This window comes from Roseicella frigidaeris (assembly GCF_003258945.1).
GTDB lineage: Bacteria > Pseudomonadota > Alphaproteobacteria > Acetobacterales > Acetobacteraceae > Paracraurococcus > Paracraurococcus frigidaeris.
On sequence record NZ_QLIX01000005.1, the window covers coordinates 54283 to 277738 of the forward strand.

Below are 223456 nucleotides of genomic sequence, written 5' to 3' on the forward strand. Positions count from 1 at the left end.
GCCAGCGGACCGGTCTCCCGACCGGCCCGAGGCCCCGGACGCGGCCCGCGACCTACATCGCGTCGCCGGGCGAACCGGAGGGCCGCGCCCGGCGCCCGAGGGCCCTGAACCTCAGCTGCCGATGCCGCCGAGGGCGAGGTACTTCACCTCGAGATACTCGTCGATGCCGTAATGGCTGCCCTCGCGGCCAAGGCCGCTCTCCTTCACGCCGCCGAAGGGCGCCACCTCGGTGCTGATCAGCCCCTCATTGATGCCGATGATGCCGCTCTCCAGCGCCTCGGCCACCCGGAAGATGCGGCCGATGTCGCGGGCGTAGAAATAGGCGGCGAGGCCGAAGGGGGTGTCGTTGGCCAGCGCGATCGCCTCCTCCTCCGTCTTGAAGCGGAAGAGCGGGGCGACCGGGCCGAAGGTCTCCTCGCGGAACATCAGCGCATCGCCCGGGACGTTGGCGAGCACCGTCGGCTCGTAGAAATTGCCGCCGCGCGGATGGCGCTTGCCGCCGGTGACGACGCTCGCCCCCTTGGCGAGGGCGTCGGAGACGTGCTCCTCCACCTTCTTCACCGCATCGGCATTGATCAGCGGCCCCTGGGTGACGCCCGGCTCCATGCCGTCGCCGACCTTCAGGGCCTCGACCGCCGCCTTCAGCTTGGCGGCGAAGGCGTCGTAGACCCCGTCCTGCACCAGCAGGCGGTTGGCGCAGACGCAGGTCTGGCCGGTGTTGCGGTACTTGCTCGCCATGGCGCCCTGCACCGCGGCGTCGAGATCGGCATCGTCGAAGACGATGAAGGGCGCGTTGCCGCCGAGCTCCATCGAGGTCTTCTTGATGGTGCCGGCGCATTGCTCCAGCAGCACCCGGCCGACCTCGGTGGAGCCGGTGAAGGTCAGCTTGCGCACCAGCGGGTTGCCCGTCAGCTCGCGGCCGGTCTCGCCGGAGGGGCCGGTGATGACGTTGCAGACGCCGGGCGGCATGCCGGCGCGCTCGGCCAGCACGGCGATGGCCAGTGCCGAGAAGGGCGTCTGCGAGGCCGGGCGGATGACGCCGGTGCAGCCCGCGGCCCAGCCGGGCCCGGTCTTCCGGGTGATCATCGCGGCCGGGAAATTCCACGGCGTGATGGCGGCGAAGACGCCGATCGGCTCCTTCTGGACGATGATCCGCCGCCCCTTGGCGTTCTGCGGGATGGTGTCGCCATAGACCCGTTTCCCTTCCTCGGCGAACCACTCGATGAAGGAGGCGGCATAGGCGATCTCGCCCTTGCTCTCGGCCAGCGGCTTGCCCTGCTCGGCGGTCATGATCGCCGCCAGGTCGTCGGTGTTGGCGAGCATGAGGTCGAAGAGCTTGCGCAGGATCGCGGCGCGGTCCTTGGCCAGCATGGCGCGCCAGGCGCCCTGCGCCTTGTGCGCCGCCTCGATGGCGCGGCGGGTCTCGGCGGCGCCCATGGCGGGGACGCGGCCAACCAGCTCGCCGGTCGAGGGGTTGCGGACCTCGAGGGTCTTGCCGCTATCGGCCTGGACCCATTCCCCGTTGATGCAATTGGCCTGGCGGAAGAGCTCGGGATCCTTCAGCGGCAGGCGTGCGACGGCGTCCAGCATGGGCCGGTCTCCTTCCCTTGATGGGCGGCAGGATAGGCCGGCGCGGCGCCCCTGTCAGGGCGCCCCCGGACGGATCCGGCGTCCCCTGCCCCGGCACGCCGGCCATCGGGAAGGAGCAACGCCCCCGGGCCCGGGGTGTTGCGCCTGGCCCCGAGGTCGACCGTGGAGGGGCGGCGTGGCGACGGCCGCCCCGTGGGAAGCGCGCCTCGGGGGGATCTCGCCCAAATCCGCGACCCGCGTCGTCGTCCCGGCCTCAACCCGGTCCATCGGAGCCAAGCCCGGCCCAGGCCAGCCTCGCGCACAACCACCACGAGCGTTGCCCAAGCTTGCCGACCTACCAGGGCGAACGTCCCCGGCCTGCGCCTGCTGCGCGGCCGGTGCTGGGACGAACGAAAAATCGTCAATGAAGCAGGTCGTTCACGTCAAGGTGGCCTGCATCACATCCCGGATGTTGTGGTAGCGTCCGCGTTACAACGGCAGGTAGTGCACTGCGATGGCAGAGGCGTGGACAGCCGGTGGGACCCGAGCAACGGCAGCCGCGCCGGGGTCGGCGGATGCGACATCGCAGGACAGGCTCACGCCTGTCGTCTTTTCCAGCCGCGACGTGGCGCCGGCCCATCGGCTCGATCGCTGGCGGAGCACCTACGAGGCGTTCAACGCGCTGACGCCGCTCGGCCCCATCAGCCGCGATTTCGAGGCCAGCAACGAGATCTGGTCCTTCTGCGGCCTGGCGCTGCTGCGCAATTCCGCCCCCGCCATGGGCTTCGAACGGCTGCGGCGGCATATCCAGCGCGATTCCATCGATCATTGGGTGGTCCGCGTCGTTCGTCGCGGCCAAATGACCCTGCGCATCGGCGACAAGGTGCTCCGCGCCTCGCCGGGCCGGCCGCTGCTCTTCGGGCTCGGCCAACCGCATGACGGCGAGCGGTCGGACACCGACTGGGTCTCGCTCTACATCCCGCGGGACACCCACCCGGACCTCGCCGCCGGCCTGGACCGCCTCGGCAACTGCACCCTCGACCATGCGGGGGCCGGGCTGCTGGCCGACGTCATCCTGCTGCTTGAGCGGCGCATGGCCGAGGCCACCCTGGCGGAGTTGCCGGCACTGGCCGAAGGCGCGCGCGCGATGGTGGCGGCGTGCCTGCTGCGCGGGGCCGGCGCGGCGGCGCAGGGCCCGGATGCGGCGGCCTTCACCCAGTTGGAGCAGGTCCGGCGCGTGATCCGCCAGAACATCGGTTCGGCCATGCTGGGGCCGGAGCGGCTGTGCCGCGCGGCGGGCCTGTCCCGGTCCCAGCTCTACCGCCTGTTCGAGCCGCATGGCGGGGTGGCGCGCTACATCCAGATCCAACGCATGCGCCTCGCCCGCGTCATGCTGGAGGATGCCGCCTGCACCGCGAATGTCTCGGCGATTGCCGAGAGGGTCGGGCATTTCAACGCCTCGGCCTTCAGCCGGGCCTTCCGGCAGGAATTCGGCGTCACGCCGGTGGAGGTCCGCGCGGCCGCGCGCGCCGGGCTGCGCCTGCCGCTCGGCACGACGGCGACCGCCACATTCAATTCGACGGATTTCGTCGGCGTCCTCCGAACCATCGGCGTGGCGCCGGAGCCCTTGCGCCCCGCGGCGTGACGCGCCCCGTCGTCATGGTCCGCGGGACGGGCCAAGATGCGGCCGGCTGAACGCGCGAACGGGCGCCGCCCTCGGCCGCGCCGCGGCCGGCCTGGGACGTCCGGGACAGCAGCGGGACGCCTGACGCCTGTTCCGCCCGGCTGCCCCCACTATCCTGGAACCCATCCCGTTGCCGCGCTTCCTCGGCCGCCCCGCAGGATCGCGCCCGGCATGGCCAATGCATGCGGCCCTCCTGCGCCGCGGCGGCACCATCAGGACAGGACTTAGGCCGATGGGCATCGCCTTCGCCACGACATGCCGGCCGCTGGGCGCCGCCGGCGGCACGCCCTGCCGTGATGCGGGGCCGACGCCCGGCCGCAGCGGATGGCGCCTCGGTCCGGACCGGCGCACCACCACCCCCTCCCGGGCCGGGCGCCATGCCCAGGCCCGCCGCAACGCCCGCGGCTGAGCCCGAAGGAGCCTGGATATGGCAAGACACGCCAAAGCTGCGCCGCGAGGCCGTGTGCTCGTGGACTTCGCGTTGCAGGGGGGCGGGTCGCACGGCGCCTTCACCTGGGGCGTGCTGGACCGCATGCTGGAGGAGGAGTGGCTGGAGATCGAGGGCGTCTCCGGCACCTCGGCCGGGGCGATGAATGCCGCCGTGCTGGCCAGCGGCATAGCGCGCGGCGGCGCCGCCGCGGCCCGGGAGGATCTCGAGGCCTTCTGGCGCCGGGTCTCGACCGCCGCCACCTTCAGCCCCTTCCAGCGCGGGATGATGGACCGGCTGCTCGGCAACTGGACGCTCGACAACTCCCCGGGCTTCCTGACCATGGATCTGCTGGCGCGGCTGATCTCGCCCTACGACGTGTCGAATGTCGGCGGCAACCCGCTCGAGCAGATATTGCACGACAGCGTCGATTTCGCCGCGCTGGCGCAAGGCCCGGTCAAGATCTTCGTCACCGCGACCAATGTCCATACCGGCCGGGCCCGCATCTTCCGCAACCGCGACGTCTCGGCGCAGGCCCTGCTCGCCTCCGCCTGCCTGCCGCAGCTCTTCCAGGCGATCGAGATCGACGGGCAACCCTATTGGGATGGCGGCTTCGCCGGCAACCCGACCCTGGTGCCGCTGGTGAACGAGCTGGAATCGGACGACACCATCCTCGTGCCGATCAACCCGATCGAACGGCCGAGCACGCCGCGCAGCGCCCGCGAGATCCTCGACAGGGTGAACGAGGTCTCCTTCAACGCGGTCGCCCTCAAGGAGCTCAAGATGCTGGCGCTGATGCGCAAGGTGGCCGATGCGGGGGCCAGCGAGGGCGCGAATTGGGCGCGCATGCGCATGCACATGGTGCGCAACGACGTCATGGCGACGCTCGGCTATTCCTCCAAGCTCAATGCCGAATGGGCCTTCCTGACCATGCTGCGGGACGAGGGGCGGCAGGCCGCGCAGAGCTTCCTCGACCTGCACGCGGCCGATATCGGCACGCGCTCCTCGCTCGACCTCGACCGCCTGCTGGACGGGGCGTGACGCCATGGGCCTGCTCGGCATCCTCGTCGGCCTCGGCCTGCTGGTCTGGCTCGCCTATCGCGGCTGGAGCGTGCTGCTGCTGGCGCCGGCCGGCGCCATGGTCGCGGCCGCCTTCGCCGGCGAGCCGTTGCTGGCGCATTGGACCGAGACCTTCATGGGAGCGGGCGCGCGCTTCGTCGCGCAGTTCTTCCCGATCTTCCTGCTGGGCGCGCTGTTCGGCAAGCTGATGGAGGACAGCGGCGCGGTGACGGCGATCGCCGAGGCGATGACGGCGCGGCTCGGCACCCGGCGCGCGGTGCTGGCCGTGGTGCTGGCCGGCGCCATCGTGACCTATGGCGGCGTCAGCCTCTTCGTCGCCTATTTCGTGCTCGGCCCGATGGCGATGGCGCTGTTCCAGGCCGCCGACATCCCGCGCCGGCTGATGCCGGCCGCCATCCTGGTCGGCAGCTCCACCTTCACCATGTCGGCCCTGCCGGGCACGCCGGCCATCCCGAACACCATCCCGATGCCCTTCTTCGGCACCACGCCCTTCGCCGCGCCCGGGCTCGGCATCATCGCCTCCGGCATCATGCTCGGGATCGGGCTGTGGTGGCTGCAACGGGCGGAGGCGGCGGCGCGCCGGCGCGGCGAGGGTTTCGGCGAGGCCCGGCCCGGCGCCGCGGACGCGGCCGCCGAGGACGCGCTGGTGCGCGAGCGCGCGGTGACGGCGCGCGAATTCGACCCGGCGGAGATCCATCATGGCAGCCAGGCCGAGCGGTCGCCGCCTGCCCTGCTCGCCTTCCTGCCGCTGCTGGTGGTGGTGCTAGTGAACCTGCTGATGTCCTTCGCCGTGTTGCCGGCCCTCGACACGGACTTCCTGGAGGAGCCGCGCTGGGGCGGCGCGACCCTGTCCTCGGTGGGCGGGGTCTGGGCGGTGTCGACGGCGCTGCTGGCCGGCATCGCCGCGCTGCTGCTCACCAGCGGGCGCCGCATCCCGGCGCTGCGCGCCTCGGTGGATGCGGGCGCCAATGCCGCCGTGCTGCCGGTCATCAGCGTCGCCAGCCTGGTCGGCTTCGGCGCGGTGGTCGCCGCCATGCCGGCCTTCGAGGCGGTGCGGGACTGGGTGCTCGGCATCGGCGGCGGGCCGCTCGTGTCGCTGGCCGTCGCCACCAACCTGCTGGCGGCGCTCACCGGCTCGGCGTCCGGCGGCCTGACCATCGCGCTCGATGCGCTGGGGCCGACCTATATGGCGATCGCCGCGGAGCAGGGCATCGATCCTGGCCTGCTGCACCGCATCGCGGTGATCGGCGCCGGCACGCTCGACATCCTGCCGCACAACGGCGCGGTGATCACCCTGCTGGCGGTCTGCGGCTGCACGCACAAGGAGAGCTATCTCGACATCGTCGTGGTGGGGATCGTCAGCTCGCTCGTCAGCCTCGCCGCGGTGATCCTGCTCGGCTCCGTGGCCGGGTCATTCTGAGGCGCCGTGCGGTCCCGCGGCATGCAGGGATGGCGCCGGCGCGGCGTCCCGCCCCGAGAGCAGGCGCGCCACCCAGCGGCTGCCCTCGAACTCCTCGCACAGCGTCAAGGCCTGGATCAGTGCCGGCACGCCGATGAAGGCGCCGGGAATCCCCCACAGGAAGGCGCCGAGGAACACCGCCGCCAGCACCATGAAGGGGGAGACGGACAGCCGCGCGCCGGCCAGCCGCGGCTCGATCGTGCTGCCCGAGAGGAACTGGATGGCCTGCAGCGCCAGGAAGGTGGTCAGCGCCGCCTGCCAGGTGCCGAATTGCAGGACGGCGAAGACGGTCGGCAGGAGCGTCGCCAGCAGCGAGCCGATGAAGGGGATGTAGTTCAGCACGAAGGCGATCACGCCCCATTCGAGAGCGAGGTCGAGCCCCGTGGCGGCGGCGAAGCCCCAGATGGCGAGGCCGGTCAGCACGCTCATCACCGTCCGCACCAGCATGTAGGCGCGCAGCTTCGCCGCGCCGCGCCGCAGCCCGCGCAGCACGGCGGCGGCGGCCGGCCGCGTTTCGCCAAGGGCTTCGAGCTGCCGGGCCGCGACCGTCACCTCCAACAGACCGAGGATGACGAAGACCAGCATGACGCCGAGGAAGCTGACCACACCTTGAAGTTGCAGCAGCACCGCCTGCGCCAGCCACACCAGGCGGCGCGTCTCGAAGGGCTCGCCGAGCATGTCGGCCGCGATGCCGAAGCCTTCGAGCCAGGCGAGCTTCTGGGCGTAGAAGGCCTGCAACATCCCCGCATTGGCGATGATCCAGCGCGCCGCGCGGCTGAACCCCCACCCGGCCGCCAGCGCCAGGCCGGCCAACGCCACCAGCGTGACCAGCATGGTCACCGGCAAGGCGATGAAGGCCGGCAGCCGCGCCTGCAGCCTGCGCTGCACCGGCCAGACCAGCGCCAGGGTGAAGAGCGCGAAGGCGATCGGCGCCAGCACGGGTTCGGCCAGGTGCAGCGCCGCCGCCAGCAACGCCGCGGCGACCAGGCCGTACAGCCATCCTGGTCCAGGCTTCGTCATGCCAACTCCGTCCCGGATCTGCCGCCGCCACAGGCTTGTGCAGACGGCGCGCAGGCGCAAGCTGTTTCGGCGATGGAGCGGCGACCGTGACGCGCGTGCCAGGCTGGGCGCGACGATGGCCCGCGCGGCTGGCCCTGCTGCTGGGCGGCTTGGCGCTGCTGCTGCTGACGCTGCGCATCTGGGACAGCGAGCGCGGCCCGCCGCTGCGGCCATGGCATCTGGTGGTTCCGGAGGAGCTCCGGGCAGCCGAGCTCGCGGCAGCCGACTGGCCCACCTATCTCGCGCGGGAAGCCGCGGTGCTGGAGACGGTGCAGCGGCAGGTGACCGAGGCGCTGGAGCCGGAAGACCGGGTCGCGGCCAACCGCTATTTCGATGGCAGCCCGCTCCATCCCCGGCATTTCGCGCGGGACTGGAACCGCTCCTTCGTGCTCGAGCCCGCCGGGGGCGAGCCGCTGGGCGCGGTCGTGCTGCTGCACGGCATGACCGACGCCCCCTACAGCCTGCGGCATGTCGGCGCGCTTTATGCGAAGCGGGGCTGGGTGGCGATCGCCCCACGCCTGCCAGCCCATGGCACGGTGCCCGCGGCCCTGACCAGCGTGACCTGGGAGGAGTGGCAGGCCGCGACCAGGCTGGCGGTGCGGGAAGCGCGGCGGCGGCTCCCGCCCGGCCGGCCGCTGCACGTCGTCGGCTACTCCAATGGCGGGGCGCTGGCGGTGCAATACGCGCTCGACGCGGTCGAGGATCCGGCCTTGCCGCGCCCGGATCGCCTCGTGCTCCTCTCCCCGATGATCGGCGTCACCGCCTTCGCGCGCTTCGCGGGCCTGGCCGCGCTGCCGGCCTGGTTCCCGCGCTTCGCCAAGGCGGCCTGGCTGAGCATCGTGCCGGAGTTCATCCCATTCAAGTACAACAGCTTCCCGGCGAACGCCGCCCTTCAATCGCATCGCCTGACGCTGGCGGTGCAGACGCAGCTGCGGCGGTTGGCGGCGGCGGGAGGGCTGGCACGGCTGCCGCCCGTTCAGACCTTCCAGTCGGTGGCCGATTTCACCGTGAGCACGCGGGCCGTGGTGACGGCGCTCTACGACCTGCTGCCGGCCAACGGCAGCGAGCTGGTGCTGTTCGACATCAACCGCAACGCCAAGCTCGGTCCGCTGGTCTCGCCGGCGACCGAGACTGCGCTCGACCGGCTGCTGCCGCCCGGCCCGCGCCGCTGGCGTGCCGTGGTGATCACCAATGCCGGCCCGGACCAGGCCGCGGCGGTGGCGCGCGTGACGGAGACGGGCGCGACGGAAGAGCAGGTACGCCCGATCGGCTTCGCCTGGCCGCGGGAGATCTTCTCGCTCTCCCATGTCGCCCTGCCCTTTCCGTTGCAGGACGGGTTGTATGGGCTGGAACCCTCGGCCGATCCGGCCGAGGATTTCGGGGTGCGGCTCGGCGAGCTGGCGGTGCGGGGCGAGCGGGGCGTACTGACGGTGAGCCCGGATGTACTGATGCGGCTCTCCTCCAATCCCTTCTACCCTTGGCTGCAAGAGCGGATCGCGGACGGAATCGCGCCCGCGCGCCGCGGCGAGGTGCGTCCGGGCCCGCAGGCGGATCCGTCCTCGCTCATCCCGCCGTCCCGCCATGTCCGCTGATCGCGGCGCTCGCCTGCTTTGGGACGCATGGTGTAGCCTGGGGACGTCAGGCTGATCCAAGAGCCCGGGCCGGCCGGTAGCTTGTCCCTGTCGACCGGCCGGCTCGGGGCCGGACCGCAAGGTCGGAGATCATCGATGCGTCGCCTGGATCGTCCGGCGGAAGCCATGTTGCGCCTGCGGTCCCGGTTGTTGCCAGCCCTCCTGGTGTTCACGGCGCTGGCGGCCTGCGACGATGCCGCGCCGCCGACGCCGCCGGAGATCCGCCCGGTGCGCGTCACGACCGTCGCGCCGCGCAGCGGCGGCGACGTCGTCACCCTCACCGGCACGGTGGAGGCGGAGACCGAGGTCAACCTGGCGTTCCGCATCGACGGCCGCATGATCGAGCGCCGGGTCAATGTCGGCGACCAGGTGACGGCCGGGCAGCTCATCGCCCGGCTGGACCGCACCAACGAGGAGAATGCGCTGCGCGCCGCCCGCGCCGAGCTGACGGCGGCCCGCGCCCGGCTGACCGAGGCGCGCAACAATTACCAGCGGCAGAGGGAATTGCTGCAGACCGGCTTCACCACCCGCGTCCGCTACGACGAGGCGACGCGTACCCTGCGCAGCGCCGAATCCGCGCTCGACGCCGCCCAGGCGCAGGTCAACATCGCCGAGAACCGGCTGGGCTATACCGATTTGCTCGCCGATGCCGGCGGCACCGTCACCGCCCGCGGCGCCGAGCCCGGCGAGGTGGTGCAGCCTGGCCGGATGATCGTGCAGATCGCCCGGGAGGGCGGGCGCGACGCGGTCTTCGACGTGCCGCCCTCCCTGAAGGACCAGGCGCCCGCCGAGCCGGTGATCGAGGTGTCGCTGACCATGGACCCCAGCATCCGCGCCATCGGCCGGGTGCGGGAGGTCTCGCCCCGCGCCGACCCCGCGACCGGCACCTTCCGCGTCCGCGTCGGGCTCGACGCGCCACCGCCCGCCCTGCGGCTCGGCTCCACCGTCACCGGCCGGATGGGGATCGGCGGCAGCGACATGATCGAGATCCCGGCCAGCGCGCTGACGCGGGCCCAGGCGCAGCCGGCGGTGTGGGTGGTGGACCCGGCGACGCAGACCGTCTCGCTGCGCCCCATCGAGGTGGTGCGCTTCGACCCGGCCCGGGTGCTGGTCGGACAGGGGCTGGAGACCGGCGAGACCGTGGTCACGGCCGGCGTGCAGGCGTTGCGGCCCGGCCAGAAGGTGCGGCTGCTGGGACAGCAGGCCGCGGCGCGATGATCGGCCCCAACCTCTCGGCCGTCGCGGTCAGCCGCCGGTCGGTCACCATCTACCTGATGATCGTTGCCGTGGTGGTGGGCAGCCTTGCCTTCTTCCGCCTCGGCCGGGACGAGGACCCGGCCTTCACCTTCCGCACCATGATCGTCTCGGCCGCCTGGCCCGGCGCCTCCATCGAGGAGACGCTGCTGCAGGTGACCGAGCGTCTGGAGCGCACGCTGCAGGAGGTGCCCAACCTCGACACGCTCCGCAGCTACACCGTGCCCGGCCAGACCACGATCTTCGTCGACCTGAAGGGCGCGACCCCGCCCGCCGTGGTGCCGGACATGTGGTACGAGGTGCGCAAGCGCATCGGCGACATGCGCCACACCCTGCCGCAGGGCGTTATCGGCCCCGGCTTCAACGACGATTTCGGCGACACCTTCGGCATCATCTACGGCTTCACCGCCGACGGCTTCAGCCATCGCGAGCTGCGCGACCATGTGGAGGCCGCCCGGTCCCGCCTGCTGCGGGTGCAGGACGTCTCGAAGGTGGAGGTGCTCGGCGCGCAGGACGAGCAGATCTTCATCGAGTTCTCGACCGAACGCCTGGCCGGGCTCGGCCTCAACTACCCGGCGCTGGTGGCCGCCCTGCAGGCGCAGAACGTGGTGCGGCCCGCCGGCATGGTGCAGACGGGCGACGAGCGCCTCTCGGTCCGGGTCTCCGGCGCCTTCGGCACCGAGCAGGACATCCTCGGCGTGAACTTCGTCGCCAATGGCCGCCTGATCCGCCTCGGCGACATCGCCGAGGTCCGGCGCGGCACCACCGATCCGCCGCAGCCGCTGTTCCGGGTGAACGGGCAGCCCGCGATCGGCCTGGCGATCGCCATGCGGGAGGCCGGGGATATCCTGGCGCTTGGCCAGAACGTCAAGCGGGAGATGGCGGCGATCACCGCCGACCTGCCCATCGGCATCGAGGGGGTCCTCGTCGCCGACCAGCCGGCGACCGTGGACACCGCCATCGGCGAGTTCACCGAGAGCCTCTGGCAGGCCATCCTGATCATCATCGTCGCCAGCTTCGTCAGCCTCGGCATCCGGCCGGGCGCGGTGGTGGCGCTGTCCATCCCGCTCACGCTCGCCATCGTCTTCCCGCTGATGAGCGTCTTCGGCATCGACCTGCAGCGCATCTCCCTCGGCGCCCTGATCATCGCCCTCACCCTGCTGGTGGACGACGCGATGACCACGATCGACGCCATGATCCGCCGGCTCGCCGCGGGCGACACGAAGGTGCAGGCCGGCAGCTTCGCCTACCGCACGCTGGCGGCGCCGATGCTGACCGGCACGCTCGTCACCATCGCGGGCTTCGTGCCCATCGGCTTCGCCGCCAGCTCGGCCGGCGAGTACACCTTCTCCATCTTCGCCGTCGTCGGCATCTCGCTCATCGTCTCCTGGTTCGTCGCGGTGCTCTTCGCGCCGCTGATCGGCCTCGCCCTCCTCAAGGCCCCGAAGCCCGGAGCGGCGGCCAAGGTGGATGCGCGGCCCGGCCTGCTGATGCGCGCCTATACCGGCCTGCTGCTCGGCGCCATGCGGGCGCGCTGGGCGACGATAGGGCTGACCATCGCCGCCTTCGTCCTGGCGCTCTGGGCGATCCGCTTCGTGCCGCAGCAATTCTTCCCCTCCTCCGACCGGCCGGAGCTGCTGATCGACCTGACGCTGCCGCAGAACGCCTCCATCCATGCGAGCGAGGCGGCGGTGCGCGAGCTCGACGCGGCCCTGGAGAAGGACCCGGACGTGGCACGGTGGAGCGCCTATGTCGGCCGCGGCGCCATCCGCTTCTACCTGCCGCTCAACGTGCAGCTTCCCAACCCCTTCTTCGCCCAGGCCGTGGTGGTGGCGACGGATCTCGCGGCGCGGGAGCGCCTGCAGCCCCGGCTGGAGACGCTGCTGGCCGATGCCTTCCCGCAGGCCGTCGCGCGCGTCTATCCGCTCGAGCTCGGCCCGCCGGTCGGCTGGCCGGTGCAGTACCGCGTCCTCGGACCGGAGGTGGAGACGGTGCGCGAGATCGCGTTGCGGGTCGCCCAGACGGTCGCCGGCGATCCCAGCACGCGGTACGTCAATTTCGACTGGATCGAGCCCGCGCGACAGGTGCGGGTGCAGATCGACCAGGACCAGGCACGGCTGCTCGGCCTCAGCTCCGCCAGCCTCGCCGCCATCATGAACGCCGCCGTCACCGGCACGGTGGTGACGCAGGTGCGGGACGACATCTACCTCGTCAACGTGGTGGCGCGCGCCACCGCCGACCAGCGCCTCTCGCTCGACAGCCTGCGCTCGCTGCAGGTGCCGGTTCCCGGCGGCCGGACCGTGGCGCTCGGCACCTTCGCCAGCTTCGCCTACGAGCAGGAATACCCGCTGATCTGGCGGCGCAACCGGGTGCCGACGCTGACCGTCGCGGCCGATGTCATGCCCGGCGTGCTGCCGGAGGCGGTGGTCGAGCGGCTGGCGGCCGGCATCGCCGAGACCAGCAAGACGCTGCCCCAGGGCTATGCCATCGAGCTCGGCGGCATCGCCGAGGAGAGCGCGGACTCGCGCGCCTCCGTCCTCGCCGTGGTGCCGCTGATGCTGGTGCTCATGCTGACCATCCTGATGGTGCAGCTGCAGAGCTTCCAGCGGCTCGGCCTCGTGATATCGGTGCTGCCGCTCGGCATCATCGGCGTCGTCATGGCGTTGCTGCTCTTCGGCCGGCCGCTCGGCTTCGTCGCCATCCTCGGCATCCTGGCGCTGCTCGGCATGATCGCGAAGAACGCCGTCATCCTGATCGTGCAGATCGAGGCTGACCGGGAGGCTGGCCTCGAGGTCTGGGACGCGGTGGTGGCGGCCGCCTCCTCGCGCTTCCGGCCGATGATGCTGACGGCGGTCTCGACCGTGCTCGGCATGATCCCCATCGCGCCCACCGTCTTCTGGGGGCCGATGGCCTTCGCCATCATGGGCGGGCTGCTGGTGGCGACCCTGCTGACGCTGGTCTTCCTGCCGACGCTCTATGTCACCTGGTTCCGCGCCCGGCCAGGCCCGGCCCGGCCGGGGGCGGCGCCCGCCTCCTCGCAACCGAAGCTGGCGGCCGAGGCAGCGGCGGAGGACGTCTGAATGGCGGCCGCGACGCTGCTGCGGGCCTCCGGCTTCTTCACCCTCTGGCTCGCGCTGGATGGCGGGACGCAGGCGGCGGACCTCGCCATCGGGCTGCTGGCGGCCGCCCTGGCGACGCGGGCCAGCCTGGCCCTCTCGCCGCCGGTGCCGCGCCGCCTCGCCCCGCTCGCCATGCTCCGGCTCGGCCTCTCCGTCCTGCGCGCCTCGCTGGTCGCCGGGCTCGACACCGCCCGGCGCGCGCTCGACCCGCGCCTGCCGATACGGCCGGGCGAGGCGGCCGTGCCCTTCGGCCTGCCGCCCGGGCCGGCCCGCGACCAGTTCCGCCTGCTGGCCAGCCTGCAGCCCGGCACCCTGCCGGTGGCGGTGGACCCGGACGGTCGGCTGCTGGTCCATGCCCTCGACACGCGCCTGCCGGTCGAGCGGGAGACGCGCGCGGTCGAGGCGCTCTTCGCCGCCGCCTCGACGCAAGGCGCAGCCCGTGACTGAGGCGCTGACCCTGCTCGCCACGATCATCCTCGGCTCGGTCGCCGCCGGATTGTGGCGCGTGCTGCGCGGGCCGGCGCCGGCGGACAGGCTGATGGCGGCGCAGCTGCTCTCGACCGGCGCCATCGCGGCGCTGCTGCTGCTGGGCGCCGCCACCGGCGACCCCGCGCTGCTCGACGTCGCGCTGCTGCTCGCGCTGTTCGGCGCCTTCGCGACCGTTGCCTTCGTGCTCGGCGCGCGGCTGGCCCGCCAGCGATGAGCGCGGCGCTGCAATTCCTCGGCCTGCTGCTGGCCGCCGCGGGGGCCTTCTTCTTCGTCGCCGGCAGCGCCGGGCTGATCCGCTTCCCCGACCAGCTCAGCCGGCTGCATGCGCTGACCAAGGCCGACAACCTGGGGCTCGGGCTTGTCGCGCTCGGCCTGCTGCCCTTCGCGGCCGGCGTCTTCGCGGCGCTGAAGCTGCTGGTGATCTGGGCGCTCGTCCTGCTCTCCGGCGCGAGCGCGGCGCAGATGGTCGCCGAACGGGTGCGCGCGGCGGAGCCGCCGGCATGATCCTCGACTGGCTGCTGGATGGGATGGTGGCGCTGCTGATCCTTGCCGCCGCGCTCTGGACGCTGGCCGCGCCCACCCCCTTCGCCGCCGTCATCGGCTTCGTCGGCTTCGGCCTGCTGGCCTCGCTCGCCTGGGTGCGGCTGGCGGCGGTGGACGTGGCGCTGACGGAGGCCGCGGTCGGCGCCGGCGCCACCGGCGTGATCCTGCTGCAATCCGCGGTGCGGCTGCGGCGCGGCGCGGCGGAGGTGGCGGCGGCGACGCCCGGCCGCGCCACGACCCTCCTCGCCGGGCTGCTCGCGGGCGGCCTCGGCCTCGGCCTCGCGCTCGCCGTGCTGGCCCTGCCCGCGACGGTGCCGGGCCCGGCGGCGGAGGCGGCGGCGCGCAGCGCGGAGGTCGGGCTCGGCAATCTCGTCGCGGCGGTGCTGATGGCCTATCGCGGCCTGGACACGCTGCTGGAATCCATCGTGCTGGTCTTCGCCGTGCTGGCGGTCTGGGCCATGGGGCCGGACCGGCATTGGGGCGGCATCCCGGGCCCGCGCTTCGCCCGCCAACGGGATGGGCCGCTGGCGCTGCTGGCGCGCTGGCTGCCGCCGGTCGGCATCGTCATCGGCATCCACATCGCCTGGGTGGGGGCGGATGCGCCCGGCGGGAAATTCCAGGGCGGCACGGTGCTGGCGGCCATGTGGGTGCTGGCCTGGGGCGCCGGGCTGGTCCGGCCCCCCTCGGTCGCCGACCGCCGGGTGCGCCTGGTGCTGGTCGCCGGGCCGCTCGGCTTCCTGCTGGCCGGCCTGCTGGGCGCCGTGCTGGATGGCAGCTTCCTCGCCTGGCCCGCGGCCCTGGGCAAGCCGCTGCTGCTGCTGGTCGAGGCCGCGATGACCCTTTCGGTCGCCGCCGCCCTCGCCCTGCTGGTCGTCGGCCCGCCGGAGCGCCGGGCATGAGCGGCCCGGTGCTCTATGGCCTGCTCGGCGCGGCGCTGGTCGCCCTCGGCCTGTTCGGGCTGGTGGTGCAGGCGGCGGTGCTGCGCAAGATCCTCGCCTTCAACCTGCTCGGCGGCGGGGTGTTCCTGCTGTTCGGCGTGGTGGCGCGCCGCACCGCGCCGGCCGGCCTCGCCGCCGATCCCGTGCCGCAGGCGATGGTCATCACCGGCATCGTCGTCGCCTTCGCCGCCACCGCGCTGGCCGTCGCGATGGCGCTGCGCATGTACCAGATCACCGCCGCCGTCACCGTCTCGCCGCCGCCGGACGCCCAGGCCGGCGACGCATGACCGCGACCACCCCGGCCGGCTGGCTGCTGGTCGTCGCGCTCGTCCTGCCGGTGGCGGGCATGCTGCTGGCCTTCGTCCTCGGCGGCCGGGCGGCGGAGCGCCTGGCGCTCCTCCTGCTCGGCCTCGGCGTCGGCGTCGGCGTCGCGGTGAGCGCGGCGGTGCTGCGGATGGGCGCTCCCATCGTCTACCTGCCCGGCGGCTGGGCGCCGCCCCTGGGCCTCGCGCTGGTCGCGGATGGCGTCGCCGCCGCCATGCTGCTGACCACGGCGCTGGTGCTGTTCGCCGTCGCGCTCTTCGGCCGCGCCGCGCACGCCACCCCGCCGGACCAGGCGGAGACGCGGGCCGCCCTCGCCTATTGGTGCTTCCTGCTGGCGCTGGCCGGCTCGCTGGCCGCCGCCTTCCTCGGCGGCGACCTGTTCAACCTGTTCGTCGCGCTGGAGATGCTGACCTTCGCGGCGCTGTCCCTCGCCTGCCTCGAGGGCAAGCCGAGCCAGTTCCGCTCCGAGCTGCGCTACCTGCTCTTCGCCCTGATCGGCTCGGTGCTCTACCTGCTCGGCACCGCGCTGCTCTATGGCGGCTACGGCACGCTCGACTTCCGGCTGCTGGCCGGGCGGACGCGCGCGGACCTGCCGACCCTGCTGGCGGCCGCGCTGATGACCGCCGGGCTGGCGGCCAAGATGGCGCTGTTTCCGCTGCATCTCTGGCTGCCGCCGGCGCATGCCGGGGCGCCGCCCGCGGCCTCCGCCCTGCTGTCGGGCCTGGTGGTCAAGGCTGCCTTCGTGCTGCTGCTGCGGGTGTGGATCTGGGTGCTGCCGCCGCTGCCGGCGATGGCGGCGGCCCCCCTGCTCGCCGCGCTCGGCGCCGCGGCCATCCTGGTCGGCAGCCTGGTGGCGCTGCGGCAGGCGCGGCTGAAGCTGCTGGTCGCCTACTCCACCGTGGCGCAGATCGGCTACCTGTTCCTGATGCTCCCGCTGGTGCTTTCGGGGGCCGCCGAGACCGCGTCGCATGCCTGGCTCGGCGGCCTGCTGCAGGCGGGCTCGCACGCCTTCGCCAAGGCGGCGATGTTCCTCGCGGCCGGGCTGATCGCCACGGCGCTGGGCCATGACCGGGTGACGGCGCTGGGCGGCGCCGGCCAGGCCGTGCCGCGCGCCGTCTTCGCCTTCGGCCTGGCGGGGCTGTCGCTGATGGGCATCCCGCCGAGCGGCGGCTTCACCGCCAAATGGCTGCTGCTGACCTCGGCCCTCGGCGACGGCCAGTGGTGGTGGGCGGCCGTCATCCTGGGCGGCGGGCTGCTGACCGGCGGCTATGTCTACCGCGTCCTCGCCGGCACGATTGCCGCGCCGCCAGGCGACGCCCCGAGGCCGCGTCCCCTGCCGCACGGCCCGCAGAACGTCGCGCTCGGCCTGGCGCTGATCTCCGTCGCGCTGGGCCTGCTGCCGCTCGCCTCCTTCGGCCTGGTGCAGATCGGGCGCCCGGGCGCCCTCGGGGCGCTGCCGTGACCGGCGCGCAGGGCCTCATGGTGCTGACCCTGGCCGCGCCGCTGGCCCTGCTGCTCGCCTGCCTCTGGCCGGCGCCCCGGCGGCGCGTGCCGGGGCTGCTCTGGCTCGCGCCGCTGCCCGGGTTGCTGGCCGCGCTGTTCGCCGCCGGGGCGCCGCCGCTGGTGATGGACGGGGCGGGGCTGCGCCTCACCCTTGCGCTCGATGCGCCCTCGGCGCTGCTGCTCGGCGCCGCTGCGCTGCTCTGGAGCGCGGCGGGCGCTTATGCACCGGCCTATCTCGGCCGCCAGGCGGGCCTGGAGCGCTTCGCCGTCTGGTGGCTGGTCACGCTCTGGGGCAGCCTCGGCGTCTTCCTGGCGGGTGACCTCGTCACCTTCTACCTCACCTTCGCCGCGGTCAGCCTCGCGGCCTTCGGCCTGATCGTGCAGGACGGCACGCCGCGCGCGCGGCGCGCGGGGGAGATCACGCTGCTGCTGGCCGTGATGGGCGAGGTCTGCCTGCTGCTGGCCTTCGCGCTGTTGGCGGATGCGGTGCCGACATCGAGCCTCGCCATCGCCGATGCGGTGGCGGCGCTGCCAGGATCCCCGGCGCGCGGCCTCATCCTCGGCCTGCTCGTGGCGGGCTTCGGCCTCAAGGCCGGCCTCGTCCCGCTGCATGTCTGGCTGCCGCTGGCGCATCCGGCGGCCCCCATGCCGGCCTCCGCCGTGCTGAGCGGCGCCATCGTCAAGGCCGGCATCATCGGCCTGCTGCGCTTCCTGCCGGCCGACGGCGCCCTCGAGGGCTGGGGGGACGGGCTGGCAGCCCTCGGCCTGTTCACCGCCTTCTGGGCCGTTGGCTGCGGCATCACCCAGACCAACCCGAAGACCGTGCTCGCCTATTCCACCGTCAGCCAGATGGGCGTCACCGTCGCCGCCCTCGGCATGGGGCTGGCCTTGGCCGTACCGGGCACGGCGATGGCGGTCGCCTTCTACGCCATGCACCACGTGCTGGCGAAGGGCGCGCTCTTCCTCGCGGTCGGGCTGGCGGGCGCCGTCGGCGGGGCGCGCCGGACCGGGTTGCTGCTGCTGCCGGCGCTGTTTCTCGCCCTTGGCTTCGGCGGCCTGCCCGGCAGCGGCGGCGCGCTGGCGAAGCTCGCGGTGAAGCCGCAGCTCGATGCCGGGCTGGTGGGGGCGCTGGCCGCGCTCTCCGCCGCCGGCTCCACCCTGCTGATGCTGCATTTCATCCGCCGCCTGGCCAGCCTGCCGCCCGCGGACGCGACGGCACGGCCGAGCTGGGTCCCCCTGCTCGCCTGGCTCGGCATGGCCGGCGCCGCGGTGCTGGGACCATGGGTCCTGTTCGGCGCCATCGGCCCGGGCGATCCCTGGCTTGGCGATTCCTGGGAAGCTCTGGCCAAGGATCCGGTCGGCCTGCTCTGGCCGGTGCTGCTGGGGGCCGTCCTGGCCCTGCTCCTCGGCCGCTGGGGCGGGCATCTGCCGACCGTGCCGGAGGGCGACCTGCTCGTCCTCGCTGGCCGGGTCGGTCGCGGCGGCGCGATCATCGGCGCCGCGGTGTCGCATCTGGAGAAGAGGCTGCGCGCCTGGCCGACCGCCGGGCTTGCCCTGCTCGTCCTGGTGCTGGCGCTGTTCGGCGCCCTGCTGGCCGGTGCCGGGTGAGCGAGGCCGGGTGAGCGAGGCCGGTTGAGCGAGGCTGGCCGGGCGAGTCCGGTTCCGCTCGGCGAGGGGCGGCGGCGGGCGGGCTCGTTCCCGCTGCGCGGCCGGCTCGCCCGCGGGCGGCCCGCGTCACCGCCGCCGTGGGGTCGGCCCGGGACGGAGCGGCCGCGGAGGCCGCGCGGGCCCGGGCAGCAGGGGACCGGTTGCCGGGCGCCACGCCCCGCGCCTCATCCCAACGGCATGAAGGATTCATCGATGCCGAGCGCCCGGATGGGCGCCGCCGGTCGCGCCGTGAGGCGCGCCTGTCAGCGCGACGCGGCGAAGGCCCGGGCAAATCGGAGGGTTGCGCCCGGCGCCAAGGGGACTGCCCATGGGGGCCGTTGATGGGTCACCAGCAACGGCCGTTCGTATCAGGCGGCCGGCAAGGCGGCCGCTGCCTTCGCGCCCTCCAGCGCCTCGCGCAGCGCCTGTTCCTTCGTCTCGTCGAAGGAACTCCGCATGACCCGCCCACCGGTGCCCTGCAGCTCGGCCACCACCCGGTCCGCCGTCATCTTGCGGATCAGCAGGAACAGGGCGGCATGGCCGGCATCCAGGCTCTGCGCCACCTCCTTCATGAAGCCGTCGTTGATCCCGACATCGGAGAGCTTGCCGCCGAGCGCGCCGCCGGCTGCCCCCAAGGCAGCCCCGATCAGCGGCGACAGCAGGATGAGCCCGAGCAGCGAGCCCCAGAGCGCGCCGCTGGCGGCGCCGGCCGCCGCCGGCGAGAAAAGCTGGTTCAGCTTCACCTGTCCGTCGGGCTGCTTCACCGCCACCACGGCATCGCCCAGTTCGATCAGGTATTCCTTCTGCATGCCGAGCAGGCGGCTGCGCACCTGTTCGGCCTCGGCTTCCGAGGGATAGGAGATGACGAGGAGATCGGCCATGGCATCGGTCTTTCCTGGTGTCGAGGATCACTGATAGGGCGCGAAGGCCGCCGCCGCCGCGGCCTGGCCGCAGCCCTTGCGCAGCGCGAGGCCGAGCAGCAGCCGCGCCTTGGGACCTGAGAGAATACCGGCCGGGATCAGCCCGCGGCCGATCAGGTCGATCTCCCCGCCGGCATAGCCATAGGTGCGGGTGAAGACCGGCCCGGCCTGGCAGCGGGTGGCCAGCACCACCGGCATATGCGCCGCCAGCCCGCCGAGCAGCGGCGCGACCTCGGCCGGCACATGGCCCGCCCCCATGCCCTCCACCACGGCGCCGGCATAGCCGAGCCGCGGCAACGCATCGAGCAGCCGGCCATCCTCGCCCATTGCCCAGCGCAGCAGCGCGATCGGGAGCGGCGGTCCGCCATAGCTGCGCAGGCCGCCCAGCCGTGGCAGCCGGACATAGATGCGCGGCCGCCCTTCCACGACGGCACCGATCGGCCCGACCAGCGGCGAGGCGAAGGCGGACGGCAGCGCCGAGTGCGATTTCTGCACGAAGCGTGCCGCATGGATGTCGTAGTTGAGCACCACCAGCGTGCCGAGGCCGCGCGCTTCCTCCGACGCCGCGGTGCGCACCGCGGCCAGCAGGTTGGCCGGCCCGTCGGCACCCGGCGCATCGGCGCCGCGCATGGCGCCGGTGAGCACCACCGGTTGTTCGTGGGATACCAGCAGATCCAGGAGGAATGCGGATTCCTCGATCGTGTCCGTGCCCTGCACCACCACGGCGCCGGCACAGCCCCGGTCGAATGCCGTCTCGATCTGTCGCGCCACCTCCACCAGACCGGCGGGGGAGAGCGAGGGGCTGGGCAGGCGGAAGGGCGAATGCGCCTCCACATCGGCGACATCGGCCAGGGCCGGGACGGCCTTGACCAGATCCTCCGCGCCGAGCGAGGGGGCGATGCCCCCTCCCGAGCTGGGCAGCATGGTGATCGTGCCGCCGAGGGAAAGGACGAGGATGCGGCGGCGAGGCATCAGCTGGACGCCCGGCCAGGCGGCGCCGGTGGCGCGTCGGGGATCTCCCCCGGCACGTAATTCGGCAGGCGGCTGGCGGGCAGGATGGTCAGCAGCGCGACGCAGGCCATCACCAGCAGCCCGATCTTCAGGGCGCGCAGCCGCGCCTGGGTGTTCACCTCCACCGCAGCCGCCACCTGCTCGGGCGAGGCGGAGGTGCGCTCCATGATCTCCAGCAGCCGGGCATTGGAGACGAAGTTGATGCTGTCCAGATCGACCTGGGCCCGGATCTCCGGCGGCAGGCGCGGATTCTCGGCGACGGCCCGCAGGACATTCGCGCTCAGCAGCCCCACCAGCAACGCCCCGGCGACCGCGGTGCCGACACCGGCGGCGAGGTTCTGCGTGGTGCCGCGCAGCGAGCCGACATCGCCCGCCAGCTCCTTCGGGGCCGCGGTCACGAGCACGTTGAACACCAGCGTCACCAGCGCCCCCTGGCCGATGCCGAACAGGATCAGCCCGGTCATGACCACCGGCGCGCTCCAGTCATTGCGAATAACGAAGGCAAGCCAGAGCAGCGCCGCCGTGCAAAGGGCGAAGCCGGCCATGCCGATCACCCGTGGCGTGAAGCGCTGGTACAGGCGCACCACGAGCATGGCGGTGAAGAACACCGTCAGGTTGAAGGGCAGCATGGCGATGGCCGTCTCGATCGGCGTGCGGCCCTGCACGATCTGGATGTAGAGCGGGACGGCGAAGTTCAGCATCGCCTCCAGCGCCACCACGCTGAACATCGCCATCACCGCCGCCTTCTCCCGGCTGGAGGTGATGACCCGAAGATCGAGCAGCGGCGTGCCGCCCCGCCCCTGGACGCGCCGGCACCAGGCGATGAAGACCTGCAGCAGGACGATGCCGACCACGATCATCAGCGGCGCCGGGGACATCCCCAGCACGTCGAAGGGGGCGCCGGGCCGCACCGAGCCCAAGCCCCAGCGGTTGAGGTTGTTGAAGCCGAACACCGTCAGGATGATGGCAGCCGCCGCCAGCACCACGCCCACCAGGTCGATCCGCACCTCCGGCCGGGCGCTTTGCGGCTTCAAGCGGAAGCTCAGCGCGAAGACGAGGGCGCAGACCGCGATCAGCAGGCCGAAGACCGGCCGCCAGCCGATGAAGGTGCCGAGCATGCCGCCGATGAGGAAGGCCGCGACGCCGGCGCCTGCGCGGGCGGAGCCGAGCGCGCCGACCGCGGCGGCCTGCTGCTCCCCCCGGTAGTGATGCGCGATCAGCGCCACCAGGGCCGGCACGTTCACCGCCGCCGCCAGCCCGGCCAGGAGCTGGGCCATCAGCATCACGAAGGCGGTCGGCGCGAAGGTCATCAGCACCTGCGCCGCGCCGAAGGCGAGCACCACGTAGCGGAACACGGCCGTCGCGCCGAAGCGCTGCACCAGCTTGGCGCCCAGCATGACGAAGCCGGCCACGGCCAGGGAGTACATGACGATGCCGGTCGCAACCGTGGTCGGCGGCACGCCGAAGCTGGCCACCATGCCGGAGAGCGAGACCGGCAGGGCCGCGACGTTGAAGGACATGATGGCCTGGCCGAGCGCGATGGCGATCATCGGCACCCAGCTCTCGCGCTGTGTCACCGGCGCTGCGGCGACGGAGTCCGCCTGTGCGTCCATGTCCTCGGTTCTCCAACAGCGCGTTGTCAGTCGGCGTCCGGCTTCGAGGCGAACAGGTTGAGCCCCAGCCGCTCGGAGAGAAATCGCGTTGCGAGCTGTCCGCGCACGCTGTTGCCGGCCTCATCCAGCGGCGGGGAGAAGGTGCCGAGGCCGCCCTTGCCGGGCGCGATGGTGACGAGGCCGCCCGAGACGCCGCTCTTGCCCGGCAACCCCACCTCGTAGAGCCAGTCGCCGGACTGCTCGTAGAGCCCGGCCGTCGCCATCACTGCCAGCACGCGCTTGCAACGATCCGCATCCAGCACCCGTTCCCGCGTCAAGGGATTGACGCCGCCATCGGCCAAGGTCGCACCCATGACCGCGAGATCCCTCGCCGTGACCGAGATGGCGCATTGCCGCGTGTAGAGATCCGTCGCCTCGTCCGGATCGCAATACATCCGGCCATAGCTGTGCAGCAGCCGGGCGATGCCCTGGTTGCGCTGGTTGGTCGCGGCTTCCGATGCGTAGACCGCCTCGTCCATCGTCAGCCTGCGGCCCGCGAAGGCCGACATGCCGTCGAGGAGGAAGCGCCATTTCGCCGCGGGATCGCGGCCCGGGACCAAGCTGGTGGTGGCGATGGCGCCGGCATTGACCATGGGGTTCATGGTGCGTCCGGGATTCAGCTCGATCGCCATGACCGAGTTGAAGGCGAGGCCGGTGGCGTTGACGCCGACGCTCTCGCGGGCGCGCCCGCCGCCGAGCGCCTGGCAGACGAGGGCGAAGACGAACGGCTTGGAGATGCTCTGGATCGAGAAGGGCCGGTCGGCATCGCCGGCGGTCTGCACGACGCCATCCACGCCGGCGACGCAGAGGCCGAACCAGTCCGGCGAGGCCTCCGCAAGCATGGGGATGTAGTCGGCGACCTTGCCCTCGGTCACGGGGCCGTAGCGCTCCCAGGCCGCCTGGACGAGGCCGGCCACCGCGCCCGATGCCGGCAACCGGCCGGTCGAGACGGCAGGCGGGCCGATCGCCTCCTCGAGGTGCAACAGGTTGTGCATGGATGGCCCTCCCGCTGCCACTTGGCGGGCGCGCGCGATCGCGCGCCCGTCAGCGGGCTATTGTAGTGCCACCTCACCCACGAATTGCAGGCCTTCCTGCTTGTTGAAGGTCACCGCCTTCAACTGCTTCTCCGGCGTCTGCAGCACGGCGACGCCACGCCCCATGTCGATCGCAACGATCTTGCTGGCCGGGAAGCGGCCCTGCATGGCGTTCAGCAGCATCACCTCCAGCACGCCGCGCGGCGTGTTGCCGCCGGTCGCGCGCTGCAAGACCTCCTCCCGCAGCTTCGGCGACAGCTCCGACAATTCGGCAGTCTGGAATTCGCGCGAACCAAGGCTGGACTGCGCCAGGGCGGATGGCGTTGCAAAGGCGAGGACAAGGCCGGCCAAGGCCGGCATGATTGCGAGCGATGGGCGAAGCGCCATTGCGATCTCCTCCATTGAGTCGCCAGGATGCCGGACGCTCCCGCTGCAGGATGAGGTGGGAACGCGCCATGCACCGGGCCGACGATGCAGACCCTACCGGTTCGTGGCGGCCTGGTGATGAGCCTTGCATCCCTGGTTTGCACAAGCTGTCCCAAAGCGGGTGATTCGGCTTGCTGCGACCGGGAGCTATCAGGTTCCGTGCAGCCACCGACCCACCGCGGAGCAGCGCGGCCAGCTCCCTGGGTCCCGACACTGCCAAGGCGGCCGGCGCCCTTGCAACCTTTACGGGATGATAGAGATGCAGACCGCCACGCTTCCGCGCCTGCTCCACGCCCCGCCCGCACCGGCAAGCGTGGTCGATCCGGTCTCGCGCGAGACACTGCTGAAGCCTGCCCATATTGCCTCGACCGCTGGCGTTCCGCCTTCGGAGCAGTTCGTGGCCTGGCAGGCACAGTGCGGCCCGGGCGTGCAGATGGAGGAGCCGCTCGGCACCTTCGGTTTCCGGGGTCGCTGCACCACCTGGAAGCTCGGTCCCTTTGCCTTCCTTCGCGCATCCGCCGATGGGCTGCGCTACCGCCGGGACCGGGCGCAGGTGCGGCGCGACGCGCTCGACCACTGGATCATTCGCCTGTCCCATCGTGGCGGACTCGAACTGCGAACGCAGAGCGGGCTCGTGCTCGTGCGGCCGGGGCAGCCGGTCATCCTGTCCCTCGCCAATAGCTGCGAGGTGGTGCGGTCGGAGAGCGAGTGGATCAGCCTGGTGGTGCCGCGCGACGCCTTCCCCAATCTGGCGCCCATCATCGACAGGCGGTTGTACGCGCCCCTGGGCGGCAGTCTGGGATCGCTGCTGGCCAGCTACATGAGAACGCTGGAGATGCAACTGCCGGAGACCTCGGAGTGCGAGCTGCCGCGCCTGGTCGAGGCGACGCGCGCCATGATCGCCGCCTGCATCGTTCCGGTGCACGGGCAGCCGGACGACCCGATGCCCATGCTCGAACATGCGCGGCTGGAGCGCGTGCGGCTGGCGATCCGGCAGAAACTCCGGTCGCCGACGCTGACGCCGCGAAGGCTCTGCCGCATGGTCGGCATGTCCCGATCCCAGCTTTACCGGCTGTTCGAACCCCTCGGCGGCGTTGCACGCTACATCCAGTCGGAGCGCCTGCGGGAGGCGTACCGCGCCCTGGCCAATCCCGACAACCTGCGCGGCATCTACGAGGTTGCCCAGGATCTGGGCTTCTTCGACGCCTCCGCCTTCAGCCGCACCTTCCGCCGGGAATTCGGCTGCGCACCGAGCGACGTGCGCATGGCGGCCCGTTCGGGAGACCGGACGATTGCCCTGCGCCGCCCGATCTCGGCGGCCGCCTGTCCGACGCTCACCGAGTTGCTGCGCAGCCTGCAGTGACGCCACCCGCCGCCTGCAGGCGCGTTGCGACCGGCCACGCATCGCCTTCAGCGCAGCGGCAACAGCCACGGCACCAGCACCACGCTGATGCCCATGCAGAGCAGGGAGAAGGGCAGGCCGACCTTCATGAAGTCGCCGAAGCTGTAGTTTCCTGGCCCGACGACCAGGGTGTTCACCGGCGACGACACGGGTGTCATGAAGGCGGTGGAGGCCGCGAGGGCCACCGTCATGGCGAAGGGATAGGGCGACAGCCCGAGATCCGCCGCCACGGCCAGCGCCACCGGCGCCATCAGCACGGCGGTTGCCGTGTTGGAGATGAACAGGCCGAGCAGCATGGTGACCGCGAAGAGCACCGTCAGCACGATCCTCGGCGAATGCTCGCCCGCGGCGGCAAGCAGGGCGTCCGCGGCCAGGTCTACCCCGCCCGTGCGCTGCAACGCGACGGAGAAGGGCAGCATGCCGACGATCAGCACCAGCGTCTTCCAATTGATGGCGCGATAGGCGCTGGTCAGGTCCACGCACCCGAACAGCCCCATCAGCAGGCAGCCGATCAGCGCCGCATGCACGTTCGGCAGCACGCCCGCCACCATCAGGCCGACCGTCAGAAGAAGGCAGGCCACGGCTGCGGGGGCGCGTCCGGCGGCCGGCAGCACCTCGTCGAACTCGGCCGGCAGGTTCAGCAGCACCAGCTCCGCGTCGCCCTGACGCAGCTTGCTGAGATCCGACCAGAAGCCGAAGAGCAGCAGACCATCGCCGACGGCCAGCCGCTGCTCCAGCAGATGCGGGCCGGCCGGCTTGCGGCCGCGCCGCAGGCCGATCGCGGTCAGCCCATACTCCGATTGCAGCCGTGCCTCCAGGATGGTCAGGCCCAGCAGCGGCGAGTCCGCCGGCACCAGCGCCTCGACCATGCCGATCTCCTGCGCGCGGTTGGTGAAGTAGCGGCTCTCCTCGCCCAGCGGCAGCGCCTTGATCCCGTATTTGGCGAACAACTCTCCCGGTGCCGCGTCGCGCGCCTGCAGATCGGCCAGCAGCACGTCGCCGGGCTGCAGCACCAGCTCGGTCCGCGGCCGCAGCAGATCGGCACCGAATCGGCGCGCCCGCTCCACCGCCAGGATGTTCAATCCTTCCGCCCGCAGCGTCAGGTCTCCCAGCCGCTGGCCGGCCAGCGGCGAGGTCTCGGTCAGGAACAGCCGGTATTCGCGGTCCGGCAGGTCATAGAGCTCGATCCAGTCGCGCAGCCGAGCCCGCCGGAGCTCCGGCGCCGTGGCCGATGCCGTGCCGCCCCCCAGGAAGCGGCGCGCCAGCAGCATGTAGGGAATCGCGATCGCCAGCAGCGGCAGGCCGAACGGCGTGATGCCGAAGAAGCCGAAGCCCTCCAGCCCCTGCCTCGCCAGCTCGGCGTTCACCATCAGGTTCGGCGCGGTTGCGATCAGGGTCAGCATGCCGCTGAGCAGCGCCGCGACCGAAAGCGGCATCATCAACCGGCGCGGCGAGGTGGCGGTGCCCTGGCACAGCCGCAGGACGATCGGGATGAAGATGGCGACCACGGCAGTACTGCTCATCACCGCGCCCAGGAAGGCGGCCGCCAGCATGAGCATCACCAGCGCCCGCGCCTCGTTGCCGCCGGCGACCTTTCCCAGCCAGTCCCCCATGTGGCGGGCGACGCCGGTCCTCACCAATCCCTCGCCGATGACGAAGAGCGCGGCGATCAGGATGATGCTGGCATCGGCGAAGCCGGCCAGCGCCTCGTTCACCGTCAGCACCCCGGTCAGCGGCAGCAGCACGATCATGATCAGGCCCACCGCATCCATGCGCGGCCGGTTGAGCACGAACATGGCGATGGCGCTGCCGAGCAGCAGCAGCACCAGCAGCAGGTCGGTGGTCATGATCGGATCCTTCGGCTGCCGGTGGCGGTGATGGCGAGGGCATGGCGCATCAGCCCGGCGTCGCCAGCACGTGGCGCAGCGCATCGGTCGCGCCGGTCAGCATGATCTGCGCGCCGATGCAGAGCAGGAGGAAGGCGGCGAGCTTGGAGGCGACGACCGTGCCCTGCGGACCGAGCCGGCGGACCAGCGCGCCGGAATAGGCATAGGCGAGCCAGATGGTCACCGCGACGCTGGCCGCGACGAGGACGGAGGCGACGCCGCTGACCAGCAGGTCGCCCAGCCCGGAGGCGCGCCGCTCCGCCGCCAGGGCGATGGAGGCGGCGATGGAGCCTGGCCCGGTGGTCAGCGGCAGGGTCAGGGGGAAGAAGGCCATCCGCTCCACCGGCGCGGTCTCGAGCGAGGTGGGCATCTTGTCCGCCTTGCGTTGCGCCGCACCCGGTTCCTCGGACAGCATGCGCCAGCCGGAGACGGCGACGGCGAGGCCGCCGGCGATGCGCAACGCCTCCAGCGAGATGCCGAAGAAGCCCAGCACGCGCGCACCGAGGAACAGCGCGACCACGAGCACGGCGAAGCTGTTGAGGGCGATGGCGCGCGCCAGGCGGGCGCGTTCGCGCTCGCTGAGCCACTGGGTCATCCCGTGGAAGATCAGGGCGCCGGCCGGCGGGTTGATGATGCTCAGCAGCGCCGAGTAGCCGAACAGCCAGGCGGAGAGCATCTGCGCCAGCAGGAAGCCGTCGAGGATCACGGCATGCAGCCCCGCCGCGCGGGGCCGTCGGGCCTCAGCGCAGCTCGATGGTGACGCCCGCCGACCCGAAGCGGAGCTGGCCGCCTGCGCGTTCGGTCCGGAGCCGCAGCTCCACGCCCGAGTCGTTGCGCAGGAAATACGTGGTCGGCCCGCCGCTGCCGCCCGGCGGGCGCGGCGCCGGGCGCTCCACGTAGCGGCCCGGAAAGCGGTCGAGCCGCGGCAGGTTGAAGACCTCGCCGCTCGCGGACAGGCTGGCCACGCCGAGGCTGCCGAACTCCAGCCCGCGCACCGAGAAGGGATACTCCTCCCCGCGGAAGCGCAGGCGGCCGCCGCCGATCGCGGCGCCCACGGCCAGGATGCCGACGCGCAGTTGCTCGATCGCAATGGAGGCGTCCGGGTTGGGGTCCGCCTGACGCGCCCGCGTCTGCGCCATGGCCGGCCCGGCTGCCAGGAGAGCCGGCAGCGCCCAGATCATCCCACGGCGGTCGCACGACGTCATCCAGGGTCCCCCGCTGCGGCATTGGCCGTGGCTCTGCCGTCCCGAAGCGGAGGTGGCGGGCCGCCATGACCGGCCCTACGCATGCCATGACCGGCTCGACCCCTACAATCCCCAGGGGAGGCCGATCAGGAACCAGGCGACGAAGAACAGCGTCCAGGCGACGCAGAGGGTGGCGACATGCGGCAGCATCAGCGCAATGACGGTCCCCACCCCCGCCTCCTTCTGGTAGCGCTGCGCGAAGGTAACGATCAGCGCGAAATAGGCGTTCAACGGGGTGATGGCGTTCATCGGGCTGTCGCCGACCCGGTAGGCGGCCAGCACCACTTCCGGGTCGACGCTCAACTTCATCAGCAGCGGTATGAAGATCGGCGCGAAGAGGGCCCATTTCGCGACCGCGCCGGTGATGACCAGGTCCACCACCAGGGTCACGACGATGAAGCCCACCAGCAGCCACAGCGCGTCCAGGTTGGCATCCTTCAGCACGCCGGCCAGCCCGACCGCGGCCAGCGTCGCCATGTTGCTGAAGTTGAAGAAGGCGAGGAACTGCGCAATGACGAAGAGCAGGAGGATGAGCCCGGCCAGGCTGCCGATCGCCTTCTGCATGGCGCCGATGATGCCGGTCGTCCCCTTGAGCGTTCCCGCGCCGATGCCGAAGGCCGCGCCCGACACGCCGAAGATCAGGGCGATGGAGACGATGAGGCTGTTCATGAAGGGCGAGGCGCCGATGATCGCCCCGGTCTCCGGGTGGCGCAGCGGCGCGCCCGGCGGCAAGGTCAGCAGCGCGATGAAGGCCAGCACCCCCAGCATGCCATAGAGCGCGTAGCGCAGGCCGCGTGACTCGGCCGCGGTCAGCGCGCCCTCGGCGGCGTCGGGCAGCTCGCCGGCATAGGTCCCGAGCCGCGGCTCGACCACGCGGTCGTTCACCAGCCCGATCAGCAGCACCAGCATGGCCACGGAGCCGATCGAGAACCAGAGATTGGCCGCCAGGTCGATGGAGCGGCTGCCATCCAGCAGGTGGATGGCGTCGTTGGTGATCTCGGTCAGGATCGCATCCGTCGGGACGATCATGACATTGACCAGGAAGGCCGAGGCGACCGAGGAGAAGCCGAGCGCCAGGCCCGCGAGCGGATGCCGCCCGACGCTGACATAGGCGGCGGCGGCCAGCGGGATCAGCACGAGGTAGCCGGCATCCGCGGCGATGGAGGAGACGATGCCGACGAAGGCCAGGATGTAGGTCAGCGCCGCCCGCGGCGCCGCCTTCACCAGCGTCTTGATCAGCGCCTGGACCAGCCCCGATTCCTCGGCGATGCCGACGCCCAGCATGGCCACGATGATGACGCCGACGGCGTTGAAGGCCATGAAGTTGCTGACGACGCCGGTGAACATGAACCGGATGCCGTCCAGTGTCAGCAGGCTGCGCGCCAGCGCCGTCCGCGGCACCAGCTGGTCGGTCTCCGGATCGATCACCTCGTAGCTCACGCCCAGCCGGAAGACGTAGAGCAGGTGGGAGAGGATCACGACGGCCAGGATCAGATAGACGAAGATCATCACCGGGTGCGGCACCCGGTTTCCCACCCGCTCCACGGCATTCAGCAGCCGCTGCATCGTCGTTTCCGGCGCCGCCGCCGGACCCGCGCTGTGCCCGGTATCCATCTCCCACGCTCCGTTCTAGCGCGACAGCGCATCCAGGATGCGGGCCCAGGACCGCATCCCCTTGTGGAAACTGGTGACGTTGTACTTTTCGTTCGGGCTGTGGATGCGGTCATCCTCCAGCGCGAAGCCGGCCAGGATCACGTCCATCCCCAACGCCTTCTTCAGCTCGGCGGTCACGGGGATCGAGCCGCCGCCGCCGATGAAGACCGCGGGCTTGCCCCATTCCTCCGTCAGCGCCTGGCGCGCCTTGCCGAAGGCCGGATCATCCACCGGGAAGCGGATGGCCCCGCCCGAGCCGTGCTCGCCGAACTCCGCCCGGCAATCCGCCGGGAGCCGCGCCAGGACATGCTCGCGGAAGGCGGCGCGGACCTTGTGCGGATCCTGGTCGAAGACCAGGCGGAAGGAGACCTTGGCGGAGGCCACCGCGGGAATGACGGTCTTGAAGCCCTCGCCCTGGTAGCCGCCGCCCATGCCGTTGATCTCGGCCGTCGGGCGCGACCAGACCATCTCGAGCACGCTGCGGCCCCGCTCCCCCGCGGGCACGGAGAGGCCGACCTCGCCGAGGAAGCGCTTCGGATCGAAGCCGAGCGTGTCCCAATCCCGCCGCAGCGCCTCGGGCAGCTCCGGCACGCCGTCGTAGAAGCCGCGCAGCGTCACCCGGCCATCGGCATCGTGCAGCTCGGCCAGGATGCGGGCCAGCACGCGGTTGGGGTTGGCGGCGGCCGCGCCGTAGAAGCCGGAATGGAGGTCGCGGTCGGCGGCGTGGATGAACACCTCCTCCCCGCACAGGCCGCGCAGCATGGTCTGGATGGCGGGCGTGCGCGCATCCCACATGTTGGTGTCGCAGATCAGGCCGATATCGGCCTTCAGCTCCGCCGCGTGCTGCGCCAGGAAGGGCGGCAGGTTGACGCCGCCGGATTCCTCCTCGCCCTCCAGCAGCAGGGTCAGCGGGATCGGCAGGCTGCCGGTCACCGCCTGCCAGGCGCGGCAGGCCTCGACGAAGGCCATGATCTGGCCCTTGTCGTCCGAGGCGCCGCGGGCCTTGATGATGCGCGTGCCATCCGGCTGGACGGCGATTTGCGGGTCGAAGGGATCATGATCCCAGAGCTCGATCGGATCGACCGGCTGCACGTCGTAATGGCCGTAGAACAGCGCCGAGCTGCCCTGGCCGCCGCGCCGGTGCGCCACCACCATCGGGTGGCCCGGCGTGTCGCGCACCGTGGCCTCGAAGCCGATCGAGGCCAGGTCCCGCGCGTGCCATTCCGCGCAGGCCCGGCAGTCCGCCGCATAGGCCGGATCGGTGGAGATCGACTTGATGCGGAGGAGGGAGAAGAGCCGCTCAAGCGCCGGCTCGAGATTGGCGTCCAGCCGCGCGAGGACCTCGTCCAGGGTCGACACGTCGTTCCTCCCTTCCTGCATGCCGGCGGCGCTTGGCCGACTGCCGGCGGACATGCAGGCTAGGGTGGCGCCACCGTCGCCGCATCGGCGCAGGATGCCGGCCATGTGCCAGGCGTTCCAAGGCGCATGACGCAGGCGGACGGCCGGTGCGCCGGCGCGGACCAGCCCCACGCCGCTGCCCGAGGAGGCGGGGCCGCGCAGCGGGATCCCGGATGCCCGCCATCGCCCATCCGCGCTGGCGCCTCTTCAGCCGAACGGGCGCGTGCCTCCATCGGGATCTGCTGGTCCGCGTGGCCAGTGGGCAAGCCCGCGACCCTCGCGGGCGGGAGGCTAGGGCGTGATCGCTTGAGGTGGACTCACCGAAAAGCGCGAATCACGCGACAAAACAATGACCTAGACCATGATCCGCGAACCTGTGTGAGCGGTTCATGGTCTAGCGCGCGCTGCCCCGGTCGGCGGTGGCGGAGACCGTGCCGACGGCGGGCGGCGCCGTCACCCAGGCCGTGCCCTCCAGCGCCTTCGCGGCGCCGTAGTCGAACAGCGCGCGCATGAAGCCCTGGTCGAAGGGCTGGCGGCGCTCGGCCGTGAAGTTGGAGCCGATGAAGCTCAGCCGGAATTCCATGCCGTCCCGCTGCGCCGTCAGGAAGATCCGGTTGATGTCGCCGACGCCGCTGAAATGCAGCAGCGTGGCAATGGAGCGGCTGGCGATGCTGAACAGCCCGCGGTTGACGTTGGCCCCTTCCACATCCATTCGCCCGTTGCGGATCACCCAGACGGTGCGCGGCCGCATCGCCGCGGGCCGGTCCGCCAGGTCCCGCGCCACCAGCGCCGGCGGGTAGAGGAAGACCTGCGTCGCCGCGCCGCCGTCCACATGCATCTCGTGATAGGTCCGTCCCTCGTCCTGCACCTCGATCAGCACCGGCGGGAAGGCGCCGGGAATGGAGGCCGAGGCGAGCAGGATGCGGCGGAACAGGGTCAGCGCCTGGGGGTGGCCGCTGGCGGCGATGGCGCCGATGTTCCAGACCACGGGGCGCTGCAGGTCGAGATTGGTGGTGCCGATCAGCAGCAGCCGCCCGCGGTGGTACTCGCTCGCAATGGCGTCCAACATGGCCGCATCCGTCTGCCGCTCGATCAGGCGATAGAGCGGCGAGGTATCGGCCAGCGCGATGTTGAACAGCAGCGCCAGGGGAATGCGCCGCAATTGCAGGATGTCGGGCGGCGCCACCTCGGTGAAGACCTCGCGCAGCTTGGCGTCATAGGCGGGGCCGAGGAAGGCGAAGGGTGCGATCAGCGCGCCGGCGGAGATGCCGGTGACGACGTCGAATTCCGGCCGGGTGCCCGATGCCGTCCAGCCGTTCAGCAGGCCGGCGCCATAGGCGCCGTTGTCGCCGCCGCCCGACACGGCCAGGAGATTCACCGTGGCCGGCGGGCCGGCGGGGCGCTGGCGCTGATGCGCCAGCATGGCCGCCACCTCCTGCCGCAACGCATCCGGCGGGCCGTCCGGCCAGAAGCGCGCATTGGGCAGGCCGAGGACGGGCAGGGTGATGACCGTCTCGGGCGCGGGCGCGTCCAGCCGCAGGATGGTCCCGCACCCCAGGAGGGCGGGCAGCAGACATAGCGCCGGCAGCAGCCGGCGCAGCGCGGCGCCGAGGGACAGCAGCAGCACCGGCATGAACGGCAAGATCCTTCCCTGGCAGCCTGGCTCAGAAGCGGGCGACCGCTCCGAAGAGCAGACGGCTGGCGGTGCCGTGCCCAGCCTGGCCAGGGCCGGTCGCCTCGCTGCCTCCATACAGGTCACGCCGGGTGAACAGATATTCCAGGCCGATGTCCAGCCAGCCGGTGTTCACCCGGCCATCCGCCCCCGCCTCGGCAAAGGGGCTCCAGATCAGGTTGGCGAAGGCCTGCAGCAACTCCCGGTTCAACGCCGTCGCCGCCGCGGAACCCGGGACATAAAGCCGCGCATAGGCGGGGAAATCCTGCCGCGACCAGGACCAGGAGAAATTGCTGCGCCATTGCGGCGCCCAGAAGCGCCGATAGGCGGCGGTCACGCCCCAGGTGGGGATCGGGTTCAGGCTGACGCCGGCCTGTGCGCCGGGCAGGCCGAGATTGCTGGCCGCATCGATGCCGCCGCTGCTGCCGAAGAAGTACCGCCCGATGCCCTCCCCGTAATAGCCGCCGAGGACGAACTCGTCGGGGCCGAACCAGGGGGACAGGATGCGCATGGGCATGCGGACATGGCCGGCCAGGCCCCAGCCGGTGGCATCCACGGTCTGCGACGCCACGCCGGCATTGGTCCCGGCGGTGCGGACCTGCAGCCCGCGCAGCAGGCCGCGCAGCCCCAGCTCCCAGCCCGCATCGCGGTAGGTCAGCCGGCCGAGGATGTCCGGCATGTGGTTGAAGGCCGGGCTCGCGCCGCCCTGCAGCCGGGCGGTCGGCGCGACGACGCCATCGGCCGAGACGAAATTGGTGTCCGGCGCCTCGAGGGAGGCCTGCCCGGTCAGCCCCGGCGCCAGCCGCCCGGTGACGCGCAGCTGCACCTGCCGCACGAAGGACTGGTTCAGGTTGGTGGCGTCGATGATGGTCTCGAACAGCCCCTCGTTCCACAGGCTGTTGGTGAAGCCGGCCAGCACCTTCAGCTGCTCCGGCCCGATCTCGGCCCAGGCCTGGCGCAGCCGGAAGACGGCGTTGTTCTCGAGCGCCGAGCCGCCGCCGAAATCGCCCTCCAGCCGCGTCTCCAGCGTGCCCCAGCCGGTCAGGCTGCGGGTGTCGACGCCGATGCGGCTGAACCGCCCGCTCATCCCGAAATCGCCGCCCTGCCGATCGGCGGCGCTGCCCCGCAGGGGGATGAGCGAGGGCGCCGGCGCATCGCTCTGGTTGCGGCCGCCGAAATCCTGCCAGCCGGTGACCTTGGCGAAGCCGTAGAGCCGCACCTGCGAGTCGACGCCGGGAACGCGGAAGGCGATGCCCGGCAGGTCGGAGCGGAGGGCGTCGCCGCCCTCCCCCATGAAATCCTGGCGGCCGACCGGGTCGGGCGGCGCCAGGCCGGGCACCGGCGCGGTCACGGCCGTCACCTTCGCCTGCGCCGCCTCCGCCTCCCGCCGCGCCGCGCGGGCCTCGGCGGCGGCGGCGCGGGCCTCGCGGGCGGCCGCCTCGGCCTCGGCCTGGGCGCCGAGGGGCGCGCCAGGGGGGGCGCCAAGGGGGGCGACAGGGCGCGAGGCCGGGACGGCGGCCCTGGCCGGGGCCTGGCGCGGCGGGGCGGCATTCCGCCGGTCCCGCGCCTCCAGCCGGTCGAGGCGACGCTGCAGCACCTCGAGCTGGCGGCGCAGCTCGGCATTGGTGAGGGCATCGTCGCCCTGCGCCCTGCCGGCCGAGATGCCGGCGAGGCCTGCCAGCAGCAGGGCCAAGCCGGCACGCGCGCCCCACCCGCCGCAGCTTGCGGCCAGCGGCGTCATCGCGGGGGCGAGGCGCGTCCGGCAGCGACGCCCTGCTCGAAGGCACGATCGCGGCTCTGCACGTGGCGGTCCCAGACGAAGCCGCCGGTGCCGCCGGCCGCGGCGCCGATCGCGGCGCCCAGGCCGGCATTGCCGGCCATGGCGCCGATCAGCGCGCCGCCGGCGGCGCCGCCGGCGGCGCCCGTCATGGTGCGTTGGGTGGTGGGGTCGAGGTCGGCGCAGGCCGCGAGGGAGAGGGTCGCAGCCAGCAGGCCGGCAGGGGCGAGGCGCAGCGTCATGGCGATGGCTCCTGGCTCAGCGACGGCTGGTGCGGCTGGCACGGCCGGCGGGCGTCGGCTGCGCCGGGCAGGGATAGGTGGTCGCGGCCCAGCGCATCAGGCCATCCACCGCCGGCTCGGCGCCGTATTGCGGGTTGCTGCGCGCCCAGGCGACGAAGGAGGCCTGGGCCGCATCGAAGCTCGGCGAGGGGTCCGGCAGGCAGAAGATCGGCGGCCGGCTGACCGAGATTTCCCGGTGGTACTGGCCGGCGCCGGTCATGAAGCCGCGGCAATAGCCGGTGGCGGTGGCGCCCGCCACGTCGCGCCCCTCGCTGGCGCAGGCCTCGGCGAGGGTGGCGGTGGTGGTGCCCTGGGCCGGCGCCTGCGCCAGGGCCGGGCCCGCCAGCAGCGCCGCAGCGCCGGCCGCCATCATCAGGGAAAGCCGCATGCCAATCTCCTTCCTGCATCCCATCCGCCCGGGGACCGCGCACCGCCGCCGGCGCACGACCCGGATCGCCCGGGACCTCGATCCCATGGCCGCCCGGTTGTCGGTTTGATCCGCGAAGGGCTCGGTCGCCCTCCCTGGATCCGGTGCGGCCATTCCTGCGTCGTTGCTATGGAAGGCTAAATCGGACGGCGGGGCCGGGCATTCGCTGCCGGTACCAGGGCTGTGCCGCTCGTCCCGTTCAACCGGTCCGCACCGTGGCCGAGCGCGGCGGGGGCTCCCCGGCGATGGCGCCCTGCCGCCCGCCACCCTGCCGGCCCGGCAGTCCCCGGCGCCGCCAGCAGCCCCTACCAGGTATAGGCCAGCGCCACCCCGCCGATGAACTGGTCGCGCGAGCCCCGCTGGACGATCGGGCTGCCGGCGACCTCGTCGGAGAGGCGCATGTAGGCCATGCCCGCGCCCAGGGTCCAATTGTCGCGGAACCGCCAGACGATGGCGGGCCAGGCCGTCAGCGTCGTGAAGCCGCCCTTGGGTTCGAAGGCGCGCAGGCCGCTCGCGGCGGCGCCGGCCGCGGAGACGCCGTAGAAGTAGCGGTTGTGCGCGGCCGAGGCGAAGCGCGTCACCAGGCCGGCCCCCACGAAGATCTCCCGCGACAGCGGCACCCAGAGGCTCGCCGAGGGGACGAGGGCGGCACCGCCATAATGGCCGGAGGCATCCGCCAGCACCGCCACGCCGGCCCTGGCGCGGAAGGGAATGCCATTCGTGTTGAAATAGGCCACGGTGAACCGCCCACCGAGTTCCACGCCCGCATCGAGGCTGCCGAGCGCACGAACCTGCCGATCCTCGGCGCCGGAGCGGCCGAAGCGGTAATTCAGCGCCGGGCCTGCCTGGAAGGTGGGGCTGTCGATCAGGTTCAACTCGGCGAAGGGGCCGGTGATGGCGGCGAAGCGCTCCCCGCCGAGCGAGACGCGGCCGACCGGCGCCGCCCCCCCTTCCAGTCGGCTGGAGCCGCTGTATTCCGGCGCGAAGCCGCCGCCGGCGCCGAGGAAGTTCGGCATGATGTCCGCGAAGGAGGGCTGCGCCGCGGCCGGATCCGGTCGCGCCATCGCCAGCAGGCCCATGGCGCAGGACAGCAACGCGACGCGCTGGCGGAGCTTGGTCGGCATCGGATGAAGGTTCCCCCGGGCGGGCGGCGCCCGCGGCGGCCGCCTGCCGCCACCAATGCCACCCGCTGCCATCGCCGGTGCCGCTGCTGGAATGCGCGGCACCGTGGTGGAACGCTTGGTACGGTGGCCATGGCCGCCGGGCATCCGCACCCGTCGTGCCGGCGACCGAGGCGCCAGCCCGTCTCCACCCAGGCTGGCTGGCGCCGCCCCGCCCGCCAGGGCCGCGCGGCGAACCGCCCCGGCGCGCGGCCGATGCCCCGCACGGCTAGGGCGTTTGCCGCCCATCTGCGGTCACGCAGGCTGCGCTGGTGGCCTGCGGCGTAGGAAGCGACGGAACGCCCCTTCTCCGTCGGCTCCCTCCAGGACGGCCGGGCTTCGGCCCCCTGCCCTATTCCACCGTGACGCTCTTCGCCAGGTTGCGCGGCTGGTCCACATCCGTGCCCTTCAGCACCGCCACATGATAGGCGAGGAGCTGCACCGGGATGGCGTAGAGGATCGGCGTCGAGAAGGCGCCGACCTTGGGCAGCTCGATCACATGCTCGGCGAAGCGCGAGAGCGGCGCCACGCCATCGGCATCGGTGAAGGCCATGATGCGCCCGCCGCGCGCCGCCGCCTCCTGCAGGTTGGAGGCGGTCTTCTCGAAGAGCGGCCCGGTCGGGCAAAGGGCGATCACCGGCACAGCGCTGTCGATCAGCGCGATCGGCCCGTGCTTCATCTCCCCCGCCGCATAGCCCTCGGCATGGATGTAGCTGATCTCCTTCAGCTTCAGCGCGCCTTCCAGCGCGATCGGGTAGAGGCTGCCGCGGCCGAGGAAGAGCACGTCCCGCGCCTTCGCCACCTCCGCCGCGAGGTCGCGGATCTGCGCATCCTGTTCCAGGATCTGCGCCGCCTGGCTCGGCACCTCGAGCAGCGCCTGGGTCAGCCGCCCCTCGTCGAGGGTCGAGAGCTCCCGCCGCGCCCGGCCGAAGCCGATGGCGAGGCAGGCCATGACCGCAAGCTGGGCGGTGAAGGCCTTGGTCGAGGCGACGCCGATCTCCGGCCCGGCCACGGTCAGCACCGCGCCGTCGCTCTCCCGCGCCATAGAGCTCTCGGGCACGTTGACCACCGAGAGCACCTTCTGCCCGCCCGCCTTCAGCAGCCGCAGCGCCGCCATGGTGTCCGCCGTCTCGCCGGACTGCGAGACCAGGATGGCGGCGCCGCCCTCGGCCAGAGGCGGGTCGCGGTAGCGGAACTCGCTGGCGACATCGGCATCCACCGGCAGCCGCGCCAGCTCCTCGATCCAGTAGCGGCCGACCGCGCCGGCGAGGAAGGCGCTGCCGCAGGCGGAGATGGTCAGCCGCGGCACCCGCGCCGGGTCGAAGGGCAGGCGCGGCAGGCGCACCTCGAGCGTCTTCGGGTCGAGATACTGTCGCAGCGTGTCGCCGAGCACCGCCGGATGCTCGTGCAGCTCCTTCTCCATGAAGTGGCGGTAGTTGCCCTTGCCCACCGCGGCGCCGGAGACGGCGGTGACCACCACCTGGCGCTCGACCGGCTGGTGCGCGGCGTCGAAGAACTGCGCCCCCTCGCCGTCCACCACGGCCCAGTCGCCCTCCTCGAGATAGGCGATGCGGCGGGTGAGCGGGGCGAGGGCCAGCGCGTCGGAGCCGACGAACATCTCGCCCTCGCCGAAGCCGATGGCGAGCGGCGCGCCCTGGCGGGCGCAGAGCAGCAGCTTCGGATGGCCGGAGAAGATGGCGGCGAGGGCGAAGGCGCCGTGCACCCGCTTCAGCGCCGCGGCGAAGGCCTCGCGCGGCGGGCTGCCATGGGCGAGGTAGTCGTCCACCAGCCGCACGAAGGTCTCGGTGTCGGTCTCGGTCTCGAAGACGGCGCCCTTGGCCTCCAGCTCGGCCCGCAGCTCGGCATGGTTCTCGATGATGCCGTTATGGACCACGCTGACCCGGCGGGTGGAATGCGGATGCGCGTTGCGCTCGGTCGGCGCGCCATGCGTCGCCCAGCGGGTATGGCCGATGCCGGTGGTGCCGGTCAGCGGCTCGCGCTCCAGCGCCGCGGCCAGGTTGCCGAGCTTGCCCTCGGCGCGCCGCCGCTCGATATGGCCGTTCACCAGCGTGGCGATGCCGGCGCTGTCATAGCCGCGATATTCCAGCCGCCGCAGCGCCTCCAGCAGCAAGGGCGCCGCCTCGGCCTTCCCCACGACCCCCACGATGCCGCACATCGCCCCTGATCCTCTTCGCTCGCCGCCGATCCCACCGCGTCAGGCCTTGCGTCCGCCGGCCTGCTTGCCCCTGAAGCCCCGCCCCGCCTTGGTCGCCTGGCGCCCGCGCGCGATGGCGAGGGCATCGTCCGGCACGTCCTCGGTGATGACGCTGCCGGCCGCGACCAGGGCGCGGTCGCCCACCCGGACAGGCGCCACCAGGGCGGTGTCGCTGCCGATGAAGGCGCCCGTACCGATGGTGGTGCGGTGCTTGTTCATGCCGTCATAGTTGCACGTAATCGTTCCGGCGCCGATGTTAGAATGCGCCCCGACCGTCACGTCACCGAGATAGGACAGGTGATTAACCTTCGCCCCCTCGGCGAGGCTGGCGGCCTTCAGCTCGACGAAATTGCCGACATGCGCCGCGGACCCCACCTCGGTGCCGGGGCGCAGCCGGGCGAAGGGGCCGATGATGGCGCCGCTGCGCACCACGCAGCCCTCGAGATGGCTGAAGGCGCGGATCTCGACCCCGTCCTCCACCGTGACGCCGGGGCCGAAGACCACGTTGGGCCCGATGCTCACATCCTGGCCGAGCCGCGTGTCCCAGGCGAGGAAGACCGTCTCCGGCGCGGTCAGGGTGGCGCCGCCGGCCATCGCCGCCGCGCGCAGCCGCGCCTGCATCCCCGCCTCGAGCCCGGCGAGCTCGGCGCGGCTGTTGGCGCCGGCCAGCTCCGCCTCCGCCGCCTCCTCGGCCACCACGCGGCGGCCATCGGCCACGGCGAGGCCGACGATGTCGGTCAGATAGTACTCGCCCTTGGCATTGTCGTTGCCGATGGCGTCCAGCCAGCGGCAGAGATCGCCCGCCGGGGCGCAGACCACGCCGGCGTTGCAGAGGCCGACCGCGCGCTCCGCCTCGCTCGCATCGGCCCATTCGACGATGCGCGCGACATCGCCCGCCGCATCCTGCAGCACCCGCCCGTAGCGGCCGGGATCCTGCGGGCGCATGGCGAGCAGGGCGAGGCCGACCCCCTCCGGCCCGGCCCGGCGCCGCACCAGCCGCTCGATGGTCGGGGTCTCGATCAGCGGGTTGTCAGCATAGAGCACCGCGACATCGCCGGGGAAGTCGCGCAGCAGCGGCGCCGCCTGGCGGGCCGCATGGCCGGTCCCCAGGCGCTCGGCCTGCACCACGGTGGCGTGCGGCGCGACGGCGCGCTCCAGCGTCAGCATGCCCGGCCCGACCACGACGACGATGCGCTCGAAGACCGGTTCGCAGGCGGCGAGGAGGTGGTTGATCATCGGCCGCCCCGCCACGGGGTGCATGGCCTTGGGCAAGGCGCTCCGCATGCGGGTGCCGAGACCGGCGGCGAGGATGATGGCGGCAGCGGGCATGGCGTCTCCGGGTATCGGCCGGGGCTGGCCGGGGCAAGGGAAGCTGGATCAAGAAGCTTTGCCAGGTGTGACCGGACCGGCCGCCCGGCGTCCATCGCCTGGCGCACAGCCCGGCCGTCTCACCCCTTGCCGGTCCGCGCCGGGATGTTCTAGGCCGGATCATGCCCCGTACCGCCGTCTTCGACCTCGACGGCACGCTGGTCGACAGCGCGCCCGACATCCACGCCGCCCTCGACCGCCTGGTGGCGGAAGAGGGCCGCCCGCCCTTCACCCGGGCGGAGGTGACTGGGATGATCGGCGACGGGGTCCGCGCCCTGATCGAGCGGGCCGCCGCCGCCCGCGACCTGCCCTTCTCCGAGGCGCTGCTGGCGCGCTTCACCGCCGACTACACGGCGCGGGCGGCGGAGGCGACGGCGCTCTTCCCCGGCATCGCCGCGGCGCTCGATGCGCTGGCGGGCCTGGGCTGGCGCCTGGCGGTCTGCACCAACAAGCCGGCGGCGGCGACCGCGGCGCTGCTGGCGGCGCTCGGCCTCGACGGCCGCTTCGCCGCGGTCGGCGGCGGCGACAGCTTCCCGGTGCGCAAGCCCGATCCGGGGCATCTGCTCGGGACGCTGGCGGCGGCCGGCGGCGATCCGGCGCGGGCGGTCATGATCGGCGACCACCGCAACGACGTGCTGGCGGCGCGGGGCGCCGGCCTGCCCTGCCTCTTCGCCGGCTGGGGCTACGGCACGCTCGCCATGGCCGAGGGCGCGGCCGGCATCGCCCGCAGCCCGGCGCAGCTAGTGCCGCTGCTGCGCGACCTCCTGCCCTGAGGGCAGCGCCTCGACCCCGGCCAGCACCACCCGGATGGTGCCGAACCAGCGGCTCGGCATCTCGATCCGCACCGGGATCGGCTCGCGGCCCGGCAGGGGGCGGGCGAACCAGACGGTCGCGGGCTGCGGCCGGCGCGCCTCCTCCGGGTCCTCCTCGCCGCGGCGGCCGGCCAGCAGCCGGCTCTCGAAGGCGCAGCGCAGCGCCGGCCCGGCGACGCCGCCTTCCGCCGGCAGGCTTTCCATCCCGACCGTCGTCACGCTGTAATCCGCCCGCCGCCGCCCGTCATAGACCGCCGCGGCGGCGTCGCAGCGGCCGGTGCGGGCGACGGTGCGGGTCAGCTTGGCCAGCGCCGAGAGCGCATCCATGGTGTTGCGGGTGAGGCCCTCCGGCACCGCCTCGCGATCCGCCTCGTTCGGCGGGTCGAGGGCCCGCAGCACCGGCTGCCCCGGGCTCGGCCAGTCCAGCGCCACCTCCCGCCGGCCGCCGCGCCAGATCCCCTCCACCCGGTAGCGGACCGGGACGGGCTCGCCGCCCTGCCAGCGCCCCTCGGCGCTCGTCACCTGGTCGCCGCGGCTGAGGACCCCGGCGAGGCCGGTGGTGCGGATATGGGTGCGGACCCGGTAGCGCGGCCCGTCGAGAGCGAGTTCCGCCTCGACATCCATCACCTGCAGCCCGGCGGCGCGGACGAGGTAATGGGCGAGCAGCGTCTCCGCCGCGGCCTGCGGGGCCGGGAGGGCGAGCAGGCCGGCCAGGCAGGCCGGGTGGAGCAGCCAGGAACGCGCCATGCGCCAGGATAGGGAGGGTCGCCGCAGCGCAGCAACCGCCGTGGTGCCGTCTGGCCATAACAGCCTGTCGAGCCGGCGCGCCGGCTGCGCTCCGGGGCCGGCTTGACTCCGCCCCGCCCGCCGCCTATTCCCCGGCCTCCCGGGCGCGTAGCTCAGCGGGAGAGCATTCGCTTCACACGCGAAGGGTCACAGGTTCAATCCCTGTCGCGCCCACCACCGCCCGCCCGAAACACCCCGCTTCTTCGCCTTGGCCATTGGTGACGCCCGGCTGCTGGACGCCTGTTCGGGCGCATCGGCCCGTGATGGCGTTGCCGACGGCCTGGAACGGTGGAGGGCGACAAGGCAGTGAGGCGGCGCCCCTCCGTCCTGCGCCACGATCTTCATAGCTCTGCTATCGGCCGCACGCTCCGAAGCGTGCGGCAGAGGGATGACAGGCAATGCCGCCAGCCGTCGTCATCGGCACCGGCAATGCCGCCGGGCGGACCGGCCCCGCGGCACCGTCGGCAGTCTCGGTCGTCTCAGCCCTTGGCCATGGCGCAGGCGCCGTCGGCGATCGGGCGGAAGGATTGCTCGGCCGAGGTCTCCGCCAGCACGCTGTAGACATCCCCCGGCCCGCGGCTGTCCTTCGGCTTCTTCACCTCGAACAGATAGGTCGGGTGCAGCTTGCGTCCGTCCTTGCGGATGCTGCCGGCGCCGAAGCAGTCGTCATCGGTGGGCAGGGCTTTCATCGCCGTCACCGTGTCGCGGCCGGAGGCCTTGGCCTTGGCGACCCCGATCGAGGCCACGGCCTTCAGATAGTGCAGCAACCCCGCATAGTCGCCGGCATGGTTGTGGCACGGAAAGGTCTCGGGCGGCAGCTGGCCCTTCACCCGGCCCATGAAGGCGCGGGTGCGCGGGTTGAGGTCCCAGTAGAAGGTCTCGGTCTGGGTCAGGCCCTGCGCCGTCGGCAGGCCGAGCGCCATGACGCTGTTGATGTAGCCCGTGAGGCCGACGAAGCGGCGGCCCGGCTTCATCAGCCCGAATTCCTGCGCCTGCTTCACCGCATTCACGAAATCCGTGCCGGCGCCGAGGAAGGCGACGACCTTGGCGCCGCTCGACTGCGCCTTGAGCAGGAAGGCGGAGTAGTCCGTGGTCTCCGGGAAGGGATAGCTGATCGATCCCAGCACCTTGCCACCCGCGCCCTCGACCGAATGGGTGGTGTCGGCCTGCAGCATCTGGCCGAAGGCGTAGTTCGGCGTGATGAAGAACCAGCTGTCCCAGCCCTGCTTCACCAGCGGCGCGCCGGTGGCATGGGAGAGGCACCAGGTGTCGTAGCTCCAGTGGATGGAGTTGGGGCTGCAATACTCCGAGGTCAGCGCCGAGGTCGCCGCGCCGGTGTTGATATGCGCCTTGTCCTTGGCCTCGATCACCGATTTCAGGGCGATGGCGAGCGCCGAATTGCTGACGCCGAGCACCATGTCGACATTGTCGCGGTCGAACCACTGCCGGGCGATGGAAAGCCCGACATCCGACTTGTTCTGGTGGTCGGCGACGAGCAGCTCGACGGGGATGTCCGGGTGGGAGGCGGTGAACTCGCGGATCGCCTGGCGGGCGCAGACCACGCTCGTCGGCCCGGCGATGTCGCGATAGGCGCCCGACATGTCGTGCAGGATGCCGATGCGGATGGTCTCTTCCGGTCGGCGGGCCTGGGCATGGACGAGGCGGCTGGCACCGGCCGTGGCGAGCAGGCTGGCGCCGAGGATGGCGCGGCGTTGGATCATGGTGTCCTCCCGTGGAGGGCCGCGGGGCCCTCTTGGGCAGGAGCCTAGAGCGTGATCGCCTGAGGTGGAATCACCGAAGGCAGGCCTCACGCGACCAAACCACGGGCCGCGAACCGGCGTGCGCGGATCGTGGCCTGGGGCCGATCGCCGCGGGGCGTGGACGCCCCGGCCGGCAGGAGAGGCGCGGCCGGGCGCATCCGCCCGGCCGCGCCGATCAGTTCTGCTGCGCCGGCGGGGCGGGCGGCGGCGCGCCCGGGCCGCCCTGGCCCCCCGGCCCGCCATGACCGCGGTGATGGTGGCGGTCCCGCGGCGGGGGCGGCGGCAGGCGCGGCACCTCGTCCCGCGTGATGGCGCCGTCGCCATTGGCGTCGAGGGCGCGGAAGCGCGCCTCGGCCATCGGCCGGATCTCCTCCAGCGTCACCACCCCGTCGCGGTTGGCATCGAGGGCGCGGAACATCATGCCGAGCATGCGCTCGCGATCCGGCCCCTTCGGCCCGCGGCCCAGTCCCGGCCCATGCTCCGGCATGAGGCGCAGGCTGGCCATCTCCTGGATGGTCAGGCTGCCGTCACGGTCGGGATCGGCGGCGGCGAAACGCTGCTGGATCACGGCCCAGGCCTCGTCCCAGGTGACCTTGCCGTCCTTGTTCGTGTCGAACTGGTTGAACATCGCCTGCGGGCCGCGATCGGCGCGTGGCCGGCGCGGGCCGCCGCCGGGCGGGCCGGGGGGCGGCGGGGCGGCGGCGGGGCCGCCCGGCGGGGGCGCGGCGGGCGCCGGCGTCTGCGCCAGGCCGGGCGCCACGGCCAGGGCCATCAAGGCCGTACTCAGCAATGCCGTGCGAAGCGTGATCATCGGCAGATCCTCCTCTCGGGCCCCAACGGGCCATCCACCACCGAGATGCACGGCGCATGTAACCGAAGCATGACAAGGGCGGCGCCACGACGTGAGGAAGCGTAACGGCCCGGCAGGCGATCGGCCGCCCCAAGCCCCCCCTTCCGGCCTCAGCGCCGCGGCGTCCCCGGCTCGCCGAGATCCCACCACAGCCCGGCGAAGGCGCGGATGCCCTGGCGTGCCGGCCCCAGCAGCAGGTGCTCGTCCGGCCCGTGCTGCTTGCAGCCATTGTAGCTGTGCGGCACCCAGACCATGGGCAGGCCGAGCTGGTCGGCGAAGACGTCGCCCGGCAGCCCGCCGGAGCTGTTGGGGATCACCTGCACCCGCGCCTCCAGGCTCCGCTGCATGCTCTCCTGCGCCCAGAGCACCCAGGGATGATCGGGCGCGGTGCGGGCCGCCGCCATGCGCACCCCGGCCTTCTCGATGGCGATGTCGGCGAAGCCCGCCGCATCCAGGTGGCGCCGCAGCGCCGCCTCGAAGCCGTTCGGATCGGTGTCGGCGATGTAGCGGATATGGCAGGTGGCGCGCGCCCAGGGCGCGACGGCGTTCATCGGGTTCTCCGGCTGGCCGCTCAGCATCGCCAGCAAGATGAAGCTGTTCCAGCCATAGATTTTCTCGGCCGCGGTCAGGCCGGGCTCGCCCCAGTCCGGGTCGATCGCCGCCGCCCCCTCCCCGCCGCCCACCGGGCAGCCGGCCAGCGCCGCCCGCACCGCCGCCGGCACGCCGTTCCGCGGCAGCCAGTCGCGCACCAGGATTCGGCCCCTGGCGTCGCAGATGGCGGCGATGGCATGGCCGAGGCGGATCGCCGGATCGGGCGTCAGACCACCCCAATGGCCGGAATGCACGCCGCCCTGGCGCAGCGCCAGCACCAGGTCGAACTGGAAGATGCCGCGGTTGCCGGTGGCGATGGTCGGCAGATCGGGCTCCACCCGCGGCCCGTCGGAGGCGATCAGCACATCGGCGGCCAGCAGGTCCTTGTGGGCCTCGGCGAATTCCTGCAGCCCGCGCGAGCCGCGTTCCTCCGCCATCTCGAGCAGCAGCTTGACGTTGCAGCCGAGCCTGCCGCCGCGCTCCGCCAGCACCGCCTCCAGCGCCGCGAGGTTGATGGCGTGCTGGCCCTTGTTGTCGGCGGTGCCGCGGCCATACCAGCGGTCGCCCTCCTCGGTGAGGGTCCAGGGCACGAGCCCCTTGCGCCATTGCGCGTCGAGGCCGCGCACCGTGTCGCCATGGCCGTAGAGCAGGACGGTCGGCAGGGCCGGGTCCTCGATCCGCTCGGCGGTGAGGATGGGGCCGAAGCCCTCCAGCGGATTGGGATGGATGGCGACCGCGAAGCCCATCCGCTCCACCCAGGGCTGGATCGCCTGGCGCAGGTAGCGCTCGAGCTCGGGGGCGAATTCCGGCTCCTGCGCGGTGGAGGGGATGGCGACGAGGTCGGCGAGCAGCGCCTTGAAGCGGCCCTCGTCGAAGAAGGCGGCGGCGCGGGCGATGGCGCCTTCGCGGCTTGGCATGCGGACCCCCGGATCGGTATGGGCTGGGGCCCGCAGTCTGCCGCCGAAGCGTCCGCGGCGCGAGGGGGGGCCGGCGCCCCCCCCTGCCCGTCTCACCGGAACGGAATGGCGTACATCAGCCCGCCGCCGGTCCAGAGCCCGTTCAGCCCGCGCGGCAGCTTCAGCGGGCTGTCCTTGCCGACATTGCGCTCGAAGATCTCGCCGTAATTGCCCACCGCCTTGATGGCGGTCAGCATCCAGCGGTTGTCGAGGCCGAGGCGCGAGCCGAACTCGCCGCTGCTCCCCAGCAGCCGCTGCGCCACCGGGTTGGCGCCCTTCGCCTGCTCCTCGGCATTGGCGGCGGTGATGCCGGCCTCCTCCGCCTCGACCAGGCCGTAATGCACCCAGGCCACGATGTTCGACCACTGCTCGTCGCCGTTGCGGGTGAAGGGGCCGAGCGGCTCCTTCGAGATGGTCTCGGCCAGCACCATGTAGTCGGCCGGCTTCGGCGCCACGCTGATCGCGCCGGCCAGCGCCGAGGCATCCTGCGTCATGGCGTCGCAGCGGCCGGCGAAGAAGGCCTGGTACATGGTGTCCGGCCGCTCGAAGACCACGGGCTGGATCTGCATCTTGCGCGCCCGCGTCATGTCGCCGAGCGTCACCTCATGCGTCGTGCCCTGCGCCACGCAGATGGTCGCGCCGTTGAGGTCGGCCACCTTGGCGACGCCGGCCTCGCGCTTCACCGCGAAGCCCTGGCCGTCGTAGAAATTCACCGGCCCCTGGTTGAGGCCGATCGAGGCGTCGCGCAGGAAGGTCTGGGTGGAGTTGCGCAGCAGCACATCGATCTCGCCCGACTGCAGCGCGGTGAAGCGGTTCTGCGCCGTCAGCGGCACGAAGCGCACCTTCGTCGCATCGCCGAGCACGGCGGCGGCGATGGCGCGGCAGTAATCGACGTCGAGGCCCTTATAGGCGCCCTGGCTGTCCGGGGTGGAGAAGCCGGCGAAGCCGGTGGAGACGCCGCAGGCGAGCTGGCCGCGCTGCTTCACCGTGTCGAGCGTCGCGGCGCCGGCCGGCGCGGCAAGGGCGGCGCCGGCGAGCAGGCCGGCGGCGAGGATCAGGCGCTTCATGAAACGGGTCTTCCTCCTGTGTCGGATGGGATCAGCGCGGCAGGCCGGCGAGGGCGGCATCCACCGCCTCGCCCAGCCGCTCCACGATGAGGTCGATCTCCTCGGGCGCGACGATGTAGGGCGGCGCCAGCAGCACATGGTCGCCGCGCACCCCGTCCAGCGTGCCGCCGCCGGGATAGCAGGCGAGGCCGCGGGCGAAGGCCTCCTGCTTGATGCGCGCATGCAGCGTCAGCGCCGGGTCGAAGGGGCGCCTGCCGGCGCGGTCCTCGACCAGCTCGATGGCGCGGAACAGGCCGCGGCCGCGGATGTCGCCGACATGGTGGTGGTTGCCGAAGCGCTCCGCCAGGCGGCGCTGCAGGCGCTCGCCCATGGCGACGACATTCTCCAGCAGTCCCTCCTCGCGGATTACCCGCTGCACCTCGAGCGCGGCGGCGCAGGCGAGCGCATGCGAGAGATAGGTATGGCCGTGCTGGAAGGCGCCCGAGCCGCGGGCGATGGCCTCGACGACGCGGCCGGCCACGAGCACCGCGCCGATCGGCTGGTAGCCGCCGCCGAGGCCCTTGGCGATGGCCTGGATGTCGGGCGCGATCCCCTCCTGCTGCCAGGCATGCAGCGTGCCGGTGCGGCCCATGCCGCTCATCACCTCGTCGAGGATCAGCAGCGCGCCGTGCCGGTCGCAGATGGCGCGTACGGCGCGGAAATAGCCGGCCGGCGCGGGCACGCAGCCGGCGGTCGCGCCGACCACGGGCTCGGCGATGAAGGCGGCGACATTGCCCGGGCCGAGGCGCTGGAACTCCGCCTCCAGCTCGTCGGCGAGGCGGGCGACATAGGCGGCCTCGTCCTCCCCCGGATGCTGGCCGTGATAGGCGAAGGCGGGCGAGACATGGCTGAAGGCGGGCGAGAGCAGCGGCGCATAGGGCGCCTTGCGCGCCGCGTTGCCGCCGGCCGAGAGCGCGCCGAGGGTGTTGCCGTGGTAGCTCTGGCGGCGGGCGATGAAGCGGGTGCGCGCCGGCTGGCCGGTCTCGATGGCATATTGCCGCGCCAGCTTGATGGCCGCCTCCACCGCCTCCGAGCCGCCGGCGACGAAATAGGCCTGGGCGAGGCCGCCCGGCTCCGCCCCGACCAGCTCCTCGGCCAGGTCTTCCGCCGGCGCGTTGGTGAAGAAGCCGGTATGGGCGTAGCAGAGCTGCCCGGCCTGCCGCTGGATCGCCGCGACGATGCGCGGATGCTGGTGGCCGAGGCAGGAGACGGCGGCGCCGCCGGAGGCGTCGATCACCTCCCGCCCGCCTTCCTCGACCAGCCAGATGCCGTGGCCGCCGATGGCGCGCGGCGGCACGGCGCGGGAGGAGCGGTGCAGCACGCGGCTCGGCCGCGGCGGGGCTTCGGTGACGGCGGCGGTCATGATGAGGTCTCCGGATCGGGCAGGTATTCGGCGAGCGCGGCGAGGCGCGCCTCGGTGGCGCGCAGCCGGGCGAGGGCCGGCTCGCCGCCGAGCGCGAAGCAGGCGGCGGCCAGCGCCTGGGCGGTGGCGAGGGCGCCGGTGAGGCTGGGGAAGAAGCCCGGGCCGGCCGCCGCCTCGAAGAGCAGGAGGTGCTCGGCCCCCTCGGCGATGGGCGCGGCCGGCGCATCGGCCAGCACGACCAGGCGGCAGCCGGCCTCGAGCGCGACGCGCGCGGCGCGCAGGCTCTGCCGCGAATAGGGCGCGAAGCCGATCACGACCATGGCGTCGCCGGCGGCCAGCGCGCCGAGATCGAGATCCTCCGGCCCGGCGCCGCCGACCAGCGCGATATCGGCCGGCCGGAAGAGCCGGAGCTGGTAATGCAGCAGCTGCGCGATTCCGCGGCAGGAGCGGAAGCCCGCCACCCAGATGCGGGGCGCCGCGTGCAGGGCGCCGGCGGCGGCGGCGATCGGCGCGGCCTCGAGGCCGCCGAGGCTCGCCGCATCGGCCTCCAGCAGCCGGGCGGGAATGTCCGCCGCGGTCGGGGGCGCCGAGGCGGGCGAGACGCGGCGCGAGAAGGGGGTGGCCGGCGGCCGCCGGGTCTCGATCAGCGCCGCGCGCAGCCCGTCCCAGCCGGCATAGCCGAGCGCCTGGGCCAGCCGCGTGAAGGTGGCAGGGCTGGCGCCGGCGGCGGCGGCGAGCTCGCGCATCGAGCGGGTGGCGGCATCGAAATCATGGCGCGCGACGAAGCGCGCCGCGGCCTGCAGCCGGGGCGGCAGGCCGGGAAGCGCCCGGCGCAGCGCGGCGATGGGCTGGTCCTCCACCATAATCCACATGTCTCATAGGCCACACCATCTCGCAACAGATGTTTCATCGCGCCGCCGGCGCAGCCTCCCGCGTCGGGGATACCCAGCACGCCGCAACGGCGATACCGTCGCGGCGTGCCCGGATGCACGGATCGGCCGCCATGGATGGGTCGCCACGGAAGGAAGGGCCGATGGGAAGCATGGCCGCGGCAGCACCACCGGATAGCGAGCAGTCGTTCGCGGAGGTCCTGGCCGACCAGGCGATCTACCTGCTCGATGCCGAGGGCCGCGTCACGCACTGGAGCGAGGCGGCGGCCCGGTTCACCCGGCACGCCGCCGCGGATGTCCTCGGCCAGGATTTCGCCCGCCTGTTCGGCGAGGAGGAGCGCGCCGCCGGCCTGCCCGCCGCCCTCCTCGCCGAGGCGGGGCGCAGCGAGCGCCACTGGATCAAGGGGTGGTACAGCCGCGGCGACGGCACCCGCGCCCGCACCCTCACCCTGGCGCAGGCCATGCGGGACGCGGCGGGCCGGCTGGCCGGCTTCGCCATGGCGGCCTGGGACCCGGAGGCCTGGGCGCCGCTGCGCGACCGGCTGACGGAGAGCGAGCGGCGCTTCCGGCTGCTCGTCCAGGGCGTGGTCGACTGCGCCCTCTATATGCTCGACACCGAGGGGCATGTCAGCAGCTGGAATGCCGGCGCCGAGCGCATCACCGGCTTCACCGCCGCCGAGGTGCTCGGCACGCATGTCTCGCGCTTCCATACGCCCGAGGACCGGCAGCGCGACCTGCCGGCGCGGGTGCTGGCCATGGCGGTGCGGACCGGACAGTTCGCGGGCGAGGGCTGGCGGCTGCGCCGCGACGGCACCCGCTTCTGGGCGCAGGTCACCGTCCAGCCGGTGCATGACGACCAGGGCCGGCTGATCGGCTTCGCCAAGCTCACGCGCGACGTCACCGAGCGGCGGCGCGCCGAGCAGGCTCTGCGGGAGAGCGAGCGGCGCTTCCGCCTGCTGGTCGAGAGCGTGACCGACTACGCCATCTTCATGCTCGATCTCGACGGGCGGGTCAGCAATTGGAATGCCGGCGCCGAGCGTCTCGTGGGCTATGCCGCCAGCGAGATCCTCGGCCAGTCCTATGCGCGCTTCTTCACCGAGGAGGACCGGGCGGAGGGCCTGCCGGCGCGGGCCCTGGTCGTCGCCGCCGGCGAGGGCCGCTTCGAGGCCGAGGGCTGGCGGGTCCGCAAGGACGGCGCGCGCTTCTGGGCGAGCGCGGTGACCGCGGCGGTGCGCGAGGACGGGAAGCTCGCCGGCTTCGTCAAGATCACGCGCGACGCCACCGAGCGCCGCGCCGCGCAGGAGGCGCTCGAGGAGATGCGCGAGCAGCTCGCGCAGTCGCAGCGGCTCGAGGCGATCGGGCAGCTCACGGGCGGCGTGGCGCACGATTTCAACAACCTGCTGCAGATCATCGGCGGCGGCCTCCGGCTGATCGAGCGGCGGGTGCCGAAGGAGGCGCTGCAGGCCGGCGAGATCCTGGCCAGCCTGCAGGCGGCCACCGCCCGCGGGGCGGCGCTGACCCGCCAGCTCCTCGCCTTCTCCCGCCGCCTGCCCATGCAGAGCGAGGCGATCCGCACCGCCGAACGGGTGCAGGAGGCGGCGAGCCTCGCCGCGCGGTCGATCCCCCGCGAGATCCGGCTCGAGGTCGCGGTGCCGGATTCGCTCTGGACGGTGGTGGTCGATCCCACCCAGTTCGAGCTGGCCCTGATCAACGTCGCCATCAATGCGCGGGACGCCATGCCGCAGGGCGGGCTGCTGCGCTTCGAGGCGGAGAACCGCCTGCTCGACGATCGCCGGCACGGGCTCGAGGGCCGCTACGTCGCCGTCCGGGTCAGCGATACCGGCACCGGCATCCCGAAGCACCTGCTCGATCGCGTGCTGGAACCCTTCTTCACCACCAAGCCCGTGGGCCAGGGCACCGGGCTCGGGCTGAGCCAGGCCTATGGCTTCGCCAAGCAGTCCGGCGGCACGCTGGCGATCGACACCGAGCCGGGCCGCGGCACCACCGTCACCTTCTACCTGCCGGCCTGCGCGGAGGCGGCGGCGCCGGTCCAGGCGGCCCGGGCGGAGCCGGCGGCCGGCCCGCCGCCGCTCCGCGTGCTGCTCATCGAGCAGGATGACGCGGTCGGGCGGCTCGCCGCCGGGCTGCTCGAGGAGGCCGGCCATGCGGTGACGACCGTGCCCGACCCGGAGGCCGCGCTCGACCGCCTGGAACGGGCGCCGGACGGCACGGACCTGCTCTTCGTCCACACCCTCCTGCCGGGCGAGACGCAGGGCCTCGAATGCCTCGCGGCGATCCGCCGGCGCTGGCCGGCGCTGGCCATCTTGCTGGCCACCGGCGCCATCATGCCCGGGAACGAGGGCCTCGCGCCGGCCATGCCGGTCATCCAGAAACCCTATGGCGAGGCCGAACTCGCCCGCGGCCTGGCCGAGGCGCTGCAGGCGGTACAGGGCGGATAGCCCCGCCCGGCAGCGCCTCTTCTGCCGCGCGACTGGCCGCGGGCGCGCCGATACTTGGCGGCCCGGACCCCCGGCGGCCCGTTACTGGCGGCCCGTTACTGGCGGCTGCGCGGGCGCGGCGCCCGAGAGGCAGGACGGCGAAACCGTCCCGCGCCCGGTCTCAATGCTCGGCGCGCCAGCGCAGGAAGGCGGCGAGTTCCGGCAGGCGCTGCGGCGCGCCGGCCGGGCCGGTGAGGCGCAGGCCGATCTCCGGCGCCTCGGCGACCGGCCGCGCCCCGATCCGCAGGTCGAGCGCGCCCCGGCCGAGCTCGATCCCGCCGCTCGCCACCGCCTCGCCGGCCCCCTCGGTCAGCAGCCGCGTGCCGTCCAGCACCGCCCGGCCCTCCGCCAGCCGCAGCACCCCTTCGAGGCGCTCGAAGGCGGTGGCGCCGCCGGCGAGGGCCCGCCGCATCGCCGCCTCGGCCGGCCGCAGATCGGTGATGCCGGCGGCCGCCTGCAGGGCCGGCAGGTCGAAGCCCAGCAGCATGCCGTCGCGCAGCGCGACCGTCGCCTCGCCGTCGAGCGTCGCCAGCAGCGCCGCCATGCTGTGCCCGGAGGCGGCGAGCCGGACCTGCCCCTCGGCCCGCCCGGCGCTGAGGTCGAGCGGCAGATCGAGCAGCGGGCCGGTGATGATCGCATCAGCGAGCGTCGCCTCGAGCCCGAGGCGTGGCGGCGCCACGGCCCCGTCCACCGTCAGCGCGCCCTTCAGCGTCCCGCCCCCGAGCCTCGCCTGCAGCCCCTCCAGGCGCAGGCTGCCCTCGGCGAGCCGGAGCGTGCCGGCCGCCTGCTCCAGCACCGGACGGCCCAGCGCCTCGATCCGCGCCGCCTCCAGCGCCAGCTCGGCATCCAGCGCGCCGAGCCGGTCGAGGCGCAGCGGCTCGGTGCCGCGCAGGGTCAGCTCCGGCAGCGGCAGGGTCTCGGCGGCGAAGCGGCCGGTCAGCCGCGGCCGGGGGCCATCGAGCGCGAGCGCCACCTGGCCGCGCCCCCGGAAGCCGCCCGCCACCAGGTCGAGATGCTCCGCCGTCACGGTCCGGCCCTGGCCGGCGAGGCCGAGGATCGCCGAGAAGGAGCCCGGTCCGAGCCAGGCCACCGCCTCGCCGAGCAGCGGCGCCAGCAGCCGCGGCGCGCCGGGATGGCGGAGGGTGAGGGTGCCGCTGCCGCGGCGCTGCACCGTGTCCAGCGTGCCGCCCGCCTCGGCGCGCAGCGCGCCGAGATCGCCCTCGGCCCGGAGCGCCAGCGCCTCCGGCACGCCATTCGCCGCAAGCCTGAGGGTCAGGGGCTGGGCGAGCAGCGGCGCCAGGCCGGACCACTCCGCCGGCAGCAGCGGCAGCAGCGCCGCCCCCGCCCCGCTCAGCTCGAGATTGGCGTCGGAGAGCCGCGGCGGCGCGCCGAGCTGCACCGCGCCGGAGGCGGCGACATCCATCTCGCCGCTGCGCAGCGCCAGCCGCCGCAGCGTCGCGCGGCCATTCTCGAGCGCCGCGTCGAAGGCCGCCCGATCCGCCGTCAGGTCGCGCCAGACCACCTTGTCGGCGGCGAGGCGGAGATTGAGGTCGAGGCCGGCGAGACGGGCATTGAGGCCCGCGGCGTCCGGCAGCCGCGGCAGCACGCCGTTGAGGTCGAGCCGGTCGATGGCGAGGCCGAGGCCGAGGGCGGGGCGCGCGCCGCCCTGCCGCCAGACGCCGTTGCCGGTGAGCCGCGCCCCGTCGATGCTGGCGGCGAGGTCGGAGACCACCGCCTCGGCGCCCTCGAGCGTCAGCTTGAAGCGCCCCTCGGCCTCGCGCAGCCGGGAGGGATCGGTGCCGGCGAGCGGCAGGCCGAGGGCGGCGAGCGTGTCGCGGATGGTCCTGCCCTTGAAGCGGAGCGCCAGCTCCATGCGCGGGCCGGCCGTGGCGCCGGCCACCTCGATCTCGGTCTCGCCCGGCAGCAGGGCGGAGACGTCGGAGAGCGAGAGCCGCTCGCCCTCCAGGAAGAAGGCGCCGCGGAGCCGCCGCAGCGGCAGGCCCGCGAAGCCGGTCGCCTCGGCGGAGAGGTCGATGCTGACCGGGACCGCGGCCGGCAGCGCATAGCCGCGCGCCCCGCGCAGGGCGGCGACCCAGGCATCGAGATCGAGCCGGCCGGCGGCGAGGGCGATGTCGAGCCGCGTATCGGGCGCGAGGCGCAGCGTCGCGGCGCCGCGCGCCGCCTGGCCGCCGATCTCGATGTTGAGGCCGTCGGCGGCGATCAGGTCGGCGGCGGCGGTGAGGCGCCCGGTCGCCCGCCAGGCGCCGCCGGGCACCGGCATGAGGGCGGCGAGATCGCTGCCGCTCGCCTCCACGCGCCCCTCGAAGCCGCCCTCCGGCGCCAGCATGCCGCGGGCCGAGAGGGTGGAGCCGGCGCCCGAGAGGGTGAGGTCGAGCGGCGCCACGCCGTCGAAGCCGGCGCGGCCGAGCTGCACCGCGACGCGCGCCGCATAGCCGCGCCAGGCGAGGTTCCCCTCCGCGACCACTGCCTGCACCGGGCCGCCGGTGACCAGGCGGGCATTCACCGCCTCCGCCTGCAGCCCGCCGAGGCGCAGCCGGCAATCCTCCAGCTCCGCCTCGAGCGGCCCGATCCAGGGCGGCACGCGGAAGCCCGGCAGGGCGACGGGCGGCCAGGGCAGGGCGATGTCGCCGCCGACGAGGGCGATCTCGCGCGGCTCCAGCCGGCCGGCGAGCAGCGCGCCGAGATCGAGGCGAAGCCGCATGCTGCGGGCGGCGATGCTGAGGCCGTCCCCCGCCGGGCCGATCGAGACGTTGCGCGCCTCCACCCGCGGCTGCGGCAGCAGCACCAGGGTGATCGGGCCGTCGAGGCGCACGGGGCGGCCGAGCCGGCCGCTCGCCAGCTCGGCGAGCTGCGGCCGCCAGGATTCCCAGTCGAGCAGCCGCGGCACGCTGAAGAGCGCCGCGACGAGCAGCAGCAGCAGGCCGAGCAGGGCGAGGAGAACGCGCCGGATCATCGCGGGCGGCCCTGCCCCCCTGCCCGGCCTCTCGCCTGGCCTCCCGCCTGGCCCCTCACCCGGGCGGCGCGGTGGCGGCCCGGCCCGGGCTCCGCCTCAGACAGGGTGGCCCCCGGGCAGGTCCGCGGGCGGGCCCCAGCCGCCGCCGCCCGGCGTCTCCAGGCCCAGCACATCGCCAGCCGCGAGCTCGGCGCTGCCGGCATTGCCCGGGATGGGGTCGATGCGCCCATCCGCGCGCTCCACCCATTGCCGCCCCGGCGCGCCATCCGCCCCGCCCGCCAAGCCATGCGGCGCGACGTTGCGCCGCGAGGCGACGATCACCGCCTGCATCGGCTGCAGGAAGCGGATGCGCCGCCGCGCGCCGTCGCCGCCGCGCCAGCGCCCGGCGCCGCCGGAGCCGCGGCGGATGGAGAATTCCTCGAGGCGGACGGGGTAGCGCAGCTCCAGCACCTCCGGATCGGTCATGCGGGTGTTGGTCATGTGCGTCTGCACCGGCCCCCAGCCATCGAAGCCGCCGCCGCCCGGCAGCGGCCCGGCGCCGACGCCGCCGCAGACGGTCTCGTAATATTGGTACCGCGCATCGCCGAACAGCACGTTGTTCATCGTCGCCTGGGCCGAGGCGCAGGCCCCGAGGGCGGCGAGCAGGGCGTTGCAGGTGACCTGGCTCACCTCGGTATTGCCGGCGACCACCGCCGCGCCGGGATGCGGCGAGAGGAAGCTGCCGGGCGGCACCCGGATCTCCAGCGGCGTCAGGCAGCCATCGTTCAGCGGGATCTCCTCGCCCACCAGGGCGCGGAAGCAGTAGAGCACCACCGCGCGGCAGACCGCGGCCGGGGCATTGAAATTGCTCGGCCGCTGCTCGCCCGTGCCGGTGAAGTCGATCACCGCCCGGCGCCCTTCCCGGTCCACCCGCACCGCGACCCGGAGCGGCGTGCCGTCATCCAGCCGGGTCTCGAAGGCGCCGTCCTGCAGCCGGTCGAGGACGCGGCGCACGCTCTCCTCGGCATTGTCCATGACGTGCCGCATATAGGCCCGGACGGTGTCGAGCCCGAAGGTCCCGACCGCCCGCCGCAACTCCTGCACGCCCTTCTCGTTGGCCGCGACCTGCGCCTTGATGTCGGCGACGTTCACGTCCGGGCTGCGCGCCGGATAGGCCGCGCCGGCGAGCAGGGCGCGGAACTCGGCCTCGCGGAAATGCCCCTGCTCGACGAGGAGGAAATTGTCGATCACCACCCCCTCCTCCTCCAGGCTGCGGGACTCGGGCGGGGTGGAGCCGGGGGTCAGGCCGCCGATATCGGCATGGTGGCCGCGCGAGCCGACGAAGAACAGGATCTCCTCCCCCGCCGCGTCGAAGACCGGGGTGATGACCGTGATGTCGGGCAGGTGCGTGCCGCCGTTGTAGGGGTTGTTCAGCGCCACCACGTCGCCCGGCCGCAGGGGCGCGGCGCTGGCCGGGCCGCGCAGCCGGATCACCGTCCGCACGCTCTCGCCCATGGCGCCGAGATGCACCGGCACGTGCGGCGCGTTCGCCACCAGCGCCCCGGTCGCGTCGAACAGGGCGCAGGAGAAGTCCAGCCGCTCCTTGATGTTCACCGAGAGGCTGGTGTTCTGCAGCACCGCCCCGGTCTGCTCGGCGATGCTCATGAAGAGGTTGTTGAACAGCTCCAGCATCACCGGGTCCGGCCGGCCGGTGGCCGAGACCCGCGCCGCCTCGCGCGGGCTGGTGCGGCGGAGGACGAGGTGGTTGAGCGGCGTCACCTCGGCGGTCCAGCCGGGCTCGACCACGGTGGTGGCATTCGCCTCGCGGAGCAGCGCCGGACCGGCGAGGCGGTCGCCGGCCAGCAGCGAATCGCGGTCGAAGACCGGCGCCGCGGCCTCGGCGCCGCCGGTGAAGAGCGGCACGGTGTCGAGCGGTGCCGGCGCCTCCCCCGGTGGCCGCGCGGGCAGCCGCGCCTCCGCCACCGCCTCGCCGGCCGCGATGACCTCGGCGATGCAGGCCTCGACCACCACCTCGCGCTCCGGCGTGGCGAAGCCGAAGCGCTGGCGATGCGCCGCGGTGAAGGCCTGCAGCACCGCGGCATGGCTGCCGAAGGGGATGGGCAGGAAGCTGTCGGTCCCGGCATAGCGCAGGTGCAGCCGGCGCTCGACGCGGATGCGCTCCGGCGCCGCGCCCTGGCGCAGCAGCTCCTCCCGCCCCGCCGCCGCCAGCGTATCGAGCCGCGCCGCGAGATCCGCCATGCCGGCCTCGGCGAGCGGCGCCTCCACCGCGGCCTCGCGGATCACCGCCTGGTCGGCGAGGCCCATGCCATAGGCGGAGAGCACGCCGGCGAAGGGGTGGATGAAGACGGTCTCCATGCCCAGCTCGTCGGCGACCAGGCAGGCATGCTGGCCGCCCGCGCCGCCGAAGCATTGCAGGGCGAAGCGGGTGGCGTCGTGCCCCTTCTGGATCGAGACCTGCTTGATGGCGTTCGCCATGTTGGCGACGGCGACCCGCAGGAAGCCCTCGGCGACGGCGCGCGGGTCCTGCGGCGTGCCGGTCGCCGCCGCGATCTCCCGCGCCAGGGCGGCGAACCTCTCCCGCACCACCTCGGCATCGAGCGGCTGGTCGCCCTCCGGGCCGAAGACGCTCGGGAAATGCCGCGGCTGGATCTTGCCGACCATGACATTGGCATCCGTCACGGTCAGCGGCCCGCCGCGGCGGTAGCAGGCCGGGCCGGGCACGGCGCCGGCGCTGTCCGGCCCCACCCGGTAGCGGGCGCCGTCGAAATGCAGGATCGAGCCGCCGCCGGCCGCGACGGTGTTGATCGCCATCATCGGCGCGCGCATGCGCACCCCGGCGACCTGCGTCTCGAAGGCCCGCTCGAAGGCGCCGGCATAGAGGGCGACATCGGTGGAGGTGCCGCCCATGTCGAAGCCGATGATCCGCTCGAAGCCGGCCATGGCGGCGGTGCGGGCGGCGCCGACGATGCCGCCGGCGGGGCCGGAGAGGATGGCGTCCTTGCCCTGGAAATGCCCGGCCTCGGCGAGGCCGCCGCTCGACTGCATGAAATAGAGCCGGACGGAACTCTGCCCGGCCGATTCACGCCCGTCGCCTGCGGCGCCGGCCGATCGGACGGGATTCCGTCCGGCCGCTTCACGCCCGTCGCCCGTGGCACCGGCGTTCAGCTCGCTCGCCACCTGCTCCACGTAGCGCCGCAGGATCGGCGAGAGATAGGCATCGACCACGGTGGTGTCGCCGCGCGGGACGATGCGCGGCAGCGGGCTCGCCTGGTGGCTCAGCGAGACCTGGGTGAAGCCGGTCTCGCGGGCGATCTCGCCGAGCCGCTGCTCCTGCGCCGGATGCGCCCAGGCATGCATGAGGGCGACCGCGACGGCGCGGATGCCGGCATCGAAGCCGGCCCGCAGGGCGGCCCGCGCCCCGACCTCGTCGAGCGGCTCGATCTCGGTGCCGTCCACCGCGACCCGGCCGCCGATCTCGGCCACGCGTTCGTGCAGCAGGTCGGGCAGGCGGACATCGAGGTCGAAGAGGCGCGGCCGGGCCTGGTTGCCGATGCGCAGCAGGTCGGCGAAGCCGCGGTTGACCAGCAGCAGCACCCGCTCGCCCTTGCGCTCCAGCAGGGCGTTGGTGGCCACCGTCGTGCCCATCTTCACCGCCTCGATGCGGCCGGGCGGGATCGGCGCGTCGGGCGCGAGGCCGAGGCATTGCCGGATGCCGGCGACGGCGGCGTCGCGGTAGCGGCCGGGATTCTCGGAGAGCAGCTTGGCGGTCGAGAGCCGGCCCTCGGGGTCGCGCGCCACGATGTCGGTGAAGGTGCCGCCGCGGTCGATCCAGAACTGCCAGGCCCCGCTCATCGCTGTCCTCCGCCGCTCGCGTGATGGCAATGCCCGGCGCCGCTTGCAAGACCGCAGGCCAGGGCGGCGGGGCCGGCATCTGATCGTTTTATTGATAATTTATCGGTATTCTGTCAACATACCGATCGGGAGATCCGCCATGCCCTCACTCCGCCGCCCGGGCGCGTCGCCGCCCGGCCCGATCGTATCCTCCGCGCATCTGGCCGCCGGCGCCTCGCCCGGCCTGTCGGAGGTCGAGTACGGGCTGATCCTCGCCAGCCACGCCTTCCAGCGCTGGATGGCGGGCTGCATGGCCGCCGCCGGCATGCCCGGCCTGTCGCCGACCGAGATCCTGATCCTGCACACGGTGCAGCACCGCGACCGGCCGAAGCGGCAGGCGGAGATCCTGCTCGCGCTGGCGATCGAGGATGCGCACATCGCCACCTATGCCATCCGCAAGCTCGCCGCGGCCGGGCTGGTGCGCGTCAGCCGCGCCGGCAAGGAGAAGCTGGTCGGCATCACCCCGGAGGGCGCCGCCCTCTGCGCCCGCTACGCCGCGTTGCGCGAGCGGCTGCTGGCCGAGCCGGTCGGCGCGGCGGGCCCCGACGGCGCGGCGCTGGCGAGCGTCGCGGCGCTGCTGCGGACCCTCTCGGGCTTCTACGAGGCCGCCGCGCGCGCGGCGGCGACGCTCTGAGACCGAGCGCGGGACGGTTTCATCGTCCTGCGCCTCAGGCGCCGGGCGCTGCCTCCGGCAGCTTGGCGTCGCGCCACTGGCCTCGCGCCACTGGCCTCGCGCCACTGGGCGCGGCGCCCGCTCGGCCCGGCGGGCCGCAGGCCGGAATGTCGTGCGACGGGCATGAGGGCGTCCCGCGGCCGGCCGGGCCCACCGCACGAGTCGCGGGCCCGGCCCGCGGCGCGCCCGGCCCCGGCCGCCTCCTCGCCGCGGGACTCGATCGCGCCGGACCCGCCATGCGCACCTGTACGTCCCCGTGCCGGGAATGTTAGTCCGGGCGCCCTTCGGGATCCGGGGCAGGATGCACGGCAAATCTCCCCCGCCCCGCCCCGCGCATGGTAAGTCCTGCGCAGCAACGGGATGTCGGCATTGAGCCTCTGGGGCAAGATCATCGGTGGCGTGGCCGGCTTCGTGACCGGTGGCCCCCTCGGTGCCGTCATGGGCGCGGCGCTCGGCCATGCCGCGGACCAGAATGGCGGCAGCCAGGGCGGGATGTTCACCCGCACCTCGGTGCGGCAGGCGGCGGACCTCGCCGCGATGCTCGGGTCGAAGGAGCAGCTCTTCGCCATCTCCGTCGTCGTGCTGGCCGCCAAGCTGGCGCGCTGCGACGGCCCGGTGAAGCGCGAGGAGATCGACACCTTCAAGCGCCTCTTCCGCATCCCGCCGGAGAACCTCCGGGAGGTCGGGCGGCTCTTCGACCAGGCGCGCGCCTCGCAGGACGATTATCGCCCCTTCGCCCGGCGCCTCGGCGAGGCCTTCCAGGACAACAAGGGGATGCTGGAGGACGTGCTCGCCGCCTTCTTCCAGATCGCCCGCGCCGATGGGCCGCTCACCAAGGCCGAGGTCGCCTATCTGCAGGGCGTGCAGCTCGGCTTCGGCCTCGACGCCCCGTCCTGGGAACGGGCGCGCGACGGCCGCAGCACCAACAGCCAGCAGGCGGCACCGGCCACGAGCGGGCCCGACCCCTATGCGGTGCTCGGCGTCCCCCGCTCGGCGAGCGACGATGCGCTGCGCCAGGCCTGGCGGCGGCTGATGCGGGAGAACCACCCGGACAGCCTCGCCTCCCGCGGCGTGCCGCCGGAATTCGTCAAGCGCGCGACCGACAAGGTGGCGGAGATCAATGCCGCCTGGGACCGGGTGAAGCGGGAACGCAACCTGTGAGCCAGCATGGGGTCCGATGTGGGGCCGGATGCGGGGCCGGGCCTTGAGCCCGGGGGTCCGGGAGCTGCCGAGCCCGAACCAGGACGACCGCCCCGCCGGGGCCGCGATCGATACGCTGGTGCTGCACTATACCGGCATGCGCAGCGGCGCCGAGGCGATCGCCCGGCTGCGCGACCCGGCGGCCCGGGTCTCCTCGCACTACGTGGTCGAGGAGGATGGCGCCGTCCTCCGCCTGGTGCCGGAGGCGCGCCGCGCCTGGCATGCCGGCATCTCCCACTGGCGCGGCATGGCGGCGCTGAACGACCGCAGCATCGGCATCGAGATCGTCAATCCCGGGCATGATTGGGGCTACCGCCCCTTCCCGGCCCTGCAGATGGCGGCGGTCTGCGATCTCTGCCTCGAGATCCTGGCGCGGCATCCGATCCCGCCGATCAACGTCGTCGCCCACAGCGACATCGCCCCGGACCGCAAGGCCGATCCGGGCGAGCTCTTCGACTGGGAGGGGCTGGCGGCGAACGGCGTCGGCCTCTGGCCCGCCGCGGCGGACGCCCCCGCACCCGCCGGGGCGCCCGCCGGGGCATCCGCCGCGGCGCTGCTCAGCGCCATCGGCTACCGCACCGACCTGCCGCTCCCCGTGCTGCTGGCCGCCTTCCAGCGGCACTGGCGGCCGGCACGGGTGGATGGCGTCGCCGATGCCGAGACCCTCGCCCGGCTCGCCGGCCTCGTTCGGATGCTCGGCGCGTAACGGTCCCGAGTCGAGGCCGCCGGGCCGTTGACCGGCCGGGCCTCGCCGGCGCACAAACCCGCTGCGCCAGGTGGCCAGACGGCCGCCGGCCCGCCCATCCGGGCCGGGCCGGAGGAAAGTCCGGGCTCCACGGGAATACGGTGCCGGCTAACGGCCGGCGGGCAGAGGGAAGCCGGTGGTTCGCCGCCGGCCGCCCAAGGCCCAGGGACAGTGCCACAGAGAGCAGACCGCCCGCGCGGGACCGGGGGAAACCCCAGCCCCCCTGCGGGCAAGGGTGAAAGGGTGCGGCAAGGGCGCACCGCGCCCCCGGCAACGGGGGCGGCAGGGCAAACCCCACCGGGAGCAAGGCCGAATAGGGGTGGCCGGCGATGGCCTTTCGGGGCCTGACGCAAGGGCGTTCCCGCCCCGCCACCCGGGTTGGCCGCGCGAGGCGCGCCGCGAGGCGCGCCCCAGAGGAATGGCCGTCACGTCCTCGGGTTTCCGGGGATGGACAGAACCCGGCTTACCGGCCGCCTGGCGCACTTTTCCAGCCGCCCGCGAAGGGCGTCGCCGCCGGCCCGTTTGGCTCGCTCAAAGAACAACCGAGTCCCGGGATCTGGATACCATTGACAATGAGCCGTTTTCTGGAGTCGACGCGAGTCTTCAAGCTAAACCCCTAAGAATCGAGGATTTCGCACCGGAAGCTTAGTGCCCCGCAACGGCATTCTCCCTTGCTGTCCCAGATTATCCCGTGCTATCCCATGGCATCCCGTTAAGGACCCAGACGCTCGGGGGGGCGGGCGGTCCGAGGCGGGATGGTCGGGCGAGCCGGCGGGGTCGGGGGGCCCCGCCGGCCGCTGATCGAGCGGGGCGCCTTGGCCCGGGGGGGCGGTCAGTGGGCGATGTCCGGCTTTGCGGGCACATTCGGTGGGACGTTCGACGCGAAGAAGGGCCGGATCTCCGTGCCCGCTAGCTTCCGCGCCGCGCTGAGCCGCCTGGGCGCCGAGGAGATCGTCCTCACCCCATCGCGGTTCGGTGCCTGCATCGATGTCTGGCCCGCCCCTGCCTACATGGCCGAGGTGGAGCGCCGGGTCGCAGGCCTCAGCCAGCTCTCCGGCGAGTATCAGAAGATCATGCGCAAGCTGGTTTCGCGCATCCATACGCTGCGCCCCGACGCCGAGGGCCGAATCGTCATGCCGAAGGAGCTCGCCGACAAGGCCGGGCTCGATGGCGAGATCAGCTTCTCCGGCCTCGGCGCCTATTTCCAGATCTGGTCGGCCGAGCGCCTCGCCGAGGAGGAGGCCCGGCTCGCGGCCGAGGACGAGGGCGGCGACGTATGAGCGACGCCCCCGCCGCGCCCCTCCCCGGCACCCATCTCCCGGTCATGCTGGCCGAGGTGCTCGCAACCCTCGCGCCGCGCGACGACGCGATCTATTGCGACGGCACCTTCGGCGGCGGCGGCTATGCCGCCGCCATCCTCGCCGCCGCCCGCTGCACCCTCTACGCCATCGACCGCGACCCGGACGCGATCGCCCGCGGCGCCGCGCTCGCCGCGCGCTGCGCCGGCCGGCTTCATTTACTGGAAGGCCGTTTCGGCGAGATGCTGGAGCTGCTCGCGGCGCGGGGCATTGCCGCGCTCGACGGCGTCGTGCTCGATCTCGGCGTCTCCTCATTCCAGCTCGACGAGGCCGGGCGCGGCTTCTCCTTCCGCGCCGATGGGCCGCTTGACATGCGCATGGAGAAATCCGGGAGGTCCGCCGCGGATCTCGTCAACACCCTGGGTGATTCGGAATTGGCGGATCTGCTCTTCACGCTTGGGGAGGAACGGCATGCGCGGCGGATCGCGCGCGCCATCCTCGCCGCCCGCCGGGAGGCGCCGATCACCACCACCCTGCGCCTGGCCGAGATCATCCGCGGCGTGACGCCGCGCGACCCCTCGGGCATCGACCGCGCGACCCGCTCCTTCCAGGCGCTCCGCCTCGCCGTGAACGACGAGCTCGGCGAGGTCGAGCGCGGCCTGGCCGCCGCGGCGCAGCTCCTCTCGCCCGGCGGCAGGCTCGTCGTCGTCGCCTTCCACTCGCTCGAGGACCGGATCGTGAAACGCTTCATGGCGCAGCTCACCGGCCGCGCCGGCGGCGCCTCCCGCCACGATCCAGGCGCGCTGGCCGCGCCGGCCGGGCGGCCCGCCTTCCGTCTCCTCACGCCGCGGGCGCTCCGCCCGGGCGCGGCCGAGACGCACGCCAATCCGCGCGCCCGCAGCAGCCGGCTGCGCGCCATCGAACGCCTCGATACCCGGGACGCCGCATGATCTTCCGCCCGCTCAGCCTGTGCACCTTCCTCGCGGCCGCCCTCGCAGGTCTGCATCTCTATCAGAGCAAGCACGAGGTCGCGCTGCTGGACCGCGAGCTGCGCAGCATCGGCAAGGCGATCGACGAGGCCAACGACCGCAGCCAGGCGCTGCACGCCGAATGGGCCTGGCTCAACGAGCCGGAGCGGCTGCGCGGCGTGGCGATGCGCCACCTGCAGCTCGAGCCCATGCAGCCGGCCCAGTTCCTGCGGCTGAACGAGGCCGAGCGGCGGCTGCCCGTCGCCGTCGCCTATGACGGGCCGGCGGCCCTCTTCGCCGCCCGCGCGCCGGTCGTGGAGGAGGGGCCGGTGCAGCTCGCCCTGCTGCCGCGGGTGCCGGAGCCGGTGCAGCCGGTGCAGCTCGCCACCCTCGCCGAGGAGCTGCCGATCCCGCCGCCGCCCCTCGCGGTGCCCCTGACGGCACCGGTCTCGCTGCCGCTCGCCGAGGCGCCGCGGCCCGCCCCCGCGCCGGCCCGCCCGCCCGCCGCCGAAACGCCGAAGCCGGCCGCGCCGGTGGCCGAGGCCCCGGCGCCGCGCCCGGCCGCGCCGCCGGCGCCCCCGCCGGCCCCGGCCCCCGAGCGGCGCGCCCCGGCCGTCGCCGCCCGCCCGGCCGAGCCGGCCCCGCGCGCCGCCGAGCCGAAGCCGGCGCCGGTCGAGGTCGCGCGCCTCGCCCCGGTGCGGCTGCCGCCGCCGCGCCCGGTGCTGCGCGCCGCCACCGAGGTCGCGGCGCTGCCGCCGGTCACCGCGCCGATGCGCCCGATCGCCTCGCCGGTCCGCCCGGCGGTCGCCCATATCGCGCCGCCGATGCCGCGCCCGGCCGGCACCCAGATCGCCGCCGCCGCCGCGCTCGCGCCGCCGCGCCCGGCCGAGGCGCCCGCCATCGCGCTCGGCTCGGCGCTCGGCGGCGGCCGCCCGATGCTGGCGCCGCCCGTGCCCTTCGGCAGCGCCAATGCCGCCACCCTCGGGGGCGGCCGATGAGTGACCTGCACGAGATCGGGGAGCTGCGGCCGCCCCCCTCCCCCTCCGCGATGCCGGCCGGCCGGACCGTCGCCGCGCGCCCCGTCGCCGAGGCCCGGCCGCTGCCGCGCCCGCATGCGCCCGACCTGGTGCGCAAGGCGCAGCTCGAGACCACCCGCGGCCGCCTGGTGATCGCCGCCGCCGGCTTCGCCGCGCTCTTCGGCGCGGTCAGCGTGAAGCTGGCCATCGCCACCATCGTCGCCCCGGCCACGCCGAAGCTGCGCGCCGCGCCGCGCGTGCCGGACGGCACGCCGAGCATCGGCCGCGCCGCCATCACCGACCGCAACGGCGAGGTGCTGGCGGTCTCCCTGCAGGTGACCGAGCTCTACGCCAACCCGCAGGAGATCAACGACCCGGTCGAGGCGGCCGACAAGCTGCGCGCCGTCCTGCCCGGCCTCGACCGCGAGCGGCTGATCGCCCGCATCAGCCAGCGCACCGTCGGCGACAGCGAGCGGCCGGTGCAGTTCGCCTACATCGCCCGCAACCTGCCGCCGCGGCAGCAGCAGGCGGTGAACGATCTCGGCGTTCCCGGCTTCCATTTCCGCCCCGCCGAGCGGCGCCTCTATCCGCAGGGCCGGGCGGCGGCGCATGTCCTCGGCCAGGTCGACATCGACGGCCATGGCATCGCCGGCGTCGAGAAGCATTTCGACCAGCGGCTGCGCAGCAGCCACGATCCGCTGCGCCTGTCGATCGATGTCCGCCTGCAGGTGGCGCTGCGCGATTCGGTCGAGAAGGCCATCGCCGACTTCAATGGCGTCGGCGGCGCCGGGGTGGTGATGGACGTGAACACGGCGGAAGTGCTGGCGATGGTCAGCCTGCCGGATTTCGACGCCTCCGATCCCGGCGGGGTGCAGCAGCGCTCGGCCGAGGTGGAATCCGATTCGCCCATCCGCAAGGTCGTGGCCCGCCCGGCCGCGCCGAAGCCGGTGCGCCAGGACCAGGACCCGCATTTCAACCGCGCGACGGTCGGCGTCTACGAGCCGGGCTCGACCTTCAAGCTGCTGACCGCCTCGATGGTGCTCGATGCCGGCGCCGCCAATATCTGGAGCACCTTCGACGCGCGGCACCCGATCCATTACGGCCGCTTCACCATCAGCGACTACAAGGGGAAGAACCGCATCCTCGTCTTCCCCGAGGTGCTGGCCTATTCCTCGAACCTCGGCGCCGCGCACATGGCGCAGCTCATGGGGCCGCAGCGGCACCGCGAGTTCATGGGCCGCATGGGCATGCTCAACCGGCTGCAGGTGGAGCTGCCCGAGACCGCCCGGCCGCTCGCCCCCTCGGCGAATGGCTGGAAGGAGATCAACACCTTCACCATCGGCTTCGGCCACGGCATCTCGGTCACGCCGCTGCACGTCATCACCGGCGTCTCGGCGGTGGCCAATGGCGGCATCCTGCGCCAGCCGACCCTGGTGGCGCAGCCCGACGGCCAGCCGCGCGAGGGCACCCGCGTCCTGTCGGAGAAGACCTCGGAGACGATGCGCCGGCTGATGCGCCTCGTCGTCACCGACGGCTCGGGCAAGGGCGCCGACGTGCCGGGCTATTTCGTCGGCGGCAAGACCGGCACGGCGGAGAAGACCACCGCCCGCGGCGGCTACCAGAAGGACAAGCGCATCGCCGCCTTCGTCGGCGCCTTCCCGATGAACGCGCCGCGCTACGCCATCTACGTCATGGTCGACGAGCCGAAGCCGAATGCGAAGAGCCATGGCTACGCGACCGCCGGCTGGGTCGCCGCCCCCGCCGCCGGCGCGGTGATCGCCCGCATCGCCCCGGTCCTCGGCATGGTGCCGGAGACCGAGCGGATGGCGCAGATCCAGCAGGGCCTCTCGATCCCGCTGCAGCCGGGCCGCCCCGCCGGCGGCGCGCCGAAGGCGCCGGTCGCCGCGGCGCCCACCGCGCCCCCGGCCGCGCCCCGCGCCAACATCCCGGCCGCCGCCACGCCCGCCGCGCCCAACCCGCCGGCGCAGCCCGTGCCCGTGCCGCCGACGACCCTGCAACCCCCTGCCCTGCGCCGCACCGAGGCACCAGCGCCCTTCCGGCTCGCCGCCGTCCCCGATGCGATGGACGAGGCCGGCCTTGCGTCTCGATGAGCTCAGCCACCGGGCCGGCATCGTCGCGCCGCCGCTGATCGGGGCGGCCGTTGTCGAGATCGCCGGACTGACCGCCGACAGCCGGGCCGTGCGGCCCGGCTTCGTCTTTGCGGCGCTGCCCGGCGCGCGGGCGGATGGCCGCGCCTTCATCGGCCAGGCGGTGGCCGCCGGCGCCGCCGCGATCCTCGCCCCCGCCGGCACCGCCTGGCCGGAGGGCGTCGCCGCCCGGCCGCTGCTCGCGGCCGAGGATCCGCGCCGCGCCCTCGCCCTGATGGCCGCGGCCCTGCACGCGCCGCAGCCCGGCATCGCCGTCGCCGTCACCGGCACCAACGGCAAGACCAGCAGCGTCGACTTCCTGCGCCAGCTCTGGACGCTGGACGGCGCCCGCGCCGCCTCGCTCGGCACGCTCGGGCTGATCGCCGAGGGCGTGCCGCCCGGCCCCTCGCTCACCACGCCGGACCCGGTGGCGCTGCACGCCCAGCTCGCCGCGCTGGCGCGGGCCGACATCGACCGGGTGGCGCTGGAGGCCTCCTCGCACGGCATCGAGCAGCGCCGGCTCGACGGCGTGCGGCTTGCCGCCGCCGGCTTCACCAACCTGACGCGCGACCATCTCGATTATCACGGCGGCATGGAGGCCTATCGCGCCGCCAAGCTGCGGCTCTTCGAGGCGCTGCTGCCGGCGGGCGCCGCCGCCGCGGTCAATGCCGACATGGAGGCCGGGACCCTCGCCGCGCTGCGCGGCATCGCCGCGCGCCGCGGGCTGCGCCTGCTCACCCTCGGCGAGGCGGGCGCCGATCTCCGCCTGCTGGCGCAGCGCCCGCTGCCGGCGGGCCAGGTGATCGAGCTCGATGCCTGCGGCACGCGGCAGTCGCTGGAGCTGGCCCTGCCCGGGCGGTTCCAGGCGGACAACGTGCTGATGGCCCTGGCGCTGGCCATCGCCGTGGGCATGGCGCCCGGGCGCGCCCTGGCGCTGGCGCCGCGCCTCGCCGGGGTGCGCGGGCGGATGGAGCTCGCCGCCCGGCTGCCGAACGGCGCCGCGGTCTATGTCGACTACGCCCATACGCCGGATGCGCTCACGCGCCTGCTCGCGGCGCTGCGGCCGCATGTCGCGCCGGGCGGCCGGCTGCAGGTGGTCTTCGGCGCCGGCGGCGACCGCGACCCGGGCAAGCGCCCGCTGATGGGCGCGGCCTGCGCGGCCGAGGCGGATCGCTGCTGGGTGACCGACGACAATCCCCGCTCCGAGGATCCGGCGGCGATCCGCGCCGCGGTGCTGGCCGGCTGCCCGGGCGGCATCGATGCCGGCGAGCGGCGCGCCGCCATCGCCGCGGCGCTCGCCGATCTCGGCCCGGGCGACGTGCTGGCGGTCGCCGGCAAGGGCCATGAGAGCGGCCAGACCATCCAGGGCGTGACGCAGCCCTTCGACGACGCGGCCGTGGTGCGCGCGCTGGCGGGAGGCGCAGCATGAGCCTCTGGACCGCCGCGGCGCTGCGCCAGGCGACGGGCGGCAGCCTCGGCTCCGCCCTGCCGGTCTCCGGCGTCTCGATCGACACGCGGACGCTGGCGCCGGGCGACCTCTTCGTCGCGCTGCGCGACGTGCGGGACGGCCATGATTTCGTCGCCGAGGCGCTGGCGCGCGGCGCCGCCGCGGCGATGGTGGACCGCGACCTGCCCGGCCTCGCGCCCGATGCGCCGCTGCTGCGGGTCGCCGACACGCTGGAGGGGCTGCGCGCGCTCGGCGCCGCCGGCCGCGCCCGCTGCGCGGGCCGGATCGCGGCGGTGACCGGCAGCGTCGGCAAGACCGGCACCAAGGAGATGCTGCGGCTGCTGCTCGGCAGCCTCGGCCCGACGCATGCCGCCGTCGCCTCCTACAACAACCATTGGGGCGTGCCGCTCACCCTCGCCCGCATGCCGGCCGGGACCGCCTTCGCGGTGATCGAGATCGGCATGAACAACCCGGGCGAGATCCTGCCCCTCTCCCGCCTCGCCCGGCCGCATGTGAGCGCGGTGACGGCGATCGGCGAGGCGCATATCGGCCATATGGGCGGCCTCGAGGCGGTGGCGGAGGAGAAGGGCAGCATCGCCGCCGGCCTCGAGCCGGGCGGCGTCGCCGTGCTGCCGCGCGACTCCGCGTTCTTCGACCGGCTGGCGGCGCTCGCGCGCGCCGCCGGCGCGGCCCGCGTCATCGGCTTCGGCGAGCATCCCGCGGCGGAGGTGCGGCTGGCCGAGGCCGGCATCCTGCGCGACGGCCGCACCCGCGCCCTGGTCGCGCTCGGCGGCGGCAGGGTCGAGGTGATCATGCCGGCGATGGGCCTGCATCACGCGGCCAATGCCTGCTGCGCGCTGGCCGTGGTGCAGGCGCTCGGCCTCGATGCCCGCCGCGTCGCGCCGGCGCTCGCCGCCTATGCGCCGGGCGCGGGCCGCGGCGCGCCGCGCGAGATCGCGGTGCCGGGCGGCACGGCGCTGCTGATCGACGAGAGCTACAACGCGGCGCCGCCGGCGATGCGGGCGGCGCTGCGCACCCTCGCGCTGCGGCCCGGCGGCCGGCGGATCGCGGTGCTCGGCGACATGCGCGAGCTCGGCGAGTTCTCGGCGGCGCTGCATGCCGGCCTCGCTCCAGAAGCTGGTAAGGCGGATCTGGTCTTCTGCTGTGGGCCCGAGATGGCGCGGCTCTACGCGCTCCTGCCGCCGGCGAGGCGGGGCGCGCATGCGGCGGACAGCGCCGCGCTGGCGCCGATCGTGAGGGAGGCGCTGCGTCCGGACGACGTGGTGCTGGTCAAGGGTGCGCTGGGCAGCCGGATGGCCCTGGTGGTGCGGGCGCTGACGGAGTTGCCGACGTGATCTTCAACCTGCTGGCGCCCTTCGCCGAGGAATTCGCCCTCTTCAACCTGGTGCGCTACACCACCTTCCGCGCCGGCGCCGCCTGCCTGACCGCCCTCGTCTTCTCGCTCGTCCTCGGCCCGGCGGTGATCCGCTGGCTGCGCGGCTTCCAGCGCGGCGGCCAGCCGATCCGCACCGACGGGCCGCAGAGCCATCTGGTGACCAAGAAGGGCACGCCCACCATGGGCGGCGTGCTGATCCTGCTCGCCCTCGTCATCGGCACCCTGCTCTGGGCCGACCTGCGCAACGGCCTGGTCTGGGCGGTGCTGCTGGTGACGGTCACCTACGGGCTGCTCGGCTTCGCCGATGACTGGCTGAAGGTCACCAAGCGCAACACCAAGGGCGTGTCGGGGCGGATGAAGCTGGCGGTGCAGGCCGGCGTCGGGCTGGTCGGCGCCGCCTGGATCTGGTGGGTGCACCCGCCGGCGATCGCCGGCGGCCTCGCCCTGCCGCTCTTCAAGGACATGCTGATTCCCTTCGGCGCCTTCTTCCCGCTGGTCGGGATGCTGGTGATGATGGGCGCGTCCAACGCGGTGAACCTGACCGATGGGCTGGATGGGCTGGCGATCGTGCCGACGATGATCGCGGCCGGCGTCTTCGCGCTCATCGCCTATCTGGTCGGCAACCGCGTGCTGGCGGATTACCTGCAATTGCATGCGGTGCCGGGCGCCAACGAGCTGGCGGTATTCTGCGCCGCACTGATCGGCGCCGGCCTCGGCTTCCTCTGGTTCAACGCCCCGCCGGCCGCGGTCTTCATGGGCGATACCGGCTCGCTCGCGCTCGGCGGCGCGCTCGGCGCCGTCGCGGTGGCGACGAAGCATGAGATCGTGCTGGCGATCGTCGGCGGGCTCTTCGTCGTCGAAACAGTGAGCGTCATCATCCAGGTCTTCTGGTACAAGCGGACCGGGCGCCGCGTCTTCCTCATGGCGCCCCTGCACCACCATTTCGAGAAGAAGGGCTGGGCGGAGCCGACCATCGTGATCCGGTTCTGGATCGTGGCGATGGTGCTGGCCCTCGTCGGGCTCTCGACGCTGAAGATCCGATGAGCGCATTCACCCCCTTCGCCGGCGAACGCATTGCCCTCCTCGGCCTCGGCAAGGCCGGGATGCCGGCGGCGACGCGGTTGGCCGCCTGGGGCGCCGAGGTCACCTGCTGGGACGACCGGCCGGAGGCGCGCGCCGCCGCGGCGGCGGCCGGCCTCGCCTTGGCGAATCCGGCCGAGGGCGCCTTCCGCTGGGATGCGCTGCTGCTCTCGCCGGGCATCCCGCACCGCCTGCCGCAGCCGCATCCGGCCGCCGCCGCCGCCATCGCCGCCGGGCGGCCCGTGCTCTGCGACGTCGAATACCTGCAGCGTGCCCTCCTCGCCGCCGGCTCGCGCGCCGGCTTCGTCGGCATCACCGGCACCAACGGCAAGTCGACGACGACCGCGCTGCTGCACCACCTGCTGCGGCAGGCCGGGCGGAGCGCCGAGGCGGGCGGCAATCTCGGCCCCGCTGCCCTGTCGCTCGACCTGCTCGGCGATGCCGGCACCTATGTGCTCGAGATGTCCTCCTACATGCTCGAGCGCCTGGTGGCGGTGCGGTTCGATCATGCCGTGATGCTGAACCTCTCGCCGGACCATCTCGACCGGCATGGCGACATGGCCGGCTATGCCGCGGCCAAGGCGCAGGTCTTCGCGCGGCAGCGGCCGGAGGATCTCGCGGTGCTCGGCATGGACGATGCCGGCAGCCGGGCGCTCCGCGGCCAGGTTCGGGGGCGCTTCCGGCCGATCTCGGGCGAGGCGCGGCAGCCCGGCGGGATCTGGGCCGAGGGCAGCCTGCTGCGCGACGAGGCCGGCCCGCTGCTCGACCTGCGCGAGGCCCCTGCCCTGCCCGGCAGCCACAATGCGCAGAACGCCGCCGCCGCCGCGGCGGTCGCGCTCGATCTCGGCCTGTCGCGGGAGGCGGTCGCGGCGGGGCTGCGCCGCTATCCCGGCCTGCCGCACCGGCAGGAGCAGGTCGGCGAGATCCGCGGCGTCCGCTTCGTCAACGACAGCAAGGCGACCAATGCCGACAGCGCCGCGCGGGCGCTGGCGAGCTACGACCGCGTGGTCTGGATCGCCGGCGGCACGGCGAAGGAGGGCGGCATCGAGAGCCTGGCGCCGCTCTTGCCGCGCATCGCGCGCGCGGTGCTGATCGGCCGCGACGCGCCGATCCTCGCCGCCACCCTCGCCGCGCATGGCGTGCCGCACGAGGTCGCGGGCACGCTCGACGCCGCCCTGCCGCGCGCCGCCGAGGCCGCCTTCGCCGGCGCCGCGCCGGTGGTGCTGCTCTCCCCGGCCTGCGCGAGCTGGGACCAGTTCACCGGCTACGACGCGCGCGGCGACCGCTTCCGCGCCCTGGTCGCCGGGCTCGCCGCGCCCTCCTCGTCCCCATCGCCACCCCCTTGCGGGAGGGCCGCCTGATGGCCATCAGCCGTGCCGACAACTCCATCCTCGGGCGTTGGTGGTGGACCATCGACCGCTGGACGCTGGCGGCGCTGCTGGCGCTGATCGGCTTCGGCTACGTGATGATGCTGGCCGCCTCGCCGGCGGTCGCCGAGCGGGTCGTCGGCAGCGATTCGCGCTCCCTGCTGCTGGTCAAGCAAGTGGTCTTCCTGGCGCTCGCCGCGGCGCTGATGGTGATCGTCTCGCTGCTCTCGCCGAAGGGGGTGCGGCGCTTCGCCCTGCTCGGCTGCCTGGCGGCCCTGGCGCTGACCGCCGCCACGCTGGTGATCGGCTTCGAGACCAAGGGGGCGCGGCGCTGGCTGAACTTCCCCCTGCTCGGCACCATGCAGCCCTCGGAATTCCTCAAGCCCTGCTTCGCGGTGGTGACGGCCTGGCTGCTCTCCCTCGGCAAGGAAGCCGGCATGGCGCGGCTGGCCGCCGGCCGGCCGCGCGACCTCGGCCTGCTGCATCCGCGGATCTTCTGGCCGGCCCTGGCGCTCGGGCTGCTGGCCGTCATCGCCGTGGTGCTGAAGTCGCAGCCGGATTTCGGCATGCTGATGGTGGTGGTCTCGGTCTTCCTGGCGCAGTCCTTCGTGGCCGGGCTGAACCTGCTGCTGGTCGGCATCAGCGCGCTCGGCGGTGTCGGCCTGGCCATCGGCGCCTATTTCATCCTGCCGCATGTGCGCAGCCGCGTGGACCGCTTCCTCGATCCGGCGGCCGGCGATACCTTCCAGATCACCAAGTCGATGGAGGCCTTCGGCTATGGCGGGCTGTTCGGCCGCGGCCCCGGCGAGGGACGGGTGAAGAACCTGATCCCGGACGCGCATGCCGATTTCGTCTTCGCCGTGGCCGGGGAGGAATTCGGCTTCATCATCTGCGCCGTGATCCTGCTGCTCTTCGCCTTCGTGGTGGTGCGCGGCCTGTGGCGGCTGATGGCCGAGGGCGACCTCTTCGTGGTGCTGGCGGCGACCGGGCTGCTGGCGCAGTTCGGCCTGCAGGCCTTCGTCAACATGGCCTCCACCCTGCACCTGATCCCGACCAAGGGGATGACGCTTCCCTTCGTCTCCTATGGCGGCTCCTCGGTGCTCGCCATCGCCATGGGCATGGGCATGCTGCTGGCGCTGACGCGCCGCCGCGGCCCGCGGCTGGAGGGGCGGGAATGAGGGGCCCGGCGGTGGATCCGATCGTCATCGCGGCGGGCGGCACGGGCGGGCACCTGTTCCCGGCCGAGGCGCTGGCGGCCGAGCTGCTGGCGCGCGGCGAGCGCATCGCGCTGATGACCGATGCCCGCTCCTCCGCCTTCGACAGCCCGGCCTTCGCCAATGCCGAGCGCTTCGTGCTGAAGGGCTCCGGCCTCTCGGGCCGCGGCGCGCTGAAGGCGGCGCGCGGCGCGCTCGCGCTGGCCGCCGGCACCCTGCAGGCGCGGCGCCTGCTGCGCGACCTGCACGCCGCCGCCGTGGTCGGCTTCGGCGGCTATCCGAGCGTGCCGCCGCTGCTGGCCGCGCATCTGCTGCCTGGCCGCCGGCCGGTGACGGTGCTGCACGAGCAGAACGCCGTGCTCGGCCGCGCCAATCGCATGATCGCGCCGCATGCCGACCGGCTCGCCCTGTCGCACGACCCGACGGCGAGCGTGCCGGCGCGGGCCCGCATCGCGCTGGTCGGCAACCCGGTGCGCCCGGCCCTCGCCGCGCTCGCGGGCGGCGCCTATCCCGGCACCGAGGGGGCGCTGCGGCTGCTGGTGCTCGGCGGCTCGCTCGGCGCCCGCATCTTCGCCGATATCGTGCCCGGCGCCGTCGCGGCTCTGCCCGAGGCGCTGCGCCGCCGCCTCGTCGTCGCGCAGCAATGCCGGCCGGAGGATCTGGCGCGGGTGCGCGAGGCCTATGACGCCGCCGGCGTGCCGGCCGAGCTCTCCCCCTTCTTCCCCGATGTCGCCGGCCGGCTGGCCAATGCGCACCTCGTCGTGGCGCGCGCCGGCGCCGGCACCGTCGCCGAGCTGGCCTGCGCCGGCCGGCCGAGCATCCTCGTGCCGCTGCCGCATGCGATCGACGACCACCAGTCCGCCAATGCAAGGGCGCTCGCCGATGCCGGCGCGGCGGTGGTGATGCCGCAGGCGATGCTCGACCCGGCCGCGCTCGCCGCCCGGCTCGGGGCGCTGCTCGCCGACAGCGCCGGCCTCGCGCGCGCCGCGGCCGCCGCCGCCGGCCTCGCCCGGCCGGACGCCGCCCGCCGCCTCGCCGATCTCGTCCTCTCCCTCGTCCGGGCCCGAGCCCCGCAGGATTCCCCCTGAATGCGCGCCCTGCCCCTCAATATCGGCCCCATCCACTTCGTCGGCATCGGCGGCATCGGCATGTCCGGCATCGCCGAGGTCCTGCACAACCTGGGCTACCAGGTGCAGGGCAGCGACATCGCCGAGGGCTACAATGTCGCCCGGCTGCGCGAGGCCGGCATCCCGGTCTCGATCGGCCATGACGCGGAGAATCTCGGCGCCGCGCAGGTGGTCGTCGTCTCGACCGCGGTGAAGAAGGACAACCCGGAGGTCCAGGCGGCGCGCGCCCGGCTGATCCCCGTGGTGCGCCGGGCCGAGATGCTGGCCGAGCTGATGCGGCTGAAATGGTCCATCGCGGTCGGCGGAACCCATGGCAAGACCACCACCACCAGCCTGATCGCCTGCGTGCTCGAGGCGGCGAAGATCGATCCCACCGTCATCAACGGCGGCATCGTCAACGCCTATGGCACCAACACCCGGCTCGGCGACGGCGAGTGGATGGTGGTCGAGGCGGATGAGAGCGACGGCTCCTTCCTCCGCCTGCCCTCGGTCGTCACCATCGTCACCAACATGGATGCCGAGCATCTCGACCACTGGGGCACGGCCGAGGCGATGAAGGAGGGCTACGCCCAGTTCGTCAGCAACATCCCCTTCTACGGCTTCGCCGTGCTCTGCCTCGACCATCCCGAGGTGCAGGCGATGATCCCGAAGCTCGACCGGCGCATCGTCACCTACGGCTTCTCGCCGCAGGCCGATGTCCGGGCGGAGAAGCTGCTGACCGACCGCATGGGCGCCACCTTCACCGTCTCGGTGCAGGACCGCACCACCGGCCGCGCCCGCAGCATGAAGCCGATGCGCCTGCCCATGCTCGGCCAGCACAACGTGCAGAACGCGCTCGCCGCCATCGCGGTCGGCGTCGAGATGGACATCGACGAGGAGACGATCCGCAGCGCCCTCGCCGGCTTCAAGGGGGTCAAGCGCCGCTTCACCCGCGTCGGCGAGGCCGGCGGCATCCAGGTGATCGACGATTACGGTCACCATCCGGTCGAGATCGCGGCGGTGCTGAAGGCGGCCCGCCAGGCCGGGGCGCGCGACGTCATCGCGGTGGTGCAGCCGCATCGCTACTCGCGCCTCGCCGGGCTGTTCGAGGAGTTCTGCACCTGCATGAACGATGCCGGCACGGTCATCGTGGCGGATGTCTACGCCGCCGGCGAGGCGCCGATCGAGGGCGTCGACAAGGATTCGCTGGTCGAGGGGCTGCGCGCCCGCGGCCATCGCAGCGTGGTGCCGCTGCCGGGGCCGGAGAGCCTGGCCGAGATGGTCAACGCCATCGCCAAGCCAGGCGACTACGTGGTCTGCCTCGGCGCCGGCAGCATCACCGGCTGGGCGCATGCCCTGCCGGAGCAGCTGCAGGCGCTGCAGCCGGGCGGCCGCGTCACGCCGCTGAGGCGGGCATGAGCGCGCGGGGGGCCATGGCCGCCGGCGGGCCGCGCGCGATCCCGGCCATCCGCGGCCGGGTGCAGGCAGGCGCGCCGCTGGCGCCCTTCACCTGGTTCCGCGTCGGCGGCCCGGCCGAGTGGCTGGTGCGGCCGGCCGATGCCGAGGACCTGGTGGCGCTGCTCGCCGGCCTGCCCGCCGGGATGCCGCTCACCGTGCTCGGCGCCGCCTCGAACCTGATCATCCGCGACGGCGGCCTGCCCGGCGTCGCGCTGCGGCTCGGCGGCGGCTTCGGCGCGGTCGTCGTGGAGCCGGACGGCATCACCGCCGGCGCCGCGGCGCTCGACGTCACGGTGGCGCAGCACGCCGCGGCGGCCGGGCTCGGCGGCCTCGAATTCCTCTCCGGCATCCCGGGCAGCATCGGCGGCGCGGTGGCGATGAATGCCGGCGCCTACGGCTCCGAGGTGAAGGACGTGCTGGACTGGGCGGAGGTCGCAACCGCCGACGGCATCCGCCGCCTCGCCGCGGGCGAGCTCGGCTTCGCCTATCGCCATGCCAGGCTGCCGGCGGGTGCCGTGGTCATCCGCGCCCGCTTCCGCGCCGCGCCCGACGCGCCCGCGGCGATTGCGACGCGCATGGAGGATATCCGCGCGGCGCGCGACGCCTCGCAGCCGGTGCGCGCCCGCACCGGCGGCTCGACCTTCACCAATCCGCCGGGCCACAAGGCCTGGGCGCTGATCGAGGCCGCCGGCTGCCGCGGCCTCGCGCTCGGCGGCGCGCAGGTCTCGGAGAAGCACTGCAACTTCCTGCTCAACACCGGCGGCGCCACCGCCGCCGAGCTGGAAGCGCTGGGCGAGACGGTGCGGGCGCGCGTCCTCGCCCAAAGCGGCATCGCGCTCGAATGGGAAATCAAGCGCCTCGGGCTCGCCCTGCCGGACGGGTCCCAGGCCGGTGGAGCACAGGCATGACCCGCGTCGCGGTCCTTTTCGGCGGCATCTCGGCCGAGCGCGAGGTCAGCCTCGCCTCCGGGGCGCAATGCATCGCGGCGCTGCGCGAGGCGGGCTTCGAGGTGGTGCCGGTCGAGGTGGGCGAGGATCTCGCCGGTGTCATCGCCGCGCTGCAGGCGGCCAAGCCCGATGCCGTCTTCAACACGCTGCACGGCCGCTTCGGCGAGGATGGCTGCATCCAGGGCGTGCTGGACTGGCTGGGCCTGCCCTATACCGGCTCCGGCGTCCGCGCCTCGGCCATCGCCATGGACAAGCCGGCGGCGAAGGCGGTGCTCGCCTCGGCCGAGATCCCGCTGCCGCCGCACCGCCTGGTGACGCCGGAGGAGCTGGAGGCCGCCGACCCGATGCCGCGGCCCTTCGTGGTGAAGCCGCCGAACGAGGGCTCCTCGGTCGGGGTGACCATCCTGCGCGAGGGCGACAACCGCCGCGCCGCCATCGCGCGCGAGTGGCGCTTCGGCCCGCGCATCATGGTCGAGCCCTACATCCCCGGCCGCGAGCTGACCGTCGCCGTCATGGGCGACCGGGCGCTGGCGGTGACCGAGATCACCACCGACCTGCAATTCTACGACTACGACGCGAAATACGCCGCTGGCGGCAGCCGCCACGCAGTGCCGGCGCCGGTGCATCCGGAGATCGAGCGCCAGGCCATGGCCGCGGCGCTGGCCGCCCACCGGGCGCTCGGCTGCCGCGGCGTCTCCCGCGCCGATTTCCGCTACGACGACACGGCGGGCGAGCCCGGCCGGCTCTTCCTGCTCGAGGTCAACACCCAGCCGGGCATGACCCGCACCTCGCTGGTGCCGGAGCAGGCGGCGCATGTCGGCATCCCCTTCCCCGCGCTCTGCGCCTGGATGGTGGAGCAGGCCCGCCATGGCGCGTAGCCCGCAACGCGGCGAGGGAGGGACGCGCCGTGCGCGCGGCACGGCGGGCAGCGCGCTCGACCGGCCGACCTCGCTGCGGCTCTGGCTGCGCCGCCGCCGCGGGTTGCTGCGGCCGGCCGGCCTCGGCCTGCTCGGCGCCGGCGCGCTCGTCGTCACCGCGGTCGCGGTCATGGCGGCCGATCCCTATGGCCGCCTCGCCGCGCTCTGGGACGGCGCGGCGGAGATCGCGGCGGGCGGCGGGCTGCAGGTGCAGGACGTGCTGGTCGACGGCATGCGCAACACCCCGCCCGAGCTGGTGCGCGAGGCGCTCTCGGTGCGGCGCGGCGATCCGATCCTCGGCTTCGACCCGCACTGGGCGCGCGAGCAGCTCGAGCAGATCGCCTGGGTCGAGCACGCCCATGTCGAGCGCCTGCTGCCCAACACCATCAAGGTCCGGCTGGAGGAGCGGAAGCCCTTCGCCATCTGGCAGCGCGAGAGCCGCTTCGCGGTCATCGACCGCGAGGGCAAGGTGGTGGCCACCGAGAATGTCGGCGCCTTCGGCCGCCTGCCGCTGATCGTCGGCGCCGGCGCCGACCGCGCGGCGGGCCCGATCGTCGACCTGCTGCACGACGCGCCGGAGGTGCAGGAGCGCGTGCACGCCCTGGTGCGCGTCTCCGAGCGGCGCTGGAACCTGCGGCTGCGCAACGGCGCCGACGTGCTGCTGCCCGAGGGGCAGGAGGCCGCGGCGATCGGCCGCCTCGCCGAGCTGCAGGCGAAGCAGGGGCTGATGGACCGGCCGCTCGCCGCGATCGACCTGCGCCTGCCGGACAAGCTGGTGCTGCGCATGGCGCCGGGGCAGCCGCCGCCGGAGCCGCCGGGCTCGGGCCAGAAGGCCCAGGGCACGACGAGGAGTGGCCGCGGATGAACCAGATCTCCCGCCTGCCCCCCGCCATCGATCCGCCGCAGCCGGCCCGCCGCCGCCGCGGCGCCAAGCCGGGGGTCTTCGGCGTCCTCGACATCGGCACCACCAAGCTGGTCTGCCTGATCGCCCGCATCGAGCACGATGGCGAGGCGCGGGTGCTCGGCTTCGGCTGGCAGCGGGCCCGCGGCATCAAGGGCGGCAGCATCGTCGATCTGGAGGAGACGGAGGGCGCGATCCGCGCCGCCGTCGGCCAGGCCGAGGAGATGGCCGATACCCGGCTGAACAGCGTCGTCGTCAACCTCTCCTGCGGCCAGCCGGAATCGCGGCACCAGAACATCCAGTGGGGCATCGGCGGCCGGCCGGTGACCGAGGCCGACCTGCGCGCCATCCTGAACGAGGGGCGCCGCCGCAGCGCCGAGGACGGGCGCGAGACGGTGCACGCCTTCCCGCTCGGCTTCATGGTGGATGCGACGCCCGGGGCGAACGACCCGCGCGGCATGATCTGCGACACGCTGACGGCGCGGCTGCACCTGGTCGATGCGGCGCAGGCCTCGCTGCGCAACCTCGGCGCCTGCCTGATGCGCTGCGACCTCGAGGTGGACGAGCTGGTCTCCGCCCCCTTCGCCGCCGGCCTCGCCACGCTGGTCGAGGACGAGAAGCAGCTCGGCGCCACGGTCATCGACATGGGCGGCGGCACCACCAGCTTCGCGGTCTTCGCCGAGGGGCACCTGCTGCACACCGCGCAGCTCCCGGTCGGCGGCTGGCACGTGACCAACGACCTGGCGCGGCTGCTCTCGACGCCGGTCGCGCATGCCGAGCGGCTGAAGACGCTGCATGGCGGCGTGCTCGGCGCGCCGGAGGACGAGCGGGAATGGCTGCCGGTGCCGATGGTGGGCGAGGAGGACGACCACATCGCCCGCATCCCGCGCGCCATGGTGGTCGGCATCATCCGCCCGCGGCTCGAGGAGACCTTCGAGCTGATCCGCGACCGGCTCGATTCCGCCGGCATGTCGCAGGAGATGGGCCGGCGCGTGGTGCTGACCGGCGGCGCCAGCCAACTCGTCGGCGCGCGCGAGCTCGCCGCCCGGGTGCTCGACCGGCAGGTCCGCCTCGGCCGGCCGCATGCGGTGCGCGGCCTGCCGGAGACGGCGCAGGGCCCCGCCTTCGCCGCGCCGCTCGGCCTGCTCGCCTGGTGCGGCGGCGAGGGACGGCCGCTGATCGATCTGCTGCCGGGACTTGATCGCCCGCCCGGCGTCTTCCGCCGGCTGGTGCATTGGCTGCGGGATCGCGCCTGATGCGCCAGCCGAACGGACGCGCTCCGCACCCCACCCTGCATCCCACTGTGCGCCTTACGGCACACGTATCTGTGAAAAACCTGTGGATGAAATGGGAAAATCCCATCACAACCCAGGACACGAATCGCAGCCCAACATTAGGATTCGCTGAGGAGATGCCCGCATGACGCTCAACCTCACCCTGCCCGTTTCCCAGCACACCGACTTCAGCCCGCGCATCACCGTCATCGGTGTCGGCGGCGGCGGCACCAACGCGGTCAACAACATGATCGCCATGGGCCTCGAGGGCGTGGAGTTCGTCGTCGCCAACACCGACGCGCAGTCCCTCATGCACAGCAAGGCGCCGGCGCGCGTGCAGCTCGGCCCGCATCTGACGCAGGGCCTCGGCGCCGGCGCCAAGCCCGAGATCGGCCGCGCCGCCGCCGAGGAGGCGACCGAGGAGCTGACCAAGCACCTCGAAGGCTGCCACATGGTCTTCGTCACCGCCGGCATGGGCGGCGGCACCGGCACCGGCGCCGCGCCGGTGATCGCCCGCATGGCGCGCGAGCGCGGCGTGCTGACCGTCGGCGTCGTCACCAAGCCCTTCGACTTCGAGGGCCCGAAGCGCCGCCGCGCCTCCGAGCAGGGCATCGAGGAGCTGCAATCGGTCGTCGACACGCTGATCATCATCCCGAACCAGAACCTGTTCAGGATGGCGAACGAGCGCACCACCTTCGCCGAGGCCTTCAAGATGGCCGATGCGGTGCTCTATGACGGCGTGCGCGGCGTCACCGACCTGATGATCAAGCCCGGCCTGGTGAACCTCGACTTCGCCGACATCCGCACCGTGATGGCGGAGATGGGCAAGGCGATGATGGGCACCGGCGAGGCCGAGGGCGACGACCGCGCCGTGAAGGCGGCGGAGAAGGCGATCAGCAACCCGCTGCTCGACGACGCCTCGCTGCGCGGCGCCCGCGGCGTGCTGATCAACATCACCGGCGGCTACGACATGACGCTGTTCGAGGTCGACGAGGCCGCGAACCGCATCCGCAAGGAAGTCGATGAGGACGCCAACATCATCTTCGGCTCCTCGGTCGAGGAGGACCTGAACGGCCGGCTGCGCGTGGCGGTGGTCGCCACCGGCATCGATGCGGTGCAGCCGCAGGCCGTGGCGCCGACCGCCGGCGGCAAGGCCGAGGGCCTGACCCTGGTCCCGGGTGGCCGCGCCGCGCCGCCGACCATCGGCGGCCGCGCCGCCGTGCCGGGCCCGGCCACGGGTCCGACCACGGGGCCGACCGGGCAGCCGACGCAGCGCCGCACCGCGATGAACATCCCCGGCTCCTTCCTCCGCCCGGCGGTGAATGCCGCCGCGCCGATCTCCGCCCCCGAGGCGGCCGGGCCCGTGCTCGGCCCGGTGCCGGTGGTGATGGAGGAGATGGAGACGGCCCCGGTGATGATGACCCCGGCCCCGGCGCCGCATTCCGCGCCGGGCGGCCGGCCGGCGCCGATGGTGGGCGGCGCCGATATGCGGCCCGTCGGGCAGCCGCCGCAGCCCGCCTCGGCCGGGGGCACCTTCCGCGCCCTGTTCCGCAACGTCACCGGCGGCGGGCTCATGCGACGGGCCCTGCCCGAGGCGCCGCCCCCCCCGGTTGCCAGCCAGCTGCCGCCGGAGCCGGTCGCCCAGCGCCCGGCCACGCGGATGCCGCAGCAGGACGACATGGCGCTCGAGATCCCGAGCTTCCTGCGCCGCCAGTCGAACGGCTGATGCGGTTGGTATGAGACGCCCCGCCGGGGCCCGCGACCGCGGCGCCCCGGCCCCGAGACCCGGCCCTGAGAGGGGGCGGGACTCGCCTCGCACGCCGCCGCGGCCCCCGCGGCGGCTTTTTTCATGCCGCCTCACCTGGCCTGCCTGGGATACATTCGGACACTTATTTATCGAGCGATTACAGTGCCTTATGAAGTAATATGACGAAACAAGCCTTTATTCGCCGCAGCGCACACGCGGTGCCACCTATGCACTGGGTCCGAGGCCGCAAGGCATGGCCCGGACTTCGCAGAGGCAAGCATGGACGGGTATATCGCACTGGAGACGGGTCGCCGCCGGACGCTGAAGGCCGCCATCGGCTGCGTCGGCATCGGCCTGCACAGCGGCCGTCGCGTTCAGCTCACCCTGCGGCCGGCGGCGCCGGGAACGGGCATCCTGTTCCGCCGCACCGATGCCGGCTTCGAGGTCCCCGCGCTGTTCGATCAGGTGGTGGACACGCGGCTCTGCACCGCGCTCGGCCTCGTCGAGTCGCCGCAGCACCGCATCGGCACGGTCGAGCATGTGATGGCCGCCCTGGCCGGCTGCGGCGTCGATGACGCCTTGGTCGAGCTCGACGGTCCCGAGGTGCCGATCCTGGACGGCTCGGCCTCGGCCTTCGTCTTCCTGATCGACTGCGTCGGCCTGGTCGCGCATGGCGGCCTCGGCCTGCGGCAGACCGAGGCGATCGAGGTGCTGCGCCGGGTGCGGGTGCAGGAGGGCGAGGGCCCGGACGCCGCCTGGGCGGAGCTGGCGCCGGCCGCCGGCAGCCAGTTCGAGGCCAGCCTGACCATCGATTTCCCGACCCCGGCGATCGGCCGCCAGTCCCTCGCGCTGCGCCTCTCGCCGCAGGCCTTCCGCGACGAGCTGGCCGAGGCGCGCACCTTCACCATGGCCGAGGAGGTCGCCCGGCTCCGCGCCGCCGGCCTCGCGCTCGGCGGCAGCCTGGCCAATGCGGTGGTGGTGGACGGTCCGCTGGTGCTGAACCCGGGCGGGCTGCGGCGCCCGGATGAGTTCGTGCGGCACAAGCTGCTGGACGTGGTGGGCGACCTGGCCCTCGCCGGCGCGCCGCTCCGCGGCCGCTTCAACGGCTACCGGTCCGGCCACGCCCTGAACAACAGGCTGCTGCGCGCCCTCTTCGCCGACCGGGCGAATTGGCGGGCCCTGCCCGGTGGCGCCTCGGTCGATGGCGGCGCCCGGATGCCGGTCGCCGCGGCCGCCGCCGCCGCCGTCGCCTGATCCCCGCTGGTCTCGCGCCGGGATGCGGCGCGGGCGGGACCGGGCCCGGGCGGTCCTGTGGACCGGCCCGCCGGCGTGCTATAGAGCAGCGGGGCATCGGGTGGATTTGTCCGCAACGCGGCCCCGCCCCCGCTCAGGCGGCGCGTCGGCGCCGTGGCACACCAGCGACCAGGCCATGATGATTCGACGCGTCCTCCCCCTGCTTGCCCTCGGACTCGGCCTTGTCGCCCTGCCCGGCTGTTCCTGGTTCAGCGACTGGGACGGCAAGCAGAGCTCGCTGGATGCCGAGCGCCGGGTGGCGGCGAACGCCACCTACGACAACACGCCCGAGGGCCTCTACGCCGCCGGCGTCGAGGCGCTGCAGGCGCGGCGCTTCGCCCCGGCGGCCGACTATTTCGACCAGATCGAGCGCGACCATCCCTATTCGACCTGGGCCACCAACGCCAAGCTGATGTCGGCCTATGCCGAGTACCAGCGCAACCGCTACACCGAGGCCATCGGCGCGCTCGACCGCTTCATCCAGCTGCATCCGGCGCATCGCGACATCGCCTACGCCTTCTATCTGCGCGCCCTCTGCTACTATGAGCAGATCGCCGATGCGCAGCGCGACCAGCGCCCGACCGAACAGGCCATGGCGGCGCTGCAGGACGTGGTGAACCGCTTCCCCGACACCGCCTATGCCCGCGACGCCCGGCTGAAGATCGACCTCGCCCGCGACCACCTCGCCGGCAAGGAGATGAATATCGGCCGCTTCTACCAGCGCCAGCGCCTCTACGCCGCGGCGATCGGCCGCTTCCGGCGCGTCGTCGAGGACTACCAGACCACCAACCATGTGCCGGAGGCGCTGCACCGCCTGACCGAGATCTACCTGACGCTCGGCCTGACCGAGGAGGCGAAGAAGACCGCTTCCGTGCTCGGGCACAATTTCCCGGGCAGCTCCTGGTACCAGGACAGCTACGCCCTGCTGGTGGACGGTGCCCCGGCCTCGGCGCAGGACCGTCCCGGCCTGATGGCGCGCGCCTGGAACTGGGTCTTCTGAGGGCGTTGTAGCCCCGCCCATGCTGGCATCCCTCGCGATCCGCGACGTCGTCCTGATCGAGCGGCTCGATCTCGCCTTCGGCACCGGCCTGACGGTGCTGACGGGCGAGACCGGCGCCGGCAAGTCGATCTTGCTCGACAGCCTCGGCCTCGCCTGCGGCGCCCGGGCGGAAGCGGGCATGGTCCGCGCCGGCCAGGCGCAATGCTCGGTCACCGCCGTCTTCCTGCCGCCCGAGGGCCATCCGGCGCTCGCCCTGCTGGCCGAGCAGGATATCGAGCGCGACGACGCGCTGGTGCTGCGCCGGGTGGTGCAGGCGGATGGCCGCAGCCGCGCCTTCGTCAACGACCAGCCGGTCGGCGTCGCGCTGCTGCGCCGCCTCGCCGCCACCCTGGTCGAGGTGCAGGGCCAGCACGACCAGGTCGGCCTCGCCGATCCCGCGACGCATGCCGGGCTGCTGGATGCCTTCGGCGGGCTGGATGCCCGACGCCAGGCCACGGCGACGGCCTGGCGCGGCTGGCGCGAGGCGGAGCGCGCCCTGGCCACGGCGCGCGAGGCCATCGCGGCCGCCCAGCGGGACGAGGAATTCCTCCGCCACGCCGTCCAGGAGCTGTCCGACCTCGCCCCGGTCGAGGGCGAGGAGGACGAGCTGAGCGGGGAGCGGCAGCGCCTGCAGCAGGGCGAGCGACGCAGCGAGAGCATCGCCGCGGCGCTGGCCGAGCTGCAGCCGCGCGACCGCCGCCGCGGCGGCCCGGCCGAGGCGCTGCGCAACGCGGCGCGGGCGCTGGAGCGGCTGCCGGCCCCGAACGAGGCGGCGCAGCCGGCCCTCGCCGCCCTCGCCCAGGCGCAGGATGCGGTGGCCGAGGCGGAGACCCTGCTCGAGCGCCTGCTGAGCGAGGGCGGGCCCGATCCGCGCCGGCTGGAGCAGCTCGAGGACCGGCTCTTCGGCCTGCGCGCCGCCGCTCGCAAGCATGGCGTCGCCGTGGTGGAGCTGCCGGGGCTGCTGGCCGAGCTGAAGGAGCGTCTCGGCGCGCTCGATGCCGGCACCGAGCGCGTCGCCGGGCTGGAGCAGGCGGCGACGACGGCGCGCACCGCCTATCTCGCCGCCGGCCGGGCGCTGACCGAGGCGCGGCAGGCGGCGGCCAAGCGGCTGGAGACGGCGCTGGCCAAGGAGCTGCCGCCGCTCAAGCTCGACCGCGCCCGCTTCCTCGTCGAGGTCGCGGCGCGGGAGGAGGGCGGCTGGTCGGGTGATGGCATGGATCGCGTCACCTTCCTCGTCGCCACCAATCCCGGCCAGGCGCCGGGGCACCTGCAGAAGATCGCCTCGGGCGGCGAGCTGTCGCGGCTGATGCTGGCGCTGAAGGTGGTGCTGGCCCGCGGCTCGCCGGTGCCGACCCTGGTCTTCGACGAGGTGGATGCCGGCATCGGCGGCGCCACCGCGGCGGCCGTGGGCGACCGGCTGGCGCGCGTCGCCGAGCGGTTGCAGGTGCTGGTGGTCACGCACAGCCCGCAGGTCGCGGCCCGCGGCGGCCAGCAGCTCCGCGTCGCCAAGCGGGTGAAGGGCGAGCGCGCCGCGACGGTGGTCGAGCCGCTCGACCGGCGCGAGCGGCGCGAGGAGATCGCCCGCATGCTGGCGGGCGAGCGGGTGACGGATGCGGCCCGCGCCGCGGCGGACAGCCTGCTGGAGGGGACGCTGCTGTGACCCGGCCCGCCCCCGCGGGCGGGCTGATCGGGGAGCCTGGCCCATGACCGATGCCGGCCTGCGGGCCCGCCTGCCCGAGCAGCTCACCGAGGAGGAGGCGGCGGCCGAGCTGGCGGCGCTGGCCGCCGAGATCGCGCATCACGACCGCGCCTATCACGAGCAGGATGCGCCCGAGGTCTCGGATGCCGATTACGACGCGCTGGTCCGCCGCAACCGCGCCATCGAGGGCCGCTTCCCCGGGCTGATCCGCGACGACAGCCCCTCGAAGCGGGTCGGCGCCCAGGCCGCCGAGAGCTTCGCCAAGCTCCGCCACGGCGTGCCGATGCTCAGCCTCGACAACGCCTTCGCGCCCGAGGATTTCGCCGAGTTCTGCGCCCGCATCCGCCGCTTCCTCGGGCTGAAGGAGGAGGTCCTCGGCTTCGTCGGCGAGCCGAAGATCGACGGGCTCTCGGTGAACCTGGTCTATGAGCATGGGCGCTTCCTCCGCGGCGCCACGCGCGGCGACGGGACCGAGGGCGAGGACGTCACCGCGAACCTGAAGACGCTCAAGGATTTGCCTCTGCGGCTGCGCGGCAAGGCGCCGGAGCGGATCGAGATCCGCGGCGAGGTCTTCATGGAGAAGCCCGCCTTCCTCGCCTTCAATGCCGAGCAGGCGCGCCGCATCGAGGCGGGCGAGAAGGGCCAGCGCGTCTTCGCCAACCCGCGCAACGCGGCCGCCGGATCGCTGCGCCAGCTCGACCCGCGCATCACCGCGCAGCGGCCGCTGAAGCTCTTCGCCTATGCCATGGGCGCCGCCAGCAGCGTGCCGGTGGCGACGCATTGGGAATGGCTGGACCAGCTCCGCGCCTGGGGCTTCGACGTGAACCCGCTCTCCGCCCACCTGCCGGACGAGACCGCCGCGGCCGCCTTCCAGGCCCGCATCGCCGAGCAGCGGGCCGGCCTCGCCTATGATATCGACGGCGTGGTCTACAAGCTGGACCGGCTGGACTGGCAGGCGCGGCTCGGCTTCGTCGGCCGCGCGCCGCGCTGGGCCATCGCCTGGAAATTCCCCGCCGAGCAGGCAACGACCCGGCTGCTGCGGATCGAGATCCAGGTTGGCCGCACCGGCGCCCTGACGCCGCGGGCGGTGATGGAGCCGGTCAATGTCGGCGGCGTCATCGTGCAGCACGCGACGCTGCACAACGAGGACGAGATCGCCCGCAAGGATGTCCGCCCGGGCGATACGGTGGTGCTGCAACGCGCCGGCGACGTCATCCCGCAGATCGTCTCGGTGGTGCTGGAGAAGCGTCCGGCGGAAAGCGCGCCCTTCGCCTTCCCCGACCGTTGCCCGGCCTGCGGCAGCCACGCCGTGCGCGCCGCCGGCGAGGTGGTGCGGCGCTGCACCGGCGGGTTGATCTGCCCCGCCCAGACGGTGGAGCGGCTGCGGCATTTCGTCGCCCGCAACACCATGGACATCGAGGGTCTGGGCGAGGAGCGCATCCAGCAATTGCACGATCTCGGTTGGCTCCGGGGCCCGGCCGACATCTTCCGCCTGCCGGAGCGGGAGGCGGAGATCGCGGCGCTGGAGGGCTGGGGCGCGCTCTCCGCCCGCAACCTGATGCGGGCCATCGCGGCGCGGCGCACGCCGCCCTTCGAGCGTTTCCTCTTCGCCCTCGGCATCCGCCGCATCGGCGAGGCCAATGCCAAGCTGCTGGCGCGCCATTACCATTCCCTGCCGGAATGGCGGGAGCGCATGCTGGCGGCGCGCATCATCGGCTCGGAGGCGCGGGAGGAGCTCGGCTCGATCCAGGGCATCGGCCCGGCCATCGCCGAGGAGCTGGTGGAGTTCTTCGCCGAGCCGCGCAACCTTGCCGCGCTGGACGACCTCGCCGCCTTCGTCGAGCCGGAGCCGGCGCAGGTCATGGCGGCGGCGGACTCGCCCTTCGCCGGCAGGACGCTGGTCTTCACCGGCACGCTCGAGACCATGACCCGGCCGGAGGCCGAGGCGCGCGCCGAGGCGCTGGGCGCCAAGGTGACGAAGAGCGTCTCGAAGCGGACGGATTTCGTGGTGATCGGCGCCGATGCCGGCAGCAAGGCGACCAAGGCCGCCGAGCTCGGCCTGCGGACCCTCACCGAGGCCGAATGGCGGGCGCTGGCGGGGCTGCCGCCGGCCGAGGCGACGCCGGACCGCCCCGTGGCGGCGGATCAGCCGCGGGATTAGGGCGCTTCCCGTGAACGCCGGTTCACGGCAAGCGCCCTAGAGCATGTCCTGCGAACGTCCGTTCACCTGCAATGCTCTAGGTATTTGTTTTTACGAGCATCTTCACCTGTCCGGATGAGGTCATCCGGACAGGATCTGCTCTAGACCACGATCCGCTCACACAGCTTCGCGGATCATGGTCTGGGCCCTTGTTTGATCGCGTGAGTCACGGCGCGGCCGTCTCGCCCGACCCGGCGGCACCGCCGGTCGGGCGAGAGGCGGGATATCAGCCGCCCTTGTTCGAGCGGCTGCGCGGCGTGGTCGGCAGCGGCGTCGGGGTCGAGCTGCCGGCATTGCCGGCTTGGCCCGAATAGTCGACGGTCGGCTCGGTGCCCTGGCCGGTGCTGCGCGTGCCGGTGATGGTCGCCGTGCCGGGCGTCGCATTCGGGCTGCCGGACCCGGCGATGTCGCGGGCATCCTGCTTCAGCGGCGGGGCGCCCGGGCCGGCCGAGGTGCCGGCGATCGGCGGGCCGCCCGGCTTCACCTCCGAGCAGGCCGCCAGGGCCAGGCCGGCCGCGAGGCCGAGTGTCAGCGTGGTGATGCGCATCATGTCGAGTCCCCCGAGAAAGGTTGCGCTGCCAGCCTCACCGCAAAATCGCATGCCCGTGAAGTCACATCGGCTTGCCGGCAACGCCATGTTGCAGCCATCCATGTCACGAAGCCGAGCGCAACCCGTGACAGTGTAGAACGATTCCATCGCGCCTGGCATCGCCCGATGCGCCGATGATCGCCCGAAAACAAGGATCTAGCGGCCAGGACGGCGGCGCCTACGGCGGGAGGGGCGGACCCGTCGCCATGCGCCTGGCCGGCGTTCTGTAACGCAGGGCGGGCCCGCTCGTCCCCCGGGGCCTCCGCCCGGCTGTCCCCCTCGCCTGTCCCGGCCCCTTCCCGGAATGCCGGGCGGCGGCGATCCTGCCGCCCCGCGACGAGGAGACCGCCATGGCCGAGACCAACCTGCAGGTGCTGCTGCGCCGCCGTCCGCAAGGCGCCCCGGTGCCGGAGGATTTCGAGATCGTCGAGCGCGCGGCACCGGAGCCCGCCGAGGGCGAGGTGCTGGTCCGCGCCGCGTATCTCTCGCTCGACCCCTATATGCGCGGCCGCATGTCGGAGGCGAAGAGCTACGCCAAGCCGGTCGCCCTCGGGGCGGTGATGGAGGGGCGGACGGCCGGCACGGTGGTCGCCTCGAAGGCGCCGGGCTTCGCGCCGGGCGATGTCGTCGCCGGCGGCTCTGGCTGGCAGCGCTTCTCCTGCGTGAAGGCGGCCGGCCTGATCAAGGTCGATCCCGCCGAGGCGCCGCTCTCGGCCAATCTCGGCGTGCTCGGCATGCCCGGGCTCACCGCCTGGGTCGGACTCGAGGATATCGGCCAGCCGCAATCCGGCGAGGTGATGGTGGTCTCCGCCGCCTCGGGCGCCGTCGGCCAAGTGGTGGGGCAGATCGGCAGGATCCGCGGCTGCAAGGTGATCGGCATCGCCGGCGGCGAGCGGAAATGCCGCTACGTCACCGAGGAGCTGGGCTTCGATGCCTGCATCGACCATCGCGGCGACCTCGCGGCGCAGCTCGACCGCCACTGCCCGGAGGGGATCGACGTCTACTGGGAGAATGTCGGCGGCGTGGTGCAGGCCGCGGTCTTCCCGCGGCTGCGCGACTTCGCCCGCATGGTGATGTGCGGCGTCATCGCGCAGTACAACGTGGCCGAGGGCTCGGACAGCTTCGGCGGCGCGCCCGGCCCCAATCTCGGCGCCGTGGTGCGCAAGCGGCTGCGCATCCAGGGTTTCATCGTCAGCGACAATGGCTGGCCGCGCTACCCGCAATTCCGCCGCGAGATGCTGGGCTGGATGGGCGATGGCCGGCTGCGCTGGCGCGAGGACGTGGTCGAGGGGCTGCGCAACGCGCCGCAGGCCTTCATCGGCCTGCTGGAGGGGAAGAATTTCGGCAAGCTGGTGGTGAAGATCGACTGAGCCGCCGGGCGGGGGCGCCGGGCGGACGGCCCGGCCCCCCTCCGCATCCTCAGCCGCGCCGGCCAGGCAGGGTGGCGAGGGCCGCCTCGAAGGCCTCCAGCGTGTGCGCCACATCCGCCTCGGTATGGGCGAGCGAGACATAGTACTTGCTCTCGCCCTTCAGGATGCCGGCGGCGCGGAGCTGCGCGTTGACATGCCGCTGCATCGCCGCATCGGCGCGCAGCGTCGAGCGGTAGTCGCGCACCGGCTCGTCGGTGAAGACCACGTCGAAGAGCGGCGGCTCCCCCACCACCTGGCCCGGGACGCCCGCCTGGCGCAGCGCCGCCTGCATGCCCTGCATCAGCGCCCGGCCGGTGGCGAAGACCTGCTCGTAGGTGCCGGGCCGCCGCAGCACCTCGAGCGTGGCGAGGCCGGCGACGGCGGCGACCGGGTTGCCCGAGAGGGTCCCCACCTGCATCAGGAAGCCGTCGTCGCCGACCAGGCCGCGGTCGAAATGCGCCATGATGTCGGCCCGCCCGGCGATGGCCGAGAGGGCGAAGCCGCCGCCGACGATCTTGCCGAGGGTGCAGAGATCGGGCGTCACGCCGTAATGGCTCTGGGCGCCGCCATAGGCGAAGCGGAAGCCGGTGACCACCTCGTCGAAGATCAGCGGGATGCCGTATCGCGCGGTGATCTCGCGGATGCCCTCGAGGAAGCCGGGCGCCGGCGGGATCAGGCGCTGGAAGGGCTCGAGGATGACGCCGCCCAGCTCGTCGTGATGCGCCTCGATCAGCGCCCGGGCGGCGTCCAGGTCGTTGAAGGGGGCGACCAGCACCTCCTCCCGCGCACTCCGCGGGATGCCGGGCGAATCCGGCACAGCCTGCGGGAAATTCGCCAGGCGCTTCGGCGCCAGGCTCATCAGCCCCCAATCGGACATGCCATGGTAGCCGCCCTCGAATTTCAGGATGCGGTCGCGCTTGCGGAAGGCCCGCGCCACCCGCATGGCGTACATGTCCGCCTCGGTGCCGCTGCTGAGGAAGCGCACCCGCTCGGCGCAGGGCAGCGCCGCGACGATCGCCTCGGCCAGCCGGATCCCGTGCTCGTTGTTGGCGAAGAAGGTGGTGCCGCGCGGGATCTGCGCCAGCACCGCCTCGGTCACCTCGGGATGCGCATGGCCGAGGAACATCGGCCCGGAGCCGAGCAGGTAGTCGATATACTCGCGGCCCGAGACGTCCCAGACATGGCCGCCGCGCCCCTCGCGGATGACGATGTCGGAGGGCAGGTTGCCGAAATTGCCGGCCGGCAGCACGCGATGCGCCGCCTCGACCAGGGCCTGTTCCTCGGTGTTGCGCGCCACGCCGTCCATCCGCCTGCTCCTTCCGCTCGCCTCGACCACAGGCTAGGCCAGGATGCGCCGGGCGGGAACGTGCTGCATCGCAGCGGGCGGGCAGCGGCGCTATCCGGTGCGGGGCAGCTCCCTGATCTCCACGGTGCCGCCGGCTTCGAACACGGGGTTGCCGGCGAGCAGGCGCCGCGCCGCCTCGAGATCCTCGGCCGTGACGCGGATGAAGCCGGAGAGCCGGGCCGTGATCGGCGGCACCGCGCCGGCTCGACGGACGCAGAGGCCCGTCCCGATCGCGCTGCCCCCCTGGAACCGGCCGGCGGCCTGCAACCGGCCGATATAGGCCGCCCAATCGCCGTCGCCCCCGGTCGCGCCAGGGGGCGCGTCGTCATGCATCAGGAAGAGATAGTCCGGCATCGCGCTCCTCGGTGCAGCAAGCGGCCGCAGGCGTCACGGCCGGTGCGGGTCGTCCCGGGGCAGGATGTCCCGGATGTAGTCGCGCCCCTTCCAGTCCGGCGGCGCCGAGCCGCCATCCTCCCGCGGCAGGTAGGCGGAGGGCTGGCTGGTGGCGAGGTCGGGGATGTAGCGCGGGCAATTGGGGAAGATGTCGGTCACCGCCACCCGCACCAGCCGCCGCGCTCCGGGCAGGGCGGCGAGGCGCGCCGGGTCCTCGACCAGGCTCGCCCGCCCCCGCAGCCGGAGCCGCGGCGAGCGGCCGTCGAAGGCGATGAAGAGCAGGCCGATGGCCGGGCTCCGCAGGATGTTGCCGAGGGAGAGGTACATCGAATTGCCGTCATAGTCCGGCCATTCGAGGCTGGCCGGCCCGGTCACCCGGACGAAGCCGGGCGGGCCGCCCTTGAAGCTGCAATCCACCGCGCCCTCGGCCGCGCTGGCGAGGAAGAAGAAGGGCGCCGCCTCGATCAGCGCCACATGCTCGGGCGCGAAGGCGGAGACCCGGCGGCGCGCCTCCAGCGCATCGGCCACCCGCCGGCCGTCATGGCGGTCCTGCAGGCTGCGGTTGCCGGCATGGAAGAGGCGCGAGGGGTCCGCCTCAGCCGGCGGCATGGCCGGCCTCCCGAGGTCGGATGACACCGGCCCGGTTCCGCAGTGGCATGCCTGTCTCCCCCTCCTCCGCGCCGGCATCCGGGCCGCCGCGATGCCAGCATGGCCAGGACTCGCCGGGCCGGCAATTCGCCCCCGGGCGCGGCAGGCGGCACGCCGGCCGCGAAAATTCACCGACCGCACCCGATTTCCACGTTGGGCTGGCGCGCGAAGCGGGAAGCCCTATGCTAGAGACTTGGCGTACGCCATTCGCTGCCCAGTCGGGCAGGGAGCGCAGGGCGGGTCCGGGGCACGGCTCCGTCCGAAGGAGCACCGAAGAGTTCGAGAGATGGCCAAAAACGAAAGCTGGCGCCCCCGCAAGCCCCGCAAGCGTGGGTTCGATGATGACGTGCCCGAATTCGGCGGCGGTTGGGGCGCCCCGCCGCCCTTCCCCATGCCGAGCATGCCCGCCTCGCGCGGCCCCTCCGTCTTCGCCTCCGGCCCCGAGCTCGAGGCGACGGTGAAGTGGTTCAACCCCGAGAAGGGCTTCGGCTTCGTCGAGCTCGGCAACGGGTCGGGCGATGCCTTCCTGCATGTCTCGGTCCTGCAGCGCTCCGGCAACGAGGCGGTCAACCCGGGTGCCGGCCTGCGGGTCCGGGTCGGTCCGGGCCAGAAGGGGCAGCAGGTCACCGAGGTGATCGAGATCACCAGCCCCGGCGAGCCCGGCGGCGGTGGTGGCGGCGGCGGCGGTGCCGGCGCGCGTGGCGGCTTCGGCGACCGGCCCCCGCGCAGCGGCGGCTTCGGCGACCGTCCGCCGCGCAGCGGTGGCGGCGGCGGCTTCGTCCCCTCCGGCCCGGCCGAGGAGATGCGCGGCACGGTGAAGTGGTACAGCCCCGAGAAGGGCTTCGGCTTCGTCTCGCCGGAAGGTGGCGGGCGCGATGTCTTCGTGCATGCGACCGCGCTCGAGCGCAGCGGCCTCTCGCCGCTGGCGGAAGGCCAGGCGGTGGTCATGCAGGTCGTGCAGGGGCGGAAGGGCCCGGAAGCCTCCACCCTCACCCGCGCCTGAGCCAGCCGGCGGCGGAACAGACGGGGCGGCGCTACGGCGCCGCCCTTTTCGACTGCTATTCGAGCAGGATCCGGCCCGCGGCCCCACCCGGCCGGAGCCGTGATCCCCAGGGGGAAACGCGGATGCTGCTGCGCCGGGAACGGGCGATGACCGCGGTGGCCATCATGCTGGACGTCGCCTTCCATGCCGGCCGCAGCGAGGCGGTCAGCGCCGCCGACATCGCCGAGCGGCTGGGGCAGGCCCGCCGGGGCATCGAGCCGGTGCTGCAATCCCTCTCCCGCGCCGGGCTGCTCGACAGCATCCGCGGCCCCAAGGGCGGCTACCGCCTCGGCCGGCCGCCGCGCGACCTGCGGCTGGCCGAGATCGTCGCCACCGCGCTCGACGAGGATGGCGCCGGGGGCGACCAGCCGGCCGGGCGGCTGCAGGCGGCCGTGGTGCAGCCGCTCTGGGCGGAGCTCGAAGGCCTGTGCCGGGACCACCTCTCGAAGCTCACCATCGCCGACCTGATCAAGCGGGCGGCGGCGGCCGGCGTGCGCCGGCCCACGGTGGAGCCGTTGAATTTCGTGATCTAGAGCAGATCCCGATCAGGTGGCCTCACCTGATCGGGTGAAGATGCTCTGAAAACAATAGTCTAGGGCACTTGTCCTGAACCGGTGTTCAGGGGAAGTGCCCTTGATCCCGACCTCCTGCTGACATCGGGATCGGGGCACCAGGGCAGCCGCGGCCACTGTGCGCCACCGGGCGTTTCCGCCCTCCGGCGATCGGCTCTAGGCTAATCCCCGACCCAGGGGAGGCCGCCATGGCCCGCGTCCGCAACATCGACAGCCGCGAATTGCCATCCGATCTGGCAGCGATCTACGAGCGCTTCGCCGAGGGCTACGGCCCCTTCCGCAACCAGGTCGCGGTCCTCGCCCATGTCCCGGCGGCGCTGCGGCACCTGATGCCGATGCTGATGGAGCTGCGCGAGGCGAAGACCCTGCCGAAGCGCCATCTCGAACTCGCCATCGTCGTCGTCTCCAACCTCAACGCCTGCCATTACTGCGTCGCCCACCACAAGCCCTTCCTGGCGGTGGAGGGGATTAGCCCCGAGGGCATCGACCGCATCATGGACTGGCGCGAGCATCCCGAGCTCGACGAGACGGACCGGCTGGTGGTGCAGTACGCCATCGCCGCCTGGGAGACGCCGAACCGCATCCCGGAGGCCCTGGTGCAGCGGCTGCGCGGCGTGTTCTCCGAGGCGCAGCTCGTCGAGCTGACGCTGCGCATCACCCTCTGCGGCTTCTTCAACCGCTTCAATGACGCGTTGCAGATCGAGGAGGAGGCGGAAGCGGACCTCGTCGGATCCGGGGCTCAGCCTCGGGGCTGAGGCAGGGCCCGCCCGGCCGCCCGGATCGCCCGCCACACCGCCTCCGGCGTCGCCGGCATCTGCAGCCCGGTGACGCCGAGCGGCCGCAGCGCATCCAGCACCGCATGCATCACCGTCTGCGGCGCCCCGATCGCCCCCGCCTGGCCGACGCCCTTGACGCCGAGCGGGTTGGAGCGGGTCGGCTCCTCGCCGAAGGCGATGGCGAGGTCGGGCAGGTCGGCGGCGCGCGGCAGGGCGTAGTCCATGAAGGAGGCGCTGAGGAGCTGGCCGGACTCCGGATCGTAGGCGATCCGCTCCTGCAGCGCCTGGCCGATGCCCTGGGCGAGGCCGCCCTGCACCTGCCCCGCCGTCAGCATCGGGTTCACCAGGCAGCCATAGTCGTCCACCGCCTGGTAACGCAGCAGCGCCACGGCGCCGGTCTCGGGATCGATCTCCACCTCGGCGGCATGCGCGCCGGAGGGGAAGGTGACGAGCTCGGAGAGGTTCTTCGCCTCGGCATCGAGGCCGGGCGGCATCCCCTCCGGCAGGTCGGCCGGGTCGTGGGAAGCCTCGATCAGCGCCTCCAGCGTCAGCGCCTGGCCATTGGCCGGCACGGTGAAGCAGCCCTCGGCGAACTCCACCGAATCCGGCGCCACCTGCAGCAGATGCGCCGCCAGCCGGCGCGCCTTGGCGATCACCTGCTCCAGCGCCATGACCAGCGCGGTGCCGCCGACATGCAGCGAGCGCGCCCCGCCATGGCCATTGCCGAAGGCGACCGCGTCGCTATCGGCCTGCACCAGGCGGAAGCGGCTCTCCTCCAGCCCCAGCCAGGCGGCGGCGATCTGCGGGAAGCTGGTCTCGTGCCCCTGGCCGTTGGACTGGGTGCCGATGACGATGTCCACCATCCCGTCCCGCGCGAAGCGCAGCGCCGCCCATTCCTGCGGCGCCCCGCGCGAGGTCTCGAGGAAGCAGGCGATGCCGAGGCCGCGCAGCCGCCCCCGCGCCGCGCTCTCGGCGCGCCTCGCGGCGAAGCCCTCGCGGTCCAGCAGCGCCTCGAGATCGGCGAGGTTGGCCTGGAAGCGGCCCGTGTCCATCAGCATCCCGGTGGCGCTGCGATAGGGGAAGGCGGCGATGGCGTTGCGCCGGCGGATCGCCACCGGGTCGAGGCTGGTGGCGCGGGCGGCGGCCTCGACCAGCCGCTCGGTCAGGTAATTCGCCTCCGGCTTGCCGGCGCCGCGATAGGCATCGACGGGCAGCGAGTTGGTGAAGGCCCCCTCCACCTCCAGCAGGATGGCCGGGATGGCATAGATGCCGCCGATGGCGGTGCTGACGGAGTTGGTCGGGCAGGCCGGCCCATGCGCCGAGCAATAGGCGCCCGTATCGGCGGCGAGCCGGGCCTGCAGGGCGAGGAAGCGCCCCTCGGCATCGAGCGCCAGCCGGGCGGTGCCCTGCAGGTCGCGGCCATGCACCGCGCCCTGGAATTCCTCGCTCGGCGCGCCGATCCAGGCGACCGGCCGGCCGAGCCGCCGGGCCGCGGCGAGCAGCGCCACATGCTCGGGGAAGAGGAAATTCTTCAGCCCGAAGCCGCCGCCGACATCGGGGCAGCGGAGATGGAAGGCTGGCTCCGGCAGGCCGAAGACCGTGGCGAGCTGCCGCCGCAGCCCATGCACCCCCATGCCGGCCAGCAGCAGCTCGAAGCGCGCCCCGTCCCAGGCGGCGACCGCGCCGCGCGGCTCGATCGGCGCGGCATGGACGCGGTTGTTGACGAGATCGAGCTCGACGATCCGCGCCGCGGCGGCGAAGCCGGCCTCGGTCGCGGCGCGGTCGCCGCGCTCGAAGCGGAAGGCGCGGTTGCCCGGCGCCTCCGGCCAGATCTGCGGCGCCCCGGCGGCCAGCGCCGCCCGGCTGTCGACCACGGCCGGCAACGGCGCGTAGTCGACCTCGATCGCCTCCGCCGCGTCGCGCGCGGCGGCGAGGCTCTCCGCGACCACGATCGCCACCGGCTCGCCGACATGCCGCACCGCGCCCCGCGCCAGGGCATGGCGTTCGGGGATGATCAGCGGGCCGATGGTCTGCACCACCGCCGGGCAGGGCAGCGGGCCGATCCCCTCCGCGGCGAGGTCCTCGCCGGTCAGCACCAGGGCGACGCCCGGCATGCCGCGCGCCGCCGCGGCATCGAGCCCGCGCAGCCGCGCATGCGCGTGCGGCGAGCGCAGCAGCACGGCGTGCAGCGCCCCGGCGGGGACCAGGTCGGCGACATAGCGTCCCTCGCCGGTGAGGAAGCGGGCATCCTCGACCCGGCGTCGGCTCTCGCCGATCATGCGGCAAGCTCCGATGCCGTCCGGCGGCGGGCCATGGCTTGCTCCTCGTCTGCGCGCCGCCATGCTGCCATGCCCGGCAGGCGGCGCCCAGGCGAGCGGAGTGCGGGCGGCGGAGTTAGGGGCGAGCGGCGCGCCGCGTCAGCCCTTTGCCAGGCGCTTCGCCACGAATTCCAGTCGGTCCTGGCCCCAGAAGATGTCCTCGCCGATGACATAGCTCGGCGCGCCGAAGACGCCGCGGGCCAGCGCCGCCGCGGTGTCGCGCTCGCGCATCGCCGCCCAGCGCGGCTCCTGCGACAGGGGCAGCAGGGTCGCCGGGTCCAGCCCAGCCTCGGTCACCAGCCGCGCCAGGGTCTCCGGCTCGCCGGGATTCTGCTCCTCCTCCCAGAGCGCCTTCAGGATGCGGTGGGCGAGGCGGATCGCCGGCGCGTCGCCGAGCGTCTCCCGCGCCGCGATCACCGCGCAGGCGCCGGGCAGCTCGTTCGAGGGGAAATGCTTCGGCTGGATCTGGATCGGGAGGCCGCGATGCTCGCGCCAGCGCGCCAGCTCCTGCAGCCGGTAGGCCTGGCGCTGCGGGCTGCGCTTCGGCAGGGGCAGGCCGCCGGAGCCGGCGAAGATGGTGCCGAAATCCACGGGCCAGATCCGCAGCGAGGCGCCGTGCTCCGCCGCCAGCGCCTCGATCCGCGCCGCGCCCAGATGCGTCCAGGGCGAGTTCAGCGAGGCGTAGTAGTCGATATGCAATGGCATGGGGTCTCCTTCCCTGGCCGGCCAGCCGCCGGCGTTGTGGCGTGGCGTCACGCCGGCAGCAGCGGCGCGCCGGTGGCGGCACGCGCCGTCGCCAGGTCGATGCCCGGCGCCAGCTCGTGCACCGCGAAGCCCTCGCCGGTGGGGGCGAAGAGGCCGTAATTGGTGGCCACCAGCGTCACCACGCCGCGCGCCGTCACCGGCAGGCGGCAGCGCGCCACCAGCCGCGGCTCGCCCTTGCGGGTGGTGTGCTCGAGCAGCAGGAAGACGCGCCGGGCGCAGGCGGCGAGGTCCATGGCGCCGCCGATGCCGCCGCCCTTGGCGCCGGCCAGCCGCCAATTGGCGAAGTCGCCGCCGGCCGAGACCTCGTAGGCGCCCATCACCGTGACGTCGATGCGGCCGCTGCGGATGATGCCGAAGCTGTCGGCATGGTGGACGATGGCCGCGCCCGGCCGCAGCGAGACATTCTGCCCGCCGGCATTGACGAGGTGCAGGTCCTCCTCCCCCGGCGGCAGCACCGGCCCGTAGCCGATGACGCCGTTCTCGGCGTGGTAGAGGATGTCGCGGTCGCCTATGTCGGTGTTGGAGCAGAGCGTCGGCAGGCCGACGCCGAGATTGACGATCCAGCCATCCTGGAATTCGCGCGCCAGGCGATCCGCCATCTGCTGCCGGTCCCAGCCGGCCGAGGTGGCGCCGCTCACCGCGCGCGCTCCTGCCGGCGGGTGGTCCAGAGCCCCTCGGGCGCGGGCGGGATCGCGACGAGGCGCTGGACGAAGAGGCCGGGCGTGTGGATCTGGTCAGGGTCGAGCGCCCCGGCGGGCAGGATCGGCTCCTCCACCTCGACGATCGCAAGGCGCGCCGCCATGGCCATCAGCGGGCCGAAATTGCGCTGGGACAGCCGGAATTGCAGGTTGCCCGCGGCATCGGCGCGCCAGGCGCGGAGGAAGGCGATGTCGCAGGGCAGGGCGTATTCCAGCAGGTAGTCCCGGCCGTTGATCGCCCGCGTCTCGCGCCCCTCGGCCAGCTCGGTGCCGACCGCGGTCGGCGTGTAGAAGGCCGGGATGCCGGCGCCCGCGGCGCGCAGCCGCTCGGCGAGCGTGCCCTGCGGCACCAGCTCGGCCTCCACCGCGCCGGCCTCGTAGAAGCGGGTGAAGGGCAGCACGTCGCTCGGCCGCGTCGCCGCGGTGAAGCTGCAGACCACCTTCGCCACCTGCCCGTTCTCCACCAGCATGCCGATATCGGGCATGCGCGGCTGCTGCGCGCCGCCGGTGGTGTTGGCGATGCAGGTCAGCCGCTTCGCGCCCTGCGCGAGCAGCGCCCGGGTGAGGTTGTAGGGCGTGCCCGGCCCGGCGAAGCCGCCGAAGGCGATCACCGCGCCATCGGGGATATCCGCGACCGCCGCGGCGAAATCCTGCACCACCTTGCCTGGCCGCGCCATCGGCGTCCCCTCCTCGAATTCGTTTGCAGGACAGCCTAGAGCAGATCCCGATCAGGTGGCTCCACCTGGTCGGGTGAAGATGCTCTGAAAACAGGAGCCTAGGGCGCGTCCCGTGAACCGGCGTTCCGGGGAGGCGACCCAGGACGGGCGACCGCCTATCGTCGATGCACCCTGGCGAGGACCTTTGCCCACGCTTTGGGCACAGCCTCACTCTTGCGCGCAACCCACCATCCCGGGATCGTCATGCCCGCAATGGCGCCGCTTTTGCTCTAACCCACAGCGATCTGTCGCAGGCTAGCCCGTCCATGCCCCTCCACGTCGCCCTTCATCACCGCACCAGCTACCGCTACGACCGCGCCGTCACCCTCGGCCCGCAGACCATCCGGCTGCGGCCGGCGCCGCATGCCCGCACGCCGATCATCAGCTACGCGCTGAAGATCGAGCCGAAGCCGCATTTCCTCAACTGGATGCAGGACCCGCAGGGCAACCACCTGGCGCGCGTCGTCTTCCCCGAGCGGGTGACGCAGTTCAGCGTGGAGGTCGACCTCGTCGCCGACATGGCGACGATCAACCCCTTCGACTTCTTCCTCGAGCCCGAGGCCGAGACCTGGCCCTTCGCCTATGACCCGGTGCTGGAGCAGGAGCTGGCGCCCTTCCGCAAGCTGGAGACGCCGGGCCCGCTGCTGCGGCAGTTCCTCGATGCCGTGCCGCGCGGCGAGCAGCGCACGGTGGACATGCTGGTCGGCCTGAACCGCCAGGTACAGGAGCGGATCGCCTATGTCGTGCGGCTGGAGCCGGGCGTCTGGACGCCGGAGGAGACGCTCGGCCAGGGCCGCGGCTCCTGCCGCGACAGCGCCTGGCTGCTGGTGCAGATCCTGCGGCATCTCGGCTATGCCGCGCGCTTCGTCTCCGGCTACCTCATCCAGCTCGTCGCCGATGTGAAGCCGCTGGACGGGCCGGAAGGGCCGAGCGAGGACTTCACCGACCTGCATGCCTGGGCCGAGGTCTACCTTCCCGGCGCCGGCTGGGTCGGGCTCGACGCCACCTCCGGCCTGATGACCGGCGAGGGCCATATCCCGCTGGCCGCGACGCCGGAGCCGGTCTCGGCCGCGCCCATCACCGGCCTGGTCGAGAAGGCGGAGACCGAGTTCGGCTTCGCCATGTCGGTCACCCGGCTGCGCGAGACGCCGCGCGTCACCAAGCCCTATACCGAGCCGCAATGGCAGGACATCCTGGCGCGCGGCCGGGTGGTGGACGGCGCGCTGCGCGAGGGCGACCTCCGCCTGACCATGGGCGGCGAGCCGACCTTCATCGCCGCCGACGACATGGATGCGCCGGAATGGAACACCGCGGCGCTCGGCCCGACCAAGCGCGCCTATGCCGGCCGCCTGCTGCGCCGGCTGGCGCCGCTCTGGTCGCCCGGCGCGGCGCTGCAATACGCCATGGGCAAGCACTATCCGGGCGAGCAGCTTCCCCGTTGGGCGCTCTACTCGCATTGGCGGCGCGATGGCGAGCCGGTCTGGAAGAACCCCGAGCTCCTCGCCTCGGACGACGACACCGACACGGCGAGCGCGGCCGATGCCGCGCGCTTCGCCCGCCTCCTCGCCGAGCGGCTGCAGGTCGATCCCGGGCTGGTCGCCCCGGCGCATGAGGACATCCACTACTATCTCTGGCGCGAGAAGCGCCTGCCGGCGAATGTCCTCGCCGAGGATGCCAGGCTGCAGGACCCGCTGGAGCGGGCGCGGCTGGCCAGGGTCTTCGGCCAGGGTCTCGCCGCCGAGGTCGGCTCGGTGCTACCGATCCGGCGGGTGATGCAGGACGGCGTCCGGCGTTGGCAGGCCGGCCGCTGGTTCTTCCGCGGCGAGCATCTCTTCCTGGTCCCCGGCGACAGCCCGATCGGCTTCCGCCTGCCGCTCGACAGCCTGCCCTGGATGTCCGAGGCGGATGCGGCGCGCGTGCTGGAGACCGAGGCCGATCCCTTCGCGCCGGTCGCGCCGCTGCCGCCCCGCCAGGCCTTCGAGCGCTCCCGCGGCGGCAGCCCGGCCGCCGATGCGCAGCGCCTGATGCCGCAGGACCCGCGCCTCGGCATCGGCCGCGGCGACGGCGCCGGCCCGGCCCTGGGGGCGGAGCATTTCCGGCCGCAGCCGCAGGAGCTGCCGGTGGTCGGCCGCTCCGATCCCGGCGTGGTGCGCACCGCCCTCGCGGTCGAGGCGCGGGGCGGGCTGGTGCATGTCTTCCTCCCGCCGCTCTACGCCGCCGAGGACTGGCTCGACCTCGCCGCCGCCGTCGAGGCGACGGCCGAGGAGACCGGCCGCAAGGTGATCCTGGAAGGCTACCTGCCGCCGCGCGACGAGCGGATGCTGCATTTCTCCGTCACCCCCGATCCGGGCGTGATCGAGGTGAACATCCACCCCGCCAAATCCTGGCCGGAGATGGTGGAGCGCACCGAGCAGCTCTACGAGGAGGCGCGGCAGGTCGGGCTCTCGGCCGAGAAATTCATGCTCGACGGCCGCCATGTCGGCACCGGCGGCGGCAACCATGTGGTGATGGGCGGCGAGCGGCCGGCCGACAGCCCCTTCCTGCGCCGGCCGGACCTGCTGAAGAGCCTGCTCGGCTTCTGGCACAACCATCCGAGCCTCTCCTACCTGTTCAGCGGCCTCTTCATCGGCCCGACCAGCCAGCATCCGCGGGTCGACGAGGCGCGGCAGGACGCGCTGGCCGATCTCGAGATCGCCTTCTCGAAGATCGCGCCCGGCGAGGAGATGCCGCCCTGGCTGACCGACCGGCTGTTCCGCAACATCCTGGCGGACATGACCGGCAACACCCACCGCACCGAGTTCTGCATCGACAAGATGTACGCGCCCGAGAGCAGCTCGGGCCGGCTCGGCCTGGTGGAGTACCGGGCGCTGGAGATGCCGCCGCATGCGCGGATGTCGGCGGCGCAGATGCTGCTGATGCGCAGCGCCCTCGCCGCCTTCTGGCGCACCCCCTATGACCGCCGCCTGGTCCGCTGGGGCACGCGGCTGCATGACGAGTTCATGCTGCCGCATTTCGTCGAGCAGGATTTCACCGACAGCCTGCGCGAGCTGGCCATGCTGGGCTTCCCGCTCGAGCCCGAATGGTTCGCGCCGCATCTGGAATTCCGCTTCCCGCGCATCGGCGAGGTGACCCTGCGCGGCATGGGCCTCGAGCTGCGGCATGCGCTGGAGCCCTGGCACGTGCTGGGCGAGGAGCCGGGCGGCGGCGGCACGGTGCGCTACGTGGACAGCAGCACCGAGCGGCTGCAGGCGCGCGTCAGCGGCTGGGTGGAGGAGCGCTTCGCCCTCGCCTGCAACGGCTGCGAGGTGCCGCTGACGCCCACCGAGACCGTGGGCGAGTTCGTCGGCGGCGTGCGCTTCAAGGCCTGGGACCCGCCCTCCGCCCTGCACCCGACCATCCGGGCGCAGTCGCCGCTGGTCTTCGACGTCTACGACCGCTGGACCGGCCGCAGCCTGGGCGGGCTGACGCATCACGTGGCGCATCCCGGCGGCCGCAATTACGAGACGCTGCCGGTCAACGCCAACGAGGCGGAGGCGCGCCGCCGCACCCGCTTCCAGCCCTTCGGCCATACGCCCGGGCCGATGCCGGCGCCGCGCCCGGTGCCGGCGAAGGAGGCGCCGCGTTCGCTCGACCTGCGCCGGGCGGGCTGAACCGGCCCGACGACGCGCCCGCCCTGTCTGCGGCGGGCGCCTTCCCCCCTCGCTTCGTCCCGGCAGCCATGGCATCACGGTCGGTGCATGTCAGATCCTGCTCCGCTCGATGAGATGGTGGATGGCGCCGGCGGCATCCGCCCCCACTGGAGCGGGCTGCTCGGCGCCCTCTCGACGCTCGGCCGCGGCGAGCTAGCCACGCGCGCGGCGCTGCTCGACCGGCATTTCCTCGAGGAGGGGGCGACGAGCCTCCTCCCCGGTCCGCCCGACAGGCCGGACTGGCGCTGCGACCCGGTGCCGCTCATGCTGCCCCCGGGCGAGTTCGACGCCCTGGCCAAGGGCCTCGCCCAGCGGGCCAGCCTGCTCGAGGCGGTGCTGCAGGATGTCTATGGGCCGCAGCGGCTCCTCGCCGAGGGGGTGCTGCCGCCGGCCCTGGTCTATGCCAACCCGGCCTTCCTGCGCTCCTGCCGCGCCCCCGCCGGGACGCGGCAGGGCCCGCTGCTGCATCTCTACGCCGCCGACCTGCTGCGCGCCCCGGATGGCGGCTGGCGGGTGCTCGCCGACCGCACCGCCGGCCCGACCGGCCTCGCCCATGTGCTGGAGAACCGCCGGGCCCTCTCGCGCACCCTGCCGGAGCTGATCCGGGCGCGGCAGGTGCGGCGGCACGGCCCCTTCTTCGATATCTGGCAGGATGCGCTGCAGCGCCTGGCGCCGCCCGGCGCCGCCGGCCGCAACCCGGGCGTCGCCATGCTCACCGGCGGCCATGCCAGCCCGCACTGGTACGAGCACGTCATCCTCTCCCGCCGCCTCTCCTGCGCCCTGGTCGAGGGCGGCGACCTGACGGTGCGCGACGGCTCCCTCTTCCTGAAGACCCTGGGCGGGCTGCAGCCGGTCGACGTGCTGCTGCGCCGGCTGGACGGGCGGCAGATGGACCCGCTGGAGGGCGACCAGAGCCCCTCGCACGGCGTCGCCGGCCTGCTGGACGCGGCCCGGTCGGGCTCCGTCCGCATCGTCAACGACCCCGGCGCCGGCTTCGCCGAGGCGCCGGCGCTCGCCGCCTTCCTCGCCGGCCTCGCGCCCCGGCTGCTCGGCGAGCCGCTGCGCCTGGCCGATGCCCGCACCCTCTGGCTGGGCGACCCCGGGGTGCGGGAGCAGGTCCTCGGCTCCCTGGAGCGCTGGCTGGTCCGCCGTGCCGTGGACGGCACGGTGCACTCGGTCACCGCCGGGGCGCTGCCCGAGGCGGGACGCGCCGATCTCGCCCGGCGCATCCGCGCCACGCCCGAGGAATACGTCGTCTCCGAGCGGTTGCCGGCCTCGGTCGCCCCCTGCGCCGGGCCGGAGGGGCTGGAGCCGCGGCCGATCATCCTGCGGCTCTTCCTGGTGCATGACGGCCAGCGCTGGCAGGCGCTGCAGGGCGGCCTCGCCCGGGCCCTGGCCGCGCCCGACCCCGGCACCGGCGCCCGCCCGGGCATGCGCTTCAGCAAGGATGTCTGGGTGCCGCTGGAGGAGCCGGCGGAGATGCAGGGGCCGCCCCAGGCCAGCATCCGCGCCCTGCCGATCCGCCGCGGCACCGGCGACATCCCGAGCCGGGTGGCCGATAATTTCTTCTGGCTCGGCCGCTACCTGGAGCGGCTGGAGACCGCGGCGCGGCTGCTGCGGGCGAGCGCGGCGCGCCTCGCCACCAGCAACCCGAACCCGCGCGAGCTGGCCGAGCTGCGGAGCCTCGCCGCCTGCCTGGTCCGCGCCGAGCTGCTGGGCTGGGAGACGGCGCGGGAGATCGGCACCGTGCCGGTCACCCGGGCGCTGCTGCGGGCGGTGCGCGAGCGCGGCCGGCTGCCGGGGCTGCTGAGCCAGGTCGGGCGCCTCGCCGAGCTGCTGCGCGACCGGCTGACGGAGGAGATGCATCTCGCGCTCAACCGCGGCCTGCGCCAGCTCGCCGAGGAATTCCGCGCCGTCCCCACCGGCCGGGAGGAGGCGCGCAACCTCGATGCGCTCGGCCATGCCAGCGCCGCGGTGCTCGCCTTCGGCGCCACCCTCGGCGGGCTCGCCGCCGAGAACATGGTGCGCGGCGGCGGCCGCCTCTTCCTCGATCTCGGCCGGCGGGTGGAGCGGGCGCAGGCGATCGCCGCCGAGCTCGATCGGGTGCTCGACCAGCCCGGCGCCGCGGCGCAGCCGGCGCGGCTGGAGCCGGGGCTGCGCCTCGCCCTCGAGCTGCGGGATTCCGTCATCACCTATCGCAGCCGCTACCTCACCGTGCTGCAGCCGGCGCCGGTGCTCGACCTGGTGCTGGCCGACGAGGGCAACCCGCGCGGCCTCGCCTTCCAGCTCGCGGCGGCGCGGGACATGCTGGCCGATCTCGAGGGCGAGGCGGCCGGGCCGCTCGCGCGGCTGGCGCAATCCCTGCTGGAGGAGACCCGGGCGATGGTGCGGGAGGTGGCGGAGGCGCCGTCGCAGGCGGAGGCGGCGCTGCGGCTGCGGCCGCGCCTCGCGGCGATGGAGAGGGACGTCGCCGGGCTCTCCAACCGCATCGCGCGGCGCTGGTTCGCGCTGCTGCCGGCCCCGCACAGCCTCGGCCCCGCCCCGGCCATCCGGATGCGTGGCGCGGCGTGATCTACCGGGTCCGCCATACCACCCGCTACGCCTATGGCAGCACGGTGGATCTCGCGGCGCATATGCTGCACCTGACGCCGCGCGCCCTGCCCTATCAGCGGCTGCGCTCGGCCAGCCTCACCAGCCTGCCCGCGGCGGCGCGGCGGCGCGACGGGCTCGACCATTTCGGCAACGCCGTGACCTGGCTGTTCATCGACGCGCCGCACGACCTGTTCGAGGTGACGGCGGAGGCCGAGGTCGAGGTGCGCTACCCCGCGCCGCCCGCGCCGGAGGCGACGCCGGCCTGGGAGCAGGTGCGCGAGGGCGCCCGCGCCGGCGGGCCGGGCGCCTGGCAGGCGGCGGAATACCGCTTCGACAGCCCGATGTGCCCGGCGGTGGCCGCGGCCGGGACCTATGTCGCCGAGAGCTTCCCGCCCGGCCGCCCCATCCTCGCCGGGCTGCTGGAGCTGAACGGGCGCATCCGCGCCGATTTCCGCTTCCGCGCCGGCGTCACCGACCTCTCGACCCGGGTGGCCGAGGTGCTGCGCCGCCGCGAGGGCGTCTGCCAGGACTTCACCCATCTGATGATCAGCGGGCTGCGCGCCATCGGGCTGCCGGCGCGCTACATCTCGGGCTATATCCGCACCCGCCCGCCGCCGGGCCAGCCGCGCCGGCGCGGCGCCGACCAGAGCCATGCCTGGGTCGGCGCCTGGCTCGGCCCGGCCGATGGCTGGGTGGAGCTCGACCCGACCAACGGCGTGGTGGTGCAGGAGGAGCATGTCGTGCTCGGCTGGGGCCGCGACTACGGCGATATCAGCCCGGTGCGCGGCGTCATGCTCGGCGGCGGCGACCACGGCCTCTCGATCGGCGTCGATCTCGAGCCGGTGGAGGAGGCGGCGGCGCCGGCGGCGGGCGTCCAGGGCTGAACGCCCTTGCGTCGCCGGTCTCCGCGTTTCCCCCTCTTACGAACGGCCGTTGCTGGTGACCCATCAACGGCCCCTCCGTCGCCGGGCGGTTTGCTCCGCAACCCTTGGCACCGCGCCGTCGCGCCGTCAGGCGCGCCTGACGGCGCGACGCGCGGCGCCCGTTCGGGCGCTCGGCAGGAATGGACCATTCCTGCCGTTCGTATCAGGCGATCACGCCCTATCGCGCCGCCCGCACCGGCCCGCGCGCCAGCATCACCAGCAGGATCGCCAGCGCCGAGACCGCCATGTAGAGGCCGAAGGCGTTGAGATAGCCGATCATCGCCGCCTGCCGCTCGACCTCGCGCGCCAGCCGCGCCAGCGCCTCCGGCGTCTCGAGGCTCCAGCCGCCCATCGCGTCGGGCAGGCCGAGCGCGCGGTTGGCGGGCGAGACCTGCTCCGTCATCCGGCTGTAATTGGCGGTGGTGGAGCGGACGATCTCGGTCACGCTGGCCGAGATGAACAGGCTCGATCCCAGGTTGCGCAGCAGGTGGAAGACCGACATCGCCTCGGCGGTGTAGCGGGTGTCGAGGGTGCGGAAGGTCAGCACCGTCAGCGGCACCCAGATGACGCCGACGGCGACGCCCTGCAGCACGGCGTTCAGCCGCAGCGTGTCGACATCGACATTGAGGTCGAGGCTCATCAGCCAGAGGCCGGAGACCACCAGCAGCCCGAAGCCGAGGCTCATGCCGATCCGCGGATCGAGCCGGCCGATCACCAGCGTGCTGCCGAAGCCGATGACGCCGCCGATGCCGCGATAGCCGACGATCTGGCCGATGATGCTGTCCGGATAGCCGGCATAGGATTGCAGCAGGGTCGGCAGCAGCACGATCGGGGTGAAATTGACCATCCCGTAGATCAGCACCAGCGCCAGGCCGATGGCGTAATTGCGGTCGAGCAGCAGGCGCAGGTTGAGGAAGGGCCGCTCGGTCGTCAGCGAATGCGCCAGGAAGATCCAGAAGGCGAGCGCGGCGATGCCCGCCTCGACGATGATCTCCCGGCTCTCGAACCAGTCGAGCCGCTGGCCGCGCGAGAAGACGAGCTGCAGGCAGGCGATCGCCGTGGCCAGGGCGAGGAAGCCGATCCAGTCCATCGGCACCCGCGCCGCGGGGCGGTCGCGCGGCAGCACCAGCCATTGCGCGAGCCCGGCCAGCAGCCCGGCCGGGATGATCATGTAGAAGGCCCAGCGCCAGTTGTGGCTCTCGGCCAGCATGCCGCCGAAGACCGGGCCGATCACCGGGCCGAGCACCACCGTCATGCCGAAGATGGAGCTGACCAGCCCCGCCTGCCGCCGCGGGAAGCTGTCGAGCACGATGGCGTTCGAGAGCGGCACCACCGGCGCGCCGATGCCGCCCTGCAGCACGCGCCAGAGCACCAGCGCCTCCAGGCTCTCCGCCTGGCCGCAGAGCCAGGTCGCCAGCGTCGAGCCCAGCACCCCGGTCAGCATCACCCGCCGCCGGCCGAAGCGGGCGGCGAGGAAGCCGCTGGTCGGCGTGGCGATGGCGGTGGCGAGGATGTTGAAGGTGGTGGTCCAGGCGATCTCGTCCGGCGTCGCCGCCATGCTTCCCTGCATCTGCGGCAGCAGGGTCGAGGCGACGAGCAGCGTCGTCGCGTAGAGGGTCGAGCCCAGCACCACCGCCGCCAGGATGAGCACCCGGCGCAGCACCGGCAGTTCGTCGGCCTCAGGCCGGTCGGACATGGGAGGGCGCGGGGCGGGAAGGGTCGAAGGGCATGACGAACCTGTAACCTTGACGAAAGTCTGCCGGGTGATGTTGAGTTGGGCAACAATCCGTGGCGCGCACGACCACGCGATGCCGGGCCAGCCCCGGCCCCCGGGAGACGTTCCTTGCCCCAGCAGGAGGATCGCCGGCAGATCGGCTTCCTGATCGCCGACGTGGCGCGGCTGATGCGCGCGAGCTTCGACCGGCGGGTGCGCCGGATCGGCCTCACCCGCTCGCAATGGCTGGTGCTCAGCCAGCTGCACCGGCACCCCGGCATCAGCCAGTCCGAGCTCGCCGAGATGCTGGAGGTCGAGCGGGCGACGGCCGGGCGGATGATCGACCGGATGGAGCGCCGCGCCTGGCTGGTGCGCCGGCCCGACCCGGACGACCGGCGCGTCAACCGCCTCTACCTCACCGCGGCGGCGGAGCGGGTGCAGGCGGAGATGGGCCGCATCGCCGAGGCGCTGCTCGACGACGCCATGGCCTGCCTCGACGAGGGCGAGCGCGAGGCGCTGACCGGGATGATGGAGCGGGTGAAGGCGCAGCTCCTCGATCTCGGGGCGCGGCGGGCCGCGGCCCCGGCGGCCGAGCGGCCGGCCGCGGCCCCATGAGCACCCCCGCGGCCCGGCGACGCCTGCAACGCCTCCTGCTGCTGCTCGGCGTGCCGCTGCTGGTCCTGCTCGCCGCCGCGGTCCTCTGGCAGCGCGGCGGCCGCTACGTGACCGCCGAGAATGCCTATGTGAAGGCCGACATCGTGCAGATCGCGCCCGAGATCGGCGGCCGCATCCTCGAGGTCGCGGTGCAGAACCATGATCGCGTCCAGGCCGGCGCGGTGCTGCTGCGGCTCGATCCCGAGCCCTACCGCCTGGCGCTGGAGAAGGCCGAGGCCGAGCTCGACGCCGCCCGCACCGCGGTCGAGACCGCGCGCGCCACCTACCGCGAGACGCAGAGCGAGCTCGGCGAGCTGCAGAACCGCGCCGACTACCTCCTGCGCCAGGCGCGGCGGCAGCAGGCGCTGGCGGCCCGCGGCGTCGCCCCGGCCACCAAGCTCGAGGAGACGCAGAGCGATGCCGAGGTGGCGCATGAGCGCATCAAGGTGGTGCGGCAGCGGCTGCTCCGGCTGCTGACGGCGCTGAAGGGCGATCCGGACCTGCCGGTCGAGGAGCATCCGACGGTGCGCGAGCGCATGGCCGAGCGCGACCAGGCGCTGCTCGACCTGCGGCGGACCACCCTCCACGCCCCGATCGGCGGCACCATCGTCAATCTCCGGCTGCAGCGCGGCGAGCAGCTGAAGCCGGCGACGCCGGTCTTCGCCCTGGTCTCGGAGCGGCGCCCCTGGGTGGAGGCCAACCTGAAGGAGACCACCCTCACCCACATCACCACGGGACAGGCCGTGGCGGTGGTGCTCGACCTCTACCCGGATCTGCGCTGGACCGGCGTGGTCGAGAGCATCAGCCCGGCGACCGGCGCCGAATTCGCCATCCTGCCGCCGCAGAACGCCTCCGGGAACTGGGTGAAGGTGGTGCAGCGGCTGCCGGTGCGGATCCGCCTCGAGCCCTTCCCCGGCGAGCCGCCGCTGCGCGCCGGCGTCACCGCGACGGTGGCCATCGACACCGGCCGCCAGCGCCGCCTCGGCGACGTGGCGGCGGCGATCGCCGGCTGGCTCCGGGGCGGGGCCAATGCCGCCGGGCGGGAAGGCCGGATCGCCGCCGGGGAATGATACCCGACGCAGGAGGTTCCGACCCGCGGCCCGCAGGGCCGGGCGCCCGAATGGGCGCCGCGGGTCGCGCCGTCAGGCGCGCCAAATGGCGCGACGCCGCGAAGGCCCAGGCAAACCGGAGGGTTGCGCCCGGCGCTGAGGGCCAGGACGGTGAAACCGTCCTGCGCTCGGCATGAGCCCGCCGGGCTTTTCCGCAGGTGCGAAACCCGTCGCCCCGCCATGCGTCCTGCGAGGCATCGCGGCCGCCGCCGGCCGCCATGGAGGCCGTGCATGCGACTGTTCCGCTGCCAGAACTGTGACCAGGTGCTCTATTTCGAGAACACCAAATGCGAGCGCTGCGGCTTCCGTCTCGGCTTCCTGCCGGAGGTGACGCGCCTCTCGGCCCTGGAGCCGGCCGGCGACCCGGCCTGGACGCCGCTGGCGGCCAAGGACCAGCAGCGGCTCTTCTGCACCAATGCCCAGTACGACGCCTGCAACTGGCTGGTGCCGGCGGGCACCGCCGATGCCTTCTGCGCGGCCTGCCGGCACAACCGGACGGTGCCCGACCTCACCTTGCCCGAGAACCTGCCGCCCTGGCGCAAGATCCAGGATGCGGAGCGCCGGCTGGTCTATTCCCTGCTCCGCCTCGGCCTGCCGCTGCAGGACCGGCTGGCCGATCCGCAGCATGGGCTCGCCTTCGACGTCCTCGCCGACCCGCCCGAGGGTGGCACCTCCCGCGTCATGACCGGGCATGACGAGGGGCTGATCACCATGGCGCTGGTCGAGGCCGACGATGCCGAGCGGGAGAAGCGCCGCGCCGCCATGGGCGAGCCCTACCGCACCCTGCTCGGCCATTACCGGCACGAGAGCGGGCACCATTACTGGGACCTGCTGGTGCGCGACGGCGGCAGGCTGGAGGAATGCCGCGCCGTCTTCGGCGACGACAGCCAGGATTACGGCGCGGCCTTGCAGCGCCACTACAACGAGGGGCCGCCAGCCAACTGGCAGGAGGCCTATGTTAGCGCCTATGCGACGACCCACCCTTGGGAGGATTTCGCCGAGACCTGGGCGCATTACCTGCACATCGTCGACACGCTGGAGATGGCCAGCGCCTTCGGCCTGCAGGTCGCGCCCAAGGTGGCGAAGACCGACGACCTCGACGCCAAGATCGATTTCGACCCCTATGCGCAGGAGCGGGTCGAGCCGCTGCTGGAGGCCTGGCTGCCGCTGACCTTCGCCGCGAACAGCCTGAACCGCTGCATGGGCGCGCCCGATCTTTACCCCTTCGTCCTGTCGCCGCCGGCCATGGAGAAGCTCGGCTTCGTCCACCAGTTGATCCGCGGGGTCAGGCAAAACCCAGCGACGCCGTGAGTCCCGCCTCCTCGGCGAGGCCGCGTAGCTTCGCCCAGGTCGCCGGTTCGATCTCGACGCCCTCGGCGGCGCGCTGCCGCTCCGCCTGATGCTCGACCTCGCCGGGATAGAGCACGCCCTGGCTGCCCTTGGCCGGCGGCGTGTCCTTCAGGTACTGCGCGAACTCCGCCACCTCCTTGCGGAAGGTCAGCAGCGGCCGGAAGGCCTCGACCTTGATGGCGATGAGGAAGCAGCCGTCATTGTGCCGGCCGCTCGGCTCGACGCCGAAGCCGAGGCCGGTGAGCAGCCCGCAGAACACCTCGCCCATGGCCGCCAGCGCGGTGCCCTTGTAGCCCTCGCCCGCGCCGCCGAGCGGCAGCAGGGCGCCGCCATTGATCTTCTTCGGATCGGTGGTCAGCTCGCCCTCGCTGTCCACCACCCAGCCGCGCGGGATCTCCTGGCCGCGCGCCTCGGCCAGCTTCACCTTGCCCATGGCCACCGCCGAGGTGGCGAAATCCATGCAGAAGGGCCCATCGAGATCGGAGGGCACGGCCATCGCCCAGGGATTGGTGCCGAGCCGCGCCGCCCGCCCGCCGAAGGGCGCGACGCCCTTGGGGGAGCGGCCGCTATCGGCCCAGGCCATGCCGATCATCCCCGCCTTCGCCGCCATCAGCGGATAGCTCGCCAGCCGCCCGACATGGCCCTGGCGGAACACCGTGCAGGCGGCGATGTTGCCCTTCTCTGCCTTCTCGATGGTGAGCTGCATGGCGCGCTCGTTGACGACGTAGCCGAAGCCCCAATTCCCGTCGACCACCGTCGTCGTCGGCGATTCCTGCACGATGGCGAAGGGCGCGCCGGGGACGATGTGCCCGACCCGCACGCGCTCGATGTAATTGGGCAGCATGATGACGCCGTGGCTGTCATGCCCGGCGAGGTTGGCGTTCACCACATGGCGGGCGACGGTCGCCGCCTCGTCCTTCGGCACGCCATTCGCCATCAGCAGCGCGCGGCCGATCTCGCGCAGCCTCTCGGCCTGGACCTTCGGCATCCGTCCCTCCCGCCTGTATGGCGAGAGCTTCGCGCCGAAGCGCCGGCAGCGAAAGGGGGCAGGCCCGCGCCTGCCCCCCCTCCGGCCGTCTCCCCGGGAAGCGGGGCGATTACGCCTTCGCCACCTCGACCAGCACCAGCTCGGCATCCTCGCCGGCGGTGATCTCGATCGCCGGCTCGTCGACGATGCCGGCGCCGTCACGGGTGCCGAGCGCCACGCCATTCACCGTCACCGCGCCCTTGGCCGGCACGAGGTAGGCGGCGCGGCCCTCGGCGAGGGGCTGGCGCAGGGTCTGCCCGGCCTTCAGCGTCGCCGCCAGCACGGCGCCGTCGACATTCAGCGGCAGGGCGCCGCTCTCGGCATCCTGCGGCCGGCCGCTCGCCAGCACCTCGAAGCCGGCCTCGCGGCTCGCCTTCGGGAATTGCCTGGCGCCCCAATGAGGCTTGGCGCCGCGGCGGTCGGGGATGATCCAGATCTGGAAGATCCGGGTGGTCTCCGGCTCCAGGTTGTACTCGCTGTGCACCACGCCGGTGCCGGCCGACATGATCTGCACGTCGCCCGCCTCGGTGCGGCCTTCGTTGCCCAGGCTGTCGCGATGGGTGATGGCGCCGTCGCGGACATAGGTGACGATCTCCATGTCGCGGTGCGGATGCGGGTCGAAGCCGGTGCCGGCGGCGATCTCGTCATCGTTCCAGACGCGCAGCCGGCCCCAGTTCATCCGCGCGGGATCGTGGTAGCCGGCGAAGGAGAAGTGGTGCCGCGCCTTCAGCCAGCCATGGTCGGCGCCGCCCAGGGTCTTGAAGGGTCGGACTTCGATCATCGGGAGCCTCTCACCGGACGTCTTGTCGTCCGTTGGCCCCTAGATGGCCCGGCGCCGAACCGCTCGCCATGCCGTGAGCCTGATCGCCATCATTGGCCGGCGCTATCGCGGGGCGGCAAGGCGATGCGGAAGCGCAGGCCCGATGCCTGCCCGCGGGCGGCATCCGTCTCGAAGCGCCCGACCAGAATGCCGCCATTGCGGGCGATGACGGCGATGGAGGCGAGGTTGTCGGGGTCGGTGGTCAGCTCGACCCAGGGCAGGCCGAGCGGCGCCGCCGCGCGCAGCATCAGGCCGAGCGCCCGGCTCGCCTGGCCCTCGCCGCGCCGCCAGGGCACCACCGCATAGCCGATATGGCCGAGCACATGGCCGGGCAGGGCCGGCGTGCCGGGCTGCCAGCGCAGGCCGATCGAGCCGCAGAAGCCGGCATCCCAGATCCAGCGGCGGAAGCCCGGCAGGCGCGGCCGGGTGCTGCCATCGGGCAGGGTGATGGGTGCGCCGCGCGCCCCGGGATCGTCGAGCCCGGCGAGGAAGCCGGCCGGGTCGCGGGCGATGGCCGCGCGCTCCGCCCGCGCGGTCTCTGCCGGCCGCACATTGTCGGGCGACCAGCCGCGATCGAGCGCCTCGAGATAGGCCGGCAGATGCTCCGCCACCGGCCGCACCAGCTCGGTCGGCATGCTCGTCCCCTGCCCTTCGCCCCCTGCCCTTTGCCTCCGTCCCAGGCCGGCGACCGCAACCTGCCGCCGCCCGTTGCCCTGCCGAGGCTTCGCCTCGGCAGGCTGCGGCGCGCCGACGACCCGATGCGACTCGCGGGGTCCCTGCGAAGACCCGCAGCGGCGCCGTGGGGCGCTACCGGCACATCAGGACGGGGATGTCGCTGTTCTCGAGGATATGCCGGGTGACGCCGCCGAGGATGAGCTGGCGCAGCCGCGAATGGCTGTAGGCGCCCATGCAGAGCAGGTCGGCGCGGAAATCCCGCGCCGCGCCGAGCAGCCCGGCGCCGACATCCTTGGTCTGCGGCTTGAACAGCACCGGCTCGGCCTCGATCTCGTGCCAGCGCAGATAGCTGCGGATGCCGTCCACCGTGGGGCCGCGGCGCTGGTACTCGTCGGCATAGAGCAGCCGCACGGCATTCGCCCGGTGCAGCCAGGGCAGGCTGGCGGCGATGGCCGCCGCGCTCTCGGCCGAGCCGTTCCAGGCGCAGCAGACCCGGGTGCCGATGGTGGGCGGCGCCTCGCGCGGCGCGATCAGCACCGGCCGGCCGGAATCGAACAGCACCGCATGCAGCGCGTCGGAGGAGGAGACATCCTCCCCCGCCTCCGGATGCGGCACCACGGCGAGGTCGTAGAGGCGCGACTGCTGCGCCACCACATCCTCCTCGCGGCCGGCAATGCTCTCGAAGGAGAGGGTCGGGCCGTCGGCCTTCAGCGCGCTCTCGGCGCTGTCGGCCAGCACCACGCCGCCGGAGCGGTCGGCGAAGCGCTCGAAGAGGGAGCGGACGCGGCTGGCGCGCTCGCCGCTCTCCCGCTCGGTCGCGGCCATCATCTCCTCGATCATGGCGCCCGAGAGCCCCTCGCCGGCCAGCGGCGCGACGTCGCGGGCATCGACCCGGACATGCAGGCAATGGACATGCGCGTTCCAGATCCGCGCCACCATCAGCGCGGTGGCGAGGGCGGCCTCCCCGGCGGCGGTGCCGGTCAGCGGCAGAAGCAGGCGTCGATAGGCCATGGCGCGTCTCCACGGGGCGCAGGAGGTGACTGTCCGCTAGAGCCGATCGCCGTTCAAGCCCAGGCACCGGCGGGCCATCGGGACCGGGTCCGCCGTCGCGTCCAGCCGTTGCCAGCGCAGCGTCCCGACCCCGCGCGCCGCCGCGGCCTCCAGCACCGCGACATCGGCATCCGAGGCATCGCCGCGACGCGACTCGATGCGGGCGCGCAGCACCGGCAGCGGCGCCTCCAGCCAGAGCCCGGCGAAGGGCGCCGCGCCGCGCGCCGCCTCGATCGCCGCCCGCTCCTCCTCCCGCAGGAAGGCGGCGTCGGCGATGACGGCATGGCCGCCGCCGAGCGCCTCGCCGGCCACGGCCGCCAGCTCGGCGAAGACCGCGGCGCTCGCCTCCGGCGCATAGGCCGCGGCCGGCAGCCGCTCCTCCGGGGCGCGGCCGGCGCGGCGCTTGCGGATCTCGTCGCTGCGCAGCACCAGCGCCCCCGGCGCGGCGCCGAGCGACGGCGCCAGGGCGCGGGCGAGGCGCGACTTGCCGGTGCCCTGCAGCCCGCCCACCGCCACCAGGCGCGGCGGCGGCGGCGCCAGCATCGCCTCGGCGCGGTCGAGATAGGGCAGCCCCGCCGCTGCGCCCTTCGCCTGGGCCAGGACATGCGCCCGGATCAGGGCGCGGAGCGACAGCCAGAGCGGCAGGCCGGCGACCAGCCCGGCATCGCCGCTGCGCGCGACATAGCGGTTCAGCACCCGGTTGGCGGCGGCGCGGCCGAGCCGGTGCTCGAGATCCATCAGCAGGAAGGCGAGGTCGTAGCCGGTGTCGATGGTCGCCAGCGCCTCGTCGAATTCCAGCGCGTCGAAGGGCGTCACCCGGCCGTCCAGCAGGCAGAGATTGCCGAGATGCAGGTCGCCATGGCAGCGCCGCACCCGGCCGGCCGCGGCGCGCGCCGCCAGCACCGGGGCGAGGCGGGCGATCCAGGCCTCGGTCGCCGCCAGCAGGGCGGCGATGCGCGCCTCCGGCAGCCCGGCCGCGCGCGCCGCCGTGCCGTTGCCCGCCAGCACCCGCCGCAGGGCGTCCGGCGCGTCGATGCCGGCGACCGGCGGCAGGGCGGCGTGCTGCGCGAAGACCGCATCAGCGACGGCATCGAGCCGCGCCGGCTCGAGCCCCTGGCGCGCCGCCACCGCATCGAGGAAATCCGCGGCGGGGACGGGCGCCATGCGCAGCACCCACTCCACCACCTCCCCCTCGCCGTCGAGGGCGAGGCCGCCATCCGGCGCCCGCGTCACCGGCACCAGGCCGCGATACAGGGCGGGGGCGAAGGGCTGGTTGATCTCCAGCTCGCGGCGGAGGAAATGCGCCCGCGCCGCCAGCTTCGAGAAGTCGAGGAAGCCGAGCGCCACCGCCTTCTTCAGCTTCCAGGCGGCCTCGCGGCCGACGAAGACGGCGGAGATATGCGTCTCGATCGGCTCGGCGCCGGTGAGGCGGCGGAGCAGCGCCGCCGTGCCGGCCTGGGCCGGCGGGATCATGCGCCCGCGGGCGGCCGGCGTACCGTCACGGGTACAGCGCCTCGACCCGCCAGCCCTCACCCTCGCTCCCGCGATGGAAGACCTGCCGGTCGTGCAGGCGGAAGGGCATGTCGCGCCAGAACTCGATGCGCTGCGGCAGCACCCGGAAGCCGGACCAGAATTCCGGCCGGGGGATCTCGCCGATGCCGAATTTCAGCGTGTGCTCCGCCACCGCCCGCTCCAGCGCCCAGCGCCCCTCGAGCGGCCGGGACTGCCGGCTGGCCCAGGCGCCGATGCGCGAGCCGCGGGCGCGGGAGGCGTAGTAGGCATCGGCCTCGGCATCCGAGACGCGCTCGACCGGCCCCTCGACCCGGACGCTGCGCTGCAGGCTCTTCCAGTGGAAGCAGAGCGCGGCGAAGGGGTTGGCCAGCAGCTCGCCGCCCTTGCGGCTCTCGAGGTTGGTGTAGAAGACGAAGCCGCGCGGATCGACGCCCTTCAGCAGCACCATCCGCGCCGAGGGCCGCCCTTCCGGCGTCGAGGTCGCCAGGCAGACGGCGTTCGGGTCGTTCGGCTCGCTTTTCGTCGCCTCCGCCATCCAGGCCGCGAAACGGTCGAAGGGATCCTCGGCGGTGCTGTCCATGGCGGAAATCCCGGGTCACAAGGCGTGCGGCCGGAAACCCTTGCCCGGCGTCCGGCGGTGTGCCACCACGCCTGCCCATTCGCAACCAGCCGGATTCCGCCGCCGCATGTCCGAAGCGCCCCTCGCCGCCGCACCCACCGGCACGCTCATGGCCGGCAAGCGGGGGCTCGTCATGGGGGTGGCGAACGACCGGTCCACCGCCTGGGGCATCGCCCGGGCGGTCGCGGCCCAGGGTGGCGAGGTGGCCTTCACCTATCAGGGCGAGGCGCTGGAGAAGCGGGTGCGGCCGCTGGCCGAGAGCATCGGCTCCTCCCTGGTGCTGCCCTGCGACGTGAGCGACGACGCCAGCGTCGATGCCGCCTTCGCCGCGATCGGCGAGCGCTGGGACAACCTCGACTTCCTGGTGCATGCCATCGGCTTCGCCAACAAGGACTATCTGCGCGGCCGCTACCTCGACACGCCGCGCGACGTCTTCCTGCAGGCGCTCGACATCTCCACCTATTCCTTCGTCTCGGTCAGCCAGCGGGCGGTGCCGCTGATGCGGAATGGCGGGGCGCTGCTGACCATGAGCTATCTCGGCGCCGAGCGGGTGACGCCGCACTACAACGTGATGGGCGTGGCCAAGGCGGCGCTGGAGGCCAGCGTGCGCTACCTCGCGGTCGATCTCGGCGGCCAGGGCATCCGGGTGAACGCCATCTCGGCCGGGCCGATCCGCACCCTGGCGGCGAGCGGCATCGGCGATTTCCGCTACATCCTGAAGTGGAACCAGTTCAACAGCCCGCTCAAGCGCAACGTCACCATCGAGGAGGTGGGCGGCGCCGGGCTCTATCTGTTGAGCGATCTCGGCGCCGGCGTGACCGGCGAGGTCCACCATGTCGATTGCGGCTACCATGTCGTGGGCATGAAGGCGGTGGACGCGCCGGACATCAGCACCGTCTGAACCGCCCCGCCCCCGCATTCCCCCTTCCAGGCCGCGGCGCCCCATGTCCCACAACAGCTTCGGCCATCTCTTCCGCGTCACCACCTGGGGCGAGAGCCATGGCCCGGCCATCGGCTGCGTCGTCGATGGCTGCCCGCCGCGCCTCGCCCTGACGGAAGCGGACATCCAGCCCTTCCTCGACCGCCGCCGCCCCGGCCAGTCGAAATTCGTCACCCAGCGGCAGGAGCCGGACCAGGTCCGCATCCTCTCCGGCACCTTCGAGGGGCTGACCACCGGCACCCCGATCGCCCTGCTGATCGAGAACCAGGACCAGCGCAGCCGCGACTACGGCGAGATCAAGGACCGCTTCCGCCCCGGCCATGCCGACCTGGCCTATGAGCTGAAATACGGTATCCGCGACTATCGCGGCGGCGGCCGCTCCTCGGCGCGGGAGACCGCCATGCGGGTGGCCGCCGGCGCCGTGGCCCGGCGGGTGCTGGAGGGCGTGACGATCCGCGGCGCCCTGGTGCAGATGGGCCCCGACCGCATCGACCGCGCCGTCTGGGACTGGGCGGCGGCCGAGGAGAACCCCTTCTTCTGCCCCGACCCCGCGGCGGCGCGGCGCTGGGAGGCGATGCTGACCGAGGCGCGGAAATCCGGCTCCTCCCTCGGCGCGGTGATCGAGCTGGTGGCCGAGGGCGCCCCACCCGGCCTCGGCGCCCCGGTCTACGGCAAGCTCGATGCCGACCTCGCCGCGGCGCTGATGAGCATCAATGCGGTCAAGGGCGTCGAGATCGGCGAGGGCTTCGCCGCCGCCGCCCTCTCCGGCGAGGCCAATGCCGACGAGATGCGCATGGGCGCGGATGGCCGCGTGCTGTTCGGCGACAACCATGCGGGCGGCATCCTCGGCGGCATCTCCACCGGCCAGCCCATCGTCGCCCGTTTCGCGGTGAAGCCCACCTCCTCCATCCTGACGCCGCGCCGCTCGGTGGACCGCTTCGGCCAGGAGGTGGAGGTGCTGACCAAGGGGCGGCACGATCCCTGCGTCGGCATCCGCGCCGTGCCGGTGGGCGAGGCGATGCTGGCGATCACCCTCGCCGACCACCTGCTGCGGCACCGGGCGCAGAACCCGGACGCCCCGGGCGAGGCGCGGCTGCCGCGCAACTAGGGCAGATCCCGATCAGGTGGACTCACCTGATCGGGTGAAGATGCTCTGAAAACAAAAGCCTAGGGCGCCGCGGCCTGGATGCCGGGCCGAAAAAACGCCGTACTATAGTAGGGGCTCTGGAACGAGGCCGCCCGCTTGACGCTCCGTGAGGTGGCCGGGAAGCTTCGGTCACCGAGGAGTGTGAGACACGGCCATGCCCTTCGCTGATCCGCAAGCGGAGCTCCCCGCGCTCAATGCCTTCATCGCCCTCTGCGGCGAGGCCCAGTGGTCGGCGCGCGTCGCGGAGCTCGGCCTGCGGGCGCAGCCCGGCTCCCGCTCGGGCCGGGCGGCGCAGCAGCGGCATGCCCTCGAACTCATCCTGTCGCGCCTCGCCGAGGGCCGGCCGGCGGCGCGGGCCACGCCGACCGAGCAACGCCTCTGCCTCCTGGCGCAGGAAGCGGTGACGCTGGCCGAGACCCTGCCCGCCGCCGGCCGGCGGACGCTGCAGGACCGGATCCTCGCCGGGCTGACCGGCCCGGCGACGCTGATCCCCCTCTTCCACCTGCTGCGCACCGCGGCGCTGCTGCGCCAGCGCGGCTTCACGCTCCGTTTCGACGGGCTGGCGGCGGATGCGCCCTACGACATCCTGGCCGAGCGCGGCGGCGCCACCGCCGAGCTGGTCTGCGAGACGGTCTCGGCCGAGGAGGGCCGGCCGGTGCATCGCGGCGACTGGTGGGCCTTGGTCGACGCCATCGACCCGGAATTGCAGACCTGGCTGGCGGCGCATCCCGGCCGCTACCTGCTGAAGATGACCCTGCCCGAGGGCATCTCCGGCGCCGAGCAGCTGGCCGAGCTGCAGCGGCGGATCTCGGGGCTGCTGAGCGCCGAGCGGCGGCAGGATGCCGGGGCGCAGGCGGTGCTGAAGCTCGATCCGCTCATGCTCGCCGGCGCGCAGCTGCAGGACATGCCGGGCGGCCTGCCGGCCCGGTTGCGGGCCCTTTTCGGGCCCGAGGCGCATCTCGCCGTCACCACCGGCCGGGATGGCGGCAGCGTCTTCGCCATGGCGGCGCGGGCGGGGCGGGAGAACGAGATCGCCGGCGCGGTCAGCCGCCGCGCCACGGAGGCGGCGGCGCAGCGGCTGACCGGCCGGCATCCCGGCATCCTGGCCATCTTCCTCGACGACCTCGACCGCACCGACTGGCAGGCCCTACGGGGCGAGCATCTCGAGCTCGAGGGCGCGGTGCGCCGCTTCCTCACCACCGCCGCGGCGCGTCGGGTGGTGGCCGTGTCCTGCACCTCCCGCTTCGAGATGTTCGGGGCGCCGGATGCGGTGGCGGAGGGGGAGCTGCGCTTCCGCAACCCGGCCCATGCCGCCGCCCGGCAGCCCGGCCTGGCGCCGGCGATCCTGTCCTCGATGTGACGGGCGGCCGGGGCCGGCCAGCCCCGGCGCGGCGACCCGTCACAGTTTTGACATCGCCGTGCCGAATTGTTGCACCGCGCAACTGCCAAGTTTCAGCTACGTTTCCAGACAGCTTCGCTGGACGCTGCCGCTCAGGGGAGTTGCGGGAGAGCAAGATGCCTGGGCGCGTGAACCGGCCTTGGTCGATAGCTGCCGCAGCCGCCACCAAAACGGGAGACAAGCTTGCATGACCGAGCGTGAATTCGAGGCCAAGCTTGCCGAGCTCGACAGGCTCCTGAACGATCCGGAGATCCGCATGGACCCGGACCGGGTCTGGTCCCTGCTGGCCGAGATCAGCTCTCAGGATATGCGTGGGGCCGCCGGGGCCTGACCTCGGCCACGGAGGACGGTTCGGGGCCGCCGATGCCAGGCATCGGCGGCCCTTTTCGTGTCGGATCAGCCCGTATCAGGCCACCTCGAACAGGCCCGCCGCCCCCTGGCCGCCGCCGATGCACATGGTGACCACCACGTACCGCACGCCGCGACGCTTGCCCTCGATCAGCGCGTGGCCGGTCATGCGGGCGCCGCTCATCCCATAGGGATGGCCGATGGCGATGGCGCCGCCATCGACGTTCAGCCGGTCATTCGGGATGCCGAGCGTGTCGCGGCAATAGAGCACCTGGCAGGCGAAGGCCTCGTTCAGCTCCCAGAGTCCGATATCCTCCATGGCGAGGCCATGCTGCTTGAGCAGCTTCGGGATGGCGAAGACCGGGCCGATGCCCATCTCGTCCGGGTCGGTGCCCGCCACCGCCATGCCGCGATAGATCCCGAGCGGATGCAGGCCGCGGCGGGAGGCCTCGGCCTCCTCCATCACCACGCAGGCCGAGGCGCCGTCCGAGAGCTGGCTGGCATTGCCGGCGGTGATGAAGCGCCCCTCCTTGATCCGCTGCCCGTCCTTGAAGACCGGCTTCAGCGAGGCCAGGCCCTCGAGCGTGGTGTCGGCGCGGTTGCCCTCGTCCCGGGCGAGGGTGACCTCCTTGCGGCTCACCTCCCCCGTCGCCTTGTCCTGCACCAGCATGGTGCTGGTCAGCGGCACGATCTCCTGCTCGAAGCGGCCCGCCGCCTGTGCCGCGGCGGTGCGCTGCTGCGATTGCAGGGCATAGGCGTCCTGCGCCTCGCGGCTGATGCCGTAGCGGTCGGCGACCACCTCGGCGGTCTCCAGCATGCTCATGTAGAGCTGCGGCACGTGCTGCTCGAGCCAGGGGTCGCGCGTGCGGTGGCGGTTCATCTTGTCGTTCTGCACGAGCGAGATGGATTCGAGGCCGCCGCCGACCGCCACCTGCATGCCGTCGACGATCACCTGCTTGGCCGCGGTGGCGATCGCCATCAGGCCGGAGGAGCATTGCCGGTCCACCGACATGCCGGGGACGCTCTGCGGCAGACCGGCGCGCAGCGCGCAGGCGCGGGCGAAATTCGAGCCCTGGCTGCCCTGCTGCAGCGCCGCCCCCATGACGACGTCCTCGACCTCGGCCGGATCGAGCTTCGCCCGCTGCACTGCGGCGGCGATGGCATGGCCGCCGAGCGTCGGGGCGGGCGTGTCGTTGAAGGCGCCGCGATAGGCGCGGCCAATCGGCGTCCGCGCGGTGGAGACGATGACGGCTGTGCGCATGCTGGTTTCTCCCTTGTCGTCGGTCTTCGGGCCGGCCGGTTCAGGCGCTGCCGAGAATCTTCCACACCCCGTCGCCATGGACCAGGGTCCGGCCGCCCGAGCTGAGCAGGCCGCGGACGAAGACCACGCTCTTCGTCGCGCGCAGCACCTCGCCGCGGCCGGTCACCAGCTCGCCGAGCCGGCCCGGGACGATGAAATGGGTGTTGAGCTGCACCGTGGTGACGGGGCGCCGGCCCGCCGCCTCCCAGACCGTCATGCCGAGCACGTCGTCGAGGAAGCTCATCAGCATGCCGCCATGCACCACCCCGCCGATATTGAGGTGCCGCTGCTCCGGCAGGAAGGCGTATTCCCACCCCTCGCCGGCGCGGCGGGCGAGGAAGGGGCCGATCATGGCCGGGTAGTCCTTGGCGGGCACCGGCTTCCAGCCCTCGGCCTTGAGGTCGGGCGGCACGGCATGGCCGGGCTTCAGGTCCGGATACCGGACCTCCTGGGGGGCGATATCGTCCATGCGCCGGGTATAGCGGCGGCGGCGCGCGGCGTCATGGCCGGCCAGGGCCGCGGCCTTCATCCCTCCCGGCGGGCGGCGATGAGGAATTCCCGGTTGCCCTCCGGCCCGAGGATCGGGCTCGGCTCGATGCCGGCCACCCGCCAGCCCGGCAGCCCGCCCCACCATTCGGCGATCCGGGTGCAGACGGCGCGGTGCACCGCCGCATCCCGCACCACCCCGCCCTTGGCGACCGCCGGCCCGACCTCGAATTGCGGCTTGATCAGCGCGACGGCCCAGGCGCCGGCGGCGCAGAAGGAGAGCGGCCGCGGCAGCACGGTGGCGAGGCCGATGAAGCTGGCGTCGCAGACCAGCAGGCCCGGCGCCTCCGGCACCTGGGCCGGCTCCAGGTAGCGGGCATTCACCCGCTCCAGCACCACCACCCGCGGGTCGTTGCGCAGCCGCCAGGCGAGCTGGCCATGCCCGACATCGACGGCATAGACCCGCGCCGCCCCGTGCTGCAGCAGCACGTCGGTGAAGCCGCCGGTCGAGGCGCCGATGTCGAGGCCGACGCGCCCCTCCGGCGAGAGGCCGAAATGCCCGAGCGCATGCGCGAGCTTCACCCCGCCGCGGGACACCCAGGGATGGTCCTGGCCTCGCACCTCGAGCGCGGTGCCGGGCGGCAGCATCTGGCCGGATTTCTCGATCCGCCGCTCGCCGGAATAGACCTTGCCGGCGAGGATCAGGGCCTGGGCCCGGGTCCGGCTCTCCGCCAGCCCGCGATCCACCAGCGCCTGGTCGGCACGCTCCTTGGCGATGGTCTGCACCCCCGTCCTTCCGCGGCGGGCCGCGGCGGGCCCCGGCCGTCCCGCCGCCGCCGGTGTCAGGCCCGGGCGGGCCGTGCCGCCGCGCCGCTGCCCAGCGCCGAGACCGCCATGGCGACGATCTGGGCCGCGTTCAGCCCCGCCTCGTCATACTGCTTCCGCGGGTTGTCGTGGTCGATGAAGCGGTCCGGCAGGCACATCGGCCGCACCTTCAGCCCGGCATCCAGCATCCCGCGCAGCGCCAGGTGCTGCAGCACGAAGCTGCCGAAGCCGCCAACCGAGCCCTCCTCGATGGTGATCAGCACCTCGTGCTCGCGCGCCAGGCGCTCGACCAGCGCCGTGTCGAGCGGCTTGGCGAAGCGGGCATCGGCGACGGTGGTGGAGAGGCCGCGCGCGCCCAGCTCCTCGGCCGCCCGCAGGCATTCGGCCAGCCGCGTGCCGTAGGAGAGGATGGCGACGGAGCTGCCCTCGCGGATGATGCGGCCCTTGCCGATCTCGAGCGGCGTGCCGCGCGCCGGCAGCTCGACGCCGAGCCCCTCGCCGCGCGGATAGCGGAAGGCGCTCGGGCGGTCGTCGATGGCGGCGGCGGTCGCCACCATGTGCATCAGCTCCACCTCGTCGCTCGGCGCCATCAGCACGATGCCGGGCAGGCAGCCGAGATAGGCGATGTCGAAGCTGCCGGCATGGGTCGCGCCATCGGCCCCGACCAGCCCGGCGCGGTCCATGGCGAAGCGCACCGGCAGGCCCTGCAGCACCACGTCGTGCACCACCTGGTCGTAGGCGCGCTGCAGGAAGGTGGAGTAGATGGCGCAGAAGGGCTTCATCCCCTCGGTCGCCATGCCGGCGGCGAAGGTGACGGCGTGCTGCTCGGCGATGCCGACATCGAAGCTGCGCTTGGGGAAACGCTTGCCGAAGGCATCGAGCCCGGTGCCGGACGGCATGGCGGCGTTGACCGCGACGATGCGCGGATCCGCCTCCGCCTCGGCGATCAGCGCGTTGGCGAAGACCTTGGTGTAGGAGGGCGGGCCGGGCGGCGCCTTCTGCTGCTCGCCGGTGATGACGTTGAACTTCTGCACGCCGTGGTACTTGTCGGCGCTGGCCTCGGCCGGGGCGTAGCCCTTGCCCTTCTTCGTCACCACATGCAGCAGGATCGGCTCCTGCATCTCCTGGTCGCGCAGGTTGCGCAGCACCGGCATGAGGTGGTCGAGGTCGTGCCCGTCGATCGGGCCGACATAGTAGAAGCCCAGCTCCTCGAACAGGGTGCCGCCGGTGAGCAGCCCGCGGGCATACTCGTCCGCCCGCTTGGCGACGCGCTCGACCGGCGCCGGGAAGCGCCGCGCCAGCTTGGCCATCATGTCGCGGATCGAGAGGAAGGGCCGCGAGGAGACGACCTTCGACAGATAGGCGCTCATCGCCCCGACCGGCGGGGCGATCGACATGTCGTTGTCGTTCAGGACGACGATGAGGCGCGACTTCTCGGCGCCGGCGTTGTTCATCGCCTCATAGGCCATGCCGGCGCTCATCGCGCCGTCGCCGATCACCGCGATGACGTTGCGGGCATCGCCCTTCAGGTCGCGCGCCACGGCCATGCCGAGGCCGGCCGAGATGGAGGTGCTGGAATGCGCCGCGCCGAAGGGGTCGTACTCGCTCTCGCTGCGGCGGGTGAAGCCGGAGAGGCCGCCGCCCTGGCGCAGCGTGCGGATGCGGTCGCGCCGGCCGGTCAGGATCTTGTGCGGATAGGCTTGGTGGCCGACATCCCAGATCAGCCGGTCGCGCGGCGTCTCGAACACCGCGTGCAGCGCGACGGTGAGCTCGACCACGCCGAGCGAGGCGCCGAGATGGCCGCCGGTCTGGCTGACGGCGTGGATCGTCTCCGCGCGCAGCTCGTCCGCCAGCCCCTTGAGCTGCTCGGTCGAGAAATTGCGCATATCGGCGGGAATTCGGACCCGGTCGAGCAGGGGCGTGGAGGGCGGTGCCGACATCAGCTCCTCCGCTCGATGGTGAAGTCTGCGAGCATGCGCAAGAGGTCGCCCCTCCGTCCAAAACCGTCAAGGTGGCCCTTCGCCTGGGCCACCAGCCGCTCCGCCTGCAGCCGGGCCCGGTCGAGGCCGAGCAGCCCCACCAGCGTCGCCTTGCCCGCCTCGGCATCCTTGCCGGTGGCCTTGCCGGCCTCCTCGGCGCTCACGGTGGCGTCGAGCAGGTCGTCGGCGATCTGGAAGGCAGCGCCGAGGTCGCGGCCATAGGCGAGCAGGGCATGCCGCTGGGCCAGCGGCGCCTTGCCAAGGATGGCGCCGGCCTCGGCGGCGAATTCGATCAGCTTGCCGGTCTTCAGCGTCTGCAGCCGGCCGATCGCCACCTCGTCGAGCGGCGCGCCGGCGCGCTCGGCCAGCATGTCGAGCATCTGGCCGCCGCACATGCCGCGCGGGCCGGCGGCCCGGGAGAGGCAGCGCACCAGCTCGGCCCGCACCGCCGGATCGGGATGCGTGTCCTCCTCGGCGAGCACGGTGAAGGCGTGGCTCTGCAGCGCGTCGCCGGCGAGGATGGCGGTGGCCTCGTCGAAGGCAATGTGCACGGTGGGCTTGCCGCGGCGGAGATCGTCGTCGTCCATCGCTGGCAGGTCGTCATGCACCAGGGAATAGGCGTGCACCATCTCGATCGCCGCCGCGACCCGGAGCGCCGCCTGGCGGGAGACGGCGAATTGCCGCGCGCCCTCGAGCACGAGGAAGCCGCGCAGCCGCTTGCCGCCGCCGATCGCGGCGTAGCGCATCGCCGCGTAGAGCGGCGCCTCGGCGCCCTCCTCGGGCGGCAGCAGCACGGCGAGGGCCTGATCGATCTCGGCCGCAGCCTCGGCCATGGCGCGCGACAGGGACTGCGACGCGGCCTCGGTGGTGGTGCTCATCGCTCTGGCGACCTCACTTAGGCAACCCCATCTGGGCAACCTCACTCGACATCGCGCAGCGTCGGCCCGCCCGGCCCCTCGACGATGGCCTGCACCTTCGCCTCGGCCTCCGCCAGCTTCCGTTCGCAATGCTGCCGCAGCGCCGATCCGCGCTCGTAATCCGCGATCGCCTGGGCCAGGGTGCCCTTGCCCCCCTCCAGCGACCGCACGATCTCCTCCAACTCCTGCAGCGCGTCCTCGAAGGACAGCGCGGCCAGCTCCCGCTGTGCCGTCATGATGCCCGTTCTGTCCCCTTCCGGCGCGCCGGGCGGTCCCGCTCCCCAAACGGGGGCGTCCGGCTCGAACCCCCATCATACATCGCGCGCGGCCATGGCAAAACCTCGCCGCGCCCAGGAAAGCGGCAAGCCCGGCGGCGCGTGTCGCGCACGCGACACAGCCGCGCGGCGAGGCGGCCGGCGCGAGTTATATATTCCCTGTCCGCACCGTTACGCATGAACCCATCGTCGCCGCACCGTGACGGAGATGTTGCCGCGCCGGCTGCTCCCATCGCAGCATGGCCACCGGTGCCGGCCCGCCCGCGGGACCGGCCCGAGCGCAGCAATGGTCCGGACACGCAACAGGATGCGGCCGAGCATGAACACATGCCGGCGGGACCGAGAGGAGGACGTCCATGAGTTCGACAACGCTCGGCGGCGGTGCGCCGCGCCAACCGGTAGCCTGCGAATTATTCGCCGGCGATGCAGCCCTCCCCCCGGCCGCGGGCCCGCTGGAGGAGCGGCATCTGCGCTCGGCCGCCTACCGCAACGCGGCGCAGCAGGAGCGGCTGACCAAGACCCATTGGCACATCGCCTGGGCGAATGGCCTCGGCTGGGGCTTCGATGGCATGGACGGGGCCATCTTCTCCCTCGTCGCGCCGCTGGTGATGGCGGAGTTCGCCGTCTCGCTGCCGGAATACCGCACCGGCGTGCAGATCGCGATGCTGGTCGGCATCATCGGCCTCTATCTCTGGCCCTGGCTGGCGGACCGCTTCGGCCGGCGCACGCTGCTGGCCATCAACATCGCCATGTTCTCGCTGATGATGCCGCTGGTGGCGCTGGCCCCGACCTGGGGCTTCTTCGTCGCCGCCTACTCGATCGTCCGCTTCGCGCTCAACGGCGAATGGGCGATCGGCTCCATGCTCGTGGCCGAGACCTGGCCGGCGCGGCTGCGCGCCCGCATCGTCAGTTGCAACCGCGCCGCCTGGGGCGTCGGCGCGGCGCTGGCCGGCACCATCACCGCCCTCGTCGTCGGGCAATGGGGCTGGCGCGGCGCCTTCGTGCTGCCGGCGGTCGTGGCGCTGCTCGCCGTCTATGTGCGCTTCCTCTGCCCGGAATCGCCCTACTGGGTGCGCACCACCGACCGCAAGCAGCGCATCCGCGCCGAGATCGCGGCCGGCCGGACGCTGAGCGACGAGGACCGGCAGTGGTTCAGCAAGGCCGACAAGGTGGGGCTGCGGCAGCTCTTCCTGCCGGACATGCGCCGCAACACCATCCTGGCGACCTTCGTCGCCGTCACCAACCTCATCGCCTTCTCGACCGTCGGGCTCTGGATGCCGCTCTTCCTGAAGGAGGCGCATGGCTGGACGACGGCGGAGTACAGCAGCTTCTACATCGCCTGGGGCCTGATCGGCGTGGTCGGCATCGCCGGCGCGGGCTGGATCTCCGACCTGCTCGGCCGGCGGCTCGCCTTCGTGCTGATGCTGGTCGAGGGCGCGATCTTCCTCACGCTCTGGATCTATTCCGTGGACCGGACGCTGCTCTGGATCTTCGGCCTGCTCTGGAGCATCGGCTTCCTCGGCGTCTGGGGGCCGGCGACCACCTATACCGCCGAGATGTACCCGACGCGCATCCGCGGCGTCGGCAACGGCTTCTCCTGGGCCCTCGCCTTCTTCATCGGCTACGTGCTCTGGCCCTTCGTCTCGGTCTGGATCCGCGAGGCGACGGGCAGCTTCCACCTCGCCTTCCTCGTCATCCCGGTCTTCATGCTGGGCCAGGCGGCGGTGGTGTGGCTGTTCAGCCCGGAGCATGCCGGCAAGGACCTCGACGGCATCCACACCTGAGCCCGGCGGCCCGGCGCCGCGGCATCGTCACCCGATCAGGTGAATCCACCTGATCGGGACCTGCTCCAGACCATGGTCCGGGCCGTTGTTTGATCGCGTGAGTCACGCGTCTCGGTGAGTCCACCTCAGGCGATCACGCTCTATCGCGGCAGCCCGGCGAGCCGCGACAGCACGGCATGCACGGCGGCGGTGTCCTCCTCGCCATGGCCCTCGGCCAGCGTCGCCGCATGCAGCGGCAGCACGGCGCTGAACAGCGGCAGCGGGCAGTCCAGCGCCGCGGCGAAGCCGCCGATCACCGCGAGGTCCTTGCTCCAGAGGGCGTTGCGCATGGTCGGCGGCGCGTAGCGGCGCGCCGCCATCATCGGCGCCCGCAGCTCGAAGACGCGCGAGGTGCCGGCGCCGCTCCGCACCAGCTCGAAGACCCGCTCCGGATCGAGGCCGGCCTTCTCCGCCAGCACCATCGCCTCGGCCGCGGCGAGGTTGTGGATCGCCACCAGCAGGTTAGCGACGAGCTTCATCCGGGTGCCGTTGCCGAAGGCGCCGAGGTCGTGCGTGGCCCGCGCGAAGCCGGCGAAGAGCGGCGCGCAGCGGCCGATCGCCTCGCTGTCGCCGCTGGCATAGACGACGAGGTCGCGCCGCGCCGCCTGCGCCCCGGTGCCGGAGAGCGGGCAGTCGAGCATGACATGCCCAGCCGCGCGCAGCACCGCCTCCGCCTCCTGCTTGTCCTCGAGGGCGAAGGTGCTGGTCTCGACCAGGATGCGCGGCGGCAGCCCGGCGCCGGCGACCGCCTCGGCGGTGGCCCGCAGCGCCGACGCCGCCGGCAGGCTGGAGAGCAGCAGCGGCGCCTCGCGCGCCGCCGCCGCGGCATCGGCCAGGATGCGCAGGCCATCGGCGGCGAGGGCGGCGCAGCGGGAGGGATCGGGATCGACGCCGAAGACGCGCCATCCCTCCGCATGCAGGTTGCGGGCGATGGCGCCGCCCATGATGCCGAGGCCGATGATGCCGACCGTCCGCTCCATGATCCTTCTCCTCCCCGGTGCGCGCAGTGTCGCGCAGGCGCGCGGCGCCGTGAACCATGGGGTGGGCGGCCGACTGGATGCCGCCCCGGGGCCGCCGCGCCGCGATCCCGGGATCGCGTCTTGTCCTCGGCGGCCAGGCGCGCCATCCCTCCGCATCGGCGCGCCAGCCGCGCCATGGGGCAGAGGCAGGGGGAGCCGCCATGGCCACCGAGATCGAGCGGAAATTCCTTGTCGCCGGCGAGGGCTGGCGGCGCGCCGCCCTCGGCCCCGGCCTGCCCTACCGCCAGGGCTACCTGCCGAATGGCGGCGGCCCCGATGCGCCGGTGGTGCGGGTCCGCCTCGCCGGCGCGGCGGGCGTGCTGACGATCAAGGGCCCCGGCCTGACGGTGCGCGCCGAGTACGAGTATCCGATCCCGGCCGCGGACGCGGCGGCGATGCTGGCGACGCTCTGCGTCCCGCCGGTGCTGGAGAAGACCCGCACGCGGGTCGCGCATGCCGGGCTGATCTGGGAGGTGGACGAGTTCGCCGGGCCATTGGCCGGCCTGGTCCTCGCCGAGGTGGAGCTGGCGCGGCCGGATCAGGCGGTCGCGCTGCCCGACTGGGTGGGACGCGAGGTGAGCGGCGATCCCCGCTACCTCAACAGCAACCTCGTCCGTGCCGGCGCCCCGCCCGCGCCCTGAACGCGACGGCAGCGAGACCGTCCCATGGCTGCACTGCCCTCCCTGCCGCAGGGCGCGGCGCTCGCCTGGCTGCTGGTCGCGGCGCTCGCGGCCGGGCTGGCGCGCGGCTTCTCCGGCTTCGGCGCGGCGCTGATCTTCGTCCCCCTCGCCTCCATCGGCCTCGGCACCCGGCAGGCGGCGCCGCTGATGCTGGTGATCGAGGTGCTCGCCATCGCGCTGCTGACGCCGGCCGCCTGGCGCATCGCCGATCGCCGGGAGGTCGGCTGGCTCAGCCTCGGCGCCGCCCTCGGCACGCCGCTCGGCGCCACGGTGCTGGCGCTGGCCGATCCGCTGGCGCTGCGCTGGGGCGTGGCGCTGGTGATCCTCGGCCTGCTCGGCCTGCTCGTCTCCGGCTGGCGCTTCCGCGGGACGCCCTCGCGGCCGGTGACGCTGGGGTTCGGGCTGGCCGGCGGCGTGCTCGGCGGCGTCGCCATGGTGAGCGGCCCGCCGGTGCTCGCCTACCTGCTCGGCCGCGACGGGCCGGCGCGGCAGCTGCGGGCGGATTTCGCGCTGTTCCTGGCGGCGGGCGCGGTCTTCATCGGCATCGCCTATGCGATGGCGGGCCTGCTGGAGGCGACGCTGCTCGGCCCCTTCGCCGTCGCGGCGCCGGCCTATGCGCTCGGCATCGGCCTCGGCGCGCGCGCCTTCGGCCTGGCCAGCGAGCGGGTCTTCCGCCTCACCTGCTACGGCATGATTGCCGTCGCGGCGCTGCTCGGCCTGCCGGTCTGGGACCGGCTGCTGCTCTGACCGGCGGCCCGGCCGCGGCGGAGCGCCCCCGCCCCGCCGCGGCCTGCCTCAGGGCTGGCGGTAGTCCCGCCGCAGCGTCATCGCCGGGTTGCGGGTGAAGAAGCCATAGGGCTTCAGCTCGATCCGGTGCCATTTCGTCGGCAGCACCGGCCAGTCCTCCGGCCGGGTCAGGTGGTGGAAGCCCATCGTCGCCCAGAGGACGAGATCGGCATCCTCGACCGACCGCCCGCGCGCGACGAAGCGCGGCAGCCCGTCGCCGCCCCGCGCCTGGTTCGGCCAGGGCCCGGCGGCATGGGTCTCGGCCGGATCGTAGGCGGTGACCCAGAGCGGCGCGGCGGTGAAGGCGGCCCGGCGCTGCGGGAAATCCTCCGGGTCGAGCAGCGAGGTGGCGCCATGGCCGAGGATCACCTCATAGCCCGGATGATGGCCGAGCGCCGTGGTGACGCCCGGGTTCACCACCCGCCAGACCTCCGGCGCATGCCCGGGCGTGACCGCGCCCTCGACCGGCATCGGCACGGGCTCCGGCGCCCAGAGGCTGCGGCGCGGCGTGCCCGCCTCCGCCACGCGCGGCACCAGCCGCTCGCGCCGGAAGCCGTTGGCCGGGCCATCGACATCGAGGTCGAGGCGGAAGGAGATGTAGTGGTCGTGCCAGACGCCGACCGCGCCCGGCGCGACCAGCATGCCGGTCGCCGCCTCCTGCGCCGCGCCGGGATCGGCCATGCTGCGGGCCGCGACGCCCTTCACCGCATCCATCCCCGTCGCGCCGACCTCGATGCGGATCTCGCCGCGCTGGGTGAAGACCCAGTCCATGACGTAGTCGTAATTGCCGACCGTCGGGATGCCGCGCACCACCAGCTCGATCTCCGGCCGGCCCTCGTAGCTCTGGTCCACCAGCTCGGCATGGCGCCAGGCAGGGCTGCCGGTGTCGCGCTCGAAGACGCAGAGCACGCGCGGCAGCTCGATCGGCTTGCCGTCGTCGCCGGGCAGGGTGGCGTTCAGGAACTGCGCCTGGGCCGGGCAGTCGGTGCCGGGATGGAGCGCCGAGGCGAGCGCGCCGAAGCCGTACTCGCCGATATCCATGTAGGAGCGGTAGTACCAGGCCTCGGAGGCATCCATGTAGGGCACGAACATCTCCGAGGCATGGCCCTGGTAGAGCACCATGCGGTCCCGCCCGTCCTCCGCCCAGCGGGCGAGCGAGAGGACGGGGCCGAAGCGGCGGTCGAGCCGGAGATGGAAGCGCCAGTGATCCCAGACGACCTGCTGCCCGGCGATGACGGCATTGCCGCCCAGCGGCGCCGATTGCCGCACCGGCCGCAGCGGCGCGCGCAGATCGGGGAGGCTCGCCTCGTCGGCGCGGTCCGGCCCCTCGCGCACCGGCACCACGCCGGTGTCGACGACGCGGAGCACCCGGCCGGCGCCGAGATCGACGATGGCGAAGAGCCCCTCGATCGGCCGCCCGTGCACGGTGGTGCGGGCGCCCCGGGTCTCGTAGCAGGGCACGCGCAGCAGCCGCCTGCCCTGCTCCTCCGCGGTGCCGAACCAGCCGACGGTGAGCGGCGCGCAGAAGAGGCTGTCGAAGGCCGTGTAGCCGCGCCGGCGCATCGCCGCCTGCCAGTCGGGATCGGCCATGGTGAGCGTCGAGGCCTGCTCCCATTCCTCGAGCAGCACGCCGGATTGCGCCCCCGGGATCGGGCGCGGCCCGTCGACGCGGCGCGTGGCGAGGTCGATGCCGGCCTCGGCCATGGCGGCGCCGCGGCGGAGCACGACATGCGCCCGGCGCGGCGCCGGCTGGTTGCCGAGCACCGCCGCCTTCGCCGGCTCCTCCAGCTCGATGGCCACGTAGCGGGTCGCATCGTCCGCGGCGCCGGCCTGGCGCAGCGCGGCGACGGCGGCGTCGATCTCCGCCGCGCTGAGCGGATCGAGCGGATGCGCCGCCGCGCCCCCCGCCAGCATCAGGACCGCGCCGAAGCCCCAGCGCGCCAACCAGCCCGGCATGCCCCCTCTCCCTTGCTGCAGCGCCGTATCACAGCCGCTTCGCCGCCGAACCGCGAGGGGTTTTCCGGTGTTCCGGTGCAAGGACCTGCCATCGAATCGGAAAGGAAGCGCGATGCAACGCCTCGGATCCTGGCTGGCGCCCCTGCTCGTGGCCGGGGCCCTGGCGGCGCCGGCCCTGTCGCAGCAGGCGCCCTCGCTGGTCTACATCCAGCCGCTCGCCCCGGCGGCGGTGACGGCGGTGCAGGAGCGGCTGAAGCAGGCCGGCACCTATGCCGGCAAGGCCGACGGCATCTGGGGCCCGGACAGCCAGGCGGCGCTGGAGCGCTTCCAGGTGGCGCACGGGCTGGTCCCCTCGACCCAGCTCAACCCGGCGACGGCGGCAACCCTCGGCCTCAGCCCGAGCGAGCTGCTCGCCGCCGGCCCCGGCGCGGGCCCGGCGCCGGGCACGCCGGCGGCGATGGCCACCGAGCCGCTGAACCCGGCGGCGGTGCGGAACATCCAGACGCGGCTGAAGGCGCTGAATTTCTATCGCGGCGAGGTGGACGGCGCCTGGGGCGCCAGCACCCAGGCGGCCATCGAGCGCTTCCAGCAGGGGCGCGGGCTGCAGGCGACGGGGCAGATGAACCCCGTCACGGCGCGCGAGCTCGGCCTCGATCCCAACAACCTCGCCGCGCCGGCGCGATAGAACGCCCCGCAAAGCCGTGAAGCGGCTTTGCGGCCACCCAGGAAGGCCCCACTACCGCAGGCGCATCACACAGCCTGCCGCAGCGACGCCGTGGCCTGGCCCGCGATCCGGCGGGCCCGCGCCTCAGCTATCGCGCTCGACCATCATCTGCTTGATCTTGCCGATGGCCTCGGCCGGGTTCAGCCCCTTCGGGCAGGTCCGGGTGCAGTTCATGATGGTGTGGCAGCGGTAGAGCCGGAATGGGTCCTGCAGGGCGTCGAGGCGCGAGCCAGTCGCCTCGTCGCGGCTGTCGGCGATCCAGCGATAGGCCTGCAGCAGCACTGCCGGGCCGAGATAGCGGTCGCCGTTCCACCAGTAGGAGGGGCAGGCGGTGGAGCAGCAGAAGCAGAGGATGCACTCCCACAACCCGTCGAGCTTGGCGCGCTCCTCCTTCGACTGGCGCCGCTCGCCATCCGGCGGCGGCGGGGTGTCGGACTTCAGCCAGGGCTCGACGGAGCGGAGCTGCGCGTAGAGCTGCGACAGGTCCGGCACCAAGTCCTTCACCACCGGCATATGCGGCAGCGGGCTGATCTTCACGTCGCCCTTCACGTCCTCGATCGGCTTGAGGCAGGCCAGCGTGTTCAGCCCGTCGATGTTCATCGAGCAGGAGCCGCAGATGCCCTCGCGGCAGGAGCGGCGGAAGGTGAGGGTGCTGTCGACCTCGTTCTTGATCTTGATGAGCGCGTCGAGGACCATCGGGCCGCACTTGTCGAGGTCGATCTCGTAGGTGTCGGTGTGCGGGTTCTGCCCGGAATCGGGATCGAAGCGGTAGATCCGGAAGGATTTCACGTTCTTCGCGCCGGGCTCGGCCTTGAAGGTCTTGCCTGGCTGGACCGTGCTGTTCTTCGGAAGCGTGAAGGTGGCCATGGGTCAGGTGGTTCCCTGGGCAGGCCGCCGCGGGGCAGGAGCGCCCGCCGGCAGGGACCGGCCCGACAAGCGGAGGAGGAAGGCGGGGCGCACCATGCGCCCTGCTAGAGCGACGGCCGCTCGGGCGGGCAGGCCCGATCGGGGGACGCCGCCCTGGAACCAGGGGGCCGGAGCATGGGCCGTGATCGCATGGGCGCGGCCGATGCCTAGTAGATGCGCGCCTTCGGCGGGAAGACCTGGACCTCGTTGGTGAGGGTCCGCATCTTCACGTCGCGGTAGTCGAGTTTCACGTTGCCCTTCTCGTCAACCCAGGCGAGCGTGTGCTTCATCCAGTTCTGGTCGTCGCGGTCGGGGTAGTCCTCCTGCGCATGCGCGCCGCGGCTCTCCTTGCGGGCATCGGCGCCGACGATGGTGGTCATCGCGTTGCCGATGAGGTTGTCGAGCTCGAGCGCCTCGACCAGGTCGCTGTTCCAGATCAGGCTGCGGTCGGCGATCTTGATGTCGTCGTAGCCGGCATGGACCTTCTTCATCTTGTCCACGCCCTCGCGCAGCAGCTCGGAGGTGCGGAACACCGCGGCATGAGTCTGCATGGTCCGCTGCATGTTGAGCCGCAGCTCGCCGACCATCGTGCCGCCCTTGGCGTTGCGCACGCGGTCGAGCCGGTCGAGCGCGCGCTCGCCCGCCTTGGGCGGCAGCGGCGGCTGGCCGGCGCCCGGCTTCAGCGTGTCGGCCGCCCGATGCGCCGCGGCGCGGCCGAAGACGACGAGGTCGAGCAGCGAGTTGGTGCCGAGCCGGTTGGCGCCGTGGACGGAGACGCAGGCCGCCTCGCCCACCGCCATCAGCCCGGGCACCACGCGGTCCTGGTCCTCGGCGGTCGGGTTCAGCACCTCGCAATGGATGTTCGTCGGGATGCCGCCCATGTTGTAATGGACGGTCGGGAGCATCGGGATCGGCTCCTTCGTCACGTCCACCCCGGCGAAGATCTTCGCCGTCTCGGAGATGCCGGGCAGCCGCTCGTGCAGGATCTCGGCGCCGAGATGCTCGAGATGCAGGTGGATATGGTCCTTCAGCGGCCCGACGCCGCGGCCCTCGCGGATCTCGATCGACATGGCGCGGGAGACGACGTCGCGGCTGGCGAGGTCCTTCGCGGTCGGGGCGTAGCGCTCCATGAAGCGCTCGCCCTCGGAGTTGGTGAGGTAGCCGCCCTCGCCGCGGGCGCCCTCGGTCACCAGGCAGCCCGAGCCGTAGATGCCGGTCGGGTGGAACTGCACGAACTCGTTGTCCTGCAGCGGCAGGCCGGCGCGCAGCACCATGCCGCCGCCGTCGCCGGTGCAGGTATGGGCGGAGGTGCAGGAGAAATAGGCCCGGCCGTAGCCGCCGGTCGCCAGCACCACGGTCTGGGCGCGGAAGCGGTGGATCGAGCCGTCCTCGAGGCACCAGGCCATGACGCCGCGGCAGGCGCCCTCCTCGTCCATGATCAGGTCGAGGGCGATGTACTCGACGAAGAACTCGCAGTTGTGCTTCAGGCTCTGCTGATAGAGCGTGTGCAGGATGGCGTGGCCGGTGCGGTCGGCGGCGGCGCAGGCGCGCATGGCCGGCGTCTTGCCGTAGTGCTGCATGTGGCCGCCGAAGGGCCGCTGGTAGATCTTGCCGTCCTCGGTGCGCGAGAAGGGCACGCCGTAATGCTCGAGCTCGATGATCGCCGGGATCGCCTCGCGGCACATATACTCGATGGCGTCCTGGTCGCCGAGCCAGTCCGACCCCTTCACGGTGTCGTACATGTGCCAGCGCCAGTCGTCCTCGCCCATGTTGCCGAGCGCGGCGCCGACGCCGCCCTGGGCGGCCACGGTGTGGCTGCGGGTCGGGAAGACCTTGGTGATGCAGGCCGTCTTCAGGCCGGCGGCGCCCATGCCGAAGGTGGCGCGCAGCCCGGCGCCCCCGGCACCCACCACCACCACGTCATAGGTGTGGTCGATGATCCGGTAGGCGCCCTGCGAGGGCATGCTGATCGCGTTCATCATCCGTGTCCCTATCCGCCCCCGTCCCGCGCCAGGCGGGGCGATCCGGGGCCCAAGGCCGCCGCGGCACGGCCGCGCCGTCCCTCATTCACCCTCGTGCCTCAGACGGCGATGCGGAGGACCGCTAGCGCCGAGGCGATGGCCAGCAACCAACAGATGGCCCTGATGCCGTAGATTCCGGCGACCTTGGCCCATTCCCGATTTGCATAGTCCTCAATGATCACCTGCATACCGGCGGCGGTATGGTGGAAGGCGAGCGCGATCGCGGCCAGCAGCAGCACCGCGTTGAAGGGATGCGCGATCCAGGCGCGCGTCACCTCATAGGGGGCGCCGGCGAGCGAGGCGGCGGAAAGGGCGAACCAGAGCGTCAGCGGCAGCAGCGCCACCGAGGTCAGGCGCTGCAGCAGCCAGTGATGCGTGCCGCCATGGGCGGAGCCGAAGCCGCGCACCCGGCCGAGCGGCGAGCGCATCGTGGCGTCGGCGGCATGTTCCTTGGCCATCGGTGGAGATCCTCAGCGGGCCCAGGCGACGATGGCGATCAGCCAGGTCAGCACGGTCATCGCCGCCGTCCCGATCAGCACCGCCTGGCCCGTCTTGTAGGTGGTCGGAATGTCGAAGCCGTAGCCGGCATCCCAGGCGAGGTGCCGGAGGCCGTTCAGCGTGTGGAACCAGGCCGCCGCCGTCAGGCCGAAGAGGCCGAGCACGCCGAGCCAGGAGGAGAGGAACCAGGAGACCGTGCCGTAGGCGCCGGGGCCGGAGGCGGTGGCGACCAGCCACCAGACCAGCACCAGCAGCCCGACCGACCAGACCACCCCGGTGATGCGGCCGCTGATGGAAAGGGCACTGGTCAGCTGCATCATGTCGTACACCTGCAGGTGCGGCGACAGGGGGCGGCGGATGGGCGTGCCGTCCGTTCGGCGACCGAACATGGTCGCCTCGCGCGAGTCCTGCATGATGGACATCGGTATCCTTCACTCCTGCGGCTGGGCCGGGCCGGGCGAGGTGCGGCTTTCCTGCGTCACGCCTTCTATGGTGCCGTGCGGCATAGCGTCAATTGCACCAGGTCGCGCGCATCGTGATCGACAGGGCTTATTTAGGAATGATATCCTATGACCCATGCCCGAACGCCAGCCGCCGCCCGCCTTGCCCGCGCCGCGTCCGCCCCTGCTGCAGCGGCTCCGCCCCTGGGCGGATTTCCTGCAGCGGCTGCTGGTCGCGATCGCCGCGGCGCTGGCGATCTGGAAAGGGCTGCGCTGACGGCGCTCACTCCACCATCTTGAGGCCGGCGACGCCACCGAGGATCAGGGCCAGGCAGAGGATGCGGCCGGCGCTGGCCGCGTCGCCCTCCACCGCCATGCCCCAGAGCGCCGTGCCGAAGGCGCCGATGCCGACCCAGACGGCATAGACCGTGCCCATGGGCAGCACCTGCAGCGCCCGCGACATGCAGTAGAAGCTGACCCCCATGGCGGCGAGGGTGGCGGCGCTCGGCAGCAGCCGGCTGAAGCCCTCGGTGTATTTGAGCAGCACCGCCCAGACGATCTCGAAGCCACCGGCGATCGTCAGCCAGACCCAGGCCATCCCATCCTCTCCCGGCTTTGATGGGCGTCCTCCGGTTTCGACCGCGCAGGGTCCGCGCCGGGACGCCGGGCCCAGAAGGGGCCAGGATGGCTCCCTGGACCAGCGCGTATCCCGCCCCCCTGCCCTGCATGCGCCCGGCACCGGCCGGGCCCCTGATCGAGGAGAGCCGCCCTGCCCCGCGCCGCCACCCCGCCGCCGCCCGGCTTCACCGAGTCGGAGCTCGACGCGCTGCTCCTCGGCCTGTGCCTGGTTGCGGAGCGAGAGGACCCCATGGCCGAGACGGCGGCCAGGACGGCCCTGGCCAAGCTCGTCGCCCTGCTGCCGCCGCCCCGGCCGCCGGGGCCCGCGCCGGCGCCGCGCGGGCGGGCCCGCACCACCGGGCCCGAGCCCGCCGCCTCGCATCCGGCCACGATCCGCCAGGCCATCGCCGCCGAGCAGCGGCTGCATCTGCGCTATGCCGATCGCCAGGGCGCGGGGTCGGACCGCATCATCTGGCCCATCGCCCTCGACGATTCCGGCCGGCCCGGGATGCTGGCCGCCTGGTGCGAGCTGCGGCGGGATTTCCGGCATTTCCGCCTCGACCGCATCCTCGGGGTCAGGCCGGCCGGCGGGCCCATGCCGAAGCGGCGGCGCCTGCTGCTCGCCGAATGGCGGCTGCGGCAGGACGAGGCGGGTTATTGATCCCGACGGCCGTTGCTGGTGCCCCATCAACGGCCCCATGGGCAGTCCCTTGGGCGCCGGGCGCGAACCGTTGGAAGCGCCGCCGGCGGTTGCGGGCCTGACGCGCCACCCTCGCTGCAGGCCGGCCTGGCGCGGCCCGGCCGCTCAGCCCGCCGGCACCGCCTCGCCGCCGAAGGCCTGGGTGCGCACCAGCCGCGCATAGAGCCCGTCCGCGGCCATCAGCGCCGCATGCGTGCCCTGCTCCACCGCCCGGCCCTCCTGCATCACCACGATGCGGTCGGCCTCGCGCACCGTCGCCAGCCGATGCGCGATGACCAGCGTCGTCCGCCCTTGCCGCAGCCGGGCCAGCGCCGCCTGCACCAGCGCCTCGTTCTCGGCATCGAGGGCGCTCGTCGCCTCGTCCAGCAGCAGCACGCGCGGGTCGCGCAGCAGCGCCCGGGCGAGGGAGATGCGCTGCTTCTGCCCGCCCGAGAGCCGGCCGCCGCCGGGGCCGAGCAGGGTGGCGTAGCCCTGCGGCAGGGCGGCGATGAAGTCGTGCGCCGCCGCCGCCCGCGCCGCCGCCTCCACCTCGGCGGCGGTGGCATCGGGCCGGCCGCAGGCGATGTTGGCGAGGACGGTGTCGTCGAAGATCACCGCCTCCTGCCCGACATAGGCGATGGCGTCGCGCAGGCTGGCCAGCGTCACCGCCCGCACATCGGCGCCGTCCAGCAGCACCCGGCCCGCGGTGACGTCGTAGAGCCGCGGCACCAGGGCGAGGGCGGTCGACTTGCCGGCGCCCGAGGGGCCGACCAGCGCCACCGTCTCCCCCGGCGCGGCCGTGAAATCGAGGCCGGCCAGCGCCCGGTCCGGCGTGCCCTCATAGGCGAAGCCGACCGATTCGAAGACGACGCGGCCCCGCCCGTCCGGCAGCGGCCCGGCGCCCGGCGCCTCGCGGATGCCGCGCGGCGCGTCGATGACGGCGAAGACCCGGGCGAGGCCGGCCAGCCCCTCCTGCAAGGCCGCGTTCAGCGAGCCGAGGGCCCGCACCGGGCGGGAGGCGATCAGCAGCGCCGCGACGAAGCCGGTGAACTCGCCGACCGTGCCCTGCCCGGTCGAGACCCGCCAGCCGACGAAGCCGAGCACGGCGGCGACGGCGACGCCGCCCAGCGCCTCCAGCATCGGGTCGAGGCTGGCGCGGGTGCGGGCGATGCCGAGCAGGCTGTCGCGCAGCCGGGCGAAGGTGCGGTTGGCGCGCGCCTCCTCCGCCGCCTCCAGCCGGTAGGCGCGCACCACCCGGGCGGCGGCGAAGCTCTCGGTGAGCTGCGCCGCGGTCTCGCCCATCCGCTCCTGCACCCCGCCCGAGGCGCGCCGGATGCGCTTGCCGAGGCGGAGGATCGGCAGCACCGCGACCGGGTACATGGCGGCGGCGATCAGCGACATCTGCCAGTCGAGCCAGACCATCGAGGCGACCAGGCCGAGGACGGTGAGGATGTCGGCGCCGCCGTTGATCGACTTGGTCAGCGCCTCGCGGATCGCCGCCGCATCGACGGTGAAGCGGCTGGCATGGCGGGCGGGCGCCTCGCGCAGCACCGTGGCGAGGTCGGCGCGGGTGAGCGCCCGGAACAGGTCGCCCTGCACCGCCTCGATCACCCGCAGCACGACGGATTGCACCGCCACCGCCTGGCCGTACTGCGCCAGCGCCTTGCCCAGGGTCACGCCGATGATGACCAGCGGCAGCAGCCAGGCGAGGTTCGGGTCGTTGGCGCTGAAGCGGTCGAAGCCCTGCTGGATGACGACCGGATAGAGGGCGGTGAGGCCGGCCAGCGCCAGGGTGCAGAGCACGGCGAGGGCGATGCCGCGGCGGTGCCGCGCCAGGTAGTCGCGCAGCAGGCGCCGGATCAGCGCCCGGGAGGAGGGGTCGGCGGGGAGGACGGCCATGGCGGCCGGGGTTTATCGGATCGGTGGGTCGGCGGCCAATTCTCGGAGGTGGGCGAGGCAGGCCGCGCGGTCGGCGGTGCAGCCGCCGGCGAGCCACCAGGCCTCGACCCCCCGCAGCCACCGCCCCAGATCGGGACCGGGCTCAAGGCCGATCTCGAGCGCATCCCGCCCGAGCAGGGGGAATTCCGGCATCGCCATCGTGGCGATGCGGGCCCGCAGATGGTCCCAATCGGCCGGGTCGCCCCGCCGCTGCCGTGCCTGGTTCAACCATTGCTGGCGGATCAGCAGCCGCCGCGCATCGAGACCGCGCGCTTGCTGGGCGGTGAGGTAGAGGCCCCGGCGCAGATCGCCGTCATCGGCCGCCGGCCCATAGGCATCGCCGCGACGGATCATGACATCCTCCGTCCGCCGGGCATCCGCCAACACCTCCGCCGTGCCAAAACCCTGGAGCATCCGGACCTCGGCCGTCGAAGGACGCAGGCGGCGGCGGATGGCATCGAGCGCGGCGAAGTCGCCGAGCAAAGCGGCGAAGCGGAGCAGCGGGTCAGGGTCCTCTCCCGCAGCGGCCATGATCCGGACCAGCTCGTCCAGCGTCTCGCGCCGCCCCGCCTCCGGCAGCACAGCGCCCAGCACCCCCGTCTCCGCCATCAGCGCCAGCGCCGCGCGTGGGTCGGGCGCCGCCAGCAGCCGCTTCAGCTCCATCCAGACCCGCTCGGCCGAGAGCCGCGCCAGCCCCGGCACCGCCGCGCGGATGGCCGCGACCGCCGCCGGATCGGGCGCGCCCCGGCCATAACGGGCCTGGAAGCGGAAGAAGCGCAGCGCCCGCAGATAGTCCTCGGCCAGCCGCGTCGCCGGGTCGCCGACGAAGCGCACCCGCCCGGCGGCGAGGTCCGCGCGGCCGCCGAAATAGTCCCAGAGCTCGCCGGCGCCGCTCATCGACATGGCGTTGATGGTGAAGTCGCGCCGCGCCGCGTCCTCGCGCCAGTCGGTGGTCCACTCGACCTCGGCATGCCGGCCATCGGTGGCGAGGTCGCGGCGCAGGCTGGTCACCTCGACCGGCTCGTGGTCGAGCACCGCGGTCACCGTGCCATGGGCGAGGCCGGTCTCGGCCACCTTCAACCCGGCGGCGCGCAGCCGGGCGGCGATCGCCGCGGGCGGCAGCGGCGCGGCGACGTCGATATCGTGCACCGGCCGGCCGGCGAGCGCGTCCCGCACCGCCCCGCCCACCGCCCGCGCGCCGGGCAGCGCCGCGAGCACCGCCGCCGGCGCGCCGCGGCCGAGGAAGGCCGGCGGCGCCACCCGCGCGACCGGCGGGTCCGCCGTCACCGCCCACCTCTCATCGGCCGCTCCCCGGCTGGCCCGGCACCACCCGGCCATCGGGGCCGAGCTGCGCCGGCACATAGGCCTCGTGCGGCCGCATCGAGACCGAGAGCCCGAACCAGAGGGCGAAGAGGAACATCAGCAGCACCCCCGCGAGCCCGGCCAGCACCACGCGCGGCCCCGGCTCGATGCCCGGGTTGAACCAGCGCCAGAGCGCATAGGCCGCGAAGGGCAGGAGGAAGAGCAGGAATTCGAGGAGATAGGGCATCGGGGCGCCGTGCGACAGGGTGGCGGGAGCAGCAGCAACGCGGCGCCGGCGCGTGCATCGCGCGCGGCGGCCTCACCGGGCGGCGCGCGGTCCGGGGATGCGGCCGCGCCGCCGCGCTCAGGCCGGGCGCGCCGGCGCCCCGCGCAGCACCCGCGCCAGGTTCACCAGGATCGCCGCGGTCGCGCCCCAGATGTAGTGGCGCTCATGCGGCCAGACCCAGAAGGTCCGGGTCCGCCCCTTCCATTCCGCCGTCCGCCGCTCCGGCGCCGCCGGGTCCAGCACCACCGCGAGGGGCAGCTCGAAGGGCTCCTCCACCTCGGCCGGGTCGGGCACGAGGTTGAGCGGCGGCGGCACCAGCCCGACCACCGGGGTGATGTGGAAGCCGGTGCCGGTGCGGTGCTCCGGCAGCCGGCCGAGCAGCTCCGGCAGGCGGGGATCGAGCCCCACCTCCTCGGCCGCCTCGCGCACCGCGGCCGCCTCGGGCGTCTCGCCCGCCTCGATCCGGCCGCCGGGGAAGCTCACCTGCCCGGCATGCGAGGAGAGGCGCGCGGCGCGCAGCGTCAGCAGCACCGTCGGCGCCGGATGCAGCACGATCGGCACCAGCACCGCCGCCGGCCGGGCCGGCAGCAGGGCGCGGTCCTCGGCATCGTCGAAGCCGGTGGGCTCGGCCAGCGCCAGCGCCGCCGGGTCGGCCAGGCGGGCGGCGATCTCGGCTGGCGTCACGCCGCGGCTGCCGGGGAGCCGGCCAGGCGAGCCTGCCTCATTCCGCCGCGACGTCGAGCGCGCCGATCTCGTCGATCGGGAAGAAGGCGCCCTCGCTCCAGACGCCGAGCACCTCGCGGCCATCGACCGTCTCGGTCTGGCCGAGCGCCACCAGCTCGTAGAAGACCGGGCGGCTGATGCGGGCCTCGATCCCCGGGCGGAGCGTGACATAGGGCCGCGGCTCGCGCGTCACCGGGTCCACCTGGACGCGGATCGGATGCTCGGCATCCGCCGTCACCACCTGGTCGAGATTGGTGCGGAAGCTGAGGCATTGCCGCGGCTTGCCGTCGCCGCAGTCGCAATCCCGCCAGCACAGCTCGACGGCGACGAAGGGCGCGTCCTCGACATCGATCCGGCCGCGCTCGACCGGCGTCTCGAGCCAGTAGCCGCCGTCCTCGCCGCGCTGCAGCACGCTGGCGAAGAGGCAGACCAGCTCCTTGCGGCCGATCACCCCGCCCTCGTGGTACCAGGTGCCGTTCCGGTCGATCCGGATGTCGTAATGGCCGGCCTCGCGCTTGCCGCGCGCCGCGGCCTTGCGGGGCATGGCATCCCTGGGGGCGTTCCCAGGGGCGTTCCCAGGGGCGCTCCCAGAGCCCGCCGCCGCGCCCGGCCCGCCCGAGGGACAAGGCAGGCCACCGACGGGCCGCATCAGGTTCTGCACGACTGCCTCCCCATTCAACGCTTTGTCCGAACCGCCCCTGGCCATAGGCTCTGTCATCCACATGTCCGGGTGGCGCCGCAGCGACGCCGCAGCCCCGGGGCGCCGCCGAGGACGCCCGGGGCCAATATAGGGATCGGGTCTGGGATGATTGAAGTGGCGGGCTCCAGGTCGGACGGCACGAACGCGAGCCCGGGCGAGACCGTCGCCCTGGTCGCCGAGGTGGAGGCGCTGGGCGAGCGCCTGCACCGGGTGCGGCAGGCGGTCGGGCGGGTGATCTTCGGCCAGGAGGAGGTGGTGGAGCACACGCTCATCACCCTGCTCTCCGGCGGCCATGCGCTGCTGGTCGGCGTCCCCGGTCTCGGTAAGACCAAGCTGGTCGAGACGCTCGGCACCGTCCTCGGCCTCGATGCCCGGCGGGTGCAGTTCACCCCCGACCTGATGCCGGCCGACATCATCGGCTCGGAGGTGCTGGAGGAGGGCGAGGCCGGCCGCCGCGCCTTCCGCTTCCTGCCCGGTCCGGTCTTCTGCCAGCTCCTCATGGCCGACGAGATCAACCGCGCCAGCCCGCGCACGCAGTCGGCGCTGCTGCAATCGATGCAGGAGCACCGCGTCGCGGTCGCTGGCCAGATCCATGCGCTGCCGACGCCCTTCCACGTGCTCGCCACGCAGAACCCGATCGAGCAGGAGGGCACCTATCCGCTGCCCGAGGCGCAGCTCGACCGCTTCCTGCTCGAGGTCGAGATCACCTATCCGGACGAGGCGGCGGAGCGGGCCATGCTGCTCGCCACCACCGGCGCGCAGGATGCCCGGCCGGTGCAGGCGCTGACCGGGCCGGAGCTGATCGCGGCGCAGGCGCTGATCCGCCGCATCCCGGTCGGCGAGGGGGTGCTGGACGCCATCCTCCGCCTGGTGCGCGGCGCCCGGCCCGAGACCTCGCCGCTGCCGGGCATCGGCAAGCAGCTCGCCTGGGGCCCGGGGCCGCGGGCGGCGCAGGCGCTGATGCTGGCGACCCGGGCCCGGGCGGTGCTGGATGGCCGCCTCGCCCCCTCGATCGAGGACGTGCTGGCGCTCGCCGCCCCGGTGCTGCGGCATCGCATGGCGCTCAATTTCTCCGCCCGCGCCGAGGGCGTCGCCATCGCCGATGTGATCGAGACGCTGAAGGCGCAGCTTGGCTGAGCCGCGCAAGCCGGACGCGCCCGGCCAGACGGCGCTGCGGGCCGAGGCGCTCGGCGCCCGGCTGCCGCCCCTCGTCGTCGCCGCCGACCGGATCGCCGCGACCGTGCTGCAGGGCGTGCATGGCCGGCGCCGCGCCGGCCAGGGCGACGCCTTCTGGCAGTTCCGCCCCTTCCTCCCGGGCGATGCCGCCGGCCGCATCGACTGGCGGCAGAGCGCCAAGAGCGACCGGCTCTTCATCCGCGAGACGGAATGGGAGGCGGCGCAGACGGTCGCGCTGTGGTCGGACGCCTCGCGCTCGATGGAATGGCGCTTCGCGGCCGGCCGCCCGAGCAAGCGGGAGCGGGCGGACCTGCTGACCGCGGCGCTGGCGGCGCTGGTGCTGCGCGGCGGCGAGCGGGTGCGGCTGATCGGCGGGGCGGGGCGCAGCCATGCCGGCCGGGCCGGCCTCGCCTCCCTGGTGGACAGCATGGGGCTGGTGACCAAGTCCCGCGCCCTGCCGGTGCCCGATCCCGGCCTGCCACGGCATGCGCGGGCGGTGCTGATCGGCGACTTCATGGCGCCGCTGCCGGAGATCCACGCCGCCATCGCCGCCCTCGCCGCCTGGCCGGTGCGGGGCCACATCCTGCAGGTGCTCGACCCGGAGGAGGAAACGCTCGGCGAGGGCAACCGGGCCTATGCCGGCCGCGTCCTGTTCGAATGGGGCGCGGGCGGCCAGAGCATCCTCGTGCCCCGGGTCGAGGAGGCCCGCCCGATCTATGTCGAGCGCCTGCGCCACCACCGCGAGGGCATCGCGGCCATCGCCGCCGCGGCGGGCTGGGGCTTCATGACGCACCATGTCGACCAGCCGCCGCAGACGGCGCTCCTCGCCCTGTGGCAGGCCCTCGGGCCGGATTAAGGGCCCGATCGCATGCCCTCCCCCGCCCGGCCGCCGCGCCCGCGCCCCTGCTCCCGCTCCCCGGGTGCCCCATGCTGAGCCTCGGTCCCGTCGCCTTCGCCGCGCCCTGGCTGCTGCTGGCCCTGCCGGCGCTGCCGGTCCTGTGGTGGCTGCTGCGCGTCACCCCGCCCGCCCCGCGGCGGATCGGCTTCCCGGCGCTGCGCCTGCTGCGCGACCTGCCGCTGGCGCAGGAGACGCCCTCCCGCACCCCCTGGTGGCTGCTGCTGCTGCGCCTGGTCGCCGCGGCGCTGCTCATCCTCGGCCTCGCCCGGCCGGTCTTCGGCCCGGGCCTCGGCACCGCCGGCGGCGAGGGCCTGCTGCTGCTGGTGGTGGATGACGGCTGGGCCGCCGCCGCGGGCTGGCCGGCCCGCATGGCGGCGGCCGGCAGCGCCCTCGACCGCGCCGGCCGCGCCGGGCACGGGGCCGCCCTGCTCGCCACCGCGCCGGCGGAGACCGGCGAGGCGCCGCGCCTGCTCGGACCCATGCCGGCCGAGGATCTGCGCGCCCGGCTCGCGGCGCTGCGGCCGAAGCCCTGGGCGCCCGACCGCGCCGGCGCGCTCGCCGCCTTCCAGGCCTGGCGCGCAACCCATGCCGGCCCGCTCGCCACGCTGCTGGTCAGCGACGGCACCGAGGATCCGGCCGAGGGCGCCGGGCCGCTGCAGGCGGCGCTGGCCGCGGCCGGCACGCTCACCCTGGCCCGCGACGAGGCGCATCCGACCCGCCTGCTGCCGCCGCCCGTGGCCGAGGCCGACCGCCTGCGCCTGCGGGTGCTGCAGGTGCCGCAGCCCGCGGCCTCGGAGGCGGTGGTCCTCGCCCGCACCGGCGATGGCCGCGCCCTGGCCGAGGCGCGCCTGCCGATCGCGGCCGGCGCCACGGCCGGCGAAGGCGTGCTGGAGCTGCCGCTCGAGCTGCGCAACCAGGTGGTCCGGCTCGATCTCGAGGGCGAGTCCGGCGCCGGCGGCGTCGTGCTGCTCGACGAGCGCTTCCGCCGCCGCCCGGTCGGCCTGCTGCCGGCGGTCGAGGAGAGCGCGGACGCGCCGCTGATCGGCGACCTCTACTACCTCGACCGCGCCCTCGCTCCCTTCGTCGAGCTTCGCCGCGGCACGCTCGAACGGCTGCTGGCGCGGCCGATCTCGGTGCTGGTGCTGGCCGACCGCCCGGTCGGCGAGGGCCCCGACCGGGCGGCGCTGACCCGCTGGGTGGAGCGCGGCGGCACGCTGATCCGCTTCGCCGGGCCGCACATCGCCGAGCGGCAGGACCCGCTGCTGCCGGTGCCGCTCAGGGCCGAGCGGCAGCTCGGCGGCGCCCTCTCCTGGGAGCAGCCGCAGCACCTCGCCCCCTTCCCCGAGACCTCGCCCTTCGCCGGCCTGCCGATTCCGGCCGAGGTGACCGTCGAGCGGCAGGTGCTGGCCGAGCCCTCGCCGAACCTCTCGAGCCGGAGCTGGGCGCGGCTCTCGGACGGCACGCCGCTGGTCACCGCCGAGGCGCGGGGCCAGGGCCGGATCGTGCTGTTCCACGTCACCGCCAATGCCGAGTGGTCGAACCTGCCGCTCTCCGGCCTCTTCGTGCAGATGCTGCGGCGGATCGTCGCCCTCTCGGCCGGCATCCAGGGGGTGGAGGGCGATGCCCCCCTCGCCCCGCTGGAGACGCTGGACGGCTTCGGCCGGCTCGGCCCGGTCCCGCCGGCCGCCGCGGCGCTGCCCGCCGCGGCGATCGACACCGCCGCACCCTCGCCGCGCAACCCGCCGGGCTGGTACGGCAGCCCGGGCCAGCAGGCCGGCGGGGCGGCGGCCGAGGCCACCTACCGCCGCGCCCTCAACCTCGGCAGCGGCCTGCCGGGGCCGCGCGCCGCGCCGCCGGCGCCGCCCGGCACCCGCCTCCTCGCCATCGGCGGCATCCCGGCCGAACGCGACCTCGGCCCCTGGCTGCTCGCCCTCGCCCTGCTGCTGCTGGCCATCGACCTGGTGATCGGCCTCATGCTGCGCGGGCTGCTCGGCCGGCCCGCGGCACGGGGGCCGCGCGCCCCGGACCGCGCGGCCGGCGCGGCGGCGCTGCGCGGCGTCGCGCTCCTCCTGCTCCTCGCCGCCGCGCCGGCCGCGGCGCAGCCCGCCGACCCGAACCGGGCGACGGACCCGGCGCTCGCCACCCGCCTCGCCTATGTCGTCACCGGCGATGCCTCGGTGGACGACACGCAGCGCATGGGCCTCGTCGGCCTGTCGGACTTCGTCAACCGCCGCACCGCCGCCGCGCTGGCCGAGCCGGCGGCGGTGACGCCGGGCCAGGACGACCTCTCCTTCTACCCGCTGCTCTACTGGGTGGTCCTGCCCGACGCGCCGCAGCCCGAGCCGGCCGCGGTCGGCGCGCTGAACGACTTCATGCGGCATGGCGGCATCATCCTGTTCGACACCCGCGACGAGGGCTCGGGCGCGGGCTTCGCCAGCGGCGCCGGGGCGGCGCTGCGGCGCGTCACCCGCGACCTCGCCATCCCGCCGCTGGCGCCGGTCGCCGAGGACCATGTGCTGAAGCGCGCCTTCTACCTGCTGCCGGAGCTGCCGGGCCGCTTCGCCGGCGGCCAGGTCTGGGTGGCGCGCGACCAGGACCGGGCGAATGACAGCGTCTCGCCGGTCATCATCGGCGGCCATGACTGGGCCGCCGCCTGGGCCATCGACGGCCGCGGCGGCAACCCCTTCGCGGTGATCCCGGGCGGCGTGCGGCAGCGGACGCTGGCCTACCGCTTCGGAGTCAACCTCGTGATGTACGCGCTGACCGGCAACTACAAGGGCGACCAGGTGCATGTGCCGGCCATCCTGGAGAGGCTCGGCAATTGAGGATGCCGTTCGCCGCCGGCAGCCTGCTGCGCGAGCGCCTGCCGCCGGGCGAGACGCGCGTCGCCAATGTCGAGTTGTTCTTCGACCTGGTCTTCGCCTTCACCATCACCCAGGTCTCGCACACGCTGCTGCACCATCTCGACCTCGCGGGGGCGCTGCGGACCGGGCTGCTCTTCCTCGCGGTGTGGTGGGTGTGGATCTACACCGCCTGGGTGACGAATTTCCTCGATGCCGACCGCACCTTGGTCCGGCTCATGCTCTTCGTCCTGATGCTCGCCGGGCTGGTGCTCTCCATGGCGCTGCCCGAGGCCTTCGCCGAGCGCGGCCTCGCCTTCGGCCTGGCCTATGCCGTCATGCAGGTCGGGCGCGGCGCCTTCGCCGCCTGGGCGATCGGGCCGGGGGAGCCGGCGCTGCGGCGGAATTTCCGGCGCGTCCTCGCCTGGCTCGCCCTCGCCGCGCCCTTCTGGGTGGGCGGCGGCCTGGCGGAGGGCGGGATGCGGCTGCTGCTCTGGGCGATCGCCCTCGGCATCGAATACGCCGCCCCCTTCGCCTATTTCTGGACGCCCGGCCTCGGCCGCTCGACCACCGCCGACTGGCGCGTCGAGGGCGGCCACATGGCCGAGCGCTGCGCCGGCTTCATCCTCATCGCCCTCGGCGAGACGCTGCTCGTCACCGGGGAGAGCTTCTCCGAACTGGCCTGGGACGGGCCGCACGCCACAGGCTTCATCATCGCCTTCCTCGGCTCGGCGGCCATGTGGTGGCTGTATTTCCATCTCGGGCAGGAGCGCGGCGCGCATCACATCACCCGCTCCGCCGATCCCGGCCGCATGGCCCGGCTCGGCTACACCTATCTCCACCTGCCGATCGTCGCCGGCATCGTGGTGGCCGCGGTGGGGGACGAGATGGTGCTGCGGCATCCGGAGGGGCTGGCCGCGCCGGCGGCGATCCACTGCATCATCGGCGGGCCGGCGCTCTACCTGCTGGGCCTCGCGCTGTTCAAGCGCATCAGCCTCGGCCAGTTGCCGCTCTCGCATCTGGTCGGCCTCGCCCTGCTCGCGGTGCTGGCGACCGTCGCGCATGAGCTGCCGGTGCTGCTGCTGGCCGGCCTCACCAATGCCGCGCTGATCCTCGTCGCCACCTGGGAACATGTCTCGCTCGGGGGCCATGCCGCATGACCCAGGCCTTCGCGGGCATCGATTTCGCGCCCATCCTGCCGCCCTGGCTGCTCCTCGCCCTCGCCCTGGTCGCGCTGCTGGCGCTCATCCCGGCCTTCTGGCGCCGGGCGCGCGGCGCGCCGCTGCGGCTGCTGGCCTTCGCGCTGATCCTGCTGGCGCTGGCCAATCCGCGGCTGGTCGAGGAGACGCGGGAGACGCGGCCGGACATCGCCCTGCTGCTCGTCGACCGCAGCGACAGCGCCCGCATCGGCAACCGCGCGGCGCAGATCGAGGCGGCGCGCGGCGCGCTCGAGGCCCGGCTCGGCCGCCTGCCCGATCTCGAATACCGCACCGTCGAGGTGCCGGAGGGCGGCAACCAGGGCACCCGCCTGGTCACCGCCATGGAACGCGCCCTCGCCGAGATCCCGCGCGCGCGGCTCGCCGGCGTCATCGCGCTGACCGACGGGCAGGTGCACGACGTCCCCCGCGGGCCTGCCCCGGACGCCCCCGCCGCCGCGCCGATCGAGGCGCCGTTCCACGCCCTGCTGCCCGGCCGCCCGGGCGAGGTGGACCGCCGGCTGCGCGTCATCGAGGCGCCCGGCTACGGCATCGTCGGCCGCAGCGTCGAGCTGCGGGTCGCGGTCGAGGATCTCGGCCTGCCGGAGGCCGCCGGCGCGGCGCGGCTCTCGATCCGGCGCGACGGCGCGCCGCCGCGGGTCGAGAGCGTGCCGGTCGGGCGCGAGCACCGCATCGAGATCCCGATCGAGCGCGGCGGCCCGACCGTCGTCGAGCTGGCGGCCGAGGCGCGGCCGGGCGAGGTCAGCGAGCTCAACAACCGCGCCGTCGTCACCGTCACCGGCGTGCGCGACCGGCTGCGGGTGCTGCTGGTCTCGGGCGAGCCGCATGCTGGGGAGCGCACCTGGCGGCGGCTGCTGAAGGCCGATCCGGGCGTCGACCTGGTGCATTTCACCATCCTCCGCCCGCCCGAGAAGGACGACCTGACGCCGCTGAACGAGCTGGCGCTGATCGCCTTCCCGGTGCGCGAGCTGTTCCAGGTGAAGCTGCGCGAGTTCGACCTGATCGTCTTCGACCGCTTCGCCAATCGCGGCATCCTGCCGCCGGCCTATCTGCGCAACATCGCCGACTATGTCCGCGGCGGCGGCGCGCTGCTGCTCTCGGTCGGCCCGGAATTCGCCGGCCCGGCGAGCCTCGCCGCCACGCCGCTCGGCGGCGTGCTGCCGGCGCGGCCGAACGGCGAGGCCGGCGCCGGCGCCGCCGAGGGCGCCTTCCGGCCGATGGTCACCGCGCTCGGCGCCCGGCATCCGGTGACGGAAGGGCTGACCGGCGCCAATCCGGACGAGGCGCACGAGGCGCGCTGGGGCCACTGGTACCGCAGCATGCGCGCCGAGCAGCGCAGCGGCACGGCGGTGATGGAGGCGGCCGGCGGGGCGCCGCTGCTGGTGCTCGACCGGGTCGCCGAGGGGCGGGTCGCGCTGCTGCTCTCCGACCATATCTGGCTCTGGTCGCGCGGCCATGACGGCGGCGGGCCGCAGGCCGAGCTGCTGCGGCGCGCGGCGCATTGGCTGATGCGCGAGCCGGAGTTGGAGGAGGAGGAGCTGACGGCGCGGATCGAGGCGGGGCGGCTGCTGGTGCAGCGCCGCAGCGTCGAGGCCGGGCCGCCGCCCGGCCTCACCGTCACCGCGCCCGATGGCGGCACGCGCCCGGCGACGCTCGCCCCCGGGGCCGGCGGCCGGGCCACCGCCGAGCTGCCGGCCGACCAGCCCGGCGTCTGGCAGGTCTCGGATGGCCGGCGCAGCGCCTTCGCCGCCGCCGCCGCGGCGAACCCACCGGAGATGGCCGATCTGCGGGCGGACCCCACGCCGCTCGCCCCGCTGCTGGCCGCGACCGGGGGCGGCGTGCGCTGGCTCGGCAGCGGGACGGCGCCGACGCTGCCGGAGCTGCGCCGGGTCGGCCCCGGCCGCGACGCCCAGGGGGGCGGCCAGGCCGGCGGCTGGATCGGGCTGCGGCGCAATGGCGATCACACCGTAACCGGAATCGCCGCGACTGCGTTATTACCTCCCTGGCTGGCCCTGCCCCTGCTGCTCGGCGTCGCGGTGCTGGCCTGGAGACGGGAGGGACGATAGCGATGGTCGGACGATACCTGCGCGGCGTGCCGCGCCTTCTGTTGTTGCCGGCCTTGCTGCTGCCGCTGCTGCTGGCCGCCTGCGCGAGCGAGCCGCCGATCGAGGTGCGGCTGCAACCCTTCGTCGGTAAGACCGAGGCGGAGCTGGTGCAGGCCCTCGGCATCCCGAACGCCACCTACGAGGCCGGCGGCGACCGCTTCCTGCAATACGAGGAGCGGACCAGCACGGTCTATCCGGGCGATCCCTTCTGGGGCGGCTTCGGCTATCGCCGCTTCGGCGCGCCCATCGGCACGCCGCCGCTGGTGATCGTGCGGAACTGCTCCGTCACCTTCCTGCTGCGCCAGGGCCGCGTGGCGGGCTTCACCTTCCGGGGCAATGGCTGCCGCTAGACCTTGGTCCGGAATCCGACCCGCCGCGTTCCCGGATTCATCGAACGAACGTGGCGGGCCGGCAGGTCGGCGCAGGGCCTGGCGGCGTCCGCGGGACGCCGGATCGGGCTATCGGCCAAGGCCCCGGGGCCGGCCGGGCCCCACGCCATCCGGGCGCATCGCCGGCGCAGCCGGCCCGGCAACATCGCCGTGATAACGAATAGGCAATATGCGACGCTTTAAAGTTATGGTAGAAAATCCTCCGTAGAGTTCGACGAGACGGGGCGAGCCCCCTCCAGGAGAGCGGACGATGCGTGAGACAGTGCTCGAGGCCGCCACCTTGCTGGCTTTCGCGCTGGCCGCCGCCCTGCTGTGGCTGTTCGGTCGATTGGGGCGCTTGGCCGGGCGCCTGCTGGCCCGCCGCTCCGCCGAGCCCGCCGCGTCCCCCTTTCCCGACTTCAACCAGGCCGCGACGGCGGGTTTCGCCCCTGCCCTGGCCCGGACCTCGGATCGCCGCGACGGTCGCTGAGTCGCCGTCCCGGCCCGCAGCGTCGCGGGCCGGTTCGACCGCCCAGCACTAGAGCAGATCCCGGTCAGGTGGACTCACCTGATCGGGTGACGATGCTCTGAAAACAAAAGCCCAGGGCGCTTCCCCTGAACCGGTGTTCAGGGCAGCGCCCTAGGTCACCGCGGAGCGGCCGCCGCGGCCGCGCGGTGCCCGAAGGCCACGGCCCGGGGCGGCGCCCGGAAGAGCTGCTTCAGGCGCTGGCCCAGCGGCTGCTCGAGCAGGTGGAAGCAGGCCAGACCGGCGCCGATCGAGAGCAACAGGGTCGCGGCGAGATAGGCGGGCGCCGGCAGCCAGCCGAGCAGGCGCCAACTGGCGCCGACCAGCAGCGGATGCAGGAGGTAGATGGAGTAGGAGGCGTCACCGAGCCTGGCCACTGCGCCGCCTTTGCCGATGGGGCCGGCGGCGAGGGCCCCGGCGACCAGCAGCCAGGCCGGCACGCCCCAGAGCAGCACGCGCCAGCTCTCGACGAAGACGCCGCTGCCCTCCAGCGCCGCGAAAGCGCCGAGGCCGAGCAGCAGCATCGCCCGGCCGGCCGCCCGGCCCGGCAGGCGCCCTTGCCGCCACAGCGCCGCCAGCGCGAGCCCGGCGGCGAATTCGAGCAGCAGCGGGCTGGTATAGGTGCTGGCGACGGGATGCTCGGGCTGCCATACGAGCCCGGCCAGCGCCAGGAGGCCGAGCAGGGCCGAGAGCGCGCCAAGCCGGATCGAGCGCGGCAGCGCCAGGCTCGCCGCGAAGAGGAGATAGAAGAACATCTCGCAATTCAGCGTCCAGCCGGGCACCAGCAGGGGCAGGACGGCGCCGCTGGCGTCGCGGTGCGGGACGAAGAACAGCGAGAGGGCGAGGGTCTCCAGCGTCGGCTGGAGGTTGGGCATCGCCGCGGGCACCACCACCGCCAGCGTGGCGATGCCGAGGGTGACCAGCCAGTAGAGCGGCGCCACCCGCGCCACGCGGTCCCAGGCGAAGCGCAGCGGCGAGGTCGGGCGCTGGGTGCCGACCATCCACATGATGAAGCCGGAGATGACGAAGAAGATGTCGACCCCGGCCGCACCGGTGGCGAAGCCGAGATCGGCGCGGCCTGCCGCATGGTGCAGGACGACGGCCAGCGCGGCGAAGGCCCGGAGGAACTGGATCTCGATGAGGCGATGCTGGACCGGCAGGCGGCGGCGCTCCCCGGCGGCCCAGGGCATCATTCGTTCACCGCTGTGTGCGACCAAGACTCCAGCTCCTTGTTGTGAGGGTCCCCTCGCCCGATCAGGCGCTGCTGCCCGGTCGGGCCCGCCCTAAGGACCCTAAAGTGTCGGTCGCGGCTGTTCAACCTGTAGTTTCTTAGCTTCCTTAATCCCCCCGATCCAGGTTGTATCGCCCCGCCCCCTTCGCCCGGACGCCGCGGCATCGGAAGCGGGTAGCGGGTTCGCGGCCCAGGGGGTAAGCAGACGCCATGCGCGCCTTGACCCGCCTGCTGCCCCTTGCCCTGCTCGCCGGGATCGTCCTGCCGGCGAGCGACGCGCTGGCCCAATTCGCCCGGGGTCCCGGGCGGCCCCAGCGCGACTCCGCCAGCCCGAACCGGCCGCCGCCCCCTGCCCTGCCCGGCCTGCAGAACCGCACCGCGCCGGAGCCGATCCCGGCCGATCCGAACCAGGTGCTCTCGCCGAACGCCTCGCTGTTCGACGCCATCAACCGCGGCGACCTCGCGGCGGCCAGGGATGCCATGGCCCGCGGCGCGGATCTCGACTCGCGCAACGTCCTCGGCCTGACGCCGGTCGATGCGGCGGTCGACCAGGGGCGGACCGAAATCATGTTCTACCTGCTGTCGGTGCGCGGCGGGACGCGCGTCGCCGGGCCGCCGCCGGAGGCGGAGGGCGCCGCGTCCGGCAAGGCGGCGAAGGCCCGGGCCGCCCGGGCCGGCAACGGCCCGCGGCCGGCGGCGGAGGCGATCGACCGCTCGGTGCCCGTGACGCGGCCGACGGCGCGCAACCCCCGGCTCTGGGCCGGCGATGGCGGTGCCGCGAAGCCGGAGATCGGCTTCCTCGGCTTCGATGCCGGGCGGCCGGCGGGGGCGATGCCGGTGTCCACGAGCGCGGCGCCGCAGCAGGGCCGCGCCGCCGCGGGGCGCCGCCGGGGCTGACCCGCCCGGCGCCCGGGCGCCGCATCCGCCGCCCGGGATCGTCCCGGCCCGCTGACATGGCCGCTGGCGGTGCCATGGCCGCAGCCCTGGGCCGCGGGCGCCGCCATCACCGGCGCCTCCCCGTTCCATGACCCCGCCTTTGGGGGCGTCGCGGCGCCGCCGGCGCCCGGCGCAGTCCCGCGCCGTTCGCGCAGCAGCCATACCCGCGCGGGCGAGTGGGCCGACAGTGTCGCGATCTACACCGACCGTCCCATTTCGTATCACCGATCGCGCTGCCGAAGACGTTATGGCCGGGCGCAAGGAATGATGATGCTCTGACCGCTGCGGCAGCGGCGATATACTTGGTTACAGGGTGTTTCCGGCCTGAGATGCGATGTGGCTTCTTCGCCACAGCCCTCGGTTACCGGCACCATCCGGGGCAGGATCGCGCAGCCGTGCCCCTTCACCAGGGGAGAATCTGCTTTATCTCGCTGGCACTCCGACGCAACGGGTGGTGCCGGCCCCGTCCGCCTTCCAGGACTGTGGCACGGCGGCAACAGCGTCGGCGGCTCGAAAGGGGACGATTGAACCGCGGCCCCCGGAACTTCTTAGGCGGATACCCGCGTGTCGGCTGCGAACCGAGGTTTTGGTTCCCGCATCACGCGTGAGGGCAATGGAGAAAGAGGCATGAACTTCAAGAGGGCGCTGCTGGCAGCAACCATCCTGGCGGCGCCGATGGCCGCCAGCGCCCAGCCGGTCACCGGCCTGTACATCGGCGTTGGTGCGGGCGCGAACTGGGTCAACAGCCCGTCGAAGATCGACCTGAGCGGCGGCGCCACGCCGGGCAATTTCGGTCTCGCCCCGGGCGTCACCATCAACGGCGCCGGCAAGGCGAATTTCAACATCGGCTGGACCGGCGTCGCCAGCGTCGGCTGGGGCTTCGGCAACGGCTTCCGGGCTGAAATCGAAGGCAACTACCGCGAGAACGAGGTCGACAGCATTCGCGGGTTCAACCTCGCGCCGATGGGTCGGACAGGTGGCTTCCAGCGCACCTATGGTGTGATGGCGAACATCCTCTATGATTTCGACTTCGCCAATTTCGGCCTCGGCCAGAGCATCTTCCAGCCCTATGTCGGCGTCGGCGCCGGCTATGCCTGGACCCAGTGGCGCAACATCCGCGGCCAGAGCTTCGCGCCCGGCCGTGGCGGCTCGGTGTTCTACTCCGACGACGACAACGGCCAGTTCGCCTACCAGGCCATCGTCGGCGTCGGCACGCCGCTCACCTGGCTCGGCGTCACCGGCCTGACGCTGACGGCGGAGTACCGCTTCTTCGGCACGCTGCAGCCGGACCTCTTCGCCACCATCCGCAACCCGGTGAACAACGCGATCGGCGCGGCCGGCAAGGTGTCGCCGGACAACTACAACCACTCGGTCATGCTCGGCCTGCGCTACGCGCTGTTCCAGCCGCCGCCGCCGCCGCCGCCGGTCGCCACCCCCGTGGCCCCGGCGCCGGCTCCGGCGCGGACCTACCTGGTCTTCTTCGACTGGGATCGCGCCGACCTGACCGCCCGCGCGCGGGAGATCATCGCCGAGGCGGCGCAGAACGCCTCGCGCGTGCAGTCGACCCGCATCGAGGTGGCCGGCCATGCCGACCGCTCCGGCTCCGCGGCCTACAACCAGCGCCTGTCGCAGCGCCGCGCCGATGCGGTGGCGGCCGAGCTGGTCAACCGGGGCGTCAGCCGCAGCGAGATCTCGGTCAGCGCCTATGGCGAGAGCCGGCCGCTGGTCCCGACCGCCGACGGCGTGCGCGAGCCGCAGAACCGCCGCGTCGAGATCGTCCTGCGCTGACCGGACGGCGCCCCGGGTCGGACCACTCGGGGCGCCTGCCGGATCGGTTGCGGAAGATCTTGAAGGGGGGCGAAGCAGAAAGGGGCGCCGCGAGGCGCCCCTTTTTCATGCGTGCGGCCTCCTGGCGGGAGACCCGGTCCAGGCGGGAGGCTTGCGCCTGGCGCCCGAATGCGATTCGGGCGGCCGTCGATGGGTCACCATCGACGGCCGCCCGGACCTGGAGCAGATCCCGATCAGGTGGACTCACCTGATCGGGTGACGATGCCCTGAAAGCAAAAGCCTGGGGCGCTTCTCCTGAACCGGTGTTCAGGGGAAGCGCCCTGGTGTTCAGAGTGGCCTGCCGATCCGCGAGGCCCGTGGGCGGACCCACGGCCCTCGCGGGCAGGACATCAGAGAACGTTGAAGAGGTAGAGCAGAATCAGGATCGGGATGGGAATGCCGAGGAGCCAGAGGAGGATGCCGCGCATGGTGCCCTTCCGTTGCGTTTCCAATCCTCACCGAACGCAGCGCTCCGCGCCGCGCTCCCGTCCCTGGCCTCCCTGGCTTGCGACCTCGATGGTTCGTGAATATGGCTGAACGATCAGACGGGAGAGCCGGATGCCGACGCGACGTGGGGCCCTGATCCTGACCTGCGGCCTGGGGCTGGCCGCCTGCGGCACCGACCCGACCTCCCCCTATTTCTTCGGCATCGGCGATCCGATCCGCGGCGCCGGGCTGAGCGCGCCGCGCAATTTCGGCGACACCAGCCGCTGGGCGGGGCAGCCCGCCTCGGCGGCCTTCGCGGTCGAGCAGCTGGAATTCCTCACCAGTTCGCTCGCCACCGACCCACGCTTCGCGCCGGTGGTGAACCCCGCCGTGTTGCAGACGCTGCAGCGCGCGCGGACCGAGATGCGCGCCTATCTCGGCATCGCCCCCAATGCCGATCCGCAGCTGGTGATCACGGCGATGCGCCAGGTCGGCGCCGCCCTGCGCGGCGGCAGCCAGGCGCAGGCCGAGGCCGCGCTGAGCGGCGCCGCCTTCCCGGCCGGGCCGCGCAGCGTCCTCGCCCGACTGGCCGAGATGCCGCGCCTGCCGCGGACGGCGGAGGCGGCCGGCATGGTCGCCTCCGAGATGGACCGCCTCGAGCGGCGGAATTAGCCGGCCGGCGGCCGATCGGTCAGAAGGCGATCAGCTGCCGCACCACATGGCCGGTCTTCAGCCGCGCGAAGCCCTCGTTGATCTCGTCGAGGCGCAGCGTGTTGCTGATCAGGTGGTCGAGCTTCAGCTTCCCCTGCTGCCAGAGCGTCAGCAGCCGCGGCATGTCCGTGCGGAAATGGTTGGAGCCCATGGAGGAGCCCTGGATCCGCCGCTCCCGCAGGAAGTCGAAGCCGTGCAGCTCGATCTTCTGGCCGAAGGGCACCATGCCGATGATGGTGGCGGTGCCGCCGGGGCGGAGCATGGCGAAGCTCTGCTCGGCCGTCTTCTTCAGCCCGAGCGCCTCGAAGCTGTACTCGACGCCGCCATTGGTCAGGGCGCGGACCGCCTCCACCGGATCGTCGTTGCCGACCAGGACGGTGTCCGTCGCCCCCATCTCCCGCGCCGTCGCCAGCTTCTCCGGCAGGGTGTCGAGGGCGATGATGCGCGAGGCGCCGGCCAGCGCCGCGCCGTTCACCGCCGAGAGGCCGACGCCGCCGCAGCCGATCACCGCCACGGTCGAGCCGGCCGGGATGCGCGCCGTGTTGATCACCGCCCCGACGCCGGTGATGACGCCGCAGCCGACCAGGGTGGCGCGGTCGAGCGGCACCTCCCGGTCGATCTTCACCAGCGCATTCTCATGCACCAGCATCTGCTCGGCGAAGGCGGAGAGGTTGAGGAACTGGTTCATCACCTCCCCGCCCTTCCAGGAGAGGCGGCGGGACTGGCCCGGCACCATCTTCACCTCGGTGTTCTCGCAGAGCACCGTCCGGCCGGAGGTGCATTGCTGGCAGGCGCCGCAGAAGACCGAGAGGCAGCCGATGACGTGGTCGCCCGGCTGCAGATAGGTGACGTCGGAGCCCACCGCCTCCACCACCCCGGCCACCTCATGGCCCGGGACCAGCGGCAGCGGATGCGGGTAGAGTCCCTCGATGAAATGCAGGTCGGAATGGCAGAGGCCGGCATAGGCGGTGCGGACCAGCACCTCCCGCGCCTTCGGCTTCTGCAGCGCGACCTCCTCGATGGTGAGCGGCTCGTTCACCGCATGCAGGACCGCTGCCTTCATGGATCGCTCCTTCCCCCTGTCCGGCCCGTCGCTGCCGTTGCATGACGGGTAGCGGCGCAGTCTGCGCCGCCGGTATAGGCTGCACCAGATGCCAGGAGGGGTAGGAGACCGATGTCAGGCGACCTGATCGTGACCGAGGAGGCAGGCGTCGCCCTGCTCACCATGAACCGGCCCGACAGCCTGAACGCGCTCGGCGGCACGCTGCTGGACGAGCTGCTGGCGGCGCTGACCCGCATCGCCGGCGACATGTCGGTGGGCTGCGTGGTGCTGACCGGCGCCGGCCGGGGCTTCTCGGCCGGCGGCGACATGAAGTCGCGGGCGACCGGCGAGCGGCCGATCCTCGAGGGCACGCGGGAGCAGGCGCAGATGTCGCTCCGCGCCCGCATGGAGGCCTCGCGCCTGCTGCACGAGATGCCGAAGCCGACCATCGCCATGGTCAACGGCGTCGCCGCCGGCGCCGGCATGTCGCTCATGCTGGCCTGCGACATGCGCATCGGCGGCCGCAGCGCCCGCATGGGCACCGCCTTCGCCCGCATGGGCTTCTCCGGCGATTTCGGCGGCCACTGGTTCCTCAACAAGCTGGTCGGGCCGGCCAAGGCGCGCGAGCTCTACTTCACCGCCGAGGTGATCGACGCGGAGGAAATGTATCGCCTTGGGCTGCTCAACCGTTTGGTTGAGGACGCCTCGCTGACGGAGACGACGCTGGCGCTGGCGAGGCAGCTCGCCGCCGGCCCGCGCGTCGCCTGGCACCACATGAAGCGCAACATGCTGGTGGCCGAGACCGGCAGCCTGGCCGAGGCGCTGGATGCCGAGGCCTTCGGCATGACCCGCTGCCGCGACACCGAGGACCACAAGGAGGCGCTGCGAGCCTTCCTCGAGAAGCGGCCGCCGGTCTTCCAGGGCCGCTGAGGGCCGGATGCGCCGGCCGGATGATCGGGGCGGGAGGCGGCCGGGCGACACCCGGCCGGCGCTTCCGCCTGCGGCCATCCGGGGCTCGCGGCGTGGCCGGCGCAGGGGCTGCGAGAGAGGCGACGTGACATGGGCGGCGCCGTTACTGGCGCCCCGAATCGTGGGATCGTCTCCCACAGACATGGCTAAATCGGAAAGGGGCGCGTTTTGCGCATACCAAACTCATTACTTTCCAGCGAGCAGGTCGTTGCAGTGGAATTCCATGGATTGGAACTCTCCGTCTGATCCTTGCGCCGCAGCAATCTCATCACATTCACTAACGCTCACCAATCGCTGCACTGCGACAAATTGGCCCCCGGCCATAATCGTGGTCTAGTACCGCCTGCACACGACGCCCCTCCCCCCGGCGTAGGTGAGCGGACTTGTTACAGGGACCGACGAATGCGTATGCACCAGAGGAGCTGCTAGGTGTTTGGCGAAACGCTGGAAGCGGCAGCCAGGCATCTGCTCGCGATCGCGCCCTACGCGATCCTATTCAGCTGGGCCATGACGTTCTTCGGAGCGTATCTGGCCTATGTGACCCAGACCGAGCGCGCGGATCGTAGCTTCCGCGGCTACATGCGCTTCTGCTTTCCTGAACGGATCCTGAAGCATCCTTCGCTTCGCCTCGACATCTACTTCAATATTAGCTTCAGGATCCTGCATCCTTTCATCCTCGCTCCCCTGCTGGTGAGCAGCGCGGCCATTGCGGCGGGCAGCTACGCCCTGCTGACGATGCTGTTCGGCGAGGTCACGACCGTCTCTCCCCCCAGCCTCCTGACCTGGGCCCTGATCCTGGTCGCGCTGATGATCGCGCAGGACTTCGCCACCTTCTACGCCCACTATATTGAACATAAATTCGTATTGCTGTGGCAGTTCCATAAAACCCACCACTCGGCGGAAATCCTGATCCCGCTGACGAACCGTCGTTTCCACCCGGTGCAGACCATCATCGACAACGGCTTCAACGCCATCGCGGTCGGTGGGCTGATCGGCGTCTCGGCCTATGCCCTGGCCCTGCCGATCGTCGACTACAGCCTCCGCGGCCTCGAGGCCTACTGGCTGATCAACGCCCTCAGCTTCCATCACCTGCGCCACTCGCATATCCGCCTGGGCTATGGCTGGCTGGAGCGCTACCTGCTGAGCCCGGCGCAGCACCAGCTGCACCACAGCTCCGAGGTGCACCACTGGGACAAGAATTTCGGCCTGCTGCTGTCCTGCTGGGACCGCTGGTTCAAGACGATCGTCTACACCAACCCCACCGAGCAGTATCGGCTGGGCCTGCCGGCCGGCAGCGGCGACTTCAGCACCGTCACCGGCCTCTACATCTCGCCTTTCCGCGGCTTCGTGAAGATCCTCGGCGAGCGGATGCGGCGCCATGCGGGCCGCGCCGAGCCGGCCCCGGGACCGGCCGTTCCCGAGGGCTGAGGGCTGCCCGGCGCGCCCCGCCGCGCCGGGTCCCATCGCAGGTCCCCAATAGGAAGGGGTCCGGGACAGTGTCCCGGACCCCTTCTCTCTTCCGCCCTCGGCAGCCTGTTGCGTCGCCTGCACCTTGCCCGGCGGGTGTGCCGGGCCGGAACGACCTTAAAACCGCAGCGGCGTCGCCTGCACCACCAGCGGCAGGGACCGCACCTCGGCCAGGACCGGCTCCGGCAGCGGCGCGTCCAGGCTGACCAGGCAGATCGCGTCGCCCCCCTGGGCCGACCGGCCGAGATGGAAGGTGGCGATGTTGATGCCGGCATTCGCCAGCACCATGCCGAAGCGGCCGATGAAGCCCGGCCTGTCCTGGTTGGTGACGTAGAGCATGTCCGGGGCGAAATCCGCCTCGACAGCGATGCCCTTGATCTCCACCAGGCGCGGCCGCGCCTCGCCCACCAGCGTCCCGGCGACGCTCCGCTCATAGCCATCCGTCACCACCGTAACGCGGAGCAGGGAGGCGTAGTCGCCGCTGCGCTCATGCACCGTCTCGGCCACCTCGATCCCCCGCTCCCGGGCGACGACCGGGGCGTTGACCATGTTCACCGCGCCGAGCAGCGGGCCGAGCACGCCGGCGAGCGCCGCCGCCGTCAGCGGCCGGCGGTTCAGCTCCGCCACATGCCCCTCGTACTCGACGCGGATCGCCCGCAGCGCGCCGTCGCGCGCCTGGGTGAGCTGCCCGGCCATGCTGCCCAGCAGCCGCGCCAGCTCCATATGGGGCTTGAGGCGCGGCGCCTCCTCGGCGGTGACGGAGGGCATGTTGATGGCGTTGGAGACCGCGCCGGTCAGCAGGTAGTCGGCCATCTGGTCGGCCACCTGCAGCGCCACGTTCTCCTGCGCCTCGGCCGTCGCGGCGCCGAGATGCGGCGTGCAGACCACGTTCTCCAGCGCGAAGAGAGGGCTGTCGGTCGCCGGCTCGACCTCGAAGACGTCGAGCGCGGCGCCGGCCAGGTGGCCGGATTGCAGCGCTTCGAACAGCGCCTGCTCGTCCACCAGCCCGCCGCGGGCGCAGTTGATCAGCCGCGCCCCCCGCTTCAGCTTCGCCAGGTTCTCGCGCGAGAGGATGTTGCGGGTCTGCTCGGTCAGCGGCGCGTGCAGGGTGACGAAATCCGCCCGCTCCAGCAGCGCGTTCAGCTCCACCTTTTCGACGCCGAGCTCGAGCGCCCGCTTTTCCGAGAGGAAGGGGTCGAAGGCCACCACCTTCATCTTCAGCCCGACCGCCCGGTCGGCGACGATGGAGCCGATATTGCCGCAGCCGATCAGGCCGAGCGTCTTGCCGAAGAGCTCGACGCCCATGAAGCGGTTCTTCTCCCACTTCCCGGCCTTGGTGGAGACCGAGGCCTCCGGGATCTGCCGGGCGAGGGCGAACATCATGGCGATGGCATGCTCGGCGGTGGTGATGGCATTGCCATAGGGCGTGTTCATCACCACCACGCCGCGCGCCGTGGCGCTGGTGACGTCGACATTGTCGACGCCGATGCCGGCGCGGCCGACCACCTTCAGGTTCGGCGCGGCGTCCAGCAGCTCCCGCGTCACCTTGGTGGCGCTGCGCACCGCCAGGCCGTCGAAGGGCGCGATGATGGCGCGCAGCTCGGGGGCCGAGAGGCCCGGCCGGAACTCCACCTCCACCCCGCGCCGCTTGAAGATCTCGATCGCGGCCGGGGAGAGCTTGTCGGAGATGAGGACCTTCGGCATCACGCGGCCTCCTTCGCCACCGCGGCCTCGACCTCGGCGAAGGCCCAGTCGAGCCAGGGCAGCAGCGCCCGGATATCGCTGGTCTCGACCGTCGCGCCGCCCCAGAGGCGCAGGCCCGGGGGCGCATCGCGATAGGCCCCGGCATCGAGGGCGACGCCCTCCTTCTCCAGCAGCGCGGCGAGCCGCTTCGCCGCCGCCGCCTGCGCCGCGGCATCGAGCGCCGTGAACCAGGGCGCCACGATCTTCAGGCAGATGGAGGTGCAGGAGCGGGTCGCCGGATCCTCGGCGAGGAAATCCACCCAGGGGGTCCGCGCCACCCAATCGGCGACGGCGGCGAGATTCGCCTCGGAGCGGGCGACCAGCCCCTCCAGCCCGCCGACGCCCTCGGCCCAGCGCAGCCCGTCCAGCGCATCCTCGACCGCAAGCATGGAGGGGGTGTTGATCGTCTCCCCCTTGAAGATGCCCTCGTTCAGCCTGCCGCCCTTGGTCATGCGGAAGATTTTTGGGAGAGGCCAGGCGGGGGCGTAGCTCTCCAGCCGCGCCACGGCGCGTGGGCTGAGGGCCAGCATGCCATGCGCCGCCTCGCCGCCCAGCACCTTCTGCCAGGACCAGGTGACGACATCGAGCCGCTCCCAGGGGAGGCGCATGGCGAAGGCGGCGCTGGTCGCGTCGCAGATGGCGAGCCCCTCGCGCTCGACGGGGATGAAATCCGCATCCGGCAGGCGCACGCCGCTGGTGGTGCCGTTCCAGACGAAGACCAGGTCGCGCGTCCCATCGGCGGCGAGTGTCGGCAGCCTCCCATAGGGCGCATCGAGGATGCGGGCATCCTTGAGCTTCAGCTGCTTGAGGACATCCGTCCCCCAATCCTTGGAGAAGCTCTCCCAGGCCAGCACGTCGACGCCGCGGGCGCCGAGCAGCGACCAGAGCGCCATCTCGACCGCGCCGGTGTCCGAGGCCGGGACGATGCCGAGCCGCCAGTCGGCCGGCAGGCCGAGCACCGCCTTGCTGCGCTCGATCACCTCGGCCAGCCGGGCCTTGGGCTGCGTCGCGCGGTGGCTGCGGCCGAGCAGGGCGCCCGAGAGCGCCTCCAGCGTCCAGCCGGGACGCTTGGCGCAGGGGCCGGAGGAAAAACGGGGATTGGCCGGACGCAGGTCCGGCTTGGGGGTGGCGATTGCCATCAGATGCTCCCTTCCAGAAGCGGATGCGCCCCGGTGGGGGGGCGTGGCCCGGAGGGAGAGGTAGGACAGCGCCGGCCCGGACGCAACGCCGCCCTTGCGGGGCCCGCCCCGGCCGGCGGCGCGGCCTATCCGAACAGGGAGAGCAGGCTGCCGGTGGTGCCGTTGGTGGCGGAGGCCTGGGCCATGAGGTAGCGCTGCGCCAATTTCTGCACCTTGGCGCTGTCCTGCAGGTCGGCGAGCTTCAGCCGGCTGGTGATGGCGCGCCCCTGGGTCTCGACGGACTGGATCGCCATTTCCTGCGGCAGGCCGAGCGCGCCGGTCACCACCCGCCGCATCACCGCATTGCCGAGGATGCCGTAGACATCCTTCTGCGAGGCGGCGTTCTTGATGAAGTAGAGCGCATCCGACATGCCGGAATTCTTGTCATCGAGGCCGCGCTGGTACTGGTACTGGACATAGGCGTCCGTCAGCTTCGCCTTCACCTTCGCATCGGTCAGCCCGGCCAGCCCCTTGTTCTTCAGGTCGAGCGTCTGCGCCGCGGTCTTGAAGCGGCTGTCGATGTTGGCGAGCAGCCCCTTGGTGTCGCTGGTATCGGCGAGCAGGGCCTTCTGCACCAGGCCGGGATAATCCGCCTGGTCCTGCAAGCCGAGCGCCGGCAGCAGGACCGCCAGCACCCGTGGGTCCTTCAAGGCCGTCGTCACGTCCTTCGCCTTGGCGATCGCCGTCTCGAACTGCTTGAGGGCGGTGATGGTGACGGGGTCCTTCTTCTCCTGCGCCACCCCCTTGGTCTCGGCATCGCTCGACTGCGCAGCCTTCAGCGCGAGGATCGCCGAGGCGGCGTCCCCGGTGCTGCTGCTGGTGGTGCCGGTGCTGCCGAAGAGCGAGGAGACCAGCGAGGCGGAGAGCGTGAGCATGGACCGGCCCAGCCTGCCAGAGCAGGGCTGAAGGGCTGGTTAAGGCCCTTCCCCACGGCCGCCGCGAAGCGCCTGCCGGAACCGTCTCTGCCCGTTGCCCTGCCGCGGCAGGCTGTGACGTCGCTTGGGCAGGAGGGGACGCATGGCCACCCGCGAAGGCGCGCAGCGACGTCGTGGGGAGTTGCTAGAGCAGATCCCGATCAGATGGACTCACCTGATCGGGTGAAGATGCCCTGAAAACAGGAGCCCAGGGCGCTTCCCGTGAACCGGTGTTCAGGGGAAGCGCCCTAGTGCCAGGCGGAGCCGCCATCCACGCCGAGGGCCGAGCCGGTGACGTAGCTCGCCTCGTCGCTCGTCAGCCAGAGCACCGCCTGCGCCACCTCCTCCGCCGTGCCGAAGCGGCCGAGCGCATAGCGCGCGAGGAAGCGGCGCTCGGCCGCCGCGGCATCGGGCTGCGCGGCGATCGTCTCCTCCACCATCGGCGTCCGGATGGCGCCGGGGCAGATGGCATTCACCCGGATCCCCTCCGCCGCCAGGTCGAGGGCGAGGCAGCGCGTCAGCATCAGCAGCCCGCCCTTGGAGGCGCCATAGGCGGCGTAATGCGGCCGCGGCACCAGGCCGGCGGCGGAGGCGAGGTTGACGATGCTGGCCCCCGCCGAGCTGGCGCCCCCGGGCGACGCGGCCCGGCGCAGATGCGGCAGGGCGGCGCGGCAGACATGGAAGGGTCCGTCGAGATTGACCGCCATCACCTCCCGCCACAGCGCCGGCGTGGTCTCGGCCGGGCTGGCGACGCGGCTGATGCCGGCGGCGTTCACCACCGCATCCAGCGCCCCGAGGGCCGCGGCCGCCGCCTCCACCGCCGCCGCCGTGGCGGCCGGGTCGGCGATGTCGACCGGGATGCCCGGCACGCCGAGCTCGGCGGCCAGCGGCCCCAGCGCCGCCGCATTGCGGTCGAGCAGGACGATCCGCGCGCCCTCGCGCAGGAAAAGGCGCGCCGTGGCCAGGCCGATGCCCGAGGCCCCACCGGTGATCAACGCATGCCGCCCGGCCAGCCGCATCCTCGCCTCCTCCTTCGCCGCCGGCCGAGCATCGCGCCCGGCGGCACGGGCTGCAAAGAGGGCCAGGGAAAGGCCGGGGACGAGAAGGGCCGGAAACGACGATGGCCGGCGCGGGCGCCGGCCATCCGAAACGAAGTCTCGTCCTTGCGCCGGGGTCAGTCGTCCCGGTGCACGCGCTCCATCCGCTCGTGGCGCTCCTGCGCCTCGATCGACAGGGTGGCGATCGGCCGGGCCTCGAGCCGGCGCAGGCCGATCGGCTCGCCGGTTTCCTCGCAATAGCCGTAGGTGCCGGTCTCGATCCGCTCCAGCGCCTGGTCGATCTTGGAGATCAGCTTGCGCGCCCGGTCCCGGGTCCGGAGCTCGAGCGCCCGGTCGGTCTCGACGCTGGCGCGGTCGGTCAGGTCGGCCTCGGCGATGCCGCCGACGGAGAGGCTGGCCAGGGTCTCCCCGGCCTCCCGCAGCAGGTCCTGGCGCCAGCGCAGCAGCTTCTGGCGGAAATAGGCCTGCTGCTGGGCGCTCATGAACTCTTCGTCATCGTGCGGACGGTAATCGGGCGGCAGCGTGATCAACATCGTCTGGACGACCCCATTGCGGCCGGAGCCCGGGCCTGGACGCCCTACCCCGAAGTTGGCCGGACCATACATGCCCAGCCAACTGAAAGCCAAGGGGTTCCTCAGCCGCAAATCGCTGATACGAGCGGCTTTTCATGCGGTTGACACGGAGCCGTTCCAGCCGCGCCGGGCCAACTCCACCCTGGCGCGCAGGACGATGGCCTGGACCGCCTGTCGCAGGATGGGGTCGGCGCCCTCCTCTCCTGATTGCAGGGCGGCGAGCCGTTCCAGCCGCCCAGGATCGCCGTCGCCGCGCAGCAGGTCGCGTTGCAGCGCCTGCAACTCTTGCAGGATCGATTCAGCCCGGCGATGCGCCGAGCGGTCCCGCGCCGGTGCGTCGCCCTCCTCCTGCAGGGCGAGCAGCCCGAGCCCCACCGACAGGGCGGCGCCCGCCGCCTCCGGCCCCGCCGCCGCCTCGCTCCCCCTCCGGCCAACCGCGAAGCCGGAGGCCCCCCGCCCGCCGGCCCGCCCGGGCCGCGCGGCCCCGCCTGCCGTCACTCCGCCGATTCCGCGCATCCCGCCCTCCTGGCCCGCGCCATTCCTGCCCATCAGGGGCAAACTTCTCCGCCCGGCCCGGCAAAGCCTGCCCGGCACCCCCTGGCCCAGCCTGGCACGCCGGTTGCCCTGTCCCCGCCGAGCCTCCGATCCGGCGATCCTCGCCGGCCGCGGAGACCCGAAGCCCGGGGGTGGAGAAGCAGCGTGGCCAAAATTGCTTTCGCAAGGGCGAAGACCGCCTGGGCGCTGGCGGCCACAATGGCGCTGCTGCTCCTCCTCCCGGCGCCTCCGGCCGCCGCCCAGCCGGTCCGCATCAAGGACATCGCCGATGTCGAGGGCGTGCGGGACAACCAGCTCGTCGGCTACGGCCTCGTGGTCGGCCTCGCCGGCACCGGCGACCGGCTGCGCACCGCCATCTTCACCCGCCAGACCCTGATCGGCATGCTCGAGCGGCTCGGCGTCAACACGCGGGACAACGAGGCCAAGCTCGAGACCAAGAACGTCGCCGCGGTCATGGTCACCGCCAACCTGCCGGCCTTCGCCCGGCCGGGCAGCCGCATCGACATCGCCGTCTCGGCGCTCGGCGACGCCACCAACCTGCAGGGCGGCACGCTGCTGGTCACGCCGCTGCTCGGCGCCGATGGCGAGGTCTATGCCGTCGCCCAGGGCGCGGTGGCGACCGGCGCGGTCTCCGCCCGCGGCGCCGGCGCCAGCGTCCAGCGCGGCGTGCCGACCAGCGCCCGCATCGCCTCCGGCGCCATCGTCGAGCGCGAGATCCCCTATGCGCTGGCCGGCCGCAACAGCCTGCGCTTGGCGCTGCGCAACCCCGACCTCACCACGGCGCGGCGGATCGCCGCCGCGGTCAACCGGGCGACCGGCGGCAGCCTCGCCACCGCGACCGATCCGCGCACCGTGGCCCTCAACCTCGCCGGCCGCGACCCGCTCGCCCTGCTCGGCGAGATCGAGCAGCTTCGCGTCGAGCCGGACCAGGTGGCGCGCGTCGTCATCGAGGAGGCGAGCGGCACCATCGTCATGGGCGCCAATGTCCGGGTTTCGACCGTCGCGGTGGCGCAGGGGAACCTCACCATCCGCATCACCGAGACGCCGCAGGTGAGCCAGCCGGCGCCGCTCTCGAACGGCCAGACCACGGTGGTGCCGCGCACCAATATCGAGGTGGACGACCAGGCGGAGCGCCGGGTCGGCACGCTCGGCGGCGGCGTCACCCTGCAGGAGCTGGTGCGCGGGCTGAACGCCCTCGGCGTCGGGCCGCGCGACCTGATCTCCATCCTGCAGGCGGTGAAGGCCGCCGGCGCGCTGCAGGCCGAGATGGAGCTGCGGTGATGCGGAACCTGCAGCGCCATGACCGAGGCTTCGCCCGGCGCCGCCGGGCTACGCGGCAGGCCGAGATGGAGCTGCGGTGATGCGGAGCCTGCAGCGCCATGACCCAGGCTTCGCCCGGCGCCGCCGGGCTACGCGGCAGGCCGGGATGGAGCTGCGGTGATGCGCGCCCTCACCCCCGCCGAGCTGGCTGCCGCCCCTGCGAAGCTGCGCCAGGCGGCGCAGGATTTCGAAAGCCACGCCTTCGCCCAGTTGCTGCAACCGCTCTTCGCCAGCGCCGAGCCCAGCCGCGGCGCCTTCGGCGGCGGCGCGGCGGAGGCGCAATGGCGGCCGATGCTGGTCGATGCCGTCGCCAGGCAGGCGGTGCGCAGCGGCCATGGCCTCGGCATCGCCGATGCGGTGCTGCGCGAGCTGCTGCAACGCCAGGCCGATTCCCGCCAGGAGACCACGCCATGAGCCTGATGATCGAAGCCCTGATCGCCGCCGGCCAGCGCCTCGCCGAGGCGCTGCGGGCGGAGAACGAGGCGCTCGCCGCGCTCGACCTGCCGCGCGCCGCCGGCCTCGCCACCGCCAAGACGCAGGCGACGGATGCCTTCGCCGCCGCCTTCGCCGCCGCGGCGCGGACCGGCAGCACGGCGGCCGGCGACTCGCGGCGGGACGCGGCCGCGATGACCGACCGGCTGCAGCATCTGGGCGCGGAGAATCGGCGCCTGTTGCAGCGCGCCATCGCCATCCAGTCGCAGGTGATCGAGACCATCGCCGGCGCCGCCCTGCCGCGCTCGGCGGCGCCGGGCTATGGCGCGGCCGGGCGGCCGCTGGCGGCGCGGCAGGCGCCGCCGCTCGCCATGGCGACGCGCGCCTGAGCGCGCGCCGCCCGCCAAATCCGCGGACCGGCCGTCCTGGCCGGTCCGAGGCCCCGCATGGGTCCCGCGGCTGACGCCGCGACGCCCGGCGAACCGGAGGTTCGCGCCCGGCGCCCGGGCCTGTCAGCCCTTCTTGGCCATCAGGACCTTCACCTCGTCCATGGCCTCGGTGAAGCGCTTGTTGAGCAGGGCGAGCGCCTCCTGGTTCGACTTCTGGATCAGGTCGGCCACTTCCTTCATGTTGGCGACCGCCTTCTCATAGGCCGCCTTCAGCATCTCGGCCTGGCGCGCCGCCTTGGCCTGCGGCGATTCCTGCGTGCCGAGCGCCTTCATCGCCTCGGTCATCTCGGTCATCGAGGACTGCAGGATCTCCATGTGCCGCCGCGCCACCGCCTGCGCGCCCTCGAGCGCCACGCGGTTGGCGGCGGAGAGGGCCTCGAGGTTGCGGCGCTGGGCGGCGGCGAGCGCCTCCACATCCGGCATGCCAGGCAGGCGAAACTCGGAAAGCATGCGCATCAGGTCGGTCGCGGGCTTCTGGCCGCTGGTCTCTGACATGTCGTCCTCCGCCGTGGTACCGGGCGCCGCATGACACCGGCGCCCGAAGCCTAAAACGGATAAGGGCGGGGCGGGATCGCGAAGGGTGGTAAATCCGCCCCGGCAACAAGTCGCCGCGCCGCCGCGGCCCTCAGCCCGTCGCCAGGTCGCCCGGGTCGAGGCGCAGCGTCCGCGCCACCTGCTCGGCCCGGTCCAGCGCCCGGTCGAGCGCCGCCATGGTCGCGCCGAGATCGGCCGAGCCGTCGCGCTGCCAGGCCCGCAGCGTCGCCAGCCAGACCCCGACCAGCCCCTGCACCCGGAGCGCCCCGGACAGGCCGTGCGATTCGAGCTCGGCCGCCTGCAGCAGCCGCGCCATGGAGCGCGGCAGCCCCGCCAGCAGGCAGAGGCCGAGGGCGGGATCGCCCCGCAGATCCGCCAGGAAGCGCAGCAGCCCGGCGCGGTGGGGCTGCATGGCGTCGATCCGCCGCATCAGCACGTCGAAGACGCGGTCGCGCGGCGTGCCGCCCTGGCCGGGGACGGTGCCGCTCGCCACAGCCTCGTCGAGCAGACGCGCCTGCAGCGCCAGCAGGTCGCGCGGCCCGTCGGGGGCGCGGGCGCGGATCGCCGCCGGGGCGAGGCCGGTGGCGGTGGCCAGGCGGCGCAGCGTCACCCCCTGCCAGCCATGGGCCGCCACCACCTGCCAGAGGCCGGTGACGAGGCGGGAGTCGGTCGGGTCGGGGAGGTCGCTCATGCCGGCAAGGTGGGGGATCGGCGCCAGCCCCGCCAAGGGGTCATCCGGCGAGTTCGCGCGAGCGTTCCGTCGCCGCGGCGATGGCGCGCGACAGGGCGGCCGGCCAGGCCTCGGGCGCCATCAGCACGGCGAGCGCCCGCTCGGTCGTGCCCTTCGGGCTGGTGACGTTGATCCGAAGCTGGGCGCTGCTCTCCGCGCTCGCCGCCAGCAGGGCGCCGGAGCCGGCGACGGTCGCCCGCGCCATGCGGCGGGCGAGATCGGCCGGCAGCCCCTGCTCCACCGCCGCCTTCTCCAGCAGCTCGGCCAGCAGGAAGACATAGGCCGGGCCGCCGCCGGAGACGGCGGTGACCGGGTCGATCAGCCCCTCCTCCTCCACCCAGGCGACCTCGCCGATGGCGCCGAGCAGCCGGTCGGCCAGCGCCCGCTGCGCCGCGGTCACGCCAGGCCCCGGGCAGGCGACGGTGAAGCCCTGCCGCACCGCGGCCGGGGTGTTCGGCATGGCGCGGATCACCGCCGCCTCGCCGCCGAGGGCGGCCCGCATGCCGCCGATGGCGCGTCCGGCCATGATCGAGAGGAAGACGGTCTCCGGCCCCGCCAGCCGGGCGAAGGCGGGCAGGGTCGCCGCCGCCTCCTGCGGCTTGATCGCCAGCACCACGGCGCCGGGCCGGAAGCCGGCAGGGATCGAGGCCGGGTCCGGCACCCGCGTCACCCGGCCGGCGAAACCCGCGACGGCCGCGGCATGCGGCTCGACCACCACCGCCTCGTCGAGGCCGCGCTCCAGCCAGCCGGCGAGCATGGCGCCGCCCATCTTGCCGCAGCCGACGAGGAGAAGGGGGGGCAGGGATGTCTCGGTCATGCGCGGACCCTCGCCCGGCGGCGGCCGCGGCGCAATGGGCGGCGCGGCGGGACGCGCCCGGCAGGGTCCGAAGGCCCCCGGGGAGGCGCATGGACGCCGCCTGCGGCAGGGGCTAGAGCAGCCGCCGCCCCGGCGCCGCGCCCGGGCAAGGACATGCCGTCCCCGGCCGGCCGCGCTCCCGGACCGGGCCCAGGCAGGACCCAAGGACCGCCGCGCAATGCCCGCATACCGCTCCCGCACCACCACCCATGGCCGCAACATGGCCGGCGCCCGCGGCCTCTGGCGCGCGACGGGGATGAAGGACGGCGATTTCGGCAAGCCGATCATCGCCATCGCCAATTCCTTCACCCAGTTCGTCCCCGGCCATGTCCATCTGAAGGACCTTGGCCAGCTGGTGGCGCGGGAGATCGAGAAGGCCGGCGGCGTCGCCAAGGAGTTCAACACCATCGCGGTGGATGACGGCATCGCCATGGGGCATGACGGCATGCTCTACAGCCTGCCCTCGCGCGAGCTGATCGCCGATGCCGTGGAATACATGGTCAATGCGCATTGCGCCGATGCGCTGGTCTGCATCTCCAATTGCGACAAGATCACCCCGGGCATGCTGATGGCCGCGATGCGGCTCAACATCCCGACCGTCTTCGTCTCCGGCGGGCCGATGGAGGCCGGCAAGGTCGTGCATCGCGGCCAGAAGCGCAGCGTCGACCTGATCGACGCCATGATCACCGCCGCCGACAGCAGCGTCACCGATGCCGAGGTGCAGGTGATCGAGCGCTCGGCCTGCCCGACCTGCGGCTCCTGCTCCGGCATGTTCACCGCCAATTCGATGAACTGCCTGACCGAGGCGCTCGGCCTCGCCCTGCCGGGCAACGGCACCGTGGTGGCGACGCATGCCGACCGCGAGCGGCTGTTCCTCGAGGCCGGGCGGCGCATCGTCGAGATCACCCGCCGGCATTACGAGACGGACGACGCCTCCGTCCTGCCGCGCTCCATCGCGACCGTCGCGGCCTTCGAGAATGCGATGACGCTCGACATCGCCATGGGCGGCTCGACCAACACGGTGCTGCACCTGCTGGCGGCGGCGCAGGAGGGCGAGGTGCCCTTCGCCATGGCCGATATCGACCGCCTCTCGCGCCGCGTGCCGGTGCTCTGCAAGGTCGCGCCCTCGGTGCAGAACGTGCATGTCGAGGATGTCCACCATGCCGGCGGCATCATGGGCATCCTGGGCGAGCTCGACCGCGCCGGGCTGATCGACACCTCGGTCTCCCGCATCGACGCCCCGAGCCTGGCCGAGGCGCTGGCGGAATGGGATGTCCGCCGCAACCCGACCGAGGCGGTGCAGCGCTTCTTCCGCGCCGCGCCCGGCGGCATCCCGACCACCGTCGCCTTCAGCCAGGCGGCGCGCTGGGAGAGCCTCGACCTCGACCGCGCCCAGGGCGTGATCCGCGACATGGAGCACGCCTTCTCGAAGGATGGCGGCCTCGCCGTGCTCTACGGCAACCTCGCCGAGGAGGGCTGCATCGTGAAGACCGCCGGGGTGGATGCCTCCATCCTGGTCTTCGCCGGCCCGGCCCGCGTCTTCGAGAGCCAGGAGGCGGCGGTCGAGGGCATCCTCGGCGGCAAGGTGCAGGCGGGCGACGTGGTGCTGGTGCGCTACGAGGGGCCGAAGGGCGGCCCGGGCATGCAGGAGATGCTCTACCCGACCAGCTACCTGAAGTCGGTCGGGCTCGGGAAGGCCTGCGCCCTGGTCACCGACGGACGCTTCTCCGGCGGCTCCTCCGGCCTGTCGATCGGCCATCTCTCGCCGGAAGCGGCGGAGGGCGGGCTGGTCGGGCTGGTCGAGGAGGGCGACCGGATCGAGATCGACATCCCCGGCCGCCGCATCCACCTCGCCGTGGCGGATGAGGAGCTGGCCCGGCGCCGGGCGGCGATGGAGGCGCGCGGCGCCGAGGCCTGGCAGCCGCTCGGCCGCAACCGCGTGGTCTCGACCGCCCTCAAGGCCTATGCGGCGCTCACCACCAGCGCCGCGCGCGGCGCGGTGCGCGATGTGGGGCAGCTGCGGCGGCGCTGAGCCGCCAAGCCGATACCGGGGAGGGCCGCCGGCCCCTCCCCGCCCCGGCGGCTCAGCGCCGCCGGTCGGTCCCGGGCAGCCGCGACGGGGCGAGGCCCATCAGCGCCAGCCAGGGGGCCCAGGCCGCCTCGGCACAGCGCGCCCAGAACTGCATCGGGGCGAGCATCGGGTTGGAGGCCTCCAGCAGCCGCGCCCAGGCCTCGAAGCCCTGCGGGGCGGTGAGGCTGACGGCGATCTGCTCGGCCCCCGCCGCGCCGGTGGCGCGGCGGTGCCGGATCTCCAGTTCCAGCCCGCCCGGCAGGCGGCCCACGGCCCGCATCTCCTCGGGGGGCTGATCCTGCATGGGCCGGCTCAGGCCTCGCCGACGCAGTCGAGCATCGCCGCCTGCAGCGCATCCCCCGGCGCCTTGCCGCCCCAGAGGACGAACTGGAAGGCCGGGAAGAAGCGCTCGCATTCGGTGATGGCGATGTCGACCATGTCCTCCAGCGATTCGGCCGAGGCGCTGGGCGCCCCGCGCAGCAGGACGGAGTGGCGGAAGACCGGCACCCCCTCCTCCGACTCGAGGCCGAAATGGCCGATCCAGAGCTTCTCGTTGGCCAGGGCGAGCAGCTCGAACAGCTTCGCCCGCCCCTCGGGCGGCACCTTCATGTCGAAGGCGCAGGAGAAGTGCATGGCGCTGATCTCCGGCGACCAGGAGAAGAACAGCCCGTAATCGCACCACTTGCCCGGAGCCTCGGCCGCCATCTCGCCATCCGAGCGGCGCTCGAAGGCCCACTCATTGGCGGTGACGATCTGCTCAAGCACGTCGAGGGGGTTGGTCGCACGCTCGCGCACGCGGGCCTGAAGACCGGACATCGCGGCACCTCCTCTGTCGTTGGCGGAATGGCGTCCCCGCCACCCAGATCCCGGTATACCGAGTCTGGGGTGAATCGGGCGGCAGCGACCACCACCTATAGACTACGCGGGTGCAAAACGCCGTCGCAAGGGCGGGGATGCATCCAAACGTTTCACAATGCGCCCCGGCCCCCGATCCGGGGCCGGGACGGCATGGCGCGGTCGGCTCAATCCGGCCGCGGCGGCTCGCCCAGGCCGGAGGGCGAGGCCTCGGTGCGCTCCTCGGCCGGCACCGCCGCCGCGGGGCTGGCCGCGGCCGGCGCTGGGGCCGGCGGCGGCGCGCTCGCCGCGGGCGGGACCACCGGGGCCGGCGCGCCGGCCGCGGCCGGCGGCGAGGCCATGCCGGCCAGGCGCGCCTCGAGCGCCGCGACCCGGGCCTCCAGCGTCTCCGCCGCCTCGCGCGCCCGCCGGGCGAGCTCCATGGCCGCGTCGAGATCCTCCCGCTTCACCAGGTCGAGCCGCTGCACCATGGCGTCGACCTGCGCCCGGGCCGCCGCCTCCACCTCGCCCCGCACCCCGGCCAGGGCGGAGAAGGCACCGCCCGCCACCCCGGCCAGGTCGTCCAGAAGCCCGCCGCGCCGGCGGCCACCCGTCTCGCTCATCGCTCTCTCCTCATCCATGGGCCCCGTCGGCCCGCCGCCCTTCACAGGTCGCGCACTCGCGCCCTATACCCCGCGGCGCGACCCGGCGCCCGACCCAGGGCAGCGCCGGCGGGCCGGGACCAACCCTCCCGGACCGTGCCTCTCAGGTCATGCCTCTCGGGGGCCAAGCGGGGATCACGCCATGTATCTGGTCACCGGCGGGGCCGGTTTCATCGGCTCCAACCTCGTCGCCGCCCTCGCGGCGCGGGGCGAGGAGGTGATGGTGATCGACCGCCTCGGCAGCGGCGACAAGTGGCGCAACCTCGCCAAGCACCGCATCGCCGGCCTGCTGCCGCCGGAGGCGCTGGAGGCGTTCTGGGCCGCGGCGCCGCCGCTCCGGGCGGTGCTGCACATGGGCGCCATCAGCGCCACCACCGAGACGGATGGCGACCTCGTCGCCGCCACCAACCTCACCCTGCCGCTGCGGCTCTGGTCGCTCTGCGCCGAGCGGGGGGTGCCGCTGATCTACGCCTCCTCGGCCGCCACCTATGGCGACGGCGCCCTCGGCTTCGAGGACGACGCGGCGCCGGAGGCCCTGGCCAGGCTGCGGCCGCTCAACCTCTATGGCTGGTCGAAGCTCGCCTTCGACCGGCGGGTCGCCGACCTGCTGGCGCGCGGCGCGCCGCGCCCGCCGCAATGGGCGGGGCTGCGCTTCTTCAACGTCTATGGCCCGAACGAGGCGCATAAGGGCCGCATGGCCAGCGTGCTGTTCCACAAGTACCAGCAGGTGATGCGGGGCGAGGCGGCGACGCTGTTCCGCTCCGACCGCCCCGACATCGCCGATGGCCAGCAGATGCGCGACTTCGTGCATGTGGACGACTGCGTCGCGGTGATGCTCTGGCTGCTCGACAATCCAGCGGTCTCGGGCCTGTTCAATGTCGGCTCCGGCCGGGCGCGCAGCTTCCTCGACCTGGTGCGGGCGATGTTCGAGGCGCTCGGCCGGGCGCCCGAGATCCGCTTCGTCGACATGCCGGCCGATCTCCGCGGCAAGTACCAGTACTTCACCGAGGCCCCGCTGGAGCGGCTGCGCGCCGCCGGCTTCAACGCCCAGACCACGCCGCTCGAGGAGGGGGTGCGCCGCACGGTGCAGGATTTCCTCGCGGCCGAGGACCCCTACCGCTGATGCTCCTCGCCCTCCCCTTCCCGGTCATCGACCCGGTGCTGGTGCAGATCGGGCCGCTCGCGATCCGCTGGTACGCCCTCGCCTACATCACCGGCATCGTGCTGGGCTGGATCCTGGCGCGGCGGCTCTGCGCCCTGGCGCCGGTGGCGGCGACGCGCCAGCAGGTGGACGACTTCGTCACCTGGGCGACGCTCGGCGTCATCCTCGGCGGCCGGCTCGGCTATGTGCTGTTCTACCGGCTCGACCACTACCTGGCGCATCCGCTGGATATCCTGCAGGTCTGGCAGGGGGGGATGAGCTTCCATGGCGGGGCGCTCGGCGTCATCCTGGCGCTGATCCTGTTCTGCCGGCAGCAGCGGCTCGACCTGCTCGCCTTCGCCGACCGGGTGACCGCGGTGGTGCCGATCGGCCTGTTCTTCGGGCGGCTGGCGAATTTCGTGAATGGCGAGCTCTGGGGCCGGGTGACGGACATGCCCTGGGGCATGGTCTTCCCGACCGGCGGGCCGCTGCCGCGGCATCCGAGCCAGCTCTATCAGGCGGGGATGGAGGGGCTGTTGCTCTTCGCCCTCCTGCAATTCCTGGTCTGGCGCCCCGCCATCCGGGCCCGGCGCGGCTTCACCGCCGGCGCCTTCCTCGCCGGCTACGGCGTGGCCCGCCTCATCGGCGAGCTGTTCCGCCAGCCCGATGCCTTCCTCGGCTTCCTCTTCGCCGGGGCGACGATGGGCCAGTTGCTCAGCCTGCCGATGATCCTGGCCGGGCTCTGGCTGATGGCGCGGGCGCGGCCGGCGCCCGCGCCGCGGGTGGCGGCCTGAGCGGCGCCCCCGCCGGGGCCGGGGAGGCAGCGGCCCCGGAGCGGCTGGACCGCTTCATGGCGCGTGCCGTCGCCGCCTATTACGCCACCCGCGACCCCTTCGGCCGCGGCGGCGACTTCATCACCGCGCCCGAGATCTCGCAGGCCTTCGGCGAGGTGCTCGGCCTCTGGGCGGCCGTCACCTGGCAGCAGATGGGAGCGCCCGACCCGGTGCTGCTGGTCGAGCTCGGCCCCGGCCGCGGCACGCTGATGCAGGATGCGCTGCGCGCCGCCGCCATGGTCCCCGGCTTCCGCGCCGCGCTCAGGCTGCATCTCGTCGAGGCGTCGCCGGCGCTGCGCGAGGCGCAGCGGCAGCGCCTCGGCGCGGCCGTCGCCGCCTGGCACGCCGATGCCGCCAGCCTGCCCGCCGGCCCGGCGATCCTCCTCGCCAACGAGTTCTTCGACGCCCTGCCGATCCGGCAATTCATCCGCCGCGGCGAGGCCTGGCGGGAGCGCTACGTGGCCGAGGGCCGTTTCGTCGAACGGCCGGCGGAGGCGGCTTGGCCCGGCCTGCCCGACGCGGCGCCGGAGGGCGCGGTCGCGGAATGGGCGGAGGCGGGCGAGGCGCTGGCCGCCGCCCTCGCCGCCCGGCTGCGCGACCAGGGCGGCGCGCTGCTCGCCCTCGACTACGGCCCGGCCGAACCGGGCCTCGGCGACAGCCTGCAGGCCATGACAGGGCACGGCCGGGCCGATCCGCTGGCGCCGCCCGGCACCGTGGACGTGACGGCGCATGTGCCCTTCGCCGCGCTCGCCGCCGCCGGCAAGCGGGCCGGCGCCGCGGCGCATGGGCCGCTGCCCATGGGCCTGTTCCTGCAACGCCTCGGCCTGGCGCAGCGGGCCGCCATCCTCGCCCGCGCCGCCGGCGGGCAGCGGGGCGCGGCGGGCCGGATCCTCTCCGGCGCCGAGCGGCTGCTGGCGCCCGAGGGCATGGGACGCTTGTTCAAATCCCTCTGCCTGTGCCATCCCGGCCTCCCCATCCCACCGGGCTTCGAATCCCCATGACCGATGCCGAGTATCTGACGACACCCGCCCTCGGCGCGGTGACGGGCCTTCGCCACGGCTTCTTCACCCGCCGCGGCGGCGTCTCGGAGGGACCCTGGGCGGCGCTGAACTGCTCCCTCTCCGGCCAGGACGACCGCGCCCGGGTGCGGGAGAACCGCCGCCGCGCCGCCGGCGCCCTCGGGCTGGAGGGCGCGGCGCTGCATGGGCTGACCCAGGTGCATGGCATCGCCGTCGCCGAGGTGGATGCGGCGGGCTGGCGCGAGGGCGAGGGTCCCGCGGCCGATGCCCTGGTCACCCGGCGCCCCGGCATCGGCCTCGGCATCGTCACCGCCGATTGCGCCCCGGTGCTCTTCGCCGATCCGGCGGCGGGCGTGATCGGCGCGGCGCATGCCGGCTGGCGCGGCGCCGTCGCCGGGGTGCTGGAGGCAACGCTCGAGGCCATGGAGCGCCTCGGCGCCGCCCGGGCGCGGGTGGTGGCGGCCGTCGGCCCCTGCATCGGACAGGCGAGCTACGAGGTCGGCCCCGAGCTGCGCGCGGCGGTGCTGGCGCGCGACCCGGCGGATGCCCGCTTCCTGGCGCCGGGCCGGCGCGAGGATCGCTGGCAATTCGACCTCCCCGGCTACTGCGCCCATCGCCTCGCCGCGGCCGGCGTCGCGCTGGCCGAGGCGGCGGGGGTGGATACCCTGGCCGAGGAGGCGCGCTTCTTCAGCCATCGGCGGCGGACGCTGGCCGGCGGCGGGCCGATCGGCCACCAGCTCTCCGCCATCGCCCTCGCCCCCTGACCGATGCCCTATCTGATCCAGTTCATGATGCTGACGCTGCTGACCATGCTGGTGGCCTGTGTCTTCCTCTAGGGCACGGCGCCCCGCACCGCGGCATCGGCGGCGATGGGGCCTCGGCCTCGCCGCCCTCGCCCTGCCCGCCCTCCTCGCCGCCTGCGGCGATCTGCCGCAGCCTTTCCGCGGCCGGCCGGGGGCGCAGGCGCAGGTGCTCGCCATCCCGCTCGCCCTGCGCCTCGCCGTGCCGCCGCCGCCGCAGGCGCTGCTGAGCAACGAGCAGGCGGGCGCCTTCGCCGAGGCCGTCACCAAGGCCTTGCAGGCGCAGGACGTGCCGGCGGTGGCGACCTCCACCCCCCTGCCGCTCGACTGGCTGGTCGAGGTGACGGCGGAGAACCAGGGCCGGACGGTGCGGCCGCGCTTCCGGCTGCTCGATGCCGACCGCAAGCCGCAGGCGGCGACGGAGGGCCAGACGGTGCCGCTGCGGGACTGGGCCAATGCCGATCGCGCGCTCTTCGAGCGCATCGCGCAGGAGACGGCGCCGAAGCTGACCCAGATGCTGCTGCAGATCGAGGCCGGGCGGAAATCGACCGACCCGCAGAGCCTCACCGCCGGCCCGCCACGCCTCTACATGCTCGGCGTGCAGGGCGCGCCGGGCGACGGCAACGCCACCCTCGCGGCGCGGATGCGCGAGCAGCTCGGCCATCAGGGCTTCGTCGTCCAGGACACGGCCGAGGGCGCCGGCTACGGGCTGCAGGCGGATGTCGCCGTGGTGCCGGCCGGGCCGCCGGGGGTGGAGCGGGTGGAGATCCAGTGGATCGTCAGCCGCCGCGACGGCCAGGAGCTCGGCCGGGTGGTGCAGATGAACGAGCTGCCGGCCGGACGGCTGAACCGGCTCTGGGGCGACATCGCCTATGTGGCGGCGAACGAGGCGGCGGGCGGGGTGAAGACCGTGGTCTCCAACGCCCTGCAGGCCCCCCCCACCACCAGCGATGCGCCGCCGCTCGCGGCGCCGCCCTCGACGCCGGCCGCCGCGCCGGCCCCGGCCAGGCCCGCCCCGGCCCCGCCGCAGGCCGCCGATCTCGGCGGCCCGCCCGCGCTGCCGGGCTTCCGGTAGGACGCAGCGCCCGGCTCATGCCAGGCGCGCGCAGGGTTCACGGTCGCGCGGCGCCCATCCGGGCGCTCGGCCCCGCGGGCCGCGGGTTGGTATATCGTGCACGACCCATCATTCGCCCCCGACGCTCCGCACCGCGTCGAAGCCGACGGTGAGGCCGCCCAGCACCAGCTTCAGGTCGCCGCCGGACTGCCGCTCCGCCGCCGTCGCCCGGGCCAGCACGGTGGCGCTCACCGCCTGCGAGGCGCCGGTCGCGTCGTAGCCGGCGACGCTATAAGCATAGGCGCCGTCGGCGAGCGTGTTGCCGTTGCCGTCGCGGCCATCCCATTGCCACTCGGTCGCGTTGCTGCCGAGCGTGACATCCTGCGTCCGCAGCGTCCGGCCATTGGCATCGGTGACGGTGACGATCGCCCCCGTCGCCGCCCCCGCGGCCGGCAGGCGCAGCCGGCCGACGCCGTCCTGCAGGGCGAGCTTGTCGCTCTCCACCTCCACCTGCTTGCCCATCAGCGGCGCCGCGGCGGTGAGCTGCGCCGCCTGCTGCAGGGAGATCAGCTTCTCCAGGTTGCCGTTCATGCTGATCTGCTGCTCGACCGCGGCGAATTGCACGAGCTGGTTGGTCATCTCGCTCGTGTCCATGGCCTTGGTCGGGTCCTGGTTCTTCAACTGCGTCGTCAGCAACGTCAGGAAGGTGTCGAAATTCGCCCCGAGGCTGGTGGCGGCGGCGCCGGCCTTGCTGCCGGTGCCGGCCGATTGGCTGCTGCTGGTGCCGGAGATGGCGCTGGTCATGGCGGGCTCCTGTCAGACGGCGATGTCGAGAAGGGTGAGGGAGAGCGGGCGCGGCGCGGCGCCGGCCGCGGGCATGGGGGCGTCCGGGCCGGCATCCGGCGCCGCCTGGGCCTGGCCGCCGGAGGGGCGCCGCTCCTCGCCGCGCCCGCCGGCGGAGGCATCGCCGCCGGCGAGGTCGAAGCGCAGGCCGCCCTCGGCGAGGGTGATCCCGGCCTGGCCGAGCGCCCGGTCGAGCTCACGGGCATCCCGTTGCAGCAGGGCAAGGGTCTCCGGCCGTTCCGCCACGACCTGGATGGCGGCGGCCTCGCTGCCCGCCTCGCGGGCGATGCGGATCTCGACCCGTCCCAGCGCCTCCGGATCGAGGGCGACCGTCAGGCTCGGCCTCGTCCCCGGCCCGAGGGCCAGCGCCACGGCGACCGGGGCGAGTTGCCGCACGGGCGGCAGGGCCGGGCGCGGCTGGGCGGCCACCGGGGCCGCGGCCTCGGCCGGCGCGGCCGTCGGCGCCGGCCCGGCCGGGGCGAAGGCCGCGTCCGGGACGGGCTGGGCCGTGGCAGGGCTGGGGGCGGGATGCGAGGGCGTGCCGGCCGGCCGCTCGCGGGTCTCCACCCCGTCCGACACGGGATGCGGCGGGATCGCCGCCTCGGCCGGCGCGGGCGCGGGCGCCTCCGCCGCCGTGGGGGCGTCCGCCGCCGCGGCCGGCCGGGGCGCGGCGGCGCGGCCGGCAGCCGGGTCGCCGGCAGGGCCGCGCCCTGGCTGCGGCTTTGCCGCCGGGCCGGCGCCGGCTGGGATGGGGCTGGCGGCGGCCGGGGCTGGGCCGGCGATGGCCGGGGAAGCAGCCTTGGCCGGGGCGGGCTGCGCCGGCCACGGGAGGAGGGGCGGCGCGACCGCCGCGGCATCGCCCGGCAAGGCGGCGGCCGGCAGGGAGGCAGCCGGAAGGGAGGGGGCGGCGGGTCCGGCTGGCGCCGGCGCCAGGCTCGGGCCTGGATCCGGGCCGGCGGCCGGCGCGGCTGCCATCCGCGCCGACGCGGCTGCCGGCGGCCCCATCGACGTGCCCCCTGCGGGCCCCGCCTCGGTCGGCGTCGTCCCCTCGGGCAAGGGCATGCCCTGCCCCATGGCCACAGCCGGCGGCGGGCGGGCCACCGCCCCCGCCCCTGCCCCCGCCCCCGCCACCGCCCCCGGCGGCCCGGTGATCGCGGGCCCAGCCCCCGCCACCCCCACCGCCGGATCGCCGCCGGCGGCCGGGACGGCCGGCAAGGCGGGCAGCGCCGATGGCACCAAGGCCGGCGGGGCGGGCGGGACCGGCAGGCCGGTCGCCAGGGCCGCCTGATCGGCGATGGGATCGGCCGGCGCCCTCGCCTCCCCGGCCTGGCCCGTGTCCCTCGGCCCGGCCTTGCCGGACGGCGCCGCGCGGGCGAGGGCGCCGGCGAAGCCCTCGGCGGGGGCGGCGCCCGCCGGCCCGGGACCGGGTCGGGCGATGGGCGGGTCCTTGCCGGCGGTCGGCGCGGCGGGGCGGGGCGGGGCGGCATCCATGCGCCGGCCCCGGCAAATGCCGTTCCAGCGCCCCGGCGAGGAAAGGCGCGCCGGAGGCGGCACCTGCTGCCCCCTGCCCGGCAAGCCCTGCCGCCCGCCCGGCAAGCCCGACCGGTGCGGACACGCAAGGGGCTGGCATGGCGGCTGCAACCGCCCCGCCGGTCATCGTCCGCTCCCGGAGCCCCCGCCCATGTCCCTGTTCGGCTCGCTCACCGCCGCGATCAGCGGCCTCACCGCGCAGAGCCGCGCGCTCGGCGACATCTCGGACAACGTCGCGAACAGCCAGACCGTCGGCTACAAGCGCGTCGACACCAGCTTCGAATCCTACGTCACCCAGTCGAATGCCGAGATGAACGCGCCCGGCGCGGTGGTCGCGCGGCCCGACTACACCAACTCGGTGCAGGGGACGATCCAGCAGGTGGACGGCGCGCCGCTCTCCCTCGCCATCAGCGGCCAGGGCTATTTCAGCGTCGCCATGGCGACCGGCACGCAGAACGGCAACACCGTCTTCGACGAGCGGCAATTCTTCACCCGCTCCGGCGACATCAGCGTCAACAAGGACGGCTACCTGGTGAACAGCTCCGGCTACTACCTGCAGGGCTGGCCGGCCGATGCCGCCGGCAACCCGGACCGCACGGTGCTCTCGCCGATCCGCACCAACCAGCAGGTCTTCAACCCGGTCGCCACCTCCGAGATCGACATCGCCGCCAACCTGCCGCCCGACGCCACCACCAACCCGGTGATCCAGTCGAAGATCTACGATGCGCTCGGCAACCTGCACACGGTGAACCTGACCTTCACCAAGACCGCCACCAATGGCTGGACGCTCTCGCTCAACGCGCCGGATGCGACGCCCGCGACCGCGCTCGGCACCGTCGATCTCGGCTTCAACACCGGCGGCAACACCACCGTCGCCGCCGGCACGCTGGGCACGATGAGCAACGCCACCGGCTCCATCACCCTGCCGACGGCGACCGGGACCGGCGACCAGGCGGCGGTGACCTTCAGCGCCAATTTCGGCCAGGGGGCGCAGCGGGTGACGCTCAACCTCGGGCAGTTCAACGTCGCCCAGGGGCTGACGCAATACGCCAACAGCACCTCCGAGGTCGAGATCCGCAACAACGCCCAGAACGGCGTGCCGCTCGGCGCCTATTCCGGGCTCAGCATCGGCGACAACGGCGATGTCACGGTGAACTACGACAACGGCCAGAGCCGCACCATCGCCCGCATCCCGCTCGTCGCCTTCAGCGATCCCGACAAGCTGCAGCGCCTCGACGGCCAGGCCTTCATGCGCACGCCCGACAGCGGCGAGGCGCGGGTGACCGACATCGCCTCGAACGGCGTCGGCAAGCTCGTCACCGGCTCGGTCGAGAGCTCGAACGTCGACATCGCCTCGGAATTCACCAAGCTGATCGTCGCCCAGCGCGCCCATTCCGCCAACACCAAGGTCGTGACCACCAGCGACGAGATGCTGCAGGACACGATCAACATGCGCCGCTGAGCCGGCGCCGGGCTGACCCGCCATGAGCCTCGACGCCGCCCTCCGCATCGCCAGCAGCGGCCTCGCCGCGGTCCAGCGCAACATCGCGCAGGCCTCGCAGAACGTCGCCAATGCCGATACCGAAGGCTACACCCGCAAATCCGTCACCCAGCGGGCGGTCACCGGCGGCGACAGCCCGGCCGGGGTGCGGACCAGCGAGGCGCAGCGCGCCGTCGATGCCGCGCTGCTGGCGCGGCTCGACGCCAGCCGCGCCGGCAGCGCCGCGGCGACGCTGCGCGAGAGCCTGCTGACCGGCATCGAGGAGGCACATGGCGACAGCGGCCAGACCCTCCCGGACGGCGTCTCGGACCTGCAGAACGCCTTCATCGCGCTGCGCGACACGCCGGCCGATGCCGGCGCCCAGCGATCCGTGCTGGCGGCCGCGACGACGCTGGCCGAGCGGTTGAACGGGGTCTCCCAGGCCATCGGCACGGCCCGGCAGCAGGCGCAGGACGGCCTCGTCTCCGAGGTGAAGGCGGCCAATGCCGCGCTGCGCCAGGTCGCCAGCCTGACGCTGCAGATCAGGAACGGCGCCGGCGACGCCGCCGCGCTCGAGGACCAGCGGGACGCCGCCATCGCCAGCCTCGCCGAGAGCCTCGGCGTGCAGGCGGTGAAGCGGGGCGACGGCGACGTGCTGCTGGTCGCCAAGGGCGGCGTGGTGCTGCCGCTCGACCCCGACCACAACCAGCTCGCCACCGCCGAGGCGACGGTGGCGCCGGGCAGCAGCGCCCTGCCCGGCATCACCCTGAACGGGCTCGACGTCACGCGGCAGCTCTCGGGCGGGCGGATCGGCGAGGCGCTGACGCTGCGCGACACCACCCTGCCGCGCTACCAGGCGGAGCTCGACGTGCTGGCCTCCGGCCTCGCCGCGCGCCTCGACGGCGAGGGGCTGCGGCTCTTCACCGACAGCGATGGCAGCAGCGTGCCGGATGCCGCGCAACCCTATACCGGCAGCACGCAGATCGGCTTCGCCGGACGCATCCAGGTCAACCCCGCCGTGGCCGCCGATCCCGCGCTGCTGCGCGACGGCACCCATGCGGTCGCCGGCAGCGCCACCGGGGCGAGCGCCTTCACGCCGAACGACGCGGACGGCCCGGCCGGCTTCACCACGCTGATCGACCGGGTGCTGAATTACAGCTTCGGCAGCGAGGCGCAGGCGGGGCAGGCCTGGCCAGGCCTGGCGACCAGCGGGCTCGGCCCCGACGGCACCCTCGCCTCGCCCTTCACCGCGCCGGCGACCCTCGCCGCCTATGCCAGCCGGCTGACCGCGGCGCAGACCGGCGACCGGGCCGCGGCGACGGCGGCGAAGGAGCAGGCGAGCGCCCTGCAAAGCACGCTGCAGAGCCGCTTCGCGCAGCAATCCGGCGTGGACACGGATGCCGAGATGGCGAGCATCGTCGCGCTGCAGAACGCCTATGCCGCGAACGCCAAGGTGCTGAGCACCATCCAGTCCCTGTTCGAGACGCTGCTCGGAGTCGTGCGATGACCTCGGTGAGCGTGCTGGCCCGCATGGAGGCCGACACGGCGGCGCTCCGCCTCCGCGTCGAGACGCTGACCCGCCAGCAGGCGACCGGGCGGAAGACCGACAGCATCGGCGACCTCGGCGCGCAGCTCCCGCAGGCCCTGACGCTGCATGCCGAGATCGCCCGGCATGGGGTCTACGGCACGGCGATCGACACTGCGCTGACCCGCGCCTCGGTGACGCAGACAGCCCTGCAGCGCCTCGGCGACATCGCCAGCGAGTTCGCCGACAAGCTGGCGGTGACGCTCGACCCGAACGACACCAGCTCGCTCAGCCTCATCGCCACGCGCGCCAGGACGGCGATGGTCGAGGTGGGCCAGATCCTCAACACCCAGAGCGGCGGCGAGTACGTCTTCGGCGGCTCGGACTTCGCCAACCCGCCGGTCCCCGATCCGGACGGGCTGCCGAACAGCGGCCTGGCGACGCGGATCGCCAGCGCCGTCGCCACGCTCGGCGGCGGCAATGCCGCAGCGGTCGCGGCCGCGACCAGGGCGGCGGCGCTCGACGACAGCGCCGGCGTCTCGCCCTTCAGCGCCTTCCTCTCGGACGCTGCCAGCGGCGCGGCCGAGCCGCGGCGCAGCGTCACCACCGGGGACGGCCAGACCGTCGCCTACGGCATCGCCGCCAACCGCAACGGCGCGGCGGTCTCGGCCGGCGAGACCACCGGCTCCTGGGCCCGCGACCTGCTGCGCGGCCTGGCCAGCCTCGCGGCCCTGACGCCGGCGCAGGCGAGCTCGGCCAGCGACTACCAGGCCTTCGCCACCACCATCCGGCAGGGGCTGAAGAGCGCCGAAAACGCGCTCGCCGACGAACAGGGCGCGCTCGGCCAGACCGAGGCGCGGCTGCAGGCGGTGAAGGACCGGCAATCCACCGTCACCGACACGCTGAAGACGCAACTCGCCGGCATCGAGGAGATCGACCTTGCCACCGTCCTGACCAGGCTCAGCGCCACCAAGAGCGTGCTGGAGGCGAGCTACACCGCCATCGGCCAGCTCAGTTCCCTCACTCTCACCCATTACCTCGGCTAGGGCACATCGCCCCGTCGGCAAAAGGACAGGCAGCGATGCCGTCGCCGTCGGCCGCGGTTCAGGGACCGTTAAGCGCGCCCCGCGATGATGCAGGGATTGCGCGCGCAGCGGCAAAAGGAAGGCTCATGTCCACGCTGGTGCTCGAATTACGCCAGGGCGACCTCATGGTCGTGAACGGGGCGCCGATCCGCTTCCGCAATCGCACCCGGATCGAGCTGGCCGCCAAGGCGCGCTTCCTGTTCGGCAAGCAGATCATGCCGCCGGAAGCGGCGACCTCCCCGGCGCGGCGCATCTATTTCGCGCTGCAGACCGCCTATATCGGCAACGACGAGGAACGCCCCGGCGGCCTGGCCGCGGCGCGGCGGCTGATCGTCGAGTTCCAGGAGGCCACCACCTCGCCGACGGCGCGGCAGATCCTGGGCGAGGCCCTCGCCTGCGCCGAGGCGGACGACTGCTACCAGGCGCTGAAGCTGGCGCGCCGGGTGATGCGGCACGAGGAGGAGGTGCTGGGGCTGACGCCGCTCGCCGCCCCGCGGGTGAGCGGCTGAAGGCCGGCAGCGTCCGGCGCCTGCCTCATCCGGGCGCCGGCGCCGCCATGCCCCCCGTATCCGGTGCCCCTGGCGGCGCTGCGCCGCCCCGGCGATAGGCCTCGAGCTCGCGCTGCGTCGGCAGGCTCTCGACATGGCCGGCTTGGTCGCGGAACTCGATCACCACCAGGCCGAGCGCCGGATCGAGGCGCAGCGACATCGCCGGCGGACCGGGAAGGGCCGCTTGCGGCGCCGCTTCCGGGGCGGATGGCAGCGGCGCCGGCTCGGCCACGGGGCGTGGCGAGACCGACGGCAGAGGTGTGGTGGGGTCGAGGGCGTGCGGCATGGCGAGACCGTCGCAATTTTTCGACTAACCCTGAAGAAAGCCTGAACGGGGGAAGCCTGATACCCGGCGCACGAGGTTCCGACCTGCGGCCCGCAGGGCCGGGCGTCCGAACGGGCGCCGCGCCGAGTGGCGCGCAGCAAGCAAACCAGAGGGTTGCGCCCGGCGTCTGGGGCGCAGGACGGTGAAGCCGACCTGCCCTCGGCATGAGCACCGGCGGGTTTGACGGAGGTCTCACCCGGCGCGATGGTTTGCCGGTCTTGCGGACCCTTCCCACCCAGCTCCTCACCACCGGCACCGCCACCCTCGGCGGCGGGCTGCTGGCGCTGCTCCACCTGCCGCTCGCCTGGATGATCGGGGCGATGCTGGCGACGGCGGCGCTGGCCTGGCACCGGCCGGTGGCGGTGCTTCCCTGGGCCCGGCCGGCCGGCCTGGTCTTCCTCGGCCTCGGCCTCGGCGCCACCTTCTCCGGCCCGGTGCTGGCCGCCGTCACCGGCTCGCTGCCGGTGCTGCTCGCCGGCGGCGTCATCGCCATCGCCACCGGCTTCGTGGTGGCGCGGCTCTTCACCCGGCTCGCCGGCACCGATCCGCAGACCGGCTTCTTCTGCGCCGTGCCCGGCGGCGTCATCGTCATGGCGATCCTGGCGCAGGAGGCGAAGGCGAGCGTCGCCACCGTCACCCTCGCCCAGACCATGCGCGTGCTGGTGGTGGTGCTGACCTTCCCGCCCCTGCTCGGCTGGCTGGCGCCGCACGGCCAGTACGGCGAGTTCATGGCGCCGCGGCAGCCCTTCTGGTGGCCAGGACTGCTCGCCATGGCGGCGGCCGGGCTGGCGCTCGCCATGCCGCTGCGCCGGGTCGGGCTCGCCAATCCCTGGATGCTCGGGCCCTGCGGGCTGGCGATCGGGCTGGCGGCGACCGGGCACCTGCCCTCCGGCGTGCCGGTGCTGCTGCTGAACGCGGCGCAGGTGGCGATGGGCGCCTCGCTCGGCACGAGGCTGAGCAAGAGCTTCCTGCTCTCCTCGCATCGGCTGGCGCTGGCGGCGGTGCTCTCCTCGGCGGTGCTGTCGCTGCTGCTGGCGGCCATCGCCTGGGGGCTGGCCTGGCTGGTCGGGCTGCCGGTGCCGGCGCTGATCCTCGGCATGGCGCCGGGCGGCATGCCGGAGATGGCGCTGACGGCCAAGGCGCTGGAGCTGGCGGTGCCGCTGGTGCTCGGCTTCCACCTCACCCGCACGGTGCTCTGCAACCTGCTGGTCGGGCCGCTGCACCGGGCGGGGCTGCGGCTCGGGCTTCTCTGATACGAACGGCCGTTGCTGGCGACCCATGTCTCCTCAGGCGCCGGGCGCAACCCTCCGGCTTGCCTGGGCCTTCGCCGCACCTGCGGCGGCGGGGAGCTATTCCCGCCGCAGCACCCCATCGACCAGACGGTCCGCCCAGCCGAGCCGGCTGCGCGGCCGGGCCTGGAACTCCCGCCGCAGCGCCGCCTCGTCATACTCCTCGCGCAGCCAGTCGAGGAAGGGGCGCGGGCGCTCGCGCTGCGCCCGGGCATAGGCCTCGAAGAAGGCGTCCAGGATGCCGGTGCGGCTCTGCCGGACATGGCCCCAGCGCAGCGAGAGCTGCGCCATCGCCTCCTCCACCGGCCGCCCCTGCAGCAGCAGCCAGAGCCCGGCGGCGAGGCCGGTGCGGTCGGCGCCACTCTTGCAGTGGATCAGGATCGGCTCCGGCACGCCGCGGAGGATCTCGGCGAGGCGCAGGATGCGCTCCTTGTGCGGCGCGCCGCGGCTCTCGAAGGGGGCATCGACATGCACCAGGCCGAGCGCCGCCGCCGCAGCCCGCCCCAGGCGGTCGGAGCCGCAATTCGCCCGCTCGCCGCGCAGGTTGATCACCGTGCGCAGGCCGAGCCGGCGGGTCGCGTCGCGGAGCTGCCAGGGCAGCGGGTGGTTGGAGCGGTAGAGCCGGCCGGTCTCGACCACGCCCCAGTTGCGCCAGGGCAGGCGCAGCAGCGCATGGTCGACGAAGAGGCTGTTCAACCAGGCACGGCGGCCGGGGACGGATTCGGGGGCCCCGGGCGCGGCCCCGGCAGGGGTTGCGGACATGGCGTCGGTATGGGGTGCGGAACAGGGGAAGACCAGGGGGGAACAGCGCGCGACGGGGGCGCGTTGGGCAGGGGTCACACCACACTGGAGGAAGCCCCCATGTCGAAGGCGCATCCACCCCCCGTCCCGCCGGCCGGCGTCAGCCCGAAGGGGTCCGGCCCGCAGCCGCGGGAGGCGGGCGATGCCTCCGCCCAGGCCGCGGAGGCCGGCCAGGCCGCCCGGGACCGCAACCTCGACGAGCAGGGCCGCCAGGGCAACATCCGGCAGAACACCAGTCACCAGGGCTTCCAGCAGGATCGCTGACATGACCCAGCAGCGCGGCGAGCACGAGACGAGGCGCGACCAGGGCGGCCCCGGCAGCAGCCACCAGGGCGGCGCGCATGGGCGCGCCCATAGCGAGCGGGACGATCAGGGCCCCGCCCCCGACCATCCCACCAATCCCGACCGCAGCCGGGTCTCGGGCGGCGGCGGCGAGCGGGACCGGCACCACGTGCACGATCCGGCGCAGAAGCGCTGATGGCGGCGCGGCGGGGCCGCCGCGCCGCGGCCCCTAGCCGGCCCGGCGCCTACTCCATCCGCGCGCCGCTGATCCGCACCATCTCGGCCAGCATCGGCCGCTGCTGCGCCGCATGCGCCAGGGCCGCTGCCGGCGTGCTCCAGAGGCAGCGGGCGCCGGTCTGCTGGAAGCGCTCCTGCACCGCCGGATCGGCCGCCACCTCCTTCATCGCCGCATTGACCTTGTCGACGACCGGCCGCGGCATGCCGGCCGGGCCGACCCAGGCGCACCAGGAGGTGATGACGAAATCCGGCACCCCGGCCTCGGCCATGGTGGGGATGTTCGGCAGCGTCGGCCAGCGCGCCGGGCTGGTGACGGCATAGGCCTTCATCCGCCCCTCGGCGATCACCGGGATGTAGCTGGCGAGGTTGTCGATGGCGAAGGTCAGGTCGCCCGAGAGCATGGCCGGGATGATCTGCGCCGCGCCGCGGAAGGGCACGTGCTGGCCGTCGATCTTCTGCCGGTCGCAGAACAGCGCGCCCGAGAGATGCGCCGTGGTGCCGACGCCCGGGCTGCCATAGGAGACGCCGCCCTTCCTTGCCTTCGCCCAGGCGATGAACTCCTGCAGCGTGTTGGGCGGCGTGAACTGCGCCGGCGCCACCACCACGTTCGGCAGCTCCCAGTGCAGCGACACGAGGGAGAAATCCTTCTCCGGGTCGAAGGGCAGCTTGGCGTAGAGAAATTGCGCGACGGAGAGGTTGGCGATGGTCGCCGGCCCCTGGGTGTAGCCGTCGGGCGCGGATTTCGCGATCGCCTCCATGCCGATATTGCCCGAGGCCCCCGGCCGGTTCTCGATCACGAAGCTCTGGCCGAGCTTGGCGGAGAGCTGCTCGCAGAGGATGCGCGCCAGCACGTCGGTCGAGCCGCCGGGCGGCCAGGGGACGATCACCCGCACGGGCCGATTCGGCCAGTCCTCGGCCGCTCCGGCCCCGGAGGGGCGGAGCAGGGCGGGCGCGGCGAGCCCGGCGCCGGCCAGGGCGCCACCACGCAGCAGGTTGCGACGATCGATCATCGGCATTTCCTTCCCGGTCCTTCGGGCGCTGCATCGCACCGAACGCCGCCGCGCGAAAGGGGCGATGGTTGCCGGCGGCGCCGATCCGGGCTTCAGCTCCCGCCCCGCAGGGCGGCGGGCACCCGGGCGCGCCGAAGGATGCGAAGGAGAGGGCATGACCCCGGAGGAGTTCCGCCGCCGCGGCCATCAGGTCATCGACTGGATCGCGGATTATCGCGAGCACATCGCCCGCCATCCGGTGATGGCGCAGGTCTCGCCGGGCGAGATCCGCGCCCGCCTGCCCGCCGCGCCGCCGGAGCAGCCGGAGGACATGGCGGCCGTGCTCGCCGATCTCGACCGCATCCTGCTGCCCGGGATCAGCCATTGGCAGTCGCCGCGCTTCTTCGGCTACTTCCCGGCCAATGCGCCGCTCGCCGGGGTGCTCGGCGACCTCGTCAGCACCGGGCTCGGCGTCATCGGCCTCTCCTGGCAATCCGGCCCCGCCATCACCGAGCTCGAGGAGGTGGTGACCGACTGGATGCGGCAGATGGTCGGCCTCTCCCCAGCCTGGAGCGGCGTGATCCAGGACACCGCCTCGACCAGCACGCTGGTCGCGCTGCTCTGCGCCCGGGAACGGGCGAGCGGCTATGCCATGGCGCGCGGCGGGATGCAGGAGGGCGCGCCGCCGCTGCTGGTCTATGCCTCGGCCGAGAGCCACAGCTCGGTCGGCAAGGCGGCGCTGCTGGCGGGCTTCGGCCGCGACCATCTGCGGCTGGTGCCGACCGATGCCCGGCAGGCGATGCGCCCGGAGGCGCTGGCGGCGATGATCGAGGCGGATCGCGCCGATGGCCTTCGCCCCGCCGCGGTGGTCGCCACCACCGGCACGACGGCGACGACCGCCATCGACCCGGTCGGCGCCATCGCCGCGGTCGCGGCGCGGCACGGGCTCTGGCTGCATGTCGATGCCGCGATGGCCGGCAGCGCCATGATCCTGCCCGAGTGCCGGCCGCTCTGGGAGGGGATCGAAGGCGCCGACAGCCTGGTGCTGAACCCGCACAAATGGCTCGGCGTGCCCTTCGACAGCTCGCTCTACTACGTGCGGGACCCGGAGCACCTGGTGCGGGTGATGTCGACCAACCCCTCCTACCTGCAGAGCGCGACGGATGGGCAGGTGAAGTCCCTGCGGGACTGGGGCATTCCGCTCGGCCGCCGCTTCCGCGCCCTGAAGATCTGGTTCGTGCTGCGCGAGCAGGGGGTGGCGGCGCTGCGGGCGCGGCTGCGACGCGACCTCGAGAATGCGCGCTGGCTGGCCTCCGAGGTCCAGGCGACGCCGCAATGGCGCCTGCTCGCGCCGGTGCCGCTGCAAACCCTCTGCCTGCGGCACGAGCCGCCGGGGCTGGCGGGCGCGGCCCTCGATGCCCATACGCTTGGCTGGGCCGGGCGCATCAACCGCTCGGGCGCGGCCTATCTGACGCCGGCCCAGCTCGACGGGCGCTGGATGGTGCGGGTCTCGATCGGCGCCGAGCCGACGGAACGGGCCGATGTCGCGGCGCTGTGGCGGGCGATGCGGGCAGCGGCCGAGGAGGGGCCGGGCGAGGCTGGGCTGGGCGAGGCCCCGGCCGGCTGAGGCGCCCCTTCCCCGGATCAGGAGGCGCGGCAGGCCGGTGAGGCGCCCAGCGACGCCGGAGCGCCGGCCGCCCCCGCGCCACCCGGCCGCTTGCCGCCGGCAACCGGCGGCGCGGCGCCGGCTTCGGCCCGGCCGGCGGCCTCGCCCCCGCCCAGCACGCGCGTGCCGATCGCCGCCATGTCCTCGCAGACCTGCTCCGCCTCGGTCGGGCCCATGTCGAGCCGGAGGAGGCGCAGGGCCCGGTCCGGGCGACCGGAGGTGACCAGGGCCAGGGCCAGGTTGTGCCGGGCGCGGTGCGGCGCCGCCGGCGCGTACTCGGCCTCGGCGAGAACCTCCACCGCCTTCGATGCCTGGCCCGAGAGCAGCAGGGACATGGCGTAATTGGCGCGGACGCCCCAGTTGCGCGGCGCGAGCACCATGGCGGCGCGATAGCTCTCCTGCGCCTGCGCGGCATTGCCGGCGAGGTCCTGCGCCAAGCCGAGCGCATCCAGCACCGCCGGATCGGCGGGCGCCATGGCGCGAGCCTCGGAGAAGGTGGCCGCCGCCGCCGCGACATCGCCCATGCGCAGCTGCAGGCGGCCCAGCGCCAGCAGCCGCGACCGGCTCGGCCCATCGAGGGCCATCGCCTCGCGCAGCGCCTGCGCCGCCTCGGCCTCCATCCCGGCACGCTCGGCGGCCAAGGCGAGGCGCTCGCGCAGCGCCGCATCGCGTGGCCGCTCGCGCACCGCCTGCCGCAGCACCTCGACCGAGGCCGGGTTGCCGGCGCCGCCCTCCAGCGCCTCCGCGAGTCTCAACCGGCTCTCCAGCGAGAGGGACGGCGAGGGCGAAGCGGGCTTGGAGGCGCAGCCGGCAAGGCAGGCGGGCAGCAGCACGGCCAGGCAGATCAGGTGATGGCGGGGGCGTTTTGACGGGGCGTTGCGGACCATTTTTCGGCGCATGTCCTGGTTCGGATCCAGCCTAGCGCGGGTCCTTTTCGATATCGTAAATTCACGCCGCGCGCCTCAACGCACCAAGCGCAGATTGGCGAGCTGCGTGCCGATCTGCTGGAAGGCGGTGCGCAGGTCGGTCGGCTGCGACACGAAGACATAGTGCTGCGGCGTCGTGGCGCAGCCTTGGTAGAGCGTGCGCGTCGCGGCGCTGGTGCTGCTGCCGGAGGTATCGAGGACGACCGTGTAGATGGTGATGCCAGCCGACTTGATGGCCGCGCACAACGCGGCCACGCGGTTGTTGATCTCCGTCTGAGCCTGGCTGTTGTTGGTGACGCCGGTGCCGAGCCGGCCATCCTTCAGCCGGCCATAGCCCGTGTAGTCCGCGTTGTTGGTGATCGCCGGGGCGCCGGAGGCGGCGGTGACGCTGCCCACCTGGTTCGCGGCCGGGCAGGCAATCGGCCGCACCGCCTGGGCCGGCCCCGGCGCGGGCGAGGTCGGGTAGCTCGCGGTCGACTTCGTGGTCTCGGTGCAGGCCCCCGGAAAGCCGTAGGGCGTATCGTACCACTGGTTCGTGCCGTCGGTCATCATCACGATGACCTTGCGCATATAGGGCGCGTTGTAGTCGAGCGGCAGCGCGGTCGCCTGGCCGGCCGGCGCGGCGCCCAGCGCCCAGGCGCCGCGCCAGCGCGGGCTCAGGGTGAACCACCCGGCCTGCAGGCCGAGATTGCCCATGGTCCCGCCCCGGGAGCTCGGCCGCAGCGACTGGATGGTGTCGAGGACGGTCGTCTTTTTGGCCGTCAGCGGCAACACCACCGTGGCCGGACAGCCGACATTCGGGCCAACCTGGTAATTCCCGCGATAGAGATACCAGTCCTCGGTGATGGCGTTGTCGCCGCTCGTCGTTGCGTTCCAGAGCTTGCGCGCCCAGTCGTTGTCGCCGGGCACCGCCGCCCCGTTCAACGTGTAGAGGCCGAGCGTCGACTTGTAGAGGAAGGGTCGGAACGGCACTTCCGACGGCGTGTAGTCCCTGCGGTCCCCGTCATCCGGCGCGCCGTCATAGCCGACCCTGGCCTCGACGCAGCCGCGCCAGGAGGTCGGCGAGAAGTCGGAGTCGAGCGAGCTGGCGGCACTCCCGCCCAGCCAGTCGCGCCGGTTCGGGCCGAGATTGACCGTCGTCGTGAAGGGCACGATGGAGACCCAGAGATTCGAGACCGTCTCCCGCGAACCGTAGAGGATGTTGATCAGGTCGGCCGCGGCCAGCCGGAGGAGATCCATGTTGTTGTTGCGGCTGGCCGTGGTGGTGCCCGGCTCGCGCGGCACCGTCGTCACGCCGCAGCTGCTGGCCGTGCGATCGCTCGGGGTGCTGCAATTGGTATCCATCGAGCCGGTGACGTCGAGGACGAGCGACAGCTCCATGCCGAGATCCGCCCGCTTCGCCTGCGCCGACACCGCGACATGGACGGACGGGATGCCGAGGACGCGCGTGAAGGTCGTGTCGAGGACCGCATGGGCCGAGACCTGCATGGTGCTGGCGTCGACGGCGACGGGCGGGTCCAGCGTGGTCATGGCATCCAGGAAGCCCCGCCAGGCATGGCCCGTCGCCTGAGCGGCGGTGAAGCCGCTGTCGGCGACGCCGAAATTCGTCCAGAACATGCCGGCCACCTCGGCATCGCGCTGCGCGACCTGCAGGTTGATGTTGCGGGCGCCCGCCAGGGCCGCCGCGTCGAGCGCCGTATGGAGGCGCGAGCGGAGCAGCCAGGCCCGCGCGCCGTCCGTGGCGAGGCCGACGAGCCCGACCAGCGGCAGGGCCAGCAGCGCCGCCATGAGCGCGATGCTGCCGCGACGGCCAAGGCCTCTCCCGTCCGGGCGACTCACGGGCAGGCTCCGCCGAGGGAGGTGAGCGAGGCCGTGCGGGGACGGACGATCGCATAGGTCCGCACCGGCCCCGGGCCGGGCGTACCGAAGAAGACGGGCGGCGCCTTGGCCATGATGGACCATGGCACCGCCGCATTGATCACCTCGACGACGAGGACGCTCTGCCCGCTCGGCACGAGGAAGCCGTTGGGCAGGCTCGCCCTGCCCGTGACGTGGCTCTCGAGCCCGGCATCGCCGCGCGAGCAGGTCCAGGCCAGCGCGTTGCCGGAGGCGGAGCCCGTCACCACGCCGATCACCGTGCGCGCCCTGCCGGTATCCGCCCCGGTCGACCAGGCGAGCACCGGGCGGGCGATGACCTTCGCCGCGCCGAACAGGCCATCCAGGTCGGCCGGCGCGAGGCTGTCGAACTGGCTGCCGACATTGGCGACCTCGGCGGCGGTCCGCTCCAGCCGGAACCGCGTCCGCATGTAGAGAACGATCTCCGCGGTTGCGACGAAGAGGAGGACGAGCAGAGGGACGATGAGCGCGAACTCGACCACCGCCGCGCCGCGTCGGCCGTCGTCACTTCGGATAAGGCTCATTCTTCACCAGGGTCACGAGCTGGATCTGCAGCAGGCCGAGCGACATCAGGGCGCGGCCGATGGGCGTCAGGCCGGCAGAGCGGTAGACCACCGTGTACTGCACGACATCGCCCGAGGCGCCGAGGCCGGGCGTGCCGGCACCCGGGGTCGCCAGGGCGCCGAAGCCGGCGAAGCTCCGCGCCGTCACGGCGAGCGCCGCGCCGTCGAGCGGCAGGCCGGAACTCTTGAGGATCAGCTCCGTCATGTAGCCGCTGGCCGTGTATCCCTCCGGCGGCGCCTGCCCCATCGCCGCCCAGCGGGAGGCCTCGCGCGTCCCGGCATCGAGCGCCGCGCCGACCGCCACCTGCCAGCAGCCCTCGATCAGGACGAGCAGCAGCACGAAGAAGGCCGAGCCCGCGGCGGCGAAGTCGAGCGCGGCCGCGCCGCGCCGGCAGCGCAGCAGGCCGGCTACCATAGCCTCATCGCCTGCAGCATCGCCGGACCGGCGACGACGAGGAACAGGGTCGGCAGGATGCAGAGGATCATCGGCACGGTCAGGAGCACGGGCAGGCGCGCCGCCTTCGCCTCGAAGCGGACGAGCTGCTCGTTCCGCATCTCGGCCGAGAGTGTGCGCAGCGCCTGGGTCAGGGGCGTGCCGTATTGCAGCGTCTGCGCCAGCGTCGTGCCAAGCCGGCGCAGCAGGTCGAGCCGTGTCCGCTCCGCCATGTTCAGCAGCGCGGCCCGCCGGTCGGCGAGGATGCGCAGTTCGCTGCTGCACAGCGCGAACTCCGTCGCAACCGCGCGATTCGCCTGGCGGATCTCGGATGCGACGCGATCGACCGCGCCTTCCAGGGCCAGCCCGGCCTCGGAGCAGAGGATCATGAGATCGAGCGCGTCGGGCAACCCGCGCTCGAGCTCCCGCAGGTAGCGCTTGCGCAGCCGCCGGGCGATCAGGTCGGGCAACAGCAGGCCGCCGACCGCGCTGGCCAGCAGCGTGAAGCTCCAGACCTGCCGCGCCGGATGCAGCACGCTCAGGGTGGCGATGGCCAGAAGGGGCAGGCCGGCCAGCAGCGCCACCTTGGCGCCGATGAAGACCGAGAGGGCCCGATCGCCGCGGAAGCCCGAGGCCATCAAGGTCTGCTCCAGTTCGTGGACGGTGCGCGCCGAGAGCACGCCGCCCTCCATCAACAGCCGTCCGACCACCGCCAGGCCACGCCCGGCGGCATGGCGGATCGACCAGGCCATCGCCACCTGATCGATCCCGGCGCTGCGCTGGATGGCGAGCAGGCGCTCCCCCAGCCGCTTCTCGCGCCCGATGGCGCGCATCAGCCAGGCCGCCAGGGCGGCAAGCCCGAGGAGCAGGCCGGCGCCGGCGGCAAGCCAGGGCGCCGTCATGACAGCGCCCGCCGGATCATCGAGCGCATCATGGCAATGCCGAGCAGCATCAACCCCACCGCCGCCGCGAGGATGCGGCGGCCGCCGGCATCCTCGAACAGCATGGCGATGTAGGCGGGGCTCATCACGGCAAGCACGGCGCAGGTGAAGAAGGGCAGCAGGGCGAGGATGCCGGCCGAGGTCCGGGCCTCGGCCGCCAGCGCATATCCCCGCTCCTTCAGCGCCACCCGCTTGCGGATCACCTCCGCCAGGTTCTCCAGCGTCTCCCCGAGCGCGCCACCGGTCTGGCTCTGCAGGGCGAGGGCCGTTGCGAAGAAGCGGTACTCCGGGACGTTGTTCCGGTGCGCCGTCTCGGTCAGGGCCTGCTCCATCGGCTGGCCGATGGACAGGCGATCGCCGATGCGCTTGAACTCGGCCGCGGTCTCCTTCGGCGCTTCCCGGGTCACGCTGCGAATCGCCTCGCTCACGGGAATGCCGACACGCACCGCGCGGGTGATCATGCCGAGCGCGTCCGGGAATTGCTTGAACAGGATCTCCACGCGGCGCGCATCCAGCCAGCCATAGGCCCATCGGCAGAACACCACCCAGATGAGCGGCGTCAGCAGCAGCAGCAGGTCGCCGCCGAGCGTTGCGACGAGGCCTGCCGCCGCGCGGGCGAGCGGCAAGGCGACGAGCGGGACGATCCACCAGCGGATCGGGTAGTCCTGTCGGCGATCCGGCTGCAGGCCGAGCATCGCCGCCAGCGCCCGGAACCAGCCCTGGTCCAGATCGGGCTGGAACCGGCGCCTGGCCGAGGGCGCCGCGGCATCGGCCAACCGATGCGGCCCCACCACCGCCGCGATGCGCGCCTGCCGACGGTCCTGGCGTCGCGCCAGGCCGAGGCCGAGGGCCGCCGCCGCACCGAGACCCAGCAGGCCACCGCCCGCGACCAGGAGGACCGGCGACGGCACGCTCAGCGCTCCGCCTCTTCCAGGGCCTGGAGCCAAGCCCGCTCCAGGCCGAAATAGGCGAGCCGCGGCAGGAAGGCCGGCCTGGCGCGGCTCGCCTTCCAGCGGACGCGGAGCTTCCCGTCCTGGTCCTCGCCCTCGTGGTCCAGCGAGAAGATGTCGTTCAGGGTGAACACCTCCCCTTCCAGCCCGACCAGCTCGGTCACCTGGACCAGCCTGCGGCCACCGTCGCGCTGCCGCTCCACCTGCAGGATCAGGTCGATCGCGCTTGCGATCTGCGTCCGGATGGCACGCACGGGCAGGCCGAAGCTGCCCATCATCACCATGTTCTCGACGCGGATCAGCGCATCGCGCGAGGTGTTCGCATGCACCGTGCTCATGCTGCCGTCATGCCCGGTGTTCATGGCCTGGAGCATGTCGAAGGCCTCGGCGCCGCGGCACTCGCCGAGGATGATGCGGTCGGGGCGCATGCGAAGGGCGTTGCGGACCAAGTCGCGCTGCGTCACCTCGCCACGCCCCTCGAGGCTCGGCGGCCGCGTCTCGAGCCGGACCACATGCGGCTGCTGCAGCTGCAGCTCCGCGGCATCCTCGACGGTGACGATGCGCTCGCCATGGTCGATCATGCGGCTGAGGGCGTTCAGCATCGTCGTCTTGCCCGAACCGGTGCCGCCGGAGATCAGCACGTTCAGCCGGCAGCGGGCGGCGACCTGCAGCGCCTTCGCCATGGGCCGGCTCAGGGCGCCGAACTCCACCAGCTTGTCGAAGTCGATGACCTTGCGTGAGAACTTGCGGATCGACATGGCCGGCCCGTCCAGCGCGAGCGGCGGGAAGACGATGTTGACACGGCTGCCATCGGCCAGCCGGGCATCGACCATCGGGCTGCTCTCGTCGATGCGCCGGCCGACCGCCGCCGCGATCCTCTGGGCGATGTTGGCCAGGTGCTGGTTGTCGCGGAAGCGGATGCCCGAGAGCGACACCTTGCCGCGCTGCTCGATGAAGACCTTCTCGAAGCCGTTGACCATGATGTCGGTGATCGTGTCGTCCTCGAGCAGCGGCTCGAGCGGCCCGAGGCCGAGCATGTCGTCCACCAGGTCCAGCGCAAGCTGGCGCTGCTCCCGGGCGTTGAGCTGCATCCGCTCCTCGGTTGCCACCTCGGCGAGCAGGCGCTCGACCTCGGCGGCCAGGCGGTCGGGCGTCATCGTCGCCACGCTGGCCGGGTCGATGCGGGCGAGGCAGAGCGCCCGCAGCTCGGCGAGCGGCGCCCCGGCGCCCGATGGGCGGCCGGCGGCGGGATGCGGCGCGGCGGGCTCCGATGCCTGCCGCGCCACCACCGTGCCGCCCTGGCTGAGCGGGATCTCCGGGCGGCGGCGGCCGAAGCTCGGGACGAGGGCGTTGCTCATCGGCGGAACAGGGTCCTCAGGCTGCGCCGCGCCGGCGCCTTGTCGCCGACGCCGCCCGAGGCGCGCGCCAGCTGCGCGATCGCGTTGCGGAAGGGGCCGCCGGCGCCGACGGCCATCTGGCCGAGCGTCGCGGCCTCCTCCACGCGCCTGGGCAGATCGGGCACGACGATATCGGGCTCGAGCTTGAGCGCCTCGATCACCTGCCGGGTGGAGAGGCCGCCGCGGATGCCGGCGCGGTTCAGCACCAGCAGCGGCCGGGAGGCCTGGGCCGGACCCGCCTCGATCTGCAGCAGGCGGAGCACGTCGCGGATGCAGGCGAGCGTCGGCTGGAAGACGAAGATGCGCTGCTGCGCCAGGTCCAGCAAGTCCCGGCCGAACCCCTCAGCCGCGAAGGGGGCATCGGCGACGATGAAGTTGTAGCGGCGGCGCAGCATGCCGACGAGACGCTCGGCGCCGCCGGGGCTGTAGGACAGCGGCGCGCCGAGCGGCTCCTCCGCGGCGAGGAGGGACAGCCGCTCGCCGGCCGCGGTGGCCGAGCGTTCGACGAACAGCTCGTCCACCCGCTCGGGATGCTCGATCGCGCTGCGCAGGCCCGGCCCGGCGGCGGCGGAGAGCAGCAAGGGCTGGATGCCGCGGTGCAGGTCGGCATCCAGCACGGCCGCATGGCGATGCGCGACCTCGGCGAGGTACCAGGCGAGGTTGCCGGCGATGGTCGAGGCGCCGACGCCGCCGCGGGCCCCGGTGACCGTCATCAGGCGCCCGCCGCGCACATGCGCCTGGGTGAAGCGGCGCCGGGCGACGACCGGTCCGAAATGCTCGGCGACCATCGCCACCGTCAGCGGCTTGTAGAGGTAATCGGCGACGCCGAAGCTGCGCGTGAGCTGGCGGTAGAAGCCGACATCCTCGCGGTCGCCGACGACGAGCACCCGGACATCGGGCTCGACCACCTGGGACAGGTCCTCGAGCGCGGCCAGGGGTTGCGGATGGCCCGCGACATCCACCACCAGCGTCCAGGGGGTCGGCATCTCGCGCAATGCGGCGATCGCCTTCTCGATATCGGCGCGGTGGAATTCGGCCTGCAGGCGTCCCAGCTCGGACAGGCCGTTGCGCAGCGCCTGTTCCGTCTCCGCATCCGCGGTGAAGCAGACGAGCGGGCGGCGTTCCGGCCTGTGCTGGGCGTCGTCCGCGGCGTCGGGAAAGGCGTGGTCGGGCATGGCTAGTTCCCCGACGCGCCGTTCGGGACGGTGACGATCCGGGCGAGTCCGGAATCCGGCAGCGGCTTGAGCTTGTCGGCCCGCAACCGCTCGATCGCGGCAACGGCGGTGGTGCCAGCGGCGGTGCTGCCGGTGCCCTGGATGCGCTCCTCGGGATGCACCAGCATGACGGCAAGGTTCTGTTCGTTCGCTCCGCCCGGGCGCCAACGGCCCTCGTTCGTGTAAGGGTCGAGCGCCTGGCAGCCGGCGAGGCTCGCCAGCACCGGCAGGACGAGCACGCCGTTCAGGGGGAATCGCATGGCGCCGGTTTCCTCAGTTGAGCCCGAAGCCGGCCTGACCCGGCAGGCGCGGCGGCAGGCCGCGCTGCCGCGCGATCTGGCGGAAGAACAGGATGCGCTCCGCATCGTCGGGCGGGACATAGCCGTCGGTCGGCGCCCGCAGCGCCACCGGGCTGCTGGTGGGGCGGACGACATAGGGCGTGATGATGATGACGAGCTCGGTCTCGTTGCGCTGGAAGCGGTCCGAGCGGAACAGCGCGCCGAGCACCGGAACCTCGCCGATGCCGGGCAGCGCACGGCCGAGGGCGCGGACATTGTCCTGCAGCAGGCCGGCGATGGCGAAGGACTGGCCGCTGCCGAGCTCCACCGTGGTCTCGGCGCGCCGCACGCTGAGCGCCGGGATCTGGATCGAGCTGTTGCCGGCGGCGAGCCGCACCGCGCCCTGGTCGGTCAGGTCGCTCACCTCCGGCCGCACGCGGAGGCTGATCCGCCCCTGCGAGAGCACGGTGGGGACGAAGGCCAGGCTCACGCCATACTGTTTGAACTGCACCGTGACGACGTTGTCGCGCAGCGCGACCGGGATCGGGAATTCGCCGCCCACGAGGAAGCTGGCGGATTCGCCGCTCATCGCGGTCAGGTTCGGCTCGGCCAGCAGGGTGATGAGCCGGTCCTGTGCCAGGGCATCGACCAGCGCGTTGACATCGTAGCTCTTGCCGTCGCCCGCACCGAGGGCAAGCGTGCTCGAGGGGTTGATGGCGTCGAACAGGGCGTTGCGCGTCACGAGGCCGATCGCGAAATTCCCCGAACGGCCCACCGCCTGCCAGTCGATCCCGAGCTGGCGCGTGACCTCGCGCCCCACCTCGGCGATCCGGACGCGCAGATTGACCTGCACCTGGCCGAGGACCGAGACGCGGTTGTCGAGCTCCTGCCCCTCGGCGAGGTATCCGCGGGCGATCGCCGCCGCCTGCTCGGCCTCCGCGGCGGTGGCCGCCTCGCCGAGCAGGGCGATGCCCTTGCCGCGCGGCTCGGCGCGGATCCGCTGGCCCGGCAGCAGGCGCGCGATCGCCGCCTGCGCCTCGCCCGCCCCGAAGCCCGAGGCGCGGACCGTGACCTCGTACTGGGCGACCGGGCTGCCCTGGCCGTCCATGGCAGCGATGGTGGTGCGCCCCGGCGCGACGCCGAAGAGGAAGAGGCTGGTCGGGCTCGCCGGCCGCACCTCGACGATGCGGGGATCGGCCGCGAAGACCGAGCCGGCGCCGCGGCTCAGCTGCAGGATGCGTCCCGCCCCGGCCTCGATGGTGAGCGGCAGGCCGGCGCGCAGCGTCGCGCTGTTCTCCTGCGTCACCTGCCGCATCGGCGGCGTGGCCGGACGGGTGGGGGGAGGCTCCTGCGCCAACGCAAGCGCGGGCGCGAGAAGGACCAACAAGCCGGCGATGCGCATCAGAATCGGAACTCCTCGCGTTTTGCGGCACCCTGGAAGATCTGCAGCGTCTGCGGCGGTGCCTCGGCGGCGCCGCGCCCGGCCCGCAGCGCCGGGGACACGTCGCCCCCCCAGGTGATGGCGGGGGCAGGCTCGGCGGCTGGCTCCAGGCCGGTGGCCGACCGCACCACCAGGGAGAGGCGGCCCAGCCGCGTGGCGACGGCGATGCGCTCGGCCTGCTTCGCGGTCACCTCAAGCGTGACGGTCCGCACCTGGCGGTTGCTGTCCGTCGTGTCGCCCATGGCGCCCTGGACCAGCGCCTGGTCGATGGCGATGACGCGGGCATCGGGCAGCACGGTCTCCCCGGCGACGCGGCGGTAGGCGGGCAGGCTGTCGTCGTTGATCTGCTGCGTGAGCACGACGTCCACGCGATCGCCGGGCCAGATCAGGCCGGCCGTGCCGGAGACGGCATCGACGCCGACCGAGACGGCGCGCATGTCGGCGCCGAGCACGGCGGCGAGGAAGCCGCGGTCCCCGGGCCGCAGCACGTCCTCGGGCAGCATCGGGTCGCCCTGCGGCAGGCTGTGGCGGACCATGGCGCCGAACAGCTCGGCCCTTGCCTCGCGCGTGTCCCGCCGGGTGCCGGCCGGCATGGCGGCGATCTCCATCTCCTGGCCGACCAGATCCTCGGGCTTGATCAGCGTCCCGGCCCGCAGCGGCCGGGCGGCGACGAGGACCATCGCCCGGGCGGGCGGCGCGGCGGCCTCCGCGACCGGCCCATCGGCGGGGCGCAGGCCAAACCAGGCGAGGCCGCCGAAGCCGGCGGCGCCAAGGAGGAGAAGCCCGAAGAGGAGGAGACGCAGGACCATGGGTGGCACTCTCATCCAAGGAGCGTGAAGAAAGTCCCAAGCCCGATGGCCACGGCGTAGGGCAGCGGCCCGCCGCGGCGGATCCTCCAGGCTTCGGCGCGAAGGGCGCGGGCGACGAGCGAGGCCGGCCGCATGCGCCCGGGCGGCGCGAGCAGCGGCCGCAGGCCCAGATAGAGAAGGGCGAGCAGGCCCCCGGCCAGGGCCACGGCGAGGATCAGGTCGGGCGTGGTGGCCGGCCCGGCCAGCAGCGCACAGGCGGCGAGGAGCTTGACGTCGCCGCCGCCCATGACGCCGCAGCGCCAGGCCAGGAGGCCGAGCAGGAAGACACCGAGCGCGGCGAGCAGCGCCGGCGCCGCGTCGCCCGCCAGGAGATGCGCCCCGAGGCCGAGCAGCGCGATCGCCAGGCTGAGGCCGTTCGGGATGGTGCGCGCCGCGATGTCGTGCAGGCTGGCCGCGCACAGGGCCAGCCCGGCCGGGAGCAGGAGCATGGTTGGCATCCGGGGGCTGCGCCCGGGCCGCCGGTCCGCTGACAGGGCCGCCGGCTCCGTCAGCGGCTCGGCCGCCCGCTCAGGTGGCGGCGACGAGCTTGTTGGCGATGCCCTGGAACACGGCGGAGGCATTGCTGCCGAGCGTGGTGACGGCACCGATGATCACGGTGGCGATCAGGGCGGCGATCAGGCCGTATTCGAGCGCGGTCACGCCCTTGCGGTCCGTGACAAGCGATCGGGCGAGGACATAAAGCGACATCGACTTCCAGTGACCTCCTTCATGGTGCCGGGACGATGGGTTCGGCCGGACGGAGGCAGGATGTGGTCGCAGATATTGAAATCGGCTGAACGTTATTGAGATGGTTCTTAACGGCCATGAACGCCGCGCCGCCTACCGCCTGGCCGGGATGAAGACCGGGGGCAGCCACCGGGCCATCGCGGCCGGGGGCGCGGCGCCCGGGGCCGCGAGGGCGCGCGGGACGAAGACCGGGATCGCCATCGGCAGGACCGGCGCCGGGCGCAGCAGGGACGGCGACGCGGCCGCCAGCCCCTGCCCTGCCCCGTCCAGATGGGCGAGGACGCGCAGGCGGTAGGCGGTGCCGCGTTCCGGCGTCGCCGAGTGGTAGCGGGCGATCGCCTGGTCCCAGTCGCCGCCGCGCTGGTGCAGCTCGCGCAGGAACCGCGCGGCGTAGCGGGCATTGGCGAGGGGATCGAAGGCCTCCTCGAGCGAGCCGAAGGCGGCCGGGTGGTGCAGCAGATTCACCTGCAGACAGCCGATATCGATGGAGCGGATGCCCTGCCCCTGCAGCGTGGCGACGGTGGCGATCGCCTCGGCACGGCTGCCGGCATGGAGGCCCATGCCGGCGGCGTTCAAGGCCCAGGGCCAGGGCTCGACCCGTCCGCTCAGCGGATCACGGCGGCCGGATTCGGTCCGCGCGATGGCGTGCAGCAGCCCGGGCGGCAGCCCGGCCTCGCGCTCGGCCTGCGCGACGGCCGGGGTGCAGGCCGTCCGCTCCTGCGCGGCGGCCTGCTGCGCGACCAGGGCGAGCGATGCCAGGACCAGTCGGCGCGTTATCGGGTTCATCATAACTCGCAGGCTAGGTGCAGGCGCTGACCAAACCACCAAGACGAGGCCTGCCACGCGATGGCGAGGTTCCTGCATTACGAGGAGGCGCTGGCCTGGGCGCAGGGCCAGGCCAGCCTGACGCTCGAGGGAATGATGCGCGGCCTGGATGCCAGCGCCGCCGCGGCCGCCAGCTTCCTCCGCCGCATGGAGGCGGATGGCCTGATCGGCCCGGCCGAGTCGGACGGCACCCACCCCGTCCTGGGATCGCGCCGCCGCCGCGCCGCCTCGCAGCCGGACCGGGAGGAGGCCGCCGCGGCGCGGCTGCGCGCCGAGCTGCAAGCCGCCCTGCACCGGGCGGAGCGGGCCGAGGCGCGGCTGGCGGCGCTGGCGGCCCCCCGCGCCCAGCTTGGGTCCCTGCGCCGCCTGCTGGCGCGCGAGCTGCACCCGGATGCGGCGGCGCCGACCGGCGATGCCGCCCTGCACGCGGCCTATACGGCGATCTTCAAGACCCTCTGGCCACGGATCGAGACCCTGCTGGCGGGCGAGCCTGCCGACCGCGACTCGCAGCCGGCCGAAGCCGAGCCCTGATGGCGATGGCCGCTGAACGAAGCGTGACGATGAGGGGGCTGGAGCGGGCGATGGGAATCGAACCCACGACATTCAGCTTGGGAAGCTGACGTTCTACCTCTGAACTACGCCCGCAGCCGGGCCGCCGTTATAGGCATCGCGCGGACAACTCGGCAAGCGGGCGGTTGACCTTGGCTGCCCCCCTCCCTAGCCTCCTAGCGTGTCCCGACTGGATCCAGGCCGTAGGATGATGCCCTCCCCGAAGGCGCTGGCCGGCGCGACGGGGTCGTCCGTGGTGGGGGCCTCGGCCGCCGGCCTCGACAGCCGGAGCGCGACCATCCTCCGCGAGTTGGTCGAGCTCTATGTGCTGACCGGCGAGCCCGTGGGCTCCCGCACCCTCTCCCGCCGCCTGCCCCTCGGCCTCTCCCCGGCCTCCATCCGCAACGTGATGGCGGATCTGGAGGAGGCCGGCTTTCTCTACGCCCCGCATACCAGCGCCGGCCGGCTGCCGACCGATCGCGGGCTGCGCCTGTTCGTCGATGGGCTGCTGGAGTTCGGCGATCTCGGCGAGCGGGAGCGCGAGGCGATCGCCGCGCGCTGCGCCGCCTCCGGCCGCTCGCTGCAGGAGACGCTGGCCGAGGCGGGGCAGATGCTCTCCGGCCTGGCCGGCGCCGCCGGGCTGGTGGTCGCGCCGAAGAGCGAGGGCCGGGTCCGCCACATGGAGTTCGTCGCCCTCGGCCCCGGGCGCGCCCTGGTGGTGCTGGTCACCGATGACGGGCAGGTGGAGAACCGCGTCATCGAGGTGCCGCCGGGCCTGCCGCCCTCCGCCCTCGCCCAGGCCAGCAACTACCTCAACGCCCGCCTGGCCGGCCGCAGCCTGGACGAGGCGCGGGCCAAGGTGAGCGAGGAGATCGCGGCCAACCGCACCGCCCTCGATGCCCTGACGACCCAGGTGATCGAAGCCGGGGTCGCCACCTGGGCCGGCGGCGGCGCCGGCAGCCTGATCGTCCGCGGCCAGGCCCGGCTGCTGGAGAATCTCGACCAGCTCGCCCGGGTGCAGGAGATCCAGTCGCTCTTCGAGCGGCTGGAGGCGCAGGAGACGGTGCTCCGCCTGCTGGAGCTGGCGCAGCGCGGCGAGGGGGTGCAAATCTTCATCGGCGCCGAGAGCGGGCTGTTCGACAGCGCCGGCCTCTCCATGGTGGTCGCGCCCTTCCGCAACGGCCAGGAACGGATCGTCGGCGCCATCGGCGTCATCGGCCCCACCCGGATCAATTACGGCCGGGTGATCCCGGTGGTGGATTACACCGCGCGCGTCATCGGCCGGCTGCTGGGCTGAGGGGGCCGGCCGGCGCCCGCCCGGCGTCAGCGCAGCGCGCCGATCCGGGAGCCGGGCGGGCCGGACAGCATGTGCAGCTCCGGGGCGTCGGTCCTGCCGGCGGCGGCCTCCCGGATGATGTCCCGCGCATGGTTCAGCCGCGCCACCTGCTCGCCAAGCGGCAGGTCGTCGAGCTGATGGAAGGTCTCCTCGTAGAGGCGCACGATGGACAGCGCATGCGCCCGCTGCAGCGCCTGCAGGTAGGCGTCCTCCAACTGCGTCTGTGCGGCGTAGAGATCGGCATCCGTCGCCATTCTGCCCTCCGGGCTTACATTGCGCCCATGTCTGCCGTTTGTAACTCTCGAGGACTGCAAGGTTTCCCGCGACGGGGCGACGCGGCGGCGGAAGGGGAGGCGGGCGGATGCGGCTGACGCGGTGCAGGGAGGCCGCCGGGCCGGGCCGCGCTGCCCGCCCCGAAGGACCCCGCCTCGAAGGACCGGGCCAGGCCGCGGGGCGGGTGCCGGGGCGGACGGCGTGAGCGCGCCCCGCTTCACCGTCGCCGAGATCGAGCGGCGGGAATGGCCCTTCACGCTCCGCCTGCCCTTCCGCTTCGGCGTCGTCACCGTCACCGGGGGGCGGCAGGCGGTGCTCCGGCTGCGCCTGCGCGACGCGGTGGGGCGCGAGGCCTGGGGCGTCGCGGCGGAGAGCCTCGCCGCCAAATGGTTCGACAAGGACCCGGCCCTCTCGGATGCGCAGAACGAGGACCAGCTCCGGCGCTCGCTGGAGCTGGCCTCGGCGGCGACGCTCGCGGCCGGCGCCAACACCGCCTTCGGGCATTTCGCCGATGGCTATGCCGCGCACGGGGCCGCCTGCGCCGCCGAAGGCCTGAACCCGCTGGTCGCCAGCTTCGGCCGGGCATTGGTCGACCGCGCCGCGCTGGATGCGCTGCTGAAGCTGCACGGGATCTCGGTCTTCGCCGGCATGCGGGCGAATATCGGCGGCATGGCGCCGCATGCGGTGGCGCCCGACCTGGCGGGCCTCGATGTCGCGGCGCTGCTGGCCGGGCTGCGGCCGGCGCGCCGCATCCATGCCCGGCATACGGTCGGGCTGCTCGACCCGATCACCGCGGCGGACCAGACGGCGCGGCTGGGCGACGGGCTGCCGGAGACGCTGGAGGAGGTGGCCGCCACCTATCACCACCGCTACTGGAAGCTGAAGGTCTCCGGTCGGGTGGAGGCGGATCTCGACCGGCTCTGCCGCATCGCCGCGGTGCTGGACCGGCTGCACCTCTATCACGCGACCCTCGACGGCAACGAGCAATATGCCGATGCCGAAGGCGCCGCCGCGCTGTGGCGCGCCATGGAGGCGGAGCCGCGGCTGGCGAGGCTCCGCGCCTCCATCCTCTTCATCGAGCAGCCGGTCGCGCGCGCCCGCGCCCTCGAGACCGGGATGGCGGCGCTGGCCGCGGCGCGGCCGGTGATCATCGACGAGAGCGACGGCCCGCTGGACGCCTTCGTCCAGGCCCGGGCGCTCGGCTATGCCGGGGTCTCCAGCAAATCCTGCAAGGGCCTCTGGCGCAGCCTGATCAACCTGGCGCGCTGCCGGGCCTGGAATGCCGCGGGCGGGCAGCATTTCCTCTCCGGCGAGGATCTGACGACGCTGGCCGGCGTCTCGGTGCAGCAGGACCTGGCGCTGGTCGCGCTGCTCGGCCTCGCGCATGTCGAGCGCAACGGCCACCATTTCATCGACGGCTTCGCGGGGCGGCCGAAGGCCGAGGCGGTGCGCTTCCTGGAGGCGCATCCGGACCTCTACGCCGACACGCCGCGCGGGCCGCGGCTGCGCCTCCGCGAGGGGCTGCTGGAGCTCGGCTCGCTCGACGTGCCGGGGCTCGGGGCGCGCGAGGAGCCGGATTACCGCGCCATGGAGGCGATGCCGCCGGCCGCCTGGCCGCCAGCCTGACGCGGCGCGCCGCCGGCGACACGTTCCTCGGGCGTCGCCGCCACCCCGCGCTCGCGCAGCCAGCGGGAGAGCCCCGGCGAGGCGGTGAGCACGCAGAAGGGGATCGCCAGCAGCAGCCCGCCGGCGAAGGGCAGGACCCAGGGCAACGCCGCCGGCGCGACGCCGGCGAGCAGCCCGAAGACCGCGAGCCCGAAGCCGGTATGCGGCCAGAGCAGCCGCGCCGCATCCGCCCAGGCGACGCCGTGATCGGCCCGGTTCTGCGGCGCCCAGCCCCGCGACCGCCGGCCGAAGGGCAGCGCCACCAGGAAGATCGCCTTGTTGAGGATGGAGACCGGGTCGAGCAGCGTGGTGAAGGCGAGTTCCGCCGCGGCGCCGCGCAGGAAGGCGGCGCGGCCGCCATAGCGCGCGGCATGGGCCGGGCGCAGCAGCACCTCGGCATAGCCCGCGAGCTTCGGCGCGTGCAGCATGGCCCAGACGGCGGCCATCAGGGCCAGCAGCGCGCCCGCCGGCGTCGCCGCGGCGCCGCCCGTCGCGGCGTTCAGCGTGGCGAAGAGGAGCACGCCGACCCAGAGCGGCGCCGCCAGGAAGAGCAGGATCGCCTGTACGAGCTGCCAGCGCCCCATGGCGCTCTGCCCGGGCAGGAAGAGCAGGTCCCAGTACTGCATGTTGCCCGCCGCCCAGCGCAGGTCGCGCGCCATGAACTCCGGCAGGGCGGGAGGATTGCCCTCCATGCTGCCCTCCTCCAGCGGCAGGCAGCAGACCTTCCAGCCGGCGGCGTGCAGCCGCACCGCCTCCACCTGGTCGTGGCTGAGGATCGGGCTGCCATCGGCCAGCGCCTCCAGCCGGCAATGCTGCCGGAAAGGGGCGATGCGGAGGAGCGCGTTGTGCCCCCAATAGGGGCCGTCCGGCCCCTGCCACCAGGCCTGGCCGGTGGCCCAGCTCCGCATCCCGGCGCGCATGCCGAACTGGAACAGGCGCGGGAAGGCGGCACGCGCCGGCCGGCCGACGATGAGGTGCTGCAGGATGGCGATGCGCGGGTCGGCCTCCAGGCAGGCGACGAGGCGCAGCACCGCCGCGGCCGACATCTCGCTGTCGGCGTCGAGGCAGAGCAGGAACCCCTCCCCCGCCAGGTGGTGGTCGAGGAAGTCCATGAGGTTGCCGGCCTTGTAGCCGGCATTGGCGGCGCGGCGGCGGTAGCGCACGGCGATGCCGCCCGCCCGCGCGGCGCCGAAGGCCTCGATCGCCGCCGCCTCGGTCGCCGCCGGCCCGTCCCCCTCGGTGTCGGAGAGGAACCAGAGGGTGAAGTGATCCGCGGCGCCCGCCGCCTCCAGCCCCTCCAGCAACCGGCCGAGCGGCGGCAGGACCTGCGCCATGTCCTCGTTGCGGATGCAGACGGCGATGGCGGTGCGCGCCGCCGGCAGCCCGGGCCGCAGATGCCGCAGCGCCGGCAGCACCGCGGCGGCCGGGTCCGGCGTCCCGAGCCGCAGGGCGAGGCCGACCAGGGCATTGCCGGCGCAGAGCGCGGTCCAGGGCGCGGTGCCGGCGAAGGCGAGCAGCAGAAGCCATTCCCAGGCGCTCCACCCCCCCGGGGCGAGCACCGCCGCCGCGAGACGGAACTGCAGCGCGGTCAGGCCGAGCACGAGCAGGGCGAAGCCCAGGCGCCGCAACGCCAGGGACCGGGGCATGGACGGATGGGTCACGGCGCGACCCTGGCAGCGCAGCATGGCGAAATTGCGCTGCCGCGTCGGCGGGCTTGCCGCTGGCCGCCCCGCATGCCCTGATCGGGCCCGGCCGGCGGCACCGCCATCCGGCCCGGGAGGTGAAAGCCATGCAGCGTCGCCTGCTCCTCGCGGCCACGCTCGCCGCGCCACGCCTGGCCCAGGCCCAGACCCCGGCGGCCTGGCCCGGCGACAGGCCGGTCGAGGTCATCGTGCCCTTCCCGCCCGGCGGCGGCGTCGACATCATGACCCGCCTCGTCATGCCGCTGGTCGCCGCCCGCATCCCCGGCATGACGGCGGTGGTGAGCAACCGGCCCGGCGCCGCCTCGCAGATCGGCCTCGAGGCGGTGTTCAACGCGGCGCCGGACGGCTACACGCTCGGCGCCACCTCGACCCCGGCGCACAGCGCCATCCCGATCGAGCGGCCGGCGCGCTACCGGGCGCTCGACTTCACCTTCCTCGCCAATATCGTCGAGGACCCCAACTGCTTCTACGTGCGGTCGGAGAGCCCGTTGCGGAGCCTCGCCGATCTCGTCGCCGCGGCGCGGGCGCGGCCGGGCGGGCTCGACTACGGCACCACCGGGGTCGGCAGCGACGACCACATCACCATGCTGGCCTTCGAGGCGCTGGCCAGCATCCCGCCGCTCATCCACGTGCCCTTCGCCGGCGTCGCGCCGCTGCTGCCGCAGCTGCTCGGCGGGCATCTGGCGATGGGGGTGGGCAATACCTCCGATCTCGCCACCCTGAGCCAGGAAGGCCGGATGCGCGGCCTGGCGGTGGCGAGCGCCGGCCGCATCGCCGAGCTGCCGGCGCTGCCGACCTTCCGCGAGCTCGGCTACGACATCGTCGCCGCCGCGGCGCGCGGCATCGTCGCCCCGCCCGGCCTGCCGCCGGCGATCGCGGCGCGGCTGGAGGCGGCCTTCCGCGGCGCCCTCGCCGATGGCGAGTTCCGGCGCGAGGCGGCCCGCCAGCACATGCCGCTGCGGCCGCTGATCGGCGCCGACTACCAGCGCATGGCGACGCAGGTGGACGAGCAGCTGCACGCCCTCTGGAAGCTCCGCCCCTGGCGGGCGTGACGCCTCCCGTTGCCCTGCCGCGGCTTCGCCGCGGCAGGCTGTGACGGATCCTGGGCCCGCCGCGAACACGGGGCCCCAGCCGCGTCGCGCAGCGACGTCGCGGGGAGGTCAGAGCCAGCGCCGCTCGCTGGTGAACTCGATGTTCAGCCAGTGGCTGGGCGGCCTGGCCTCCAGCGCGGCGGCGATCTCCCCCCGGATGCCGTCGAAGTAGCCGAGCGGCCGCGATCCCAGCTCGGGCCCGGCGAGGAAGGTGATGTCGACGAAGCGGGCGCGGCCGGTCTTGGCGACGTAGCTGGTGAAGTCGTGGAAGCCGTGGCGCTCGGCGATGCCCTGCGCGATCGCCCGCACCCGCTCGTCGAGGTCGCTCGGCGCGATCTCCAGGATGTCCTTCCCGGCGCGCCAGCAGGCCGCCAGCGGCACCGGCAGGAGCAGGAGCGCCATGACGGCGAGGATGGCGGGGTCGAGATAGGGGATGAGGCCGGCCCATTCCGTGCCATGCAGCGCCAGGCCGAGGCCGAAGCTGAGGCCGAGCCCGATGCTGAGCAGGCCGGAGATCAGCCAGGCGCGGGCATCGAGGGCGATCAGATCGGAGCCGAGGCGGCGGGCCTGGCGGCGCATCGCCAGCCAGAGGGAGAACTCCGCCAGCCCCGCCCCCACCACGTAGAGCAGCCCGGGGCCGAAATCCGTGCCACGGCCGGCGCGGAACAGGTCGTTCAGCGCGCCGAGGAAGGCATAGCCGCAGGAGAGCGCCAGCACGACGCTGTTCAGCAGCACCAGCATCGGCTCCAGATGCCAGAAGCCGAACTGGAAATGCCGCGAGCTGCCGCGGCTGAGCAGCACCGAGACGCCGAGGGCGAGCGCGGTCATCGCCGCGTCGATCAGCGAATAGAGGCCATCGAACAGGATGGAGCTGGAATTGGCGAAAAGGCCGCAGGCGATGCCGATGGCCGCGAGGATCGTGGTGATCCCGATCGACCAGGCCAGGACGCGCTGCTCCCGCCGGTTGTCATCGATTTGCAAGATTCCACCTGCAATCCGTCTGCCGTCCGGCCCCTTACCGCAGCCAGGCGGGGCCGGGAACCCGGGCTGGCCGCGTCGTCCGGCCTGGCCGCTGCCGCTTGCCGGGCCGCGCCGGCCATGCCCTGATGCGGGCAATCGTTCTGGGGGAAGCAGCCATGCAGGAAGCGGACTACGTCATCCTCGGCGGCGGCTCGGCCGGCTGCGTGCTGGCCGCGCGGCTGTCGGAGGACCCGGACACGAAGGTGGCGCTGCTCGAGGCCGGGCCCTGGGACAAGAACCCCTGGATCCACATCCCGATGGGCTTCGCCCGGCTCTACGTCACCCGGAAATACGACTGGAACTACCAGACCGAGGACGAGCCGGAGCTGAACGGCCGCAGCGTCTACTGGCCGCGCGGGCGGGTCATCGGCGGCTCGGGCAGCGTCAACGGCCTCGTCTTCCTGCGCGGCTCGCCGCGCGACTACGACCGCTGGGCGCAGCTCGGCGCCCGCGGCTGGAGCTACGAGGACTGCCTGCCGGCCTTCCGCAAGCTGGAGAATTTCCGCGGCCCGGAGAGCCCCTATCGCGGCCGCGGCGGGCCGATGCAGATCGCCGAGGTGCCGCATCCGACCATCGGCTGCCAGGCCTGCGTCGAGACCTGCGAGACGCTCGGCTTCCCGCGCAACCCGGACAACAACGGCGAATGGTTCGAGGGCGTCGCGCCGAACCAGCTCAACGTCCATAACGGCCGGCGCTGGAGCCCGGCGATCGCCTATCTGCGCCCGGCGCTCGGCCGGCCGAACCTGCGCGTCGAGACCGAGCGGCTGGGCCTGCGCCTCACCTTCGAGGGCCGGCGCTGCACCGGCGTCGTCGTCCGCACCGCCGATGGGCGGGAGGAGAGCTGGCGGGCGCGGCGGGAGGTGATCGTCTCCGCCGGCGCCATCGAGAGCCCGAAGCTGCTGATGCTGTCGGGCATCGGCGACGGCGCGGCGCTGCAGGGGCTCGGCATCGAGACCCGGGTGCATGCGCCGGAGGTCGGCCAGAACCTGCAGGACCATTTCATGGTCCGCTTCGCCTTCCGCACCAAGCCCGCCGACACGCTGAACGAGACGCTGGCCAACCCGATCAAGACGGCGCGGATGGGCCTCGACTGGGCGTTGCGGCATCGCGGCCACATGACCATCGGCGCCTCCGAGGCCAGCCTCTTCGCCCGGGTCCTGCCCGGCTCGGAGGAGGCCGAGGTGCAGTTCCAATTCGTCAATTTCAGCCTCGACACGACGAATCAGGCGCTCTCGGCGAGCAAGCTGGCGAAGCATCCGGGCTTCACCTTCAATTTCTGCCAGTGCCGCCCGGACAGCCGCGGCACGCTGACGCTGCGCTCGCCGCGGGTCGAGGACAAGCCGCGCATCCTGGCCAACTACCTGACGGCGCCGACCGATGTGCGGGTGATGCTGGAGGCGGCGAAGCTGGCGCGGCGGATCGCGGTGACCGCGCCCTTCGCCAGCCTGGTGGAGGAGGAGCTCTCGCCCGGGCCGAAGACCCAGACCGACGAGGATTTCCTCGCCTATCTCCGCAGCACCGGCACCACCGTCTACCATCCCTGCGGCACCAACCGGATGGGCACCGACGACCGTGCGGTGGTCGATCCGGAGCTCCGGGTGCGCGGCGTCGAGGGGCTGCGGGTCTGCGACGCCTCGGTCTTCCCGCTCGTCCCCTCCTCCAACATCCACCCCGCCGTGCTGATGACGGCGGAACGGGGCGCGGAGATCATCCAGGCCGCGGCCCGCGGCGGCGCCCGCGCGGCGGCCTGATCATTCCCCGCGGAGCCGCGAAGCGGCTTCGTGGGGACCCCGTGATTCGCCCTCAGCCCCGGGGTGCGGCAGAGCCTTCCGCGGAGGGGCAACGGGTGGCGCCGGGCCGCTAGGGCGCCTCCCCTGAACACCGGTTCATGGGAAGCGCCCTGGACTATTGTTGTCAGAGCATCTTCACCCGATCAGGCGAGTCCACCTGATCGGGATCTGCTGTGGGAGCCCGTTCGCGGCACCACCGATGGGGCACCGGCAGCGGCCGCCGATATGTGCCGGAATTAGCGCGGCGCCGGCCGCGCGCCCGCGTCCCGCCCCGGCAGGAGCCGCGCCATCGCCAGGCAGCCGAGCGCCGGGCCGATGGCCAGGCTGGCGAAGGCGGCGCCCCAGCCGAAGCGCGCCGCCAGCAGCGGCATCAGGTGGATCGCCGGCAGGGTGAGGGCGAAGCCGAGGCAGGTCTGCACCGTCAGCATCGTCCCGGCGAGGCCGGGCGGCGCGTATTCCGCGACGCTGGCCGAGAACTGCGCCGAATCCGCGATCACCGCCGCCCCCCAGACCAGGCAGAGCGCCAGCGTCAGCCATGGCGCGAGGCCGAAGGCCGGGCCGGCCAGCAGGCAGCAGGCGCCGCTGATCGTCATCGCCCCGATGGTCAGCCGCGCCTTGCCGATGCGGTCGGCCAGCACCCCGCCGAGGACGCAGCCGAGCGCGCCCACCGCCATGACGGCGAAGGTGGCGAGCGCCGCGAGGCCCGGGCCGGCGCCACGCCCCGAGGCGGCGAAGCTCGCCGCCAGATAGGCGCCGATCCAGGCCCACATGGCATAGAGCTCCCACATATGCCCGAGATAGCCGAGGGTCGCGAGCCGGGTGCCGCGGGTGCGGAAGAGCAGCAGGGCGAGGCCGGGCCGGAAGCGCGGCGCCGGCGCGTGGCCGGGCCCGAGCCTGGTTGCCAGGATCAGCGCCGCCGCCGCCAGCGCCCCCGCTGAGGCGGCGCCCACCGTCACCCGCCAGTCCAGGCCGCCGAAGGCGTTGATCAGGTGCGGCGAGCCGGAGCCGAGCGTCAGCCCGCCGACCAGCAGCCCGACCACCAGCCCGGCATCGGCGCGGCTCGCCCAGCCCGTCGCCAGCTTCATGCCGACCGGATAGATGCAGGCGAGGGCGAGGCCGGTCACGCCGCGGGCCAGGATCACCCCCGGCGCGCCGACCGGCAGCACCAGGATGGCGGCATTCGCCACCGCGCCGAGCAGCGCCGCCGCGGCGATCAGCCGCCGCGGGTCGAGCCGGTCCGGCAGGGCGAGGGCGGCGCTGCCGAGCGTGCCGAGCACGAAGCCGAGCTGCACCGCGCCGGTCAGCCAGGCGAGGAAGCCGGGCGGCAGCGCCGCCTCCCGCGCCATGGCCGGCCCGGCGGCGGTGCCGGAGAACCACAGCGCCAGGGCGAGCACCTGGGCCAGGGTGATGAGGAGGAGGTTGCCCGGCTTGCCCGCCCGCATCCCTGGAGCATCTCCCGTTCACCCAGCTTCGCGGCAAATGCCCTAGCAGTTTGCTTCCAGAGCATCTTCAGCCGATCAGGCGCGTCAGCCTGATCGGGACCTGCCCTAATCGACCGTGGCGCCGGAGGCCTTCACCACCGGGGCCCATTTGGCGACCTCGGCCTGCATGAAGGCATCGAAGGCGGCGGGGCCGAGCGGCGTCGGCTCGGCGCCGAACTCGCGGTAGCGCTGCGCCAGCCCGGGATCCTGCAGCGCCGAGACCAGCTCGGCGCCGAGGCGCTCGACGATCGGCCGCGGCGTCGCCGCCGGGGCGGCGATGCCGTACCAGGAGGCGACGTCGAACTCCGGCACGCCGGACTCCTGCAGCGAGGGCAGCTCCGGCATGGTCGGGGCGCGCGCGGCGGTGCTGACGGCGAGCGCCCGCAGCATGCCGGCCAGCACCTGCTGCCGGCTCGCCGGCGCGTTGTCGATGGCGAAGAGCACCTCGCCGTTCATCACCGCGGCCATGGAGGGGGCGGTGCCGCGATAGGGCACATGCGTCACCTCGACGCCGGTGCGGAGCCCCAGCAGCACGCCCGAGAGATGCGAGGAGGTGCCGGTGCCGGCGGAGGCGAAGGTGGCCTTGGCCGGATTGGCGCGGAGGAAGGCGATGAACTCGGCGACCGATGTGATCGGGCTGTCGCCCTTGACGATCAGCACGTTCGGCATGGCGGCGAGCTTGGCGACGCCCGGCAGGTCCTTCAGCGGGTCGAAGGAGAGGCGGCGATAGAGGCTCGGCCCGATGCCGTGCGAGGCGATGTGGTTGATGTAGAAATTGTAGCCGTCCGCCGGCGCGCGGGCGACGGTCTCGGCCCCCACCATGCCGCCCGCGCCCGGCCGGGGGTCGAGCACCAGGGCCTGGCCGAGCCGCTCCCGCAGCCGGTTCTCCAGGATGCGGACGAGGATGTCGGAGACGCCGCCGGCCGAGCCGCCGATCACGAAGCGGATCGGCCGCTCCGGCCAGCCCTCTGCGCCCTTGTCCGTGCCCTGGGCGAGGGCGGCCGAGGCCGGCAGCATGGCGGCGAGGGTCGCGCGGCGGGTGGTCCGAACTGGCATGGCGTCTCCTTCCCGGCGGCCGGCCTCTCCCGGGCCGGACCAGCCGCCGATGCTATCGCGGATCGGCCGGCATTTCGATGCCCCGCCGCCGGCGCCCGGCGCCCGGCGCCCGTGGCCGCGGCCCGGGCGGCGTTGACGCGGCTCCGGGCCGGACGGAAGCTGCCGGCAAACGGAGAATGGAAACGGCCATGCGCCAGATGCACCTCGTCGGCTTCCTGCAGGCGCAGAACTGCACCACCCTCGCCAGCTCCTGGCGGCACCCCGACAGCCGCACGGATTTCCTGACCGCCGATTATTTCCAGGAGATCGCGCGCATCCTGGAGGCGGGGAAATTCGATCTCGGCTTCTTCGACGACCGGCTCTCGATGCCCGACCGCTTCGGCTCGGACCATGTGCACACCATCGAGCACGGCATCCGCTGCGTGAAGCTCGACCCGGTGGTGACGCTGACCATGATGGGCGCGGTGACCTCGCGGCTCGGCCTCGGCTCCACCGCCTCGACCACCTATTACGAGCCCTTCCACGTCGCCCGCGCCTTCCAGACGCTGGACCTGATGAGCAACGGCCGCGCCGCCTGGAACGTCGTCACCTCGCTCAACGACGGCGAGGCGGCGAATATGGGCCATGACGAGATGATGGCGCACGACCTGCGCTACGACCGCGCCGACGAGTTCGTCGAGGTGGTGCTCGGCCATTGGGATGCCTGGGAGGACGACGCCCTCATCCTCGACAAGACCACGGGCCGCTTCGGCGACGGGCACAAGGTGCACCGGCTGGACTATCGCGGGACCTATCTCCGCTCGCGCGGCCCCTTCACCGTGCCGCGCACGCCGCAGGGCCGGCCGGTGCTGATCCAGGCCGGCAGCAGCGGCCGCGGCAAGCGTTTCTCCGCCCGCTGGGCCGAGCTGGTCTTCGTCGCCTATCACGACGTCGCCTCGGGCCGGGAGGACTATGCCGAGTTCAAGGCGATGGTCGCCGCCGAGGGGCGCGACCCGGATGCGGTGAAGGTCGCGACCCTCTGCTACCCGATCTGCGCCGCCACCAGGGCCGAGGCGGAGGACAAGGCGGCGCTGATCGCCAAGCTGCCGCTCGAGATCGACGCGCTCTCGCTGCTCTCGGAGGCGCTGAATTTCGACTTCGCCTCGAAGGGCATGGACGAGCCCTTCACCGATGCGGAGATGGCCGGCATCCAGGGGCTGCAGGCGATCCGCGACCGCGTGGTGAAGGCGACCGGCAAGAAGAACCCGACGGTGCGCGACTTCATCGTGGGCAGCGGCCGCGGCAAGCCGCCGATGAACATGGTGGGCGGCCCGAAGGAGGTCGCCGACATCTTCGAGGAATGGTTCACCGCCCGCGCCTGCGACGGCTTCGTCCTCGGCGCCTGCGTGGTGCCCGGCAGCTACGCCGATTTCGTCCGCCACGTGGTGCCGGAGCTGCAGCGCCGCGGCCTGTTCCGCAAGGACTATGCCGGCCCGACGCTGCGCGACCATCTCGGCCTGCGGCGGGCGGAGCGCGGCGACTGGCGGCCGCGGCTGGCCGCCGAATAGGCGGCCCGCCTCCCGGGCGCGGCCCGGCGGGCTGGCTCACATGCGCCGGTGCAGCCCCCCGGGCGCGCTCCGGTCCAGGCCGCGCGCCAGCTCCGCCACCCCGGCCAGGGAGAGCAGATGCGCGTGGATGGCCTCGAGCCAGCCATGGGCGCGCAGGCCGAGGAATGCCTCGGCCGGCAGCGCGGCAAGGCCGGGACGGTCGACGGCGAAGAACCCGTCGATGCGAAGCGGCCCGCCCGGCCGCGACACCTGCAGCATGGCCGGCTTGAGCAGGCCGAGCTGGTGCAGCCGCTCCGTCATGGCGCGGGTGCGCAGGCTGCCCTCCTCGACGGCGCGCGCGAAGCCGAGCACGTGCCGCAGCTGCGGCGTCGGCTGGCCGGCGGCGTCGAAGAGCGGGGCGCCCTCCGTCTCGCTCAGCTGCGGCGCCCGCGGCTCGACGCACAGCACCCGTTCCTCGGTCTCGGGCCCGGTGCGGACCAGGAGGAAGGGGAAGCGGCGCAGATAGGCCGGCACATAGGCGCCGGGCCGCCACTGGCCCGCCGCGGTGACGAAGACGCTGCGCCCGGGGACGAGGCCGGTCAGCGCCACCGGCAGATGCGGCGGCTGGGCGGCGAAGACGATCGGCAAGCTGCGCGCCGCGACCGGGAATTCCTCGGCCATCAGGGGGATGGCGCTGGCGCCGGCGGCGAAGGCGTAGCCGGCCTCCCGCACCCGCAGCCGGGCATGGCGCTCCGGCGCCAGGACCTCGAGGCTGCGGTAGAGGATCGGCAGGGAGGGCGCCGCCGCGCCGGCGCCGTTCGTGGCACCGGACTTGGCGCCGTTCACCGGCGGCCGGGATTCGGGCATGGGCGGGCTCCTTCGCGCCCTGCCGGCCTTACGGCCCCCCTCGCCCCTTCGGCAAGCCGCGGCAAGGGCCTGGCGGCACGCCCGGGCGACCTGTCTCCGTCGCCCTGGCGCGCGGCGCGGCCGCTCGGCCGGGGATCACCCAAGGACCAGGCGCAACACCTGCGCCACCAGGACCACGGCCAGCAGCACCAGGATGATCCGCTGCAGGGTTCCGGGCGATGGCATGCGTGCGGTCCGTCCTTCCGGCCTAGAGCAGATCCCGATCCGGTGGGCTCACCTGATCGGGGGAAGCGCCTAGCCCCGGCGGGGCCGCGCCTGGCGCGCCACGACCGCCCGCAGCAGCTCCTTGATCCCCACTGCCTCGGCTTCCGGATGGCGGGCGAGGACCTCCGTCTCGTGCAGCTTGGCGGCCTGGACGAGGTCTGTCGCCATCATTTCTCCGCGCGCGGTCAGCGCCACCCGCACCACGCGGCGGTCCCGCGTATCCTGGGTGCGCTTCACCAGCCCGTCCCGCACCATGCGATCCAGCAGCTTGGTCATGGTCGGCTGCTGCAGGAGGCAGGTCTCGGCGAGGCCGGTCACCGTCTCGCCGGAGCTGCCGACGAGGCTGGCCAGCACGCGCCAGACCGGCACGCTGATGCCGCGCCGCCGCAGCAGCTCGTGGAATTCGGTGGAGATCAGGTGCGAGGTGCGGGCCAGGAGATAGAGCAGATAATCATCGATGAAGCGGCCGGGGGGTGGGTTGGCGAGCGATTGAGACATATCGATCACGTTCCAACAAAAGAGACATTTTCGATATGATACGCTGTCTCAATCAAAGATGCCTGCAAAATAGTACGATCAGGCGACGAATGCATTTTCATGCTAACCCGTCCTGCCATCCCTGCATGGAGTGAGGGGGAACCGATGCTGAGCGACCGCCTGGAAGCACCCTGGATCGAGGCCTTCGAAACCGTGCTGCGCCAGTGCCGCGCCGAGGCGGGAATGCCCGTCTGTCTCCTTTCCGAGAGCCAGTCTCGCGGCCTGAACGTCGCCCTGGCCGAGCTGGCGGCGTTGCGACTCGGCTGCCGGCCCTTCCAGGTCGTGATGCCGAGCCCGCCCCAGACGGCGCCGGTGCCCGTCCGCTCGACCGGCGCCTCGCGGGCGCTGCAAGGGCATCCCGCGGCGCTGGCAGCATTGCGATCCTCTCCCCTCATCCTGGACCTCACGCTGGAGGGCCTGCTGCACGCCCCGGAGCTCGGGGACATCCTCCGGGCCGGCAGCCGGGTCCTCATGGTCTCGAACGAGCATCCCGAGGCCCTGGCCCGGCTGGTGCCCCGCCCGGAGGACGAAGCCCCGGTCAAGACTGCGGTGAAGCACGCCCGCAGATCGAAACGCATGACGGTCGTCTCCGCAGCAGGCACGGATCTCACGATTTCGATGGAAGGGGCGGTGACGGCCGGGGTCTGGGGCTGGACCGACCGCCCCGGCACGGTCGCGCACTGGCCCGGCGGCGTGGTGGTGTCCTTCCCACGGGCCGGCAGCGTCGAGGGCGTGCTCGTCCTCGATGCCGGCGACGCCAACCTCACCTTCAAGCGCTACCTGGAGCGCCCGGTGCGCCTCACCCTGCGGGAGGATCACATCGTTTCGATCGAAGGCGAGGGCACGGATGCCGAGCTCATGCGCCGCTATCTCGCCGCCTGGGACGACCGCGCCGCCTATGCCGTCTCGCATGTCGGCTGGGGCCTCAACCCCCGCGCGCGCTACGAGGCGCTGGCCATGTATGACCGGCGCGATACCAACGGCACCGAGTTGCGGGCCTTCGCCGGCAATTTCCTGTTCTCCACCGGCGCCAACGAATTCGCCGGACGCTACACCGAGGGGCATTTCGACATCCCGGTGCGCAACTGCACCATCGCGCTCGACGGCGAGCCGGTGGTGATCGAGGGAAGGCTGGTCGCATGAGCCCCGACACCCACACCCCCGCCGCCATGCCCCCCATGATCCTGCTGCACGGCATCGGCGGCGCGAGCTGGAGCGCCCTGCGCCAGGCCCTCGCGCCCGACCCCGTGCTGGACTGGCCCCTGCCCGGCTATGCCGGCAGCGAGCCCCTGCCCGAGACCAGCTTCGCCGCCCTCTCCGCCGCCCTGCTGGCGCGGCTGGACCGCGAGGGCATCGCCCGCACCGACCTCCTCGGCCATTCCATCGGCGGCATGCTGGCGCTCGACTTCGCGCTCCGCTTCCCCGGGCGCGTCCGCGGCCTGGTCCTCTATGCCACCACGCCGGCCTTCGGGGGCAAGGACCCGGCCTTCGCCGAGACCTTCCTCGCCGAGCGGCTGGCCCCGCTCGATGCCGGGCAGGACATGGCGCAGCTCGCCGAGGAGAGCATCCGGCCCATGCTCCGCCCCGGCACGCCGGAGGCCGCGGTGCGGGAGGCGGTGGCGGCCCTGGCGGCGACGCCGGAAGCGGCCTATCGCGCGACGGTCCGCTGCCTCACCACCTTCAACCGCCGCGACGAGCTGCCGCGCCTCGCCATGCCGGTGCTGCTGATCGCCGGCGAGGCCGACCCGCTGGCGCCGCCGAAGACCATGGCCCGGATGCAGGCGGCGATCCCGGATGCGCGGCTGGCGGTGCTGCCCGGCTGCGGGCATTTCGCGCATCTCGAGGATCCCGCGGGGTTCGTCGCCGCGCTGCGCGACTTCCGCCAGGGCCTGGCGCCGGCATGAGCGGGGCGGCGGGGCGCGACGCGCCGATCTTCGACCCCGCAGCCTTCCGCCTGACGGCGGAGGAGGCGGCGCTGGCGGCCAGGGTGCGGGAATTCGGCCAGGCGGTGCTGGCGCCGCGCGCCGCGCGCTGGGACCGGGAGGCGAGCTTCCCGACCGAGAATTACCGCGACATGCATGCGAACGGGCTGCTCGGCATCGGCATCCCGGTGGCGGAAGGCGGGCTCGGCGCCGGCTTCCGCGCCTATTGCCTCGCCGCCGCCGAGATGGGCCGCTATTGCGGCGCCACGGCGCTGACCTGGAACATGCATGTCTGCAGCACGCTCTGGACCGGCGCGCTGACCGAGGACCTGGAGATGGCGCCGGCGCTGCGGGCCGAGCACCGCCGCCGCCGCGCCCGCCACTATGCGCGCATCCTGCGGGACGGCGCGGTCTATGCGCAGCCCTTCTCCGAGGGCGGCGCGGCGGCGGCGGGGGGCGTCGCCTTCGGCACCACGGCGCGGCGGGTGCCGGGCGGCTTCCTGGTCAGCGGCCGCAAGATCTTCGCCAGCCTCGCCGGCCATGCCGATTACTACGGCATCCTCTGCACCGAGACGCACGAGGGCGAGGCGCGCCTGTCGCGCCGCGACACGCTCTACCTCGCCGTGCCGCGCGATGCGCCCGGCGTCAGCGTGCAGGGGGAGTGGGACCCGCTCGGCATGCGCGGCACCGTCTCGCGCAACCTGCTCTTCCAGGATGTCTTCGTCGAGGAGGAGGCGGCGCTGATGCCGCCCGGCCTCTACTTCCAGGCGGCGAGCCGCTGGCCGCACATGTTCATGACCCTCTCGCCCACCTATATGGGCCTCGCCCAGGCGGCCTACGACTTCACCGTGGCCTATCTCCGCGGCGAGTGGCCCAATATGGGAGGAGGGGGCATGCCGCCGGTGAAGCGGCGCATGTACCCGACCAAGCAGGTCGCCGTGGCCGAGATGCGGGTGATGCTGGAGCAGACCAAGGCGCTCTGGTTCCAGGCGGTGGGCGAGGCGCGGGCCGATCCGGGCAAGGAGAGCATGCTCCGCGCCTGGGCGGCGCAGCATACGGTGATGGAGAATGCCGCGGCGCTGGCGGCCAAGGCGGTGCGCACCTGCGGCGGCCAGGCGATGCTGAAGTCGCTGCCCCTCGAACGCCTCTACCGCGATGCCCGCTGCGGCTCGCTCATGCTGCCCTGGACCGCCGAGCTCTGCATCGACCGCATCGGCCGCGAGGCGCTCTACGAGAAGGGCG

Annotated in this window: 198 protein-coding genes, 2 tRNA genes and 1 other RNA gene (1 of these 201 cut by a window edge); 99 read left to right on the forward strand and 102 right to left on the reverse strand. The window is 73.3% G+C overall.

All coding sequences use genetic code 11. The features are described 5' to 3' along the window. Positions 1 to 111 precede the first annotated feature (111 nt). A complete protein-coding gene (locus tag DOO78_RS09140; RefSeq protein WP_111469453.1) occupies positions 112 to 1590 on the reverse strand; it encodes an NAD-dependent succinate-semialdehyde dehydrogenase in 1479 nt (492 codons plus the stop codon). A 604-nt stretch (positions 1591 to 2194) separates the two neighbouring features. On the opposite strand from DOO78_RS09140, the gene DOO78_RS09145 reads away from it, so the two are divergent. The 3 genes from DOO78_RS09145 to DOO78_RS09155 all read left to right on the forward strand — a co-directional run bounded on the left by DOO78_RS09145 (position 2195) and on the right by DOO78_RS09155 (position 6180). Further along, a complete protein-coding gene (locus tag DOO78_RS09145; RefSeq protein WP_165838802.1) occupies positions 2195 to 3214 on the forward strand; it encodes a helix-turn-helix domain-containing protein in 1020 nt (339 codons plus the stop codon). A 502-nt stretch (positions 3215 to 3716) separates the two neighbouring features. Continuing rightward, a complete protein-coding gene (locus tag DOO78_RS09150) occupies positions 3717 to 4721 on the forward strand; it encodes a patatin-like phospholipase family protein (protein ID WP_243634475.1) in 1005 nt (334 codons plus the stop codon). 4 nt (positions 4722 to 4725) lie between these two features. Continuing rightward, entirely contained in the window at positions 4726 to 6180 is a 1455-nt protein-coding gene (locus DOO78_RS09155) for a GntP family permease (RefSeq protein WP_111469456.1), read from the forward strand. Here the strand turns inward: DOO78_RS09155 and DOO78_RS09160 are convergent. Next, positions 6172 to 7239 carry an AI-2E family transporter gene (locus tag DOO78_RS09160; protein ID WP_111469457.1) on the reverse strand — a complete coding sequence of 356 codons (1068 nt, stop codon included), beginning with the start codon at positions 7237 to 7239 and terminating at the stop codon, positions 6172 to 6174. The two genes, DOO78_RS09155 and DOO78_RS09160, sit on opposite strands and share 9 nt — an antisense overlap. Before the next feature lie 86 nt (positions 7240 to 7325). On the opposite strand from DOO78_RS09160, the gene DOO78_RS09165 reads away from it, so the two are divergent. The 10 genes from DOO78_RS09165 to DOO78_RS09210 all read left to right on the forward strand — a co-directional run bounded on the left by DOO78_RS09165 (position 7326) and on the right by DOO78_RS09210 (position 18687). Next, positions 7326 to 8870 (forward strand): alpha/beta hydrolase, encoded by a 1545-nt coding sequence (locus DOO78_RS09165; RefSeq protein WP_279387780.1) that lies wholly within the window; start codon positions 7326 to 7328, stop codon positions 8868 to 8870. 204 nt (positions 8871 to 9074) lie between these two features. Beyond that, complete coding sequence (locus tag DOO78_RS09170; RefSeq protein ID WP_243634476.1) at positions 9075 to 10127, forward strand: efflux RND transporter periplasmic adaptor subunit; 1053 nt, start codon at positions 9075 to 9077, stop codon at positions 10125 to 10127. Then, the gene (locus DOO78_RS09175) at positions 10124 to 13243 is read left to right on the forward strand and encodes an efflux RND transporter permease subunit (RefSeq protein WP_111469459.1); all 3120 of its coding nucleotides are present in this window, start codon (positions 10124 to 10126) and stop codon (positions 13241 to 13243) included. The genes DOO78_RS09170 and DOO78_RS09175 overlap by 4 nt, the downstream gene beginning before the upstream one ends. Further along, the gene (locus DOO78_RS09180; protein WP_111469460.1) at positions 13244 to 13729 is read left to right on the forward strand and encodes a Na+/H+ antiporter subunit E; all 486 of its coding nucleotides are present in this window, start codon (positions 13244 to 13246) and stop codon (positions 13727 to 13729) included. Continuing rightward, a complete protein-coding gene (locus DOO78_RS09185) occupies positions 13722 to 13985 on the forward strand; it encodes a monovalent cation/H+ antiporter complex subunit F (RefSeq protein ID WP_243634477.1) in 264 nt (87 codons plus the stop codon). Before DOO78_RS09180 ends, DOO78_RS09185 begins: the two co-directional genes overlap by 8 nt. After that, a complete protein-coding gene (locus DOO78_RS09190; RefSeq protein WP_111469462.1) occupies positions 13982 to 14275 on the forward strand; it encodes a monovalent cation/H(+) antiporter subunit G in 294 nt (97 codons plus the stop codon). Before DOO78_RS09185 ends, DOO78_RS09190 begins: the two co-directional genes overlap by 4 nt. Then, positions 14272 to 15213 carry a hydrogenase subunit MbhD domain-containing protein gene (locus DOO78_RS09195; protein ID WP_111469463.1) on the forward strand — a complete coding sequence of 314 codons (942 nt, stop codon included), beginning with the start codon at positions 14272 to 14274 and terminating at the stop codon, positions 15211 to 15213. Before DOO78_RS09190 ends, DOO78_RS09195 begins: the two co-directional genes overlap by 4 nt. Then, a complete protein-coding gene (locus tag DOO78_RS09200; protein WP_111469464.1) occupies positions 15210 to 15539 on the forward strand; it encodes an NADH-quinone oxidoreductase subunit K in 330 nt (109 codons plus the stop codon). Before DOO78_RS09195 ends, DOO78_RS09200 begins: the two co-directional genes overlap by 4 nt. Then, a complete protein-coding gene (locus DOO78_RS09205; protein ID WP_111469465.1) occupies positions 15536 to 17038 on the forward strand; it encodes a complex I subunit 5 family protein in 1503 nt (500 codons plus the stop codon). Before DOO78_RS09200 ends, DOO78_RS09205 begins: the two co-directional genes overlap by 4 nt. Further along, the gene (locus DOO78_RS09210) at positions 17035 to 18687 is read left to right on the forward strand and encodes a complex I subunit 5 family protein (protein WP_111469466.1); all 1653 of its coding nucleotides are present in this window, start codon (positions 17035 to 17037) and stop codon (positions 18685 to 18687) included. The genes DOO78_RS09205 and DOO78_RS09210 overlap by 4 nt, the downstream gene beginning before the upstream one ends. A 407-nt stretch (positions 18688 to 19094) precedes the next feature. On the opposite strand, the gene DOO78_RS09215 is transcribed toward DOO78_RS09210, so the two are convergent. From DOO78_RS09215 to DOO78_RS09235, 5 genes are read right to left on the reverse strand one after another with little or no spacing between them, the layout of a single operon-like run. Next, complete coding sequence (locus DOO78_RS09215; protein WP_111469467.1) at positions 19095 to 19607, reverse strand: DUF1269 domain-containing protein; 513 nt, start codon at positions 19605 to 19607, stop codon at positions 19095 to 19097. Between the two features lie 27 nt (positions 19608 to 19634). Then, on the reverse strand, positions 19635 to 20618 hold the full coding sequence (locus tag DOO78_RS09220; RefSeq protein WP_111469468.1) for an asparaginase: 984 nt from the start codon (positions 20616 to 20618) through the stop codon (positions 19635 to 19637). Further along, a complete protein-coding gene (locus tag DOO78_RS09225) occupies positions 20618 to 22270 on the reverse strand; it encodes an MFS transporter (RefSeq protein WP_243634478.1) in 1653 nt (550 codons plus the stop codon). Before DOO78_RS09225 ends, DOO78_RS09220 begins: the two co-directional genes overlap by 1 nt. Positions 22271 to 22296: 26 nt before the next feature. After that, the gene (gene glsA, locus DOO78_RS09230; RefSeq protein ID WP_111469469.1) at positions 22297 to 23304 is read right to left on the reverse strand and encodes a glutaminase A; all 1008 of its coding nucleotides are present in this window, start codon (positions 23302 to 23304) and stop codon (positions 22297 to 22299) included. 57 nt (positions 23305 to 23361) lie between these two features. Further along, entirely contained in the window at positions 23362 to 23745 is a 384-nt protein-coding gene (locus tag DOO78_RS09235; RefSeq protein ID WP_111469470.1) for a hypothetical protein, read from the reverse strand. Between the two features lie 283 nt (positions 23746 to 24028). Between DOO78_RS09235 and DOO78_RS09240 the strand changes: the two genes are divergently transcribed. Beyond that, positions 24029 to 25132 carry a helix-turn-helix domain-containing protein gene (locus tag DOO78_RS09240; protein WP_165838803.1) on the forward strand — a complete coding sequence of 368 codons (1104 nt, stop codon included), beginning with the start codon at positions 24029 to 24031 and terminating at the stop codon, positions 25130 to 25132. A 47-nt stretch (positions 25133 to 25179) separates the two neighbouring features. Here the strand turns inward: DOO78_RS09240 and DOO78_RS09245 are convergent, their stop codons facing one another. The 12 genes from DOO78_RS09245 to glmU all read right to left on the reverse strand — a co-directional run bounded on the left by DOO78_RS09245 (position 25180) and on the right by glmU (position 40213). Next, a complete protein-coding gene (locus DOO78_RS09245; RefSeq protein ID WP_111469472.1) occupies positions 25180 to 27018 on the reverse strand; it encodes an SLC13 family permease in 1839 nt (612 codons plus the stop codon). Between the two features lie 49 nt (positions 27019 to 27067). Continuing rightward, entirely contained in the window at positions 27068 to 27763 is a 696-nt protein-coding gene (locus tag DOO78_RS09250; RefSeq protein ID WP_207802845.1) for a MarC family protein, read from the reverse strand. A gap of 34 nt (positions 27764 to 27797) precedes the next feature. After that, positions 27798 to 28196, reverse strand: coding sequence for a hypothetical protein (locus DOO78_RS09255; protein WP_128080029.1), 399 nt, complete (start codon positions 28194 to 28196; stop codon positions 27798 to 27800). 168 nt (positions 28197 to 28364) lie between these two features. Next, the gene (locus DOO78_RS09260) at positions 28365 to 29915 is read right to left on the reverse strand and encodes an AbgT family transporter (RefSeq protein ID WP_111469474.1); all 1551 of its coding nucleotides are present in this window, start codon (positions 29913 to 29915) and stop codon (positions 28365 to 28367) included. A gap of 15 nt (positions 29916 to 29930) precedes the next feature. Beyond that, entirely contained in the window at positions 29931 to 31313 is a 1383-nt protein-coding gene (locus DOO78_RS09265) for a M20/M25/M40 family metallo-hydrolase (RefSeq protein ID WP_408887570.1), read from the reverse strand. A gap of 433 nt (positions 31314 to 31746) precedes the next feature. Then, the gene (locus DOO78_RS09270; RefSeq protein ID WP_165838804.1) at positions 31747 to 32985 is read right to left on the reverse strand and encodes a patatin-like phospholipase family protein; all 1239 of its coding nucleotides are present in this window, start codon (positions 32983 to 32985) and stop codon (positions 31747 to 31749) included. Positions 32986 to 33016: 31 nt separating this feature from the next. Continuing rightward, positions 33017 to 34717 (reverse strand): hypothetical protein, encoded by a 1701-nt coding sequence (locus tag DOO78_RS09275; protein WP_128080030.1) that lies wholly within the window; start codon positions 34715 to 34717, stop codon positions 33017 to 33019. A 44-nt stretch (positions 34718 to 34761) separates the two neighbouring features. Then, positions 34762 to 35043 (reverse strand): glycine zipper family protein, encoded by a 282-nt coding sequence (locus DOO78_RS09280; protein WP_111469477.1) that lies wholly within the window; start codon positions 35041 to 35043, stop codon positions 34762 to 34764. A gap of 16 nt (positions 35044 to 35059) precedes the next feature. Then, complete coding sequence (locus DOO78_RS09285) at positions 35060 to 35470, reverse strand: Rap1a/Tai family immunity protein (RefSeq protein WP_111469478.1); 411 nt, start codon at positions 35468 to 35470, stop codon at positions 35060 to 35062. Positions 35471 to 35814: 344 nt separating this feature from the next. Beyond that, positions 35815 to 36633 (reverse strand): MipA/OmpV family protein, encoded by an 819-nt coding sequence (locus tag DOO78_RS09290; RefSeq protein WP_165838805.1) that lies wholly within the window; start codon positions 36631 to 36633, stop codon positions 35815 to 35817. Positions 36634 to 37021: 388 nt separating this feature from the next. After that, positions 37022 to 38845 carry a glutamine--fructose-6-phosphate transaminase (isomerizing) gene (gene glmS / locus DOO78_RS09295; protein WP_111469480.1) on the reverse strand — a complete coding sequence of 608 codons (1824 nt, stop codon included), beginning with the start codon at positions 38843 to 38845 and terminating at the stop codon, positions 37022 to 37024. Between the two features lie 39 nt (positions 38846 to 38884). Then, the gene (glmU, locus tag DOO78_RS09300) at positions 38885 to 40213 is read right to left on the reverse strand and encodes a bifunctional UDP-N-acetylglucosamine diphosphorylase/glucosamine-1-phosphate N-acetyltransferase GlmU (protein WP_111469481.1); all 1329 of its coding nucleotides are present in this window, start codon (positions 40211 to 40213) and stop codon (positions 38885 to 38887) included. 161 nt (positions 40214 to 40374) lie between these two features. Here glmU and gph point away from each other — a divergent pair, with 161 nt between their 5' ends. Next, positions 40375 to 41025: a phosphoglycolate phosphatase gene (gene gph / locus DOO78_RS09305; protein ID WP_111469482.1), complete on the forward strand. Its 651-nt coding sequence runs from the start codon at positions 40375 to 40377 to the stop codon at positions 41023 to 41025. On the opposite strand, the gene DOO78_RS09310 is transcribed toward gph, so the two are convergent. Further along, complete coding sequence (locus DOO78_RS09310; protein WP_111469483.1) at positions 40993 to 41811, reverse strand: DUF3108 domain-containing protein; 819 nt, start codon at positions 41809 to 41811, stop codon at positions 40993 to 40995. The genes gph and DOO78_RS09310 overlap by 33 nt on opposite strands. A gap of 141 nt (positions 41812 to 41952) precedes the next feature. Here DOO78_RS09310 and DOO78_RS09315 point away from each other — a divergent pair. Further along, positions 41953 to 42027: transfer RNA gene (locus DOO78_RS09315), tRNA-Val, on the forward strand. Positions 42028 to 42329: 302 nt separating this feature from the next. Here DOO78_RS09315 and DOO78_RS09320 read toward each other — a convergent pair. From DOO78_RS09320 to DOO78_RS09345, 6 genes are all read right to left on the reverse strand, one after another. Next, positions 42330 to 43571, reverse strand: a complete 1242-nt coding sequence (locus tag DOO78_RS09320; protein WP_111469484.1) for an ABC transporter substrate-binding protein — start codon at positions 43569 to 43571, stop codon at positions 42330 to 42332. A gap of 214 nt (positions 43572 to 43785) precedes the next feature. Next, a complete protein-coding gene (locus tag DOO78_RS09325; protein WP_128080031.1) occupies positions 43786 to 44421 on the reverse strand; it encodes an EF-hand domain-containing protein in 636 nt (211 codons plus the stop codon). 149 nt (positions 44422 to 44570) lie between these two features. Then, positions 44571 to 45968 (reverse strand): M20 family metallopeptidase, encoded by a 1398-nt coding sequence (locus tag DOO78_RS09330; RefSeq protein WP_111469486.1) that lies wholly within the window; start codon positions 45966 to 45968, stop codon positions 44571 to 44573. A gap of 92 nt (positions 45969 to 46060) precedes the next feature. Then, a complete protein-coding gene (locus DOO78_RS09335) occupies positions 46061 to 47074 on the reverse strand; it encodes an amino acid ABC transporter substrate-binding protein (RefSeq protein WP_111469487.1) in 1014 nt (337 codons plus the stop codon). A 31-nt stretch (positions 47075 to 47105) separates the two neighbouring features. Further along, positions 47106 to 48476, reverse strand: a complete 1371-nt coding sequence (locus DOO78_RS09340; protein ID WP_111469488.1) for an aspartate aminotransferase family protein — start codon at positions 48474 to 48476, stop codon at positions 47106 to 47108. After that, on the reverse strand, positions 48473 to 49339 hold the full coding sequence (locus tag DOO78_RS09345; protein WP_111469489.1) for a MurR/RpiR family transcriptional regulator: 867 nt from the start codon (positions 49337 to 49339) through the stop codon (positions 48473 to 48475). Before DOO78_RS09345 ends, DOO78_RS09340 begins: the two co-directional genes overlap by 4 nt. Positions 49340 to 49509: 170 nt before the next feature. Here DOO78_RS09345 and DOO78_RS09350 point away from each other — a divergent pair, with 170 nt between their 5' ends. Next, positions 49510 to 51825: a hybrid sensor histidine kinase/response regulator gene (locus tag DOO78_RS09350; RefSeq protein ID WP_165838806.1), complete on the forward strand. Its 2316-nt coding sequence runs from the start codon at positions 49510 to 49512 to the stop codon at positions 51823 to 51825. Between the two features lie 160 nt (positions 51826 to 51985). On the opposite strand, the gene DOO78_RS09355 is transcribed toward DOO78_RS09350, so the two are convergent. Together DOO78_RS09355 and DOO78_RS09360 are read right to left on the reverse strand one after the other, a co-directional pair. Beyond that, positions 51986 to 54838, reverse strand: coding sequence for an AsmA family protein (locus tag DOO78_RS09355; RefSeq protein WP_111469491.1), 2853 nt, complete (start codon positions 54836 to 54838; stop codon positions 51986 to 51988). 96 nt (positions 54839 to 54934) lie between these two features. Continuing rightward, a complete protein-coding gene (locus tag DOO78_RS09360) occupies positions 54935 to 58690 on the reverse strand; it encodes a hydantoinase B/oxoprolinase family protein (RefSeq protein WP_111469492.1) in 3756 nt (1251 codons plus the stop codon). 139 nt (positions 58691 to 58829) lie between these two features. On the opposite strand from DOO78_RS09360, the gene DOO78_RS09365 reads away from it, so the two are divergent. From DOO78_RS09365 to ligA, 24 genes are all read left to right on the forward strand, one after another. Beyond that, positions 58830 to 59363 (forward strand): winged helix DNA-binding protein, encoded by a 534-nt coding sequence (locus tag DOO78_RS09365; RefSeq protein WP_111469493.1) that lies wholly within the window; start codon positions 58830 to 58832, stop codon positions 59361 to 59363. 408 nt (positions 59364 to 59771) lie between these two features. Next, the gene (locus tag DOO78_RS09370) at positions 59772 to 60563 is read left to right on the forward strand and encodes a TerB family tellurite resistance protein (RefSeq protein ID WP_111469494.1); all 792 of its coding nucleotides are present in this window, start codon (positions 59772 to 59774) and stop codon (positions 60561 to 60563) included. A gap of 43 nt (positions 60564 to 60606) precedes the next feature. Continuing rightward, positions 60607 to 61308 (forward strand): N-acetylmuramoyl-L-alanine amidase, encoded by a 702-nt coding sequence (locus DOO78_RS09375; protein WP_243634479.1) that lies wholly within the window; start codon positions 60607 to 60609, stop codon positions 61306 to 61308. Between the two features lie 66 nt (positions 61309 to 61374). Then, an RNA gene (gene rnpB, locus DOO78_RS09380) (RNase P RNA component class A) lies at positions 61375 to 61829 on the forward strand. A gap of 360 nt (positions 61830 to 62189) precedes the next feature. Continuing rightward, entirely contained in the window at positions 62190 to 62627 is a 438-nt protein-coding gene (locus DOO78_RS09385) for a division/cell wall cluster transcriptional repressor MraZ (RefSeq protein ID WP_165838807.1), read from the forward strand. Further along, positions 62624 to 63595 (forward strand): 16S rRNA (cytosine(1402)-N(4))-methyltransferase RsmH, encoded by a 972-nt coding sequence (rsmH, locus tag DOO78_RS09390; protein WP_243634480.1) that lies wholly within the window; start codon positions 62624 to 62626, stop codon positions 63593 to 63595. Before DOO78_RS09385 ends, rsmH begins: the two co-directional genes overlap by 4 nt. Then, entirely contained in the window at positions 63592 to 64611 is a 1020-nt protein-coding gene (gene ftsL / locus DOO78_RS09395) for a cell division protein FtsL (RefSeq protein WP_111469496.1), read from the forward strand. The genes rsmH and ftsL overlap by 4 nt, the downstream gene beginning before the upstream one ends. Further along, positions 64608 to 66740 carry a peptidoglycan D,D-transpeptidase FtsI family protein gene (locus tag DOO78_RS09400; RefSeq protein WP_111469497.1) on the forward strand — a complete coding sequence of 711 codons (2133 nt, stop codon included), beginning with the start codon at positions 64608 to 64610 and terminating at the stop codon, positions 66738 to 66740. Before ftsL ends, DOO78_RS09400 begins: the two co-directional genes overlap by 4 nt. Then, a complete protein-coding gene (locus DOO78_RS09405) occupies positions 66727 to 68205 on the forward strand; it encodes a UDP-N-acetylmuramoyl-L-alanyl-D-glutamate--2,6-diaminopimelate ligase (protein WP_408887571.1) in 1479 nt (492 codons plus the stop codon). The genes DOO78_RS09400 and DOO78_RS09405 overlap by 14 nt, the downstream gene beginning before the upstream one ends. Continuing rightward, entirely contained in the window at positions 68202 to 69578 is a 1377-nt protein-coding gene (locus tag DOO78_RS09410; protein WP_111469499.1) for a UDP-N-acetylmuramoyl-tripeptide--D-alanyl-D-alanine ligase, read from the forward strand. Before DOO78_RS09405 ends, DOO78_RS09410 begins: the two co-directional genes overlap by 4 nt. After that, complete coding sequence (mraY, locus tag DOO78_RS09415) at positions 69575 to 70663, forward strand: phospho-N-acetylmuramoyl-pentapeptide-transferase (protein ID WP_111469500.1); 1089 nt, start codon at positions 69575 to 69577, stop codon at positions 70661 to 70663. Before DOO78_RS09410 ends, mraY begins: the two co-directional genes overlap by 4 nt. Beyond that, positions 70660 to 72060: a UDP-N-acetylmuramoyl-L-alanine--D-glutamate ligase gene (murD, locus tag DOO78_RS09420; RefSeq protein WP_111469501.1), complete on the forward strand. Its 1401-nt coding sequence runs from the start codon at positions 70660 to 70662 to the stop codon at positions 72058 to 72060. Before mraY ends, murD begins: the two co-directional genes overlap by 4 nt. After that, positions 72057 to 73244: an FtsW/RodA/SpoVE family cell cycle protein gene (locus tag DOO78_RS09425; RefSeq protein ID WP_111469649.1), complete on the forward strand. Its 1188-nt coding sequence runs from the start codon at positions 72057 to 72059 to the stop codon at positions 73242 to 73244. Before murD ends, DOO78_RS09425 begins: the two co-directional genes overlap by 4 nt. Then, a complete protein-coding gene (gene murG, locus DOO78_RS09430) occupies positions 73241 to 74368 on the forward strand; it encodes an undecaprenyldiphospho-muramoylpentapeptide beta-N-acetylglucosaminyltransferase (protein ID WP_111469502.1) in 1128 nt (375 codons plus the stop codon). Before DOO78_RS09425 ends, murG begins: the two co-directional genes overlap by 4 nt. Further along, positions 74369 to 75805 carry a UDP-N-acetylmuramate--L-alanine ligase gene (gene murC / locus DOO78_RS09435; protein ID WP_111469503.1) on the forward strand — a complete coding sequence of 479 codons (1437 nt, stop codon included), beginning with the start codon at positions 74369 to 74371 and terminating at the stop codon, positions 75803 to 75805. Continuing rightward, positions 75802 to 76752: a UDP-N-acetylmuramate dehydrogenase gene (gene murB / locus DOO78_RS09440; RefSeq protein ID WP_243634481.1), complete on the forward strand. Its 951-nt coding sequence runs from the start codon at positions 75802 to 75804 to the stop codon at positions 76750 to 76752. The genes murC and murB overlap by 4 nt, the downstream gene beginning before the upstream one ends. Further along, the gene (locus DOO78_RS09445; RefSeq protein WP_111469504.1) at positions 76749 to 77669 is read left to right on the forward strand and encodes a D-alanine--D-alanine ligase; all 921 of its coding nucleotides are present in this window, start codon (positions 76749 to 76751) and stop codon (positions 77667 to 77669) included. The genes murB and DOO78_RS09445 overlap by 4 nt, the downstream gene beginning before the upstream one ends. Next, entirely contained in the window at positions 77659 to 78573 is a 915-nt protein-coding gene (locus DOO78_RS09450; RefSeq protein ID WP_111469505.1) for a cell division protein FtsQ/DivIB, read from the forward strand. Before DOO78_RS09445 ends, DOO78_RS09450 begins: the two co-directional genes overlap by 11 nt. Next, positions 78570 to 79865, forward strand: coding sequence for a cell division protein FtsA (gene ftsA / locus DOO78_RS09455; protein WP_111469506.1), 1296 nt, complete (start codon positions 78570 to 78572; stop codon positions 79863 to 79865). Before DOO78_RS09450 ends, ftsA begins: the two co-directional genes overlap by 4 nt. 163 nt (positions 79866 to 80028) lie before the next feature. Beyond that, positions 80029 to 81609 carry a cell division protein FtsZ gene (ftsZ, locus tag DOO78_RS09460; protein WP_111469507.1) on the forward strand — a complete coding sequence of 527 codons (1581 nt, stop codon included), beginning with the start codon at positions 80029 to 80031 and terminating at the stop codon, positions 81607 to 81609. Positions 81610 to 81909: 300 nt separating this feature from the next. Further along, positions 81910 to 82884 (forward strand): UDP-3-O-acyl-N-acetylglucosamine deacetylase, encoded by a 975-nt coding sequence (gene lpxC / locus DOO78_RS09465; protein WP_111469508.1) that lies wholly within the window; start codon positions 81910 to 81912, stop codon positions 82882 to 82884. 175 nt (positions 82885 to 83059) lie between these two features. Beyond that, positions 83060 to 83923, forward strand: a complete 864-nt coding sequence (locus DOO78_RS09470; RefSeq protein WP_408887572.1) for an outer membrane protein assembly factor BamD — start codon at positions 83060 to 83062, stop codon at positions 83921 to 83923. Between the two features lie 19 nt (positions 83924 to 83942). Further along, positions 83943 to 85622 (forward strand): DNA repair protein RecN, encoded by a 1680-nt coding sequence (gene recN, locus DOO78_RS09475; RefSeq protein ID WP_111469509.1) that lies wholly within the window; start codon positions 83943 to 83945, stop codon positions 85620 to 85622. A gap of 43 nt (positions 85623 to 85665) precedes the next feature. Then, positions 85666 to 87822 (forward strand): NAD-dependent DNA ligase LigA, encoded by a 2157-nt coding sequence (gene ligA, locus DOO78_RS09480; RefSeq protein WP_111469510.1) that lies wholly within the window; start codon positions 85666 to 85668, stop codon positions 87820 to 87822. Positions 87823 to 88087: 265 nt separating this feature from the next. On the opposite strand, the gene DOO78_RS09485 is transcribed toward ligA, so the two are convergent. Beyond that, positions 88088 to 88411 carry a hypothetical protein gene (locus tag DOO78_RS09485; RefSeq protein ID WP_111469511.1) on the reverse strand — a complete coding sequence of 108 codons (324 nt, stop codon included), beginning with the start codon at positions 88409 to 88411 and terminating at the stop codon, positions 88088 to 88090. A 389-nt stretch (positions 88412 to 88800) separates the two neighbouring features. On the opposite strand from DOO78_RS09485, the gene DOO78_RS09490 reads away from it, so the two are divergent. After that, positions 88801 to 89820, forward strand: a complete 1020-nt coding sequence (locus tag DOO78_RS09490; RefSeq protein ID WP_111469512.1) for an NADP-dependent oxidoreductase — start codon at positions 88801 to 88803, stop codon at positions 89818 to 89820. A gap of 49 nt (positions 89821 to 89869) precedes the next feature. Here the strand turns inward: DOO78_RS09490 and DOO78_RS09495 are convergent, their stop codons facing one another. The 3 genes from DOO78_RS09495 to DOO78_RS09505 all read right to left on the reverse strand — a co-directional run bounded on the left by DOO78_RS09495 (position 89870) and on the right by DOO78_RS09505 (position 92206). Continuing rightward, entirely contained in the window at positions 89870 to 91165 is a 1296-nt protein-coding gene (locus DOO78_RS09495) for an aspartate aminotransferase family protein (RefSeq protein ID WP_111469513.1), read from the reverse strand. 90 nt (positions 91166 to 91255) lie between these two features. Then, positions 91256 to 91558, reverse strand: a complete 303-nt coding sequence (locus tag DOO78_RS09500) for a YciI family protein (protein ID WP_111469514.1) — start codon at positions 91556 to 91558, stop codon at positions 91256 to 91258. A gap of 33 nt (positions 91559 to 91591) precedes the next feature. After that, a complete protein-coding gene (locus DOO78_RS09505; RefSeq protein ID WP_165838808.1) occupies positions 91592 to 92206 on the reverse strand; it encodes a pyridoxamine 5'-phosphate oxidase family protein in 615 nt (204 codons plus the stop codon). A gap of 439 nt (positions 92207 to 92645) precedes the next feature. Here DOO78_RS09505 and DOO78_RS28395 point away from each other — a divergent pair, with 439 nt between their 5' ends. From DOO78_RS28395 to DOO78_RS09520, 3 genes are all read left to right on the forward strand, one after another. Beyond that, positions 92646 to 93248 carry a cold-shock protein gene (locus tag DOO78_RS28395; protein WP_279387781.1) on the forward strand — a complete coding sequence of 201 codons (603 nt, stop codon included), beginning with the start codon at positions 92646 to 92648 and terminating at the stop codon, positions 93246 to 93248. 122 nt (positions 93249 to 93370) lie between these two features. After that, positions 93371 to 93820, forward strand: a complete 450-nt coding sequence (locus DOO78_RS09515) for an RrF2 family transcriptional regulator (protein WP_111469517.1) — start codon at positions 93371 to 93373, stop codon at positions 93818 to 93820. A gap of 227 nt (positions 93821 to 94047) precedes the next feature. Beyond that, positions 94048 to 94614, forward strand: a complete 567-nt coding sequence (locus tag DOO78_RS09520) for a carboxymuconolactone decarboxylase family protein (RefSeq protein WP_111469518.1) — start codon at positions 94048 to 94050, stop codon at positions 94612 to 94614. Here the strand turns inward: DOO78_RS09520 and DOO78_RS09525 are convergent. The 4 genes from DOO78_RS09525 to DOO78_RS09540 all read right to left on the reverse strand — a co-directional run bounded on the left by DOO78_RS09525 (position 94599) and on the right by DOO78_RS09540 (position 99093). After that, positions 94599 to 96914 (reverse strand): xanthine dehydrogenase family protein molybdopterin-binding subunit, encoded by a 2316-nt coding sequence (locus DOO78_RS09525; protein WP_111469519.1) that lies wholly within the window; start codon positions 96912 to 96914, stop codon positions 94599 to 94601. The two genes, DOO78_RS09520 and DOO78_RS09525, sit on opposite strands and share 16 nt — an antisense overlap. A gap of 138 nt (positions 96915 to 97052) precedes the next feature. Beyond that, a complete protein-coding gene (locus DOO78_RS09530) occupies positions 97053 to 97658 on the reverse strand; it encodes a 2-hydroxychromene-2-carboxylate isomerase (protein WP_111469520.1) in 606 nt (201 codons plus the stop codon). Between the two features lie 47 nt (positions 97659 to 97705). Continuing rightward, positions 97706 to 98356: a CoA-transferase gene (locus DOO78_RS09535; RefSeq protein WP_243634482.1), complete on the reverse strand. Its 651-nt coding sequence runs from the start codon at positions 98354 to 98356 to the stop codon at positions 97706 to 97708. Next, positions 98353 to 99093 carry a CoA transferase subunit A gene (locus tag DOO78_RS09540; protein ID WP_111469521.1) on the reverse strand — a complete coding sequence of 247 codons (741 nt, stop codon included), beginning with the start codon at positions 99091 to 99093 and terminating at the stop codon, positions 98353 to 98355. Before DOO78_RS09540 ends, DOO78_RS09535 begins: the two co-directional genes overlap by 4 nt. A gap of 305 nt (positions 99094 to 99398) precedes the next feature. On the opposite strand from DOO78_RS09540, the gene DOO78_RS09545 reads away from it, so the two are divergent. From DOO78_RS09545 to DOO78_RS09555, 3 genes are all read left to right on the forward strand, one after another. Then, positions 99399 to 102782: a transglutaminase family protein gene (locus tag DOO78_RS09545; RefSeq protein ID WP_111469522.1), complete on the forward strand. Its 3384-nt coding sequence runs from the start codon at positions 99399 to 99401 to the stop codon at positions 102780 to 102782. Positions 102783 to 102869: 87 nt separating this feature from the next. Beyond that, positions 102870 to 105392 carry a circularly permuted type 2 ATP-grasp protein gene (locus tag DOO78_RS09550; RefSeq protein ID WP_111469523.1) on the forward strand — a complete coding sequence of 841 codons (2523 nt, stop codon included), beginning with the start codon at positions 102870 to 102872 and terminating at the stop codon, positions 105390 to 105392. After that, positions 105389 to 106297 (forward strand): transglutaminase family protein, encoded by a 909-nt coding sequence (locus DOO78_RS09555; RefSeq protein ID WP_111469524.1) that lies wholly within the window; start codon positions 105389 to 105391, stop codon positions 106295 to 106297. The genes DOO78_RS09550 and DOO78_RS09555 overlap by 4 nt, the downstream gene beginning before the upstream one ends. 217 nt (positions 106298 to 106514) lie before the next feature. On the opposite strand, the gene DOO78_RS09560 is transcribed toward DOO78_RS09555, so the two are convergent. Next, entirely contained in the window at positions 106515 to 108032 is a 1518-nt protein-coding gene (locus DOO78_RS09560; protein ID WP_111469525.1) for a DHA2 family efflux MFS transporter permease subunit, read from the reverse strand. Between the two features lie 147 nt (positions 108033 to 108179). Here DOO78_RS09560 and DOO78_RS09565 point away from each other — a divergent pair, with 147 nt between their 5' ends. The 3 genes from DOO78_RS09565 (at position 108180) to DOO78_RS09575 (ending at position 111124) form a co-directional block, all read left to right on the forward strand. Continuing rightward, a complete protein-coding gene (locus DOO78_RS09565; protein WP_207802849.1) occupies positions 108180 to 108665 on the forward strand; it encodes a MarR family winged helix-turn-helix transcriptional regulator in 486 nt (161 codons plus the stop codon). Further along, positions 108662 to 109774, forward strand: a complete 1113-nt coding sequence (locus DOO78_RS09570; protein WP_111469526.1) for an HlyD family secretion protein — start codon at positions 108662 to 108664, stop codon at positions 109772 to 109774. The genes DOO78_RS09565 and DOO78_RS09570 overlap by 4 nt, the downstream gene beginning before the upstream one ends. A gap of 270 nt (positions 109775 to 110044) precedes the next feature. Then, positions 110045 to 111124 carry a zinc-binding metallopeptidase family protein gene (locus DOO78_RS09575; RefSeq protein ID WP_111469527.1) on the forward strand — a complete coding sequence of 360 codons (1080 nt, stop codon included), beginning with the start codon at positions 110045 to 110047 and terminating at the stop codon, positions 111122 to 111124. Here DOO78_RS09575 and DOO78_RS09580 read toward each other — a convergent pair. The 6 genes from DOO78_RS09580 to pdxH all read right to left on the reverse strand — a co-directional run bounded on the left by DOO78_RS09580 (position 111099) and on the right by pdxH (position 116827). Next, positions 111099 to 112151, reverse strand: a complete 1053-nt coding sequence (locus DOO78_RS09580) for an Ldh family oxidoreductase (protein ID WP_111469528.1) — start codon at positions 112149 to 112151, stop codon at positions 111099 to 111101. The genes DOO78_RS09575 and DOO78_RS09580 overlap by 26 nt on opposite strands. A gap of 109 nt (positions 112152 to 112260) precedes the next feature. Then, positions 112261 to 112971 carry a pirin family protein gene (locus tag DOO78_RS09585; protein WP_111469529.1) on the reverse strand — a complete coding sequence of 237 codons (711 nt, stop codon included), beginning with the start codon at positions 112969 to 112971 and terminating at the stop codon, positions 112261 to 112263. 89 nt (positions 112972 to 113060) lie between these two features. Continuing rightward, on the reverse strand, positions 113061 to 113645 hold the full coding sequence (locus tag DOO78_RS09590; RefSeq protein ID WP_111469530.1) for a GNAT family N-acetyltransferase: 585 nt from the start codon (positions 113643 to 113645) through the stop codon (positions 113061 to 113063). Positions 113646 to 113817: 172 nt separating this feature from the next. After that, positions 113818 to 114696, reverse strand: coding sequence for a universal stress protein (locus DOO78_RS09595; protein WP_111469531.1), 879 nt, complete (start codon positions 114694 to 114696; stop codon positions 113818 to 113820). Between the two features lie 36 nt (positions 114697 to 114732). Further along, positions 114733 to 116208, reverse strand: coding sequence for a bifunctional aminoglycoside phosphotransferase/ATP-binding protein (locus tag DOO78_RS09600; protein WP_111469532.1), 1476 nt, complete (start codon positions 116206 to 116208; stop codon positions 114733 to 114735). Between the two features lie 25 nt (positions 116209 to 116233). Next, entirely contained in the window at positions 116234 to 116827 is a 594-nt protein-coding gene (pdxH, locus tag DOO78_RS09605) for a pyridoxamine 5'-phosphate oxidase (RefSeq protein ID WP_111469533.1), read from the reverse strand. A gap of 106 nt (positions 116828 to 116933) precedes the next feature. Between pdxH and fabI the strand changes: the two genes are divergently transcribed. From fabI to DOO78_RS09625, 4 genes are all read left to right on the forward strand, one after another. Continuing rightward, positions 116934 to 117767 (forward strand): enoyl-ACP reductase FabI, encoded by an 834-nt coding sequence (fabI, locus tag DOO78_RS09610; RefSeq protein ID WP_111469534.1) that lies wholly within the window; start codon positions 116934 to 116936, stop codon positions 117765 to 117767. Positions 117768 to 117810: 43 nt separating this feature from the next. Further along, complete coding sequence (gene aroC, locus DOO78_RS09615) at positions 117811 to 118914, forward strand: chorismate synthase (protein WP_111469535.1); 1104 nt, start codon at positions 117811 to 117813, stop codon at positions 118912 to 118914. 193 nt (positions 118915 to 119107) lie between these two features. Then, positions 119108 to 120313, forward strand: a complete 1206-nt coding sequence (locus DOO78_RS09620) for a hypothetical protein (protein ID WP_111469536.1) — start codon at positions 119108 to 119110, stop codon at positions 120311 to 120313. A gap of 226 nt (positions 120314 to 120539) precedes the next feature. Next, positions 120540 to 120683, forward strand: a complete 144-nt coding sequence (locus DOO78_RS09625) for a peptide chain release factor 1 (protein ID WP_111469537.1) — start codon at positions 120540 to 120542, stop codon at positions 120681 to 120683. Positions 120684 to 120758: 75 nt separating this feature from the next. On the opposite strand, the gene DOO78_RS09630 is transcribed toward DOO78_RS09625, so the two are convergent. The 6 genes from DOO78_RS09630 to DOO78_RS09655 form a co-directional block, all read right to left on the reverse strand. Continuing rightward, a complete protein-coding gene (locus DOO78_RS09630; RefSeq protein ID WP_111469538.1) occupies positions 120759 to 121961 on the reverse strand; it encodes an acetyl-CoA C-acyltransferase in 1203 nt (400 codons plus the stop codon). A gap of 40 nt (positions 121962 to 122001) precedes the next feature. Further along, on the reverse strand, positions 122002 to 122469 hold the full coding sequence (locus DOO78_RS09635) for a PaaI family thioesterase (protein WP_111469654.1): 468 nt from the start codon (positions 122467 to 122469) through the stop codon (positions 122002 to 122004). 56 nt (positions 122470 to 122525) lie between these two features. After that, entirely contained in the window at positions 122526 to 123263 is a 738-nt protein-coding gene (locus DOO78_RS09640; protein ID WP_111469655.1) for a TlyA family RNA methyltransferase, read from the reverse strand. 65 nt (positions 123264 to 123328) lie between these two features. Then, on the reverse strand, positions 123329 to 125251 hold the full coding sequence (gene dxs / locus DOO78_RS09645) for a 1-deoxy-D-xylulose-5-phosphate synthase (protein ID WP_111469539.1): 1923 nt from the start codon (positions 125249 to 125251) through the stop codon (positions 123329 to 123331). Beyond that, positions 125251 to 126168, reverse strand: a complete 918-nt coding sequence (locus DOO78_RS09650) for a polyprenyl synthetase family protein (protein WP_111469540.1) — start codon at positions 126166 to 126168, stop codon at positions 125251 to 125253. Before DOO78_RS09650 ends, dxs begins: the two co-directional genes overlap by 1 nt. Before the next feature lie 41 nt (positions 126169 to 126209). After that, the gene (locus DOO78_RS09655) at positions 126210 to 126443 is read right to left on the reverse strand and encodes an exodeoxyribonuclease VII small subunit (RefSeq protein WP_111469541.1); all 234 of its coding nucleotides are present in this window, start codon (positions 126441 to 126443) and stop codon (positions 126210 to 126212) included. 395 nt (positions 126444 to 126838) lie between these two features. Between DOO78_RS09655 and DOO78_RS09660 the strand changes: the two genes are divergently transcribed. After that, the gene (locus DOO78_RS09660) at positions 126839 to 128266 is read left to right on the forward strand and encodes an MFS transporter (RefSeq protein WP_111469542.1); all 1428 of its coding nucleotides are present in this window, start codon (positions 126839 to 126841) and stop codon (positions 128264 to 128266) included. A gap of 140 nt (positions 128267 to 128406) precedes the next feature. On the opposite strand, the gene DOO78_RS09665 is transcribed toward DOO78_RS09660, so the two are convergent. Then, positions 128407 to 129285, reverse strand: a complete 879-nt coding sequence (locus DOO78_RS09665; RefSeq protein ID WP_165838809.1) for an NAD(P)-dependent oxidoreductase — start codon at positions 129283 to 129285, stop codon at positions 128407 to 128409. A gap of 200 nt (positions 129286 to 129485) precedes the next feature. Between DOO78_RS09665 and DOO78_RS09670 the strand changes: the two genes are divergently transcribed. Further along, entirely contained in the window at positions 129486 to 129965 is a 480-nt protein-coding gene (locus tag DOO78_RS09670) for a CYTH domain-containing protein (RefSeq protein ID WP_111469544.1), read from the forward strand. 24 nt (positions 129966 to 129989) lie between these two features. After that, a complete protein-coding gene (locus DOO78_RS09675) occupies positions 129990 to 130751 on the forward strand; it encodes a sulfite exporter TauE/SafE family protein (RefSeq protein ID WP_111469545.1) in 762 nt (253 codons plus the stop codon). Positions 130752 to 130799: 48 nt separating this feature from the next. On the opposite strand, the gene DOO78_RS09680 is transcribed toward DOO78_RS09675, so the two are convergent. Continuing rightward, on the reverse strand, positions 130800 to 132746 hold the full coding sequence (locus tag DOO78_RS09680; RefSeq protein WP_111469546.1) for a copper amine oxidase: 1947 nt from the start codon (positions 132744 to 132746) through the stop codon (positions 130800 to 130802). 112 nt (positions 132747 to 132858) lie between these two features. Between DOO78_RS09680 and DOO78_RS09685 the strand changes: the two genes are divergently transcribed. After that, a complete protein-coding gene (locus tag DOO78_RS09685) occupies positions 132859 to 133431 on the forward strand; it encodes a peptidoglycan-binding domain-containing protein (RefSeq protein ID WP_165838810.1) in 573 nt (190 codons plus the stop codon). A 123-nt stretch (positions 133432 to 133554) separates the two neighbouring features. On the opposite strand, the gene DOO78_RS09690 is transcribed toward DOO78_RS09685, so the two are convergent. From DOO78_RS09690 to sdhC, 4 genes are all read right to left on the reverse strand, one after another. After that, a complete protein-coding gene (locus DOO78_RS09690; protein WP_111469548.1) occupies positions 133555 to 134337 on the reverse strand; it encodes a succinate dehydrogenase iron-sulfur subunit in 783 nt (260 codons plus the stop codon). 206 nt (positions 134338 to 134543) lie between these two features. Further along, entirely contained in the window at positions 134544 to 136355 is a 1812-nt protein-coding gene (sdhA, locus tag DOO78_RS09695) for a succinate dehydrogenase flavoprotein subunit (RefSeq protein WP_111469656.1), read from the reverse strand. 101 nt (positions 136356 to 136456) lie between these two features. Further along, positions 136457 to 136855: a succinate dehydrogenase, hydrophobic membrane anchor protein gene (sdhD, locus tag DOO78_RS09700; protein WP_111469549.1), complete on the reverse strand. Its 399-nt coding sequence runs from the start codon at positions 136853 to 136855 to the stop codon at positions 136457 to 136459. A 12-nt stretch (positions 136856 to 136867) separates the two neighbouring features. Next, positions 136868 to 137317: a succinate dehydrogenase, cytochrome b556 subunit gene (sdhC, locus tag DOO78_RS09705; RefSeq protein WP_111469550.1), complete on the reverse strand. Its 450-nt coding sequence runs from the start codon at positions 137315 to 137317 to the stop codon at positions 136868 to 136870. 154 nt (positions 137318 to 137471) lie between these two features. Here sdhC and DOO78_RS27440 point away from each other — a divergent pair, with 154 nt between their 5' ends. Then, positions 137472 to 137612 (forward strand): hypothetical protein, encoded by a 141-nt coding sequence (locus DOO78_RS27440; protein WP_165838811.1) that lies wholly within the window; start codon positions 137472 to 137474, stop codon positions 137610 to 137612. 6 nt (positions 137613 to 137618) lie between these two features. Here the strand turns inward: DOO78_RS27440 and DOO78_RS09710 are convergent, their stop codons facing one another. Next, positions 137619 to 137933, reverse strand: a complete 315-nt coding sequence (locus DOO78_RS09710; RefSeq protein WP_111469551.1) for a DMT family transporter — start codon at positions 137931 to 137933, stop codon at positions 137619 to 137621. Positions 137934 to 138203: 270 nt separating this feature from the next. Between DOO78_RS09710 and DOO78_RS09715 the strand changes: the two genes are divergently transcribed. Further along, entirely contained in the window at positions 138204 to 138614 is a 411-nt protein-coding gene (locus DOO78_RS09715) for a helix-turn-helix transcriptional regulator (protein ID WP_111469552.1), read from the forward strand. A gap of 144 nt (positions 138615 to 138758) precedes the next feature. On the opposite strand, the gene DOO78_RS09720 is transcribed toward DOO78_RS09715, so the two are convergent. From DOO78_RS09720 to DOO78_RS09740, 5 genes are all read right to left on the reverse strand, one after another. Further along, positions 138759 to 140531 carry an ABC transporter ATP-binding protein gene (locus DOO78_RS09720; RefSeq protein WP_111469553.1) on the reverse strand — a complete coding sequence of 591 codons (1773 nt, stop codon included), beginning with the start codon at positions 140529 to 140531 and terminating at the stop codon, positions 138759 to 138761. A 12-nt stretch (positions 140532 to 140543) separates the two neighbouring features. Next, the gene (locus DOO78_RS09725) at positions 140544 to 141857 is read right to left on the reverse strand and encodes a CCA tRNA nucleotidyltransferase (RefSeq protein ID WP_243634483.1); all 1314 of its coding nucleotides are present in this window, start codon (positions 141855 to 141857) and stop codon (positions 140544 to 140546) included. Positions 141858 to 141867: 10 nt separating this feature from the next. Next, complete coding sequence (locus tag DOO78_RS09730) at positions 141868 to 142119, reverse strand: hypothetical protein (RefSeq protein WP_111469555.1); 252 nt, start codon at positions 142117 to 142119, stop codon at positions 141868 to 141870. A 117-nt stretch (positions 142120 to 142236) separates the two neighbouring features. Continuing rightward, a complete protein-coding gene (locus DOO78_RS09735; RefSeq protein WP_243634484.1) occupies positions 142237 to 142842 on the reverse strand; it encodes a CoA pyrophosphatase in 606 nt (201 codons plus the stop codon). A gap of 37 nt (positions 142843 to 142879) precedes the next feature. Further along, positions 142880 to 143425, reverse strand: coding sequence for a DUF1285 domain-containing protein (locus tag DOO78_RS09740; RefSeq protein WP_243634485.1), 546 nt, complete (start codon positions 143423 to 143425; stop codon positions 142880 to 142882). 261 nt (positions 143426 to 143686) lie between these two features. Here DOO78_RS09740 and DOO78_RS09745 point away from each other — a divergent pair, with 261 nt between their 5' ends. The 7 genes from DOO78_RS09745 (at position 143687) to DOO78_RS09775 (ending at position 152675) form a co-directional block, all read left to right on the forward strand. Then, on the forward strand, positions 143687 to 144718 hold the full coding sequence (locus DOO78_RS09745; protein WP_111469557.1) for an AAA family ATPase: 1032 nt from the start codon (positions 143687 to 143689) through the stop codon (positions 144716 to 144718). Further along, positions 144711 to 145613: a DUF58 domain-containing protein gene (locus DOO78_RS09750; protein WP_111469558.1), complete on the forward strand. Its 903-nt coding sequence runs from the start codon at positions 144711 to 144713 to the stop codon at positions 145611 to 145613. The genes DOO78_RS09745 and DOO78_RS09750 overlap by 8 nt, the downstream gene beginning before the upstream one ends. 71 nt (positions 145614 to 145684) lie before the next feature. Continuing rightward, positions 145685 to 148480 (forward strand): DUF4159 domain-containing protein, encoded by a 2796-nt coding sequence (locus DOO78_RS09755; protein ID WP_111469559.1) that lies wholly within the window; start codon positions 145685 to 145687, stop codon positions 148478 to 148480. Positions 148481 to 148482: 2 nt separating this feature from the next. After that, complete coding sequence (locus DOO78_RS09760) at positions 148483 to 149655, forward strand: low temperature requirement protein A (RefSeq protein WP_111469560.1); 1173 nt, start codon at positions 148483 to 148485, stop codon at positions 149653 to 149655. Next, on the forward strand, positions 149652 to 151778 hold the full coding sequence (locus tag DOO78_RS09765) for a hypothetical protein (protein ID WP_111469561.1): 2127 nt from the start codon (positions 149652 to 149654) through the stop codon (positions 151776 to 151778). The genes DOO78_RS09760 and DOO78_RS09765 overlap by 4 nt, the downstream gene beginning before the upstream one ends. A 2-nt stretch (positions 151779 to 151780) precedes the next feature. Further along, entirely contained in the window at positions 151781 to 152167 is a 387-nt protein-coding gene (locus DOO78_RS09770; RefSeq protein WP_111469562.1) for a hypothetical protein, read from the forward strand. Positions 152168 to 152456: 289 nt separating this feature from the next. Beyond that, positions 152457 to 152675, forward strand: coding sequence for a hypothetical protein (locus DOO78_RS09775; RefSeq protein ID WP_111469563.1), 219 nt, complete (start codon positions 152457 to 152459; stop codon positions 152673 to 152675). Between the two features lie 155 nt (positions 152676 to 152830). Here the strand turns inward: DOO78_RS09775 and DOO78_RS09780 are convergent, their stop codons facing one another. Continuing rightward, positions 152831 to 153901 carry an acyltransferase family protein gene (locus DOO78_RS09780; RefSeq protein WP_165838813.1) on the reverse strand — a complete coding sequence of 357 codons (1071 nt, stop codon included), beginning with the start codon at positions 153899 to 153901 and terminating at the stop codon, positions 152831 to 152833. Positions 153902 to 154152: 251 nt separating this feature from the next. Here DOO78_RS09780 and DOO78_RS09785 point away from each other — a divergent pair, with 251 nt between their 5' ends. The 3 genes from DOO78_RS09785 (at position 154153) to DOO78_RS09795 (ending at position 157803) form a co-directional block, all read left to right on the forward strand. Then, on the forward strand, positions 154153 to 154839 hold the full coding sequence (locus DOO78_RS09785) for an ankyrin repeat domain-containing protein (protein ID WP_111469565.1): 687 nt from the start codon (positions 154153 to 154155) through the stop codon (positions 154837 to 154839). 666 nt (positions 154840 to 155505) lie between these two features. Then, the gene (locus tag DOO78_RS09790) at positions 155506 to 156666 is read left to right on the forward strand and encodes an OmpA family protein (protein ID WP_111469566.1); all 1161 of its coding nucleotides are present in this window, start codon (positions 155506 to 155508) and stop codon (positions 156664 to 156666) included. 597 nt (positions 156667 to 157263) lie between these two features. Beyond that, positions 157264 to 157803: a hypothetical protein gene (locus DOO78_RS09795; RefSeq protein ID WP_111469567.1), complete on the forward strand. Its 540-nt coding sequence runs from the start codon at positions 157264 to 157266 to the stop codon at positions 157801 to 157803. Between the two features lie 19 nt (positions 157804 to 157822). Here DOO78_RS09795 and DOO78_RS09800 read toward each other — a convergent pair whose 3' ends face one another. Continuing rightward, positions 157823 to 158905 carry a Zn-dependent alcohol dehydrogenase gene (locus tag DOO78_RS09800; RefSeq protein WP_111469568.1) on the reverse strand — a complete coding sequence of 361 codons (1083 nt, stop codon included), beginning with the start codon at positions 158903 to 158905 and terminating at the stop codon, positions 157823 to 157825. Positions 158906 to 159016: 111 nt separating this feature from the next. Between DOO78_RS09800 and DOO78_RS09805 the strand changes: the two genes are divergently transcribed. Together DOO78_RS09805 and DOO78_RS09810 are read left to right on the forward strand one after the other, a co-directional pair. Continuing rightward, on the forward strand, positions 159017 to 159814 hold the full coding sequence (locus DOO78_RS09805) for an enoyl-CoA hydratase (RefSeq protein ID WP_111469569.1): 798 nt from the start codon (positions 159017 to 159019) through the stop codon (positions 159812 to 159814). 468 nt (positions 159815 to 160282) lie between these two features. Beyond that, positions 160283 to 161281, forward strand: coding sequence for a sterol desaturase family protein (locus tag DOO78_RS09810; protein WP_111469570.1), 999 nt, complete (start codon positions 160283 to 160285; stop codon positions 161279 to 161281). Positions 161282 to 161437: 156 nt separating this feature from the next. On the opposite strand, the gene serA is transcribed toward DOO78_RS09810, so the two are convergent. From serA to DOO78_RS09840, 6 genes are all read right to left on the reverse strand, one after another. Then, positions 161438 to 163024, reverse strand: a complete 1587-nt coding sequence (gene serA, locus DOO78_RS09815; RefSeq protein WP_111469571.1) for a phosphoglycerate dehydrogenase — start codon at positions 163022 to 163024, stop codon at positions 161438 to 161440. After that, positions 163024 to 164202, reverse strand: coding sequence for a phosphoserine transaminase (locus tag DOO78_RS09820; protein WP_111469572.1), 1179 nt, complete (start codon positions 164200 to 164202; stop codon positions 163024 to 163026). The genes serA and DOO78_RS09820 overlap by 1 nt, the downstream gene beginning before the upstream one ends. A gap of 125 nt (positions 164203 to 164327) precedes the next feature. Next, complete coding sequence (locus DOO78_RS09825) at positions 164328 to 165116, reverse strand: DUF1217 domain-containing protein (protein WP_111469573.1); 789 nt, start codon at positions 165114 to 165116, stop codon at positions 164328 to 164330. Positions 165117 to 165403: 287 nt separating this feature from the next. Further along, positions 165404 to 166174 carry an SDR family NAD(P)-dependent oxidoreductase gene (locus DOO78_RS09830; RefSeq protein WP_111469574.1) on the reverse strand — a complete coding sequence of 257 codons (771 nt, stop codon included), beginning with the start codon at positions 166172 to 166174 and terminating at the stop codon, positions 165404 to 165406. Between the two features lie 155 nt (positions 166175 to 166329). After that, a complete protein-coding gene (gene dksA / locus DOO78_RS09835) occupies positions 166330 to 166743 on the reverse strand; it encodes an RNA polymerase-binding protein DksA (RefSeq protein ID WP_207802855.1) in 414 nt (137 codons plus the stop codon). A 135-nt stretch (positions 166744 to 166878) separates the two neighbouring features. Then, the gene (locus DOO78_RS09840; RefSeq protein WP_165838814.1) at positions 166879 to 167301 is read right to left on the reverse strand and encodes a flagellar assembly protein FliX; all 423 of its coding nucleotides are present in this window, start codon (positions 167299 to 167301) and stop codon (positions 166879 to 166881) included. Between the two features lie 237 nt (positions 167302 to 167538). Between DOO78_RS09840 and DOO78_RS09845 the strand changes: the two genes are divergently transcribed. The 3 genes from DOO78_RS09845 (at position 167539) to DOO78_RS09855 (ending at position 169481) form a co-directional block, all read left to right on the forward strand. Beyond that, on the forward strand, positions 167539 to 168621 hold the full coding sequence (locus DOO78_RS09845) for a flagellar basal body P-ring protein FlgI (RefSeq protein ID WP_111469577.1): 1083 nt from the start codon (positions 167539 to 167541) through the stop codon (positions 168619 to 168621). Between the two features lie 159 nt (positions 168622 to 168780). Beyond that, the gene (locus DOO78_RS09850) at positions 168781 to 169074 is read left to right on the forward strand and encodes a rod-binding protein (RefSeq protein ID WP_111469578.1); all 294 of its coding nucleotides are present in this window, start codon (positions 168781 to 168783) and stop codon (positions 169072 to 169074) included. Then, entirely contained in the window at positions 169071 to 169481 is a 411-nt protein-coding gene (locus DOO78_RS09855) for a hypothetical protein (protein WP_111469579.1), read from the forward strand. The genes DOO78_RS09850 and DOO78_RS09855 overlap by 4 nt, the downstream gene beginning before the upstream one ends. Positions 169482 to 169604: 123 nt before the next feature. Here the strand turns inward: DOO78_RS09855 and DOO78_RS09860 are convergent, their stop codons facing one another. The 3 genes from DOO78_RS09860 to proC form a co-directional block, all read right to left on the reverse strand. Next, positions 169605 to 170036, reverse strand: coding sequence for a phasin family protein (locus DOO78_RS09860; protein WP_243634486.1), 432 nt, complete (start codon positions 170034 to 170036; stop codon positions 169605 to 169607). A gap of 130 nt (positions 170037 to 170166) precedes the next feature. Then, positions 170167 to 170766 (reverse strand): TetR family transcriptional regulator, encoded by a 600-nt coding sequence (locus tag DOO78_RS09865; RefSeq protein ID WP_111469659.1) that lies wholly within the window; start codon positions 170764 to 170766, stop codon positions 170167 to 170169. A gap of 40 nt (positions 170767 to 170806) precedes the next feature. After that, positions 170807 to 171622 (reverse strand): pyrroline-5-carboxylate reductase, encoded by an 816-nt coding sequence (gene proC / locus DOO78_RS09870; RefSeq protein WP_111469580.1) that lies wholly within the window; start codon positions 171620 to 171622, stop codon positions 170807 to 170809. Positions 171623 to 171839: 217 nt separating this feature from the next. On the opposite strand from proC, the gene ilvD reads away from it, so the two are divergent. Further along, the gene (gene ilvD, locus DOO78_RS09875) at positions 171840 to 173693 is read left to right on the forward strand and encodes a dihydroxy-acid dehydratase (protein ID WP_111469581.1); all 1854 of its coding nucleotides are present in this window, start codon (positions 171840 to 171842) and stop codon (positions 173691 to 173693) included. Positions 173694 to 173745: 52 nt separating this feature from the next. On the opposite strand, the gene DOO78_RS09880 is transcribed toward ilvD, so the two are convergent. The 3 genes from DOO78_RS09880 to DOO78_RS09890 all read right to left on the reverse strand — a co-directional run bounded on the left by DOO78_RS09880 (position 173746) and on the right by DOO78_RS09890 (position 175189). Then, positions 173746 to 174036 carry a hypothetical protein gene (locus DOO78_RS09880; protein ID WP_111469582.1) on the reverse strand — a complete coding sequence of 97 codons (291 nt, stop codon included), beginning with the start codon at positions 174034 to 174036 and terminating at the stop codon, positions 173746 to 173748. A gap of 8 nt (positions 174037 to 174044) precedes the next feature. Continuing rightward, the gene (locus DOO78_RS09885; RefSeq protein ID WP_111469583.1) at positions 174045 to 174548 is read right to left on the reverse strand and encodes a type III secretion system chaperone family protein; all 504 of its coding nucleotides are present in this window, start codon (positions 174546 to 174548) and stop codon (positions 174045 to 174047) included. Positions 174549 to 174754: 206 nt separating this feature from the next. Beyond that, positions 174755 to 175189 carry an accessory factor UbiK family protein gene (locus DOO78_RS09890; RefSeq protein WP_111469584.1) on the reverse strand — a complete coding sequence of 145 codons (435 nt, stop codon included), beginning with the start codon at positions 175187 to 175189 and terminating at the stop codon, positions 174755 to 174757. 181 nt (positions 175190 to 175370) lie between these two features. Here DOO78_RS09890 and rfaD point away from each other — a divergent pair, with 181 nt between their 5' ends. Genes rfaD through DOO78_RS09915 form a run of 5 tightly spaced genes read left to right on the forward strand, consistent with a single transcriptional unit; the run spans position 175371 to position 180096 of the window. Continuing rightward, positions 175371 to 176351, forward strand: a complete 981-nt coding sequence (rfaD, locus tag DOO78_RS09895) for an ADP-glyceromanno-heptose 6-epimerase (protein WP_111469585.1) — start codon at positions 175371 to 175373, stop codon at positions 176349 to 176351. Further along, positions 176351 to 177163, forward strand: coding sequence for a prolipoprotein diacylglyceryl transferase (gene lgt / locus DOO78_RS09900; protein ID WP_111469586.1), 813 nt, complete (start codon positions 176351 to 176353; stop codon positions 177161 to 177163). The genes rfaD and lgt overlap by 1 nt, the downstream gene beginning before the upstream one ends. 56 nt (positions 177164 to 177219) lie before the next feature. Beyond that, complete coding sequence (locus DOO78_RS09905; protein WP_111469587.1) at positions 177220 to 178203, forward strand: SAM-dependent methyltransferase; 984 nt, start codon at positions 177220 to 177222, stop codon at positions 178201 to 178203. Further along, complete coding sequence (pgeF, locus tag DOO78_RS09910; protein WP_111469588.1) at positions 178200 to 178985, forward strand: peptidoglycan editing factor PgeF; 786 nt, start codon at positions 178200 to 178202, stop codon at positions 178983 to 178985. The genes DOO78_RS09905 and pgeF overlap by 4 nt, the downstream gene beginning before the upstream one ends. Before the next feature lie 58 nt (positions 178986 to 179043). Continuing rightward, positions 179044 to 180096, forward strand: coding sequence for a hypothetical protein (locus DOO78_RS09915; protein WP_128080032.1), 1053 nt, complete (start codon positions 179044 to 179046; stop codon positions 180094 to 180096). A gap of 108 nt (positions 180097 to 180204) precedes the next feature. Here the strand turns inward: DOO78_RS09915 and DOO78_RS28400 are convergent, their stop codons facing one another. After that, positions 180205 to 180879 (reverse strand): flagellar hook assembly protein FlgD, encoded by a 675-nt coding sequence (locus DOO78_RS28400; RefSeq protein ID WP_111469590.1) that lies wholly within the window; start codon positions 180877 to 180879, stop codon positions 180205 to 180207. Positions 180880 to 180891: 12 nt separating this feature from the next. Then, complete coding sequence (locus tag DOO78_RS28405; protein ID WP_165838815.1) at positions 180892 to 181497, reverse strand: flagellar hook-length control protein FliK; 606 nt, start codon at positions 181495 to 181497, stop codon at positions 180892 to 180894. 1102 nt (positions 181498 to 182599) lie between these two features. Between DOO78_RS28405 and flgE the strand changes: the two genes are divergently transcribed. The 4 genes from flgE to DOO78_RS09950 all read left to right on the forward strand — a co-directional run bounded on the left by flgE (position 182600) and on the right by DOO78_RS09950 (position 187047). After that, complete coding sequence (gene flgE / locus DOO78_RS09935; protein ID WP_165838816.1) at positions 182600 to 183910, forward strand: flagellar hook protein FlgE; 1311 nt, start codon at positions 182600 to 182602, stop codon at positions 183908 to 183910. A gap of 22 nt (positions 183911 to 183932) precedes the next feature. Beyond that, positions 183933 to 185435, forward strand: coding sequence for a flagellar hook-associated protein FlgK (locus tag DOO78_RS09940; RefSeq protein ID WP_111469594.1), 1503 nt, complete (start codon positions 183933 to 183935; stop codon positions 185433 to 185435). Further along, positions 185432 to 186499, forward strand: coding sequence for a flagellin (locus tag DOO78_RS09945; protein ID WP_111469595.1), 1068 nt, complete (start codon positions 185432 to 185434; stop codon positions 186497 to 186499). Before DOO78_RS09940 ends, DOO78_RS09945 begins: the two co-directional genes overlap by 4 nt. A 125-nt stretch (positions 186500 to 186624) precedes the next feature. Then, complete coding sequence (locus tag DOO78_RS09950; protein ID WP_111469596.1) at positions 186625 to 187047, forward strand: flagellar biosynthesis repressor FlbT; 423 nt, start codon at positions 186625 to 186627, stop codon at positions 187045 to 187047. Between the two features lie 25 nt (positions 187048 to 187072). Here DOO78_RS09950 and DOO78_RS27450 read toward each other — a convergent pair whose 3' ends face one another. Next, positions 187073 to 187246, reverse strand: a complete 174-nt coding sequence (locus DOO78_RS27450) for a hypothetical protein (protein WP_165838817.1) — start codon at positions 187244 to 187246, stop codon at positions 187073 to 187075. A 383-nt stretch (positions 187247 to 187629) separates the two neighbouring features. On the opposite strand from DOO78_RS27450, the gene DOO78_RS09955 reads away from it, so the two are divergent. Next, on the forward strand, positions 187630 to 188664 hold the full coding sequence (locus DOO78_RS09955) for an AbrB family transcriptional regulator (protein WP_165838818.1): 1035 nt from the start codon (positions 187630 to 187632) through the stop codon (positions 188662 to 188664). 96 nt (positions 188665 to 188760) lie between these two features. Here the strand turns inward: DOO78_RS09955 and DOO78_RS09960 are convergent, their stop codons facing one another. After that, the gene (locus DOO78_RS09960; protein WP_111469598.1) at positions 188761 to 189462 is read right to left on the reverse strand and encodes a tyrosine-protein phosphatase; all 702 of its coding nucleotides are present in this window, start codon (positions 189460 to 189462) and stop codon (positions 188761 to 188763) included. A 99-nt stretch (positions 189463 to 189561) separates the two neighbouring features. Between DOO78_RS09960 and DOO78_RS09965 the strand changes: the two genes are divergently transcribed. Beyond that, on the forward strand, positions 189562 to 189765 hold the full coding sequence (locus DOO78_RS09965) for a hypothetical protein (RefSeq protein WP_111469599.1): 204 nt from the start codon (positions 189562 to 189564) through the stop codon (positions 189763 to 189765). Position 189766: 1 nt separating this feature from the next. Further along, entirely contained in the window at positions 189767 to 189979 is a 213-nt protein-coding gene (locus tag DOO78_RS09970) for a hypothetical protein (protein ID WP_111469600.1), read from the forward strand. Between the two features lie 49 nt (positions 189980 to 190028). On the opposite strand, the gene DOO78_RS09975 is transcribed toward DOO78_RS09970, so the two are convergent. Next, a complete protein-coding gene (locus DOO78_RS09975) occupies positions 190029 to 191030 on the reverse strand; it encodes a Bug family tripartite tricarboxylate transporter substrate binding protein (RefSeq protein WP_111469601.1) in 1002 nt (333 codons plus the stop codon). Positions 191031 to 191184: 154 nt separating this feature from the next. On the opposite strand from DOO78_RS09975, the gene DOO78_RS09980 reads away from it, so the two are divergent. After that, positions 191185 to 192636, forward strand: a complete 1452-nt coding sequence (locus tag DOO78_RS09980) for a pyridoxal phosphate-dependent decarboxylase family protein (protein WP_111469602.1) — start codon at positions 191185 to 191187, stop codon at positions 192634 to 192636. Positions 192637 to 192653: 17 nt separating this feature from the next. Here the strand turns inward: DOO78_RS09980 and DOO78_RS09985 are convergent, their stop codons facing one another. The 14 genes from DOO78_RS09985 to DOO78_RS27860 all read right to left on the reverse strand — a co-directional run bounded on the left by DOO78_RS09985 (position 192654) and on the right by DOO78_RS27860 (position 205095). Next, complete coding sequence (locus DOO78_RS09985; RefSeq protein WP_128080033.1) at positions 192654 to 193562, reverse strand: tetratricopeptide repeat protein; 909 nt, start codon at positions 193560 to 193562, stop codon at positions 192654 to 192656. A 75-nt stretch (positions 193563 to 193637) separates the two neighbouring features. Then, positions 193638 to 195440 carry a vWA domain-containing protein gene (locus tag DOO78_RS09990; RefSeq protein ID WP_165838819.1) on the reverse strand — a complete coding sequence of 601 codons (1803 nt, stop codon included), beginning with the start codon at positions 195438 to 195440 and terminating at the stop codon, positions 193638 to 193640. Then, the gene (locus DOO78_RS09995; RefSeq protein ID WP_111469605.1) at positions 195437 to 196021 is read right to left on the reverse strand and encodes a TadE/TadG family type IV pilus assembly protein; all 585 of its coding nucleotides are present in this window, start codon (positions 196019 to 196021) and stop codon (positions 195437 to 195439) included. Before DOO78_RS09995 ends, DOO78_RS09990 begins: the two co-directional genes overlap by 4 nt. Beyond that, the gene (locus DOO78_RS10000; protein ID WP_111469606.1) at positions 196002 to 196475 is read right to left on the reverse strand and encodes a hypothetical protein; all 474 of its coding nucleotides are present in this window, start codon (positions 196473 to 196475) and stop codon (positions 196002 to 196004) included. Before DOO78_RS10000 ends, DOO78_RS09995 begins: the two co-directional genes overlap by 20 nt. Then, the gene (locus tag DOO78_RS10005) at positions 196469 to 197395 is read right to left on the reverse strand and encodes a type II secretion system F family protein (RefSeq protein WP_111469607.1); all 927 of its coding nucleotides are present in this window, start codon (positions 197393 to 197395) and stop codon (positions 196469 to 196471) included. The genes DOO78_RS10000 and DOO78_RS10005 overlap by 7 nt, the downstream gene beginning before the upstream one ends. Further along, the gene (locus tag DOO78_RS10010) at positions 197392 to 198345 is read right to left on the reverse strand and encodes a type II secretion system F family protein (RefSeq protein ID WP_111469608.1); all 954 of its coding nucleotides are present in this window, start codon (positions 198343 to 198345) and stop codon (positions 197392 to 197394) included. Before DOO78_RS10010 ends, DOO78_RS10005 begins: the two co-directional genes overlap by 4 nt. Positions 198346 to 198347: 2 nt before the next feature. Then, positions 198348 to 199742: a CpaF family protein gene (locus tag DOO78_RS10015; RefSeq protein WP_111469609.1), complete on the reverse strand. Its 1395-nt coding sequence runs from the start codon at positions 199740 to 199742 to the stop codon at positions 198348 to 198350. Beyond that, a complete protein-coding gene (locus DOO78_RS10020; RefSeq protein ID WP_111469610.1) occupies positions 199739 to 200956 on the reverse strand; it encodes an AAA family ATPase in 1218 nt (405 codons plus the stop codon). Before DOO78_RS10020 ends, DOO78_RS10015 begins: the two co-directional genes overlap by 4 nt. 2 nt (positions 200957 to 200958) lie before the next feature. Then, positions 200959 to 201255: a hypothetical protein gene (locus DOO78_RS10025; RefSeq protein WP_111469611.1), complete on the reverse strand. Its 297-nt coding sequence runs from the start codon at positions 201253 to 201255 to the stop codon at positions 200959 to 200961. A gap of 13 nt (positions 201256 to 201268) precedes the next feature. Continuing rightward, positions 201269 to 202588 (reverse strand): type II and III secretion system protein family protein, encoded by a 1320-nt coding sequence (locus tag DOO78_RS10030; protein WP_165838820.1) that lies wholly within the window; start codon positions 202586 to 202588, stop codon positions 201269 to 201271. 86 nt (positions 202589 to 202674) lie between these two features. Beyond that, positions 202675 to 203523 carry a Flp pilus assembly protein CpaB gene (cpaB, locus tag DOO78_RS10035; RefSeq protein WP_165838821.1) on the reverse strand — a complete coding sequence of 283 codons (849 nt, stop codon included), beginning with the start codon at positions 203521 to 203523 and terminating at the stop codon, positions 202675 to 202677. Positions 203524 to 203534: 11 nt separating this feature from the next. Further along, complete coding sequence (locus tag DOO78_RS10040) at positions 203535 to 204011, reverse strand: prepilin peptidase (protein WP_165838822.1); 477 nt, start codon at positions 204009 to 204011, stop codon at positions 203535 to 203537. Between the two features lie 79 nt (positions 204012 to 204090). Then, positions 204091 to 204270, reverse strand: a complete 180-nt coding sequence (locus DOO78_RS10045; RefSeq protein ID WP_111469615.1) for a Flp family type IVb pilin — start codon at positions 204268 to 204270, stop codon at positions 204091 to 204093. 132 nt (positions 204271 to 204402) lie between these two features. Continuing rightward, positions 204403 to 205095, reverse strand: a complete 693-nt coding sequence (locus DOO78_RS27860; RefSeq protein WP_243634487.1) for a lytic transglycosylase domain-containing protein — start codon at positions 205093 to 205095, stop codon at positions 204403 to 204405. 60 nt (positions 205096 to 205155) lie between these two features. Between DOO78_RS27860 and DOO78_RS10055 the strand changes: the two genes are divergently transcribed. Next, positions 205156 to 205665 (forward strand): hypothetical protein, encoded by a 510-nt coding sequence (locus DOO78_RS10055; RefSeq protein WP_111469616.1) that lies wholly within the window; start codon positions 205156 to 205158, stop codon positions 205663 to 205665. 39 nt (positions 205666 to 205704) lie between these two features. Here DOO78_RS10055 and DOO78_RS10060 read toward each other — a convergent pair. Then, positions 205705 to 205779 (reverse strand) — tRNA-Gly (locus DOO78_RS10060). A gap of 115 nt (positions 205780 to 205894) precedes the next feature. On the opposite strand from DOO78_RS10060, the gene hrcA reads away from it, so the two are divergent. After that, complete coding sequence (hrcA, locus tag DOO78_RS10065; protein WP_165838823.1) at positions 205895 to 206980, forward strand: heat-inducible transcriptional repressor HrcA; 1086 nt, start codon at positions 205895 to 205897, stop codon at positions 206978 to 206980. A 26-nt stretch (positions 206981 to 207006) separates the two neighbouring features. Here the strand turns inward: hrcA and DOO78_RS10070 are convergent, their stop codons facing one another. Next, positions 207007 to 207273 carry a hypothetical protein gene (locus DOO78_RS10070; protein WP_111469618.1) on the reverse strand — a complete coding sequence of 89 codons (267 nt, stop codon included), beginning with the start codon at positions 207271 to 207273 and terminating at the stop codon, positions 207007 to 207009. 220 nt (positions 207274 to 207493) lie between these two features. Between DOO78_RS10070 and DOO78_RS10075 the strand changes: the two genes are divergently transcribed. After that, the gene (locus DOO78_RS10075; protein WP_111469619.1) at positions 207494 to 208918 is read left to right on the forward strand and encodes an enolase-like domain-containing protein; all 1425 of its coding nucleotides are present in this window, start codon (positions 207494 to 207496) and stop codon (positions 208916 to 208918) included. Here the strand turns inward: DOO78_RS10075 and mdoH are convergent. After that, entirely contained in the window at positions 208870 to 210603 is a 1734-nt protein-coding gene (mdoH, locus tag DOO78_RS10080) for a glucans biosynthesis glucosyltransferase MdoH (RefSeq protein WP_243634488.1), read from the reverse strand. The genes DOO78_RS10075 and mdoH overlap by 49 nt on opposite strands. Before the next feature lie 143 nt (positions 210604 to 210746). On the opposite strand from mdoH, the gene DOO78_RS10085 reads away from it, so the two are divergent. Next, positions 210747 to 211712 (forward strand): tripartite tricarboxylate transporter substrate binding protein, encoded by a 966-nt coding sequence (locus DOO78_RS10085; protein ID WP_111469660.1) that lies wholly within the window; start codon positions 210747 to 210749, stop codon positions 211710 to 211712. A 108-nt stretch (positions 211713 to 211820) separates the two neighbouring features. Here the strand turns inward: DOO78_RS10085 and DOO78_RS10090 are convergent, their stop codons facing one another. Then, positions 211821 to 212732: a cation diffusion facilitator family transporter gene (locus tag DOO78_RS10090; protein WP_165838824.1), complete on the reverse strand. Its 912-nt coding sequence runs from the start codon at positions 212730 to 212732 to the stop codon at positions 211821 to 211823. 155 nt (positions 212733 to 212887) lie between these two features. Between DOO78_RS10090 and DOO78_RS10095 the strand changes: the two genes are divergently transcribed. After that, complete coding sequence (locus tag DOO78_RS10095) at positions 212888 to 214522, forward strand: GMC family oxidoreductase (protein WP_111469622.1); 1635 nt, start codon at positions 212888 to 212890, stop codon at positions 214520 to 214522. A gap of 275 nt (positions 214523 to 214797) precedes the next feature. Here the strand turns inward: DOO78_RS10095 and DOO78_RS10100 are convergent, their stop codons facing one another. Together DOO78_RS10100 and DOO78_RS10105 are read right to left on the reverse strand one after the other, a co-directional pair. Continuing rightward, positions 214798 to 216003, reverse strand: a complete 1206-nt coding sequence (locus DOO78_RS10100) for an MFS transporter (protein WP_111469623.1) — start codon at positions 216001 to 216003, stop codon at positions 214798 to 214800. A 105-nt stretch (positions 216004 to 216108) separates the two neighbouring features. Next, on the reverse strand, positions 216109 to 217098 hold the full coding sequence (locus DOO78_RS10105; RefSeq protein ID WP_111469624.1) for a Bug family tripartite tricarboxylate transporter substrate binding protein: 990 nt from the start codon (positions 217096 to 217098) through the stop codon (positions 216109 to 216111). Between the two features lie 188 nt (positions 217099 to 217286). On the opposite strand from DOO78_RS10105, the gene DOO78_RS10110 reads away from it, so the two are divergent. Next, on the forward strand, positions 217287 to 218645 hold the full coding sequence (locus DOO78_RS10110; RefSeq protein ID WP_243634489.1) for an LLM class flavin-dependent oxidoreductase: 1359 nt from the start codon (positions 217287 to 217289) through the stop codon (positions 218643 to 218645). A 36-nt stretch (positions 218646 to 218681) separates the two neighbouring features. Here DOO78_RS10110 and DOO78_RS10115 read toward each other — a convergent pair whose 3' ends face one another. After that, complete coding sequence (locus DOO78_RS10115; protein WP_111469625.1) at positions 218682 to 219491, reverse strand: SapC family protein; 810 nt, start codon at positions 219489 to 219491, stop codon at positions 218682 to 218684. Between the two features lie 294 nt (positions 219492 to 219785). Beyond that, positions 219786 to 220253: a MarR family winged helix-turn-helix transcriptional regulator gene (locus DOO78_RS10120; protein WP_111469626.1), complete on the reverse strand. Its 468-nt coding sequence runs from the start codon at positions 220251 to 220253 to the stop codon at positions 219786 to 219788. Positions 220254 to 220397: 144 nt separating this feature from the next. On the opposite strand from DOO78_RS10120, the gene DOO78_RS10125 reads away from it, so the two are divergent. The 3 genes in view from DOO78_RS10125 to DOO78_RS10135 are tightly spaced (each overlapping or abutting the next) and all read left to right on the forward strand, a layout consistent with a single transcriptional unit that may run on beyond the window. Continuing rightward, a complete protein-coding gene (locus tag DOO78_RS10125) occupies positions 220398 to 221435 on the forward strand; it encodes a M29 family metallopeptidase (RefSeq protein WP_111469627.1) in 1038 nt (345 codons plus the stop codon). Continuing rightward, complete coding sequence (locus tag DOO78_RS10130; RefSeq protein WP_111469628.1) at positions 221432 to 222196, forward strand: alpha/beta fold hydrolase; 765 nt, start codon at positions 221432 to 221434, stop codon at positions 222194 to 222196. Before DOO78_RS10125 ends, DOO78_RS10130 begins: the two co-directional genes overlap by 4 nt. After that, positions 222193 to 223456, forward strand: partial view of an acyl-CoA dehydrogenase family protein gene (locus DOO78_RS10135; protein WP_111469629.1) — the 5' portion only. Its footprint extends 14 nt past the window's final position; the window shows 1264 of its 1278 coding nt (coding positions 1-1264); the start codon lies at positions 222193 to 222195; its stop codon lies beyond the right edge, outside the window. Before DOO78_RS10130 ends, DOO78_RS10135 begins: the two co-directional genes overlap by 4 nt.

Coding starts and splice junctions, on each gene's coding strand:
- DOO78_RS09140 (WP_111469453.1), bottom strand. CDS start 1,590: ATGCTGGACGCCGTCGCACGCCTGCCGCTGAAGGATCCCGAGCTCTTC.
- DOO78_RS09155 (WP_111469456.1), top strand. CDS start 4,726: ATGGGCCTGCTCGGCATCCTCGTCGGCCTCGGCCTGCTGGTCTGGCTC.
- DOO78_RS09160 (WP_111469457.1), bottom strand. CDS start 7,239: ATGACGAAGCCTGGACCAGGATGGCTGTACGGCCTGGTCGCCGCGGCG.
- DOO78_RS09175 (WP_111469459.1), top strand. CDS start 10,124: ATGATCGGCCCCAACCTCTCGGCCGTCGCGGTCAGCCGCCGGTCGGTC.
- DOO78_RS09180 (WP_111469460.1), top strand. CDS start 13,244: ATGGCGGCCGCGACGCTGCTGCGGGCCTCCGGCTTCTTCACCCTCTGG.
- DOO78_RS09190 (WP_111469462.1), top strand. CDS start 13,982: ATGAGCGCGGCGCTGCAATTCCTCGGCCTGCTGCTGGCCGCCGCGGGG.
- DOO78_RS09195 (WP_111469463.1), top strand. CDS start 14,272: ATGATCCTCGACTGGCTGCTGGATGGGATGGTGGCGCTGCTGATCCTT.
- DOO78_RS09200 (WP_111469464.1), top strand. CDS start 15,210: ATGAGCGGCCCGGTGCTCTATGGCCTGCTCGGCGCGGCGCTGGTCGCC.
- DOO78_RS09205 (WP_111469465.1), top strand. CDS start 15,536: ATGACCGCGACCACCCCGGCCGGCTGGCTGCTGGTCGTCGCGCTCGTC.
- DOO78_RS09215 (WP_111469467.1), bottom strand. CDS start 19,607: ATGGCCGATCTCCTCGTCATCTCCTATCCCTCGGAAGCCGAGGCCGAA.
- DOO78_RS09220 (WP_111469468.1), bottom strand. CDS start 20,618: ATGCCTCGCCGCCGCATCCTCGTCCTTTCCCTCGGCGGCACGATCACC.
- DOO78_RS09225 (WP_243634478.1), bottom strand. CDS start 22,270: ATGGACGCACAGGCGGACTCCGTCGCCGCAGCGCCGGTGACACAGCGC.
- glsA (WP_111469469.1), bottom strand. CDS start 23,304: ATGCACAACCTGTTGCACCTCGAGGAGGCGATCGGCCCGCCTGCCGTC.
- DOO78_RS09235 (WP_111469470.1), bottom strand. CDS start 23,745: ATGGAGGAGATCGCAATGGCGCTTCGCCCATCGCTCGCAATCATGCCG.
- DOO78_RS09240 (WP_165838803.1), top strand. CDS start 24,029: ATGCAGACCGCCACGCTTCCGCGCCTGCTCCACGCCCCGCCCGCACCG.
- DOO78_RS09245 (WP_111469472.1), bottom strand. CDS start 27,018: ATGACCACCGACCTGCTGCTGGTGCTGCTGCTGCTCGGCAGCGCCATC.
- DOO78_RS09255 (WP_128080029.1), bottom strand. CDS start 28,196: ATGGCGCAGACGCGGGCGCGTCAGGCGGACCCCAACCCGGACGCCTCC.
- DOO78_RS09260 (WP_111469474.1), bottom strand. CDS start 29,915: ATGGATACCGGGCACAGCGCGGGTCCGGCGGCGGCGCCGGAAACGACG.
- DOO78_RS09270 (WP_165838804.1), bottom strand. CDS start 32,985: ATGCCGGTGCTGCTGCTGTCCCTCGGCGCCGCGCTGCGCCGGCTGCTG.
- DOO78_RS09280 (WP_111469477.1), bottom strand. CDS start 35,043: ATGACGCTGCGCCTCGCCCCTGCCGGCCTGCTGGCTGCGACCCTCTCC.
- DOO78_RS09285 (WP_111469478.1), bottom strand. CDS start 35,470: ATGCGGCTTTCCCTGATGATGGCGGCCGGCGCTGCGGCGCTGCTGGCG.
- DOO78_RS09290 (WP_165838805.1), bottom strand. CDS start 36,633: ATGCCGACCAAGCTCCGCCAGCGCGTCGCGTTGCTGTCCTGCGCCATG.
- glmS (WP_111469480.1), bottom strand. CDS start 38,845: ATGTGCGGCATCGTGGGGGTCGTGGGGAAGGCCGAGGCGGCGCCCTTG.
- glmU (WP_111469481.1), bottom strand. CDS start 40,213: ATGCCCGCTGCCGCCATCATCCTCGCCGCCGGTCTCGGCACCCGCATG.
- gph (WP_111469482.1), top strand. CDS start 40,375: ATGCCCCGTACCGCCGTCTTCGACCTCGACGGCACGCTGGTCGACAGC.
- DOO78_RS09310 (WP_111469483.1), bottom strand. CDS start 41,811: ATGGCGCGTTCCTGGCTGCTCCACCCGGCCTGCCTGGCCGGCCTGCTC.
- DOO78_RS09320 (WP_111469484.1), bottom strand. CDS start 43,571: ATGATCCAACGCCGCGCCATCCTCGGCGCCAGCCTGCTCGCCACGGCC.
- DOO78_RS09325 (WP_128080031.1), bottom strand. CDS start 44,421: ATGATCACGCTTCGCACGGCATTGCTGAGTACGGCCTTGATGGCCCTG.
- DOO78_RS09330 (WP_111469486.1), bottom strand. CDS start 45,968: ATGCCAAGCCGCGAAGGCGCCATCGCCCGCGCCGCCGCCTTCTTCGAC.
- DOO78_RS09335 (WP_111469487.1), bottom strand. CDS start 47,074: ATGAAGCGCCTGATCCTCGCCGCCGGCCTGCTCGCCGGCGCCGCCCTT.
- DOO78_RS09340 (WP_111469488.1), bottom strand. CDS start 48,476: ATGACCGCCGCCGTCACCGAAGCCCCGCCGCGGCCGAGCCGCGTGCTG.
- DOO78_RS09345 (WP_111469489.1), bottom strand. CDS start 49,339: ATGGTGGAGGACCAGCCCATCGCCGCGCTGCGCCGGGCGCTTCCCGGC.
- DOO78_RS09350 (WP_165838806.1), top strand. CDS start 49,510: ATGGGAAGCATGGCCGCGGCAGCACCACCGGATAGCGAGCAGTCGTTC.
- DOO78_RS09355 (WP_111469491.1), bottom strand. CDS start 54,838: ATGATCCGGCGCGTTCTCCTCGCCCTGCTCGGCCTGCTGCTGCTGCTC.
- DOO78_RS09360 (WP_111469492.1), bottom strand. CDS start 58,690: ATGAGCGGGGCCTGGCAGTTCTGGATCGACCGCGGCGGCACCTTCACC.
- DOO78_RS09365 (WP_111469493.1), top strand. CDS start 58,830: ATGCCCTCACTCCGCCGCCCGGGCGCGTCGCCGCCCGGCCCGATCGTA.
- DOO78_RS09385 (WP_165838807.1), top strand. CDS start 62,190: ATGTCCGGCTTTGCGGGCACATTCGGTGGGACGTTCGACGCGAAGAAG.
- rsmH (WP_243634480.1), top strand. CDS start 62,624: ATGAGCGACGCCCCCGCCGCGCCCCTCCCCGGCACCCATCTCCCGGTC.
- ftsL (WP_111469496.1), top strand. CDS start 63,592: ATGATCTTCCGCCCGCTCAGCCTGTGCACCTTCCTCGCGGCCGCCCTC.
- DOO78_RS09400 (WP_111469497.1), top strand. CDS start 64,608: ATGAGTGACCTGCACGAGATCGGGGAGCTGCGGCCGCCCCCCTCCCCC.
- DOO78_RS09410 (WP_111469499.1), top strand. CDS start 68,202: ATGAGCCTCTGGACCGCCGCGGCGCTGCGCCAGGCGACGGGCGGCAGC.
- murD (WP_111469501.1), top strand. CDS start 70,660: ATGAGCGCATTCACCCCCTTCGCCGGCGAACGCATTGCCCTCCTCGGC.
- murG (WP_111469502.1), top strand. CDS start 73,241: ATGAGGGGCCCGGCGGTGGATCCGATCGTCATCGCGGCGGGCGGCACG.
- murC (WP_111469503.1), top strand. CDS start 74,369: ATGCGCGCCCTGCCCCTCAATATCGGCCCCATCCACTTCGTCGGCATC.
- murB (WP_243634481.1), top strand. CDS start 75,802: ATGAGCGCGCGGGGGGCCATGGCCGCCGGCGGGCCGCGCGCGATCCCG.
- DOO78_RS09445 (WP_111469504.1), top strand. CDS start 76,749: ATGACCCGCGTCGCGGTCCTTTTCGGCGGCATCTCGGCCGAGCGCGAG.
- DOO78_RS09450 (WP_111469505.1), top strand. CDS start 77,659: ATGGCGCGTAGCCCGCAACGCGGCGAGGGAGGGACGCGCCGTGCGCGC.
- ftsA (WP_111469506.1), top strand. CDS start 78,570: ATGAACCAGATCTCCCGCCTGCCCCCCGCCATCGATCCGCCGCAGCCG.
- ftsZ (WP_111469507.1), top strand. CDS start 80,029: ATGACGCTCAACCTCACCCTGCCCGTTTCCCAGCACACCGACTTCAGC.
- lpxC (WP_111469508.1), top strand. CDS start 81,910: ATGGACGGGTATATCGCACTGGAGACGGGTCGCCGCCGGACGCTGAAG.
- DOO78_RS09470 (WP_408887572.1), top strand. CDS start 83,060: ATGATGATTCGACGCGTCCTCCCCCTGCTTGCCCTCGGACTCGGCCTT.
- recN (WP_111469509.1), top strand. CDS start 83,943: ATGCTGGCATCCCTCGCGATCCGCGACGTCGTCCTGATCGAGCGGCTC.
- ligA (WP_111469510.1), top strand. CDS start 85,666: ATGACCGATGCCGGCCTGCGGGCCCGCCTGCCCGAGCAGCTCACCGAG.
- DOO78_RS09485 (WP_111469511.1), bottom strand. CDS start 88,411: ATGATGCGCATCACCACGCTGACACTCGGCCTCGCGGCCGGCCTGGCC.
- DOO78_RS09490 (WP_111469512.1), top strand. CDS start 88,801: ATGGCCGAGACCAACCTGCAGGTGCTGCTGCGCCGCCGTCCGCAAGGC.
- DOO78_RS09495 (WP_111469513.1), bottom strand. CDS start 91,165: ATGGACGGCGTGGCGCGCAACACCGAGGAACAGGCCCTGGTCGAGGCG.
- DOO78_RS09500 (WP_111469514.1), bottom strand. CDS start 91,558: ATGCCGGACTATCTCTTCCTGATGCATGACGACGCGCCCCCTGGCGCG.
- DOO78_RS09505 (WP_165838808.1), bottom strand. CDS start 92,206: ATGCCGCCGGCTGAGGCGGACCCCTCGCGCCTCTTCCATGCCGGCAAC.
- DOO78_RS28395 (WP_279387781.1), top strand. CDS start 92,646: ATGCCCGCCTCGCGCGGCCCCTCCGTCTTCGCCTCCGGCCCCGAGCTC.
- DOO78_RS09515 (WP_111469517.1), top strand. CDS start 93,371: ATGCTGCTGCGCCGGGAACGGGCGATGACCGCGGTGGCCATCATGCTG.
- DOO78_RS09520 (WP_111469518.1), top strand. CDS start 94,048: ATGGCCCGCGTCCGCAACATCGACAGCCGCGAATTGCCATCCGATCTG.
- DOO78_RS09525 (WP_111469519.1), bottom strand. CDS start 96,914: ATGATCGGCGAGAGCCGACGCCGGGTCGAGGATGCCCGCTTCCTCACC.
- DOO78_RS09530 (WP_111469520.1), bottom strand. CDS start 97,658: ATGCCATTGCATATCGACTACTACGCCTCGCTGAACTCGCCCTGGACG.
- DOO78_RS09540 (WP_111469521.1), bottom strand. CDS start 99,093: ATGGCGCGGCCAGGCAAGGTGGTGCAGGATTTCGCCGCGGCGGTCGCG.
- DOO78_RS09545 (WP_111469522.1), top strand. CDS start 99,399: ATGCCCCTCCACGTCGCCCTTCATCACCGCACCAGCTACCGCTACGAC.
- DOO78_RS09550 (WP_111469523.1), top strand. CDS start 102,870: ATGTCAGATCCTGCTCCGCTCGATGAGATGGTGGATGGCGCCGGCGGC.
- DOO78_RS09560 (WP_111469525.1), bottom strand. CDS start 108,032: ATGTCCGACCGGCCTGAGGCCGACGAACTGCCGGTGCTGCGCCGGGTG.
- DOO78_RS09570 (WP_111469526.1), top strand. CDS start 108,662: ATGAGCACCCCCGCGGCCCGGCGACGCCTGCAACGCCTCCTGCTGCTG.
- DOO78_RS09575 (WP_111469527.1), top strand. CDS start 110,045: ATGCGACTGTTCCGCTGCCAGAACTGTGACCAGGTGCTCTATTTCGAG.
- DOO78_RS09580 (WP_111469528.1), bottom strand. CDS start 112,151: ATGCCGAAGGTCCAGGCCGAGAGGCTGCGCGAGATCGGCCGCGCGCTG.
- DOO78_RS09585 (WP_111469529.1), bottom strand. CDS start 112,971: ATGATCGAAGTCCGACCCTTCAAGACCCTGGGCGGCGCCGACCATGGC.
- DOO78_RS09590 (WP_111469530.1), bottom strand. CDS start 113,645: ATGCCGACCGAGCTGGTGCGGCCGGTGGCGGAGCATCTGCCGGCCTAT.
- DOO78_RS09595 (WP_111469531.1), bottom strand. CDS start 114,696: ATGGCCTATCGACGCCTGCTTCTGCCGCTGACCGGCACCGCCGCCGGG.
- DOO78_RS09600 (WP_111469532.1), bottom strand. CDS start 116,208: ATGATCCCGCCGGCCCAGGCCGGCACGGCGGCGCTGCTCCGCCGCCTC.
- pdxH (WP_111469533.1), bottom strand. CDS start 116,827: ATGGACAGCACCGCCGAGGATCCCTTCGACCGTTTCGCGGCCTGGATG.
- fabI (WP_111469534.1), top strand. CDS start 116,934: ATGTCCGAAGCGCCCCTCGCCGCCGCACCCACCGGCACGCTCATGGCC.
- aroC (WP_111469535.1), top strand. CDS start 117,811: ATGTCCCACAACAGCTTCGGCCATCTCTTCCGCGTCACCACCTGGGGC.
- DOO78_RS09620 (WP_111469536.1), top strand. CDS start 119,108: ATGCCCTTCGCTGATCCGCAAGCGGAGCTCCCCGCGCTCAATGCCTTC.
- DOO78_RS09625 (WP_111469537.1), top strand. CDS start 120,540: ATGACCGAGCGTGAATTCGAGGCCAAGCTTGCCGAGCTCGACAGGCTC.
- DOO78_RS09630 (WP_111469538.1), bottom strand. CDS start 121,961: ATGCGCACAGCCGTCATCGTCTCCACCGCGCGGACGCCGATTGGCCGC.
- DOO78_RS09635 (WP_111469654.1), bottom strand. CDS start 122,469: ATGGACGATATCGCCCCCCAGGAGGTCCGGTATCCGGACCTGAAGCCC.
- dxs (WP_111469539.1), bottom strand. CDS start 125,251: ATGTCGGCACCGCCCTCCACGCCCCTGCTCGACCGGGTCCGAATTCCC.
- DOO78_RS09650 (WP_111469540.1), bottom strand. CDS start 126,168: ATGAGCACCACCACCGAGGCCGCGTCGCAGTCCCTGTCGCGCGCCATG.
- DOO78_RS09655 (WP_111469541.1), bottom strand. CDS start 126,443: ATGACGGCACAGCGGGAGCTGGCCGCGCTGTCCTTCGAGGACGCGCTG.
- DOO78_RS09660 (WP_111469542.1), top strand. CDS start 126,839: ATGAGTTCGACAACGCTCGGCGGCGGTGCGCCGCGCCAACCGGTAGCC.
- DOO78_RS09665 (WP_165838809.1), bottom strand. CDS start 129,285: ATGGAGCGGACGGTCGGCATCATCGGCCTCGGCATCATGGGCGGCGCC.
- DOO78_RS09670 (WP_111469544.1), top strand. CDS start 129,486: ATGGCCACCGAGATCGAGCGGAAATTCCTTGTCGCCGGCGAGGGCTGG.
- DOO78_RS09675 (WP_111469545.1), top strand. CDS start 129,990: ATGGCTGCACTGCCCTCCCTGCCGCAGGGCGCGGCGCTCGCCTGGCTG.
- DOO78_RS09680 (WP_111469546.1), bottom strand. CDS start 132,746: ATGCCGGGCTGGTTGGCGCGCTGGGGCTTCGGCGCGGTCCTGATGCTG.
- DOO78_RS09685 (WP_165838810.1), top strand. CDS start 132,859: ATGCAACGCCTCGGATCCTGGCTGGCGCCCCTGCTCGTGGCCGGGGCC.
- DOO78_RS09690 (WP_111469548.1), bottom strand. CDS start 134,337: ATGGCCACCTTCACGCTTCCGAAGAACAGCACGGTCCAGCCAGGCAAG.
- sdhA (WP_111469656.1), bottom strand. CDS start 136,355: ATGAACGCGATCAGCATGCCCTCGCAGGGCGCCTACCGGATCATCGAC.
- sdhD (WP_111469549.1), bottom strand. CDS start 136,855: ATGGCCAAGGAACATGCCGCCGACGCCACGATGCGCTCGCCGCTCGGC.
- sdhC (WP_111469550.1), bottom strand. CDS start 137,317: ATGTCCATCATGCAGGACTCGCGCGAGGCGACCATGTTCGGTCGCCGA.
- DOO78_RS27440 (WP_165838811.1), top strand. CDS start 137,472: ATGCCCGAACGCCAGCCGCCGCCCGCCTTGCCCGCGCCGCGTCCGCCC.
- DOO78_RS09710 (WP_111469551.1), bottom strand. CDS start 137,933: ATGGCCTGGGTCTGGCTGACGATCGCCGGTGGCTTCGAGATCGTCTGG.
- DOO78_RS09715 (WP_111469552.1), top strand. CDS start 138,204: ATGGCCGAGACGGCGGCCAGGACGGCCCTGGCCAAGCTCGTCGCCCTG.
- DOO78_RS09720 (WP_111469553.1), bottom strand. CDS start 140,531: ATGGCCGTCCTCCCCGCCGACCCCTCCTCCCGGGCGCTGATCCGGCGC.
- DOO78_RS09730 (WP_111469555.1), bottom strand. CDS start 142,119: ATGCCCTATCTCCTCGAATTCCTGCTCTTCCTCCTGCCCTTCGCGGCC.
- DOO78_RS09740 (WP_243634485.1), bottom strand. CDS start 143,425: ATGCCCCGCAAGGCCGCGGCGCGCGGCAAGCGCGAGGCCGGCCATTAC.
- DOO78_RS09745 (WP_111469557.1), top strand. CDS start 143,687: ATGATTGAAGTGGCGGGCTCCAGGTCGGACGGCACGAACGCGAGCCCG.
- DOO78_RS09755 (WP_111469559.1), top strand. CDS start 145,685: ATGCTGAGCCTCGGTCCCGTCGCCTTCGCCGCGCCCTGGCTGCTGCTG.
- DOO78_RS09760 (WP_111469560.1), top strand. CDS start 148,483: ATGCCGTTCGCCGCCGGCAGCCTGCTGCGCGAGCGCCTGCCGCCGGGC.
- DOO78_RS09765 (WP_111469561.1), top strand. CDS start 149,652: ATGACCCAGGCCTTCGCGGGCATCGATTTCGCGCCCATCCTGCCGCCC.
- DOO78_RS09770 (WP_111469562.1), top strand. CDS start 151,781: ATGGTCGGACGATACCTGCGCGGCGTGCCGCGCCTTCTGTTGTTGCCG.
- DOO78_RS09775 (WP_111469563.1), top strand. CDS start 152,457: ATGCGTGAGACAGTGCTCGAGGCCGCCACCTTGCTGGCTTTCGCGCTG.
- DOO78_RS09780 (WP_165838813.1), bottom strand. CDS start 153,901: ATGCCCTGGGCCGCCGGGGAGCGCCGCCGCCTGCCGGTCCAGCATCGC.
- DOO78_RS09785 (WP_111469565.1), top strand. CDS start 154,153: ATGCGCGCCTTGACCCGCCTGCTGCCCCTTGCCCTGCTCGCCGGGATC.
- DOO78_RS09790 (WP_111469566.1), top strand. CDS start 155,506: ATGAACTTCAAGAGGGCGCTGCTGGCAGCAACCATCCTGGCGGCGCCG.
- DOO78_RS09795 (WP_111469567.1), top strand. CDS start 157,264: ATGCCGACGCGACGTGGGGCCCTGATCCTGACCTGCGGCCTGGGGCTG.
- DOO78_RS09800 (WP_111469568.1), bottom strand. CDS start 158,905: ATGAAGGCAGCGGTCCTGCATGCGGTGAACGAGCCGCTCACCATCGAG.
- DOO78_RS09805 (WP_111469569.1), top strand. CDS start 159,017: ATGTCAGGCGACCTGATCGTGACCGAGGAGGCAGGCGTCGCCCTGCTC.
- serA (WP_111469571.1), bottom strand. CDS start 163,024: ATGCCGAAGGTCCTCATCTCCGACAAGCTCTCCCCGGCCGCGATCGAG.
- DOO78_RS09820 (WP_111469572.1), bottom strand. CDS start 164,202: ATGGCAATCGCCACCCCCAAGCCGGACCTGCGTCCGGCCAATCCCCGT.
- DOO78_RS09825 (WP_111469573.1), bottom strand. CDS start 165,116: ATGCTCACGCTCTCCGCCTCGCTGGTCTCCTCGCTCTTCGGCAGCACC.
- DOO78_RS09830 (WP_111469574.1), bottom strand. CDS start 166,174: ATGCGGCTGGCCGGGCGGCATGCGTTGATCACCGGTGGGGCCTCGGGC.
- DOO78_RS09840 (WP_165838814.1), bottom strand. CDS start 167,301: ATGCGCGGAATCGGCGGAGTGACGGCAGGCGGGGCCGCGCGGCCCGGG.
- DOO78_RS09845 (WP_111469577.1), top strand. CDS start 167,539: ATGGCGCTGCTGCTCCTCCTCCCGGCGCCTCCGGCCGCCGCCCAGCCG.
- DOO78_RS09850 (WP_111469578.1), top strand. CDS start 168,781: ATGCGCGCCCTCACCCCCGCCGAGCTGGCTGCCGCCCCTGCGAAGCTG.
- DOO78_RS09855 (WP_111469579.1), top strand. CDS start 169,071: ATGAGCCTGATGATCGAAGCCCTGATCGCCGCCGGCCAGCGCCTCGCC.
- DOO78_RS09860 (WP_243634486.1), bottom strand. CDS start 170,036: ATGTCAGAGACCAGCGGCCAGAAGCCCGCGACCGACCTGATGCGCATG.
- DOO78_RS09865 (WP_111469659.1), bottom strand. CDS start 170,766: ATGAGCGACCTCCCCGACCCGACCGACTCCCGCCTCGTCACCGGCCTC.
- proC (WP_111469580.1), bottom strand. CDS start 171,622: ATGACCGAGACATCCCTGCCCCCCCTTCTCCTCGTCGGCTGCGGCAAG.
- ilvD (WP_111469581.1), top strand. CDS start 171,840: ATGCCCGCATACCGCTCCCGCACCACCACCCATGGCCGCAACATGGCC.
- DOO78_RS09880 (WP_111469582.1), bottom strand. CDS start 174,036: ATGCAGGATCAGCCCCCCGAGGAGATGCGGGCCGTGGGCCGCCTGCCG.
- DOO78_RS09885 (WP_111469583.1), bottom strand. CDS start 174,548: ATGTCCGGTCTTCAGGCCCGCGTGCGCGAGCGTGCGACCAACCCCCTC.
- DOO78_RS09890 (WP_111469584.1), bottom strand. CDS start 175,189: ATGAGCGAGACGGGTGGCCGCCGGCGCGGCGGGCTTCTGGACGACCTG.
- rfaD (WP_111469585.1), top strand. CDS start 175,371: ATGTATCTGGTCACCGGCGGGGCCGGTTTCATCGGCTCCAACCTCGTC.
- lgt (WP_111469586.1), top strand. CDS start 176,351: ATGCTCCTCGCCCTCCCCTTCCCGGTCATCGACCCGGTGCTGGTGCAG.
- DOO78_RS09905 (WP_111469587.1), top strand. CDS start 177,220: ATGGCGCGTGCCGTCGCCGCCTATTACGCCACCCGCGACCCCTTCGGC.
- pgeF (WP_111469588.1), top strand. CDS start 178,200: ATGACCGATGCCGAGTATCTGACGACACCCGCCCTCGGCGCGGTGACG.
- DOO78_RS28400 (WP_111469590.1), bottom strand. CDS start 180,879: ATGACCAGCGCCATCTCCGGCACCAGCAGCAGCCAATCGGCCGGCACC.
- flgE (WP_165838816.1), top strand. CDS start 182,600: ATGTCCCTGTTCGGCTCGCTCACCGCCGCGATCAGCGGCCTCACCGCG.
- DOO78_RS09940 (WP_111469594.1), top strand. CDS start 183,933: ATGAGCCTCGACGCCGCCCTCCGCATCGCCAGCAGCGGCCTCGCCGCG.
- DOO78_RS09945 (WP_111469595.1), top strand. CDS start 185,432: ATGACCTCGGTGAGCGTGCTGGCCCGCATGGAGGCCGACACGGCGGCG.
- DOO78_RS09950 (WP_111469596.1), top strand. CDS start 186,625: ATGTCCACGCTGGTGCTCGAATTACGCCAGGGCGACCTCATGGTCGTG.
- DOO78_RS27450 (WP_165838817.1), bottom strand. CDS start 187,246: ATGTCGCTGCGCCTCGATCCGGCGCTCGGCCTGGTGGTGATCGAGTTC.
- DOO78_RS09960 (WP_111469598.1), bottom strand. CDS start 189,462: ATGTCCGCAACCCCTGCCGGGGCCGCGCCCGGGGCCCCCGAATCCGTC.
- DOO78_RS09965 (WP_111469599.1), top strand. CDS start 189,562: ATGTCGAAGGCGCATCCACCCCCCGTCCCGCCGGCCGGCGTCAGCCCG.
- DOO78_RS09970 (WP_111469600.1), top strand. CDS start 189,767: ATGACCCAGCAGCGCGGCGAGCACGAGACGAGGCGCGACCAGGGCGGC.
- DOO78_RS09975 (WP_111469601.1), bottom strand. CDS start 191,030: ATGATCGATCGTCGCAACCTGCTGCGTGGTGGCGCCCTGGCCGGCGCC.
- DOO78_RS09980 (WP_111469602.1), top strand. CDS start 191,185: ATGACCCCGGAGGAGTTCCGCCGCCGCGGCCATCAGGTCATCGACTGG.
- DOO78_RS09985 (WP_128080033.1), bottom strand. CDS start 193,562: ATGGTCCGCAACGCCCCGTCAAAACGCCCCCGCCATCACCTGATCTGC.
- DOO78_RS09995 (WP_111469605.1), bottom strand. CDS start 196,021: ATGAGCCTTATCCGAAGTGACGACGGCCGACGCGGCGCGGCGGTGGTC.
- DOO78_RS10000 (WP_111469606.1), bottom strand. CDS start 196,475: ATGGTAGCCGGCCTGCTGCGCTGCCGGCGCGGCGCGGCCGCGCTCGAC.
- DOO78_RS10005 (WP_111469607.1), bottom strand. CDS start 197,395: ATGACGGCGCCCTGGCTTGCCGCCGGCGCCGGCCTGCTCCTCGGGCTT.
- DOO78_RS10015 (WP_111469609.1), bottom strand. CDS start 199,742: ATGAGCAACGCCCTCGTCCCGAGCTTCGGCCGCCGCCGCCCGGAGATC.
- DOO78_RS10020 (WP_111469610.1), bottom strand. CDS start 200,956: ATGCCCGACCACGCCTTTCCCGACGCCGCGGACGACGCCCAGCACAGG.
- DOO78_RS10025 (WP_111469611.1), bottom strand. CDS start 201,255: ATGCGATTCCCCCTGAACGGCGTGCTCGTCCTGCCGGTGCTGGCGAGC.
- DOO78_RS10030 (WP_165838820.1), bottom strand. CDS start 202,588: ATGCGGCAGGTGACGCAGGAGAACAGCGCGACGCTGCGCGCCGGCCTG.
- cpaB (WP_165838821.1), bottom strand. CDS start 203,523: ATGGTCCTGCGTCTCCTCCTCTTCGGGCTTCTCCTCCTTGGCGCCGCC.
- DOO78_RS10040 (WP_165838822.1), bottom strand. CDS start 204,011: ATGCTCCTGCTCCCGGCCGGGCTGGCCCTGTGCGCGGCCAGCCTGCAC.
- DOO78_RS10045 (WP_111469615.1), bottom strand. CDS start 204,270: ATGTCGCTTTATGTCCTCGCCCGATCGCTTGTCACGGACCGCAAGGGC.
- DOO78_RS27860 (WP_243634487.1), bottom strand. CDS start 205,095: ATGAACCCGATAACGCGCCGACTGGTCCTGGCATCGCTCGCCCTGGTC.
- DOO78_RS10055 (WP_111469616.1), top strand. CDS start 205,156: ATGGCGAGGTTCCTGCATTACGAGGAGGCGCTGGCCTGGGCGCAGGGC.
- hrcA (WP_165838823.1), top strand. CDS start 205,895: ATGCCCTCCCCGAAGGCGCTGGCCGGCGCGACGGGGTCGTCCGTGGTG.
- DOO78_RS10070 (WP_111469618.1), bottom strand. CDS start 207,273: ATGGCGACGGATGCCGATCTCTACGCCGCACAGACGCAGTTGGAGGAC.
- mdoH (WP_243634488.1), bottom strand. CDS start 210,603: ATGCCCCGGTCCCTGGCGTTGCGGCGCCTGGGCTTCGCCCTGCTCGTG.
- DOO78_RS10085 (WP_111469660.1), top strand. CDS start 210,747: ATGCAGCGTCGCCTGCTCCTCGCGGCCACGCTCGCCGCGCCACGCCTG.
- DOO78_RS10095 (WP_111469622.1), top strand. CDS start 212,888: ATGCAGGAAGCGGACTACGTCATCCTCGGCGGCGGCTCGGCCGGCTGC.
- DOO78_RS10100 (WP_111469623.1), bottom strand. CDS start 216,003: ATGCGGGCGGGCAAGCCGGGCAACCTCCTCCTCATCACCCTGGCCCAG.
- DOO78_RS10105 (WP_111469624.1), bottom strand. CDS start 217,098: ATGCCAGTTCGGACCACCCGCCGCGCGACCCTCGCCGCCATGCTGCCG.
- DOO78_RS10110 (WP_243634489.1), top strand. CDS start 217,287: ATGCGCCAGATGCACCTCGTCGGCTTCCTGCAGGCGCAGAACTGCACC.
- DOO78_RS10115 (WP_111469625.1), bottom strand. CDS start 219,491: ATGCCCGAATCCCGGCCGCCGGTGAACGGCGCCAAGTCCGGTGCCACG.
- DOO78_RS10120 (WP_111469626.1), bottom strand. CDS start 220,253: ATGTCTCAATCGCTCGCCAACCCACCCCCCGGCCGCTTCATCGATGAT.
- DOO78_RS10125 (WP_111469627.1), top strand. CDS start 220,398: ATGCTGAGCGACCGCCTGGAAGCACCCTGGATCGAGGCCTTCGAAACC.
- DOO78_RS10130 (WP_111469628.1), top strand. CDS start 221,432: ATGAGCCCCGACACCCACACCCCCGCCGCCATGCCCCCCATGATCCTG.